This is a genomic window from Candidatus Zixiibacteriota bacterium (assembly GCA_017999435.1).
Classification (GTDB): Bacteria; Zixibacteria; MSB-5A5; order GN15; family FEB-12; genus JAGNLV01.
Genome location: JAGNLV010000001.1, coordinates 1016923 through 1247608, shown reverse-complemented (window position 1 = coordinate 1247608; position 230686 = coordinate 1016923). Strand labels below are relative to the sequence as shown.

Here is a 230686-nt window from a genome sequence, read left to right as displayed (position 1 = left end):
CGTCCAATCAGTCATAAAAATGTAGAAAAAGTGGTGACGGTGGATTAGGAAAAACCGAGGCGTCGGAAACGGAAAATATTAAGTACAATTATTATAGCTACTTAAGCGCTCATATCCTAATCAGCAAAAATTATGCTGGATTAAACGTTTGAGTTTGGTATATTTGATTATGGTCACGCTCGAATCGGACGATCTCACCAAGTTCTACCGCAAGCGAGCGGTTGTTCGGGGAGTCTCAATCGAAGTCAAGCAGGGGGAGGTGGTTGGGCTTCTGGGACCGAACGGGGCGGGCAAAACCACGACTTTCTACATGATTATCGGGTTTATCCGTCCGGACGGAGGCAAAGTCGTATTGGGCGGCAAGAATATCGGGCGGCTGCCGATGTACAAGCGGGCGCGGCGGGGGATCGGGTATCTTGCGCAGGAAGCGTCCGTTTTCCGCAAGCTCACGGTCGAGGAGAATATCCTGGCGATTCTCCAGTTCCAGGGGCTGGGGCGCAAAGACCGGCGGCGGCGGCTGGAAGAGCTGCTCGCCGAGCTGGATATCACGCACCTGCGCAAGCACAAGGCGTACACGCTGTCGGGCGGGGAGCGGCGGCGGGTGGAGATCACGCGGGCGCTCGTGAACCGGCCGAAATTCATGCTCCTGGACGAACCGTTCGCCGGCATCGACCCGATTGCCGTGGAGGACATTCAGAGTATTATCGCCCGGCTGGTCGAACGCGGGCTCGGAGTGCTCATCACGGACCACAACGTCCGGGAGACGCTCTCGATCTGCGACCGGGCCTACATAATGTGCGACGGAACGATCCTGAAAGCGGGGACAGCTGACTTTCTGGCGAATGATCCGGAAGCGCGGAAGATCTACCTGGGAGAGAAGTTCCGATTGAACTGAGAGCATCCTGCCGGGTCGGACCGCCAACCGACCGTCTGTCTAATAAATGAACGAACGGCCGCCCGGTCGTAAACACCCGCCCGATCGATTCCGATACACCTAGCAGAGAGGCACAGACCGCACCGTCGGATGGTTTGCATGATAACGGGTTACTGGCAATGAAGCTCAATGTCGGATTGTCCCAGAGGCAGACGCTCAGGCAGTCGCTGGTGATGGCGCCGCAGCTGATCCAGTCGCTGAAAATGCTGCAGATGCCGGCGCTCAAACTCGAGCAGAAGATCCGCCAGGAACTGGCGATCAACCCGATGCTTGAGGAGGTCGAGGAGCTCGAGGCCGAACAGGACGTCGAGGTCGAACAGGAAGCCGAGTTCGACGTCGCCGAGCCGGAGCGCGCCGAGGAGAAGGCCGAAGTGGACTGGGACCAGTACCTCTTTGACGACGAGGAGGGGTACAAGGTCCGGGAAACCCGGGAGTCGGATGAGGACCGCTTCGAGGGAACGGCCGCGGCTTCGGCCAACCTCTACGACCACCTCAACGAACAGCTCATGCTCCTGAAACTCTCCGAGGAAGAGCAGTTGATCGGGGAGTACATTATCGGGAACGTCGCGCCCGACGGTTACCTGAGCATCAGCGTCCCGGAGATGGCCAAAGAGCTGAAGACGGAGGCGCAGAAGATCCAGGCGGTGCTGGAGATGATCCAGCGCTTTGACCCGACCGGGGTGGCCGCCCGGGATCTTCGGGAGTGCCTGCTCATCCAGCTTCGGGAGAAGGCGCTGGAGGGGACGCTCGCGTGGCGGATTGTCGACGAGCACATCAATGAGCTGGACCGGAAGTCGATCCTCCAGGTGGCCAAGATGATGAACGTGCCGGTGGAGCGGGCGCAGGCGGCCATGGAGACGATCCGGTCGCTCTCGCCGAAACCGGCCCAGGGACGGTTCGATCCGGCGGCCATGCCGGTGGTGCCGGACCTCATTGTCGAGCGGATCGGCGACGAGTTCGTGGTCTACCACAACGACAGCCACATCCCCCGGCTGCAGATCAACTCCGGCTACAAGAGCCTCATGCGGCGGGGGCGGGGCGCCTCCCCGGAAACACGCGAGTACATCAAGCAGAAACTCGAGCAGGCGCGCTGGCTGCTCAATGCGATCAACCAGCGGCGGTCCACCATGATCCGGGTGATGGAGGCGATCGTGGAGCGCCAGCGGGAGTTTTTCGAGCGCGGCCAGGCTTTCCTCCGGCCCCTCATCATGGAAGACGTCGCCCAGATGGTGAGCATGAATGTCGCCACCATCAGCCGGGTATCCAACGGCAAGTACGTGCAGACGCCCCTCGGCGTGTACGAGATCAAATACTTCTTCAACTCGGGCATCCAGCGCGAGAACGGCGATGAGATGTCGAAACGCTCGGTCAAGCAGCGGATCGAGGAGATCATCGCCGCCGAGCCGCCCGACAAGCCCCTGTCGGACCAGGAAATCTACCGCATTCTGAACACCGAGGGGATAAAGCTTGCCCGGCGTACGGTGACCAAGTATCGTGAAGAGTTGAAGATCCAGCCGGCCCGCCTGCGCAAACGGGTGGGCTGAGCGAACGACCCGGCCTGTTTCCGCGGGCGCCCGCAGCGACGCCCGCCGAGAGAGAGTCCATCGGATGGATCAGTCAAGTGCAGTCGCCACCGTCGGCAGCGGCCGCTGCCGAACCTCTCTGTCGCCACAACCGTATCAACTAGTGAGGAGTGCGTGTCCGGACCCCGGTCCGGCTGGCTGCGCCTGCCCCGGGCAGGCCGTCATACATGGAGCCGCGAGAACATTTCCTGTCGCGTCTGTTGGGAAAGGAGCGAGCGTATGTTGAAAAAGGTAACCGCCCGTCACTTTGACCTCACCCCGGAAATCAGAGCGAAGGCCGAGGCCGAAATGGACGGCCTCACCCGCTTTTTTGACAACATCGTCTCGGCCGAGATGGTGCTCGACGCCGAGCGCCACCGGCGCGTCGCCGAACTCAAAGTCAACGTCTTCAACAACCTCATTCAGGGGCGGGGGGAGACCGACGACATGTACAACTCCATCGACCTGGCCGTCGACAAGGTCAAGGGGCAGCTGAAGAAGTACAAGGGGAAACTCAAACACCGCAAACCGGAGGAAGTCGCCGAGGTGAAAGAGTCGCTCACGCGGCCGACCACCGATGTCGACGACGTGGAAATGTAGGCTGCGATCACAGCCGGAAGATTCTGAAGACCCGCCCCGCCAGGGGCGGGTCTTTTTTGCCGGGGCTGCCCGGTGACGGCGGGCCGGTCGAGCCGAAACGGGGCGGCCAAGGCCGAGTCTCCCGTTCGCACAGGCGCGATTTCTCCGGATCAACAGCAGGCCGCGTGACGGACCCAGGTCCGAAGGCTAGCGCCCCGGCGATGTGCTTGCGGCGCTCTCTTCCGCCAGGCGCCAGTTCATCGCCGCTTCGTGATTGAGTCGGGCGACGTCGGTGTCCGAGAGGCGGGCGGCGCCGTCGAGCGGGAGAAATTCAAAATCGGTGTGCTCGGCCAGGCGGCCGTCGCGCGCGAGGCGGGCGACGACAGCGTCGAGGCGGTCGGCGACAGTCGCCGCAGACAGGGAGGTGTCGATGCGGCAGAAGAGCTGCGGTTTCCCGCCGCGGAACAACTCACCGGCGTAGGCCAGCAGCGTGATCGCGTACTCGGCCGGCGTCAATCCGAGTTCTTCGGCGATCTCTGCGGCCATGGCAGCGCGAGCCATCTCCTCCAGCGTTTTCCATTTCACCCCGTAGTCGACCGAACCCGCGGCCGACGGGCCTACCGACCCGGTCAACGAGGCGAGGTGGGCGGCCCGGCGCACCACCAGGACGCGGCGGGTGCGGTCCGGCTCTTCGGTGACGAGCAGCCCGCAGACGCCCAGCCCGGCGGGGAGGCGGAGGCCGCGGGCGTGATGGTACTCGCGCAGCGTGCCGCCGGCTGGGGAGAAAACGCTGTTGGGCAAGTCGAGCGCGAAGCAGGCGCCGGCGAAGAGGCCGTAGTCGCAGGGCTGAAGCACAAGACGGGGGGAGGGGGAGTCGAAATGCTCCTCGGCGACCGCGGCAATCATCGGGCCCCGGTGCAGACGCCCCTCGGCGCGCAACTGGGTCTCGATGCGGCGGGCGAACGAGGCCGCGAGCGGATCATCCAGCCGGAACGGTGTTTCCCGGTACGCGAGGGCGACCCGGCCGGGATCGACGGCTTCGGGGCCGAAGAAGCGCCGGATATCGCGGTAACCGGAGTCGTGCGCGCGGTCGACCCCCACCGAGCGGGCGCGTCGTTCGGCCTCGGAACCGCAGCGGCGGCTGAGAAAAGCGCGGAACGCATCGTAGTCCAGATACCGCATCATCCGGTTCCTCTCAGTTCAGGAAGAGAATGGCGACGCCGATCACGGCGACGATGGCGCCGAGCCAGGCGCGCAGCGAGGGCCGCTCCCGGTAGATGATGATCAGGAGCGGCAGGATCATGACCGGCGACATGGAATTGAGCGTCGAAGCGACGCCCGCCTCGATGTAGCGCACCGCCAGCAGCGACATCCACACGCCGAGGAAGGGTCCGAAGACCGCGCCGCCGAGGGTGAATTTCATGGCGCGCAGGTGGCGCGCCGCCTTCACGGTGGCGGGGATCTGCCCGCGCAGGCCGGAGATGAGCCAGATGGCGACGAGCGAGACGCCCATGCGGACGGCCGAGGCCTCGATCGGCTCGACCGCGCCGCCGGCGTGCACCATCCCCTGCTTGGCCATCACTAGCCCGACCGCCTGCCCCAGAGCGGCGCCGACGCCCAGCAACAGACCAGTGAAGAGCGAACCGGCGTCGGGGTGGCTCTCGCCGATGTCGTTCGGGACAATCTTCTTGAACCGGCGTTCCGAGATCACCCAGACAATCCCCGCGATCGTGACCACGATGCCGAGGATATCGAGCCAGTTGAGCCGCTCGTCGAGGAAGATCCACGCGACGACGGTGGTCCATATCGGAGTGGTGGCGTACATGAGCGTGGTCAGACGCGGCCCGATCATCACGAGCGCCTTGAAGCCGCAGCTGTCGCCGAACACCAGGCCGACCAATCCCGAAAGACCGAGCCAGAACAACTGCCGTGAGTTGATATCCTGGGGAAAGGGCAAGCCGGTGAGAATGGTCAGCAGCGATGCGTAGATGACGGCGGCGAAAACGAGCCGGATGTTGTTGACCTTGAACGAGCCGATGAGCTTGCCCCCCTCGGCGAACAAGATCGAGGTGATCGCCCAGAGGGCGGAGGTGGCCAGACCGGCAATTTCACCCACGTACGGCATCGGGCGAATATAGGGGAGGGCGGTTTCTCCGGCAAACACTGTTGTCGGCGGCAGTGTGTCCGCCGGTGCATAACAAGCACCTGGGTTCATACCGAGGGCGGCCCGCGCACTTCGTCAAGTATCTGCAAGATAACGGGATACAACCGGCAAGCATTTTCCGGATCCGGGCACGGCGTTTGTCCTGAGTCCCCCGGAGAGAACCCCCTATGTCAGCCCTGTGGAAAATCGCCATCGCCGCGCTTTTGCTGGGGGCCGCTTTGCCGGCCCGCGGCGCGCAGTGGTCGCTGGCCGGAGAGGTGGTCGATCTCGACGGCGCGCCGGTGATCGGGGCAAACGTCGCGGTCTGGATCGGCTCCACGCCGGTGGCGGCCGGAGCGGCCGATGAGCACGGGCGGTTTGCTCTGCGGCTGAAGGATTCGACCGCGGCCCCGCTGCGCCTGGTCGTCTCATCGGTCGGATACCTCCGGCACGAGAGCACGGTCGCAGGCGGCGGACTGCCGGGCCGGCTCCGCATTGAACTGCGGCCGGCGCCGGTGGCGGTGGAGGGGGTGACGGTGCAGCCGCCGGAGGCAGCCGGAGCGCCGTGCCGGGCGCTGACGCGGGCCGAGGTCGCGGCGGCGGCCCAAACATCGTTCGTGCCGGGCAACCCGATCGACGCCGTGAAGGAGCCGCGGGTGTTGCGGGAAGGTTCGTCGCACTCGGCGCGGCTGCGGGTCAGCGGCTCCTCGCCGGTCTACACGATCAACGGCATCGCCATCGGCCGAAACCCGACCCACTACGGCATGTTCGCGGTCGTTCCGGCCGCCGTGGTGGAGCGGATGACGGTGCGCACGCTGGGGACAGGCGCGGCGCACGATGCGCCGGCGGCGATCGACCTGGCCCTCCCCCGGCCGTACGGGCGCCACCGCGACGCGTCGCTGAGCCTGTCGGCGATCGACGCCACCGCGGCCTGGTCGCTCGGCGGACCGCACTGGTTTACCCTCGGGGCGGCGCGCAAGTCGGTGCTCGACGAAATCGTCAACCGGCTCGACACCGACGCCGGGCGGCGCACGGTGCCGCCGACCAATTTTCAGGACCTGGTCGCTTCGTCGGGGCTCCGGCTCGGAAGCGCCGCCTCGCTGGCGATCGACCAGTACCACGTGCACGATGCGCTCGAGTACCGCACCGGCGGAACCGCGCGCAACACGCGGGGGGCGCAGACCGCGCTGGCGACCGCGGAGCACTATATCGGGGCGCGCCTGGAGATGCTCCGGTCGGGGACGCTCCTCCGCCTGCAGGCGGCCGTCCAGAGCACGGAGGAGTCGTATGCGGCGGCGTCGGTGCCGGACGGGGACGAGGCCGAACCGCCGATCCTCGATCTGCACGCCTCCGGAGTGACGACGACGATCGCGGGCGAGGTTGTGCTGTCGCTCGGGGCGTGCGAACTGACGATCGGAGACCGGGTCCGGCACGTGATGAAGCAGCGGATCGACCTGACGCAGCAGAACTGGAATTTCCTCCCCCCGGATGCGGCGAGCGACCTGCCCAATCCCTATCAGCCGGAATTGAACCGGCTCTATGGATCCTACCACGGGACGCGGCGGCGCACCGACCATGCCGCCTACGCCTCGCTGCGCTGGCGGGCGGGGCCGGTCCACATGGAATCGGGCGCGCGCATCGGGCACTTCGGGGGGCTGGCCCGGAAAGAGTGGGCGGTATTCCGCCAGGCCGCCACGCTCGACCTGGACGACAAGGGGGCGCTGACTTTCTTTGCGGGGACGTTCGCGGAGGATCCGGCGCAGCGCGTCCTCGAGGCCTACCAGGCGCTGGTCCACACCGACTACAACGGGCTGCAGCCGGTGCGCACTGCGCTCGTGTCGCTGCAGTACACCTGCGGACCGGCGAGCGCGGCCCTGTACCGGAAACAAATCGCCGGGCTGCCGGTGCTCACGCCCGACTTCCGCCGGGTCGCTGAGGACGGAGCGGCGGGGGAGGGATTCCTGCGGACGCCGTCGATCGGGGAGGCGGATTTTGCCGGCGGCGACATTACGCTCGCGTTCGACAGCCTCGCCGGGGGGCGGCTCGCCCTGACCGCCTCCTACGGATACACCGCTGGGACGAAGACGACTGCGAGCGTGACGGCGCCCTCCGAATTCAATGCGCCGCACCGGTGGTACGCGATGGCGCGCTACCGGGTGAGCCGCGTGGTGGCGGTCGGGGCGGAAGCCGCGGTCCGGTCGGGATACGCCTACACCCTGCCGCCAAAAAGCCCGGCGGCCCCGGACGGGGACCGCTTGACCGTCGACTACTACCGGGCCGCCCTGGCGCGGGAGAACGGCGCGCGCTTCCCCACGCACGCGACTCTGAATCTGAATGCGGTGTTCGACTTCGGCGCGGCCGAGGCCTACTGCGCCATTGCCAACATCACCAATCGGGCCAACCCGATCATCCGGTCCGCCGACGGTTTCATCTACGACGCCGGGATCCTGCCCAGCGCCGGCGTGACCGTGCGGTTCTGAAGCCTGAAGCCCGCTTTTCCTACAAAGAGCTACACGTACCGGGAGGCGACGGCGAGCACGACCAGCAGAAACGCCAGATTGATCGGGATCACCCAGTGGTAGAACAGGTGGCCGACCCTGCCGGTCTCCTGCCGGGTCGCCGCGCGGTACCGCGAGGCGTAGATGGGGCTCATGAGGCGCAGCCACACAAAACTCACCTTGTCGCCGCGGCGCCGGAGGTAGTTATAGATGGCCATGGTCGCGATCACATGCCAGACCACACCGATCAAGGCCCCCAGGGTGAGGACATAGGTCAGGGCGCTCATACGTGCTCCTTTCTGCCGGGGCGGGCCATCAACCCGCCGCGCCCAAAGAACGGCGATACGCCGGCCGCGAGGACCGGGGCCATGAATACGGCGCCCGCAGGACCGAACCCGGCCTCTCGAACGGGAGTGAGCGCGTTCCGGTTTTTCACACAAACTCCACTTCCTGCTGGTCGCGGAAGAAAATGAGGGCGAGGACGATGGCCGAGACAGGCACGAGGAGAAGGGCCAACACGGACATCAGCACTGTGACCTCGCAGATCCCGGCAGCCATCGTGACATAGGCGAAGCCGCGGATGTATTCGCCGAAGCGTTCCTTGGCCCCGAGCAGTTTGACCGCGATCAGAATATCCACGACGCCGATCGAGACCATGGCCCCGGTGAAAAAGGCCACAAACCCGACCAGGAGCACCACCCGATCGACCGGCCAGAAGGCGGAGGTCAGGATGCCGAACGCCAGCCCGCAGACCTGAAACGCGATCGTCCACCAGACCGAGACGATGATCAGGAGGTCGAGATCGCGGTAGGCGTAACGCTCGTGCAGGAGCGAGCGGAATTTCAGCAGCGTGTAGACCGCGATCGCCGTGAACGGAATCATGAGAAAATCGGAGGGGCCGACAAACGGCCGGCGAATGTTAAAAAACTCGGCGGCTACGCCCGCTTCGATAAGACCGATCACGATGGCGACGGGAAAGAGCACGGCCTGCACGATCGCAAGCCAACCGGCCAGCTTATACCTGTTCTCTTCCATACTTCCAAGACCCCGCCTTCAGGATGCGTGAGGTTCTCTGTCTCCTAAACAAAATCCGGTTCGTATTCCAGAATGTCGCCGGGCTGGCATTCGAGCTCGCGGCAGATCGCCTCGAGCGTGCTGAAACGGATACCCTTCACCTTGCCCGTTTTCAGAAGCGAGAGGTTGGTGACCGATATCCCGATTCGGGCCGCCAGTTCGGTGAGCGACATCTTCTTCTTCACCAGAATCAGGTCCAGTTTAATCTGTATAGCCACGGTTGGTCTCTGCGGTTGACAGTGCGAATTACATAAAGTGTTTTATGTTACACATAAAATACGTTAAGTAAAACGAAAAGATTCGGAGATTTCCGGATTTTTTTTGTTTGGAGACTATGCCCCCTCTTAAGATACTAACCCACAATATCTTAGGGCTGCCTCCGACGGCCGGCGCCGCGAAGGCTCGCGGCTGATCGTTCGCGCGGTCGATGCGCGAGGACGGAACCGGGCACCGGGGGAGGGGTTGTTAGGTCTGTCCCGCGAAGGGTGGAGATGGAGACTTTTTTACAGAATCACTATTTGCTCTACGGAGCATTCACCGCTTTTGTGCTCGGGATGCTGGCTCTGGATCTCGGCGTCTTTCACCGGCGCGACCACGTGGTCAGCATGCGGGAGTCGTTTGCCTGGACGGCGGTGTGGATCGTGCTGGCGCTCGCGTTCATGGCGTTCGTGTACTACCGGTACGAGACGGTCTCGCCCGGGCGGGGCACTCCGGCGGCGCTGGAGTTTCTCACCGGCTACCTCATCGAGAAGTCGCTGAGCATCGACAACGTCTTCGTCTTCCTCCTCATCTTCTCGTACTTCAACGTGGCTCCGATATACCAGCACCGGGTGTTGTTCTGGGGGATTCTCGGGGCGCTCGTGTTCCGGGCGTTTTTCATCGCCCTGGGCGCCCTCCTGATCGCGAAATTCCACGCCATCATCTACCTCTTCGGCGCTTTCCTGGTGTTCACGGGGATCAAGATGGCCTGGGCGAAAGACAAGCAGTTCCACCCGGAGCGGAACCCGGTGCTGCGACTCTTTCGGAGGTTCGTCGGGGTCACAAAGGATTACCGGGGGAAGCGCTTTTTCGTCAGAGCGGCGGGCCGCCGGCTGGCGACGCCTTTGTTCGTTGTGCTCCTCCTCGTGGAGTCCAGCGACATCATATTCGCGGTCGATTCGATACCGGCGATTTTCGCGGTGACGAAGGATCCGTTCTTGGTGTTCACGGCCAACGTGTTCGCGATTCTCGGATTGCGCTCGCTCTACTTCGCGCTGGCGGGCGTGATGCGGCTGTTCCACCACCTCCACTACGGCCTGTCGGTCATCCTCGTCTTTGTCGGGATCAAAATGATCCTCTCGGATATCTACAAGGTTCCGATCGGCATCTCTCTGGGGGCGGTGGGACTGATCATCGCGGTGTCGATCGCCGCTTCGCTGGTTTGGCCGAAACGCGCGGTCGCGCCCGGCGATCCGCCGGCCCTGCCCGAGATTCCCGCGTAAGTCGGAAAGTTCCGGCCGGTCCGGGAGGTCAGCCCCCGAGGCCCGTGGAGCGCGGGGGCGCAGGGTCGGCCGGGGGCTGCCCGGTGAGCTTGCGGCGCAGCCGGCGCAGCAGGTTGCGCGCCCACACGAACTCAAGGGAGAGGATGCCGAGGCCGGCCGGAATGACGAGAAACGCCGGGCCGGGCAGCACCAGGAGAGCTACGCCGAGCGCGAGCACCGTGAAACCGATCACGGCGACGACCAGCCTTCGCACTTGTCTTATCGTTCCGGCAATCATCGCTTCCCCCGGTCACCGGTACGCCGGGAGCAGTCCCGGGTCGGTGAGAGGCGGGGCGGCCGGCGCCCGCTCACTGCGATTCGTCGGTGACCACGTGGGCGACGTCGATCACGGTGTCGTCATCGCGCAGCTGCATGAGCCGCACGCCCTGGGTGTTGCGGCCGATGACGCTGATCCCCTTGACCGCGGTGCGGCACGTCACGCCCTTGCGGGTGATGAGGATCAGTTCGTCCTGGTCGAGGACCTCCTTGATCGCGACCACCTCCCCGTTGCGCTCGCTGCTCTTGATGTTGATGATGCCCTTGCCGCCGCGGTTGGTGATGCGGTACTCGTCGACCGAGGTCCGTTTGCCGTAGCCGTTCTCGCAGACCGTGAGGATGGTGCTGTCGCGTTTGACGACCACCATCCCGATGGTGTAGTCTTTCTTGCCGAGGGTGATCCCCTTGACGCCGTAGGCGGTGCGGCCCATGGCGCGGACTTTCTCCTCTTTGAAGCGGATCGCCATCCCCTTGCGGGTGGCCAGGATGATGTCGTAGGTGCCGTCGCTGAGACAGGCCTCGATGAGTTCATCCTCGACCGGGAGGGTGATGGCATTGACGCCGGTGACGCGCGGGTGGGAGAATGAGTCGAGAGCGACCTTCTTGACCACCCCCTGGCGCGTGGCGAAGACGACGAAGCGGTCGGGGGAGAAGTCGCGGACGCGGGTGAAGGCGGTGATGTTCTCGTCTTTCTCCATCTGGACGAGGTTGACGATCGGCTTGCCCTTGGCCAGCCGCCCGCCCACCGGGATCTCGTGCACTTTCACCCAGTAGCAGCGGCCCTTGTTGGAGAAGAACAGGACGTAGTCGTGGGTGGAGGCGACGAAGAGGTGTTCGGCCCAGTCGTCCTCTTTGGTTTCGATGCCGCGGACGCCCATGCCGCCGCGCTGCTGGCGCCGGTAGCCGCTCACCGAGAGGCGCTTGACGTAGCCCTGGTGGGAGATGGTGATGACCATTTCCTCTTCGGCGATGAGGTCCTCGACGCTGAGCTCCTCGGCCGCGTCCTGGATCTCGGTGCGCCGGGCGTCGCCGTACTTCTCCGCCAGGCCGCGCGTTTCATCCTTGACGATCTGCATGCGGAGCGCCTGGGACTCCAGAATGGCGCGGTACTCGGAGATCTTCTGGATCAGCTCGCGGTACTCGTCCTCGATCTTCTGCCGCTCGAGGCCGGTGAGGCGCTGGAGGCGCATCTCGAGGATCGCGGTCGCCTGGACGTCCGACAGGCCGAACTTCTTCATCAGCCCGGCGTGCGCGGTCGGCGTGTCTTTCGACTTCCGGATGAGGGCGATGACTTCGTCGATGTGGTCCAGCGCGATGCGGTAGCCCTCGAGGATGTGGGCCCGCTCCTCGGCCTTGCGCAGGTCGTACTGGGTGCGCCGCACGACCACTTCGTGGCGGTGGTCGACAAACGCCCGGATGAGCTGTTTGAGGCTCATCTGTTTCGGCACGCCGTGGTCGAGCCCGAGCATGTTGACCGAGAAGGTGGTCTGCATGGTCGTGTGGGTGAAGAGCTGGTTGAGGACGACGTCGGGCGGAATGTCGCGCTTGAGCTCGATGAAAATGCGCATGCCGTCGCGGTCGGACTCGTCGCGGAGGTCGGCGATGCCGTCGATCTTCTTGTCGCGCACAAGCTCGGCGATCTTCTCCAGCAGGTTGGTCTTGTTGACCTGGAAGGGGATTTCGGAGACGATGATGGCGTCCTTGCCGTTCTTCATGCGCTCGATGGCGGCGCGGGCGCGCACGTACACGTGCCCCTTGCCGGTGCGGTAGGCCTCGCGGATGCCGTCGCGGCCGTTGATGATCCCGCCGGTGGGGAAATCGGGGCCGGGGACAATCTCCATGAGGTCGTCGTTCGTACACTCGGGATCGTCGATCACGCGGATGATGGCCTCGGCGATCTCGTTGAGGTTGTGCGGCGGAATGTTGGTCGCCATGCCTACGGCGATGCCGGAGGTGCCGTTGCACAGGAGATTGGGGAACTTGGCCGGCAGGACCACCGGCTCCTCCCGCGTGCTGTCGTAGTTGGGCATGAAGTCGACGGTCTCTTTTTTCAGATCGTCGAGCATCTCCATCGCCATCGGTGTCAGGCGGGCTTCCGTGTACCGCATGGCCGCCGCGCCGTCGCCGTCGATCGAGCCAAAGTTTCCCTGGCCGTCCACCAGCGGATAGCGCATGTTGAAATCCTGCGCCATGCGCACGAGCGTCGGGTACACCACCTGCTCGCCGTGGGGATGGTAATTTCCCGAGGTGTCGCCGCAGATCTTGGCGCACTTACGGTGCGGCCGTCCGGGCGCCAAATTCAGATCGTTCATCGCCACCAGGATGCGTCGGTTCGACGGCTTAAGCCCGTCGCGGATGTCGGGCAGCGCCCGATTGGTGATCACCGACATCGAGTAATCCAGGTAGGAGTGCTTCATCTCCTCTTCGAGGAAGATCGTCTCTATCTTTTGCCGCTCCATTGTCATGGCCGCCGAAGGTCCCTTCTATCTTGCAGTCGTAAAGTCCACGATACGCTGACGATAAGCTAACCATTATATGCGCGAATAGCAATAAAAAACCGCCGAAAGCCTGGCATTATCCGATTGTGCGACAATGTATTAGCGGCCGCTTCCCGAACGGCGGACGGGTGGCGGCATCGGGCTTCCGCCGGCCGCGCTGCCCGACGTGCGGCTAGCCGAGGCCGATCGCTTATGACGCCGCCTGGGAATGTCGATCAATGGACTATGGCGACACGTCCGCAGTTTGACCAAGCGTCCATAAGAATCACCGCTCCCGTGTCCCGCGCGCCGCTGGGGCCGCTGCTAAGGAGACCGCCGGTGCTCGTTTATGCTGTGGTCACCGCATATCGAACCTGGCTGGTCGCGCTGCTGCTGGCGGCCGTGATAGTGGCGGCGGTGAAGCCGGCGGTGGAAGTCGGCGTCCGGCAGGTTCTCCCCCCGGTCAGACAGAGCAAGATGCTCGGGCTGGTGAAGCGGGAGAAGCCTCGTCCGGCGGCTCTCGCGGTCACGCGCCTGCTCATGCTGGCGGCCTGGGCGGGCGTCGGCGGGGTCGTGTTTCTCCGGTGGCGCCGCGAATTGCCGGACCGGCTCGCCGCGGCGGAGGCATGTGCCCGCCGGTGGGAGCACGAGGCCGAGCGTCTGGCCGAAACGGCGCCCGATCGCAGCCGGCGGCTGTATCGGGCCGCGCTGGTGCTGACGCTCGATCGGGAGGCCCGGCGGCGGGTGCAGGCCCGGCTGTGCGCTCCGGGCGGAGCGGCCGATGCCGCCGCGACATGCGCCGCGACCCCGGCGGACACCTTGGCCCCGCCCACCCGGGCGGGCGCGGAAGGGCCGGCGCCGCCGGGTCTCGACCGCCGCTACCGGTTGGAGGAGAAACTCGGCCAAGGGGCGATGGGCATAGTCTATCGCGGCCATGACCAGGTGCTCGACCGCCCGGTGGCGCTCAAGCGGCTCGCCGCGCGGCTCGTCGGCGAGTCGGTCTACAGCGAGCGCTTCCGCCAGGAGGCGCGGGCGCTGGCCCGGCTGTCGCACCCGCACATCGTGCAGGTGTTCGACCTCATTGCGGTCGGCGAAGAGATCTGGATGGTGCTTGAGTACCTCGACGGGGGTTCGCTCGCGGATTATCTGAAAACGCACGGGCGCCTCGAGCCGGCCGAGGCGGCGCGGATGATCTGCGGGATCGCCGACGGATTGGCGGTAGCGCACCGAGAGGGAATCATCCACCGCGATATCAAGCCGGCCAACATCCTGCTGACCGCCGACCGGCGGGCCAAGCTCTCGGATTTCGGCATCGCCAAGCTGGCTCGCGAGGCGACGCTGACACAAGCGGGATCGACCCTCGGCTCACCCGCCTACATGAGCCCCGAGCAGTGCAGCGGCGAGGGGCTCGACGAGCGGTCCGACATCTACTCCCTCGGCATCACCCTGTACGAGCTGCTGGCGGGGCGGCCGCCGTTCGCCGGAGAGACGAGCGGCATACTCGCGCAGCACCTGGTGGGCGACCCGGCGCCGCTGGCGCAGTGGGCGCCGGGCGTACCGGAACCGCTCGATCGACTGGTGCGGCTCATGTTGGCGAAGCGGCGCGAGGATCGCCCGCAGATGATGGCCGAAGTCGCGGCGGCGCTGGACGGCTGGACCGAAAGGACCGCTCCCGTGCCCGGCGCCTGACCCGAGGCCCGTCGGCACGCGCGGCTTTGGCCCCTCGCTCGAACAGCGCCCTCGGTCTTGACAAAATGGACCGCGCCGGTTATAGTTACGGCAGGTCCCATAAGTCCTTTTCCCTCGATTGACACCGACGATTCCGGCAGGGCTAGTTTGACGCAGGAGGAGTAATATGAAAGCATGCGTGCGGGCCGCCCTCCTGGCGGGGGTCGCGGCGCTTGCGAGCACGGCCGGGGCGAGCCGGCTCACGGATCTCACGGGCTGGTGGAGGGTGATCGAGGACAACGGGCATTTCATCCGGTTGGTGCAGCAGGGGGTCGATGTCACTATACTCGACGGGGACGGGACACTCATCGCCCCGGGCGTCTTTGCCAACGATACGCTGTGGGCCTACCCGACGCCTGCCGACACGGTGATTCTCGTGTACCATGGGGACACGCTGAGCGGTCTGAACGAGGAAGGGAATCCCATGACGATCGTCAGGTACCCGGTGGATCTCAACGGGTGGTGGGCGAATGTCGACGGAGGGAGGGAAATTCCGAGGTTTGTCCACGAGGGCTCGGCGGTGCAGCTCTGGATGGATACCGATACCTCGACCTGGTTTGTCGCCGACGGCACGTTTGCGAATGATACGGTTCTGCTTGACCTGCCGCCGGAGCTGGGTGGCGCGCTGACCCTGATCTACCGGGCGGACACGCTTGGCGGCATGGGGGGACCGGACGCGGATTCCATCATTCTGGCGCGCTCGCCCTACGGAAAGTGGATGCCGATTCGGTGCGGAACAGTTGCCATTGGGGGAGATTTCGAAGACTGGCCATACATGTATCTCATGGCTCAGGACAGGCGCGATGACGGGACCAGCACCCCGGCGGCCGAACTGGATCGGGTCTATCTCTGCCATGATTCGGACTACTACTACTTCCGGATAGAATGTGTCGGCGACGCCGCCTTTCCGCACAGCGGGACGCTCTGGGACCGCTATTCGATTGTCTGGTATATTAGCGGTACCGACAGTACGTGCAGCATCAGAATCGAGTCCACCTGGGAAATGTACTTCTGGAACAACATGACGCAGCAGGAAACGATGCTCGAACCGCCGGCGGTGTCGGGTCGCGTCATCGAGGGAAGGATACCGCTTGAGCTGCTCGGTCGCCTTGCGGAAGAAGCGGAAGTGTCCGTCAGGTCGGCGTACTACGACTGGGATTTCGGGTGGCTGTCGTACGATGAGATTCAATTCAATGCGGCCCGGCAAGCGTGCGGGGCCGATCCCGCGCGGCTGACCCCGCAGCCGCAGTATGCTTTCCTGTCAAACGCCGTGACACCCGTCATGGATACGCTCGTTATCGGCAACCTGCCGGACCGCGCCGCCGGCGACATTCGGCTGAGCTCTCTGCGGGTCAACGGAGCTGTCCAGCCGACGGTCTGCGCGGGGCACTTGAAATGCCCGGGGTTCGCGGGCAGCGTGGTGACAGCGCTTTTTCCCGCCCGGACGTTTCTCCAGGGGTACGGACTGGTCTGGGACACGGCCCGGGCGCCATACACGGTGACGGGGGAATTCCGGGACGGTGCGCCGGTGAATATCGAAGGCGAGGTTACGATAATCGGCCACCGGTCGGGGGACGTGAACGGGGATGGGACGGCAAGCGTGGCGGATGTGACGTTCCTGGTCGGGTACGTTTTTCGCGGCGGCCGGGCGCCGCAGCCGGTCGAGTTGGGGGATGTGGACTGCGACGGGGGAATTACGGTCACCGATCTCAGCAGCCTGGTTGCATATCTCCTGCGGGGCGGTCCGCCCCCGTGCGCTCGCTAGCGGATCATGCCGTTCGAATCACAGGGGCCGCCTTCGGCGGCCCTTTGTCGGAGAGGGGCAAACGGGCGCGCCCCGGCGCCGAAAACCCGGCCCCCGAACCAATTCAACCTTGCCGGTTACAAAGGGCATGATATATTCCCCGCACAAGAAGGACGGAAAGGTGGTATGGGTACGATGGTTCGCCGCATCCTGTTGTCTGCGCTTCTGGGAGCCGTGCTCGCCGCCGCAGCGCGGCCGGCCGCTAAGTTCGATCTGAAAGGACTCGCCGGTTCGTGGGAAGGCGAGGGGATGTTCCTCATGCCGGTCACCGATCTTGAGGTCGAGGTGGAAGGGGAAGGGGAGTTCGTCTACGATGCGAAGCGGGACCTGGTCAAGACCACGATGTCGGGGTCGAAGTTCCTTGTCCCGTACTCCGATTCCGGGCTGCTCCGGTACGACCTCGCAACCGACTCGGTGTCGTGGGAGGTGTGGGACAACTGGGGGCAGCATTCGATGTACTACGGCCAATGGCGCGACGGCGTGATCGCGGCCGACCGGCTGTGGAAGAGCCGCAACTACCAGGTGACCGTGACTTTCCCCCACCGGGACACGCTCAATTTTCACCTGACCGCCACCGATCCGCAGACGCAGTTGAAAACGACCCGGGCGCGGTTCAGTCTCTGGCGGGTAAAGTGAGCGATGGCGGCCTGGGCGACGACTGTTGATGCGCTGGTGCGCAATTTCCTGTCCGCCCTCAACGCCTCGGTGCCGTCGATGCGGGCGGCCCGCATTCTGGACGACGACTTGACCGGATTCGACGACTGGGAGCGGCTGTGCGATACGCTCTACCGCCTCCTGGTGATCGAACCGATCCGCGCCTCCCTGCCCAAACCCGCACAGGCCGTCTTTGACCTCCCCTCGTATGAAACCCAGTACGAATCGCTGGAGGATTTCAGTCTCATCCAGGTGACGCCGCCGGGGAAAGCGGCGCCGCCGCGGCAAATCGCCGGAACGGCCGTGTTCTTCCGCTTTCTGCCCGGCAACGAACAGACCGGGCGGTTCGATCTGGTGGAGACCGTGAGAGTGAACGAGGGGCTGACGATCGAGGAGACCTCGTGGGAGACGGCCAGGGCGGAGGAAGTGTATTTCACCTGCCTCGTCCCGGAGCGCCAGGGATGGCGGCTGCTCGATCACGTGCAGGTCGAGATGGAGTAGTCGCCGGGCCGAAGGGGGGTCCGCACGCCCCGCGGAGATTTTCGACAGTTGCCGGGCCCGAGAATTGCGGCGCGCCCATCACCCCGACCGGTGCAATCGCCGCCCGCATCCGGCGGCGGTTCTACTCCCGATAGTACCAGTGCCACGATTCCCAGTAGTCGTAGTCGGACTTCTCCACCGGTTTCGGGTAGGATTCGACAAAGCCGAAATCGGCGGCGTGCCGGGTGAGCCACTTGTAGGCGTCGGTATGGACGAAACGGGCCTCGCTCGGCACGAGATCGAGCGCGCGCGCCGTGTGGTGCTGGGAGAAGCCGGGCGGAGCGACGAAACGCACGACCTGGTGGAAGGTCTGCCCCTCGGCCATGCGGCGCCGGATCACCCGCTTCTGATAGGCCGGGGAACGGTACCCGGAGTCGACGCGGAAGCGGATGCCGGCTTTGCGGGCCGCCTCGGCCATGCGGACAAACGCCTCGCGGGTGGCGCGGGTGACGTAGATCCGGCTGCCGTTGTCGCAGAGATCTTTCGGTAGGGCCACGAGCGTGTCGGCCGCCGCCCGCTCATGGGGCGGAACATAGCGCTCGCACCACCGCTCCGGCACGTCGTAGGTGACGGCGTCGATGGTGACGGAATGGTTGCAAGGGCGCTCGGCCTTGGCCGACCGGTCGGCCTGCGGGGCGCCGGACGCGAAGCAGAGCGCCGCCGCGGCCGTCAACACGCCTCGTCTGACCCGGACGTTCCTCACATTACCCTACGTAGCGGAGGCCGGAGTTCGTACCGGTGAGAATCTGACGGTCGCTTTCCAGTCCGGCCGCCTTCACCTCTCCGATGAACAGGATGTGGTTGCCGGTCTCGACCGAGTTGACGATGGCGCAGTCGACATAGCCGAGGATCCCGTGGAGCACCGGCGTGCCGGTGGCGGGGGAATTGCCGAGGGTGCGGGCTTTGAGCTTGTCGTAGCCGGCCTCGGCCGGGCCGTAGAACGACTTGGCGACCGCTTCCTGTCCCTCGCCGATGAGATTGACGACGAACGCCTGGTGCTCCCGCAGCAACGGGATCGACTGCCGTTTCTTATGCACCGCGATCGCGACCAGCGGCGGATCGGAACTGACCTGGGTCACCCAGGAGGCGGTGAAGGCGTTTCCGTTTTCCCCCTTCCCCATTGTGACCACGTAGACGCCGTATTCGAACTTCCGGAGGACTTTTTTGATGTCGTCGGCCATGGCGATTACCCTTTCGCAGGTGGCGTGTTGCTTTCGATCGGCCAGCATACCGTTTCCGGCGCGGGCCGTCAATTACTTTCCCTGTAACCGGCCGGCCAGCCTCATGGTTCGAAGGGGTGATCGCGCATGAAGTCGGGGCGGTAGTGCTCGCTGGAGCCGAGTTCCTGGACCCAGCCGCGGGTGAACCCCAGGCGTTCCATCGCTTCGAGCACCTCATCGTACTCGTCCCGGAGGACGCGGCGGCCGAGGGTGGGATGGCGGGCCACGGCCGGCGTCGGCCAGTACTGCGACATGAGCGAGAGGTGGCAGTCGGGCGAAAAACACTCGGCGATGCAGCGGAGAACCTCGATCGAGTTTTGCACCTGACCGGGGAGCACGAGGTGGCGAATGACCAACCCGCGCCGGATCAAGCCGTCGGCGCCGAGCTCGATCTCGGCGCCCATCTGCCGGAACATCTCCCCGATCGCGGCCGCCGCGATCTCGGGGTAGCGGGGGGCCTGCGAAAACTCGCGCGCGAGCCGCTCATCCATGTACTTGAAATCGGGCAGGTAGACATCGATGATCCCCTCCAGCCGCCGGATCGCCTCGACCCGGTCGTAGCCGTTGGTGTTGCACACGTACACCGGCCGGCGGCCGCGGGCGGCGAGCACGTCGATGATGCGGAGCATCTGCGGGTAGTAGTGCGAGGGGGAGACGAAGCCGACCGAAGGGCAGCCCCGGTCGAGATGCTCCTCGACCCGGTCGGCCAGCCGGTCGTAGCTCATGGCGGTTTCGATGATCGGTTCGTGCGTGCGGCTGATGTCGTAGTTCTGGCAGTAGACACACTGGAGGTTGCAGCGGGTGAAGAAGATGTTGCAGATGCCGTGGGGGCCGGAGATGACCGGCTCCTCGCCCCGGTGGGCGCAGATCGAACCGATAGACAGGTCGGCGCCGCTGCGGCACCAGCCGAGCGGGCTGGCGGTGCGGTCGGCGCCGCAGCCCCGGGGGCAGCAGGCGCAGCGCTCCAGGTTCGGTTCGAACGGTCGGCGATCCGATGAACTCATGGGGCCAATATAGGACAGGTTCTCTCCCCTTGCCAGACTCATCCGGCGGAAGACAAAAAAAAGGGCAGGCCGCAGGCCTGCCCTTGCACTCTCACTGAGCCGTCACTGGCACACCAGCGCCGGGCCCCCTCGGAAGAGGAAGGCGATCATGTAGGTGACGTCGCCGACGGTGATGCCGACCTGGCCGTCAACATCCGCCGCCGCCATGTTGGCGGGGGAGGGACCGCCGCGGAACATGAAGGCGATAAAGAAGGTCAAATCGCCGACAGTGAAACTGCCGTCCCCGGTAACGTCGCCGCACAGGTAATCGCAGGCGTCGCCGACGCCGTCGAGGTCGCCGTCGGCCTGGTCCGGGTTAGCGATCTCGGGACAGTTGTCACAGGCGTCGCCGACGGCATCCTGATCGCCGTCGACCTGCGTCGGATTTGTGACAGTCGGGCAGTTGTCGCAGGCGTCGCCGCGGACGTCGCCGTCAGAATTCGTCTGACTGGTGTTGGGCACCGCCGCGCAGTTGTCGCAGGCATCCCCGACACCGTCGCTGTCAGCGTCGTTCTGAGTGGCGTTGGCGATGGCAGGGCAATTGTCGCAGGCGTTGCCGAAAGCGTCGGTGTCGCTGTTGGCCTGGTCCGGATTGGGGGTGGTCACGCAGTTGTCGCAGGCGTCCCCCTTGCCGTCGCTGTCGGCGTCGGTCTGGATCTGGTTGGCGACGGTCGGACAGTTGTCGCAGGCGTCGCCGAAAGTATCGCTGTCGGAGTTGGCCTGGGTGGGGTTCTGGACCGACGGGCAGTTGTCGCAGGCGTCCCCCTTACCGTCGCCGTCGGCATCGGTCTGGCCGGGGTTGGCGACCGTGGGGCAGTTGTCCGACCCGGTGGGGATCCCGTCGTTATCGGGATCGGGATCGGCAGTCGGGAAGACAATGTAGTCCACCCAGCCGCAGTCGCTGCCGACCGACTGTGATCCGTCCTTCGTGTAGGTCCAGCGGAACGTATGGCTACCGGCCGTGGTGGCGTAGGACGCCTCGGTCCAGGCGACGGTGCCGGACCACCGGTCCTTGCGGACGCCGTCGAGCCAGAATTCCAGGTAGTCCCAGCCCGACTCCGACGAGACCTTGTAGCGGAAAGTCACCGTGCCGGCCTCGAGGTTGCTCAGCGTGACCTGCATGGTGGAGGTCTGGCTGTGCGAAATGGTCCCCGACTTGGCCGAGTAGGTGCCCTCGTAGGGCGCCGAAGTCGTCGTTACCCACGCAGCGTTGCCGCTCTGCGTCCACGGGAAGGCGGCGAAATTGCCGGTCTCGAAGTCTTCGATCGTCTGCCCCACGGTCAACGAAAACAGCACGCTGTCGCTGTAGCCGCCGTCGGCGGTGAGGTGTACAACGAAATCGACCGGGTGCTCGAGCGGGCAGGAGGGGGAGACGCTGAACTGGTAGGCGGTGAGCGACGTGCCGGTGCCGCCCAGGGCGGTGATGGTCGGGAACATGGCGCTGTTCTGCGTGATCGTGATGTAGCTGTCGGCGGTCGCCAGCGTCCCGGCCAGATTAACGGCGTTGCCGGCGCCCTCGTTTTTCAGTGTGATGCTCATGGCCGCCGATTCCCCCGGATCCAGCGCACCCGCCGTCTGGCTCACGAACGTCAGAACCGGCGCGTTCGGCAGCGGCTGGAGCTGTACGTTCTGCGTGACCGTGCCGGCGTAGGAAGCGACGGTGATGCCGAAAACAGTGTCCGGGTAGTAGCCGGGCGAGCTGTAGACGAAGTTCCAGGTACCGGGAGCGATCATGCGGTGGTAGTTGCCCAGCACGGGATCGGTGTAGACCTGGGAGCTGTCGGCCTGGGTGTCGTGGCTGAGCACAAAGATCGTGGCCGCCAGCGGCAGGCCGGTGTTGGCGTCGGTGACGATCCCGCGCACGCCCCGGAGGGCATTGCGCAGGTAGTTGAACAGCGAGACCCGCAGGTAGCCCCACCAGGTCGGGAGCTGGCCGGCGGGGAGCAGCTTGGTCTCGGAGATCTCGATGGTGACTTCGCGGCAGCCGTGCCAGTAGTTCATGAAATCCTGGCGGCCGCCGGTGATCGTGTACCAGTCATACCCGTTGGTGATGCCGTCGTTGAACCCGTCCATGTAGCCCCCCGAGCTGTAGTACTGGGCGGAGTCGGCGAACACGTGTGAGACGGTCTGCCACCAGGCGTCGTCGGGATGCCGGCGCGACCAGGTGTCCCAGGGGTAGTTGACCACTTCGGCCCCGCCGTGGAAGTTGGCGGAGATGATAAAGTGGCGGGCCTGGGCGAACGCGATCATGGCGTTGGTTTCCGGCTGATAGGCGTTGCCGTCCGGGTGCGGCCCGTCGTCGGCGTCGGGGAAGTTCCGGTTGAGGTCGACGCCGTTGGCGTTGTAGCGGGTCGCCCCGTACACTGTCGAATTGCCGCCGGCGTAGGTCCCGTCGGGGTTGTGCAGCGGGTTGATCCAGATCTCGAGATTGTCGACCATGCTGGTGATCTGAGGATTGACGCCGTAGGCGCTCAGGAGGGAGTCGATCATGCGCAGCATCAGGACGTACCCGGTGGTCTCGTCGCCGTGCATCGACGACAGATACAGCACTTCCGGCTCGTCCTCGTCGACCGCGACGTTGTCGGAGATCTTGGCGGCCAACAGGGCGCGGCCCTCGGTCGTCGTGCCGATGGTCACGATTTGGCAGAGGCCCGGGTAGGTTGCGGCAAACTGGTTCATCATGGCCACGTAGGCATCATACGTGGGGTACACATCCCAGGCCCTTGCATCGCGGAGATCGGACGTCATTTCGGGGACGATCAGCGTGCTCGGGCGCGGGAGTTCCTCGAAGGCATACCCGAGGCGCTCCAGCGCAGCCAGCTGCTCGTCGGTGGCGTACGCCAGCACGACGCCGTCCTGCACGTTGTCGATCGAGACGACCTCGGAGAGCTCGGCCAGTGCCTTCGGGGAATCGGCCTTGAGCCGCAGGTAGTGCTCGTTGACGGCGACGACGGTCGACGCGCAGAGGACAAGCAAAAGCAGGACGGTTGCACAGCGAAGAGAACGCATCATAACTGCTTTCCTTTGGTTCGGCGGAGCCTATGTAAGTATTTTCGAACAGTACCTCCACAATATAAACCAAAAAACCGGGCGACAAAGGGGTTTTTGCCGCCCGGTAAGGTCAGTCGGTGCAATCAGTTGCCGCAGGTCGGCGGCGACCCCCCGCGGAAGAGAAAATTGATCAACTGCGTGAGATCCGGCAGCGCGATGTCGCCCGAGCCGTCGAAATCGCAAGCCGCGGGATCCGGCGGCGCCGGCCCGCCCCGGAAGAGGAAGTTGATGAAGAAAGTCAGGTCGGCCACGCTCGGCCCCGCCCCGTCGCCGTTGATGTCGCCGCAGATCCAGGCAGGCTGGAGCGTCACCGTCAGCTCCGCCGGAACCGTCTCCGCCGGGTGATTCGGATCGTTGCAGCTCACCACGAGGGCGGCCTGGTAGAGGCCGGAATCCAGACCCGCCGAGCGGAACATCAGGCCCACGGTATCGGTACCTCCGGCCGCCACCGTTCCCGAAAAGCGGCTGAGGCCCAGCCATTGGTAGGGCTGGACGAACCGGATGCAGAGGGAGTCTTTCAGGTAGGGCGTCAGGTACGCAACCTCCAGGCCGTCCGTGCCGTCCGGGCTCTCGATCCCTATCGTGCCGCCGGCCGCATCGAACCCGGCGGCGACGCTCAGGTACTGGAAGCGGATGGAACCGTCCGGTTCGAGGATAACCTCCGCCGTGATCACGTCGCCGGGGTTCGCCAGATATTCGGGATAGGCGGTGAACTGAATGACGCAACGGCCGCCGCTCGTATCGAGGTAGACGTGGGCCGCGGCGGCATTGTTCACATCATCCGGGTTCAGGTCGTCCCACAGCCAGGCGAGGAGGGCGTTGGGGAGAGTGTCGTTGGGGATGTGTTTCTTGAAGCGGGAGTTCATCGCTCCGGGGGCGAACCCGATGATCCCGTTCGACCCGATGTAGATCTCGGTGTAGGCGCTGTCATAGAACGGGAAGGGGAAGCCGATGGCATAGGGGCCTGCGAAGTTATCGTCGTTGAGGGCGCTGATGACATCGGTGCCGGCGGCCGAGACGTCGATCCATTCAAAGGCCGGTCCCCCGGATTCGTCGGAGTCGATCCAGAAGTAGCCGTGGCCGTCCGGTCCGCCGGCGCTCTTTTCCACCGCCGGCCCGCTCCGCGGATCGTCGGCGCCCTTGTGGTCGGCGTAATCCTCGAAACCCTCCGCGAGCCGCCGGTGCGCGGGTGCGAGTTCCCCCGACGCGAGCAGTTCGCCCAGGCGGGTGTTCCCCTTGGCGGCGACCGGGACAACCGAGAGCGAATAGGTGAGAACGCCGAGGCCGGTGTTGGCGATGAGCAGCCGGTCCGCGGCGGAATCCCCCTGCACTAGGCCCGCGCTGAATCCGGAGGGCGCCACGGCCAGCGCGGGAGCGTAGTCGACGCTGATGTTGTCGACGAACCAGAAGTCGGAATCGGCGCCGGAACCGAACGAGCGGAAGCGGACCTGGAAACCGCCGTGCAGCGCGTCGGCCGGCAGACCGAAAGTCACGCGCTCGAAGCTCGACATGGGCGCGCCCGACCCGAGGTGGCGGGCGACGAGAACCCAGGAGCCGGAGTTGTTCTTGTACTCCACCCAGAGATCGTCGCCCGCATCGGGCGGCTCGGACGAACCGCCGCGCTCGTAGTAGTAGGACAGGACGACGTCGCTGCGCCCCGACAGGTCAATCGGCTGGGAGGTCAGCGTGTCGACGCCGCCGTCGAGCGCCGCCGCGTAGGGGGCCGAGGGCGGGAAAAGCGCCGCCGCGCTAACCGCCGCGCCGACAATGCTTGTCCACCGGGAGACGATGACCGTATCGACCGGGAAGGGTTCGTACCACGGAAATCCGCCGGGCGGGCCGGCCGAGAACGAAACCAGCCGACTGTCGTCGAACATGAGCGGGTCCCCGGCGGAGACGGCGCGCACACGGCAGGAGTCGACGGCGTTCATCGGGGCGTCGGCCGGCACCTCGACCTTGACCACAAACCGGGCGGAATCGCCGGCGGCGATCATGCCGCTGCCGCCGACCGGGGCCACCCCGGCGTCATCCCAGAACGACACGGGCCACGCGCCGCCCGAGTCGGCGAAGCTGTACTGGTCGGCCTGCGACCCCCGGTTGGCGATCTGCAGCGTGTACTGCATGGTGTCGCCGGCCGGGCCGTACTGGCTGGCGAAGGCCGGGTCCAGAGAGAGCTTGAAGGGCTGGGGGGGGCCGACGTAGAGGTCGTCGACGAACCAGTCGTCGTAGGCGCCCGCCGTCCCGATACTCCTCAGGCGCAGGCGGAACGCGCTGTGATAAGCGGCCGGCGGAAGCGGGAGTTCCACCTCGGAGAAAGTCGTCATGTCGGGGCCAGAACCGAGGTGTTGCTGCAGGAGCTGCCACACGCCGGCGCTGTCGCGGTACTCGACGAAGAGGTCGTCGTTGGCCTCGGGGGAGTCGCCGCCGCCGGTGCGCTCGTAGAAATAGCGCACGATCAGATTCCCCTGGCCCGCGAGATTGATCACCTGCGACATGACCGTGTCGGCTCCCGCCGGGGCGCCGTCGAGGTTGAGGCTGTACGGTTCGGAGGGTTCGGCGAGCGCGACGGCGTTGGCCTCGGCCCCGGTGGTCTGGACCCAGTGCGCGGCGCTCAGCGCGGCCGCCGGGAACTCGTCCTCGAACGGAATCGCCAGCGGCTCGCCGTCGGAGACGGTGCGGAGCCGGCTGGCCGCGGTGTAGACCGGATCGCCGACGGACGTGGCCGTGACAAGGGCCGTGTCGGCGGCCCCGTACACCGAGGGCGGCACGATGACGCGGACCGTGAACGCGAAAACGGAGTCGGCCGCCAGCGGGCCGGTGGACAAAAGCGGCGTCGTCCCGGCGGCGTCGAAGATTTCGGTAGTCCAGGCGTTGCCCGACACCGCGAGGGCGTAGGAGTCCGTGTACACGCCGGTGTTCACAATCTGCAGGGCGTACCAGACTGAATCGGCAACCGGGCCGGAGAGTGTATCGGCGGCGGGCGCCAGGGTCAGGCCGTAGTCGATGACGCGGAAGCTGAAACTGTCGGTGGTGTCCGCCTTGCCGTCGCTGTCGACCGCCAGCAGGCGGTAGCTGACGACTGTGCCGGGAGCCTGCGCGGGAATGTAGCCGACAAACTCATCGGGGTTGCCGGTCGGGGTGAGCGTATCCTCGTAGTTGGCCGCCCCGATTTCATAGTAGAGCAGGAGCGAGTCGGGGTCCAGAGGAACGTCGCTGGTGATGGCGGCGAGGACGGCGTAGTCGTTGACCGTGTCGCGGGTGTCGGGGAGCGGATCGTGGGTGATGGAGATGCCGGCGCTCTCCCGGCCGCCCAGACTGAGCGCACCCGTGTTGTCGGGGTCCAGCCAGTCGCGCAGGCGGGTGGCGGCGGTCGACCCGTAGCTCCACGACTTGGCGAACTTCCCGTACCAGTCGGAGGTGATGCTCGCGCAGGAAGCGTAGCCGCCGTGGAGCTGGCCGATGATCTGTCCCTGGCGGTTGAAGATCGGCGACCCGGAGGACCCGGGCTCGGTCGTGCCGTCCTCCCACTGGCCGATCCGCCAGTGCGAATCGTCGCCGGGCACCGCGGTCCCCAGGTAGCTCGTGGAGGTCACCGCGTTGTAGTCGAAAGTGATCTTCTTGATGTCGCCCGAGGGGTGGTGGATGGCGATAACGCTGTCGGCGGCGGCGTTGACGGCGTTCCAGCCGGCGTAGTAGACGTTGTAGGAATCCGGCGGCTGCTCGGACAGCTCCAGGAGCGCGAAGTCTGAGTAGGCGAGATTCGCCCGGAGGGTGGAACCCGACACCGTCATGTAGGTGGGGCCGTCGACGTTGCTGCAGGCCGGGCTCTCGTAGTTGAAAATGAACACCCAGGTGTCGGAGCCGCCGAGGCAGTGGTTGGCGGTGAGGAAATAGGGGGTGAGGTCCTGCCGCACGTTGTTGATCATCGCGCCCGAACAGAGGCGGAAGCCGCCGCCGGTCGTGATCAGGGCCACCGAGCGGATGAGGGGATCAAAGGCCGCCCACTCGGGGCAGCGGACGTTGTTGTTGCAGGCGCCCGATTCGCCGAAATCCTTGAGAAAATCCCGCGCGAACAGATTGCGGTAGGCGTGGACGATGCGCGAGACCCGCAGTTCCGGCTGCGCGTTCAGCCCGGCCGGCTCCCAGTACTCCAGCACGCTCACGTCGCCGCGCACCGGCTGAGTGGCGAAGGAGCCGTAGTCCTTGTTGTTACGGCTCGTGAAGGCGCCGATGACGTGGGAGCGGTCGGCGTTGTAGATGAACAGCCGGGCGCCGTCGGGCAGCCAGAACCGGTCGAAGATCAGGTTGATCGACGCGGCGCCGGGGCATTCGATCTGCAGCCGCCACAGCCGGCTGCCGTCGGCCAGCACCTCCCACGTGCCCGCGTTGTCCAGACCGAGCCGGACATCGAACGGGTAGCCGAATCGGAAAGGCACATCTTTGGGCGTCCGCGCGTCCTCCTCGAGAAGCGCGGCCACGTCGATCGGCGCGGTGACGTAGCGGTCGATTGCGGCGCCCACCGCCTTGCCGAAACTCGGCGGCGTGCCCCCTTCGCTGACCTGCGCGGCCACGGTTACCGCGCCCGACAGCGCGGTCGCGGTGACGACCAGCATGAACCTCAGGAACCTCATTGCGCACCCCGCAGGCTGATGGTTGGTGGAACGGTTGGTGAGTCGTGGGGAGAAGCCGTCGACCGTCGGCCGCGCCGGGATCGGTCCCGCCCGAGAAACGATGGCGGCCGCGGCGGGCGGCGGTGCGGCGGATGGTGGCTGACGGTTTGGCACTATCGGCGATTCCCCATGGGCTGTGTCGCCGGAGGCGGGCCCGCGCGGACGGGGCGGAACCGGGACTGTCGGCGCCGGCCGCGGGCGGTCCGGATGGCGACTTCAGAAATCCATATAGTCAATTAAGCGGCGGACCCGCGGGCGGTCAAGGGAATTCATGATAATGTGGGTAGAATTTCGCTACGATAGACCGCCGGGCGGGCAAAGAAAACGGCCGCCCGCAGGGGCGGCCGCTTATTCATCCGACGCCATCCGCGCCGAACTCAGCTGCGCGCTTCGACCATCCGGTAAATCCGGCTCTCCAGCTGGAGGAGCTGGCCGGCCGTGCCGGCAAGCTTCACCATGCCCGCGAGCTCGCTGGTCGAAGCGACTTCCTCGACCTGCTCGGCCACGTACCACTGGAGGAACTGCTCGGTGGCGATGTCCCCCTCGGCGCGGGCCAGCTTGACCAGGTCGTGGATGCGCTTGGTGATGTACTTCTCGTGTTCGACCGCGGCGTCGCAGATCTCCTGCGCCGATTTCCACGCCGCCTTGGGAGCCTCGATTCCCGGCACCGTGACCGGGGCGCCCTGCTCGACGAGGTACTTGGCGAACTTCAGGGCGTGCTTGTGCTCCTCTTCGGCCTGCTTATAGAACCACTTCGCGAACACGGTCAGGTTCATCTCTTCGAACTTGTAGGCCATGGCCAGGTAGATGTACTCGGAGTCGAGTTCGGCGCCGATCTGCTCGTTCAGAGCCTTGGCCATCTTCTTGGTGATCATCATGGTTTCAAGTCCTCCTTTTACAGCGTATGATGTTCGTCAATTACCTTGGTAAACGGTCCTGTATTTTGATGGTTCCTTCAGATACCGGGATTTCGCGCAAAAAGCAAGTCTCTGGGGAGGAAAAGTCTGGGAATTGAAAACAGCTTTCAATAGGTCCGGTTTCGGAGGGGGAGCGTCGCGGGGTGCATCGACCGCCGCTCTCAGGTCATGCGCCGGAGGCGCGTGCAGAATGCGCCGTCGAGCCGGCCGACCTCGGGATAGGTCTTCACGAAGCCCCGTTCGGTCACCAGTTCGGCGGGGAAGAAGCGGGCGGCGCTATCGATTTCGAACTGGCGGTTGCGGACGAGGAACTCCTCGACTACCTGGTCGTTTTCGGCCCGGATGATCGTGCACGTCGAATAGACCATCACGCCGCCGGGTTTGACGAGGGTGGCGGCGTGGTCGATCATTTTCGCCTGGATCTTGGCGAGGTTGGCGATGTCCTCAGCGGATTTCTGCCAGCGGAGATCGGAGTTCTTGCCGGCCGTGCCCCAGCCGGAGCAGGGGGGATCGAGCAGGACGCGGTCGAAGGGTCCGCCGTGGAAATCGAGCATGTCCGAGACGACCGGGGCGATGATCTTGATGCCGAGGCGCTGGGCGTTGTCGACCAGCACCTGGAGGCGGGCGTGGGACTTGTCAACCGCCGTCACCCGCCCCTTGTTGCGCATGCGGATGGCCAGGTACGTCGCCTTGCCCCCCGGCGCGGCGGTCAGATCGATCACATTGGTCCGGGGTTGCGGGTTGAGCAGACGGGCGCACAGGCCGGCCGATTCGTCCTGCACGAACACCTTTCCCGTGTCGATCAGTTCGCCCTGGAGCGGCAGCCCGGATTCTTCGATGTGGATGAATTCCGGCAGGTACTTCCCGTAGGAGAACTCGATGTTGTTGCTCTGGAGGATGTTGGCCACCTCGTCCGGCTTGGCCTTGAGGAAGTTGACCCGATAGGTCACGTGCGGCGGGGCGTTGAACACTCGCAGCAGTTGCTCCGTCTTGTCGAATCCGAACTCGGTCAGGCAGTAGCGCACGAAGTGTTCGGGGTAGCTGTAGAAGTCGCCGAGGTACTTGGCCGGGTCCTCGTCCTTGGAGACGAATCTCACTTTCTGCGGCTCGCGGATCGCCGAGCGCATGACGGCGTTGACGAGGTTGGCGCGGGAACGGTCGGTCATGTAGTGGGCGAGGTTGACCGACTCCGACACCGCGGCCGCCGCCGGGATGCGGTCGGTGAAGTGGAGCTGGTAGAAGCCGAGGCGGAGGATGTTGGCGAGTTTCAGCGGCAGTTCGCGCGAGGGCCGGGCGAGATAGAACTTGATTTCGTGGTCCAGCCTCCGCCGCATCTTGGTCGTGCCGTTGACGAGCTGGAGGAGGAACCGCTTGTCGATCGGGCGCAGCGCGCGCCCGCTCGTGACCTGCTGCACCGCGATGTCGGTTTGCTCTCCCTGTTCGATCAGGACCAGCGCCTCGATGGCGGCGGCGCGGACGGCATCGAAACGCTGCGGCGATTTGCGCTCAATTTGCTCCGCCATAACGCCCTACAACTGCATGGGGTCGATCCGCTGCCCGGCCTCATCGATCCGGTACGCGGCCCGCCGGTGGAGGCGGTGCGCGAGCGCTTTCGCCCGCTCCGCCGTGAAGAGCTCTCCCAGCACTTCGTCGGGGCGGACATATCCGCCCTCGCCCACGCCGAGCACCATCTCGACCGTGCGGTCGGCGACCGTGATCGCGTACACGGCCGGCCGGATGTCGACCGCCGTCGGCCCATTCTTGCCGGTGCGTTCTATCTCCACGCGGGCTTTGCCCAGCAGCTCCTCGGCCCGCGGCCGGACGGCCGCGAGGTCGGCGTCGTCGTCCAGCACCAGCGTGTACTCCACGCGGTTGAGCTGGGACGACAGCGAGGGCGCCTTGCCGAGCACCACGCCCGCCTCGTACATCGCCATCCCCTCCACCATCGCCGCCCGCACCTTGTCGAGCAGGTAGGGCATGAAATTGGTCTCGAGGGTGAGGTCGAAATACTCCGCCTCCGAGGTGAACCCGAGCGGGAGCGGCGGGCCGAACGACAGCTTCATTGTCGGGTGGAATCCCTGGCTGTAGGCGATCGGGATGCGGCTGCGGCGGATGGTCCGCTCGATGAGGCGGAGGTTGTCCAGGTGCGACATGAAGCGCAGGCGCTCCGTCTTTCCCCACCGGATGCGGAGGCGGTTGCGGGTGGGGGCCGCGGTCGCGCGCGTCGCCACTTTCTTCTTCCCCCGCCCGAATTGGAGCTCCGGTTCCGGCAGCGGCGCGGCGGTCTCGCCGCGGAATCTGGGGACGTACTCCCGCAACTGCGTCGAGGTGCGGTGCCGTTCCTCCTGAAGGTGGGCGAGCGACGGCCCCTTGCGGATGTGCGACCAGGGGAGGTCGGCGGAGAAGGGGACGGAGCGGAGGCGTTCCTCGATCTCGATGCCCCGGCTGCGGCAGAGGTCGAACCAGCGCTGCGGATTGAAATCCTCCGCCCAGCCGTCGAACCGCCCGCCCGCCCGGTAGACGGCCTCGATGACGTCGGCCATCTCGCGCCCGCCCCGGGAGAGCAGCGCCTTGAGCACGGCTTCCTCGGCCGAACCGTGCTTGAAATTGACGTGGCGGCTGCGGACGTGGCGCTTGATGAATTTCAATTTCTCGTCGATCTCGGCCGGGGTCGCTGTAGCGTCCCACTGGAAGGCCGTGTGCGGTTCGGCGACGAAGGGCGAGAGGGTCACGTTGACCGTGCGCTTGCCCGGGTAGTTGCGGCTGAGGTCGAACACCCGCTCGATCATGCGGGCGATAGCCAGCAGATCCTCCTCCGTCTCGGTCGGCAGGCCGATCATGAAATACAGCTTGAGCGTCGTCACGCCTTTGCTGAATGCGATCTCGGCGCTGTCGTAGACGGCGGCGTCCGGGATATCCTTGCGAATGAACGCGCGCAGGCGCTCGGTGCCGGCCTCGGGGGCGATCGTCAGCCCCGCCTTGCGCACGAGCTTGAGCGTGTCGAGCAACTCCGGCGTGATGCTGCCGGGACGGAGCGAGGGGACGCTCACCGCGGCCCGCATCGGCTCGAGCAGGCGGGCGACCTTCCGCGCCAGGTCGTCGATGTCGGGATAATCGGAGGTCGACAGCGAGAGGAGAGAAACGGAATCGGCGCCGACGTGGCGCTCCTGCGTCTCCACCTGCGCGAGGATCTCGTGCGGGGGGCGCAGCCGCACCGGCTTGTAGATCGTCCCTGCTTCGCAGAACCGGCAGCCGCGCGGACAGCCGCGCATGATCTCCACGCTCAGGTGCTGGTGCACCGTCTCGATCAGCGGGACCACTGGCTGCGGGGGATAGTACGAGGGTTTGAGAGCAGGGACGACGCGTGCGGCGATCTCCGCGGGCGCGAAGTCGACGAGGGGTCGGCGCCGGTCATCATAAAAGCGCGGCACGTACACCGACTCCACCTCTCTCACGAGCCGAGCCAGCTTCTCCGCCCGGGTAGCCCCGCGCATCTGGTGGAGAATCGCCAGCATCTGGGGGAGACCCTCCTCGCCGTCGCCGATGAAAAACAGATCGACAAACGGGGCCATCGGTTCCGGGTTGTAGGCGGCCGGACCGCCCGCCAGAATCAGCGGCTGCTCGTCGGTGCGTTCGGCCGCCCGCAGCGGCAGGCCGGCCAGATCGATCATCTGCAGGACGGTCGTGTAGACCAGCTCGTAGCTGAGGGTGAAGCCGATGGCGTCGAAAGCGGCCGCCGGCGTGCGCGACTCAAGCGAAAACAGCGGAATTCCATGCTTCCGCATGATCTCCTCGGCGTCGCGGTCGGGGGCGAAGACGCGCTCCCCCACAAACCGGTCGTCCTGGTTGACCACGTGGTAGAGCGTCTGAAGCCCGAGGTAGGAGTGCCCGATTTCGTATTTGTCGGGAAACGCGAGCAGGTACCGCAGGCGGCCCTCGTGCGCCTTGACAAGCGAGCCGGGTTCCCCGCCGGCGTACCGCCCCGGTTTGACCACGTAGGGGAAAAATCTCTCTTCGAGGAGCCTCTTCATCGCGTCGTACGTGCTACGTAAGCATTCAGGTGCTTCGGGGGTCCCACTTGCTTCGGACACTTCCTATATAGTTGTCGGCAGAATCCGGCGCAAGCCTGAAAGTGCCGGATCCACACCGCCGCCCAGGGGGGACGGCCCGGGCGGAGCGCACGCCGCACACGTCTCAGGGAAGGCGCGGGCGGTCCAGCGAGGCGCTCTCGAGTTTCTCGATTACCGCCTTACGGCCGTGCGCGATCACTTTGAATCCGGTCGCCGAGAAGCGCATATCCCGGGTCAGTTCGCGTCGGTCCAGGGCCGCCAGCGTGGCCTCAAGGCGATCACTCGCAACCGGTTGCGCGGGGGCCGGCGCCCCCCCGAGGTGCGGGCGCACGAAGTATCCAAGCCCGAACAAAACCAGCGCCGCCGCCACCCGAAGGGCGTAGCGGGCAAACCGCCCCCCTCCCGAGGCGGCCGACTCCGGGGTGGCCAGCCTGCGCCACACGGTGTTCTCCAGGCGGAGCCGCTCCAGTTCGCTCAGGCCGCCCTCCCCATCGGAGGTCAGCGCGGAGCAGATGCTCTGCAGGCATTCGAACTCGGAGCGGCAGGCGGCGCAGGCGGCCAGATGGTTCATCACGGCCGGGCGGTCGCTTTCGGAAACTTCGCCCAGCACCAGCGCCGGGAGCAGGTCCCGGCATTCCCGGCAGGTCATATGCTCATCTCCTTCATCTTGTCGGCCAGTTGCGCGTTGAGGTTTGCCAGACCCCGAAACAGGTGGACCTTGACCGCTCCCTCGGAGATGCCCATGGCGGCCGCGATTTCGGCCACGGCGAGCTCGCCGAAAAAGCGGTAGCTGATCGCCTCGCGCTGTTTGGGCGGCAATTCGCCGAGCGCCTCCGCGATCATGCGTTTCCGCTCCGCCGTCTCGATTGCGTCAGGGTTGTCCGGGCGGCTGCGCTGCTCCGCGGCCAGACGGTCGTGGATCCGCGCGTGCCGTTTCCGGTCGCGCAGAGCATTGAGCGCCGCGCGGTAGGCGGCCCGCATGGCATAGGCCTTCAGATCGGCCGGGCTGTCCGGCCGCCGGCGGCTCAGCACCCGCACGAGGACATCCTGCGTGAGGTCCAGAGCCTCCTCGCGGTCCCGCACCATGCGGCGGATCAGGCCGAAAGCGCCGTCGGAGAGCCGGCGCATGGCCGCGGCAACATCCTCGCTCACATCTGTCTCCTTTCCCCGCGGTTACCTCGCCACCACCGACAGCGCATAAAGCGGAAGGTCGGCGTCGTGCAGTTTCTTCCCTTCGAAGCTCCACCGGACGGTGCCCGGTTCCTCCGGCGAGAGCAGGCCGTTCGACTCGATGATTGTCCCCGGCAGGTTGAGCCGGATCGAGAATTCGTCGCTCGACAGCACTTCCGTGATCCGCTGGTCGCGGTGCACGCGTTCGAGCGCGGCCTCAAACTGCTCCAGGACGGCCGCGGCCGGCGTCCCGACGGCCTCGGCCAGCCGGGCGCGGAACGTCTCCGCGAACGCCGCCTCCAGACTGTCGAGGGTGAGGGTCACCGTCTCGTCGCTCTGCTGCATCGTCCGGAACAGGAACTCGGTGGTGAGCGTGCGCTCGAAATGCTCGGCCGCCCGGGCGGCAATGAGGTCCATGGTCGCCGCCTCGAGCGACCCGCTCCGCACGAGTTCGGCCAGCGCGTTGCGGTTCATCCGCCAGTGCTTGAGGCTGAAGGCCGCCGCCAACTGCTCGAGATACTTCCGCCGCTCGTCGGGCGACAAATTCACCAGGCCGCTGTCGATCGCCTTGGTCTCCAGGTCAGCGTCCCAGAGCCACGGTGACTCGGTGATGTCGTATTCACCGAAGCGGCGCGCCTGGTAGGTGCGCCGGAACTCGTAGTACGTCCGATTTCCCTCGGTCCGGACGGTGACGGCGGTGGGAAAGTGCAGGTCGAGCTCCGGGGAGGGGGTCTCGGCCGTGACGTACGATTCGGGCAGCGGCGCCCCGTAGGGAACCGTCCGCGAGGCTTTCAGGTGCAACTCCGGCTGGGCCTGGGTGGAATCGACGCGCTGTTCGATAATAGTCCAGGCGGGCGCCGACGGCAGGGCGAGGGGGGACTGCAAGACCTGGGCGTCCCCCGTGAATTCTATCTCGCACACGGCCGAACCGTCCGGCCCGACCGTGATCGTCTCTTTCCGCTCCAGGCAGGCGCTGCAGCCCAGGGCCAGCGCCGCGGCCGCCGCGGGCAGCAGGCGTCTCAGGATTGGTGTCGTCATGGGATCCTCCGGTTTTCAGGTTTCTGCCGGTAACGACACCGCACCCGGCGAAAACGTTGACGCGGACGGCCGAAAAAAACGCTAGTCCGGCGAGCCCGCCTTCTTCCTCAACACCCGCGCCAGGCAAAAGGCCGACAGGGACAGGATGATGCCCCAGGCGACCGCGAGGAAGATTATTCCGCCGACGGTGAGGTTCATACCGCGGCCTCCTCATCAGGCCGTTCAAAGGATTTGACCACGTCGTTCCGCCGCCAGGCCCGGCGCACGAGATAGATCATCACGACAAACAGCAGCAGCATGACCGCGCGGGACAGCCACCGGTAGGGGACGTTCTCCGGATTGCCGCCGCGCATGAGCAGGGTCGGGACGGCGTCGAGGACGATCCAGTATATCATGATGACCAGCAGGTAGACGGGCGTGACGTACTTGATCACGTAGTAGAAGATGCGGGGAACGCGGACCTCCGCGCCGCGCGTGATTTCCGCCCAGCCTTTGTCCATCCCGAAAACCCAGGCGAATACGATCGTCTCGATGAGGGCGAACACGACCAGTCCGAACGTCCCCACCCAATAGTCCATCTCGTCCAGGTAGCCCTTGCCGAGGAAGAAGACGACGAAGTGAATCGGGATGAGCACGAGGGCGGCCAGCACCGCCACCGCCTTGCGGTGACTGAATCGGAATTCCTCCTTGAGGAAGGCGATGAGCGGCTGGGCCATCGCCACCGACGAGGTGATGCCGGCAAAGAAGAGCAGGAGGAACCAGAGGCAGCCGAAGATCGATCCGGCCGGGATTTTGGTGAAGATGATCGGCAGCGAGACGAAACCGAGATCGTAGGCGCCCCGGGCCGCGATCTCCTGGGTGACGGCGATGCCGAAGAAGGCGGCCGCAATGGGGATGGCGATGCTCGCGCCGAGCACCACCTCCACCCCTTCGTTGATGGACGCGGTCGTGAGACCGCCGAGCGCGATGTCGTCATTCTCGCGCACATAGCTCGAGTACGTCTGGATGAGCCCCGAGCCGAGGCTCAGGGTGAAGAAAATCTGCCCGGCGGCGGCGAGCCAGACCTTGGCCGAGCCGAGCTGCGAGAGATCGGGATTCCAGATAAAGGCGAAGCCGGATTCGACGTTCCAGTCCGGGTGCGCCACCGGGTCGGGTGTCCCGAGAGTGACGACGCGGACGACCAGGATGATCGCGAAGAGAATCAGGGCCGGCATTGCGATCAAGGCCAGCCGCTCGATCCCCTTGGCGATCCCGTGGTAGACGACGTAGAAGTTGATCGCCAGGGTGAGCAGAAGGATCAGGTAGGCGGGCCAGATGCTCGTAAAGAACCCTTCCGTCACCCCTTGGTAGCTCGACAGGAAGTGGCGCATCGAGTCGAACGACTCCATGCCGAAGTACGACTTGGTGATCGAGAAGAAACTGAACCCGAGCGACCACGATTCGACGTACACGTAGAAGATCATCGTGGCCAGCGAGAGGAACAGGCCGAGGGCGCCGAGGTACTTGGAGATCGGGTGCTGCCACATGGCGTGGAACTGGCCGGGGGTCGCGCCGTGCCCGAACCGGCCGCCGTAGCGCCCCATGCCCCACTCCACCCACATGAGGGGAATGCCCAGCAGGACGAGGGCGACGAAGTAGGGGATCATGAACGCCCCCCCGCCGTTCTCCGCCGCCTGGACGGGGAAACGCAGGAAATTGCCCAGGCCGACCGCGTTACCGGCCATGGCCAGGATGAGTCCGATTTTGGTTCCCCAGCGCTCTCGTGCCATCGCTCTACCTCCATCGGTCCCGCGCGGCGGAACCGAAGTGCGTGAAAGGTGCGTGTGATCTGGCTGTGAAAGATGTGGGGCGGTGCAGCGGCAACCGCCTGACTTACGAAGGCATCCGGCCCCTCAGGCCGGAATGCGACTATATATCATGGGGGGGAGGGGGCGCGCAAGCACGAAGTGGCCGCCCGGGTTGCCGCGCGGGCGCTTTGGCGCCGCGCCGCGCACCCTGAGGACTCCGGGCGCCCCGGGGCGGACGCCGCACGCGATCTGTCTTGGTCCCGGTTCAGGCGGTTTTCGGATCCCCGTCCGTCCGCCGCCGGCGGAGCGCTCTGAGCACCTCGGCCAGGCGCTTGTCCGGGATGGCCGTCCAGCTTTCCACCGTGAACATGCGGTCGGCGCTGGCCAGCAGCGACACCTTCGCCGCGCTCTCCTCGTCGGGCGCCTCGTAAATATCAAGGAAATCGTACGGTCCGAGGAGAGCGTAGTGGGCGAGGAAACGGACCTCGGGGCAGTGCTGCTGGACATCCTGTATCCATTGGCGCCCCGACGCATCCAGCGACTGCATCTTGGCGGCGACTTCCACCAGGCTCGGCCCGTGCTGGGAAATCTTCGACACCACGACATAGGTCTTCATGAGAACCTCCGATCGGTGAAGGTTTTCGATGGCGCGCGCACTGCGCTGCCCCGGCGGGGGGAGATCACCGCCGCCCCCGCCGTCTGTGAGTAATATACGGAGGAACGGGGAGCGGGGGAACGTCAAAGTGGCAGAAAAATATGCGCCCGGCGGGCAGGGAACCAGGAAAGCGCAGGGCGCGTGTGTATGGTCGGCCTCTGGCAAGAGGTGCGATGTGTGCGATTTCTCAGCGGCGCCCGGGCGAGGGGCCCGGGCCGCCGCTGCTTTCATCCCTGAAAGGATCCCTGATCCATCAGGTCCACGGGACACTTTTCTCGGACGCGGGCCGAAGCCCGGCGCGGCCTACTCCTCAGGAGCAGCCGCTCGTGGCGCCGCAGGTATCGCACTTGAGACAGGTGCCGTTGCGGACCATGGTGAACTGGCCGCACTCAGCGCACATATCGCCTTCGTAACCCTTAAGGCGCGCTGCGCGGATTTCGCGCTGAAGTCTCTGGGCCTGGGTTCCCCCCGCAGGCGTTCCACCTGCCGGGGCGACATACTCAAGCACCGTCTCTTCTGCTGGGTGCGCCGCTGCAGCCGCACCCGCCAGCGATTTACCATTGCCGTTCCCTCCGGTTGCGCTGTGATTGTCCGGCTTGTGGCCATTGCCGTTCCCGTGGCCGTTGCCGCCGAGATCGATCTCTATGTGGTCGGAGTGGATGTCGTCCGACTTGCGCGAGCCGCTCGCCCCGTAGTCGACCGCCTTCTCCTCGATGAACTCGGCGGTCTCGTCGGCCGGCACGCCGATCGCATCGTGGCGAAGATCGTCGTCGGATACCTGGGCGAGGTCGGTGCGCCCGAGATAGGTGATGGCCAGTTCGCGGAAAATATAGTCGATGATCGAGGTGGCGCGCTTGATCGCGTGGTTGCCGCGCACGAACCCGTTGGGTTCGAACCGCGAGAAGAGGAAGGCTTCGACGAACTCCTCGAGCGGCACGCCGTGCTGCAGCCCGAGGGAGACGGCGATAGCGAAGCTGTTCATGAGGGAGCGGAAGGCGGCCCCTTCGCGGTGCATGTCGACAAAAATCTCGCCGAGCGTCCCGTCGGCGTACTCGCCCGTGCGCAGGTAGATCTTGTGGCCGCCCACCACCGCTTTCTGCGTGTACCCGGCGCGGCGGTTGGGGAGTTTGCGGCGCTTGGCGATGTAGCGGTAGACCAGCTTGCGCGCCGCCTGCTCGGCGAGAATCTCCACTGCCAGTTGCGGCGCCTCCTCCTCCTCGTCCTCCCCGAGCAGCGAGGCCGAGAGCGGCTGGCTGAGTTTGGAGCCGTCGCGGTAAATCGCGATCGCCTTGTTCATCGTCTCCCACGCCAGCCGGTAGGCTCGCTTGACGTCCTCGAGGGCGGCCTCGGCCGGCATGTTGATCGTCTTGGAGATGGCGCCGGAGATGAACGGCTGGGCGGCCGCCATCATCCGGATGTGCGCCTCGAAGCTGATGTAGCGTTTCCCTTTCTTGCCGCACCGGTTGGCGCAGTCGAAGATGGGGAGGTGTTTCTCGTCGAGTTGCGGCGCCCCCTCGAGCGTCATCGTGCCGCAACAGTACTCGTTGGCGGCGTCGATCTGCTCGCGGGTGAAGCCGAGGTCGCGCAGCAGGTTGAAGCTGAAGTCGTTGTAGTGTTCGGGGGGCAGGTTGAGCGTCTCGCGCAGGAAATCCTCGCCCAGGGTGTGCTTGTTGAAGGCAAAGGAGATGTCGAATACGTCCCCCAGCCCCTCCTCGATTTTCTCGATCTCCCGGTCACCGAACCCCTTGGCCTGGAGCGACTCGTGGTTGATGAAGGGCGCCCCCTTGAGAGTCTTGTGGCCGGTCGCGTAATTGATGATGTCGGCGATCTGGCGCTCCGTGTAGCCCAGCCGGTGCAGGGCGATGGGGACCGAGTTGTTGATGATCTTGAAATAGCCGCCGCCGGCCAACTTCTTGAATTTCACGAGCGCGAAATCCGGCTCGATCCCGGTCGTGTCACAGTCCATGACCAGGCCGATCGTCCCGGTCGGCGCGATCACCGACACCTGGGCGTTGCGGTAGCCGTGCGTTTCGCCCATCTCCAGCGCCCGGTCCCAGACGCGGCGGGCCGCGTGCACCAGCTCCTCCGGCACATAGGTGCCGTTGATGCCGATCGGCTTGATCGTCAAACCCTCGTACTCCGCCTTGTCGGCGTTGTAGGCCGCCCGCCGGTGGTTGCGGATCACCCGCAGCATATGCTCGCGGTTGCGCCAGAAGCCGGGGAAGGGGCCGAGCTCCCGGGCCATCTCGGCCGACGTCACATAGGCCTGCCCGGTCAGCATGGCCGTGATCACCCCGCACCAGGTGTACGCCTCGGGCGAATCGTAGGGGATGCCCAGCCGCATGAGCAGGGTGCCGAGATTGGCGTAGCCCAGGCCGAGCGTGCGGAATTCATAGCTCCGCTGGGCGATCGGCCGCGACGGGTACGAGGCCATGAGCACCGATATCTCCAGCACCACCGTCCACAGCCGCACGGCGTGGAAAAAGCCCTCGATATCGAACGAGCCGTCATCCCGGACGAATTTCACGAGGTTGATCGAGGCCAGGTTGCACGCGGTGTCGTCCAGGAACATGTACTCCGAGCAGGGATTGGAGGCGTTGATCCGGCCGTCTTCCGGGCAGGTGTGCCACTCGTTGATGGTCGTGTCGAACTGCACCCCCGGGTCGGCGCACGACCACGCGGCGTAGCAGATCTCCTCCCAGAGCTCGGCGGCCGGGACGGTGCGCGCCGTCTGGTTGTCGGTGCGCCGGATCAGCTCCCAGTTCCCTCCTTCTTTGAGTTTCTCGAAGAAGCGGTTGGGGATGCGGACCGAGTTGTTCGAGTTCTGGCCGGAGACCGTGGCGTAGGCCTCCCCCTCCCAGTTGGTGTCGAGCTCGATGAAGTCGATGTCGCTGATCCCCTGCCGCAGCAGGTCGAGGACTTTCTTGATGTAGGCCTGCGGCACGGCGAAGCGGCGGGCGGTGCGCAACGCCTCTTTGAGCGCCGCGTTCTTCTCGGGGTCGGTCTCGCACGCGGCGGCGCCGTTCGAACCGGCCCCGCGAGCGGCCCGGGCGATCGCCCGGAGCTGGTCGCGGATAATTCTCGACCCCGCCACCATGGTCGCGACCTTCTGCTCCTCGGTGACTTTCCAGGCGATGAAGGCCTGGATGTCGGGGTGGTCGAGGTTAAGGGTGACCATCTTGGCGGCCCGCCGCGTGGTGCCGCCGGACTTGATGGCGCCGGCCGCCCGGTCGCCGATCTTCAGAAACGACATGAGCCCCGAGGAGCACCCGCCGCCGGAGAGCGGCTCGCCGAGCGAGCGGAGGCGCGAGAAATTCGTGCCCGTGCCCGAACCGTATTTGAACAGACGCGCCTCGCGCACCCACAGATCCATGATCCCCCCTTCATTCACCAGATCGTCGTTGATCGACTGGATGAAGCAGGCGTGCGGCTGCGGGCGCTCGTAGGCGCTCTTGGTCTCGGTCAGCGTGTGGGTCTCTTCATCGACATAGTAGTGCCCCTGGGCCGGGCCCGTAATGTTGTAGGCCCAGTTGAGACCGGTGTTGAACCACTGCGGCGAATTCGGCGCCGCGATCTGCGCGGCCAGCATGTACGACAGCTCCTCGGCGAACGCCCGCGCATCGGCCTCCCCCGAAAAGTAACCGTAGCGCTCTCCCCAGTACCGCCAGCAGCCGGCCAGGCGGTGGAACACCTGGCGGGAATCGGTCTCGCCGCCCGTCTTCGGCTGCCCCTTCTCGTCGAGAACCGGCCGGCCGTCCTCGTCCCGGAGCGGGACGCCGGCTTTGCGGAAATACTTCTGGGCGAGAATATCCACGGCCACCTGCGACCACGCCTCCGGAACGTGGATATCCTTCAGCTCGAAGACCACCGAGCCGTCGGGGTTGACGATCCGCGAGGATCGTTTCGCAAAGGGAATGCGGCTGTACGGCGACTCACCGTCCCGCGTGAAATACCGCTGTATTTTCAAAGCATACCTCCTGCAGATCTCTGCTCGCGGCTCATCGGGGCGCGTCCATGCGGTAATCGGAGATCACATCCGGATGGCGTTTGAGTAGCAGTCTGCCCCACTTGCTGTGTGTTTCGCTGTCATCGTTACAGGCGAATCAGGTCGCTGTCTGTAATTAGGTGGCCACAAGATATAGGGGTCGGCTTTTGTCAAGCCACAAAAAATGGTGTTTTTATTGGGTAATTCATATTTCTTTGGCGGGCAAGCGGCTGCGCAGCAGAACCGGTTGCCGGGGGAGACACGCGCCGTCCACGACTTTCCATCGTTGAAGAAATCGAGTTCGGTAAGCTATTGTTTCATGGGACAGTACGCGGACATCCGTTCTTAACGGCGCCGCGGGAAACCGGCGTTGAATTTTCAACAACAGCTAATCTCTTGTAGGTCCTGCTCTTACGGGGGACTTCACCGGTTATCAACAGGATAACCACAGGATCGTCACAAAACGTGTGGACAAAGCCGATGTGCCGTCGGGAGAAACATCGATTTTTTGCCGGATTTTCTGCAGTTTTCCCTTGACAAGTCGCCCCCCCTGGGTTAATTTACTGGTGCAATCGGAAAGTGTTACTCTTTCTGTGGATTACCTAATATCGTCCACCCAGGCAGGATTCGTCCCCTGCTTGGGTTTTTTTTTGAGCCGTGCAAGTGCTTCCCCAAGCGCCCCCGCAATCCTGCTCTCCCAACGATCCCCGTCTTAGTAACCGAACCGTCGCCGATCAGACGGTCGTCCCCCTCGACCGCAGGCAGATCCGTCGGCGCGCCCCGAGCCGAAACCCATTTGACACCCCGCATCCCCCGGCCTACCTTTGCTGCAAATGAACATGCCCAACCGCCTGACGCTCCTTCGGGTCATCATCGCCCCGATCTTCATGTACTTCTTCCTGCTCGACAGCTACTGGATGAAACTCACGGCGCTCGTGTTGTTCGTGGTGGCGGCGCTGACCGATTTCGCCGATGGCTACTACGCCCGGAAGTACGGCATCATTACGGGTTTCGGGAAGTTCATGGATCCGCTGGCGGACAAGGTGCTCGTTTCCAGCGCGCTGATTACGTTTATCGCGCTCGACGTGGTCTCGCCGCTGCCGGTGATCCTCATCGTGGGGCGCGAGTTCCTCATCACCGGGCTGCGCATGCTGGCGGCCTACCGGGGGGTGGTCATCCCTCCGACCTGGTGGGCGAAGGTGAAGACTTTTCTGCAGCTCTCGGTGGTCGGGCTGGTGCTGGCGTACATCAACCTGATTCTCACGCTCGAGCACTTTGACAGTCCGGCGCGGCCGTATTTTCAGTTTGATTACCCCTTTTATTTTAATATCCTCCTGTGGATTACGGCCGCGGTGACGGTCTGGACGGGAATCGACTATATCAGGAAATACTACTACATGATCAAGACGGTGCTCAAGTGAGGGGCGGCGAATGAAGCGCGGCCTGGTCCAACTCATCGCCGGCGGGCTGTACAGCGGCGCCTCGCCGATTGTCCCCGGCACCACCGGGTCGATTCCCCCCTGGCTCATCGCCTGGTTTCTCCTGGCGGGCAACCAGGCGGCGCTCGGGATTGTGGCCGTCCTGACCGTCTTCGTCTCCGTCTGGGCCGCCGGGGAGGCGGAGCGCTTCTACGGCCACGATGCGAAGAAGATTGTGATCGACGAATGGGCGGGCATGTTCCTGACCCTGCTGTTCGTGCCGTACTCGCTGGTGAACTACCTCATCGGGTTTGCGGCGTTCCGGGCTTTCGACGTGGTCAAGATCCCGCCGGCGGCGCAGGCCGAGCGGCTCCCGCGCGGGTGGGGAGTGACCATGGATGACGTCGTGGCCGGCGTGCAGGCGAACATCCTGACCCAGATTGTGGTCCGCCTCATCGCCCGCTCTGCGGGCGCCTGAGGCCGGAGGATGGCGGCGATGCCCATGTGCGCGGAAATCATCACGGTCGGCGACGAGCTCATCACCGGCCACCGGATCGACACCAACTCGGCGTTCATCGCCCAGCAGTTGACCCGGATCGGGCTCGAGGTCCGGTACCGAAGCTCGGTCGGCGATTCGCTCGAAATGATGGAGGAGGTGTTCCGCCTGGCCCTCAAACGGGCCCAGGTCGTGATTGTCACCGGCGGGCTCGGGCCGACCGACGACGACATCACCAAGAAGGCCATTGTCCGCGTCTTCAAACGCAACCTCATTTTCCATGAGGAGCTGCTCGAAGAGCTGAAGAAGCGCTACGCGGCGCGCGGTATCGAGATGCCCGCCATCAACCAGAACCAGGCGCTCCTCCCGCAGGGGGCGACCGTTTTCCCGAACAAGTACGGCTCGGCGGTCGGAATCGGAATCGCCGAGGGCGGGACGGTGTTCCTGGCCCTGCCGGGCGTCCCGTACGAAATGAAGCAGATCATGACCGATGAGATCATCCCGTACCTCCAGCGCCTCAACATCGGGCAGGTGCTCGAGGTTGTGAGTCTGCGGACGACGGGAGCGGTCGAGTCCAAGCTCGCGGAGTTGATCGCCCCGGGGTTGAAGCTGGAGCCGGGGGTGAAACTCGCCTACCTGCCCGCCCCGTCGGCCATCGAACTGCGCGTCCTGGCGGCCGCCGCTACCCGCGAGGAGGCGCAGGAGAAGGCGCAGGCGGTGGTCCGGTATCTCGAATCGACGGTGGGGAAGTACATTTTCGGCCGCGGCGACGACACCCTCGAGGGAGTGGTGGGACAGCTCCTGGTCGACAACGACAAGTCCCTCGCCGTGGCGGAATCCTGCACCGGCGGCGAGCTCGGCATGCTCATCACCTCGGTCCCCGGCGCCTCGCGTTACTTCCTCGGCGGCGTGGTGGCCTACTCCAACGAGGCCAAGACGGAACTGCTCGGAGTGGACCGGGACATCATCGCGCAGTTCGGCGCGGTGAGCCGGGAGTGCGCGGAGGCGATGGCCGAGGGGTGCCGCCGGCGTTTCGGCGCCGACTACGCCCTGGCGGTCACAGGCATCGCCGGGCCCGGGGGCGCCACGCCGGACAAACCCGTGGGGACCGTCTGGATCGGCCTCGCCTCCCTCCACGAAACCTACGCGAAAACGTTCAGCCTGGGCACGCTGCGGGAGAGCATCCGCGACCGGGCGGCCTACACGGCGCTGGAGATGCTGCGGCGCAACATCCTGGATATTACCTGATGCGGTTGTTTATCGCTTTGCCGCCGGCGGAGGCGGTCGCGGAGGAACTCGGCCGCGTGATCGTGCTCCTGCGCGCAAAAGGGGGGCCGGTCCGCTGGGTGGCGCCGGAGAACATCCATTTAACCGTGCGGTTTCTCGGCGAGACGGACGAGGCGCGGGTGCCGAAGCTGCGGAGTCTGATCGACAGCATCGCGCCGGCCTTCGCCCCGGCCGACGTCCTGATCGACCGTCTCGGCGGTTTTCCCAATCTCCGCAAGCCGCGCGTGATCTGGGCCGGACTGGCCGCCGCCGAGCCGGTCGAGCGGATGGCGCAGATGGCGCGGCAGGTGGAGCTCGCAGTGCGGCAACTGCGTTTCGAGCCGGAAAAGAAAGGCTTCCAGCCGCACCTGACGCTCGGCCGGGTCAAAGACCCGCGCGGGATGGAGCAACTGGCGGCCTTCATGGAATCGTACCGCTTCACGCCGCTCGCCGTGCGCCTCGACCGTCTCGTGCTGTTCCGGTCGACGCTGACTCCGAAAGGGTCGATCTACGAGCGCGTGCATGAGGCGAAGCTGGGCGACGAGCGGCTGGGGGGCTGAGCACCGTGCGCCGGCCCATTCAAGTCCTCATTTTCGTCTATCGCCAGACCGCCCGGGGACGGGAATATCTCATGCTCCGCCGCATTCCCGAGCTCCGCGGGTTCTGGCAGCCGATTTCGGGCGGAGTGGAGGACGATGAGGATCTCCTGACCGCGGCCCGCCGCGAGTTGCGCGAAGAGACCGGGTTTCAGACGGCCGCCGTCGAATCAATCAACTACGCCTACCGCATCCCGGCCTTCCACGACCGCAAGCTCGGCGCCGCTCCGGGCGCCGATGAGACCATGCCGCTGCACACCTTCGCGGCCCGGGTCGACGATGGGGCGGAGCCGGTCCTCGATCCCGCCGAGCACGACCGCTACCTGTGGTGCCCGCTCCTTCTGGCTGATCGGCTGCTCTACTGGCCGGGGGACCGCGAAGCGCTGCGCCAGGTGGACACCTGGCTTCGGTCCCGGCCGCTCTAGGCCGGCTTCAGCACCCGCCGCGCGCAGACACGGGACCGGCGGCGCCCACCTCACGATGAGCACGGGTACGGCGCGGACCCGCCGCGGAACAGGTGGGCAATCAGGTAAGTCACATCGGCGACCGCCACGATCCCGGACAGATCGACATCGCCCGCTTCGTAACACGCCGGCTCGGGCCCCCCGCGGAACAGATACGAGATCAGGAAGGTGAGATCGGTGACGTTGAGGGAGCCGCTGTTGTCGACGTCGCCGCGGGTCCCGACGCAGCAATTCTGGTAGACGAGGACCGGCGAGACGGTCTTGGGCGCGTAGGCGGCGATGCTGCTGACGAAGCGGGGGGTGAACGAGCCGTAGCCGTTGAACGAGACGACCGCCGAGTCGCCCGAGGCCGCCCCGGCCGTGGTGAACCAGAGTCTCACTACCGGGCCGCTGCCGGGCGGAAGCGGCGAGGAACCGGAGGGGGCGCTCACGAGCTGAACGGTTCCCTGCTTGAGCGAATTGTTGAGGTCGATGAACCCGCGGACGGCGAAGTAGTCGGTCCGGCAGCCCGAGGTGGTCAGCGAGTCCAGAGTCAGGTCGAGCGTCCCCGCGAAAGTAACGGGGATGCGGATCTCGGAGAGGGGAAGGTTATTCGCGGCAAAGACCGCCAATTCGACCTCGGAGAACCGCGGGACCGACCGGTCATCCGCGCGGAGCGTATCGGCGAGGACGGCGATGTAGTCGGCGCGTTCGCGGCGCGCGCTCTCGGCGCCCGCCGTCACCTGCAGCGACACGTCGTACAGCCCGGGCGCCGCGTACACGTGGCCGGGCGACTGGACGAAGGCCGAGTCCCCGTCGCCGAACGACCAGGCCCACGTGTCGACATCCAAAAGCGACGTCCCGGTGAACTGCACCGCCAGCGGCGCATCGCCGAGCTGCGGATCGGCCGTGAAAGCGACGCCGGCCGGGTCAAGACCGTCGACCGCCAGCGTCCCCGTGTTGTCGGGATCGAGCCAGTCGCTCAGGCGCGACGTCGAGGTCCCCCCGCCCGTCCAGGACCGCGCCACCTTGCCGTAGTAGTCGGAGGTCAGACTGGCGCACGAGGCTGTGCCGCCGTGGAGCTGGCCGACGATGCGGTGGGTCAGCGAATCAAACAGGGGGGAACCGGAGGAACCCGGCTCGGTCGTGCCGTCGTCCCACTGCAATATCCGCCAGTGCGTCCCCCCGGTGCTGCCCGCGTAGTTGGCGCTCACCACCGCGTCGTAGTCGAACGATATTTTCTTGATGTCGCCGGAGGGGTGGTGAATGCCGACCGCGCTCTGCGCCGCCACGTCGACGGCCGACCATCCGGCGTAGTACACGTTGTAGGAATCGGGCGGCTGTTCGAGCAGCTCCAGGAGCGCGAAGTCGGAACTGGAGTAGTTCGCGCGGCGGACCGATCCCTGCACGGTCATCCAGGTGGGGCCGTCGATGTTGGCGCAGGAGGGGCTCTCGTAGTTGAACATGAAGATCCACGTGCTCTCGCCGCCGAGGCAGTGGTTGGCGGTGAGGAAGTATGGGGTGAGATCCTCGCGCACGTTGTTGACCAGCGCGCCGGTGCAGATCCGGTAGCCGCCGGAAGTCAGGATCATCGCCACCGCCCGTTTGTCGTCCTGCCACAGATCCCCCTCCGGGCAGTTGACGTTGTTGTTGCATGAACCGGACCCGCCGAATCCGGCCGCCTCTTTCATCGTCGCCGTCGCGAAGATATCCCGGTAGGCGTGGACGATCCGCTGGAGGCTGATGATCCCCGGCTCAGGGGCGTTCGGGGGTTCGTAGTATTCAAGGATGCTCACCGATCCGGGAACCGGCTGGGTGGCGAACTCGCCGTACTCCTTATTGTTGCGTTCGGTGAAGGCGCCGATGACGTATCGGTAGTCCTCGCTGTACACGAAGAACTTTGCGCCCGGCGGCAGCCAGAATTTCCGATACACCAAATTGATCGAGTACGCGCCGGGAGCGACGATGCGGAGCCGCCAGAGCCGGCCGCCGTCGGAGAGCGTGTCCCACTGCCCGGAATTGGTCAGGTCGCAGACCGTCTCGAAGGGGTAGCCGAAACGGAACGGGACGCCCTTGTCCTGTTCGGCCGCATCCTCCGCCAGCAGGGCCGGGACATCGACGGGTCCGGTATCCACGGTGGGGAGGGAGGTTGCGGCGGCAAGAGCGCCGGCGCGGACCATCCGGCTTGGAGGCGTTCCCCCTTCGCTGATTTGTGCGGAAACATAGGGAGCGGCGAGAAGCAGTCCGAAAAAGAGCGGCAGAGCCGCGCGGCGAGCGGATCGATGAAGAGACACGGCAATCCTCCGATGGTGGTCCGACGACGCCGGCCGCGATCCGCCGGCAAGTGCCTTGTTCCTATACATTATCGAACGGTTTTGAAATCTGTAAACCCGCGGTACACGTGACGGTTGCCGGTGAGAAGACCAGGTCGTCGGCGCGGATCCCGACTTGCCCTTAATATAACGCGGGCCGCCGTGGTGTTCAACCGAAAAGGGGGGCCGGGGGTTCCGGTCGGGTCAGCCGCAGACTTCGCGGAAAACGCGGAGGAAATTGCCCCCCATGATCTTAGCTAGGTCTTCCCGGCAATATCCCCGCCCCCGCAGTTCGTCGGCCAGACGCGGCATTTTCGCACAATCCTCAAGGCCGGCCGGGGCAAACGTGATCCCGTCGAAGTCCGACCCCAGGCCGACATGGTCCGGGCCGACCAGGCGGACAATGTAGTCGATGTGGTCGGCCACCACCCCCACATCGACCCCCGTGGCCCGCACGACCTGCTCCCAGCCCGCAAGAAACGGCTGCAGCTCCGCCCGCCGGGCCGCGTACTCCTCGGCGCCGCACTCGGCCGTGAACAGCAGCCAGTATCTCCTGCCCAGATCATAGTGGGCGTTGATGTAGGCGGCGGAAGCGTCGCGGCAGGCTGGGGAGAGAAAATCGCAGAGGAAGTTGATGCCGACCATGCCGCCGGTCGCGGCGATTCCCCGGATTTGCTCGTCGGTGAGATTCCGGTGGTGGTCGCAGAGAGCGCGGACGCACGAGTGGGAGGCGATCACCGGCCGGGTGGCGATCTCCAGTACGGCCGCCACCGCCGACGGGGCCGCGTGGGAGAGGTCGACGATCATGCCGAGTTCGTCCATCATCCGCACCACCTCCCGTCCGAAAGCAGTCAGACCGTCGAACGCCGGGTGCTCATCGGCCGAGGAAATGCACCACGCGCTCGAGACGTTGTGGGTCAGGGTCAGGCTTCGGACGCCCCGCTCATAGAACTGCCGGAGAGTGTCCAGGTTGTCGTTGAGCACCAGTCCGTTTTCAATCGAGAAGACGGCGCTGATTTTGCCCGCGGCGCGGTTGCGCGCGGCCTCGGATGAGGTCCGGGCGAGGGCGACCTTCTCCCCATGGGCCTCCACGGTGCGGTGCAGCCCGTCGAGCATCCGGTGGACCAGCGGGACCCGGTCCTTCGCCTCGATGAACGACTCCGTGAAACAGGCGAATACCTGCAGATCGATTCCGCCTTCGATCAGGCGGGGAAGATCGAGGTGTCCGATCTCATTGCGCCGGGAGAAATCGGCGCCCTGGAGGATCCGGTGAATCGTGTCACAGTGCAGATCGGCGGTGAAGAGTTGATCGCTGTTGTTCATAACGTCCTTTCCGGAGCCAAGATTACACAGAAATGGAGCGTCAGGCAAGTTCCGTCGGGGCCGGAGTCAAATTCGGCCTATCGGGAGCCGATAAGAGAGGCGTGGACATCGTTTCGACCAAAAGAAACCGGCCGGCCGCCCGCGGCCGACGGCCCCAGGAGGCGGGCCGGCGGGAGGGCTGGGTCACTGTGCGGGGGGAACGCCTCCGCCGCGCGGCCGCCGGCGCGCCGCCCGCGGGCGAGGCCGGGTTCGACCTTTCCCGCGAACTGAGCTTCCATCCCGACACCGGGCGCACCCTCTTTCGCGACAGCCGCGTCCTGATCCTCGACGCCAACGCGATCGGCATGCTCCGCCAGAACCTCCTCGACACTCTCGGCTGGGCGCAGGCCCGCGACTTTCTCCTGCGGTTCGGCTACCAGCACGGCTACTCCGACTTCATGCAGATCCGGCACAACTTCGAGTTCGCCGATGAGATGGACCTCCTGTGCGCCGGACCGGTGCTGCACACCTACGAGGGGATTGTGAAGGCCGCCCCGACCGAGATCCGCTTCGATAGGCACAGCCGGGAATTCCAATTCGCCGGCATCTGGACCAACTCCTGGGAGGCGGAGCAGCACCTGGCTTTCAACCCGCCGAGCCCGCAGTCGGTCTGCTGGACTCTGACCGGCTACGCCACGGGCTGGTGCTCGGCCTTCTGCGGCTGGCCGGTGCTGGCGATGGAACCGACCTGCATCGGCAAGGGTGATCCGCATTGCGGGTGGAAAGTCCAGCCCCCCGACCTGTGGGGGGAAGAGGGCCGGCCGATGATCGAGGCGCTCAGCGTGTTCTGGGCAAGCCGCTAGCGAAGACTCTCCGCCGGGCCGACATGGGAGGGGGCCGCCGCGAATGCGTCAGTTGGCGCGCGGTCCGGACGGCTCCCGGCGGGCGGGGCGACGGTCCAGCAGAATGCGGTTTTCTCTCGAGCGCGATTCCCCCACCGAGCTCACCCGAATCGCCGCCTGATCCGCCACCGGGCAGGCGAATTCGCACGCCCCGCAGCCGTTGCAGATCGCGGGATCAACAAAGGGCCGCTTGACATTCACTGCGTCCCCGTTCCGGTCGTAGGCAATCTCCTCCCGGAGATAGATCGCTTTGGGCGACACCGGGCACCACTCCTCGCACACGATGCAGGGAATGGCCATGGCCCAGGGCAGGCACCGGCCGCGGTCGACAAAAGCGGTGCCGATATGGACGCCCGGGGTCGCCCGGTCGCCCACTTTCTCGCTGAGGGTGAGCTCTTCGATGGCGCCGGTCGGGCAGACCTGGCCGCACAGGGTGCAGCTCGGCTCGCAGTAGCCGATGCGCGGGATCAGGACCGGCGTCCACAACCCCTCGAAACCGCTCTCGAGGAGAGTCGGGTGGAGGGCGTTGTTGGGACAGACGCGCATGCACTGGCCGCAACGGATGCAGCGGGCGAGGAAGTCGTCCTCGGGCGGGGCGCCGGGGGGACGGATGAGGAGGGGGTTGGGATTGGCCGAGAAGGCGTCGCCGGCGCGGAAGAGCGGGAACAGGGCGAGCCCGCCGGCGAGCGACCCGAGCACTTTGCGCCGCGTGAGGTGCGGCGTCCGGACGGGCGCCGGGTTGTCGCGCGTCCCCTCCAGCCGGGGAAAGAACCGGAAGCGGAGCGACCCGTGCGGACAGGCTGCCTGGCAGTTCAGGCACAGCACGCACTCTTCCTGCCGCCAGGCGCTCCCGACATCCGGGTTGTCCGCCCCCTGGCAGTGGAGCAGGCACTTGTTGCAGTGGTCGCACGAGGCGGCGTTTTTTTCCAGGCCGAAAACGGCCAAGCGCGAGAACAGCCCGAGCAGCGCACCGAGCGGGCAGATTCCCCGGCACCAGAAGCGCGTGAAGAGCCGGTTGAGCCACAGGATCGCCACAAACAGCGCCCCGATCGTCAGGAGGGCATGGAAAAACTGGGGGCGGAAGGGCAGCACCAGCGGCCCCAGCGTATCGTAGACTCGCTGCGCCGCGTTCGTCAGCGGCGCGAAGCCGACAGCCGCGACCGCGTCCCGTACGCCCTCGGCCGCCACGTGCAGCGCCGGCAGAACCACCGTGCCGAGCGAGCGGGCCAGCAGGGCGATCGGATCAAGCAGACCGATCTGGAGTACGCCCGCGAGCGCCGCGCCCAGAAAAACCAGCAGGAGATAGTACTTGATGCGCTGGTAGCCGCGGTACCGGTTGGCCTCGATCTTCCGGGCCCCCCGGTTCGCCGCGCGCTCGGAGCGCACCTCGGACAGCCAGTGGTTGAGCGACCCGAGCGGGCAGACCCAGCCGCAGAAGAAGCGGCCGAAGAAGATCGTCGGAAGCAACACCACCAGCCCGAGCAGCAGCCCGGAGTAGACCGTCCCGTTGGCCAGCAGGTTGGCCAGGCCGACCAGCGGATCGAGCTCCAGCCCGATCGAGACGGGGTAGGGCAGACGGATCTCCCCGCCGCCCGTCGCCCGGAAATCCGCCTCGAACGTGGTCTTGAGAATGAGCCAGAAAAACGCCGCGAAGAAGAGCGCCTGGCTGGCGCGGCGGAGGTGGCGGACGGCCGCGATCGTCATGCCGTCACGTCCCGGTAACCGGCATTCCGGTAGTCGATGCGCCCGAGCCCGGCCGCCTCCGCCCGGAGCAGGTGGGGGACACGGTCGGCCGTCAGCCCGAGCAGTTCGCAGCCGCGGGCGTCGCCCGCCACCGGATCGGTCGCGCAGAGAACGGCGTTCTCAACCGCCACGTCATCGGTCGATCCCCCCTGCGGCCCGTTGCGCAGCAGCACGCGGGTGGCGTCGATCACCGTCAGAGTCGGCGTGCAGAATCGGGTGAGATCCACCAGCGACTGGTCGATTTGCTGGTGGAGGCGGTGGCGCATCCCGCCCAGAATCCCGTAGAGGTTTTTCAGCCCGATCGTACAGGCGGTGAGGGAGTGGTGCTTCACGATGGGCATGTTGATGAGGCGGTCGGTGTGCAGGAGCGCCCGGAGGACCGGCCAGGCGGTGAGCAGCTCGCCGTCGAGATCCACCTCGACGAAGTCGCCGGCGGCGGGGATGGTAACGCGGGCCCCGGCCTGCGCCGCGGCATCGCGCACGCCCGAACGGAGAAAACACCGCCGGGGATCGTTGCACGACATGTCGGTGACGACGACCGCCGCCGCCCCCGCGCCCAGGCACCGACGGACCATCGCCGCCACCAGCGCCGGGCTGGTGTTGGCTGCCTGCTCCGGGGTGCGGTCCCACCCGACGTTCGGCTTGAGGGTGACGGTCTCTCCCGGCTTGACGAAACGGCCGATCCCGCCGACCGCGGCCAGGGCGGCGTCCAGGGCGTGCTCGGGGTCGGGGTGGCGGGCAAAAGCGACCGCGGGGCAGGCCGGGTCGCCGAAAACCGTGAACCGGCGGTCGAACACCGCGAGCGGTCTGTAACCCGCGGCGTTGCGGTTGTGGAAGAGGACGCCGATGCCGCCCGAGGCGGCCGCCAGCACCATCGCCCGGCCCGTTCGCTTGAGGAACTCGCGTCGCTCCATGAAGATCCCTCGGTCACCCGACCTTTTCCGCCAATATACGCCGGGGGAACGCGCGCGGCAAGAAGAGGCCTTGACGAATCGCGAAATCCGCGCATATTGGAGAAAAGGTCCCATCACCGTCCGCTTGCCCAGGAGTGCGTATGAATCGGAGACTGGTGTCGGCCGCGTGGGCGGTTGCAGCCCTCGTCGCGGGAGCCGCCGCCCCGGCGGAAGCGACGTTTTCAATCGTGGCCGTCGATACCGTCAACGGCGTCATTGGCGGCGCCGGAGCCTCCTGCATCGACAACTGCTTCATCATCGATGACATCATCGAATCGATCGGCGCGGTCCACACCCAGGCCTACTGGCTGCAGGGCAACAAGAACTACGCCCACCAGTTGCTCGCCCAGGGATTGACGCCCGATTCGATTATCCTCCTGCTCGTTCAGAACGATGTCGAAGGGACGCCCGAATACCGCCAGTACGGCGTCGTCACCCTGGCCGGATCCGGCGCCTCGGCCGCCTACACCGGCAGCGCTACCAGCGACTGGGCCGGTCACCTCACCGGCCCCGGCTACGCTGTCCAGGGGAACATCCTCCTCGGGCCGGAGGTGATCGCCGACATGGAGACGGCGTTTCTGGGAACTGACGGCCCGCTGGAGGCGAAACTGATGGCGGCGATGGAGGCGGCCAAACGGCCGGGGGCGGACAACCGCTGCATCTTCGCCGGCAAGTCGGCGATCTCGGCATTCATCAAGGTCGTGCGGCCGGGCGACGGCGGCACGCCTTTCCTCCAGGAGATCGTCCCCACCACTACCGGATCGACCGACCCGATCGATGTTCTGCACGCCCAGTTCGACACCTGGCGTCTGCGCCAGGCTGCCCACCCGGATTCCTCGACGGTGGTGATCGGGAAGACTGCGCTCGACGGCGACGGGCAGGCGTCGACGGTCATCACCATTGCTCCGCGCAACTGGGCCGGGGCGCCCCCGGTCCGGATCGACTCGGTGCGGGTGGGCACGACGGGCCAGGCGGTTCTGAGCGCGGTCGCCGACAACGGCGACGGAACCTTCGCGTGTGTCCTGACCGCCCCCCTCTACGGCGCCCCCGACGATACCCTCACCGTGACCGTGGGGGCCTACTATGATTTCGTCACCGAACTGCACTCCCGCCCGGCCGTCACCTACTACTACTGCGGCGATGTGACCGGCGACGGCAGCATCAAGGTCTCCGACCTGACGTTCTTTGTGAACTTCAAGTTCCGGGGCGGTCCGGGAGCCGCTTTCCCCTCCTCCGCCGATATGAACGGGGACGGGCAGGTGAAAATCAGCGACGTCACGTACATCGTGGCGTACCTGTTCGCCGGCGGTCCGCCGCCGATCTGCGAATAGCCGGCCGCCTCCCCGGCGCGGGCCGTCAGCAGGACGGTCGTCAGGGGACAAGAAAATCGGGCGAGCGGGGGAGTTCCACCGCCCCCTTGATGGTCACCTCCTGCTGGCGGGTGGCCAGAATCGACTGCACGACGCGTTCGAATCCGATGCCGCACCCGGCGCTCTGGCCGGTGCCGTGCGAGAGCACCTCGAAGTACCAGTCGAACTGCCGCGGGTCGATCCCGGCGCCGACGATGTGGTCGTACATGTACGATTCGCGGAACTGCCGGCGGCAGGTCTCGGCGCATCCCTCGCGCACGGCCCCGCCGACGGACTCGCCGACGAAGGGGAGAAGCAGGTCGCAGCAGAGCGTCTCGCCCTCCCGCCGCTTCATCGAAAAGAACTTGATCACGCCGCCGGGCCGCGGCCTGGGATCGGCCGGGTAGTGGGTGACGAAGGTCGGCAGACCGCCGAGGTGGGCGCACAGCGCCTTCTCCTCGGCGCTCCCGAGGTCGTCGCCGTAAGTCAGCCCGTGGCCGCGGGCGCAAAGGAGCCGAACCGCCTCACGGTAGGTGATGCGGTTGAAGGGAGACCGGATGTAGCGGGTGAGCCGGTCGGTCGGCATGACCCTGCGAGCGGCCCGGTACATCGTCTTGACCAAACCTTCGATGTGGTTCATCAGACCGTCCAGCTCAAAGTCGCGCCCCTCGAACTCGATGAGGGTGAACTCGCACAGGTGGCGGTCGGTCACTTTGCGCTCCTGGCGGAACGACGGTCCGATCGTATAGACGCGGTTGTGGGCCTGGGTGAACGCCTCGAGGTAGAGCTGGCCGGTCTGGCGGAGAAACATCGGCGTCTCGGCGCCCGCGGGATCGTACATGGTGACCGGCATGGCGTTGGGGAACCACTCGCACGAGCCGGTGGCGCCGGTGATGTGGGGGACGCAGATCTCAAGAAAGTGCTCGCGCTCGAACCAGGCGCGGGCGGCCTTCAAAAGCGCGGAACGCAGAAGCGTGGTCTGGGCATACGTGCCCTGCAGGACAGCGTGGTGACGCATACGGGCCTCCATGGCATACGGCGGTGATAAAAAAAGGCCGCCCGGAAAGCCGGGTGGCCGATAGTTGGCGTGCGGGAAAGAAAACCCCCGCGGCGCGGGCGGCGGTCATTGGACCGCCTCGCGCGCCCTTGCCGCAGGGCGGCCCGTCGGGCGCCGGTCCGGTCTCTTCAGCGGCAGGCGCATAGGCTGCGGTCGCGGACCGGGCGCAAGCGCGCCCCGGCCGCCGATGAGGAAACGCTTTGATCTGTGCGGAAATAATACATTCTGGAGCTTAACGGTACATGTTCCCCGCCGCCGTGTCAAGCGGAAAATAAAAAAAACCGCCGCCCGCCCCGCCGCGCGGGCGCGGGTTTCAGACGTGTGTGCCGGCCGCGGAGATCCCCTGCGCGTCCGCCGCCGGGCTGCCCGTCCGCCGCCCGCCCAACAGGAGCTCGACCGCCAGGGCGACGACCGGTTCGAGAGCTGCCGCGACCGCGGGGCTCAGACCGGCGCCCATGGTCGTGATGTCCGCCGCCTCGATCGCGATGATATCGATCGTGTCGGGTATCGGCAGCTCCAGCCGCTGCGCCATGCGAATGACCTCGGGCAGTCCGGCATAATGCGGTGAGAGGTTGGTTATGTCCCGCAAGTCTGCCGGACTGACCCGATATATCGTGCCCGGGGCCTGCCGCCCCGTGCAAATCGCATCGATTATCACGGCCCGGGGACGCCCGATGAGCGGGTCCAGCAGCGCCAGACCGGCGGCGCCGCACTCGATCACATCGGCGGCCTCGCCCGCCAGGGGGGCCAGACGGCGGGCGGCGATGATGCCGAACCCGTCGTCGCCGAACAGCTCGTTCCCCATGCCCATGACAACCGGTTTCATCATCAGTCGCGCCGAATCTCCTGAACCTGGTTGTGGGCGGCGTCGTACACGCGCACGACGAGCGGCATCGACCCCGGAAGGGTGTGGGTGGCGCAGCCGTTGCACGGATCGTAGGCCCGGAAGGCCATCTCGACGAGGTTGAGGACGCCGTCGTCGATGCGGCCGCCGGAGATCACGCCGCGCGCGGCCTTGTCCACCGACAGGGAGATCCGGGCGGCATTGTTCTGGGTCGCCACGATGAGGTTGGCCATTTTGATCACGCCCCGCTCGTCGGTCCGGTAGTGGTGAATGAGGGTGCCGCGCGGCGCTTCGACCACGCCGATCCCCTCGCTCGGCGTCTTGGTCGGGAGCACCCGCACATCCTTGCTCACGATCTCGGGGTCGCGGGACAGCTCGCGCGCCCGCTCGGCGGCGCACAGCAGCTCGATCAGGCGGGCCCAGTGATTGGCGAGCGTGTGGTGCACCGGCCGCCCGCCGAACGTCTGGTAGAACCGCTCGAAGGCTTTCTGCGCCAGCGGCGTCGGCATCCCCTCGGCGGCGTTGAGCCGGGCCAGCGGAGCCACCGCGATGATGCCGCTGTCGGGACCGTCCACGAACCCCTTCCACCCGACATCTTTCAGGTAGGAGAACTTCATGAAGCTCCACGGCTCGACGTGTTCGGCGATGTGGTCGAGGTATTTGGCCACCGGGAACTTGCACACCTCGCGGCCGTCGGGACCGACCACCCGCAGTTCGCCGCGGTAGTAGTTGGGGCGGTTGTGGGCGTCGACCAGGCCCATGTAGTGGGTCCGGTGAGTGTAGGTGTCGGAGGTGATGTAGTCGACGTACGTCTTGTTCGCCAGCACGACGTCATCGAACACCTTCAGGCTGAACTGGGCGAATTCCACCGCCCGCTCGCACACCTCGATGAACGCCTTCTGGTGCTCCGGCGGGATCGGCCGGGAGATGCCGCCAGGCAGACCGAAGGCCGGGTGGGCGGCTTTCCCCATCGCCAGCACCATCAGCTCCCGCAGGTCCCGCCGCATCCCGATCACCTTCTTGCCCGCTTCGATCCCCACTTTCCCGAGCAGGCCGATGATGTTGCGCTCGGCCTTGGGGGCGGTGGGCCCGACCACGAAATCCGGCCCCGCGAGGTAGAAGAAGTGCAGGGCGTGGTCCTCGACGAAGAAAATGTTATAGAGCAGCTCGCGCACCTTGTGGGCGGCCGGGGGCGGCTCCACCTTGTACAGGTCGTCGAGCGTCCGCGTGGAGGCCATGTGGTGGGCGGTCGGGCAGACGCCGCAGATGCGGGAGGTGATCTGCGGCATGTCTTCGGCCGGACGCCCGTGGGCGAACCGCTCGAACCCGCGCAGTTCGGGCACCTGGAAATAGGCATGGTCGACGTCCCCCCGGTCGTTCAGGAGAATGTCGATCTTGCCGTGCCCCTCGAGCCGCGTGATCGGGTCTATTGTCACCCGTCGTGTCGTCGTCATTTCATCCCCCGCGTGGTTTCGGGTTCATACTTCCGGTGGAGGAGCGAGGCCGGCAGGCTGTAGCGGAAGAAAGTGCCGGCGGGGTCGACGATCCTGGCGAGCGTCGCTTCGATGCCGGCGTCGTCTTTCGCCTCGATGATGGAGGCCATCGCCGACATCGCCTTGGCGCCGAAATCGGTGATCCGGCTGGTCGGCCCGAGGCAGCCGGTGCAGGGCATGCTGACCTTGGTGCAGGCGCCGCCGCAGCCCTGGCGCGTGACCGGCCCGAGGCACAGGAGCCCCTGGGCGAGCAGGCACTGCTCGGGATCGATGAGAATCTCGTGCGGACGGTGGAACTCCTTCACCGTCAGTTTCTCCGGCTTGGTCTCCTTGCGGGGACACTCGTCGCACAGCGCCATGTCCGGCGCGAGCGTGCTCCCCTTGGCCGGGAGCTTCCCCGCGAGGATCGCTTCCACCGCGCCGAGAATCAGCTTCACCGGCGGCGGACAGCCGGGGAGAAAGTAGTCCACGGCGATCGTCTGGTCGAGCGTCTTGACCGTCTTCCAGAGCTCGGGCAGAGTGAGCGTTCCCTCCGGCACCGTCGAGGACACCGCGGGCTCGACGCCGTTGCCGCCGTTCACGCTCGGCACCTCGCGGTAGGCGGTGGCGGTCAGCTCTTCGCGCCGGTACAGATTGCCGAGTCCCGGCACGCCGCCGAGGTGCGCGCAGCTTCCGAACGCAACCACCAGTTGCGATTTGCGCCGCAGCATTTCGACCATCTCGAACTGCTCGGAGCTGCGCACGGCGCCGTTGATGAAACTGACCGCGATCGACCCGTCGGGCAGCGCCTCAACGTCGGTGCGCTTGAAATCGAGGGCGACCGGCCAGAAGACGATGTCGACGGCCTCGACGACCTTGAGAATGGCCTCGTCGAGGTCGACGACCGCTTCTTCGCAGCCGCCGCAACTGGCGCACCAGTAGAACGCGACTTTCGGCTTGCTCATCGCCGTCCTCCTTCCGCCCCGGCCGGCTCCGCGGTGCGCCCGGCCTGCCCGGCGGGCAGTTCCGCCGCGTGGAGCAGGGTCCGCTGTTCAAGGCGAAGCGGACCGAGCGCCCGGACCGCCTCGGTCATCTCGTTGATCACCCGCTGGACCTTGTCCCCCTCGGAGGCGGCGATCCACTCCAGGCGGACGCGCTCCGGCTCGATTCCCATGGCCGCGAGGAACTGCTTCATGAGGACGACCCGCCGGAGCGCCTTGTAGTTCCCCTCCTGGTAGTGGCAGTCGCCGGGGTGGCAGCCGCCGATGAGAACCGCGTCCGCCCCCTGCCGCAGCGCGGCGAAGACAAACTGCGGATCGAGGCGTCCGGAGCACATGGTGCGAATCACGCGGACATTCCCGGCGTACTTCATGCGGGCCGTGCCGGCGAGATCGGCCGCCGTATACGTGCACCAGTTGCAGAAGAACGCGACAATCCGCGGTTCGAATTCCTTCCGGCTCGATTCGGTCTTAGACATAGCTCAGCACTCCCTTGATTTCGTCGAAAATCTGCTCGTCGGTGAAGAGGTTCTGCTGGAGGGCGCCCGAGGGACAGGCGGCCACACACGTGCCGCACCCCTTGCAGAGCGCGCCGTTGACGATCGCGGCGTTCTTCGCCTTGTCGAACACGATCGCGCTGTAGGGACACAGGGCGATGCAGGTGTGGCACCCCGAGCAGAGTTCTTCCTGCGAGTAGGCGGTGTTCGGTTCCAGTTCGACGTGGCCGCGGTCGATGAGCGCCAGGGCCTCGGCCGCCGCGGCGCCCGCCTGGGCGACGCAGTCGGGGATGTCCTTGGGACCCTGGCAGGCTCCCGCGAGAAAGATCCCGTCGGTGAACGTCGACACCGGCGCCAGCTTGGGATGGCGCTCGAGGAACCACCCCTCCGTGCTGCAGCTGATGTTGAACTGCCGCCGCACCTCGTCGGCGTCCGCCTGAGGCTCCAGCCCGACCGACAGAACGACCATGTCGACCGGGATCCGCCGCACCGCCCCGACCAGCGTGTCCTCCACCCGGATCGTGAGCTTCCCCTCCTCCTCGGCGCTCATCGCCCAGTCCGAGATCTCGGCCACCCGGCCGCGGATGAAGTGGACGTTCTCCTGCAGGAGACGGTCGTAGAACTCCTCGTACCCCTTGCCGGGCGTCCGCATGTCGATGTAGAAGTTGTAGACCTCGGCGCCCGTCCGCTCCTTGATCAGGTGGGCGAGCTTGAGCGAGTACATGCAGCACACCCGCGAGCAGTAGCGGTTGGTGTGGGCGTCGCGGCTACCGACGCAGTGGACGATGCCGACCGCTTTCGGTTTGGCGCCGTCCGGCATGGTCACCTCGCCGCCGGTCGGCCCGGCCGCGTTGACCATCCGCTCGATCTCGAGGCTGGAGTAGACGTTCGGGTACTTGCCGTAGCCATAGCGGGCGATCCGCCGGGCGTCGAAGGTCTTGAACCCGGTCGCGAGAATGATCGCCCCGACCGGCACCTCCTCGATCTTCTCCGTCTGGCTGAAATCAATCGCGTTCTTCTGACAGACCTCCAGGCAGCTCTTTTTGCACCGGTGGGTCTTGAACTCGATGCAGGTTTCCGGATCGATCACGGCGACAAGCGGGGTGGCCTGGGGAAAGGGAATGTACACCGGCTTGCGCTTGCTCAGCCCGACGTTGAATTCGTCGGGCACCTTGGCCGTCTTGTAGATGCAGGCGTCAATGCAGTCGAGGCAGCCGACGCACTGCTCCTCGATCACGTAGCGCGGTTTGCGCCGCACTTTCACTTTGAAATTCCCCACGAATCCCTCGACCCCGGCCACCTCCGCGTAGGTCCAGAGGGTGATGTTGGGGTGCGACCGGACGGCCGACATCTTGGGGGTGAGGATGCAGGCGGAGCAGTCGAGGGTGGGGAAGGTCTTGTCGAATTTGGCCATGTGGCCGCCGATAGTGGGCTCGCGTTCGACGAGGTAGACCTTCTTGCCCGCGTCCGCCATCGTGAGCGCGGCGTGGATGCCGGCGATGCCGCCGCCGACGATCATCACGTCGGGGTGCACGGGCACGCGGTTGCGCTGGAGCGGGACGTGGCGGACGATGCGGGTGACCGCCCCCGCGATGAGCGCTTTCGCCTTCTCCGTCGCCATCGCCGTATCCAGCGTCACCCAGCTCACGTGTTCGCGGATGTTGGCCATCTGGAACATGAAGGCGTTGCCGCCCCCCACCGCCGTCGCCTTGCGGAAAGTGTTCTCGTGCATGAGCGGCGAGCACGAGGCCACCACCACCCGGTTCACCTTGCCCTCGCGGATATCCTGCTGGATGATCTCCTGCCCCGGGTCCGAGCACATGAACTTGTACTCCTTCGCCACCGTGACGTACGGGAGCGAGGCGGCGAAATCGGTACAGGCTTTCACGTCCACCGTGTGGGCGATGTTGATCCCGCAGTGGCAGACGTAGACGCCGACTTTGGGCGTGCCGTTCGAGGACTGGTCAGCCGACATGGGCGCCTCCTTCCACCGCGGCCGCGGGTTCGCGGTACGCAAACGGGACAAACAGCCGCTGCAGCCCGAGCGGGCGCCGGTCGAGCCCGAACGCCGTCCCCATGAGCTGCGAGAAGTAGACGACCGGGACGTTCACCCGCGATTCGTACATCCGGCTCATCTTCGGCTGGTAGCACTCGAGGTTGAACTGGCAGAGCGGGCAGGCGGTGGCAATCACGTCGCAGCCGCGCTTCTGCGCCTCGCGCAGCAGAACGTAGCTCAGCCGCAGTCCGACCTCCGGCACCGTGCCGGTGAGCGAGCCGCCGCAGCAGCGCGTCTTCAGCGGCCAAGCCACGGGCGTGCCGCCGAGCGCCGTGATAAGCCGGTCCATCACCATCGGCTCATGGGCGTCGTCGAAGTCGGCATAAGGCCGCACGAGCTGGCACCCGTAGTAGCAGGCCACCTTCAGCCCGGCCAGCGGCCGGGTCACCGCTCCCTTGATCGCCTCCAATCCGACATCGTTGGCGAGCACGTCGAGCGGGTGGCGCACCTTGATCCCGTTCTCGTAGCTCAGGCCGGCGGCGGCGAGCGCGCTCTGGATGGTCTTGCGTATGTCGGGGTGCTCGTCGAGATAGCGGTGGGCCTTGTTCAGGCCGAGGTAGCAGGCCGCGCAGGGCACGACGAGATGCGTGTCGCTGTCTCCCTGGCGCTCGGCGATCGCGAAATTGCGCGCCGAGAGCGCAAAGGCCTTCATCTCCGAAATCGACATGTACGCCGTCGCCCCGCAGCAGTTCCAGTCGTCCAGCTCCTCGAGCGGCCGCCCCAGAGCGGAGAACACGGCGAGGATCGATTCCTCGTAGGACTTGCCGGTGCTCTTCAGCGAGCACCCGGGGTAGTAGAGGTATTTCATGCGGTCGCCTCCGTTGTCTCCGTCCGGCGGACCATGCGCTCCTGCTCAATCGCGGCGAGCATGGTGTGGAGCTCGCCGGTTCGCTTGATCGACTCAAGCTTGGGCGAGAGGCGTCCCCGCCGGAACAGGCCGAGCCCGAGCCCGGTGTTGCCGAACATCTTGAACGGGTTGGTCCTCAGAAAGAGCCGCACCAGCAGCGGCCCCTCGTTGCTGCGGCCCTTGCGCTCCACCCCGCGGAAAAACTCGGTCGCGAGCACCTGGCTGGGAAAACGCTTCGGGTGCATGCCGCCGCGAATCGCCAGCCGCTTGGCCGCATACATAATCTCGGTGATCTTGATCTCCTGAGGACATTCGACCGTACAGGCGTAACACGAGGCGCACAGCCAGGTCGTGTAACTCGACAGCACCTCGCCGCGAAAGCCCGCACGGATCATCGCGACAATCTGACGGGGGGTGTAATCCATGTAGGAACTCAGCGGGCACATGCCGCTGCATGTTCCGCACTGGATACAGCGGAAGAGCTTGTCGCCGCCCGGAATCGAGGCGATTTCGTCGGCGAAGTGGTGGTCAAGCTCCGACTCGTAGCGAATCTTGTCCCAACCTTGCCACTTTTCCATATCGTTCGGTCTCCTCTGGTCCGCTGCGGCGCGGCGGGGTCGGTTCGAAGGCCGGGCCGCGGGCGGCGGTTCACTCATGGCGTCATTTCGACCGGCGCCTCAGTCCGCCGGACCGCCCCGCGCTCCGGTCCCCGCGGGTCGACGAGTCGCTCCGAAGCTTGTGAACTGGTTCACAAGCACGGGCACGCAAAAGCGGCCGTCGCAACGGCCGGATTCTCCGGTCGTCGCATGCGCACGGCTCCACGTCGACAATGCTGGGTTCCGTCGGGTATGGTCCGCCGGGCGCATCTCACCCCCGCCGCTGGTCTCCCGAAGGGGGCCGGCGAGGGAAGAAGCCAACCCGAGCGGGCGGGTCGATGAAGTGCGGCCGGAATGCCACCACATGTTGATTGCATCCTCTTTAACTAGTTGCAAGATAGACACTCTGATCTACCGTGTCAAGACAAACCGGGCATTCCTCCGACCGGCGCAAATTGAGGGCAACCGAAATACCACAAAGTCGGCAGTTTCACTCAAATTTCGCTCTCGCCACCGCGCTCCGACGGTCTCTGTCACCCTCATCGCGCGCGGCGGCGCGTTTATCGCTTGTCCGACATTGCCGGGACCGCTATTTTGTGGACAGGTAATGTCGATTTACCTCCCCCGTCGTCGACCGGAGGGTCCGACGACCGGGTTCACCGGGAGTCCGACATGGTCAAGTTCGCAGTCGCGCTGAACTAATCGTAACCGGAGGGAGTGACCATCATGAAACGTGTGCTCCTGTTTGTGGTGCTCGCGGCCCTGAGCGCGGCCGGGTGCAGCCGGGATGGGCAGCGTCCGTCGGCGCCGGACCAGTCGGCCATGCGGCCGGGCGAGATGCCGGGAGCGGTCGCCGCCGTCCTCGACCGCCATGCGGCGGACCAGGGCGATGTCGCGTCGGCCGCGCTGCGCTATCCCGAATTCACGGGGCCGGGCGCTCTTCCCTGGACGGCCTGGGATGCCTACGCTGTCACTTTCGTGTGGGGAGAATTCCCGCTTGGGCCCGCGGCGGTTGTTCCGCCCACCGACTGGTCGGGATCGCTGGCGATCGAAAACGCCGCTGGCCTGCTTGACGTCGTCGCCGTGATTGATTTCGAGCCCGGCCAGGATTCAGTGCTGCCGTCCGCAAGTTCCCCAACCGCCCTGTGGACGTCGTTCACCGAGGGGGATCTCGATGGGCTGTCGTTCCTGGTGTTTCTCGACCCTGAGAGCGACGCCGCCGCGAACGCCAGGGTCCGGTTCAAAACCCCGCTGTGCGAGCTTGCGCTCACCCGCGACCAACTGACCCGCTTCACCGCTTTCTACATCGTGGGCCACACCCATGTCGTTGCCGTCAAGGCCCGCCGGATCTGGCACCACGCCTGCCCCCGCGGTTTCATCTCCGGCGAATGGACGCTGCAGAGCAACACGGGCGACAGCGGGTATTTCAGCGGCCTCTGGTATGACCGCACCAACACCCCGATCGGTGTCATGTCTGCAGTCTATCGCAAGACCCCGGAGGGGGACCGCGTCTACGCGGGCTCGATCAGCGGCGTGCTGCTCGATGTCGTCATCGGCGAGGTGAGCGGCATCTGGCAGTACGACGACCCGCGGATGTGTCCGACCTGCGGGGCCGGCCACGGGTGGTTTCGCGGCCGTTTCGTGTTCTATGAGATGGGCGGCGAGCCGCGGCGCGAGGGATGCATGGCCGGGATCTTCGGCAATCTCAGCGCTCCGACTCCGCCCGCCCTGCCGCTGCGCGGAATCTGGATCGTCGACTGCCCGGACTCCACCTCGGTGGTGTCGCCGACCGCCGACTAGCGCCGGTTCGCACCGGCGGCCGCCCGCGCGGCGTTCACCGGCGGTGCGGGAAGAAACCCGGGCCGGCAGGCTCCCGGCCGACGTGAACCCGCGGCCTGAGGCAACAGCGCGAATTGCCCGTCAATCAGGAGAACGAACGCCCGGTGAAGTGACTCACCGGGCGTTTTTGTAGACGCAACAGGTCGGCCGGTTACAGGCCGGTATTTTTTCACTCCGCCACAAACCCCCGCACGTAGCCGGTCTTGCTGTGAACAACGCTTTCCACCCCGCCCCGGCGCACGATGTAGGTCATGGCGAAGGTCGTCGCCACCGGCTCCCCCGCCTGGAGCGCCGGTTCCACCCGGCTCTGTATCAGGGCCCACTCGACATTCGGCACGAATCCGCGTGCCTCCGGGTACGCCGAATCGACCACGAAGCTCAGCCGCCCGTCGGCATGGATCGTCAGCGTCAGCCAGACGACGCCGGAGTCGACACGGGGCACGTTATCGGCGTCCATGGGCCAGCCCGCCGGTCGAATCCGGATCGCCGGCGCCCAGTTCAGCCCGTCACCGCCCAAGCCGTCGAAGCCGTCGAAGCCGTTGCCGACCGGGGGGAGGTAGGGTTCGCTCGCCGGCAGGCCAAACGGATTGTCCCCCTGGCCGGCGAAGTCGCCTCCCCAGCCCGGTTCGCCCGGCACCGGCGACGGCAAAGGATCGGGTTCGGATGGTCCGGGCAGCACCGCTACCGCCGGTCGGATCGTGCTCGGGGCGTCCCGGATGATCACAACCGGGCCGACGTAGCCCCGCAGGAAGGGTGCCGCGTGGGAGGCGCCCTGCCCGCCGCCGGCTCCGCCGCCCCGGCCCGTCGGCTGGATCGCCGCCGTCTCGGCCGCAACCCCGCCCAACAGACGGTCGGACCAGGACACCCGGCGTTCCGCACCCGGTTCCGCGAACCGGATCAGCACACCGAGGCCGATAAACAGAAGCGCCGTGCTCAGCAGCGCCCTCAGCAGGTTGCCCTGGTAGGACCGCTTCTGTTCATAGCCGATCAGCCAGTAGTTCATGCTTCCCCGTTCCATCCGAACCCGCCTCAGGTTAGTACGCCATCAGGCTCACATGGGCCCAGTCGATGATCATAACCAACCCGCTGCAGAAGAAGGCGAAAAAGATGCACCCGGTCTCGGTGAAACAGCCGTGACAGCCTGGCCGGCTGTCGATGTGTGGATCAAACGGGCCTTCCGCCGTCGCCGGCAGCGGCACCACAAAGGCCGACAACGCCGGCACTAGCATAAAGAGCAACAGCCGACTTAACCACCTCGTTCAGTGCCTTGATAAACCTCGGGTTAAAGGTGATCAAGCCTCCGCTGCACGACGGAACTTCGGCCGGGCACCGAGTCAACCGGCCTTGGCCCGCGGACCCGCATCCCTCGCGTCGTCGCGTTCATCCCTTGACTCATGTGGCTATGCCTCCGCGCCGGCGGTCGAGGGGAGTGAACGCAAGGTCAGGCTGAGGCCCGCGACTCAGTCAGCGCCGCCCTGGCGATCGTCTCTTGCTGATTCCGTTTCCAGTGAACGACCTCGTTCCTCCTTTTTTCCTCGGGCCGGGGGGGCGTCGGCGGTTGGTGTGGGCGCACTGCCGCCGAGAGCCCGCCCCGGCCGCACGAGGATTACACGCGCTCAAATGAGAGGGAACACTCCCAGTGGCTCTCGCGTGAGATACTGGCTGATTCGGCGGAGCCGATGGCGGCTGCGCGAAGTGCTGTGCCTGCCGCCCCGCGCTCCCGACCGGTCGCCTCTCCCCATGCGACCCGTCCGGTCTCATTGGCCCTCCATCGCTTTCAATCTAGGTTTGTGTTCCTCCTCATGTGAGCCTTACCCCCTCTCTCCCAAAGGGGTTTGTCTGCCTGTGAGCACCAGGTTGCCGCGCTCCCGCGGGAGCGCTGACCGCGGCGCGCCATCAGATGACGCATCGGCCGAAACACCCGGCCGGAACGTATCCTCCGCCGGCGGTTAAGGTCCCGGGCCGGGCGGGTTCCGGATTGAGTCGGGCTCGCTTGGAAGCCCGCCCGGCGACGGAGACCTTTCGCGTTAAGTATGGTCAGCCAGGCGTCGACACAGCGAGGCAGCCGGGAGGTGATGTTGAAGCTGCGGCTCGTGTGCGCGCCTGCTGCGCTCAGTTATATCAACCGGCGTGCCAATCGGCGGGCGGCGCTGTCACGAATTCGCTATCGCATTCTGTGTAGGTGAGTTATCGCGAAAGAGAGGCGCCGTGCGAAGAGTGTGAACGGCCGGATGGATCTGTCTTGTGACGCAGTTCGTGACGCAGCGCGACGCAGCGGCAAAAATCGTGTTGAGGGGAAACGAGTTACCGGCGCGCAGGTGCGTCACAGGGTGCGTCAGGCCTGACGCAGATGACGCAGCCCACGCGCGCGGCGCCGAAAGCCGGCCCGGCGAAAGGGTCGCCTCACACAACCGTGCGGAATCCGAGGCCGTCAAGGAAGCGGAAGCACTCCGGCGCCGGCGCGTCTCCACCGCCCGAGCCGGTTGTCGGCCGTGCCGAGAGTCACTCAGGTGAAGAGGTTCGCCAACCCGTCTTCCTCACCGCTGTCAGTGTCCGGCTTCGGCCCGTCATTCCCGCCGGAATATCGGACAGCCAGAAAGTCTCCGGACTCATCGCAGATCGCGTTGAGGCATGGGAGCATCCGCGAGTCCTCCGTGCTCATATAAACCCAGCTCTTGGCCCGTGTGATTCCGACGAACAGCAGCCGGCGCAAGCGCGGTTCAGATACTCGTTTGAACGCGTAACCGACCAGGCGCGGCATAAACACCGAATCAAATGTGAGCCCCTTCGCTTGGTGGTAAGTCAGTATCTTGGGGAGATTGTTCCGGAAATCAACCATTTCATATCTGGCCTGCTGGGCGGGCCGGTCCAGGTGCACTTCAACCTGTACGCCGAGATCGGCCAGCGCGTTCGCATATCCGAAGACCATGCGCTTTTGGGGAAACAGGATAGCGATGCTCCCGCCACCGCCGTCATTCCTGCCCTGTACCCTCTGGCGCTCCCTGATCTGCCGCGCGAGCTCGTGAAGCTCCGCTTCCTGTGCATTGGCGATGAACAGCAGCGGCTTCTCCCTCTCCACCTGCTCGGTCCGCATTTGCCCCAAATACGGCTGTCGCTCCTGGCGGTCCAGGAGGGTCGCGGCCAGGCGGGTGATGTAGGGGCAGCAGCGATACGCCTCAAGGAGAGCAACGCTGCGCTTGGGCAGCCCGAGTATGTGAAGCACCCGTTCCTCGGCCGCACCATCGTCATAGATCTGCTGTTTCCTGTCCATACAGACAGTGATGTGGCGGGCGATCCGGACGAGGATCTTGTAGGAAATCTCGTCGAGATCGTGACCCTCGTCGACCAGCACATAATCGTAAACCGGTGCTACCGGTGCAGTCTCGAGCGCTCTGAGAACAGCACGTCGGATCTCCCTGAAGTCAAGCTGGCCATTAACCTCATCCCTAGGGGGTGGGTTGCCCACGCACGAAAGATAGAAGGATCGACACCACGCGTCAAAAGTGAGCACGCATTCGTCGGCAATACCCAGCAGTTTGAGGGCCGACTGGATGTAGTCGCGAAGGGTGCGGGTATAGACAAACAGGCGGAGCTGCCCGCCGGTGATTCCCTTTGAGTCGAGGAGATACCGCGCGCGATGAACAAGCACCAGGGTCTTGCCCGATCCCGGGGGACCGGAAACAACCTTGTGGCCGTCGGTCGGCAATTGGACCGCTCGAATCTGATCGGGTGTCAGTTCGCTTTCAGGTACCAGCCAGACGCCCATGGCACAAACTAGGCCTCCCTCATTTCTGGAAGGAGTCCGCTCGGTTCGGGGGCGTTTGAGCGCCGCCGCCGTTTCCTCTCCGCCCGAACCATCTCCTGCGCCGCCTCGTCGCCGGCAAGTTTGGCGCCGTGCTCGTACCAACTCAGTTCCCAGTCGCTCAGCGATTTCACCGGCCCAAACGCCTTCCTGGCCATCTCCAAAGCGCGCTTGCTCTCGTAAATCCGCTCCTCCCGTTCGGCAATGTCGGCCTTGAGCACCAAATACGGACCCTTGGGGAACCGCTCGACCAGGCGTTCAATCGCCTCGGCGGCTTTCGCCAGCGAACCGTGGTCGCGGTAGAAGTAGGCGAGATTGAATTGAGCGGCATCGGAACCAAGCCGGGCGGCTTCTCTGTAGTACTTCTCCTCCGCCTGGCGGTCACCCTGCTCGCCGCACACTATGCCCAGGTAATTGAGAACCCCGATGTCGCCGCCGCCCCGGGTGCGGAGAACTCTCTCCAGCAGGTAGCGTGCCTTGTCATACTGGCGAAGCTCCCGGCTCAAGTTGGCGATTTCGACCACCATTTCCTCCTGTTGCTCTCCGGCGGGTAGCGAGGTCCGGAGGCACTCCTCAAGTTCGAGAATCCTGATTCGCTTGAGGTCGGGGTTGACCACGTTATGGATCGGGTTCTCGGTGCTCCCGGTGAGACCCTCCCGACCGGTTCCCGATTCCAAGTCCAACCGGTACCGGATCACCTGATTCTCGTCCATGCAGTACTGGAGGGTCAACGGTTCGCCGGGAGCGGCTGCCGGGGGCACCAACCAGGTCCAGCGTTGGATGAGCGAATCATCGGTCCCGATGAGTTCGATCCGGACTACGCGTTCAGTCTGGCTCAGCCGCTTGGGCAGAGCCAGGTTGGTATTCATCGCCCATTCGCCTGCCGCCGGGTACGGCAGGGGGCTGTGAGGCGGAATCAACTGCATCTTCCCGGCGGTTGTTCGGATGCACACGCCCGTGGGCGAGGCCGGCTGCAGCACCCCCCGGCCGAGGACGGCCAGCGAGAGCGCCTGCGCGGCGGCGCCCCGCGCCACCGCCGACTGCACCTGATCCGGGTGCGAGTACAGGACGACTTTCTCGGGTTCAAAGTAACTGCGGAGGGCATCGGCCACTTGCGGGATCAGCGAGCTGCCCCCCACCAGCAGGCAGCAATCAATCTCCCGCGCGTCGAGCTCCGCCCGGTCGAGGGCATCCTCAAGCGGCGCGAAGATCGAACAGGTCAACCGGTACTCCGTCTCGCGATGGAACACGAAGGTGCGGTCCAGAAACGGCTCCAGCACAGCCTCAAACTGCGGAAGTGTCAGGGCGGGGGACTGCAGAGTGATCTCCCGGCCGTTGGTGAGCCGGCAGCGCTCCGTCGCCGGCAATTTCTGGACCGGCTCGATCGGGAGTTCGGCGCCCCGCGCCAGCTCCCTGAGACGCCGCACCTGCGTGCATAGACCTACTTTGAGCGACTCGGCAATGCCGAGGAACGCGGGTTCGAGCTGGTTTTTCTTCACGCCGAAATCCAGGTCGCGCTCGCTCAATCCGTTCTGCTCCATTATTTGCGGGAGGAGGACTTCGTAGAAGATCGCCAGGTCGATGTCGCCGCCGCCGAGGCGGTAGTAGCGCGACACTGAGAGCGGGGAGGCCCTCAGGTGGCCCGCGGCGTCCCCCGCGTGGACCTTCACCACGGCCGTGTCGCAAGTGCCCCCGCCGAAATCGAACACGAGGACATTGCCCTCTCCGCGCGGAAGAGCCTTCGCCAATTCCCCGCGCATCCAGAAGTCGACAAAGGCGGCCAGCGGCTCATCGAGCAGGTCGCCCCCGGCCAGTTCCATCGACGCCAGCTTGGCCGCCCGGAGCGTATCCTCTCGCTGCGGCTGTTGGAACGAAGCCGGCACCGTCACCACCGCCTTGCGCGGCTCCCCGTGGTCCGCCCGGTACCTGTTGGCCAGAAACCGCAGAATCCGACCGCTCACTTCGGCCGCGCCGCGATACCCCTCCGGCGCGCGCGCGTAGGTGCGCTGGATCCCCATCTCGTTCTTCACTTCCCAGAATATCGTCCGATTGCGCTCCAGGCCGGTCTCCGGGCCGGCGAGGCCGGCCCGCAGCCTTTTGGCCCCCTCGCCGACATACTCGCGGCCGCCGTGGAGCGCGACGATCGAGGGTATCAGGATGTGCGTGTACTCACCCTGGAACGGCGTCTCCTGCTCGATCTCGATACACCGCGGCTCGAAATCCTCAGCCGCGCCGTCGGCGACAATCTCCGCGACCGTGCAGTTGGTGGTGCCCAGGTCGATGCCGATGACGCGCAGGGGCGCCTGCCCGTGCGCGCGCAGCTGCGCCCGCAGGGCGGAGAGAAAATGCTCGCTCATATGTCCCGGTCCCCTTGTCACAGGTTCGGTTGTTCGCCCGCCGGAGCGGGGCGCTGCTCATCGTTGTGTCTCCCCCTGCTGTCCGGAGAATGCCCGCGTTCCAGTCCGATAGTGTGCGGCCCCGCTAGTCCGCCTTAAACGCCCCCGGCAAGCCGCCGCGGGCCTCGATCACTCTGTCGATCTCGGCCATGAGGGAGACGGTCACGCTCGGCGTGACCTCGACATTCGGGTAGCATTCGATACCGTCCAGGGAGAGCGCCGATCTCACAGTACCCCGTCGCACTATCGAGCTTGTCAGCTGTCTCGGCCCAGTCGTGGAGACACTGCCAGGCTTTCCGGTCGGAATCGCCGTTTTCGACAATGAAAAGCTCGCCGCCCCGTCGTCCCACTCCGCTCATCGGTGATAGCCTTCAATCGCCGTGTCACAACGCCGTGTTGTCTCCCCAACCGAACCTCTTCCAGATCGGCTGTGCTTAGCGCCGCCACCGGGTTCGAAGATAGCGCCGGGCGAGTCAAATCGCAAGGGTTTTTGGGCCGCTCCGGGAGTGCTGCGGGGCGAGCCGACCTCCACACGGCCGTCCTGCGAGTCATAAGACGGGTCCTGAATGTGCCCCCGCAGAGAGCCGCCGACCATGCAGGTCTGCCGGAGGCCGGGCAAGGTCACCCGGAGCGACTCCGCGCACTGTTCTTACTTGGTCTTCCGAGCGCCCGTCTGGGTAAGCACGTAGGAAGCCCAGAAATACGGATGGCGGTAGAGCGGGCGATCGGAATGGATCATCAGGCGTTGCGCCTCGGCGATCGCTTCCGCGGGCGGCGCCGCGGCGGCCGTTCGGTCGTAGAACTGCCCGACGAATTCCGCAGAGGCCCGGTCATCGACGCGCCAGAGGGTCGATATCACGGAGCCGGCGCCGGCCGCCAGGAATGATCGCGCCAGGCTCATTACGCCTTCGCCCGCAATCTGCCTCCCGGAGCCGCTCTCACAAGCGGAAAGAAACACGAGGGCCGCAGGAATATTCAGGTGAGCGATCTCCGAGGCGTGAAGCAGGCCCGATCCCCGGCCGTCGGAGTCGAACGAAAAGCTCAGGGCCGAACGCGACCAGTCGTCGGGATCGACCAACCCATGAACTGCTAAGTGCAGAATCCCCGTCCAGCTATCGGCGGTGCGCCGCACATTCGCCTCGGTGGCCGCCGAGTCCGCATAGACCGAGGCGTTCGCGCCGTACACCCGGCTGATGCGGTCAAGCTCCTCGGATGAGAAGGGAAGTCCGGACAGAACCGAGTTGTCGTCGTACCGGGCGTCGCCGAAAGCCAGCATGCGGCGGGGATCGGACCGCTCCGCTTCCTCAGGGTGCCGAGCCAACATCGACAGAGCGGGCGCGTACACAACTTCCCGGCTCTCCACCACGAAGCGGCCGTGCGCATCAACCAGTGCGCCCACCGGCAGGCCGGCGAGCGCACCCGGGGCGATAACTGTCAGGCGGGTCGTGTCCTGTTCGTTGACGAAGGGCTTCAGCAGGATGTCGTAGAGCTTCCGCCCGGGAGCGTGGTACGGGCTTTCCGGGAAGTCTCGGGCTGTTGGATAGGCCGCCACGGCGGCGACGAACTCCCGGACAAGTTCGGCGATTTCGTCGCGCGATGCCGCCAGCGGCCGCACGACGACTGTGTCGGCCGATAGAGCGATAGCGAACGTCCCCGCCGGCGACAGCACCCAGCAGAGCACCAGATCGCGGGGCAAAACCGTTGAGCAGAGGGTTCGACTGGTCGGCAGGGCCGGGGGGTGGCTGTCGGACGGGCTGACGGCGGCGCATTCGACCCGCGCGGCGAAGAGCGAATCCTCGAGAGCCCGCTGGGACCTCCCGAGCCCGGCCGGATCATCGCGGTCCACCAGCAGGCTGAACTGCAGGTCGGAAAGGCGAGAGAGAAGCCGGTTCTCCTCGGGACAAGGGCTGCCGACTGCCTCCCCGGCGCTTTCGACCAGCGAGCGCGCCTGGGCAAGGTCGAGGTACGCCAGCGCCGAGTCCAGGCTGGCGCTGCTCCCGCCGGCCATGTACTCCTCCAGGAATGTCACGACCAGCAGATCGTAGAAGCCGGCCTTGTCGGCGAGCATTCCCAACTGAAGGTCCGGACTGGGCAGCCGCCCGCGCATCTGCTCGCACTGCCTCACGCATTCCCGGAGATAGATGCGTGCTTCCTGGGGTCGTCCTCGCCGGTACTCTGCGACTCCCAGGCCGTAAGCGGCCGCCAGCCGCGTCTCGAACTTCCCGGCCCTGGCCAGGATGGGAAGGAACACGCCTTCGGCGTCCTCCCAGCGGCCTTCGTCGAGCAACAGGTTCCCCAGCCGGCCGCCGCTGAGGAACAGCCCCAGGGTATCGACGGCCTTCGAGAAGAGCGAATCGGCCCACTCGTAGAAATACCGGGCGTCGGAGGTCCGTCCAAGCGCATGCAGAACCAGCCCCCGGGTGGCGAGCGCGTAGCCGAGGTCGCTCAGAGCGCTTGGGCGGGGGAGAGCGATATCGACGGGGAGCCGCAGCGATGTGCAGCGGTCGTTGTAGGTAAGTGCCGAGTCGAAGTCGCCAAGGTCGAACAGACACTCGCTGATGACGTGGGCGCAGTATGATTCGCTCCGCCGGTCGTTGAGATGCCGGGCCGACTGCATGGCCTCGCGAACGGCTCTCAGGGCCTCCTCGGTCCGATTCAGCTGGTGGAGGGCATAGAACTGCTGCAGCGCGGCGGTCAGAATCCGGCGTTGATCGCCGATGCGCCGAAAGGCCTCGACAGCCTGCCGGTGGTGCAGGCCGGCGGCGAGGTAGTCGGCCTGCCGCACGAGAGCGATTTCGCTCCGGCGCAAATGGACGTCGCCCAGGAGATCGGGTGCGTCAAAGGCTTCGGCCAGCGCGCGGGCGCTGTCGGCCGCTGCGATCGCGACGGCAAGGTCGCCGCCCTGCTCAAGGATGCCGGCTCGATACGACCACACGGCTGCCCGCCCGGGACCATCGCCGAGAGCCGCGTATCGGGCCGCCAGCGTGTCGAGCAGGGACAGAAACCGCGCCCCCGCTCCCGCCCGGCCGTCATCGCGCTCGCGCTGGAAGACCCGGTTGCCCCGGCGGAAGAGAGAATCGCACGTGGTCTTCGCGGCTGCCTGAGCCGGACCCCAGGCATACAGCAGGTCCCGTTGTCGAGACAGGTCGCCGACAGAAGTGACTCCCGTGTAGCGATCCACCAGCCAGTTGACACCCAGACTCTCGCCGCCGCCGGCGGCATCGGCTCCCTCGGCAGCGCGCCGCGTGAGGTCTGTAACAGCCGTCTTCAGGTATCGTCGGACACCGGCGGCATCAACGGCGAGTGCGCTGTCGAAAGCGGCGCTGTCCCGGGCCGCGGCAATTGCCGCCAGTCTCGGCGGCTCGGGCGCGGCCGGCTGGTCGTCCGCATTCCGCGAGGTAAGAACCGCGGCGGTGAAGAGGATCAGACACGCGCAAGCCACGACCGCTCGGCTTACGGTTCCCTCATCGAGCCGGCGCGGTTTCGAAACGGATGCGGAAGGTATCGGGTGCAAGCGTGTCCATGGGTTGTGATGCATCGACCTGTTCAATAACCAGTATTTCATAGGATCCGGCGGCCAGATACGCGGCCGGAACGGCCAGCGAGAACGGAATACGGTGGAGCTGGTTGTGCAGGGTGAGAATCTCATTCTGTGCGCCATCGGCCAATACGAGGTCATAACGGCGGCCCTCGCGCGACGGCACCAGAAACTCAAGCGAAACCAGTTCGCTGCCGGCGCCGATCCTGACGAGGTTTTTAGTCTGCTCGCCGCGCTCGGACGCCGCGGAGAGCTCGATCCGGGCCGTGGGCGGGGCTGACGCGAAGAACGTCCTGCCGAGAAAGAGCCCGGTGAACAACACCAGCGCCGCCGCGGCCACGGTGGCGACAGCGAGTCGCGGCTGGGCGCCGGCCAGCCACGCCCACCACCTCGGCCGGATTGCCGATGCGGGCACAGGGCGGTCGACCATCGCCTGGGCGCTTTGCCGACACAGCTCCACTTCCACGCGGCACTCCGGACAGTCCCGCAGGTGCGCCTCGATGCGGCTGCGGAGACCGCTGTCCAACTCCGATGGCTCCAGGGCAAAGGCCGTAATGTCTAACGGTTCCGGGTGGTCGCCGGTGACGTGCGCCTGAACCGCCAGTCCCGCCGCGAGCAGGCGCGCCCGGCCGACTTCCTCCACCAGGGACGGATCCCGGCCCAGAGCTTCCTCGAACTCCACCCGCTCCGCTTCGGTCAGGCGGCCGTGAATGTATCTGCCAATCCGGTCGTCGTAGTTACCAAGGTCGTCCATGTATATTCTCCTTCGCCATAACGCTCGAACTACCGGCGAAGCAGGCTCACAAACGTTTGTCGGGTCGCAGCAATTCCTCTCGGATTCGCTCGGCCTCGCGGCGACACTCCCACATGCGCCGCCGGACCCGATCCTCTTTTTTCCCAATGACTTGGCCGATCATTGCGCACGTCAGACCATCCCGTTCGTGCATCCGAAGGATCTTCACGCAATCCCGGGGCAGCCGCCGCACCACCCGCCACAGCAGGCGCAGCAACTGGTTGCGCTCCAGCTCCCGTTCGGGATCGGGAAGTTTGTCGGGCAGGAGTCTGATCGCCTCCTCCGGGTCGCCATCGGCAAAGCGGCGATTGTAGCGGATATAGTCGATCGCGGTGTGGCTGACCACGCGGCTCACGAATGTCTTGAGTTGCGCCTCGCCGCGGAACTGTCGCTCCCCCAGCGCCGTACGGAGTTCATCTTCTACATCGGAGCGAACGTCGTCAACCTGATACCCGAGCCGCTCCCGGAACGGACCCAGCGCGGCATTAATGTAGCGTCCGATGACTTGGCAGCTCGTGGCATCCCCGCAGAGATAGCCGTCGATCACGTCGATGTCCTGGTTTGTCCCTGCCACGGCGGAAATCTACACGTTAGTCGATTCTTCCGCAAACGTTTTGTCGGGCCGCTCGCCGGAGGAGAAGAAATGACGGATTGCCGATCAAGGGACCCTTTCCAACGGAGGTACACAGACATGACACCCACCCACTTCCCGAAACTCGCGGCGGCGCTGACGCTGGCATCTCTTGCGGCGTACATCCTGATTCCGTCAAGCGCTTCCGCCAGATACCACGATCACAGCGATGAGCTCCCCGGCACCGATACACCGGTCGGCACCTACCTCGCCGTCGCGGCGGGGGCGCTGGCGGTGGTCGGAATCATCGCTCTCGTCAAACACAGCGGCGGCAAGGACAAAGACGTGGTTCCCGCCGACAGCAGCTCGACCGGCCGGGAAGAGCCCGCAGAAGAGACGGAGGGAGAGGGCGACGCCGCCGGGCAATCGTCCGGAGGCGAAAGCGCCGTGTCGGACGATGCCGGAGCGTCGCGACTCGGGCTCTACCTGGGACTGAACCCGGCGGAGACGATCGGGTCCGACGGCCGCAGGCCGGATTTCTCGGACCTGGGCGTGAAAGTCGGGTTTACCCTGAGCTTCTGAACGCACGAACCGCACGCCCCGGGCGGAGGCCCGGGGCGATCATTTGTGGAGGAAAGTGAACTCTCATGAACGCAAGAAGCCTGACTCAGATCACGGCGGTGGTCTTGACTGCGACGCTGTCGCTCTCCGCTGCCGGGTGCGGCTACCGAATTGACTACCGCATGTCGGAAGCAAACACACCCAGGGCGGCCGACCCGCAACCGATGGCCGTCGCGGTCGCGCTCTTCGATGATACCCGGGAGATTGCTGAGCGGAGCCAGGATGGATGCGAGCGTGCGGGGCTTCAAGACTGCGGCGACCGGACGAAGGACAAAGACTTCCGGGGCACTGTGGCGTGGGAGATCAGCCGGGTGGTGGCTGATCACCTGACCTGGGCCCGGTCATTCGACAGAGTGGAGCTCTTTCCCTACCGGACAGCCGCTCTCACCCCGGCGGTTCTGGATTCGCTGAATGGCGCGGGGATCGATGCCGTTCTCACCGGATCAGTGGACCACTTTGTCGGGTACTACGATCAACATCCGGGCACACAATTACTGACGACTGCCGGGCTGGCCGCAGGTTTGGGGTTCGCAGCGGCACTCCTGACCACCGAGACCGAGGAATCCACGGTCGAGATGCCGTTCCAGGACGGCTTCACGATCACGGAAACCAAGATCAACCCGCTCGCGATCAGTTTGGCGGCAATGTCCGGGGGGCTTCTGGGATCGCTGCTTGAAAGCACCGGCAGGCGGGATGTCGATGGTCATGCATTGCTCACCCTGCGTTTGCTGGACACGAAGACGGGGCAGATTCTGTGGGCCGGCACAGCGGAGTCGCAGGACAATGGACATCGCTCCATGCCCGGATTCGACACGGCCAAGCGCAAGCAGGAACTTGCCTTGGCATCGCTGCGGGCGGCCGTCAACAACCTGGTGCGGCAGATCGAAAGTTTCGCGCTGGCCGAGGCAGCGGCCGGTCCGAGCCGCTAGACCAAAACAGGGGTCGCCATGCCGCCTGTCAGGGGAGGGTCTCGCAACGCCCCGAGGACCGAAAAGGTCTCCGGGGCGTTCTATTGGGCGATGTCGCTCTCTGCTCCCGCGCGCAACCGCCCAAACGGAAACTGATCCCGCGCGACCGACATTCTCCCGCAAACCCTTTCCCCCGCCGTTCGCCTGTAGGATCAAAGCCGGTGACTACCCACCCGCAGAGACAAGGAGGATCCCATGACCAGCTATTCGCGAACAACGCACGCTGCCGTTCTGGCTGCTGTCAGCGCGGCGGCATTCTTCGGTTGCAGCGATCACCGGGCTATCCAGCCGGAGACGCCGGCCGAGATCCCGGCCAACAGCGGGACCATCCGAGCCGACCTCAATTCGGTTCCGGCCGGCGGAGAACTCCTGCTGTTCTGTGCGACCGCGCGAATGGGGAAGGCCGGAGTTGTCATCCACTGGGAAGCCGATGCCGGCGGCTTTGATTTCGCCGACAGCGCGTGCGTGCGCTGGACCGCTCCAGGGCATGCCGCCGTCGCGCACATCAGGGTCACCGTGTCCAATGCCAGGGGATCCGTGACAGATCTAGTCTCGATTCTCGTGGTCGAGCCGCCGGATCCGCCGGCGACTCGGCCGGCCGTGATCGCCAGTCTGTAGCCCGCAAATGGTTCTTTTCCGGTCGGCCGTGACAAACGACCGCCAATGTGGTTCGCCTATCAACCACAGGCCGGTAAACAGAATTGGAGAACCACAATGGTCCGGATTTCGACAGAATCCCTTCGCACGGTGCGACGCCGCCACGATCGGTTGCGGGTGGAACGATATCCCGAGCAAGAAATCATTTTCCGGCAAGGAGGTGTTGACAATGGATCTCAGATCGGTAATTTGCGTTAGCGAACGTCAGGTTCCTCGTTCTCAACGTGGGGATAGCGATTCCACATCATATCATGAACAGCCTCGGCTGTTTCGGTCCAAGGAGGAGTGTATGAAGAAGCAGGGCCGCCTCGGCTTTGTCCGGGGCATCCTGATGATGAGCGTGCTGCTGGCATCGGCGATGGGCGGATCTCAAGTCGTCTGGGCGCAGGATCCGCCGGTCATCACCTGCCCGCCAGGGCCTATCGATCTGACGCTTGACGACATCCCAACCGCGGTGATTGAGTTGCCCATTACGGGAGCTACCTCGGTCTCCGGTGGAACATGGGCGAACGACACGATCCAGGTGACTCTGACCATGCCGGTCAAAGACACCATCCGCGTGATCGCAACCAACACATATGGGGCGGATACATGCGACCTGATCGTGCAGTTCCCAGGAGTGACGACGAAGAAGGGGACGATGGCGGGTGCCATATGGACCAAGGCGGAGTCGCCCTACTGTGTTGTGGGAAATCTGGCGGTGGCCAGCCTCACGATTCAGCCTGGTGTCGAGGTCCTGTTCTATGGCGACTTCGAACTGGAAGTCACCGGCATTCTCACCGCCGTTGGCACAGCCAGTGACACCATTCTCTTCGCCGGCGCGGGCACACAGAGATGGCAAGGGATGCTATTCGAGGCGACCATGCCCGGTTCGCAGCTGAGGTATTGCCAGATCGTGGGTGCCCAGAACAGCGGCATGCGCCTGATCAACACGGAGCAAGTAATCGAGAACACAGAGATACGAGGGTGCTCGTCGCCGACCGGCGGTGGTGCCATATACCTGGATCGCCGGCTGAGCGTCGACACGTTGCGCCTGAGGGCTTGTCGGTTTGTGGGAAACAGCTCGCCGTCTACCCATGGCGGCGGGATTTGGGCGGAATTGGGGACAGGCAGCCTGCTCATGCAGGAATGTATTGTGGACTCGAACACGGCTAGGATGAGCGGCGGCGGTATCATAAGCCACTCCACGGGCGGGCATCTAATCGTAGATGACTGCAGATTCGAATACAACGGGGGCAACCCAGGCAACAGCCAGGTGGGAAGTGTCTATGGCGGTGCGATCTATGCCTCTACTGCAAGTGGACTCATCCGGATCACGCGATGCCAGATATTCAACAATGACTTGTACGGACGCGTCAGCTGTACGTTTGGATGCGGCGTGAATGCTTGGGGTGGGGGGGCGTACTTAAGTGGGAGAACAATCATTACCAACTCGGTATTTTCCGGCAACTATGTCTATAGCCGCGTCGACGCGTCTACGGGTGCCAGAAACGCAATGAGCTACGGCGGCGGAGTCTGTCATGAGAACGGGGAACTGACAATCGCCAATACGGTGGTTGCGTGCAATACTGTATACAGCGCCAACGGGTATCGCGCGTGGGGTGCAGGTGTATATTCTGCAGGGGCCGACGCTAATATCGAGAATAGCACATTCGCCAATAATACTGAGAATGCGTTGTACCGCACCGGCGACTCCATAGCCGCCATGAACTCGATCTTCTTCTTCAATAACGGTACTAACCCTGAAATATCCGGCAACGTGGCCGTTACTTTTAGCGATGTTCAAGGCGGTTATCCCGGAACGGGAAACATTGATGTGGGACCGGTGTTCCTAAGCCCGTCGGGCTGCGCCGAGGAGGATCTGACCATTCTATTCCCCTCTCTCTGTATCGATGCCGGGAACCCTGATCCCGCCTATGATGACGTGTGCTTCGGGCCATCACTCGGTGGTGCTCGCAATGATCTTGGTGCCCACGGCGGCCCGGGTGCGTGCGGTTGGTATGGGTTCCCATGGATTCAGAACCCGTCATCGTTTACATCGGTCGGCTGTCAACTTCCAACCGAGGTGAAGTTTCCACTGCTCATCCATCTACAGGATAACGTCACCGTCTCCAATGGCGCCACCTGGGCCAACGACACCCTCTACTTCACGCCGCCGTCGGAGGGGACGCACACGGTCAGGGTGATCGCGGAGAACAGCTATGGCGCGGACACCGCCGATGTCGCGATCAACGTGACGATCGATATCCCCATGAACATCGACCAGACCGACATGGAGTTCACGACCACTGATACCTCGACCGTCATGCCGCCGGCGCAGTGGATTCACGTGAACTCGTCCTGCGGCGACGGTATGCTTAACTGGACGGTGGAACCGCACTTCGATGTGGAGTGGCTCGAGATCGACAAGCTGAGCGGCACAAACCCTGATTCGGTCCGGGTTGCGCTCAAGGGGGATCCGGGGTCGTGGGCCCCCGGTATCTACCGCGCCACGCTGGTGTTTCGGGACATCGCCGGCCGTCACATCCAAACGATCCCGCTGGCGCTGTTTGTCGAGTCCGGAGTCACAGTCGGAACGCAGTACACGCAGCCGGGGCGCACCGTAACTGTGCCGGTTTACCTGCACACCAATGACACGCTGAGGGATTTCACCATCCCCCTGCGCTACTTCACGACCCAGTCTGCGGCCGTGGTGGTCGACTCGGTCAGTTTCAGCCACGCTATTGTCGACACCGCCTGGATCATCCCGGACCAGCAGATCATCATCGTTGATCGGGATATCCAGCCGCCGCCGATGCCGGATTCGACGGATTCGATGATGGTGCCGCAGACCTGCAAGGTGGCGGATATCCACTTCACGGTGCGAGACTTCGCCTACGACGAAAAGGTCCTGATCGATACGACCACTTACGTGGCGCCGGATGATGATACCCTGCGCTACCGCTTCGTACTGGCGACCGGCGATACGACGGTTCCGGCGTTCAGCCCGGGCCAGATCATCATTGGCGAGGAGCCGCCGTGCTGTGTGATGCGGGGCGATTTCACTCACGATTGGCCACCCGAGCTCACTATCCTCGATCTTACCTCTCTCATAGCCTACCTCTTCAGGGGCGGTGCGGCGCCGCAGTGTCTCGACGAAGCCGATGTGAACGCTGATGGTGGGGTTACAGTGGGCGATGCAACCATGCTCATATGCATAATATTCCGCGACTGCCAGACTCCCTTGGCCTGCGGGGTTGTCAAGTCGGCCCGCCGGGCGGCCCCGGAACCGATCGCCTCGCTGCGCACCGAGTTCGATGGCGCCGCGACGACGGTCATTCTCGAAGCCTCCGAGCCGCTCATGGGCGTGCAGATCACACTGCAGGCGGATCACCCGGACAGCATCGCCAACACCACCGAAACCGGCCTTGAGCTGGTTCACGGCACGGTCGATGGGCTCACTCGTGTCGGCCTGCTCGATCTCCAAGGCGAGGTTCACCTGCCGCAGGGATCGACGACGCTGTTCACGGTTCCGGGCGAGGTGACGCTGGTCGATGGCCTCGTGGCCGATATGTCGCACCAGTCGATGATCGCCCGGATCGGCGGCAAGTCCAGTTCGCCGAATCTGCCGCGGCGGTTTGAGCTGGCGCAGAACTACCCGAACCCGTTCAACCCCACGACCGTGATCCAGTTTGCGCTCCCGGTGGCGACCCACGTCCGGCTCGAGGTGATCAACATTCTCGGCCAGACGGTGACGACGCTGGTTGACCGCCAGATGGAGGCGGGGTATCAATCGGTCGAGTGGAACAGCACCAACTCCGACGGGAGCCGGGTCGCGAGCGGCGTGTATTTCTACCGCCTGGAAGCGGGGACATTCCGCGACACGAAGAAGATGCTCTTGTTGAAGTAGCTGCTGGACACGGAAACGGCAAACGAAAGGGGCGGCCGCCGGCCGCCCTTTTCTCATTTGCCGGCCGGTGGCGACAATACGGTGGAAGTTTGCCGCCTTCTCCCGGTCAAATTGCCTGAATGCGCACTGGACCTCCCGCTTTCCCCCGCCGCAACCTCCGCGCCCTCACACAAAATGGCGGAGAGGCTGGGATTCGAACCCAGGGTACCCGAGGGTACAACGGTTTTCGAGACCGCCGCTTTCGACCACTCAGCCACCTCTCCGTGTCTTCGCAGGCGCCGGGGCCGAAAGCCCCGGTCGCCGCGACTATCCAATTTAATCTTCCGCCACCGTTTGTAAAGTCCAATTTCCGCCCGCCTCGGCCCAGAGCAGCCGCATCCCGGCTCAGGCCACCCGGCGCTTCCAACCAGCGCCGGCGAAGCCTGTTCAGCACTAACCAGCCGGGCGTGTCGCGCGAGGGTCGGCCGAAGGCGTTGCGCGAGGGTCGGCCGAAGACGTTGCGCGGGGGCTCGCCGAGAACATTACGCGGAGCCGGCCCGGGGTGTCCGGCCGTGGAGGAGCGGGCGCCGCCGCGGGGCGCCGCAATTAACCGATTGCCCCGCCGCAGACCATTGCGTATACATACCGGAACCACCAGCGTGCCCTTGCAGGAGAGCAAAGATGAAAGACCCGCACTTCAGTCCCTTCGTCCCGCCCGACCGCAGTCTCCGCGAGTTCACCTTTCGCGCGGTCGCTCTCGGGGCGATCCTCGGCATCGTCTTCGCCGCCTCGTCGGTCTACCTGGCTCTGAAGGTCGGCATGACCGTGAGCGCCTCAATCCCCATCGCCGTGCTCTCGATCACGCTCTTCCGCGTGCTCGGCCGCGCGACCATTCTGGAGAACAACATCGTGCAGACGACCGGGTCGGCCGGGGAATCGATCGCTTTCGGTGTGGCCACCACCATGCCGGTCTTCCTGCTGCTCGGCCAGGACATGGAGCTGCTGAGCATCTGCTGGATGGCACTCCTGGGCGGGATCCTCGGCGTCCTCATGATGATCCCGCTGCGCCAGGGGCTGATCGTCAAGGAACACGGCCGGCTCACCTATCCGGAGGGGACTGCCTGCGCCGACGTGCTCATCGTGGGCGAGCAGGGCGGCACCAATGCCAAGACCGTCTTTCTCGGTTTCGGGCTGGGCGCCGCGTACAAGTTTTTGAACGCGGGCATGAAGCTGTGGGCGGAGATTCCCAACCGCATGCTGGGGTTCTTTAAGGGAGCCTCGGTGGCGGCGGAGATCACGCCCGAGCTCCTCGGCGTCGGCTACATCATCGGCCGCCGGGTCTCCGCGAACATGATGGCGGGCGGCCTGCTGTCGTACCTCATTCTCATCCCCGCGATCACGATTTTCGGCGAGAACCTCACGGCGCCGATGTTCCCGGCCACGACCCTCATCCGCGACATGTCGCCGAACGAGGTGCGCAACGCCTACGTGCTCTACATCGGGGCCGGTGCAGTCGCCACCGGCGGCATCATCAGCCTCATCCGGTCCTTCCCCACCATCATCGCCGCGTTCCGCCGCGGCTTCCGCACGTTCCTGGACTCCCGCGCGGGGAAGGGGGCGCAGGAGGCGGTGCTCCGCACCGAGCGCGACCTCCCGCTCTCGGTCGTGGTCTTTGGATCAATCGGCCTGGTCCTCGCCATCTGGCTCTCCCCCATCCTCCACATCAACGTCATCTCGGCCGTCCTGATCGTCCTCTTCGGGTTCTTCTTCGTCACCGTCTCCAGCCGCATCACCGGCGAAATCGGCTCCTCCTCGAACCCGATCTCGGGTATGACCGTGGCCACCCTCCTGATCACCTGCCTGCTCTTCCTGGCCGTCGGATGGACGGGCGTGTCGTACCGGGCGATGGCTCTCTCGACGGCGGCGATCGTCTGCATCGCCGCCTCGAACGGCGGCACAATCAGCCAGGATCTCAAAACCGGCTTCCTCGTCGGGGCCACGCCCCGGCTCCAGCAGATCGCCATCATGATCGGCGTCATCTCCAGCGCCCTGGTCATCGGGCTCATCGTCATCGCCCTCAACAACGCCTACACGACCGTGACCCCCGCCCGCCACCCCGACTACCTCGCGGCCGCCGCTCCCGGCGCCGAGACGCAGCAGGGTCCGGACGGCGCGATGTACCGCGTGCACTATGTCAACGAGCCGGTCGGGACCGTCCTGATCGGCAAGTACCTGGTCGACGATTCGGGGCGGATCGCCTACCTCGTCGATCCCGGCATCGCGGGCGTCGTGTCGGAGGTCGACGGCAAGCAGGTGACGAAGCTCGATTCGCCCAAGGCGCGGCTCTTCAGTCTCATCATCGACGGCATCCTCACGCAGAAACTTCCCTGGGGGCTGGTGCTGATCGGCGTGTTCTTGGCGCTCATGATGGAGCTGGTGGGGATCTCGTCCCTTCCCTTCGCGGTCGGCCTCTATCTCCCGCTGTCGAGTTCGGCACCGATCATGGCGGGCGGTCTCATCCGCGGCATTGTCGACCGCAAGCGCAAGAGCAATTCCGCGGAGGCGGAGTTCTCGCCGGGCGTGCTCATGTCGTCCGGATTCATCGCCGGCGCCGCCATCATGGGCATCGTCGTCGCCGGCCTCACCGGCTTCGGACTGGACAAGGCGATCAACGGCTCCGGGTGGTCGCACTACCTCTCGGAGGCGGACTGGTTCTCGCTGATCCCGTTCGGGGCGCTCATGTACATGCTGTACCGGGTGGGCGTGTCGGTGAAGGACAAGGGGAAACAGAAAAGCGCCGCCTGAGCCGGCGCAGCCCGACGGCAAATGAAAAGGCGGCCCGCAGGCGTATCCGGCGGGCCGCGCTGTTTGTCCCGGGGGGGCCGCTTATCGGCGGGGCGGGGGAGACCCCGGACGCCGGAAATCGGGCGCGGCCCTCGGCCGGCCGCCCTACGTCAGCTCGCCGGGGCGGCGCTGGGTGCGCAGGAGTCCCCGGGCGGCCAGGTCCTCCTGCTGTTTGATCAGGCCGCGCACCATGCCGTACCTCGGCCGGACTATCTGGAACGCGAGAAACGAGAGGACCACGAACACCAGCCCCTCGCGGAACCGCCCGGTGAGCAGGAAATAGGCGAACCCGTTGAGGGCGATGCCGGCGATGAGCAGGAAAACCGGCCGCAGGCGCACCCGGAGTTCGCCGCGGATATCCTCCTCGAGCGTCTCGATCCGCCGCACCATGGGCAAAGCCAGTGTCTTCGACCGCCACAGGACGGCGGCGGCCCCCTCGGCGACGCTCACCACCGCCAGGACATAGAAGAGCGGGTTGGCGGCCGCCCCGAGCGCGTTGCCCAGGCCGCCGCGCTGCTCGATGACATAGGCCGCCAGCAGCAGCCCGGCGGGCAGCAGGATGTTGATGAACAGCCCCTGGTAGAGCGACCCGGCGATCATGCGCGCCAGATCGTACCGATCTTCGTTCCCTTCGTCTCTCATAACCGCTCCGCCCCTTCGATAAACTGTTCGTATTTCTCCCGCCGCGGCCAATAGAGGCCGAGCCACACGAGTCCGACCAGGTAGAAAATGAGCATCCGCATCAGATCCCAGGTCAGAAGGTACACGACAAACCCGTAGAGGAACGTTGCCTCGACGAAGGCCATGCGGAGGACGGCGAGATGGAAGAACATCCGGTCGGCCGTGCGCCGGCCGGGCCGGCGGCGCCAGTCGGCCAGCAGGGGCCGCTCGATCAGCAGCGCCAGCAGCGGATCGACGATCCCCAGGATCAGCAGGAGGTAGAACGCGACGTCAATCGCCCCCGCGCCGTTTTCGCCGAGCGGCGACGAATCCGGGTGGACGAGCGCGGCAATGGCGAAGAAGAACGCCGGCGCGACAATCCCGACCGCTGCCGCGACCACCCGAATGACCATCCACGTCCGCTCCTGCGTCTCGCTCAGCGGTTTCACGTCACTTCTTCTCCCTTGGCTTGGCGGAGGCGCTGGAAAAACGCCCGCATCAGTTCCGCGGCCGCGTCGGCCAGGACGCCTTCGACAATTTCCGCCCGGTGGTTCAGCCGGGGATCGCCGGGGATCAGGAAAATCGAACCGCAGGCGCCGAATTTGGGGTCGCGCGATCCGAACACGATTCGTTCGATCCGGGACAGTACGGCGGCCCCGGCGCACATGGCGCACGGCTCGAGCGTGCAGTACAGCTCGCAGCCTTCGAGGCGCCAGTCGCCGAGCGCGTTGGCCGCCGCCGTCAGCGCAATCATCTCCGCGTGCGCCGTGGCGTCATGCAGATGGACGGTGCGGTTGGCCCCCCGGCCGATCACGCGGTCCCCCTGCACCACCACCGCGCCCACCGGCACCTCCCCCTCCTCGAAAGCCTGCTCCGCCTCGCGCAGCGCCAGCCGCATATATATGCTGTACCGGTCCGAGTCCATCCGAATAATATAGATCCGTTGGATTACCCGCGGCAACCCCTTTGTCGGCCGACCGGGGGGGAGGCGGCCCGGCGCGACGCCGTCACTTCAGCAGCCGTCGGGTGATTTCGTCGGCGAGGTGAATGCCCTCTTCCGACAGACGCAGCATCCCCCGTTCGGGAATCAGATGCCCCGACTCGACCAGGAGCGCGTACTGCTCCGTATCGAGCCGCGATTCGATAGGCTGGCCGAAGCGTTCGGCGAAGGCGGAGCGGCTGATCCCGCGGGCCGTGCGCAGACCGAGCATGATCGCCTCGGTCATCCGCTCCGGCGCCCCCGACTCGTCAACCGTGCGGGGGAGAATGCCGGCCTGGAGCGCCTTGATGTACTCGCGCACGTTCGGCCAGTTGGCGAACCGGGTGTTGTCGAGGTAGGAATGGGCCGAGGGCCCCAGCCCGAGGTACTCCGCCCCCTCCCAGTAGCCGAGGTTGTGCCGGCACTCGAACCCCGGTCGGGCGAACGAGGAGACCTCGTACCGCAGGTACCCGAGGTCCGCCATCTGTTCCACGCCCCCGCGGTAAAGCGCCAGCAACAGTTCCTGGTCGGGCATCCGCAGTTTCCCCGCCTTCACCCGCCGCCACAGGGGCGTCCCCTCTTCCACCGTGAGCTGGTAGTACGACACGTGGGGGGGTTCGAAATCGAGCAGTTGGTCGAGATCGGCCGCCAGCATCTTGCTGGTCTGGCCGGGGAGTCCGAAGATGAAATCAACTCCCCAGGCGCGGAACCCCAGCGCGTTGGCGTAGTAAATCGCCCGGTAGCTGTCGTGCGGGTGGTGGCGCCGGTCGAGCAGTTTCAGTAGCCGCGTGTTGAACGACTGCACTCCGAACACCGGCCGGTTCACGCCCAGCCCTTTGAGCCGCTCGAGCTGCTCCCGCGTCACCGCCTCGGGGTTGCACTCGATGGTAAACTCGATTTCGTCGGCGACATCGATATGCCGCCGCAGGTGGCCGAGCCAGTCGGTCAGGAGATCCGGATCGGAGATATTGGGCGTGCCACCGCCGATAAAGATGGTCGTGACCTGGCTGCGCTGCACCGCCGGGTGCTCGGCGGCGAGTTCCGTTTCAATGCGCAGCGCGTGGTAGAACTCGCGTTCCAGGGCGGCCTGGTGCTTCTCTTTGTAAAAGTCGCAGTAGGAGCACGTGTTGCGGCAAAAGGGGAAATGTACGTACAGGCCGAACGGCATGCCTCAGAGCGCCAGTCCGACACGGTCCCAGCGAACGTGGGACGGGAAGTTGAAGACAACATACCCGATCCACTGGACCGCATCGATCACGTAGGGAAATGAGAATCCCGGCGCCCCGTCGTCCGGCTGCCACGACCAGTACACGAACACCGCCTTTCCCTTGACATTCTGGGCGGGCACGCCCCCCCAGAACCGGCTGTCCCGGCTGTCGTCACGGTTGTCCCCCATGACGAAGTACTGGTTCTCCGGCACCACGTAGGGCCCGAAATTGTCGCGGAACGACAGATCGGCGGGCAGTATCCGCTGATCCGTGTGCTGGGCGTGGGCCGGAATCTCGGCCACCGCGCCGTCCACATACAGAACCTTGTCGCCCACCACGACTTCCTGCCCCGGCAGCGCCACAATGCGCTTGATGTAATCCTTGGTGGGATTGTTGGGGTAGGCGAAGACGATGATGTCGCCGACCTTCGGCGCTCCGCCATACTTGTAGGCCAGCTTGTTGACGAAGATGTAATCCCCTTCGTACAACGTCCCCTCCATCGAGGAGGAGCTGACCCGGTAGGCCGAGACCACGAACATCCGCAGAAGGACGGCGGCCAGGAAGGCGAGGATGGCGGTGTCAAGGTACTCGCGCCAGACCGGGCGCGGGGCCCGGTAGCGGCGCACCCGCTCGGCCTCTTTGTGAGCTTCCGCGCGCTTGATGTCCTGTATGAGGAAATCCTCTTCCATACGTATTAGGGTTATCGGTTGCGCACCGAACTTGCTTTAGCCGCCCACACGGCCAAAGTCCGCATAAATATATGGACCGGCCGGAATTACGCCAGCCCCCGTTTTCCCGCACGTCGTCGGCCGGCGAAAACGCATTGACAGACCGCAACTTCCCGCCTATACTATAATTGCGTCCGCCGACTGGCCCGCGCCGGCCGGCTCGCGGCGAGCCGGGCTTCACCGGCGGGCACACCAAGGGGTCTTCGGGTCCATGCGGAAGTCGGCGCCCATGAAACAGTCGTTCCCGCGTTTGTAGGGTCGCCTTGGTCCATTACGTCAGTGAAGGAGGTAAGGTGCACAGGCTCCGCATCGCGTCGTGGCTGGTGCTGGGGTTGTCCTTGCTCGGCCCGGCCGAGCAGGTTCGGGCGCAGAACTGCGATTCCGTCCCCTTCTCCCGCGACGAGGTCGGCCTCCAGACGATCGTCGGCCTGCCCGGCGACACCATCTGGGCCCCCGTCTGGGCCATCACCGACTCCACCCTGATCGCCTTCCGGATGGTCATTCAGTTTGACTCGACAATTCTCCGGCCCCTCTTCGCGGCCCCCGGCAGCGATCAACTGGTCGTCGAACCGGCCGGCCGCTTCGCCGGCTCGGTCAACCTGGCGGCGAGTTTGTCCGAGGCCGAGATTGACTCCGGCGCCATCGCCGTCGTCTTCCTGCCGTTTCTGAACTCCAACGACACCATTCCGGCCGGCCGTGGCGTCATCCTCCGCATTCCTTTCGTCGTTCAGCAGGAGGCCCTGTTCGCGGAATACTCGCTCATTAGATTTCCGCGGCGCACGGTCTACTTGGTCGACTCTTCAAGCGCGCCGCCCGACTCCACGGCGATCTGCCGGGGGACCGACTTCGTGGAGCGGTCCGGCGGGCCCTCGGGCATGGCCGAAGGATTTCCCCGGCCGAGCACGGCGTACTTCTTCACCGACCCCGACCCGGCCGGTCCTCCGCGCATCGAGTACTTCGGCATCGACCCGCGCTCGGCCTGGCAGGGGGACACCGTGCAGGCCGTCTGGTCGGTGCGCAACGCTGACAGCATCGTGCTGGCGCCGGCGGTCGGCATGCACCCGGGCAGCGTTCAGACCGAGCCGTTTGAGGTGGTGGAGGGCGCGCCGACGACCTACACCCTGACCGCCTTCGGCCGCGGCGCCCCCGTCTCGCGGACGCTGCGCCTGCTGGCCGTCCCCCCGGGCGCCAACCGCTTTCCATACTGGCAGTACTACCCCGAGCCGGTCGGCGGGCCGGTGCTCTCTCCCATCCGCCGGTACCTTTGGGCGATCGATCCCGATGGCGACGAGCCGACTTTCTCGTCGCCCAATCTTCCGCCCGGTGCGGTGCTCATCGCCCTTGGCGGCGGCGGCGTCCTGTTCGAGTGGACGCCCTCGGCCGCCGATACCGGCTATCGCGCGGTGTCGATTCTCACCCACGATGCACTCGACTCGGCCCGCTGCGACTCCCTGAATCTCGAGATCTATGTTCGGGACGCCAACTTCCCCCCGACCTACTCCTATGACAGCAGCGACCGGATGATCTTCGAGGGAGACACCCTCCGCATCCCGATCGCCGCGGCTGATCCGAACGGAACCATCCCCTCGATCGCAGCCCACCTTCACTATGCCGATACGCTGGCGGCGAACATGTCGTTCGTCGACAGCGGCAACGGCGCCGGCCTCCTGACTTTCCTTCCGAGTTATTTCCAGGGAAACCTGGCGCCGACCTACTATCTGGTCAGTTTCACGATTCGCGACGCGGTCGACCCGGCGCTCACGGTCGCCACCGCGCCCGTGCGCATCTACGTGCAGAACCGCAACAGCGGCCTCGGCCCGCCGGTGCTCTCGCTCTCGGCGGGGGAGGGGCCGTTTACCGTCGCTGAGGAAGACAGCCTGGTATTCGAACTGACGGCGGCGACTTCCACCGGCGACATCCCGGTGATCTCGGCGAGCGCGCTCCCGCCGACCGCCTCGCTCACCGACTACCCCGGCGCGACCGCCGGCGATCACAAGATTTTCCGATTCAAGCCGGCCGACGGCATGGTCGGGGAGTACCGGGTCACTTTCTACGCGGCCAACGTCGACCTGATCGATTCGGCCGCGGTCGACCTCGCGGTGGTCGCCCGCAACCATCCGCCGGTCATCATGCTGCTGCCGGGCAATGATGTGATCTTCGAGGAAGACACGGCCCGTGTGCGCGTCCTGGCGTTCGATCCCGATTCGGTGCCGTCCGTGCTCACCGCGTACCTCGACGGGACCGACACGCTCGCGCGCAACATGACGATGGTCGATTCCGGCAACGGGGCGGGGGTCCTCACTTTCGTGCCCAACCGCGTGCAGGGGAGTCCCTGCGGCCCCGTGTTCTACTACCTGCGCTTTCGCGCCACCGATCCGATCCCGCCCCACCCCTCCGTCATCAGTTCCGTCCGGACCATCAGGGTGTACGACTCCGGCCTGCCCTGCTGTATCGGGCGGCGCGGCGACGTCAACTACGACAGCAACGGGTTGGGAGCGCCGACGGTGGCGGATCTCACCGGCCTGATTGCGTTCGTGTTTCGTCCCGGCGCCCCGTTACCGTGCTACCAGGAAGGGGATTTCGATTCTTCGGGCGCAATCGGCGTGGTCGACATTACGACGCTGATCGGCTACCTCTTCCAGGGCGGCCCGCCGCCGACCGAGTGCCCGGCGGCGCGCTCGCCCGGCGACTCCGGGCCGGGGTGCCGCGAGTGACCGGCACATCCGCCGGCGGCCGCACCGTCATTCGCGGCGGCCGGCGCTGACATAGACCTGATGGAGAAAGGGACTCACCATGTATCCTTGCTGCTCACCGCGGCGCGCGGCGATCGTGGCGGCCCTGCTCGTCGCCGTACTGCCGGCAGCCCCGCTCGGTCCCCCGGCGGCGGCCGCCGGGGTCGGCTCGGCCGAACGCGGCTCGAAAGCGTTCTCCGCCCAACCGATCTTCACCTTCGACACCCAGTGGCGGGTCGAACACATCGAGACCGCTGATCTGAACGGCGACGGTATCCCCGACATCATCGCCGGCGAACAGAACACCGACTACTACGGCGACCCGCACAACGTCTTCGCCGTCGACGGCGCCACCGGCGATACCCTCTGGCGGTATCCGCTTCAGGATGCGGTGCGCTCGATGACCATCGGCGACGTCAACAACGACGGCGTGATGGACGTCATCGCGGGCGCCTCGTACAACGCCTCGAACACCCCCGACGGCCGCGTCCACGCCATCAATGGCGAGAACGGCGCCCCCCTCTGGACCTACCCCGTGAACAACACCGTCTCCTGCGTCGCCGTCGGAGATTTCGACGGTGACGCGTTTGCCGACGTCGTCGCCGGGTCGTTTGACGACAACATCTACGCCATCGCCGGTGTCGATGGTTCCTACCTCTGGAGCGTCACCATCGGCTCCCTCTGGATCAACGACGTGGCCGCCGCCGACGTCAACGGCGACGGGATCGACGACGTCGCCTACGCCCACGAATACCTCGCCGGCTACACCAACCACATCGGGGTGCGCGACGGGATCGACGGCTCCGTGATCTGGGACCTGCCGGTCGCCTACGTGCCGACGCGCGTGCTCTACGGCGACTTCGACGCCGACGGGACGCTCGATCTCGCGATCGGCGCCATGGACGAGCTCGACCAGGGTTGGGTCTTCCTGCGCTCGGCCGCCTCCGGTGGACTCATCTGGGACTACCAGATCTTCAGCGTCGAGCACGTCAACGGTCTCGTCACCCTCTTCTCGTGGGATCTCGACGGCAACGGCGACCAGGACCTGGTCGTCGGAAACTACCTCGGCGCCTACCACGTGTATGCGTTCGATGGTCCGACGGCGAGCCTCATGTTCACCTCCGAGCCGCTCACCAGCTTCCCGCAGGAACTGGCCTTCGGCGACGTGACCGGTGACGGCGCGCTCGACATCGTCTGCTCCGCCTGGGACCGGGTCGAGGTGCTCGGCGCGGACGACGGCAAGAAGCTCTGGTACTACTCGGTGGCCGGCCTGATCAAGGACGTGGCCGTGGGCGACTTCGACAGCGACGGCGTGCTCGACGTGGCCGCCGGCGGCGGCGCCGAATATGTCGGCACCAATCCCGGCAAAGGCGTCTGGGCGCTCCGCACCGTCTACTCCCCGCTCCTCTGGGAGTACGTGTTCAACCAGTACGGCAACGAACTGACAATCTGCAATCTCAACGACGACGCCTACCTGGATGTCGTGGCGGTCATGTCGCTGGGCGATGCGGCGCTGGCGATCAACGGCCTCACCGGGCAGGAGCTCTGGACCTGGGTCGGGACGGAGAACCTTTACGCCGTCACCAGCGGCGACTTCAACAGCGACGGCGTCGACGAGGTCGCCGTGGCCGGCGCCGACAAGCGGGTGACCGCCCTCGGGGTCGTCGACAAAGCGGTGCAGTGGCAGTTCACGACGCCCACCGCCCAGATCTACCGCAAGTGCCTTGCGTCGAGCGATCTCAACGGCGACGGTGCCGACGATGTCATCGCCGGCTGCGACGACGGCCATGTCTACGCCATCAACGGCCTCACCGGGATCGCCCTCTGGGACGCCCCGAGCCTCGGCGCGGTCAACGAAGTGGAACTGGCGCAGATGAACGACGTCGGCCCGCTCGATGTCGTCGCCGCCTCCTCGACCGGCAAAGTCTGGGTGCTCAACGGCGAGACCGGCGCCGTCCTCTGGGATTACACCACCGGCGGCACCTGCGAGCACGTCGAGGTGCTCGACGTCAACGGCGACAAGGTCAACGACATCGCGGCCGGCGTCGCCCCGAGCGCCGCCAGGGTGATCATGATCAACGGCGCCACCCATCTCGAAATGTGGAACGTGAGCCTCGGCCTGGCCTCCAACACCCACAGCTTCGCCCACGGCGACCTGAGCGGCGACGGACTGGACGATCTCGTCGCCCCCGGCAACTCGACCGACCGCAAGGTCCACGCCCTCTGGGGACTCACCGGCGGCGACCTCTGGACGCCCTTCCTGACCGGCGACGAGGTCAACTGCGTCTGGGTGCAGGACATGGACGGCGACGGGGTCAACGACGTCATCGCCGGCTCCGACGACCAGCTCGTGTACGTGCTGCACGGCAACACCGGTGTCCCGTACTGGCAGTTCTCCACCAGCGGCGACGTCATGCACCTCATGGTCGGCGACATCGCCGGCCCCGGCCGACCGAGCATCGCCTGCGTGACGTTCGACGGCGACGGCACGGTCTACGCCTTCGATTCCTGGTACGTCGAGCCGGGCTGCTGCACGCTGCGCGGCGACTACGACAGCGACGGCGCGATCAAAGTCGCCGACCTCACCCAGCTCGTCGCCTACCTCTTCCGGGGCGGCCCCGCGCCGGGCTGTTTTGAGCACGGCGATATCGACGGCGACGGGACGATCAAGGTGAGCGATTTGACCCTGCTGATCTCGTACCTGTTCCGCAGCGGCCCGCCGCCCGCCGCCTGCCCGTAAGTCCGGGCTGTCTCGGCCAAGCCGAGAGAAAGACGACGCCTGCCGCTTCCCCCCGCGCGGGGGAAGCGGCACGGCCGCGGCCTCGCCGAAAAAAATAGACCCCCGATCCGCAATATCGCTTGACAGGCAATCCCCTGCTGCCTAAATTATAAGTGAAACCGTCAGGGTCTTTTCGTTCACCGCCAAGAGAAGTCCATATCCTCACCTCGTGCGACGCCTGTGGTGCGTCTCGGACTGGAGAGAAAAGCCAATTCCCCGCCTCGCATGCCTCTTCATCGGAACGGGTAATGCTCAACGTCAGTGAGGAGGTGCATATGAGATGAATGTGTCCGCGACGGCGGCTGGTCGCCGCGCCGCGGACCCAGGAGAGATCCTGCCAAGACCAGAGAGACCTACTACCGCGAAAGCGAAACGATTGACCGCAATGTCCCGGCGTCTCCTCGGGCATCAGGGATAGATGCCGGCTCGGTGCCGGTCCGGAAAAACGGCGGCCCACCCAACATCCGCCCATCATCCCCGGATCGGTGCGGCGGGAGCGGCGGCGGGAAGCGGTTGCGATCGTTTCACAATGGAAACGGATCTCCGTGACACGAAGCCCGGCGGCCGGACAACCGGCCGCCGGTGCTTTATTCCCCTACTGGCTAAGGGGATCCCCCCATACTCCGTCCCCGGCCGGCGAACCGCGCGCCCCGCATCGACACTCCCGCCCCTCTGCTAATCCGTTCAGAACCATCGGTTTGCCCGGCGCCAAGCGTGTCCCGGCCGCCTCCGGCACCGCGCTTGCACTACCCCAGCGCGAACAGACTGGGAACGAACTACTACGGCGGACAGTACGTATGAGAGTCAAGTTCGTGCTGACGATGGACAACCTGGTCGTCGATGATAAGAGCATCGACCAGGTGGTGCTCGATTGGGAGGCCAATGTCGACCAATCGGAAATCCTCCAGTTGTCCCACCAGTGGATAACCTCGAGGAACTTCCTCACTCAGCGCATGTTGGGACTAGTGCAGGTTGGTGAGTCCTCCCTGACCATTGAACCGCTCGAAGAGGACGATTATGCACAGTGGTGAGTGGCTGGCACAGGCCCGCGCGCTGCTCGAACGGGCTGTCCAGGCCGTCCAGGATCTCGCCGCGGCCGCGGCCGGGGCGCAGGAGTGGATCGTGGCGCACTTTGGCCAGAACGGCCTCTACGCCGCGGCCTTTATCGGTGCCGCCCTCGGCCTTTACCTGATCCTGCAGCTGATCCGCATCACCCTGGCCGCTCTCAAATACCTGGTCGTCCCGGGCGTCGGACTCGCCCTGCTCGGCTCGCTGGTGCTGCCGTTCTCGTTCTTCTTTCTCCTGCCGATTACCCTGTCCGCCTGCTCGCTCGTGCTGCTGTTTAAGGGCTGACGCCACACCTGTGGGAGGCCGGCCCCTCCCTTGGCCGGCCGATTCCCCGCCCGCGGTTCCCCATGGCATGCTAACCGCCTGAGGTTCAGGCGGTTTTCTTCTGCCCGCCGCCCGGCAAACCGTTTGCCCCCGTTTCATCTGAAACAAAGATCCGAGCTCCGCTCGGCCGACCCGCGAGGCAACCGTCTATGGCAGAAGAAACCACTCCCCAAACCTGCGTCAACTGCGGGCGCACCCTGGTCAAACAGAAAGGCGTCTGGATCTGCCTGGCCTGCAATCCCACCGCCATCGATACCGCCGACATCTTCGTCGATCCCGTCGAAAGCGAGGACTACCTCCTGATCGAGTGCCCCGGCGTGTCTCTCTATGACCCGGCGACCGGCGAGGTGGTCGAGGGTGTCCGCTGGCGCGACGAGAACGACGCGACCAAGGGGTTTGAAATAGTCGGCCGCCCGATCTATGCTCCCAACCACAAGCACCGTCGGCGCGTCCGCAAGGAGGCGGTGGGAAAAATCCGCCGCTGTCGCGCCTGCCAGGACTACACCATCCGCATGCGCCGCCCCGAGGGGCGCGACTTCTTCATTCCCTCGGTCCGCCACCCGCGCCGCACCCGGCTCCGCCCCATGGAACACGTGACCTACGAGCCCCACTGACCCGGCGATTTGTGCGCCGCCGGCGAAACCTGCGCCCGCCGGCCCCGTAACTCCAGGTAGGCAAGAATACAACCGTCCACTACCTGGAGAGAGGCAATGACCAGAACTTTGCTCCACTCGGCCCTCGGCGGCTTGGTGCTCCTCGCCCTGGCCCTGCCCGCCGTCGCCGGCCTGTTCACCAGCCGCAATCATCGCGACGGCTCCGGCGCCATCGTCACCGAGATCCGCGATTTCGGCGCCTTCGACCGTATCCGCAGTTCCGGCTCGTTCGATGTCGACGTGACTATCGGCCCCGTCCAAAAGGTGACCGTCAGCTTCGATGATAACCTCATCGACCTCGTCAAGACGGAACTCCGGGGCCGCACGCTGCAGATATACACCGACGGGTCGTTCAGCTCCCGCAAATCCTGCCGCGTGGAAATCACCGTTCCCGCTCTTGAGGAAGCCATCGTCTCGGGCTCCGGCGACCTGGTCGTCCAGGGACTCAGCGGCGCCGAATTCGCCTATGACATCTCGGGCTCCGGCGACGCGACTCTCAGCGGCGCGGTCGACGAAGTGCGGATCGAGGTGTCCGGTTCCGGCGATGTCGATGCCCGCGACCTGAAGGCCCGGCGCGCCTATGTCGATATCGCGGGCTCCGGCGACGTCGCTGTCTGGGCGAGCGAGCTGTTCGAAGGCGTCATCGCCGGCAGCGGCGACATCGCCTACTACGGAAACCCCGAGAAAGTGAATCGCAGCGTGGCCGGCAGCGGCGACATCAGGAAAGGGGAGTAGCCCTTTCCGAGCACCGGTCGCGGACGGACGATCGGTTTGAAGACATCCCCGCCGATGGTGGACCTCCCCTCGGTTGGGCCGTTCCCTTCACATAACCGCCGACGCTCGGCGGGAGGGCAAGTCCTCCCGCCGTTGCTTTTGGTGTGTGCGCTGTTCGGCCTTCCCGGTTCGGCGCCGCCTGCTTTTCCACTTTTTGCCCGCTCGGCCGGGCCGGAAACCGGCGGCCGCAAGGGCGGCCCATTTGTCGCCGCAAGTTGCTGTACAATAAGAGGTTATTAGCCTCTTTTTGCTTGCGTTCGGATTTGAACTTTTGTATCTTAAGGGGTTACAAAATATGTGTGCCGCACCGCCCGAAAAACGCGACGAACCGGGACAATATCGGTCCCACAACACCCCGAAACCAATCGGCGGGGTGATGGACAAACTCGTCGCCTCGCTCGGCATCGGCAAGGGCTACTACGGCTGGCTCATCGTCGCCAACTGGGACAAGATCGCCGGCGAACCGATCGCCCGCGTCGCCCGGGCGGTGCGCTTTGACGACGGCGTGCTCTACGTGGCGGTCGCCGGCGACGCCTGGCGGCAGGAACTGGCCATGCAGATCGACGCTCTCATGGCCAACATTCGCCGCCTCCCCTACGGCCGGGTGGTCTCGCAAGTGCGGTTCGTACGACGTGAGAAAGGAAGCTAGGACATATGCCGACCAAGGTGCAGCAGGTGAAAGACGATAACAAGGCCAACGGCCACTCTTACAACGCCACGACGATCAAGGTCCTTGAGGGACTCGAGGCCGTGCGGCGCCGCCCCTCGATGTACATCGGCGACACCAGCCAGCGCGGCCTCCACCACATGGTCTACGAAGTCGTCGACAACTCGGTCGACGAGGCCATGGGCGGCTTCTGCGACCACATTATCGTCGAAATCGGCCAGGACGAATCGATCACCGTCACCGACAACGGCCGCGGCATCCCCATCGAAATACACCCCGAGCAAAAAGTCTCCGCCCTTCAGGTGGTCATGACCACCCTCCACGCCGGCGGCAAATTCGACCACGATAGCTACAAGGTCTCGGGCGGCCTCCACGGCGTCGGCGTCTCCGTCGTCAACGCCCTCTCCGAAGAGTGCTGGGTCGAGGTGACCCGCGACGGCGAGGTGTACCGCCAGGACTACCGCCGCGGCAAACCCGTCCAGCCGGTCAGGGCGGTCGGCAAGCGCAAGAAGAGCGGCACCCGCACCTGGTTCAAAGCGGACCCGGACATCTTCCAGGCGGTGAAATTCAAATTCGATATCATCGCCTCCCGCCTGCGCGAACTGGCCTTCCTCAACCAGGGGCTCAAGATCGATCTCGTCGACCACCGCACGGGCAAAACCGTCACCTTCTTCGCCAAGGGCGGGCTCTCCGAATTCGTCGACTACCTCAACGAGAGCAAGACGCCGCTGTTCCGGAAACCCGTCTGTTTCGCCGCCGCCAAGGATGACGTCCAGGTCGAGGTGGCCGTCTCCTACAACGACACCTACGCCGAGTCGGTCTACTCGTTCGTCAACAACATCAACACCATCGAAGGCGGCACCCACCTCACCGGTTTCCGCACCGCCCTCACCCGGACCATTAACAACTACGCCGCCAAGAACAATCTCGTCAAGTCGAACGGCCTGTCGCTCGTGGGCGACGACAGCCGCGAGGGGCTGGTGGCGGTCATCTCGGTGCGCGTGCGCGATCCCCAGTTCGAGGGCCAGACCAAGACCAAGCTCGGTAACAGCGAGGTCCGCGGTATCGTCGAGCAGATCACCAACGAGTACCTCGGGATGTACTTCGACGAGAACCCGGCCGTGGCCAAGCGCATCGTCGAAAAGATCGTCCAGGCGGCCACCGCCCGCGAGGCCGCCCGCAAAGCGAAGGAACTCACCCGCCGCAAGAGCGCCCTCGACTCGGCCTCCATGCCCGGCAAACTTGCCGACTGCTCGCTCCGCGACCCCGAATCGACGGAGCTGTACATCGTGGAGGGCGACTCGGCCGGCGGTTCGGCCAAACAGGGGCGCGACCGCCGCTTCCAGGCCATCCTCCCGCTGCGCGGCAAAATCCTCAACGTCGAAAAAGCCCGCATCGACCGGATCCTCTCCAACAACGAGATCCGCTCGATCATCACCGCCCTCGGCTGCGGCGTCGGCGAGGATTTCGACCTCGGCCGCCTGCGCTACCACAAGATCATCGTCATGACCGATGCCGACATCGATGGCGCCCATATCCGCACCCTCATCCTCACCTTCTTCTTCCGCCACATGCGCGACCTCATCGAGCACGGCCACGTCTACATTGCCCAGCCGCCCCTCTACCGGCTCAAACACGCCAAGAGCGAGCAGTACGCCTACAGCGACGAAGAGAAGGTGATGATCCTCAAGTCGCTCCCGGATCAGGGTGTCTCGGTGCAGCGCTACAAGGGTCTCGGCGAGATGAACCCCGAACAGCTCTGGCGGACGACGATGAACCCGGAGACGCGCACGCTCCTGCAGGTGACGATTGACGACGCCGCCGAGGCCGATCACCTCTTCAGCGTGCTCATGGGAACGGAGATCGCGCCGCGCAGCACGTTCATTCAGGAGAACGCGCGGTACGTGCGCAATCTCGACATCTGATCCCGGCCGCGCGCGAGCACCGGTTCGCGGGCCGGCCTGCGCCGGCCCGGCCGTGGGCCCGCCCGCTCTCCGCCCCGGAAAGAATCCTCCCTTCCCCGGCGCGGCGCCGTATATTAATCCTGTAACCCAACTCGGAGGTGTACGGTGAAAATCAGCGGTTGGTGCGTGCTCATCCTCGTCCTCCTCGCCGTGATTGTGTGGCTCGCCACGCTCGACGAGGAGGACTTCGCCCGGTCCTGGGCCAAGGTCAAGAAGGACTGACGGGTTGTTCTGACGCCGGCGGCGCCGGGACGTGGCCGCCTGAACTCGCGCCGGATGACGGCCCCCTACGGTTTCTCCGCTTCCCGTCCCGCGTCCCCCGGTTTCTTCCCCTCCTCCCCGTAGAGCACGTCATCGGGGTACGTAAGGCGCGGCTGCAAAACTCCCAGGTAGCGCTGGTACCACTTCCAGGTCTTCTTCTGCTCCCGGCGGTACTTCTTGATCCGCTGCTCGCGCGCTTTGGCCACCGCGTCGTGCGCCTCGATCCGCTGGAGGAGCACTTCGATCGCCGACCGCTTCTCGAGCGCCGTGCGGAGGGTATCGTAATCTTTGAAGGCGAACACGCTCTGGATGATCGGTTCGAAAAACACCATGGCCTGCGACCCGATGAAATTGAGCGGTTTGATCGACTCCAGGAAAATGATCGCCGGCGCCGTCATCTGCCAGTCCACCACCTTCAGAGCGAGCTTGTCCAGCACCGCCGCTTCGTCCTCGGCCAGCGCCGCTTCCCCTTTCGGAAACTCCGTTGATCCGCCGAAGAAACTCACGGCGTCGCCTCCTTGTCTCCGGCCGGCGCCGCCGCCCCTACGTGCCGGCTCACGAAGGCCACCACGTCCTCCCGGTTCCCCCCGAACAGCACGTACAGCCCGCGGAAATTCTCCAGCCGCGACGGCTGCGGGAAGGGGGAGAGGAGCACGCCGTTGCGGTCGGGATAGTAGCTCCGGAAAAGCCGCCACTCCTTGAGCAGCGTCTGCGTCGTCGTCTTGATCGTCACCCCGCGCCCGTCCATGCGGTAGCTCGTGGGGAAATAGAACTTGGCCAGCGAGGCGAACAGCACCACGAGGGCGAAGAACGAGAACCAGCGCGAATCGGTGGTCACGAGGACAAGGAAGCTCACGGCGAGGATGAACAGGCTCACCGCCGCCGTCAGCCACGGCCGCCTCGTCGCCGGGTGTACCCGCCACTCCATCGCCGGGCCGTCCGCCGGGACCGCTTGCGTCCCGCCGGCGCGTTCGGCCGGGGTGTTTGCTCCGCCGTCCATACTACCGCTGATCGGGCGAACGGTACCGCTCGTCCTTCACCTTCTCCAGCATCCGCAGCATCTCCTCCGGCTGAAACACTTTCTTTTCGATGAGCAGCCGGACGAGCGCCTCCTGGGCGAGGTTGTTCGACAGCGCCAGCTCCTCGAACGACACCTCGCGTTCCTTGCCGTTGACCACCATCTTGAGCGCGTACTTCCGTTCTTCCACTTCCGACTCCAGTCCGTCCGTTACAGGTTTCGTTTGCGGCGCAGGGGCGGGGGTCACTCCGCGGGCGCCGGTTCAGCAAGCGGCACCGCCGCGCCGTCGGCGATGCGGTAAAGCGGGATCGCCACGTTCTCGCGCTGTTCGCCGAACGTCACCGCCCCCGCCGCGCCCGCGTAGTCGCGTACCGCGGCCAGCAGGCGCGCCGTCTCGCGGCGCGAGTCGCGCCCCCGCTCGACCGCCCGCACAATCAGCTGCATCGCGTCGTAGCCCAGCCGGGCCAGGCGCTCCGGTTCCGCTCCGTACCGCTCGTCGTAGGCCGCCGCAAACCGCATCGCTTCCTCGGACGGCGGCGCCGGCAAGAACGGCGAGGGAAACACCGCGTGCTGTGTTACGTCGTCGCCGAGCCGGAAGATCTCTTCATCCCCCCATCCGTCCGACCCGAGATACCTCCCCCGCAGGTTGTGGAACCGGAGCTGCGGGAGCAGCATGCGGATCTGTTCCGCCCGCCCCGGGAGGTAGAGCACGTCCACCTCCGCCGCAATCCCGTCGGCTTCGATTGTGTCGCCGCGGTTGTCCAGCCAGACCGATGAATCCGCGACCTCGCCGAGGAGCGCCCCCTTGAGGTCGCGGAGGCAGGGCCCGTAGTCCCTGTCGCGCGGGCCGTAGTACTCGCTCGCCGCCACCGCGCCGCCCCGCTGCCGGAAGCGCTCGGCGAACCGCTCCGCCATCCGCTGGTGTTCGCCGCCGGCCGGGGCGATGATCGCCGCCGTCGCCGCCCGCAGCACGTCGATCGCGTAGTCGGCCATCCGCACGGCCTGAAGCTCGATGTTGGGGGAGAGCTGGAACGAGGATTCCGAGAGGCGGGTGAGCCCTGCGTCGGTGGCCGCCGGGATGACCAGCGGCAGATCGGCGCCGTGCAGCCGGGCCGCCGCCACCGCCGCCTCCTCGCTCGTGAGCGGTCCGATCACGCCGTCCGCCGTGCCGCCCGCCAGCTCGCCGACCAGCCGGGCCGCGGCGATCGCGTCCCCCTCTGTATCATAGGGCGCCAGCACTACTTGCCGGCCGCTCTGGGCGGCGTACATCGAGGCCCCGACGAGCGCCCCGCGGTAGATCTCGTTGCCGAATTCCTGCAGCTCGCCCGAGAGCGGCAGCACGACCGCCACTTCGATGGCGTCGGCGCCGGCGTCCGACCGGTCGATCCCGGCGGTGTCGAGGGTCCACCCGCACGAGGCCATGAGTTCGGCCGCGACGCCCGCCTCGCCGCGCCGCCGCAGCGGCTCCTCGAGATCGTCGATCAGCCGGCAGCGCCGCGTCTCCGGGATGTTGAGGAAATCCGCCGCAGTGACCGTCACCGCGCCATCGCCGCTCAGCAGCGCCCGGACCGACTCCTGCGCCAGCTTGTCCAGCCGGTCGTCGGTCGACAGACGGTAGGCCTCGAGGTAGTCGTGCAGCGCGCGGTCAAGATCGCCGCGCCGGCAGGCGGTGTTGCCGAGGAAGAAATGCGCGTAGGGAACCTCCGGCGCCCGGGGAAAGCGCGACAGCAGTTGTGAGAACCCGGCCGCCGCCTTGGCATACTCGCCGCCGTAGTAGTTGGCTTTGGCCCGCGAAAAGACAAACAGCGGCAGCGCGGGGGAGGCGGGGTGCTGCGCGGCCAGTTGCTCGAAGAGCCGGGCCGCCCCGGCGTAGTCGCCACTCCGCAGCAGGCGCTGCCCCTGCTCCCAATCGCCGGCCGCCGCGGGCGGGTCGACCGGCGGCTCGGCCGCCCGGCCGGTCGCCGACCACAGGGCCGCGGCCAGCAGCACGTACCACGCTATCCGCGCAGGCATCAGAGCGAGTAGTTCCCGAAATCTTCCGGGTTGATTCTTCTCAGCCGCTCGCGCAGCGACTCCGGGTCGGTCGACATCGGCGGCGCCTCCGGCGACTCCTCGCCGCCGCCCGACTCCGCCGTCGCCTCGAGATTGAACAGCTGCTCGTTGACGAAAATCTTCGCACCCGTCTTCAGCGCCATCGCAATCGAATCCGAGGGCCGGGCGTCCACCTCGAACACCTGACCGTTGCGCCGCAGGTGGATGCGCGCGTAGAACGTCTGCTCCCGCAGCTCCGTCACCTCGACCCGGTCGATCGTCACCGCCACCGTCGCGAGCATCACCTTCATCAGGTCGTACGTCATCGGCCGCTTCGGTTTCACGCCCGACAGCTCCATCGCGATGCCCCACGCCTCGGCGTGGCCGATCCAGATCGGCAGCACCTTGTTGAGGCCGGCCGGGGACAGGATGACCACCGGGGAATTGGTGGTCATGTCCAGCGCCAGACCGTCCACTTTCACTTCGAGAAACGTCATTCGCTTTTCTTCACCACCACCAGCTTCAAATTCGCCGTCACATCCTTGGCGATCTTGACCGGCACCGTGTAAATGCCGAGCACCTTGATCGGCGTGTCCAGCTGAATGGCGCGCTTGTCCACCGTGATCCCCTCGGCCGCCAGCCGTTCGGCGATGTCGGCGTTGGTGACGCTGCCGTAAAGCCGGTCGTCTTCGCCGACCAGCACCTCGTGCGTCAAGGATACTTTCTCGATCCGGTCTTTGACCACTTCGGCCTCGCGCCGGGCTTTCTTCTCCCGGATCTCCGTCTGCTTGCGGATCTCATCGATCGCCCGAAGACTGGCCTTGGTCGCCGGAATCGCGAGGTTGCGGGGGATGAGGTAGTTCCGGCCGAACCCGGTCTTCACCTCCACCGTCTGCCCCGCCGCTCCCACATCCGGCACGTCCTGACGCAGTATCACTTTCATGGTACACCCTTTCTCACACCTATGCAACGGATATTGATCTCATTCAAATTCGCGCAGCCGGAGGCGCCGCCAGTCGGCGAAGCTGTCGGCAAAGCCGACCAGGGCGATCGCGCCGAACGCGATCACCCCGACCACCGGATACACCAGCGGCAGCAGCGCGAGGAACACATAGAACAGCACTTTCATAAAGCGTGTAAACTGCACGCGCCGCAGGTAGAACTCCACGAACGACAACCCGGTCAGGCAGTAGAAGACCGCCAGGAACGCCAGCGCGTTGTCGGCCGCCAGCTGCACCGCGGCGCCGCCCAGAAGGCGCACCGCCGCCGCCGCCGCCGTCACCGGCACAAACCCGTACGGCATCCGCCAGAAATGGAACGGCTCGTACTGCGGCCGCCCCGCCTGGCAGCGGTCCACCCACTTGACAAAGAGCAGGTAGCCGACGCTGAACTGCACCACGGCCGACAGGAGCATGGCCGCCGGCGCCAGCCGGAGCACCACCGTCGCCAGCCGCCGGAACGCCTCCGTCAACTGCTCCACCTGCACGTCGCTCTCGCCCGCCGCCGCCAGCCGCTCGCGGGCCGCGTCGACCACCGTCTCGATGCTCTTGGGCATCGCCCGGACAAGGTCGAGCCAGAGGGGCAGGTAGAGGGCGCTGCCGAACGCGACGAGCGACAGGACGGCCGCGATATAGACCGTCCGCGGGCGGTAGCCGCCCGAGGTCAGCCGTCCCGTGAGCACCGCCGTCACCAGCAGCATGCCCCAGCCGAACACCAGCATCCAGAGGTGCGATCCGCCCAGCAGCAGGTAGCTGACCGCGACCGCGGCGACCGCCGACCCCCACAGCGCCCACTGCCGGCGGGCGAACGCCAGCCGGGTCAGGCCGTAGTAGAGGTACATGGCGGTGAAATACATGACCGGCGCCGCCGCCAGCACCGCCAGCGGGCGCCCGTGGTCCGCCATCCCGGCGTACAGCAGCGCCGCGTAAAACAGCAGAGCCGCCGCCACCGTCGCCGTCGTCCCGCGCGTGTGCGCCGCGTCCATGGTCGCCGTCCTCGTGCCCGAGCCGTCCCGCCTAGCGGAACGATTCGCTCTCGAACGCCAGAATCGCCAGCATCCGCGCCCGCTTGATCGCAATCGTCAGGCGGCGCTGGTGCAGCGCGCAGTTGCCGGAAATGCGGCGCGGGATGATCTTGCCGCGCTCGTTTACGAAGCGGCGCAGCGACCGCTCATCCCGGTAGTCCGCCCCGGCCAGCTTGTTCTCGCAGAAAAAGCAGAATTTCTTCCGTCTCATCGTACGCATAATTACACCTTCTCACTGCCGCGGCCTACCGCCCGCGGTACTCCTCATCCGCATCTTCATCGAAGTCGTCGTCCAGGTCGTCGGTACCGGCGCCTTCGCCATTCTCGATCGCCGCCGGTTCGGCGGCCGCGGCCGGTTCCGCGGCGGCCGCCGGTTCGGCCGTCGTCTTGGCCGGCTCGCGCATATCGGCCGGGCGTTCCGCCGCCCGCCGCCGCACTGCCTCCACGTCGCCCTCGAACGCGATCGTCATGAACCGCAGGTACGACTCGTTGAGACGGAAATAGCGGTCGAGATCCGGAAGCAACTGCTGGGGCGCCTCGTAGACGAACGAGTGGTAGTACCCCTGGGTCAACTTGCGGATCGGGTAGGCCAGCCGCCGTGTGCCCACCCGCTCTTCTTCCAGGATGCGCCCGCCGTGGCGGGTGATGAGATCGGAAATCGCCACCACCTGTTGGTCGATCGTGGCATCATCGGTCTGGGGATTGACAATAAATGTCGTTTCGTAAACGCGCATTCACTGAACTCCCTTCGGTCGTTAGTTTAAGGTTCAACAAACGGCTCGGTATGGTCCGCCGGGGGGCGGCCTACCGGGCAGGGTTCGCGTTAAATATGTTCATCGCTTCTTCGAAGCGATGGTCTATGCTGTACAGAACCGCCTCGGCGGCGGTGTCGATCATCTCGGCCGCCGGCGTGCGCTCGCTTTTCTCGAACTTCGCGAGCACGAAATCCGCCGGGTCGACCCCCTCGGGCGCCGGTCCGATCCCCAACCGCAGCCGGGGGAACCGCTGGGTCTCGAGGGTCGCGATGATCGAGGCCAGGCCGTTGTGGCCGCCGTCGCTGCCCCCCGTCCGCAGGCGCACCCGCCCGAGCGGCAGATTGAAATCATCGACCACCACCAGCACCTCGGCCGGACGGAGACCGTAATCCTGTAAAAGAGCCGCGACCGCGTCCCCCGACCGGTTCATGTATGTCCTCGGCCAGGCCAGCACGATTGTCCGGTCGCCGCGCCGGCACACGGTGCGCTCGTCCAGACCCGTTCTCGTCGCCCGCGGCGCTCCGAGCGCCGCGGCAGCCCGGTCGAGCACTTCGAATCCGAGGTTGTGCCGGGTGCCCGCATAGCGCCGGCCGATATTCCCGAGTCCGACAACAAGCGAAATCATAGGGCTGCCGTTTCCGGCAAAGCAGACAATTATACCCTATCCCGCCCCAAAGTCAACAGATTATGTGATTGTGCGCGTGTGACCTTTTTCCGGCCCGGCCGGTCCCATTCCGGCATCCCGGCGGCCGGGAAGAAGGCTTCTCCGCCGCGCGGCTCCGGGCGCGTCGATCGGACCGCGGGGGGAGAGGATTGACCGGCAAGTCCTTACCCCCGGCCGGTGCGGATAATCCGCCAGGCCAGGTACACCCCCAGGCCCGCTGCCGCCACCAACCCTACGGCGAACACCGTCCCGCCCCAGTGCCCTTCCCCGCCCCCCGGCGGGTAGACGAGCATCAGCACCGACAGCGCGATGATAAACGCGGCCGTGATCATCCCGAGCACGATCCGGTTGGCCAGCCGCTCGAGCCGGTCGGCCATCGGTTCGAGACTCTCCCGCCGCAGGCCGAACTCGAATCCCCCCCGGTCGAGCATCTTGAGCGCGCGGTGGAGCCGCCGCGGCAGTTCGGAGAGCAGGTGGTCGGTGTCGATCATGGCCCGCCCCATCCGCTGCGCCCAGCGCAGCGGCGAGTAGCGTTGCAGGAGCAGCCGCTCGGCGAATGGTTTGAGCACCGGACCGAGGCTGAAATCGGGATCGAGGCGCAGCCCCAGTCCCTCGCTCACGATCAGCGCCCGGAACAACAGCGCCAGGCTCGAGGGCAATTGGAGGCGGTGCCGACGGACTGCGGCCAGCGCCTCTTCGAGCATCCGCCCGAGGGGAATCTGCCCCAGCGGCAGTTCATAGTAGCGGGTCAGCAGACGCTGGATGTCCCGCTTGAGTTCCTCCCGGTCGACCCGCCCCCGGCCGGCGCTCATATCGAGCACCGTGTCAACCAGCCGCTCGGCGTCCCCCGAGGTCAGCGCCCCCAGGAGCATCGCCAGCCGCTCCCGCCCCGCCTCGTCGATCACCCCGACCATGCCGAAATCCATCACCCCGAGCCGCCCGTCGGGTTCCACGAAGAAATTTCCCGGGTGCGGGTCGGCGTGGAAGAAGCCGTCCTCCAGGATCATTTTCAGGAGCACGCGCGCGATCCGCCGCGCCAGTTGCCTGCGGTCGATCCCCGCCCCGTCGAGCGCCGCCGTGTCGTCGACCTTGATTCCCCGAATTCGCTCGAGCGTCAGCACGCTGGCAGTCGATTGCTCCCAGTACACCCGCGGGATCCGCACTTCCGGATCCCCCCGGAAATGCTCGGCGAACCGCTCGGCGTTGCGTCCCTCGCGAAGGTAGTCCAATTCGCCGCGCAGCGTCTCGGCGAATTCCTCGGCCAGCCCAATCAGATCGTAGTGCTCGGCCGGGCCGAGTCTCCGGCTGGCCACCAGCGCGAGATTGCGGACAATCTCGATATCCTCGGTCACCTGCTCGACCACCCCCGGGCGGCGCACCTTGACCACCACTTCCTCGCCGCTGCGCAGCACCGCCGCATGGGCCTGGCCGATCGAGGCGGCGGCCAGCGGCGCCCGCTCGAACGAGAGAAACAGCTCCGCCACCGGCGCCCCGAGCTCCTCCGCCACGATCCCCTCCGCCTCGTCGCCGGGGATCGGCGCGGCGTCATCTTGGAGCCGGGCCAGCTCTTTGAGATACTCCGGCGGCACCAGATCCGGCCGGGTCGACAGGATTTGCCCGAGTTTGACGAAAGTGGCTCCCAGATCCTCCAGGGCCATCCGCACATGTTCGGCCGGCGTGTGCCCCGGGCTCGGGCGGCCCCGGGCCAGCATCCCCTTGTGAAACGGCACAAACCGCTCCAGGCCGAACACTCCCACCAGGTAGTGCAGCCCGTGCCTTACCAGTGCGCCGGCGATTTGTCGGTAGCGTTTCAGGTGACCCATTCCACTCCTGTCTCCTCCTTCACCTTATCGGTCAAGAGAGGACCCTGCAACATGATACGAACAGAGAGAGGAGCTGATCCGGCCAATGTGCGGGATGCCGGTTCCCACCCTTCGGGGAGTCGGCCGCCATCCGGCATCTAGAATCCTGTCCGCCGGGTCGGCGCCATCCTACGCCAGGTCAAATAAGAGGAACTCGCTCCCCTCGGCCGCCTCCACCGCCACCTCCCGTTCCCCGCTGAGAGCCGCCCCGTCCCCGGTCCTGAGTTCATGGCCGTTAACCAACAGCTTCCCGCGAATGACCTGCACCCAGGCATACCGCCCTTGCGCCAGCGGTTCGCGTACCGCATTGCCCGCATCGAGCCGGCAGGTGTACAGCCGCGCATCCTGGTTGATGTGCACCGCCTTCCCGTCGGTGGAGCGGTCCGATGTCCCGATCAACAGCAGCCGATTGCGGCGCGCCTCGTCATCGAACCTAATCTGCTCGTAACCGGGTGTCAGGCCGTTCTCCGACGGCCGGATCCAGATCTGGAGGAGGTGGGTCCGACCGTTTGGCAGGTCATTGCGTTCGCTGTGGAACACGCCCCGCCCCGCGGTCATTTTCTGTACCTCACCCGGCCGGATCACCGTTCCGTTGCCCATGCTGTCCTCGTGCGACAGCGCCCCCTCCAGGACATAGGTGATAATCTCCATGTCCCGGTGCGGGTGCATGGGGAACTCGGTCCCCGGCGCGATCCGGTCTTCGTTGATCACCCGCAACGATCTGAACCCCATGTGGTTCGGGTCATGGTAGCGGTCGAAGGAGAAAGTGTGGTAGGTGTCCAGCCAGCCGTGATCGAAATGGCCGCGCTCTTCCGCTCTGCGCACTGTTACCATCGGTCGCCTCCTTTTCCCGATAGAACCGCCGGCGGTTCCCGGCGGTTCGCGCGTCCGACCGGCGGCTAATTCCGCCGCGAGAACCGGTATCCCACTCCCCGGATCGTCTCGATATAGCGGGGATTTTTCGGGTCGTCCTCGAGCACCTTGCGCAGCTTGAGAATGAAGTTGTCGATTGTTCGGTTGGTCGGGAAGGTATGGTATCCCCAGACCGCGTCGAGCAGTTGATCCCGGCTGACCACCTCGCCGGCCCGCTCGATCAGGTACTTCATGACCATGCACTCTTTGTGGGTCAGCGGCGCCATGCCTCCGGGCCCGGTCGCCTCGAACGTTTTGAAATTGATCCGTCGCCCGTCGAACTCGTACACCTCGCCTAGCTGGTCATCGCCTGCGGCGAGCCATGCCTGGCGGCGGAAAATCCCCTGCACCCGCGCCAGCAGCTCCGCCACATCGAACGGTTTGGTGATGTAGTCGTCGCCGCCCGCCACCAGCCCCTCGATCCGATCCTCCGTTTGCCCGCGCGCGGTGATGAACAAAATCGGCACCCGATACCCCTCGGCCCGCAGCCGCTTGCAGATCGCCAGCCCGTCCATTCCCGGCAACATGATGTCCAGCAGCACGATATCGAAACTCCCCCGTCGGAACTCGTCGAGCGCCTCGCTGCCGTTGGCAATCGACACAACCTCGTAACCCTCCGCCTCAAGGTTCATCACCAACCCGTCGGCGAGATTCGGATCATCCTCCACCAGCAGGATCTTCTTCATTCTCCGGCTCCGTTTCCATGGTTATGACAAACCGCGCCCCCAACCCCGGTCCCTCCGACTCCGCCGCCATCTCCCCGCCGTGGGCCCGGACAAACTCGCGCGCGAGATACAACCCCAGGCCTGACCCCGGATGTCGGCGGCTCACCTCCGATCCAACCCGATAGAAGCGCTCGAAGATCGCGTTCAAGTCCCCCCGTTCCAACCCGATCCCGTTGTCGGCGAACACCAGGTGCACCGCGCCCTCCCGCCGCGCCAGACTGACCGCCAGGTCCACGGCCGCCTTGTCGTTATACTTCAGGCTGTTTTCAAGCACCGCGTCAATTGCCCGTTCCAGCGCCGAACAGTCGACATTGACTATCACGCCCGCCGCCAGGTCCAAGGTTACGTGCAGCGGCTTGTGTTTCGGGGTCCGCTCCAGGGCGCCCAGGCGGCGTTCCACCAATCGGCCGAGATCGGTCGGCTGGCGGTGCAGTTTGTACCCGCTCCGCTCGAACCGCCCCGCCTCGAGGATGTTGTCCACCAGCCGCTCCAGCCGGTCGAGATCCTCCCGCATCCGGGGCAGGACCCCGGCCTTCTTTTCCTCCGGTATTTTGGGCGACTTCAGGGTATCGATGTAGAGTTTGATCGAGGCCAGCGGCGTCTTGAGCTCATGCGTCACCGCCATGAGGAAATTCTGCTGGTGAAACTTGAGCTGCTCCGTCCGCACCAGAGACCGGTAGATCAACCAGGCTCCACCGATAATGAGCACCAGGAAAAACACTCCCTCCAGACCGACCATCACCTGTCGCCGGACTTCCTCGCGGTGCAGTTGTTCGATCAGCACCGGGTCGGCCCCGACCCGGCGGGCCACCTCCACCTGCGCATCGACCAGGTGGGCCATGAGGATGATCCACCAGACCATCTGCGCCACGGCCGTCGCGGCGAGCACGATAAACGCGATGAGCGCCCCTTTGGGTGTCAGATGCAGTCGAGCCACGCAACCTCGCTCCTTCGTCGGACCAATCTAACACCCCGCGGTCGGATTGGCAAAAGTAGAAAGGAGAAATCGGCGGCCGGGCGAAGACAAAAAAATGCCGGCGGCCGCCGGCATTCGCAATCAACCCTGACCCCGGCCGTGCGGGCGCCGGGACACCGTTAGTATCGGCCGGGACGGGGGAGAGGTTGAGAGGAGGAGGCTAGCGGAACCGCACGCGGTTGAGACGGAGCGAGTTCAGAACGACAAAGACCGAGGAGAACGCCATCGCTGCCGCCGCGATCATTGGCGTCAGCGTCAGCCCGAATGCCGGATAGAGCGCCCCGGCCGCAATCGGAATCGCCAGCACATTGTAGGCAAAGGCCCAGAACAGGTTCTGGCGGATCACCCGCATCGTCCACGCCGCCGCCAGAAACATCTTCGGCACCCCGCGCAGGTCCGGCCGTACGAGCACCACGTCGGCCGTCTCGACCGCCACGTCCGTCCCCGACCCGACCGCCACGCCCACATCGGCCGCCGCCAGAGCAGGGGCATCGTTGATCCCGTCTCCCACCATCGCCACCGTGCCCCCCGCCCGGCGGTAGGAATCGACCAGCAGTCGTTTCTGGTCCGGCTTGATCTCCGCCTCGAAATGCTCGACCCCCGCCAGCCGCGCAACTTTCTCGGCCGTACGCCGGGTGTCCCCGGAGATCATCGCCACCTGCTTGGTCTTCTGAAGTTCTCTGACTACTTCCGCCGCCTCCGGGCGGACTCGGTCGGCGATGCCGAACAGGCCGATCAGCTTGCCGTCCAATCCAGCGAGCACGGCGGTGTGGCCGGCGGCGGTCGTCCGCTCGATAGCCTCCTGGTGGCCGGCCAGAGCGACATTTTCCTGCTCGAGCAGTGCCTGGTTGCCGATCACGAGTCGCCCCCCCTCGCTCTGTCCGATCAGGCCGAACCCGGGCCGGGCTTCAACTTTGCGCACCTCCGCCGGCGGGATCCCCCGCTCTTCGCGCAGCCGGGCAAGCGCCCGGCCGATCGGGTGCTCCGACATACTTTCGGCCCCGCCCACGAGCGCGATCAACTCCTCCTCGCGGTATCCGTTAAGCGCGGTCACGCCGGTCGCCTGAAGCTCCCCGTGGGTCAGCGTGCCGGTCTTGTCGAAAAGGACCGTGTCGACTGTCGTGATCCGTTCGAGCACATCTCCGCCCCGGATGATGATTCCTTCGCGGGCCGCCCGCCCCGTCCCGACGAGGATGGCTGTCGGGGTCGCCAGCCCAAGCGCACAGGGGCAGGCGATGATCAGGACGGAGATGACGCTCCGCATCATGACGTCGTTTCCGGGTGCGAACAAAAGCCAGAGCGCGAGCGTGAGCGCCGCCAGCCCGAGCACGATCGGCACAAAGACCGCCGCCACCCGGTCGGCGAGCTTCTGCACCGGCGCTTTTTTCCCCTGCGCCTCCGATACGAGCGCGATAATCTTCGCCAGGACCGAGTCCGCGCCGGCCGCCGTCACCTGAAACGTGAACACGCTGTGGCCGTTGAGCGACCCGCCGATCACTGCATCCCCCGGCTGCTTCTCGACCGGCAGCGACTCCCCGGTCAGCATCGACTCATCGACCGCGGGCGTTCCCTCCACCACCCGGCCGTCGGCCGCTATCCGCTCGCCCGGCCGCACCCGCAGGAGCATTCCCGGCTGCGCGGCGGCGGCGTCGATTTCGACCTCCGTGCCGCCGATGATCGCGGTCGTCTTGGCCGGCTGCAGTTGAACCAGGGACCGGATCGCCTCGCCCGCCCGCCCCTTCGATTTCGCCTCCAGCAACCGCCCCAGGAGAATCAGCGTGATGATCATCCCGGCCGAATCGAAAAAGAGCGGCTCGGCCCCGCCTTTCGCGAGATTCGCAATCAGCGCATACAGACTCCATCCGTAGGCGGTGAGTGTGCCGAGCGCGATCAGCGTGTTCATGTTGGCCGCCCTTCGCCGGGCCTGTGCGAAAGCGTCGCCGAGTATCGCCCGACCGGCGCCGAACAGAATTCCCCCCGCCAGCAGCGCCTGCGCGATCCCGTCGGCCGCCGGCGCCAGGATCCCGCCGAGACCGACCATCGGCCCCATCGCCAGCGCCATCAGGGGGAGACTCAGCCCCAGGGCCGGCCAGAACCGCCGGATCGCGGCGCTCAATTCTTTCCGGTTGGCGGTGAGTACGTCCGGCGCGCCGACCCGCGCTCCGTAGCCGAGTTTCTCGATCGTCCGGAGAATCGCCCCCGCGCTCGTCTCGTCCCGGTCGTACGCGACGACCGCCGAGCGGGTCGCCAGATTCACCCGGCACTCCGCCACCCCCGCCAGCGCTCCGAGACCGCGCTCGATGTTCGCGGCGCACCCGGCGCAGTGCATCCCGTCGATGTTTACCTGAAGTTCTTCGGTCTGGGCCATCCACCGGTCCTTCCAAACCTCGGGCCAAAAGCCCGCTCTCCGGCCTTAAGATCGTTGTTCGCCAACAGAAAAGGTACGGTAAGGCTCGCGGGCGCGTCATCTGATCCCGAACAGCGCGAGCAGGTGCGGGCACTTCCGAAGCAGCTCCCGCCGGATCTTCGTCCGCGCCCGGTGCAGGTACCAGCGCACGGTTGCTTCCGGCATGTTCATGATGTCGGCGACGTCGTCGATTCGGCACCCCTCCACATCGCGCAGCACGAACGCCGAGCGCTGCTTGTCGGTGAGCGACGCGGTTGCCTCCCGGATGTAATCATCGATCTGCCGCCGGTGGTACGATGCATCCGGGCGTCGGTCCGCCTGCTCGACCACGTTCTCGAAATTCTCCAGCGGCTCGTGGCGGTGGCGGCTGTGCTTGCGGATATAGTCGATTGAAGCGTTGACCGTGATCCGGTACAGCCAGGTGTAGAACTTCCGCCGCTCATCGTACCGCCAGATGTTGCGGGACATTTTGACGAACACGTTTTGCGCGATATCGGCCGCCTCGTCGTAGTCGCCGACCATCTTGTAGGCGAGCGCCGCGACCTGCACCCGGTAGCGGCGCACCAGTTCGGCAAAGGCCAGTTGGTTGCCGCGCTTGATTTCCCGGATTAGTTCTTTGACCCGCTCTTCATCGCGTTCATCCGGCGGGGGGATCGCTTCGCGGAGATGGTGCGGGATCGCCGGATTTCGTTTCATGCCTTGCTCCGTACGCTTTGTCAGGTATAACCGCATGCCCCGGCCAAAGTTCCATGAGTGCCGGCGAAGGAGCGGGGAGGGGACGGTTCCCGGTTCAATCGGCCACGAAAAAAGGCGCCCGGCTCCGGACGCCTCCTCGCTTGCCGGGGACCGCCGATCAACTGTTGTCGTTCAGGATAAACACGCGCGGATCAAGGTGTTTGCCGTTGCGGAGGACCTCGTAGTGCAGGTGCGGACCCGTCGAATACCCGGTCGAACCCATCAGCCCGACCACGTCGCCCCGCTCCACCCGCTGCCCCCGCTTAACCCGGAAATCCGATAGGTGTGCGTAGCGCGTCTCGAAACCGTACCCGTGGTCGATCACCACCGTGTTGCCCATCCCGCCGTTCTGCCCGACAAACTTGACGCGGCCGGCCGCCGGCGCGATCACCTTGGTGCCGGTCCGGTTGGCGATATCCAGCCCGCGGTGCATCTGCTTCATGCCCGTGAACGGGTCGAATTTCATGCCGAATCCTCGGGAGAGCCAGCCGTTGGTGGGCCAGATCGAAGGCGTGTGGTCGAGGCGGTCCCTGAGCTTCAGAAGCTCATCCTCGACCTCGTTGAACTTCTCCAGCTCGAAACTGGAGAGCGTGAGGAGGCGGTCGATCTGCTGGCCCGTCACCGTCGCCTCACGCTGGACATTCGACATCATCGCCGCCGAGGGCGGCGCCGGACCGCCGACACCCAGTTGCCGCTCGGCCGGGTCGATTTCGGGTAAGCTGAAGAGCGACCGGATCTTCACCTCGCGGTCCACCAGCTGGCTGAACCGTGTCTCCACCTCGGTGAGGTTCCATTTCAACTGCTCGAACTGCCGGTGCAGGGCCGCGTTTTCGGCCCGCAGCCGGGCCAGCTCCCGGGCGTCCACCTTGTCGGCAAAAAACTCCGCCGACAAAAAGAAACTGGCGAACACCAGCAGCATCACGCCGCCGACCGCCAGGTAAATGGCCGCGACCGGTATCCGTACCTGCCGCGATATCCCCATCGAATGGGGTATGAGCATGAACGTTAGTTTCTTCTTAAACATGCTGTCGCAATCCACTCATGCTGCAAAGTCCTGCATCCTGTTGTCGGGTATCTGAGGACAGCGGGGCGTCTGATCCTCGATAAGTTTCGAAACTACTCCCGCCTTGCGACCGCGTCAAGCTAAAATCTCACTTAATCAGCACATATTCCCGACTCAGGATTTTGTTCACAATCTTCGCCAGCTTGTCCGACTCCAGGCTCTGCAGGCTGTACAGGTGCCAGTACGTCTTCTTCGGCAAACCGTTCCGTACCGACCGCTTCTTCGCGCTCGTGCTGTTCTGTGTCATGGCGCCAGTCTCCCGGTTGCATCCGTCCACCCGAGACCGGTCCACATATCATGTATCGGGTTGAAACGGACTTGAATTCACTCTTTTCCGGTTCCTTCTGCGCATAAGCCTTGCCAACGATTCCCTCCGGCCACAAACTCTTCGTCAGAATTAAAACATTATTAGATAATAACTTAATAATCGTTTGGCGAGACGGTCTCCTCGGCCGCTGTGGCTTTCCCCCGATACCGAATCGCTTTTCGCCCCCTATCCGCCCCCGAATCCGCCGGTGGGGGCATTGACGTTCCCCGACCGGACACCTACATTGCGGAGGATTGACACCATCTGCTTGCGAGGAGTTCTATGTCTCAGGATCTCACCGGCAAGATCGTGCTGGTTACCGGCGCTTCGTCCGGGATCGGCGAGGCTTGCGCCCGTAAATTTGCCGCCCGCCACGCCCGCCTCGTGCTGGCCGCCCGGCGCGTCGACCGGCTCAGACAACTTGTCTCCCGGCTCGGAACCGATGTGCATGTGCTGGAACTCGACGTTCGGGACCGGACAGCCGTCAACGCGGCGATCGCCGGCCTCCCTCATCCGTGGTCGGAAATTGACATTCTGGTCAACAACGCCGGCCTCAGCCGCGGCCTGGACAAACTGCACGAGGGGGATTACCGGGACTGGGAGGAGATGATCGACACCAACGTGAAAGGCCTCCTGTGGGTCAGCCGGGCGGTCATCCCCGGTATGGTCGCCCGCAGGCGCGGCCACCTCATTAATATAGGGTCAATCGCCGGCCGCGAGGTCTACCCGAACGGCAACGTCTACTGCGCCACCAAATTCGCCGTCGATGCCCTCACCAAGGGACTGCGCCTCGATCTGGTCGACACCCCCATCCGGGTCTCGACCGTCGACCCCGGCGCCGTCCGCACCGAGTTCTCCGAGGTCCGCTTCCACGGCGACACCGAGCGAGCCGCCAAGGTCTACCAGGGGTTCACGCCGCTGAGCGGCGATGATGTTGCGGAGGCGGTTGTCTGGGTCGCCGATCGCCCGCCCCACGTCACCGTTGCCGACGTGCTCATCCTGCCATCGGCCCAGGCATCAGCTAACCTGATTCACAGGGAATAACTTCGCCGCAAACTCTCACTGCAGAGGTCACTACACTGAAATATCCGATCAAGGTCGCACCGTCCGGCCCCGCCTCGCGGCGAGCGGCGATCCGGACAGAGCGTCCGCGGCCAACGATCAGCGAGTTTCCGATCATCTCGGACACAGCGCCGGTACGGGTCCGCCCCGAAACAGGTAGCCGATCAGATACGTGAGGTCGGCGATGTTCAGAACTCCGCTGCCGTCACTGTCCGCCTCGTCATTGCACGCCGGCGGTTCTCCATCCCGGAAGAAGTACGAGACCAGGGCGGTGACATCGGAAATCTTGACTGACCCGTCGCCGTCCACATCGCCACGTTCACCTACGCAGCACTCCGCATACCTGAGGACCGGGGATAAGGTCTTCGGCGTGTAGGCCAGCAGAGAACCGGAGAATCGCGGAGAGTACGTCGAATACCCGGACATACTTATAACCGCCGAATCCCCCGGCCCCGCCGAGCCGGTGGAAAACGTGAGCCTGACCACGGGGCCACTCCCGCCTGCAAGCTCCGGCGAAGTACCTGCGGTTGAACTGATGAGGTAGATCGTCGCCTGATCCCGTCCCGGCGCGAAATCAAAATAGCCGGTCGATTCGAAATAGTCTGTCCGACAACCCGCAGTCGAGAACGACACCAGGGTCAGGTCGAGTGTCCCCGCGTACGACAGGGGAATCAGTATCTCCTTGAGCGGGACCGTGTTCGAGGCCGAAATCACGACTTCGACTTCGCTGCCGCCCTCGACCAATTGATCCTGACCGGCAAGCGAGTCGGCCAAGGCAATAATGAAATCCTCGCGCAGAGAGGAAATCGGCTCGCCGGCGAAGGTTGCCGTGAGCGAGACATCGTAAATCCCCGGGGCGGTGAACTGATGGCTGGGGGATCGCACCGAGGAGGACTGGCCATCGCCGAAATCCCACTGCCATGAATCTGGCGGATCAAACGATTGCCCCGTGAACTGGACCTCGAGCGAGATATCCCCGAAGCGCGGGGCAGCGGAGAAACTGACAGCCGGGCCGAAAAAATGCATGCCGTATATTCCCCAGCTCACGCCGGGGGCAATGGCACGCCACAAGTACCAGTGGATCGACTGGTCCCACGTGTCGTGCACCCCATACTTCGGCGGGTCTTCCGAGTAGCCAATTCCGGTCACGAAGTGATCCGTCACCCCGTTGCCGTCGGTGTCCACCAGGAATACGGTCGGTCGCCCCGCGTCGATCTCCGCCTTGTAGTCGGTAAACGACACGCTCGAGAAATCCAGCTCCCGCATCCGAAAATGCGTGTAGGTCGGATCCGCGTACGGAGGGTAAGCCAGCAGCGCCTGCCCCACGTCCACAAACCAGCTCCACCCGTACAGGTTGTAGGCGGCGCTCCAGGATGTTCTCATGAAGTCCGCGATGCAGTCGCTCGTATGCGCCCCCCCGAGCTCCGACATGTCCGGAATCGGACTCCCGCCGTCGATCGGGCATGAGTAATCGTGGTAGTGGTCGCCGATCGGAGCGCCGCACACCGAATCCCCGTGATCGCCGGCAATCATAGCCGGCACGCCATATTTGACCAGCTGTTCGTACCCGTTCATCGACCAGTACCCCATCACCATGCCGGCGGCTGTCGGGCCGCACCCGTGGTGCCAGAGGTACGCCGTTACGTCCAGCACCACCGTCCCCCGTACGGGCGGCGCCAGCCCGCGATCGATGCCGGGCGGCGGTTCGGGGCCGGTTGTGCTCTGCTGGGCGAATACTGGGGCGACCGCGAAAATCACGGCCAAGAGCGCGGAGATCGTCTCCGCATACGCGAATCGACACCTGCGTTGGTTCATCGTGCACCTCCGAACAGCCATCGGAAAACCGACAGCTTCTGTAACGGCCATGAGGACACGTCCCGGATAGATGAACTGATGACAATTAAAGGTATACCCCATTTCAGCCCCCCGCCAAGCGAAAAGGGACGAATAGCTCGGTCTTCTTTGCCCGCTCGACTTAGCGAGCCGCTCCTGACGACAACGCGGCCGGCGTTATCGCCGGCCGCGTCTTGCCTCCGTCCTGCCCGTCAATCGCCGAACGCTAATCGCGATCCCCGAACGGCCGCGCTTCCTGCCGCTCCCTTTCTTCCTGCCGGATCTGGGCGAGCCGATCCCTTTCGGCAATTTCCCTCTGCGCCGCCTGTTCCTCCTCGGTCTGCAGCCGGGCTTCCGCCTGCTTCGCCTCCGCCTCCACCTCCTCCGGCGTCTGCCCGGGCATCTGCGCCAGCCGCACGTCTTCGTACCCTTTGCGCTTGGCTACCACGCGGTAGGTGAACGAAGCACTCCCCTGCCCGTTTTGCAGTTCGATTACATCGAACCCGGTCATCCCCCGCACCACGGCCGTGCCGTTGCAGTCCGGGTCGTTCAACTGGATGAACACTTTCATCGGGTGCTGCGCGCTGACCGTGACTGTCCGCAGAAATACCGGATCCAGCTCCACATGGGTCCGGCCGTTGACCAGTTGCCCCTCGCCGAAATCCTCGAACCAGCACTCGGGCGACTCCTGCGAGTAGACCAGCCGATAATCCTCCGGTTCCACCTCCACCGCCGCGCTCTTGGACCCGACCACCACCTGGTCGCCGGTCACCCGGACGTCGCCGCTGAAGTAGCCGGCGTATCCGGAGACGCTGGAACTCGCGTACACCCCGTAGCGCAATCCGGTGCCGTAGTCGGAGACCTTGAAGTAGCCGGCGTAGAGATTGCCGTTCCCCCGGCTGGCCACCGAGCCATACACGCCGTAGGCCGGCGCCGAACCTTTGGACAGGCCGCTGGCCCGCACGCCGTAAGCTGTTCCTGTTCCCGTCGAGTCGGTCTCGAAACTGCCGGCAATGCTGGAGCCGGAGCCAGTGTGGGCTGTGCGGCCGACGACCCCGTAACAGGCGTAGATGCCTTGGACGTCGTAGACATGGCCGTACAGCCCGTAGGCGTTGGAGGCGTTGTAGACACAGTTCTCGAAATACCCGGCGTAGGCCTCGGAGTTGAAGCTGCCGGAGCTGTAATTGTCGACCCGGCCATACACGCCGTAGACAGGGTAGACGTTGTCGGTGACGGATCCGTGTGCGTAGAGGCCAGAGACACTGCCCGTCGTAGAGTAGCCAAAAGTCTTCGCCCCATAGGTGTCGCCGGACTCGCCGTGTCCCCAGAAGTAACCTCCCTGTGTGTCCCCGGGACCGGTGTTCGAAGCTTGCCCGAAGACTCCTGTGGCCCTGGATACAGTCGCGTTTGTCTCAGCCCAGCCGTACACGCCGGTGGCTTCTCTGCTGCCGCCGTAGGCCAAGCCAATCGACCCCCATTTCCATGCCGTTCCGGCCGAGTCGGCGATGAAGACTCCCCCGATCGCATCGGACGTCCCTCCGGTCGCCGAATTCTTGGCGTAGCCGCGGACAGCGCACGTCGAGTCGGCATTGGCCGACGTGGCCGAGGCATCCACCCCGAACGTGTTGGCGCCGTCGGCGGCGGCGAACATTCCCCCGACACACCGGCCTATCCCGTAATGCCGGGCATTGCCCCATAGTCCGATGCTCTTGGCAGCGCTCGTGTTGGGGCTGTAACTCTGCCCGATCGCTCCGACATGATCGCCGAAGCCGTCGTTCGTCGCCGCAAAGTACCCGCCGCGCGCCGTCCCGGCGGCGTCATTAGTCGCCTGCGCCGTCACACCCATGGTCGTGTAGCTGCTGCCGTTCCCCGTCGCCTGCACGTTGATTCCGTGCACCGGTCCCCCGCCTTCGCCCGTGGCGTCGAACGACGCCGCCTGCGTTCGCCCGGAGCCGCCGTTGTAGGCGATCCCCCGAATGGCGGACACCGTGTCGGTCGTGGACGTCTCCAGGCGAGCCCGCAGGCCCACCCGCGCCGCCGCGCCGGTGTCGGTCACCTTGAGCGCCGTGTCGACCGCGGCCCGGAGTTCGTCCGGCCCGATCGCGTTGAGGAAGATCGTGTCGCAGTCGCTGCAGTCGGCTGCCGCTCCCTCCACGCTCCCGGCCGTCATCGCGTACGGCACGCTGACTATCGGGATGCGCGGCGCCGATTCGGCCGCGCCCTCCTGCTGCATGGTGAGATACCGCACCGATCCGTCGAACACGCCCTCGCCGATCGGCGCGACCGAACCGAGGAGCACGGTGAACAGCCCGTCCGCGGTCGCCACTTCCTGTGTCTCAAGCCACAGGGGGCTGCCGCCGGCGTCGGCTGCGTAGATGCGAAAGACGATTTCATACGTATTGTCCGGCACCGGCGCACCGCCGTCGGTGAGACGGCCCTGGTAGCTGATCGTGGGTGGAACCGCCGCCGCGCGGCCGGCGATGATGCCCGCGCACAGCAGCGCCGCCCAGGAGACGAGACCTCTGCGCATACTACACCTCAATGTTGAGAGCTTGATCCTGCTGCATATGTTCAGCTTCGGCAGGGAACCTGTTGTTCATCAGGCTGTAATGCCAGACAAAGATACCTATTTTAGCGCGAACACCAAGGGGAAAGCACGCTCTCCGGCCAAAGCAGAACGGCTGCCCTGCGACAGCCGTCATTCACGGGATCCGCGATGGGGATGGGTGGCCCTACGAAAAGCCGTACAGCCGCAATCCCTGATCGGAGTAGTACTCGTTCCGGTATCCCTCGACCGGCTTCAGTTGATCGAGCCAGTACGCCTGGTCGTTGCGGTGGCACACGAGCAGGCGCTGTTCGTCGCGGTAATGTTTGGCCCGGTGATATTTCAGATAGACATGCCGGTGGTCGACCCCGATGATTTCGACCTTGCCCGATTCGTGCGACATGCAGAATTTGATGCGCTTGGCGAGCCCCGAGCATTTCCTCTTCGCCCTCTCGATGCTGCAGTACGCCTCGACCAGCGGGACCTCGTACGGCTCATTGCCGGCGGTCGGACGGCCCTGGAATACGTAGTACTGGGGGATCCCCATGTAGGACAACTCGTTCCACAACTCCGCCATCACCTCCGGATCATCCGACACCCCCCGAATGATGGGGTTCTGGTTGACGCAGATGAGGCCGGCCTCGATAGCGCGCCGGACCGCCTCGCGCGCCTCGGGCGTCAGCTCGCGCGGATGGTCGAAATGGCATACGAGGTAGATGCGGCGGTCAGGTTGCGAATGGCGCCGGAGCATCGCGAACAACTCATCGTCGTCGAGGAACCGGTAAGGATTGAAGGCCGGCATCTTTGACCCGATCCGAATGATGCGGATGTGCGCGATGCTCCGCAGCGCGGTGAGAATCCCGTCCAACTGCGGCGTCGAAAGTATCATCGGGTCACCCCCGCTCAGCAGGACGTTGTTGACTTCCGGGCGGGTGCGGAGGTACTCGATCCCCGGGCGGATGTCGTACGCCGCCTCGTCATTTCCGTTCATGAACAGCCGTTTGCGAAAGCAGTACCGGCAGAAGGAGCCGCATACCTCGTTGACGAGGAGAAGCACCGTGCTGCTGTACTTGTGCTGAACCCCCTTGCGCACCGTGACCTTCCCCTCCCTGGAGGCGTCCAGATGACCCCACTGTCGCAACTCCCCGACGGCCGGAATGACCAACCGGCGGATGGGATCATGCGGATCCGACCAGTCGATCAGGCCGAGGTAGTAGTCGTTGGTGCGGAAGGCGTAACGCCGCGCCACTTCCTTGAGCGCGGTGCGCTCGGCCTCGGATAATTGCGTGAGTTTGTCGATGGAGAGGATGTACTTGACCCGTGTGCGCTTCCCCTGCTGCCCCGGGGCCCGTGCTCCCATTTGCATCGCTGCCATGGTCGGCTCTCCTTTCACGATTGCCTCCAGACGGAGGATGTCAGCCAGGCCGTGCCGCGTGCAGCCGCAATCGGAAGGTTCGAAATCGATCTGGTCGGGTCCAGCGCGTGAACCGCAACCGGCGGGATACCGCCGGAATCACCTCGAATCGAAAAGGCCTGGCTTCTCAAAAAATATACGCATCGATTCGAATCCCGAGCAACGGTAATCGGCAAAAAAAAACGTCCCCGCCCCGCCTTCCCGCGAGCTCCCCGCGGCCGTCAGGGAGGCGCCAAGCTGTTGTTTTTCAGCATGTTACATCGACCATTTTGGTCGATGCCGACCATCGGGCGGTCTGCCGGCTCTTCGCGACCGCGGCATCCGCGCGGATGGGCCTCGGTTTTTCCGAGAGTTTTTGTTGAATTGCCCTCCGCCGATCCGTTATTACCGAAAAGTAGTGCGAACTACACTACTCTGTGCGAGGATATGACACGTTCCGCAACGCCTAAAGATGATGGAGAGCGCAAGTGGACTACTACGAGGGCGTCATAAAGAACACCGAGTTCTTCACCACCACCGAGCTGGCCGACAAGCTGAAGATGAACGTCCAGGTCATCACGCGCAAAGTCCAGGCCGGCGAAATCACCGCCTACAAGATCGGGAAAGACTGGCGCATCCCGGAGCAGTCCGTGTACGAGTGGCTGCAGCAGCGCTCCAACCGCAACGGGGCTGCGGCCGCCCCGGCCCCCCGCCGGAATATCCGTCTCAAGCGCTCGGCCGAAACCGAGACGGTGCCGCCAAGCCGCCGCACCAAACGGAAATACCTCCTCGAGTACATTCTCGCCCAGTTTGAACCGAACCGGCTCTACGAGGATCACGAGGTCAACCGGGTCATTTCCCGGTTCAACGAGGACCCGGTCGCCGTGCGCACCGATTTCCTCGAGGAACACATGATGGAGCAGGTGGGGGGGAGGCTCCGCCGCAGCGCCGGTTACAAGCTCTCCGAATAGGCCGGCCGGTTGCGTGAAAGAAACAACCTCCCGCACGGGCGTGCGGGAGGTTTTTGTTTTCCGGCGGCCGGGTCCGCTACTGGCCCGCCCCCGGGGGGATGCGGGGGGTGGACTGGGTCAGGCCGAGGAGCTGCTGCAGGAACGGATCCTCGAGATTGCGCGGATACGAGGCATGCAGGCGGGCCGCCTCCTGGATTTCCGCGTAGCGCCGCTGGTCGCTGAGGGCGTAGAAGAGTTTCCGGAAGGCCGTGCCGCTTTCGGGGTTGGCCCGGAACGCCTCCCACATGAGAGCGAGCCCGTCGTCGAGCAGATCCTGGCGCCCGGAGATCGAGCCGATGCTGACTTTGATGAGCCCGAGGTCGCTCAGGTAGAACAGGTTTTCCGGGTTGGAGCGGCAGAACGCGGTGAGCGTGTCGTGCGCCTGGCGCAGAAGCGAATCGGCCGCCGCCGTGTCGCCCTGCTGGCGCAGTTCGTTCGACACGATCATGTACATCTGCGCGTACTCGGGGTACTCCTTCATGATCTTGTCCGCAATGGCCATGGCCGAGTCCAGCTGCCCGCGCTTCTCGAATTCATCCCAGAGCCGCACGGCGTTGATGCCGTAGCCGATAAACACGCCGGTCGCGTTCTCGTCCCGGTACACTTTCGAGTCCTCGTACCCCTGGAAGCGGTAGGTGTGCATGAAGAGGTCGTAGCCGCGCCCGGCGTCGATCAGCCGCTCGGGCGGGGTGCGGTCCAGGCGGTAGACCACGCCCACCGCCGCCGTTCGCTTCTGCAGATCCAGCGGAGAATCATAGGGTTGGCTGGAGAAAAAGATCGGATCCTTCCACCTGTTCTCGACCACGATCTCGTCGACCATCATGTCCTGCACTTTGACCATCTGCCCGTTGTACGGCTCCACGGCCGCCAGCCAGGTCGTCCGGTTGCGCGGACGGTCCCGGAATTCCTTCACCGGCATCGGCAGCGTCAGCCCCGGCCGCACCTCCACGTCCTCCCAGAGGATCTGGTCGTCCTCCAGCGAGATCGGGACATTGTAGAAGTGCTTCATCTGGTAGACGTACCAGTCGGTGTTGAGCAGCGAGAGGTTGACCACCCGGACGTCCTTGCGGTAGTTGTACACCTCCTGGATCGCCCAGAGGGGGAAAGTGTCGTTGTCGCCCGAGGTGAAGAGGATGGCGTTCTTGTCGACGGAATCGAGCAGGTTGGCCGCATAGTTGTAGGGGAGGTAGTTGTCGGAGCGGTCGTTGGCGTGGTAGTTGTGGGCCAGCGGCACCGCCGGCAGCAACACCAGCGCCGTCATCGCGTACACCGCCGTCCGCTCGATCGCCGGATTGCGCCGCGCCAGCGCCTCCCGCACGAGCATCATCAGCGCCGACACTCCCATGCCGATCGCGATGCCGAAAAAGACGAACGCGGGCGTGAAAAAGTAATCCCGGTCGCGCACCTCGAGGTAGGCGTCCCCGGTCCGCGGATCGTACTGCGTGCCGTCGGCGAAATTCATGTACAGGATCAGCCCGGCCGAGGTCACCACCAGCAGCACGAGGTAGGGCAGCCCGATTTCCTGGCGCTTGCGCACGGCGACAATCACCCCGAGCAGTCCCAGCCCGAGAAACGGCACGAACCCCCAGTCTTTCGGCGAGTACTGCTCCTCGAAGTAGGAGAAGAACCCCATGTGGGGGTGGTGGCCGAACTGGTTCTCCCAGGTGCCGCGGCGGTGGAACATCCGGTCGACCATCGACTCCGATCCGTACTGCTTGCGGTCGAGGAACTTCACGAAGGTCGACCAGTTGCGTGAGGGGTTGTTCTCGTCAATCCGCGGGTTGTGGGCCGAGCGAATCGGGATGAAGGCGTGGACCGAAATCCCCAGCACCGCCACCACGATCAGCCCCAGCCCGGTCAACCACTGGAACCGCCAGCCGCGCCGGTGCGCCGCCACCGCCAGCCCAATCATCAGCACCACGAAAAACGGCAGCGCCTCCATGAACAGCGAGAAACTGATCATCACCGTCGACACCGCCGCCAGCGCAATCAGGATCGCCCAGTTGATCTTGCGGTACAGCAGGACCACCAGCAGCGCCGCCAACAGCACCGTGGTCAGGTAGAACGCCACCGGCCCGCCCCGGTCGCCCGAAAAGAGCACAATCAGCAGCAGCTCGAGTCCCACAAAGGCCGCCAGATAGGCGTAGTCGCGGGGCACCGCGTCCCGGTTGAACAGAAGGAAGAAGGCGGCCACCGGCACCACCAGAAACACCGTCATGTGCAGCCCGATCCCCAGCATCGCCAGATAGAAGATCAAGATGAGCAGCCGGATCCCTTTCGAGGTTCCGCGGGCGTCGTGGTACTGCACGGCCAGCCAGATGATCATGACCGAAAGGGCCAGGGCCGCTCCGTACACCTCCGCCTCGACCGAATTCCCCCAGTTGGTCCGCGAGAAGGCCACGAACAGCCCGCCGACCACGCCGCCCACGTACGAAATCACCCGGTTGAGCAACTCCCGCCGCTGCTCCCCGAAAAAGTACTGCACCAGCCGGACCGTCAGCAGGTAGCTGAACATAGCCGTGAACGCCGACGTAATCACGGAGATGTAGTTGATCCGGTGGGAAATATCTTCCACAAAGGGGATGACCGAGAAGATCCGTCCCAGGAGGATAAACAGGGGGGTCCCCGGCGGGTGCGGGATCCCCAGAATGTACGACGTTGCAATGAATTCGCCGCAATCCCAGAATGAAAACGTCGGCTGCACCGTCAGCGCGTACGTAATGAACGACACCAGAAACACCGCCCCCGCCGCCACGGCGTTCGTCCGGTCGAACTTGTCCGGGTCCGTCAGAGATAAGTCAGCCACCGTCTCCTCCTAAACGAGTCCTCTCGGCTTACCGATACACTAGAGGCAAGGGACCGTCCCTTGAAAAGGTAAATATAACGGCGGCCCTGCCGGGCACAACCTCTAATTTTACGCCCGGGACCGGCCGCGGGACCCGGGCCGCATTCGGAGGCACGTATGTTTGTATGGTGCAGTTTGCTCTTCGTGCTGGGAATCCTGGCCTTTCTGGATTCCGTGTTCAACATGGGCATGATCTTCCGCCAGGTCAATTCCGTCTTCTTCATGCTCGTGTCGCTCGCGCTCCTGGTGCGCACGACGACCAAGATGAAGGAGAAGAAGGTGGAGAGCTACCAGGACAAGGTGTTCCAGTTGGAGCGCCGCGTCCGCACGCTCGAAGAGGGGCGCAAGAAGCTGGAGACCTACTGAGGCCGGCAACGCGCGCCGTCAGCCCGTCCGCGGATCGACCTCGAGCTCGCGGAGCCGCTTGCGCACGTCCGAGGTGAACGGGTAGTTCGCGTTCTCCTCGAGCAGCCGGCGGTAGATCGCCTTGCCCTCCTCCCGCCGCCGGGGGTCGGCCGTGAGCATGTCCCCCTTGAGCTTCAGTCCCCACGGGGCGAAGTATGACTCGGGATACTGCCCGGCCAGCCGCTCGATATACTCCAGCGCGGCCGCGGAATCGAACCGGGCGATGCTCAAATCGGCCAGCCGGTAGAGCGCGTCGTCGCTGAGCGCCGGGTGGTCCGCCCCGGCAATCCGCTCCAGCTCCGCCCGGCAGGAATCGTACTCGCGCCGCTCCTCGAAGAGGAGGGCGTCGGAGAACTCGGACAGGAGCGGTTCCGACCCCGCCTCGTCGATCAGCAGCATCATTTGCAGCGCGTCGTTGACATAGAACCCCTTGGGGTAGGCCACGAGGAGTTTGTTGAAGCCCGCCCGCGCCGTGTCGAACCGCTTCTCGTAGAAATCGATCTTGGCCAGCTTGAAGGCCGCTTCCTCGGCCGCTTCTTCTATGAGCGGCCGCTGCGCCAGCCGCCCGAGTGCCGTCCGGGCGCTGTCCAGTTCGCCGAGGCGAAGGTAGGCGTCGGGCGCCGCCAGGAGGGCCCGCAAATACCCCAGCCCCCCGGGGTAGGCGGCCGCCACGGAATCGAACAGCCGCAGCGCCCGCCGCGGCTCGTTGAGGTAGTTGAGATATATCTGCCCGATCCGGCAGGCCGCCTCGGCCTTGTCCTGGACGCGCGGGTAGGCCGCCACGATCGAATCGTACACGGCGACCGCCTCGGCGTACCGTCCCAGCCTCGTGAGCGCCTCGGCGTAGAGGTAGCGGGCCTCGGCCACCAGCGGGCTGGCGCCGTAGCGCCGCAGGATTTCCGCCCCCACCACGGTCGTCTGCGCGTACAGACCCCGCTCGCTGCAGATGTGCATGAACCACAGCAGCACCGTCCCGTTGGTCCCCGCGAGCGAATCGCGCAGCAGCGTGTAGTGCATCGCCTGGTCCATGTCGCCCGCTTGGAGGTAGTGGCCGGCGAGAATCTGCGCCGCTTTCGCCGTCGCCAGGGTGTCCGCGGTGTGCTCCCGAAGAACCCCAAGCGCGGCCGGCGCCGACTTGGGGAACTGGAGCATCATCTGCAGCTTGGTCTCGGCCTCGATCCCTGTCCGCGAGGTATCGGCGGTGGCCGCGTAGAACTCCTCGGCCGCGCGGCGGTACTCCTCGCGGGCCTCGAATATCTCGCCCGCTTCCTTGGCGAACAGCCGCGGGGAGCCGAGCTCTCTCCGCAGGCGCTCGATGAGAGCGAGGACGTCGCGGCTCAGCCCCACCTCCTGCATGCTCACGACCACCTGCGACAGCATGCCCGGGTTGGTCTTCTCCGGCACCAGCTCAAGCGCGGTCGCGTACTCCTGCCGCCCCGCGGCCGTGTCCTCCTGGCGCACCAGCGCCTCCGCCAGGTAGACATGCAGGACGTGGCTGTTCGGGGTGATCTCGAGCATGCGCCGGATCACCACCTCCGAGCTCCCCGGCTGCCCGAGCTGGTCGTAGCATGTGCGCAGGAGGTTCATCACCACCATGTTCCCGCGGTCGCGGCGGTCGATAGCTTCGAGGAGGCCGACCGCTCCCTCGTAGTTCTTGCTGCGCATCATCTCCCGCACCATGTTCAGCATTTGCTGGTCCTGCGCCTGCTGATCCTGCGGGGTGTACAGGCGGAGTCCGCCCGGCGGCCGGGTGACCTCTTTCGGTTCCTCCGCCGCTTGCGCGAGGGCCGCGCCCAGAAGTCCTGCGGCCAGCGCGAGCGCCGCGATCAGCCGCCCGAGGGTGCGCTTCACCGCCCGCCCTCCTGCGGCGCCGCCTCCGTTTGCAGCAGCGCCTTGAAATACGCTTTCACCTGTTCCTCGTACTGCCGAGGGTAGTGCTCGCCGAGATATTGCCGCAGCCGGTCCTCGAGATTGGTCCGGTCGTTGAGCAGCTCGGCCGGGAGCGCCGGCGGCACCTGGTAGATCTGCTCCTCCGCCGTGACCGCCTTGCGCTGCTCGGTGAAATCCTTGCGCTGGAGCGAGCGCGAGGCCTGCAGCATGCGGGAGTAAACGCGGAGCTGTCGTTCGATCGTTTCCGGTCCGGCCTCGCCTTCCGCCAGCGCCTCCTCGATTTCCCTCATTTCGTCGGCGATGTCCTCGAGCCGCCCGAGCACCTGGCGGGAGTCGCCGAACTCCTGCGCCAGCTCTTCCATCGACTTGCGGATCGCACCCTGCTCGCCCGCCAGCCGCTGGAGCGCCTCGCGCGTCTGCTGGCCCTGGCTGGCCGGGTTGAACGACGGGTTGTTGCAGGTCTGCTGCGTCTCCTGGTTCACCTGGTTCTGCTTGTTGCACATCGACTGCAGCTTGGCCATGTTCTTGTCGCAGCTGCCCCCCTTGTCGCACTGGTTCTGCTGGTTCATCGCCTCCATGAGGTACAGCGACACCTTGTTGAGGTTGGTCATGGCGTCGCGCTGGAGGGCGATCGCCTGCGGTCCCTGCCGGTCGCCCAGCCCCAGCATGGCCATGTCCATCTGCGCCGTCGCCTGGTTCATGATCTGCCCCAGTTCGGAGGCGACAAAGGGCGACTCCTTGGCCAGCTCCGCGATCCGGCCCTTCAGCCCGCTGCACGCGGTCATGAGATCCTGCTGGGACTGGGCGAGCTCGCGCAGGATATCCGACTGGGTGGTGACCTCGGCCGCCCGCTTGAGCAGCTCTTCCTGCGACTGCGACAGGTAGTTGGCGTCGTCGATCGCCAGCCGCATCATCTTGCGGAGCGCTTCGTTCTGGCCGCTGTTCATGGCGGCGAGCTGCTGCTGCATGGAGCTGAGCATCTGGGCGAGCTTGGCCGAGGCCTGTTTTCCCTCGGCGGCGGCCGGCTGCTGCTGCTGTTGGGCGAGCGCGCCGCTCATCTTTTCCATGTTCCGGTCGGCGTCGGTCTGCTCGACCGCCTCGGCGAATTTCCGCGCCTCCTCGCTCTGGTTCATCTGCGCCTCGTCCATCAGCTTGCGAAGGTCGGCGGTCTCCTTTTTGAGCGACTCGAGATCTTTTTTCAGGTCCGTTTCGCGTTCGGCCAAGGGCGGCAGCGCGCTCTGGGCGCTGCTGTCGGTCGCCTGGTTGACCTGGTTCTGCTGTTCGAGCAGCCGCTCCGCCTGCCGCATCATTGCCTGCATCTTCTGCTCGACCTGCATCTGTTTCAAGAGGGCCAGCGTCCGCTCCAGCCGCTGGAGCATTTCCTCCTGGGAGAGCTGGAACTGCTCCATGGCTTTCTGGATCTCGTTGCGGTCCATTTTCTGGAGCGCCTCCATCAGCTTCTTCTGGGCCTCCTTCATTTCCGGCGTGGCGACTTCCTCGAACAGCTTCTGGATCTGCTGGAGTTTTTCGACAATCTCGCGGCTCATCTGGGCGTTGTCGGCGAGCTTCTCGACCGACTTGTCCATCTCCTCGGCCATTTTCTCGATATTCTCGATGAGCTCCTGGTTCTGGGCGGCGAGCGCCTCCATCTCCTTCTGGTGCTGCCACTCCGCCTTCATCTCGTCGCGGTTCTGCGCCTTGAGCTTGCGCGCCATGTTCTTGAACCGCTCCGACAGGTCCTCCCCCTGCTGGAGCAGTTGCCGGGTGTTGTCCACGCGCCGCGAGCTTTCCCCCTCCGCCTCGGCGATGATTTCCTCCAGCGAGGGGATCCGCGCCACGTACTGCCGCGACGCCGTCACTTTCGGCCCCGAGTTCACGTCGTTGTCGGCCACCTCGAAGCGATAGATCGTGTAATCCCCCGGGTACATGTTGAGCTTGTCCATGTCCCAGTTGAAGGCGATCTCCCCTTCGGTCTTGATCCGGTCGGAGAAATGGAGCACGGCCACGTTCTCCTCGCTCGCCTGTCCGTGCGCCACCACCGTGTATTTCAGCACCAGCGAGGTAAACCCGTAGTCGTCGAATATCCGCACCTTCAGCGGCAGCACCATTTCGTCGCTCAGGTTGACGTTGACGCCGGGGAAGAGGACGTCGATCGAGGGGTATTCGTCGGGCACGGCCGTGATGTGGTACTGGATCGGGTCGGGGTTTTCCTCGCCCAGGCCGTCGATCAGGCGGACATGGTAGCCGAGCGACTTGTCCACGCGGAGCGCCGTTTCCGCCTGCCGCCCGTCGACCTCCAGCGGCGTCCGGCTGGAATCGTCAAACACCAGCTCGGCCCGCGCGACCGGGAGGTTGGTCTCGACCGCCAGGTTCACCCGCGACCCGACCACGGCCGAGAACGAGCCGTTGTTCTCGTCGATCACAGTCGGGGCCAGCCCGGTGTAGTCGGGGTAGAAGATCGACAGCTTGAGGCCGTTGACCCTCGGGCGGTCGACCACGCTCACCTGCTGGACCGGGGTGGCGACCCGGCCCGCCTCGACATAGTAGTCGAACGACCGGTTGATCTGGCGGAGAGTGGTCGCAATCCGCACCGAGTCGCCGTTGACCATCGGCGCCCGCCGCACCTTCCGCAAGTCGATCTCCGTCTCCTGCCAGTTCCCGTCGACCAGCCGGTGGTGAATGACCGCGCTTTCCGGGAGCCGTTCACCGAAAATGGAGGCCCCGATTTCGATGTCCCGGTACTTCACCCACTCGGTCGTCCCGGGGAACGGCACCACCTTGTAGGCCAGGGGAGGGGCGATTTCGGTCGTCGGGTTGGAGAACACGAGGAACGAGTAGCGGAACATCCCCGGCAGGAGGGCCACGACCAGGAGGGCCGCGGCGGCCGCGGTCGCGAAATACCGCCCGCTGCGCAGCACCGGGTAGAACGAGAGCGCCTGGTTGAAATTCACTCCCTGGGCCCGCGCGAGCGCCTGGCGCTCGGTCGCCTCGATCAGGGCCGCCGAGTAGCACCCCGCGTCTTTCATCCGCGCAAACTGAATGGCCGCGATCAGCCGCCCCTTGAGCTCGGGGTTCCGCTCCTCCAGCGCGACCGCCACCGCATCGATCGACCCCGAAAACAGCCGGGCGACCGCGTACCGCCCGAACAGATAGAGCGTTCCCGCCCCGACCGCGATCAGGACCGGGAGCTTCACCGCCACCGGCAGAATCATCACGTTCGCCCACAGCGACAGCCCGATCGCCGCCGCCGTCACCGCGGCGGCCGTCAACATGACGCCGGATACAAACAGCACTGCGCGCTGGCGCACCAGCACCCCGGTGAGCTTGGCAAGGAGCGCGCGGCGGGAGGTCAACTCGGTCATAGCGATACCCTCGGTGTTCGGTCTCAGGCGGCGGCTTCGCCGGCGAAGCCGCGCATTCTTTCTATCGACAGGTAGGCCGCCGGCCCGGCAGGTAATCTCGCGCAGCCCGACTAGTACAACAAGGCGTAGGTCACCAGGTTCACGCCCATCCGGAACGCCTGTTCCCGCAGTTCCGGCGGGTCATTGTGCACCTGCGGATCCTCCCAGCCATCCCCGATGTCCGATTCCACCAGGAAATACAGCACGATCCGGCCGTGGAGAATGATCGCCCACGCCCGCGGGGGCTGGCCGTCGTGCTCGTGGATCTTCGGCGGACCGTTGGGAAAATCGTAGAAACAGCGGTAAATCGGATGGTCGAACGGCACCGCCACCGGTTCCCGCTCCGGGAACAGCTCCGCCATCTCCTTCTTGAACGTCTCCTCCATGCCGTAGGAATCGTTCACGAACAGAAACCCGCCCCCCTCGAGATACCGGCGCAGACGTTCCCGCTCCTCGGCCTCAAACCGGATCACCCCGTGGCCGGTCGCGAACAGGAAGGGGTAGCGGAACAGGTCGGCATCCATGATCGTCACCACCCGCTCCATCGTGTCGACCGGGAAATCGGTCTGCCGGTTCAGGTATGTTAGGAAATTGGGGAGCGCTGAGCTCCCCCAGTACCAGTCGCCGCCGCCGGAGTAGTGGAGGCGGGCGACCTTCAGCGCCGAAGGGTTCGGGTTGGCGCCCCGGCCAGGCATCGCCTGCGGCATCCGCTGCCGGGAGAGGTCGATCGTCGGCTGAGACAGGGAGGCGCGGGGGAGAAGCAGTCCCGCGAGCAGCGCCGCGAGGCCCACAAACCCGGCCAGCCGGCCGGCCGCCAACCCCCGTCGAGGGGGGAGTACTGCGCCAAAAAACCGCATACACATAATATACAGGCAGAGTCCCATTTTTGATGCAGGAAAGTTGCCGCGTCCGGCCCAACGGCGCGCTGCGGGCTGGCGGACGGTCCAGCCCCCGGCCGGCCGCTGCTCGATCGCCCCCGCCCCGCCCGTGCTCCGCGCCGCCCTTCAGCTTTGCCGCCGACGTGACGATAATGTACAAGAACCGGCAGTCGGCCAATGACCCATAACTTACACAGGGACAACGCGCTATGTTCATATTCATTGGTGCCCTGATCGTCCTCGGCGGTGTCCTCGGCGGTTACACCATCCACGGGGGCAAAATCCTCGCCCTCAACCAGCCCTCCGAACTCCTCATCATCGGCGGCGCCGCCCTCGGCTCGCTGCTGATTTCCACCCCGCTTCCCGTGGTCAGGGGCATCTTCGCGCAGCTCAAGCAGGCGCTCGGGGGCGGCCTCAAGAAGAAAGATTACCTCAGCCTGCTGGTCATGATGTTCGAGATCTTCAACGTGGCGCGCAAAGACGGCCTCATCGGCCTGGAGAGCCACGTCGAGCATCCGGAGGAGAGCGAGATATTCAAGCGCTATCCCGGGTTTCTGAAGAACCACCATGCGGTCGCGTTCTTCACCGACACCATGCGCGTGATCATCTCCGGAGCCGTCCAACCGCACGATCTCGAAGACCTCATGGACGCCGACATCGAGACCCTCCACGAAGAGGAGCTGCGGCCGTCGACCGCCCTGGGTGCGATTGCCGACGCTCTCCCCGGTCTCGGTATTGTCGCCGCCGTGCTCGGCGTGGTGATCACCATGGCCGCGATCGACGGTCCGCCGGAGGTCATCGGGCACAAGGTCGCCGCCGCGCTCGTCGGCACCTTCCTCGGCATCCTGAGCGCTTACGGTTTCGTCGGACCTCTCTCTTCGAGTCTCAAACACCGGACCAACGACATGCGCCAGTATCTCGGTTGCATGAAGCACGCGCTCCTGTCCTTTCACAAGGGCGTTGCCGGCGTCATCGCCGTCGAGTTCGCCCGCCGCTCCCTCTACGCCGAGGTCCGGCCCGCGTTTCTCGAACTCGAGAAAGCCTGTAACGAGACCAAGAAGCGGTGACGGCAGCCATGGCCGACGAACAACCGATCATCATACGGCGCAAGAAGCACGTGCACGGCGGGCACCACGGCGGGGCCTGGAAAGTCGCCTTCGCCGACTTCATGACCGCCATGATGGCCTTCTTCCTGGTCATGTGGCTGGTCGGGCAGAAACCCGAGGTGCGGGAAGCGGTCGGCGGCTACTTCCGCGATCCCGGCAAATACCTCGAGCAGGGGGGCGCCGGCGTCCTGAAAGGCTCGCGCTCCGCCATCACCGAGAAAGATACCCCCTCCGGGATGCTCAAGAACGAAAGCGACAAATCCGGCGGCGGCCCCTCCGAAATGGAGAAGAAGCAGATGAAAGAGGCCGCCCTCAAGATCATCAGCCAGCTTGAGCAGCAGGAGGCTTTCCACCGCCTCCGCGACAACGTCAAGATGCAGTTGACCTCCGAGGGGCTGCGGATCATCCTCAATGAGTCGGCCGAGTCTCCGGCGTTCTTCGAACCCGGCTCGGCCAAACTCCTGCGCCAGAGCGCGGTGATTCTCATGACGATCGCCGGGGAGCTCGGGCACCTTCAGAACCGGATTGTGCTCGAAGGGCACACCGACGCCGCCTACACCGGCGACCTCCTCTATACCAACTGGGAGCTGTCGGCCGACCGGGCCAACGCCGCCCGCGAACTGCTGGAAGCGCACGGGCTGTGGGACGGCCAGGTGCGCGAGGTGCGCGGGTTCGCCGAGCAGTTCCCGATGATCGCCGACAACCCGGCCGACGCCCGCAACCGCCGCGTGACGATCGTCGTGCTCTATGAACACGCCTCAATGGCGTACGATCAGATGGAAGTGGGCGCCGACCTGATGGCGCTGGCCGAAGCGCAGGAGTGAGCGCGCAAAAAACTGGCATCCGCCCCGCCGGCGGTGTATAATACCAGCGACGAGTGAACCACCCTCCCCGGTCGGCGACGGCCAGGGGTTTTTGTGTTTGGCGCGGGCCTGACCGCCCGCGGGAACGAAAGCAGCTACAGCGCATGACCACCGGCACGGATCGTTCGCACACCACCCACAGCCGCCTCCGGCAGGTCATCGGCCGGTGGCTCGAATACGCCCCGGCGCGGGAACTGGCCGCCCGCCTTGAAGAGGGCCCGGCCGAACCGGTTCCGATCGCCGGGCTGGCCGGCTCGGCGCCCGCTTTCCTCCTTCGCGCCCTGACCGATACGCTCGGCCGACCGGTGCTGGCGGTGACCGTCACCTCCGAGCAGGCGGCCGATCTGGCGGACGATCTGGCGGTGCTGCTCGGCCCGGACCGCGTCGGCCACTACCCCGCCCGCCAGGTCCTCCCGTACGACTTCAAGGCGCCGCAGGGGGAGGTCATGGGGAGGCGGATTTCGTCGCTGGCCGACCTCATGGACAACCGGCTGGCGGCCGTGGTCGCCCCGCTGCGGGCCGTGCTCGAACCGACGATCGCCCGCGACCATCTCGAAAAAAGCCGGGTCCGGCTCGAAGTCGGACGGGCGGCCGACCTCGATGACCTCGTGCGCCGCCTGGTCGCGCTCGGTTTCCGGCGCGTCCCGGTGGTCGAGGAAGTCGGCGACTTCGCCCTCCGCGGCGGGCTGGTCGACTTCTTCTCCCCCGGCTCGACCGCTCCCTCGCGCGTCGAATTCTTCGGCGACGACGTCGACACCATCCGTCTCTTCGACGTCGGCTCCCAGCGCACCATCGGCCGCGTCGACCGGGTCAACCTCCTCCCGCGCCGGGAGGTGCCGATCACCATGGAGACAGTCGAGCAATACCTCGCGGCGCTGCCGGAGCACGATGCCGACTACATCCGCGACCGCTACCTCAACGACCCCGAGCTGCCGGGGCTCGAGTGGCTGGCGATCCTGTTCGGTGTCCGCCCCGGGTCGCTCCGCGAGTACCTGCCGCCGGACACCGTCGTCTGGCTCGAAGGGGAGCACTTGCTCCGCGACGAGGCGGAGGGGATCCTCGCCGAGGGGCGGGGTCTCTACCAGCGGCTCAAGGGGCGGCTGGAGAAGCTTCCCGCGCCCGAGGCCTACTACCACTCGGTCGAGGGCGCCTTTGCCTGGCTGGCCGCCCACCCCCGCATCGACCACGCCCCTTTCCGCGGCGGCCGCCGCGACGTCATCGACTTCGGTTGCAGGCCGCACCCCTCGCTGGGCTCGCGCCTTGACCTGCTGGCCGAGACGGCGCGCGAGTTTGACGCGCTCGGGATGGTCCACTTCGTCGCCACCGACACCGAGAGCCAGGCCGAGCGGCTCGATGAGCTGATCGGCGAGCGGCTCGGCCCGGAGAGCCGGCCGGTGATCGAGCCGGCCGACCTCAAAGGAGGGTTTGTCTGTCCCGCCGGGCGTTTCGCCGTGCTCACCGACCACGAGATATTCGGCCGCCACCACCGCCGCGTGCGGCGCAAGAAGTTCCGCGAGGGCGTCGCGATCTCCGACTACTCTGCGCTCAACCGCGGAGATTTCGTCGTCCACACCGATCACGGCATCGCGAAATACCTCGGGCTGGAGACGCTCGTGGTCGACGGCCGCAACCGCGACTGCCTCGCCCTCCTTTACGAAGACAACGACAAGCTCTATGTCCCGATCGAAGAGTTCAATCGCGTCTCCAAATACGCCGGAAAAGACACCGCGCCGCAGCTGACCCGCCTGGGCGGCCCCCAGTGGGACAAGCTCAAGGTGCGGACCAAGAAGGCGATCGCCGACATGGCCGCCGATCTCCTGAAACTGTACGCCCGGCGCCGGAGCGCGCCCGGTTTCTCCTTCGGCGAGGATACCACCTGGCTGCGCCAGCTGGAGACCTCGTTCCGGTATGAGGAGACTCCCGACCAGCTCAAGGCGATTGCAGACGTCAAGAGAGACATGGCCCGCGAACAGCCGATGGACCGGTTGATTGTGGGCGATGTCGGCTACGGCAAGACCGAGGTGGCGGTGCGGGCGGCGTTCAAGGCGATCGAGCGCGGCAAGCAGGTCGCGGTGCTGGTGCCGACCACCATTCTCGCCCAGCAGCACTTCCAGACGTTCACCGAACGGCTCGCCGAATTCCCGATGCGCGTGGAGATGCTCTCGCGGTTCCGGACGGCCAAGCAGCAGCGCGCGGTGGTGGAGGATCTCGCCGCGGGCCGGGTCGATCTCGTGATCGGTACCCATCGGCTGCTCAGCAGCGATATCTTCATCCCCAACATCGGTCTGCTCATTGTCGACGAAGAGCACCGCTTCGGCGTCCGCCACAAGGAGAAACTCCGGCACCTGAAAGCGGCGGTCGACACGCTGGCGATGTCGGCGACGCCGATTCCGCGCACGCTCCACATGTCGCTCATGAGCGTCCGCGACATGAGCATTATCAACACCTCGCCCAAGGACCGCCTCCCCATCATCACCGAGATCGTCGAATTCGACCCGGCGATCATCGCCACCGCCATCCTGCGGGAGATCGGCCGCGGCGGCCAGGTGTTCTTCGTCCACAACCGGGTGCAAACAATCGAGGCGATGCACCACTACCTCAAGAAGATTGTCCCGCAGGCCGAAATCGCCATCGCCCACGGCCAGATGCACGAGCGGTCGCTCGAGGGGATCATGCTCGCCTTCCTTGCCCGACGCTACAACGTGCTCCTGTGCACCTCGATCATCGAATCCGGCCTCGATATCCCGAACGCCAACACGATCATCATCAACCGCGCCGACCGGTTCGGGCTGGCCCAGCTCTACCAGATGCGCGGGCGGGTCGGGCGGAGCGCCACCCGCGCCTACGCCTACCTGATGACCCCGCCGGTCAAGCAGCTCCAGCCGGAGGCGATCAAGCGCCTGCGCGCGCTCGAGGCCCACTCCGACCTCGGCGCCGGGTTCGCCCTGGCCATGCGCGATCTCGAAATCCGCGGCGCCGGAACCCTGCTCGGGCCGAGGCAATCCGGGTACATCGAGGAGATCGGCTTCGACATGTACAATAAGCTGCTCGAAGAGGCCATCGCCGAGCTCAAAGGCGAAGAACTCGTCCGTCCCCCCGACACCAAGCTCGAACTCGACCTCGAACTCCACCTCCCCGATGAGTACATCAACGACCGCCAGCAGAAGGTCGATATCTATCGCCGCCTCGCCGACGGCCGGACGCTGGACGATGTGGAGCGGATCCGCGACGAGGTGACCGACCGGTTCGGCGCCCAGCCCCAGTCGGCGGTGAACCTGTTCGACGCCACCGCCGTGAAGATCCTCGCCGGCGCGATGAAGGTCGAGAAAGTGAAAATGGCCGCCGGCCGCGTCTCCCTGTTCCTCGAGGAGGGCCGACAACTGACGCGCCGGACGGTTGAGGCGCTCCGCCAGGGGGCCGATTGCCCGATGGAGTTTTCCATGATCGGACGGGTGCAGATCATGCTCGATCTCGGCCGCATCGGCGAGCGCGACCGGCTGCCCTATCTGCGCAAGGTACTCTCCGGCGTGGAGCCGGGCGGGTGAGTTGAGCCGGCGGCCAATCCCGCCTCTAAGGGACGTGTGCTGCGATTTGCCAATCTTGAGATGGGCGGGTCCAGCTTCGGCCTCGGTCTGATCACCACCGAGAAAGATTCATGTTCGGCCTGTCCGGATCGGCCATCGGGGACGGGACCGAGCTACGGGAGAGCGCCGGGAAAGCCGCTGCCGATAGCTGTTCACCGATGACATGAAGCACAAGGTATGGGCAAACCGACACGGCCCGATCGGGATCCTCCCCGATCCCTCCCTCTCGCCGGAAGGCGAAATCCGGCGCGCTCGCGAAAATACACTCGCGGGGCAGGAAACCGACCCTGGCCGGGTGCCTGCCCGGGGTGTCTATTGATTTGGATGTCCACTCCCGCCGTGATTAGGCCGGATGTCATTCACTTCCACTTCTCCAGTTCCGGAACCGCCCCGGCTTCTGCGTCCACTCCAACGCCGTAGTTGTTGTGTCCGAAGAGCGAATCCGTGCGGGCCGGCCGAAACCAGAGCGTATCGTCGGCCGCCCACGGATGTGTCGTCTCCCCGCTGTCCGTAAACGACACGTACCGGTCGCGGCCGCCGATGTCGATGAAACCGCCGAAGGACGAGGCGTAGGCGTAGTAGGTCGTCAGCCGGCCGGGCCGGTCGTACCCCTCGCGGAACGTGGCTTCGCCCAGACCGGGCGTCCCTTGTCCTAGATAGTACGCATCGTCGCCGCCAATGTCGATGAGGAAGGCGTTGGAGCGGATCTGGGCCAGCCCCATCGAGATCATCTTCGCCCGGTAGACGTCGTTGCCGCCCTTGTTGACGAGGAGGGCGTTGGTGAAATCCCAGCCGAATCCGAGCCCCGCCCCGGCCGTCTCGTACAGTTCGTGCCGGTCGTTCCCGCCTTCATCGATGAGGATGCCGTTGCAGTAGTGGGCTCCCGAACCCTGGGTGAAGTAGCAGGATTCGTAGAGGTCGTCGCCGCGTTTGTCGTACGCGATCCCGGTGGCGAACCAGTAGCCGATCCCGAGCGTCCAGTTGCCGGAGTAGTAGCGGTCGTCGCCGTTGATATCGATGAGCGCGCCGAGGCCGCCGGCCCACGCATGGCCGTCGGAACCGTCGCCGCGCCGTCCGAACCCGGCCCCCTGGGCGTTGTTGCCGTTGATCTTGTTCTGGGAGTGGTAGTCGCCGCGGTTGTATTTCTCAGCCAGCGGTTCGGCGGTGTAGCGGTCGTCGCCGCCGAAGGAGGCGCACACGCCCACCCCTCCGCCAACCCCGCCCATCCCCTGGCCGTCGCCGCACAGGTAGTAGGTGTCGTCGCCGACGCCGTCGAGGCAGAGCCCGATCCCGAAATACCCGGCTCCCTGGCTCGACAGTTCGGCGCGGTACTCGTCATTCCCCGCGCGGTCGAGCAGCACGCCCACTCCGAACAGCCCGGCCCCCTGGGCATAGGTGGAGCCTTCGTAGCGGTCGTCCCCCTCGCTGTCGATCACCAGGCCGACCCCGCACAGCCCGACACCGGCCGCAGGCGGGTACTGGGCGCGCTCGCGGCCGTAGTAATCGTCGCCGCCGAGATCGATCACCACCGACACGGGGTTTCCCAGCGACGCCGCCGCGCCCGGCGTCCCCTGGTAGATCATCCGGCGGCCGAAATCGACGACGAGGAGCGTGTTGGTCGCATCATACTCCGTCCACTGCGGGAGCGAGGCGCGCAGTTCGCCGAAGAGGCGGGGCGGGGCCATCCGCTCGGACCGGGCGACCGAAGAGAACAGGGCGATCGTCCCGAAAGGCGTGGGGAGTTCCGCGGTGAAATCGTCGGGGACCGCGCGGGCGAATCGGCGCAGGGCGCGCTCGGCGCTCTCGGCTGCGGCCGCCGTCTTCAAGGCGGCGTAGTGCATCGAGGGAAGATCGATCGCGGCGGCGATATCGTCCAGCTCCGGGTAGTACACCATCCCGTCCCCCTGCGTGCTCGCCAGGTCGCGGATCGCCAGCGCAGCCTCGAGGTCCGCAACGTCGCAGTTGCGCAGCGCCGTCGCGCGCCAGCGAATCGCATCCGTGAGATTCACAATCAGCCCCGCGAGGACAACCTGCACCGAGTCCGGGAGACGCGCGGTTTTCTGTCGGATCTCCGCGGTCATGTCGGGCGATTCGGCGCGGTTGCCGAAGGTGTAGAACTCGGTGTCGCGGCCGGCCAGCGCGTAGAGCCCCTCCACCGCGTCGACCAGCGGCTCTTCCCCCGCCGGGGCCGGCCGCAGGTTCGCCGAGTAGGAGCGGAAGCCCCCCAGTTTTCTGTCGACCCCCAGGTTGTACACCAACTGGTAGAGACCGTCGGAAGCCGTGTCGGCGTAGGTTGGATCAAGGTACAGCTCGACGGCGTTCCCCATGGTTGTGGCGTAGTCGTACAGCTTCAGCGGTTCGGCAAAGAGCGCATCGAACGAGGTCAGCCGGTAGGGAACGTCAAGCGGGAAGCGGTTCCAGTAGCCCGCGGGGTGGTAGCCGAGATCCGCGCGCGTGAATCCCACTTCGCCGAGGATTCGGCCGAGGACGTCGGTTTCGGACTCCCCCGCGGCGGTTCCGATCGCCAGTGACAGGACCATGACAAAGAGCGTAATTCTCATTGTACTTTGGCTCCCGGTTGATTTTTCTTAGACATATATGCAGCATAACCTCTTCATTGGCAACAGCATTTGATGGAGGACCGGGTGAAAGGAATCTTCGCAGTGCTCGCGGCTCTCGTTTTGGCGGCGGGGTGTGTGAAAGAGGTGGACCGGAGCGCCGCTCCGAAAACGGCGGCCGACACGCTCACCTACGCCACCCACTTCCGGGGCGAGCGGCATCTCGACCGCATCCGCCAGCTCACTTTCGGCGGCCAGAACGCCGAAGCCTATTTCAACGCCGACGCCACCAGGCTCTGCTTCCAGTCGATGCGGGACACCATGTCGTGCGATCAGATTTTCACGATGAATGTTGACGGTTCCGAGGTGCGGATGGTGTCGACGGGGAAGGGGGCCACGACCTGCTCCTTCCTCTCGCCGGACGGCCGCCACATCATCTACGCCTCGACCCACCTCGGGGGCGACACCTGTCCGCCCAAACCGGACATGTCGCAGGGGTACGTCTGGGCGCTCCATGAGACCTACGACATTTTCCGGGCTAACGCCGACGGTTCCGACCCGGTGCGGCTGACCGACACGCCGGGGTACGACGCCGAGTGCGTCTATTCGCCGAAGGGGGACAAGATCCTGTTCACCTCGGTGCGCTCGGGCGACCTCGAGCTGTACATGATGGATCCCGACGGCGGCCGTGTCGAACAGCTCACGCACGCGCCGGGGTATGACGGCGGCGGGTTTTTCTCGGCCGACGGGGAGTGGATCGTGTGGCGGGCCTCGCGCCCGGAGGGCGAGGCCCTGGCCGACTATCAGCGGCTCCTCGCCCAGGGACTCATCCGGCCCGGCAAGCTTGAGATCTATGTGATGAATCTGGCCGACCGCACACCCATCCAGGTGACCGACAACGGCGCCGCCAACTTCGCGCCGTATTTCCACCCCGACGGCCGCCGCGTCATCTTCTGCTCGAATCTGGCCGACCCCGGCGGGCGCAACTTCGACCTGTTCATGGTCGAGGTCGCCACCAAGACTGTCGAACGGATCACCTACAACGAGACATTCGACGGTTTTCCGATGTTCTCGCGGGACGGCCGGACGCTGGTGTTCTGTTCGAACCGCGACAACGCGGTCCCGGGCGAGACCAACGTCTTCATCGCCGACTGGAAGGATTGAACGCGCCCGGCGGAGGCGCACATATTCAAAAGAGAAGGCGGGCCATCGGGCCCGCCTTGGTCATTTCACTCCGTGCGCCGGCCGCCGCAAGCGGCCGGACGGTCGGGAATCAGTTGCCGCCGGTCGTCGTGCGCAGCATCACCCCGGAGGCATCGGGAGCGTGTCCGCCGACAATCCAGCCGACATTGCGATCGATCATCTCCACCCCGATGAGCGTCTCGGCGGTGGGGGAAGCCTGGACGGTCCATGTGCGGCCGCCGTCGCCGGTGCTCAGAACGGTTCCGTTCTGCCCGACCGCCTTGCCCGACTGGGCGTCGACAAAACTCACGTCGATCAACGTGCTTTTCGTCGGCGATGAAACCTTGCTCCAGGTGGTCCCGCCGTCGGTGGTCCGCCAGATCTCGCCGCCGTTGCCGACCGCCACCACGCCGTTGGCGTCAAAGCAGTCGACGGCCCACAGGGTGGTCTTGACCGTATCCGTCGGAATCTCCCAGGTCAGCCCGTCGGTCGTCTGCAGAATCAGGCCGTTCTTGCCGACCGCCCAGGCGTGGGTCGCGTCCGCGAAACTCAGGTCGTGGATGGTTCGCGGCGGGGTCACGGTGTCGGGGCTGGCCTGCTTGACCCAGCTCGCGCCTCCCGTGGTCGTGTAGAGGATGCTGTCGCCGGCGCAGATGTAGCCGGTCAGATCATCGAGGAAGACGACGTTCTTGCCCCAGGCCGTGTCCGGCGCCGGGTTGTCCGGGTCGGGCGGGTTGTCGGGGAACTCAAAGCGCTCCCACGATTCCCCGCCGTCGCTCGTCCGCACCACCAACAAGTAGTAAGGGGGCAGCCCCGTGCGCCCGACCGCCCACACGTGCAGATTGTCGGTGAACGCCGCCGCTGAGAACCACTCGGCCGGGGCAAAGGCCGACCCCTGCCGCACCGTTACCCACGTCTGTCCGGCATCGGTCGTCCGCAGAATGGTGCCGGTATAGCCCACGGCAAAACCGGAGTCGGGGCTGACAAAAACAATATCCGTCAGCGTCGGCAGCAAGCTCGTCCCGGTCACGCGCTGCTCCCAGGTCTCCCCGGCATCAGCGGACCGAAAGACGGCGGCATCGCCGGAGGCCCAGAAGTTGTCGGCCGCCGGAGACGACGAAGCATAGAGATCGAGGGCATACCCCGATTGCGCCGCCGCCCATGTCGCGCCGTTGTCGCTCGTGACCAGGACGGTGCCGTTGAGACCGGTGATGATTCCGCCGCCGGCGCCGTCGCTGGCAACCGACGTGAGGTGCGCGGTCACGCCCAGGTCTACGACCTCCCAGCTAGCGCCCCGGTCGTCGGAACTCAGAAAGACGCCGTTCTCACCGACCGCCCAGAGAGAATTGCCGCCGGCATAGGCGACCCCGAGAAGGTTGTCGTCGACCTCCGCCGTGACCGTCTCGAATCCGGACCAGATCGTGTCGACCGTAAAGTAGGTGGTGTCCACGAGCGTGTCCGGCCACCAGTAAGTCGTGTCAACAATCGTATCTCCCGGCACGAACGTGGTGTCGATCACGGTGTCGGCGGGAAAGTCATCAGGCAGAGTGTCCGGATCCACCGGGAGCGTGTCGACCGTCGTGTCGGCCGTGAGGCGTTCGATTTCCCAATCGTAGTTGAAGAACCGGGCGATGAATCCGTCGTCGCCCACCGCTACCGCGCTCGTATCGAAGACCACGATGTCGCGAAGGGGCCCGGCGTCTTCCAGCGGGACCGCCGAAAAGCGCCGCCCGGCGTCCAGCGAGTAGTAGAGAATGCCTTCCTCGCCGACCGCGAAAACCCGCCGCGCGGTGACGCCCTCGACCGCGGACAGAGAGCGATCGGTTACCGCCAGCAGCGGCAGGCTCCAGGTGGTCCCGCCGTCTTCGGTACGGCGCACGCGGCCGTCATCACCGACCACCCAGCCGTCCTGGCGACTGACGAAGTCCACAGCGCGAAGCGTCCGGTTGGTCTGACTGGCCTGCTCAATCCAGGTCGTGCCGCCGTCGGTCGTCTTCACAATGCGGCCGTCCACCCCGACCAGCCAGCCGGTGGTGGCATCGACGAAGCAGGCGCCCCGATACAGATTTCCTTCGGTGGTCGGCGACACGAGCGTCCAGGCGCCGCCGCCGCCGCCGCCCGGTCCAGTGGTCTCGTCGTCGCTGCAACCGGCAATCACCAGAGCCAAGAACGCAAGAGTAATCGCCGCCGCAGAGGCGCAATGCAGGTCTGGCAAACAGCGGCACTTCATGTCGTTAGTCCTCCCTTACGAGGTTATCACACGTTCCTTCAGATTGCGGAACTTACGCCGGACCTGCTTGGCTGTCAAGCGATTTCGCCGTTTCCGCCGCTCCCCGCAGCGGCCGGATCCGCGCGCTACAAAAAAACGCAGACGAGACCGTCTGCGTTTGTCGGATCGGTGGTCAGGAGAGTGAATCACGACGGGGAAAACTCGTCGGACTCGTCCTGCCGGAGCATTTCCTCCGCTTCGGTTTCCGCCAGTTGTTCGAGTTGGCGGCGCCGGTCAGGGCGCCGGCCGGCTTCATCGGATCCGCCGCGGAAATGCCGTGCGGGGCGCTGCCCCGGCCGACCTTTACGTTTCATGCGGGAAGATGTGTGTTTTCCGCGCTGCGCCTCGTCGCGCATGCTGCCTCCAGAGAACTAAGAGAATCGCAGATGTGCACCTTCAGCCTAGATATCGGCGAGGGGGGACCGGACTTTTATCCCCGCCCGCGTCCGTGACCAGGATCCGGGTGGGGATGACTATGCAGCGATTTTCATACGAATGACCGTAATCGTCATGGGTGCAAGCAGATGTAAGCAACTGCACAACCACCCCGGTGACACCGCCACCGCGCCAATTGCCGACTAATCTGCTGATTGACAACGAAATAACATGCCGAGACAGGGGCCTGAGGGTTCGCCGCGGGGACGGCACAAACTTCGCTCTACCCACTCCCAGACGAGGTTACCGAAGGAGACAGCATGTTGGACAACCGATATCGCCGAGGATTCTCGCAGGAGCGCCTGGCCGCCATTCAGGAACCCCGGGTCCGCAAAGACAGCCGGGGATATTTCCTGATGTCGCTGTCGGAGAACACCAAGGTGTATTTCGAGGATTTCTATCGGTTCCTCGAACGGACATACGCCAAGGCCAGGGCGGAGCGGTCGCGGCTGGATGAGCGACTGTTCACGACGGCGCCGGAGCAGAGCGAGCTGATCGCCTACTACCGGGCGCGCGGCGTGATTGTCGACCTCCTGATGCAGACAATCATCCGGTTCTATACGGACGGCGGCAACTTCGGCGTCGTCATGAGCCCCTGGTGCTTCGGGACCGTGGTGCTGGAGAAGCTCGAGGTCTACCGGGAGCGGCTCAGCCGGGGCGAGGTGGAGGATCCGAATATCCCGGACTATCCCTACTACACGATCCGCTATCTCGACGAGATTCACAAGGCGGCTCTGCTCGAGCTGTTCGATTTCCCCGAGAAGGCCTTCCAGATGCGGTGGCAGTATTCGGAGCTGCTCAAGCGGTACAGCCAGATCCTGAGCGACATCACGACCTCGCTGAATTCGGTGCTCGGGACAATCAAGAATTATGGTTCGTGACCCGCGAACCATGTTTTCTCATGCATCCCTCCTACGGTGCCCTCCGGCCGCCCGGCCGGAGGGTTTTTTTAAATCCTCTCCGGCCGGGTGCCGATAAACTAACCGAACGCGCGGCCGCCCGAAATCGGGCAGCCGCGCCCGGGCGACAAGGAGAACTCTCCGATTATGGCTTCCGGCACCGCCAAAATTACCGTCACGCCGCAGTACCTGCCGATCCTCCTGGACTCGCTGCGGGTCGACTCCGTCCTCGACTTTGACCTGTACCTGACAGTCAACGGCAACATGGTGCTGTACCGGTCGGCCGACCTCCCCTTCACCGACCGCACCCGCCGCACCCTCCTGGACAACCGGGTCGACCGGCTCTTCATCACCGACGACAACCGGTCCCGCTACCAGCGCTACATCGAGCGCAACCTCCCCAAGATCATGACCGATCCCGGGATCCGGGAGGAGAAGAAAGCGAACATCCTCTACGACACCTCGACCAACCTCGTCAAAGAAGTGCTGGCGAACCCCACCTACGGCGAGAACATCCAGCGGACAAAGGACCTGGTGACAAACACCGTCGAGTTCATCCTGCAGGGGAAAGAGGCCTTTCACACCCTGCTCAAGATCACCTCCTTCGACTACTACACCTACACCCATTCGGTCAATGTCTGCACGTTCTCGCTGGCCCTGGCGCAGCAGCTGGGGTACGGAGATGAGACGTTTCTCAACGAGCTCGGCGTCGGGGCGCTGCTGCACGACGTGGGGAAATCGCGGGTGTCGGAGCGGATTCTCAACAAGCGGGCCCCCCTCAACCCGACCGAGTTCGAGATCATGAAGCGCCATCCGCAGTGGGGGGCGGAGATTCTCGAAGAGACCGACCAGATCGCCGCCGCCTGCTACTACCCGGTGCTCCAGCACCACGAGCGCGGGGACCGGCGGGGGTATCCCAACGGACTGCGGCTCGATGAAATGCACGTCTACTCGCAGATTGTCGCCATTGCGGACTCGTTCGACGCCATGACGACCGAGCGCGTGTACCAGAAAGCAATGGACACTTTTCCGGCGCTGAAAATCATGTTCTCTCTCCAGACCGCGTACCGCGACGATTTCCTGAAGGCGTTCGTGGAACTGATGGGGCCGACGGGTCTGGCGGACTAGCGCCTTCCTTGCCGAGGGGAAGGTCCGCCGGGACGGCTCTCGGACCGGGGGCCGGGCGTGCCGCTAGGGGGCCATCGGGGCCCGAATTCCCCAACCCGGAAAACCGAATCTTACGGTCAACTCAGCCGGCCGGTCGCCCTGCCCCGCCTTCGGTCCTCGAAAGTGCTCGCTAGCCAGTTACGGTCGAACCCGTGCCCCTCCCGGTCACCTGTCCGAATGAGGGCTGTGCCCCGCGCCCAGAAGCTCTGCCCAAACAGCGTGTTGAACCGGCCCGGCCGGGGGCTCCATCGTACGCTTGGTCCGCAACCTGTCAATTCTCCTAATGCGGTTGATTGCGGACGGTGTCAGCGCTGAAACCGGGGCGCGGAGTCGATTCGAAGATACTGCGATAGTCTATCACGAGCCGCTGCCTTGCGCAGAAAATCAGGCCCCATGGCCGGAGGGCTATCCCTTCGGTTCCGACGCCCGGCCGCGCCGGCCGAATGTTCCTGTCCGATTGGGGAGTCGGGTGCATATTATGCCTACGCAGCAGGCCCAAATTCGTTGCCTGAGGATTGGCGGCGTAATTGGCGCCATTAGTCTTAGGGAGAGTATCATGCGAGCTATCATTATGGTGTGTGTTGCCGCTGCGCTTCTGAGCAGCGCGACGTTGTCTGCGGAGGGTGATGTGCGGCAGCCGGCATCGACTTCGCAGTTGCTGCCGTCGATACCCGTTGTTTCAATCGCATGTCAAGGCCAGCCTTCGAATGCCGTTCGGTTAAATGCCCTGGCCGGTGAACCGGTAGAGACTGCGCCGGCCGGGAAATTGCCGCTCGAACTGCCGAAGCTTGACGACGGGATTACGCCTCCTGAGGTTCCGAATAAAGGGGAGAGCGTCGGGCGCTTCCTGACACCCGATGGCCGCTTCGATCTGGAGGAGGTGCGTCGCTCCGGTTATGAGGGAAGTCTTGATCTGGACGGTTTTGACATCGATCGTGACCCCGTGACCGGTGAGCCGGTTCTTACAGCCAAGCTGCAGGGATCACCACAGGATGATCCTGACGACGTTTATTGGGACGACAGCATCTCCCCATCCGTTCCCGGCGTCGCCGGCCCCGTGTACGTGGCTATCGTCTACGACGGCAATCTCGTTGTCGGAGGGTCCTTTCGGGTCGCAGGCGATGTGATCGCCTCCAACATCGCTTCTTGGAACGGCTCCACCTGGAGGCCGCTGGGATCTGGAACAGATGGCACGATCCGTGCCCTGACCGTGTACGACGGCAACCTCATCGCGGGGGGACCATTCACCACGGCGGGCGGCAAGGTGTCGGGGTATTTGGCTTCCTGGACCAAATGCTGCAATGGAACCAGGGGGAATGTCAACTTCGATGCGGCGGGAGCGGTAACGGTGGCGGATATCACGTTTCTGATCAACCATGTTTTCCGCGGCGGGCCTCAGCCTGACTGCTTTGAGGAGGCGGATGTAACAGCAGACGGGAAGTTGGCGGTTGCCGACATCACGTTCCTCATCGCGTACGTCTTCCGCGGCGGGCCCGCGCCGGCCGCGTGTCCCGGAGACGCCGCCCCCGGCGGCGTCTACTGCAGCAACTGCGTGAACTCCTCGTACGGGATGACCGGCCAGGTCTCGGTATCGAGAACGCCGAGATCGTTGATGCCGGTGGCGACGCGGAAGGCGCACGTCTGGTCATCGCAGTCGAAAACGGCGATGTAGTCGTAGCGGCCGAGGGTCGCGTAGAGGCTGTGCACTTTCACTTTGTTGGCGTGGAAGACTTCGAGGGAGCGATTGATATCATGCGAGAGCTCCGGGTGGGTCTTCTTGGCCGAGGGCACAATACTCATGGCCATGATAAAGGTGGGCATAATCCCTCCTGCCGTTAGGGGTCGGCGGTCAATCTGATTCCAGGGGAATGATAGCGGGCCGCCGTCCGCGGGGCAACGGGTTTTCGGCTGCCGAACCGAGACCGCCGACTGCCGGCGGGTCAGCGGCAGCCGGGGGGAGGGGGAGCACCGCCTCGGAAGAGGTGGGCCATGAGGACGGTCAGGTCGGCCACGGTCAGCCCGCAGCGGCCATCCATCTCCGCCCCGATCATCGGAACCGACAGGCTGCCGCCCCGGAAGAGGATGTCGACCAGGCCGGTGAGATCGGCGATGCCGAGCCTGAAATCGGCGGTCATGTCGCCGGGGAGAAAGGTCCGGAACTGCGCGGGCGGACCCGCCGGGCAGCAGGCGCCGAAGGTGTCGCAGGAGGCGACCGTCCAGCGGTACGCCGTGGCGACCGAAAGGGAGTCGGCGAGCGTCAGCGAAATGCCGTCGGTCACTATGTCGGTCGAGTCGGCGCAGGTGTCGGCGATGCAGAGGGCGAAACGGTAGCGCACAGGATCGCCGGGATCGGGATCGATCGCCTCCGACCAGAAGAAAGCGGGGGTCAGGTCGTAGAGAGGGAGCGCGGGTTGATCGGGAGGATAGAGACACGCCGGCGGGGAGGGGGCGGCATTGGTGCGGAACTCAAGGGCGGTCCATGGGGACCAGGCGGCGCCGTGGCGGCTCCGCAGGCGGAGGACGCAGGTGTGGCCCGGTGAGAGTTCGAAAGAATCGGGGCAAAAGGCGCCCCCGCCGCCGGACACGCAGACCGACCAGACGGCAACGCTGTCACCGCCGGTGCAATCGATCAACTCGAGGCTGACCTCGTCCTGCGGGCGGTGCAGGGCGGGATCGGCGGAGAGCCATTGGAACGTGGGGGAGAGGCCGACGACGTGCTCCAGGTTCGGTTCGTGGCGCAGCGACGGGGCCAGGCAGAAGGGGCCGAGCGCGGAGTCAAAGGCGGCCCAGGTCAGGCCGGTCTGCCACCCGGTCCCGGCCCCGCCGGCGTTGGCGCGGCGGGCGTAGGCGCTGTAGTAGAGCCAGAGGATGGTGTCGGCGGGAGTGGTCATCCAGACCCCGCTCGCCCGGTAGATGCGGCGACCGTACCAGGCCGAGGTGTCGCTCCGCCAGGTAAGCACGGGTTCGGCGGCGACGGTCCACAGGGCGGCCGCCTCATCGTAGGCCGCCATATATAGATCGGCGGAGTCGCCGCCGTTGAGGCCGCTGTTGGGCGAGAGGTTGAGCAGGGCGGTGCGGCCGAAAAGGGTGTCCGCGAGAACCTCCAGGTGCCAGATTTTCAGCGAGTCGGAGGGCAGAGCGACCGCGCACGTGTCGACGAGCGCCCAGGGACCGAACGGGTGGGGGGCGCGGTACTCAACCATGCGCGAGGTGTCCAGAGAAGAGACTCCATCGGCGCGGGGCTCCACCACCCAGAGGATGAAAACCGAGTCCCCCTCGGAGGCGAGCGCGGGGGAGACGAAGGCCGACTGCCGGGGCTGTCCGAGGAGGCCGTCGGAGAGGATCTTGACCGGCGGCGTCCACACCAGACCGTCGACCGTCGCGCTTGCGTACAGGGCGTTGCTGTCGACGCCGGCGATTTCCCAGGTGGCGCGAAAGAGGAGGTACAGGATGGAATCACCCTCGAGCAGCAGGTCGGCGTCGGAGAGGTGGATAGCGCGGAAGAGGGATCGGTCGAACACGGGGTTGGCCAGACAGCCGGAGGCGGCGGTGAATTCCGCCCACTCCCGGCCGTCATTCGATACGGCAAGGTGCGGGTTCTCGTCCGACTCGGAGATGCAGATGGGCGTGTAGGCCATCCAGAAGCGGTAGCCGAGGAAGCCGCGGGGCGAGAAGACCACCGCCGGGTGGAGCGCGTGCGAGGCGCCCAGGCAGCGGGCGCTGTCGTCGGAGTCCCAGCCGGCATAGAAAGCGGGGAAGTCAAGCCAGGTGTCGGCGTGGCGGGCGTATGCCCGGTCGAGGGCCGCGGCAGCCGCCGGGGCGGCGACCATAGCCGCAGCCAGGCAAAGAACCAGCAGGGTGGCCAGGCGCTTCATTACTCTCTCCTGAGGGCAGGGGCGCGCGCCCTGCAGCGTTCCCCCGGCAACTGGACTCCGGGGACTGCCGCTCGCGGCAACGACCCGCCCTCGCAATGGTTTTCAAGTGGACGCCTGTAATATAGGCACGCGCGCCGGAATCGGCAAGGCCGAATCCACTCCACCACCCCTCGCCGAATAACCGCTTGGGCCGGGCCCGCGACCGCGGTATATTCGGGCGGCGAAAACGACGGTATAGGGTGCGAAGACTCTTACGGAGGAGATATGCGCAAAGCGATCAAGAGCAGCCGGGCGCCGAAAGCGATCGGGCCGTACTCGCCGGCGATCAAGGTGGCAGCCGGCACGATGATATTCTGCTCAGGGCAGATTCCGCTCGATCCCGAGACGGGGACGGTGGTCGGCAAGACCGCGGCCGAGCAGTGCAAGCAGGTGATGGAGAACCTTCTCGGCCTGCTGGCCGACGCGGGCGTGGATTTCTCCACGGTGGTGAAGACGACCATCTACCTGACCGACATGAACGATTTCGCGGCCGTCAACGAGGTCTACGGATCGTATTTCGAGGCCAACCCGCCGGCCCGGGCCACGGTCCAGGTGGCGCGGCTGCCGAAGGATGTGAAGGTGGAGATCGACGCGATCGCGGTGGTGTGAGGGGGCGCCGCCGCGGCGCCGATCAGGGACCGTTTCGATATTTATTGTTGACATTTCGCCCCTCTTTCGTTTTCGTCTCCGCTGAGACGGGCGCGGCCGCGGCCGCCGGCGTTCGGTGAATGTCCGGGGTTCATGGGCGGCGCGCAGAGATGGAGGAGTTACGGGTGGGCCGACAGTCGGGTGAGGTGCAGCGTGGCTGAGAAAAACACGGACCGTCGCGGTTTTCTGAATCTGATCCTCGGGGGCAGCGCCCTCGCCACGCTCGGGGCGATCATCTATCCCATCATCAAGTACATCACGCCGCCGGCGGTGGCGGAGACGGATGTCGCGCTGAAAAAGCTGGAGTTCACGCAGGCGGATCTGGAGGCGGCGGAGCAGAAGCAGAAGTATTTCAAGTTCGGGCGGGACCTGGGGATCGTCTTCGTGACCGACAAGGGAGAAGTGCGGGCGTGCGCGGCGACCTGCACGCACCTGGACTGCACGGTGCAGAACCGGCCGGACGAGGGGATCCTGTGGTGCGCCTGCCACAACGGGAAGTACAGCTACGACGGCCGAAACATCTCGGGCCCGCCGCCGCGGCCGCTGGCGCCCTACCGGGTGAACATCATCGACGGCGAGATCATCGTGAGCAAGGAGGAGGCGTGATGGGGGGCGGGTCCGGGCCGAAGGCGCGGGGGGGGCGGGTGTACCGCTGGCTCGACGAGCGGTACGAGATCGAGAACCTCGTCGCCTACATGGGCCACAAGCAGGTGCCGCAGCACCGGGCCTCGTTCTGGTACTACTTCGGCGGGATCTCGCTCTTCCTGTTTTCGGTGCAGGTCGTCACCGGCCTCCTGCTGCTCATGTACTACCGGCCGGGCGCAGACTCGGCCTACGAGTCGGTGCAGTACATCGTGGCGGAGGTGCCGTTCGGCTGGCTGATGCGGTCGATCCACTCGTGGTCGGCGAACCTGATGATCCTCGCGGTCTTCATTCACATGTTCAGCGTGTTCTTCTCGGCTTCCTACCGCAAGCCGCGGGAGCTGACCTGGCTGTCGGGGATCGCGCTGCTCGGCCTGGCCTTGGCATTCGGGTTCTCGGGGTATCTGCTGCCCTGGAACGAGCTGGCCTATTTTGCGACCCGGGTGGGGACGGGGATGGCGGGGGCGGTGCCGTTGATCGGCGGCCCGCTGCTGACGATCATGCGCGGGGGCGAGGAGGTAACGGGGGCGACCATCGGGCGGTTCTTCGGCCTCCACGTCGCGATTCTCCCGGGGATCACGACCGTGGTGCTCGCGGCGCACCTCATCTTCATCCAGCGCCAGGGCATGAGCGAGCCGCTCGCGTGGCAGGCGCTTCCGGCCGAGGCGCGCCGGTACGAAAAGTTCTTCCCCCATTTCCTGCTCAAGGATCTGCTGGTCTGGCTGATCGTGCTCAATATCCTGGCGGTGCTGGCAGTGCTCTTCCCGGATGGAATCGGGGTCGTCCACTGGCCGCTGGGGGAGAAGGCGGACCCGCTGGCCCCGGCGCCGGCAGCGATCAAGCCGGAGTGGTATTTCATGTTCGCGTTCCAGGCGCTGAAGTTTCTCCCGGCGCACATCGGGTTTATCGAGGGGGAGCTGTTCGGCATTCTCGTGTTCACGGCGGGCGGCGTGATCTGGGCGCTGATCCCGTTCCTCGACCGTCCCTCCGCGCGCGGCGGGCGGTCGCCCAAAGCGCTCGCCTTCGGTGCGGCGGTGGCGGCTTTCATGATTGTCATGACCATCCTCGGATACCTGCTGGAGTAGGAGGCGGCGGTGAAGACACTGGCATTGCTCATCGGGCTCGGGGCGACGGTCATTCCGGGGATCGCGGCGGCCCAGGAGAGCGCCTGCGTGGCCTGCCACCAGTCGTTCGAGGCCGAGGACGGACCCTCGTTCGCCGAGGCGCGGTCGGTGCACGGGCAGAACGGGATTTCGTGCCACGACTGCCACGGCGGCGACCCGGCGCTGGACGATATGGACGAAGTGCGCCGGGCCAAAAACTGGCGGGGAGTGCCGGGCCACCTGGAGATTCCCGAGTTCTGCGCGCGCTGCCATTCCGACCCGGCCTACATGCACGAACACAACCCGGGGCTGCCGACTGACCAGCTGGCGAAGTACCGGACCTCGGTCCACGGCCAGCGGCTGTTCGCGCAGAAAGACGGCAAGGTGGCCGACTGCGTAGCGTGCCACGGGGCGCACGATATCGGGGATGCCGCGATGCCGCACTCGCGCACGCACCCGCAGAATATCCCGGCGACCTGCGGGAAGTGCCACGCGGACGCGGCTTACATGGCCGAGTACGGCATCGCCACCGATCAGGTCGCCGACTACACGGCCTCGGTCCACAGCCAGGCGCTGCTGGACAAGGGGGACCTCGGGGCGCCGGCGTGCAACGACTGCCACGGCAACCACGGGGCGGCCCCGCCGGGGGTGGCGAGTCTGTCGGCCGTGTGCGGCACCTGCCACGCTTTCCAGATGGAGCTGTTCAACCAGTCGCCCCACGCCCCCGCGTTTGCGGCGGCCGGCTTCCCCATGTGCGAAACATGCCACGGCAACCACAGGATCGAACACCCGACCGACGAGTGGGTGGGAACGGACGAGCCGGCGGTGTGCATCCAGTGCCACAGCGGCGACGACGGGACGCGGGCCTTTGCCGTGGCCGCGGCCATCTCGCACAACCTCGACTCGCTCCGGACCGGGTACGACTCGGCTCAGGCGGTGGTGGCCCGGGCGCGCGGACTCGGGATGGCCACGACCGAATCGGCCTTCGGGCTGCAGGATATCCGGCAGGCGCTCATTCAACTGCGGACAACCGTGCACGCGCTCAGCGCCGAACAGGCGGAGGCCAAAGCCGCCGAGGGGTTCACCCTCATCAGCGCCACCATCGGGGCCGGCGAACGGCTGGTCGACGAGTACTACTTCCGGCGCAAGGGACTGGGTTTGGCGACGCTGTGCATTACGGTGTTGGCGGTCGCGCTGTGGCTGAAGATACGGCGGCTCAGGTAGCGAGCGCGCGGCCGGGCGAATCCGGATGAGAGTTCGTTATTTTATACAGAATCGTATCGTTTTCGGGTTAATCGACCGTTCGAGTCCTCTTTTCTAAGTCGGTTTCGGCGAACACTATAGAGCCGCCGAACGGTTCTCGTTTCCTATTGTGGCGGAACAGGTTTGGTGGTGCAAATGGCCCCAAAAATCGCTTGACACGGGGGGAAAAAGAGATTTGTTACGCTCTCGAACTTTTGTGAATTCAGTCACATGCGCCGACTGACGCAAATGTTGGAGAGGGCAGCTAAAAAAGGTCAAGGAATATGTCGGAGTACCTCGCCATTCTGATGTTCATCGCCGCCGGGATCGCCATTGTCCTGATCACCTTCTTCGTGGCCCGGCTCGTTCGCCCGCACCACCCGTACCCGGCCAAAGACATGAACTACGAGTGCGCGGAGGAACCGATCGGCGGGGCCTGGATTCAGTTCAATAACCGCTTCTATATTTTCGCCCTCATTTTCGTGCTGTTCGATGTGGAAGTAGTGTTCCTCTTTCCGTGGGCGGTGGCGTTCGGGCAACTCGGGCTGTTTGCACTGGTGGAGATGGTGGTGTTTATCCTCATCCTGTTTTTCGGTCTCTACTATGCCTGGCGGAAGGGAGCGCTCAAATGGGTGTCATAAGGAAACTCCCCGTCTACCTTGAGCACATCCCCGGCGGATCGCTGGTGCTGACGAACCTGGAGACGGTGCTGCACCAGAGCCAGGCGAAGTCGCTGTGGTACCTGCTGTTCGGGACCGCCTGCTGCGCGATCGAGCTCATGTGCACCGGGGCGTCGCACTACGATTTTGACCGCCTGGGGATGATCTTCCGGTCGACGCCGCGCCAGGCCGACCTCCTCATCGCCGCCGGCACCATCACCAAGAAAATGGCCCCGCGGCTCCGGCGGCTGTACGATCAGATGGCCGAGCCGCGCTACGTCATCGCCATGGGCGGGTGCACGATCAAGGGCGGGCCGTTCTACTACGACTGCTACGCGGTCGAAAAAGGAATCGACCACATCATCCCCGTGGACATCTACATCCCCGGCTGCCCGCCGCGGCCGGAATCGCTGCTCGAGGGGTGCCTGCACCTCCAGGAGAAAATCAAGAAGCAGCGGCTCCTCGATTGGCAGGAGAAGCCGGCGTGACGAGAGAAGAACTCGGCAACTACGTGGCCGGTAAGTTCGGCGACCGGGTCACGCGTCTGGCGACCGGGCGGTACGATCCGCTGTTCCTGGTGAACCGGGCTTCGGATCTGCTCGAGGTGGCGCGGGCGCTGCGGGATGACGAGCAGCTGCGGATGGACTACCTGTGCAACGCCGGGGCCATCGACACCGGCACCGCCGCGGCCCCGGAGAAACGCTTCGAGATCCACTACGCGCTGGCCTCGATCCGCCACAGCTGCCGCCTCGATCTGAAAATCACCCTGCCGGCCGAGAAGCCGGAGGTGGACTCGCTGCAGGCGGTCTGGCCCGCGGCGGACTGGTTCGAGCGGGAGTTCTGGGAGCTGTACGGGATTCATGTGCGCAACCACGGCAAGCTGGGCCAGTTTCTGCTGCCAGACAACTGGGACCAGGGATTCCCGATGCGCAAGGACTGGGATGCGCCGGACTTTATCCGGATGCCGGAGAAGTGAGCGATGGCCAACGCGCTGCGGACAGAAGAGTTCATCGTCAACATGGGCCCGGTCCATCCCTCGACGCACGGCGTCTGCCGGCTGCTGTTGACGATGGACGGCGAGAAAGTGATGAAGGTCGAGCCGGTGATCGGCTACCTGCACCGGTCGATCGAAAAGATATGCGAGAACCGGACGTTCGCCCAGTGCGTGCCGCTCATGGACCGGGTGGAGTACGTCACGGCCATGTCCTGCGGGTACATGTTTGCGGGGGCGGTCGAGAAACTCGGGGGGATCGAGGTCCCGCCCCGGGCGCAGTACCTTCGGACGATCATGCTCGAGCTCAATCGTATCGCCTCGCACCTGCTGTTTTACGGGGTGACGGCGATGGATATCGGGGCCTACACCCCCTTCCTCTACGGACTGCGCGAACGGGAGCTGATTATCGATCTGTTCGAGGAGACCTGCGGGCAGCGGCTGACCTACAATTACATCCGGATCGGCGGGGTGTCGCAGGACATCAGGCCGGATTTTGCCGACGGGACGCGCAAGGCGCTGAAGATAATCAGCGCCAAGATGTCCGACTACACCGGGCTGCTGAACGAGAATCCGATCTGGCTGCGCCGCACGAAGGGGGTCGGGGTGCTGCCGGCGGACCTGGCAATCGCCTACGGAGTTTCGGGACCGAACCTGCGGGCCTCGGGAGTGAACTACGATATTCGCCGGAATGATCCCTACCTCATATACGACCGGCTGGACTGGAATGTCGCCACGCGGCCAAACGGGGACTGCTTCGACCGTTACATGCTGCGGCTCGACGAGATCCGGCAGTCGATCCGGATCGTGAACCAGGCGCTCGACGGACTGCCGGAGGGGGAGATCATGGCGAAGGGGGTCACGGTTAACTACAAGCCGCCGGCGGGCGAAGTGTACCACCGGGTGGAGAATTCGCGCGGCGAGCTGGGGGCGTACATTCAGGCGGACGGCGGGAAGAAGCCGGTGCGGGTGAAGCTGCGCGGGGGATCCTATAACGCCCTCATGGCGCTGCCGCATTTCGCCACCAACGTGCTCATCGCCGACCTGGTGGCGATTTTCGCCACCCTCGATGTCATCATGCCGGAGGTCGACCGATGATTCTGCCGGCCCTGCTCGCGCTGGAGATGTTCGAGCTGTACCGGGTCTTTTTCTGGCTGGGCGAGCGCCTGCACGACCTCGGCCTCCCGGGGTGGATGATCGACCCGGTCCGCTACGGGACGCTCGGGGCGATGATGTTCGGGGTGCTCTGCCTGGTGGCCCTCTTCCTCGTCTGGTGGGAGCGCAAGATCGCCGGCCACACCCAGCAGCGCTTCGGCCCGATGCGCCACGGCTGGCACGGCTGGTACCAGACGGTCATGGATGCGCTGAAACTGCTGCAGAAAGAGGATATCCGGGTGGCGACGCGCGACCGGGCGGTGTTCTTCTGGGCGCCGGTGGTCGGCTTCGTGGCCGCCTTCCTCGCCTACATCGTGATCCCCTGGGGAGACAACCTCATCGTCGCCGACCTCAACATCGGCATCCTCTACATCATGGCGGTGACGACCTTCACGGTGATCTCGCTCCTGATGGCCGGGTGGGGGTCCAACAACAAGTACGCCCTCCTCGGCGGGATGCGCTCGGCCGCCCAGGTGGTCAGCTACGAGGTGCCGATGGTCGTGTCGGTGCTCACCGTGATCATCTTCGTCGGCTCGCTCTCGATGGTCGATATTGTGACGTCGCAGGCGGGGCTGGTGTTCAACTGGTTCATCTTCCGCCTCCCCTACGGGCCGATCGCCTTCCTCACTTTCATCACGGCGGCGACGGCGGAGGCCAACCGGACGCCGTTCGACATCCCCGAGGCCGAGCAGGAGCTCATCGCCGGGTACAGCACCGAGTACTCGGGGATGAAGTTCGCGATGTTCTACCTGGCCGAGTTTGTGAACATGTTCACGGTGTCGGCGGTGGCGGTGACGCTCTTTTTCGGTGGGTGGAACGGCTGGGCGGCGGTGCCGTCGTGGATCTGGTTTCTGGGCAAGACGCTGGTCATGGTGCTGCTGCTGATGCTGTTCCGGTGGACCTATCCGCGGCTGCGCGTCGACCAGCTCATGGAGTTTGCGTGGAAGTTTCTGGTGCCGGTGACGTTCGCCAATCTGATCGCGGCCGGCGTGTTCAAATACCTCGGATGGTACTGGTAGGGCAAGGACAACGCGGTATGGGAGTTCTCAACGACCTCAAAGCGCTCCTCCAGGGTCTGCAGATCGCGGGCAAGCACCTCGGGCGCCACGCCGTGACCATCCAGTACCCCGAGCAGCGGGACGAGATCCCGGAGCGGTCGCGCGGAATGGTGGTCCTGCTGTCGGACAAAGAGACCGGCGAGCTCAACTGCACCGCCTGCCTGCTGTGCGAGAAGGCGTGTCCGACGGGGGCGATTACGATCGATGCGCCGCGGGGGGAGGACAAGAAGAAGCAGCTCGCGCAGTTCGTCGTCGACCACACGCTCTGCTGCTTCTGCGGCATGTGCGAGGAGGCGTGCAACTTCTGCGCGATCAAGCTCGCGCCGAACTACGAGTACTCGCGGCGGCGGCCTGCGGACCTGGTGTTCGACATCGCCATGCTCCAGCAGTGGGGCAAGGGCGTGCCCTACGAGGACACGCGGCGGCGCAAGAACCCGGTGCGGAAAATCGGCCCGGCGGCCGCGACCGAAGGCGCCAACACGACGCGCGACACGGGCGGCGACGAGGACGACAAACCGGCGCGGCCGGCGGCCCGCAAGGCCGCGACCGAAACGACCCCGGAAGATCCGGGCCGGCCGGCGGAGGGTGCGGAGTAATGGAACAGTTGTTTGAAGGAGTCGGGCCGGTTTTCTGGATCATCGCCACGGTGCTCCTGGTGTCCGGCTTCATGGTGGTGTCGCTGAAGAACATCTTTCACAGCGCCCTCTTTCTCATCCTGTGCCTGTTCTCGGTAGCCGGGATCTTCCTCCTCCTCGAGGCCGAGTTTCTCGCGGCGGCCCAGGTGCTGATCTACGTCGGGGCGGTGGCGATCCTCATCATCTTCGCCATCATGCTCACCGGCAATCTCGCCTCCCGGCGGATCCGCCAGCTCAATGAGAACGTCCTCGTCGGGTTCTTCGTGAGCGTCGTGTTCGTGTTCGCCGGGGTGCTCCTCATCCGGGGGACGACGACGGCGGGGGTGTGGCACTACGCGGCCAAGGATCTGACGGTCGACAACATCAAGCTGCTCGGGCAGTACCTCATGACCGAGTACGCGCTCCCGTTCGAAATCGTCTCGGTGCTGCTGGTGGCGGCCATGATCGGGGCCATCGTGCTGGCGCGGAAGGAGCGGTCGTAATGCTGCCCTACCTCGTGCTGGCGATGATCCTGTTCGCGACCGGGCTGTTCGGCGTGCTCACCCGGCGCAACACCGTGGGGATCCTGATGTCGCTCGAGCTCATGTTCAACGCGGCCAACATCAATTTCGTGACCTTTAACAGGTTCGTGGAGACCACCCCCTTGGTCGGGCAGTTGTTCGCCATGTTCGTGATCGTCATTGCGGCGGCGGAGGCGGTGGTCGGTCTCGCGATCGTCCTGCTGATCTACCGCAACTGGCGCGGTATCGACAGCGACCACTACAGCGTCATGAAGTGGTAGGGAAGGCTATGACGGAGTATTCATTTCTCATCTGCGTGCTGCCGCTCCTCTCGTTCCTCCTTATCGTGTTCTTCTTCCGCTGGAACGAGAAGCTCTCGTCGCTGTTTTCGATCGCCATGATTCTCGCCTCGTTCCTGCTGTCGGTGATCGTGCTGATCGAGACGATCGGGCGGCACGGCGCGGCCTACGAGGCCTCCTACCGCTTCCTCGATTTCCCGAATTTCCATCTCCAGATCGGGATCCTGGTCGACGCCCTCACGGCGATCATGCTCGTGGTCGTGACCACCGTGGGAGCCTGCGTGCAAATCTACTCGCTCGGGTACATGCACAACGATCCGCGGTTCAGCCGGTTTTTCGCCTACCTGTCGCTGTTCTTGTTCTCGATGCTCGGGTTGGTGCTCGCGAACAACTTCTTCATGATCTTCATCTTCTGGGAGCTCGTCGGGCTCACCTCGTACCTGCTGATCGGGTTCTGGTTCGAGAAGAAGTCGGCGGCGGACGCCTGCAAGAAGGCCTTCCTGACGACGCGGACGGGGGATCTCGGGTTCATTGTCGGGCTGCTCACGATCGGGATCTACTTCGGGACGTTCAACTACGGGGAGGTGTTCGCGCTGGCCGGGTCGGGGACGATCCCGGCGGGGATTCTCACGCTCGCGGCGGTGGGGGTGTTCTGCGGGGCGGTCGGAAAATCGGCCCAGTTCCCGCTCCACGTGTGGCTGCCCGACGCGATGGAGGGTCCGACGCCGGTCTCGGCGCTCATCCATGCGGCGACCATGGTGGCGGCCGGTGTCTACCTCGTGGCGCGGTCGATGGCGCTCTTCGCGGCCTCGGCCGAGGCCGCGCTGGTCGTGGCGATCATCGGGCTGACCACTTCGTTCATCGCCGCGACGATCGCTCTCACCCAGTTCGATATCAAACGGATCCTGGCTTATTCGACGGTGAGCCAGCTCGGATACATGATCATGGCGCTCGGGCTGTTCGGCTACGACACGGCCCACGCCCGCCACTCGGTGGGGTACTACGCCGGGACGTTCCACCTCATGACCCACGCCTTCTTCAAGGGGCTGCTCTTCCTCGGGGCCGGTTCGGTGATCCACGCCGTTCACACCAACGACATCCGGGAGATGGGCGGGCTGCGGACGAAGATGCCCCGGACGTCGTACACGTTCATGATCGCCTCGCTCTCGATCGCGGGGATATTCCCGCTCGCGGGGTTCTGGTCGAAGGATGAGATCGTGGCCGCGACGCTGGACCACCCGGTGTTTTTCGTCCTCACCCTGGCCATTGCGTTCATGACGGCGTTCTACATGTGGCGGCTGTGCTTCCTCACGTTTTTCGGCGAGCCGCGCGACCCCCACCGCTTCGCCCACGCGCACGAGTCGCCGGCGAACATGACCTACCCGCTGGTGTTCCTCGCGGTCCTCGCGGTCTCGGCCGGCTGGGTCGGGCTGCCGATGGAGTGGCTGACCGGGCATGGCATCGCCTCGTTCCTCTATTTCGGAGCGGAGGCGCCGGAGCACCACACGCCGGCCTACTGGCTCATGGGGGTGTCGCTCCTGGTGGGGCTGGCCGGGATCGGGCTGGCGGCCGCCATGTACTACTGGAAGAAGATTTCCGCGGACAGCGTTGTCCGCGCGGTCCGGCCGGTGCACGCGTTCCTGTACCACAAGTGGTATTTCGACGAGCTCTATTTCGCGGCGATCGTCAACCCGCTCAGCCGCTTCGCCGGCCTCCTGTGGAAGTTCGATGCGGGGATAGTCGACGGGGCGGTCAACGGGACAGCCTGGCTGACGATTCTGTGGGCGGACATCAAGCAGTGGTTCGACACGTGGATTGTCGACGGGGCGGTCAACGGGGCAGGCTGGGTGGTCAGCGGCTTCGGCGGGCTCCTGCGCTACCTCCAGAGCGGCCGGCCGCAGTTCTACGCGCTGACCATCGGGGCGGTGCTGGTGTTCGCGGCCCTCGCCAAGCTGGAGGCCAACGTCGCCGGCGCGCGCTTCCCCTACCTGACCGTAATTTTCGGGGCCGGCGTGATCCTGCTGGGGTTGTTCGCGCGCTCCGGCCGCGATGCCGGAGGACCGGACGAACCGTCCGAGGCCAAAGAATTTCAAGTGACTGTGGAGGAGAAACGATAGCATGCTGAGTCTCCTGGTATTTGTCCCCCTGGCGGGAATGCTCATCGTGATGCTGCTGCCGAAAGACAACAAGGCGGCCATCCGGTGGACGGCGTTCGGGGTGAGCCTCGTGCCGATGGTCCTGTCGTTCTGGGTCACGTGGGACTATTTCGTGAACAAGGCCGCGTCGCACATGCTCGCGTATGTCGAGGGGCCGTTCGACTGGATTCCCTCGCTGAACATCCAGTACTATCTCGGCGTGGACGGGATCTCGGTGCCCATGCTCGCCCTCACCGGGCTGCTCTCGAGCATTTCGCTGCTCGCGTCGTTCAACATCGAGAAGCGGGTCAAAGAGTACTTCGCGTTCTTCCTCCTCCTCGAGGCCGGGATGATGGGCGTGTTCGTGGCCCTCGATTTCTTCCTCTTCTACGTCTTCTGGGAAGTCATGCTCGTGCCGATGTACTTCCTCATCGGCATCTGGGGCGGGCCGCGCAAGGAGTACGCCGCAATCAAGTTCTTCCTCTACACCCTGTTCGGGTCGATCTTCATGCTGGTCGCCATCCTCATCCTCTACTTCTCCTCCACCCCCCACACGCTCAACATGGTGACCCTCCTGGAGACCGGGCCGGGGCTGGGGCACGGGCTTCAGATGGTCTGTTTCGCCTTCTTCTTCATTGCCTTCGCGATCAAAGTGCCGGTGTGGCCGTTCCACACCTGGCTGCCGGATGCCCACGTCGAGGCGCCCACGGCGGTGTCGGTGATCCTGGCGGGCGTGCTGCTGAAAATGGGGACGTATGCGATGCTGCGGATTTCGTGGCCGATGTTCCCCTCGGCCCTGGCGACCTTCGGGATCTGGATCGCGGTGCTCGGGGCGATCGGCATCATCTACGGGGCGCTTGTGTCGATGGCGCAGAAGGATCTCAAGAAGCTGGTGGCCTACTCCTCGGTGTCCCACATGGGGTACTGCATGCTCGCGCTCGGGGCCTACACGTCGGTGACGGCGCTCGCGGGGGTGATGTTCCAGATGATTTCCCACGGGCTGATCACCGGGGCGCTCTTCCTCCTGGTGGGCGTGCTCTACGACCGGGCGCACACGCGCGAGATCGCCGCCTTCGGCGGGCTGGGCGTCAAGGTGCCGGTGTACACCGGCCTCATGGTGCTGTTCGGGATGGCCTCGCTCGGGCTGCCCGGCATGTCGGGCTTCGTGAGCGAATTCATGGTCTTCGTCGGCGCCTTCATGGGGACCAACAAGATCCTCGTCGGCATCTCCGTCCTCGGCGTGGTGCTCGGCGCGACCTACATCCTCCGTATGGTGCAGCGGGTGTTCCTCGGCGAATTCGACCTGGCCCGCTGGGGCGGGCTGACCGACATCAACCTCCGCGAACTGATCTGCGTAGCGCCCCTGGCCGTGCTGACTATCGCCATCGGCGTGTACCCCAAGCCGGTGGAGGTGCTCATGGGGGCGACGCTGCAAAACCTCGTCAACCTGATGGTGCGGTAGCCGTATGGACGTGCAGTATCCCGACATCAACCTTCGCTACATGCTCCCCGAGATGTTCCTGTTCCTGTGGGCGTGCGTGGTGATCGCCTACGACGCCGCGAGCCGGCGGCGGAGCGAGACGGGGGCCGGGTACCTCGCGCTCTTCGGGCTGGTGGTGACGGGCCTGCTCCTGGCCTTCACCGGCGACGGGGCGGGGTGGGGGCGGATGTTTGTCCAGGACACGGCCGCCCGCTTCTTCAAAATGGTCTTCCTCGGCGCGGCGTTCATGGCCATTGGCAGCTCCTTCGGGATCATGCGGCAGCGGATCACGCACCACCGGGGGGAGTTCTTCGGGCTGATCCTCCTGTCGACGGTGGGGATGATGTTCCTCGCCTCGGCCAACGAACTGCTCACGATCTATGTCGGGCTGGAGCTGACGACGATCCCGCTGTACGTGCTGGCGGCATTCTACAAAGACAACAAGCTCTCGGTCGAAGCCGGGGTCAAGTATTTCATCGTCGGGGCGTTCTCCTCGGCTCTGCTGCTGTTCGGGATCTCCTACCTCTACGGCATGGCGGGCACGACCGACCTGCTGCTTTTGAAGATTTCCCTGTCGACGACCCACCAGGCGGTGGGGACGCTCGGCTTCATCCTCGTGCTGGCGATTGTCTGCATGGCGGCCGGTATCGGGTTCAAGCTCGCACTGCCGCCGTTCCACCAGTGGGCGCCCGATGTGTACGAGGGAGCGCCGACGCCGGTGGCGGCGTTTCTGTCGGTGGGTTCAAAGGGCGCGGGGCTGGTGGCCTTCGCGAAGGTATTCGCCAAGGGCATGGAGGCCTTTCACCCGACCTACATGGCCCCGAACGACTGGGGCAAACTCGCGGCCATGCTCGCGGCGGCGGCCATGATCGTGGGCAACACCGTGGCCATCCGCCAGACCAACATCAAACGCCTGCTCGCCTATTCCTCGATCGCCCAGGCCGGCTACATCATGGTCGGGCTGGTGGCTATGAACCGGTTCGGGATGGGGTCGATGGCGTTCTACATTTTCGCCTACCTCTTCGCGAACATGGGCGCGTTCGCCTGTGTGGCGATTTTCGAGGACCGCACCGGCTCGGTCCAGATCGACAGCTACAACGGACTCGCCCGGACCTCGCCCCTGATGGCGGCCACGTTCGCGGTGTTTCTGCTCTCGCTGGCCGGAATTCCCCCGCTCGCCGGATTCTTCGCCAAGTACTATGTCTTCGCCGCGGCCATCCAGTCGGCTCAGGCGGATGCCTCCGCCGGGTGGCTCTACTGGCTGGTTGGGATCGGCCTGCTGACCTCGGTGTTCGCGCTGTACTACTACGCGAGAATCATCAAAGCAATGTATTTCGCCAAGGAGGAGTCGCCCTATCGGATGGAGTACACTCCCCCGGCGCTGGCGGTGCTGGCGATCGGCCTGGCGGGGCTGTTCGTCTTCGGGCTGTATCCCGAGCCGGTGCTGCGGCTCGCGGCCGACATCACCCATTCGTTTCTGGTGATTCCGTAGGGCGGGAGAAGCGGGGGAAGGATCAAGCGCCCGGCGCATCGCACGATGCACCGGGCGGGGCCATGTCGGGGCAGCGGTCCCCGCTCCGGTTCTGCTTGACAGACCCCCCGGCAAGTGATATTCTCCGAACAGATTGCGCCGAATGGTGAGGCAAGGACGCGGATGGCCGGAATCGGGTCGATGCTCAAACGGAATTTCCTGTCCGGGGTGCTCGTCGTCGTACCCCTGATCCTGACCTACCTCGTCCTCCGCTTCCTGCTGGAGACGCTCGACGGCATCCTCCGGCCCCCCCTGGCCAAGCTGATCGGCCGCGACATTCCGCTGGTCGGCTTCGTCGCGCTCATCGTGCTGATCTTCGTCGCCGGGGTCCTGGTCCGCAGTTATGTCGGCCACCGGCTCTACGGGCTGGGCGAACGATGGCTCGTGCGGCTGCCGCTGATACGGCCGATCTACTCGGCGGCCAAGCAGCTCCTGGAGGCGCTGGCCGGGCCCAAGATGAACGCCTTCAAAGAGGTGGCGCTCATCGAGTACCCAAGGCTCGGCCTCTGGAGCATGGTGTTTATCGCCGGGCGCACCGAGACGCTCTTCAACGGAGCCGTGCGCAAGTGCGCGGTGGCGTTTATCGCCTCGACGCCCACGCCGATCTCCGGGATGGTCGTGATCATTCCCGAAGAGCAAGTGTGGCCGCTGGACATGACGATCGAAGAGGGGGTCAAGTTCATTGTCTCGGGGGGCGTGGTGACGCCGGCGCTCCTCAAAGAACGGTCCGCCAAGGATGCCGACACCGGCAGTAAGGGGTTACCGTGAAGCTTGCGAATTTGCTCATGGATCGCCGGATCCGAATCGATCTGAAGGCCCACACCAAGGCCGAGGCCGTGGACGAACTGCTCGACCTGCTCCGGGCCGAGCGGGTGGCGCTGGATTACGACGACATCGTGCGATCGGTGCGCATCCGCGAGGAGATCGAGAGCACCTCCTACGGCCGGGGATTCGCCTTCCCCCACGCCCGGACCAACGCGGTCAGCGAACTGTACATCCTCATCGGCGTGTCGCGGGAGGGGCTCGACGAGGGGGGTCCCGACGGCGTGCCGGTGCACGTCGTCTGCCTTCTCCTCACCCCCTCGGCGATCGCCAAGCTCTACCTCCAGACGCTGTCGGGGCTGGCGACGTTCGCCCGGATGCCGGGCTCGCTCGACCGCGTGCGGTCGATCATCAACCCGCGCGACCTGGTGAAACTGGTGGCCGACACCGGGGTGACGGTCGACAAGGAGTTGATGGTCAAGGACATCATGCGGCACGACGTGGCCAAGGTGCGGCCGGACGACACCCTCAAGGATGTCGCCAACGAAATGTTCCGGCACCGTCTGTCGGCGCTGGCGGTGGTCGACGAGAACAACCGCCTGCTCGGCGTGATCAGCGACCGCGACCTCATCAAGGCCGCCCTGCCCGATTACCGGACGCTCATCTCGAATCTCAACTACTCGCTCGACGTGGAGCCGTTCGAGGAACTGCTCAAGCGCGAGGACAAGATCAAGGTGTCGCAGCTCTACCGGGAGGATTTCGAGACCACGACGCCGGAGACGCGCATCGTGGAGGTGGCGGCGATGATGATTTTCAAGGATTTCACGCGCGTGTTCGTCACCGAGAACGACAACCTCGTCGGGATCCTCCTGCGCAAGGACATCGTGAACATGATTATTCGGGGCTAGGCGGCCAAAGCCCGCGGAGAGGACCGGATGGCAGACAGACCGCACCGCTACGACATCGACCCCTACCTGTGGCTGATTCTGATTGGCACGTTCCTGTCCTGCCTGCCGGGGCTGTACCTCGTCGCGGCCGGGAAACACCTCTACGCACCCTACGCGGCGGTCGTGTTCGGGGTGGCCATTTTCGGGGCCGCCTTCATCCTCTCGTGGGCGGCCGAGGTGGCGCAGATGGACATGTCGCAGTCGCTGGCGGTGGCCATCCTCGCACTCGTGGCGGTGCTCCCCGAGTACGCCGTGGACTTCGTCTTTACGTGGAAAGCGGCGCACGATCCGACCCAGGCGCACTACGCGCTCGCCAACATGACCGGAGCGAACCGGCTCCTCGTCGGGCTGGGCTGGCCGGCTGTGCTCTTCCTGTACATCCTCGCCAAGCGCCGCCGCGAGGTCCGGCTCGATGAGACCCAGCGCGTGGAGATCTTCTATCTCGCCATGGCGACCCTGTACTCGTTCACGATCCCGCTCAAGGGGAGCCTCAACCTGATCGACACCGTTGTGCTCGTGACCCTGTTCGGGCTGTACACGCGGCGGGCGGCGCAGATGCCGCAGGAGGAGCCGGAGATGGTGGGGCCGGTGAAGATCGTGGCCAACGCCGCGACCGTTCCCCGCCGCCTGTTCACGGCCCTGTTTTTCCTGTTCTCCGGGTTCGTCATTTTCCTCGTCGCCGAGCCGTTCGCCCACGCGCTCGTGGAGAGCGGAGGACACCTCGGGATCGATGAGTTCTTCCTCGTGCAGTGGCTGGCCCCGATCGCCTCGGAATCGCCCGAGTTCATCGTCGCCGCCACCTGGGCGCTCCGCGGGCAGGCCGGAGCGGCGCTCAAAGCCCTCATCTCGTCGAAAGTCAACCAGTGGACTCTCCTGGTCGGCACGATCCCACTGGTGTACGCCATCTCGGCCGGCGAGATCCGCCCCTTTGTGCTCGATGTTCCCTACGGCGAGGGGCCGACCGACGTGCAGACGCACGAGCTGATCCTGACGGCGGCCCAGTCGCTCTTCGCCGTGGCCGTGCTGGTCAATCTCGTCCTCACCCGCTGGGACGGCGTGCTGCTGTTCGGGCTGTTTGCGCTCCAACTGGTGTGGCAGGATATCCGCATGGAAGTGGCGGCCGTGTACATCGTGCTCGCCGTGATCTGGCACTGGGTCAACCGGCGCCACCTCCTGCCGGCGGCGCGGATCGGGCTGGGGATCCGGGGACGCCCGGGAACCTCATAGACGGCCGGATCCAGCCTCCGCCTCGTCGCCCCTCACCCAACAGGTTCGCCTCTCAAGTTCAGTCGCCCTGGTCCGGTTTGGCGCGGAAGCCCAGGCGGGGGAAGGGATTGCCGACCGCGCTGGCGATGTTGGTGAGGTGGGCGTTGATGCGCTTGAGGTGCCGGGCGTAGAGTGCCAGCGACACGGCCTCGGCGACCGGCAGGCCCCGGCCCTTCTCGGAAATCAGCGACTGGACGATCGCTTCGGCCATCTTGCCCGTGCGGTCTTCCCGCGCCATGATGTTGCGGGCGAGCTCGGCCTCCTGTTCCCGCAAGACGCGCAGGACGAGCGGGAAAATCCGGTTCACCTGGCTTTCGATCTCCGCCACCTCCCCCTCGTACGGGCCGCCCTCGAGCCGGCCCGGGTGCAACTGGGCGAGCTCCGCGATGTTCTTCGTGTAGTCGCCGATCCGCTCGACGTCGATGACGATCGACACGAGCACGAGGCCGGGGACGATGTTCTGGGTGCCGGCAACCGACAGGTGGGTGAGGACGTTGCGGCGCACCTCCCGCTCGTACTTGTTGATGCGGCGGTCCTCCTGCCGGACGTCAAAGGGGAGTTCGGCCGAGTCCGACCGGCGGAGCGCGGCGCTCGAGGCCTCGAACATGCGGAGGTCCATCTCTAGCATGGTCAGAGTGGTCGCGAAAGCCGCCTGGAGCAGGTCCTCCGACCCGAAGAGTTCTCTCAGCCTCCGAAACATCGGTCCCCTCCGCTCACTCCCCCGGAGCGGGCGGGGCGGTTTCCGCCGGCGTTCTGCCGGCCGTCGCGATCACGTAGGCGTCGGTGCGGAAATACTGGGCGGCCACCCGCCGCACGCCTTCGCGGTCGATCGCGCCCAGCCGGTCGAGCAGCGTCCGATCGTACGGCAGCGGACGGCCGAGGAACTCATCGACCGCCAGGTAGAACGCCTGATTGATGGCGGAGAGCTTGGCGCTCATGAGGCGGCCCCAGATTTCGTTCCGCGCGCGCCGGACCTCCGACGCCAAAGGACCGTCATACCGGAGCTTGTCCATCTCCAGGAGGATTCCGCCGACAGCCTGGCGGTAGTTGTCGACCCCGGTCTGCATCGAGGCATAGCACCAGCCGAACCCCCGGTCAGCGTCGGCCCCGGCGCCGACCGAATACGCCAGCCCCTGCTTCTCGCGCAGGTTCAGGTAGAGCCGGTTGGAGAGAATCCCGGCGGCCATTTCCAGAGCGAGGGCGTCGGGGCTCTCCGCGCCCGGGGTGGGGCCGCCGAGGTAGATGGCGACCTGCTCCTTCTCCAGCGGCACCTGGGCCGCGATAATCTGCCGGACCGGTTGCGGAGGGGCGGGGACGGCGCTCACAAAACCGGTCGGGGCGAACCGGCCCGGCCCCTCGGCAAACCATCCCAGGATCTCGTCGGCCGGGCGGCTGGTGACGACCGCGATAATCGTGTTTTCGGGGGCGTAGATCCGGCGGTGGTGGGCGCGAAGATCGTCGACCGTGATCGCGTTCAGGCTCTCGAAATCCCCCATGATCGGACGCGCGTAGGCGCTCCCTTCGAAGAGAGTGGTGTAAAACAGGTCGCGCGCGGCCTCGCGGGGAGAGGTCCCCTGGCGCCGCAGCACGCCGATCATCGCCTGGCGCACGTTCTCGACCTCGGCGGAATCGAAAGCGGGGGAAAAGGCCACCTCGCTGAAGAGCGCAAATCCCTTCCGCGCAAAGGCCTCGATCGTCTCAAATTTCAAAAACGAAAACGCCCGCGCCGTGTAGCGGTCGTCGTAAGGAATCCACGGGTTGTCGTAGAGCGTCACCTGGGCGCCGATCCCGGCCAGGGCGTCGGCCAGCTCTTTCGCCGAGCGCGTGGCGGTCCCCCGCTCGAGGCAGCGGTTGACGAACTCGGTGATGCCGGCCCGGCCGGGCGGCTCGTTCGCGCTGCGGTTCCTGCCGAGCACCATCAAAGCGAACACCTCGTTGTCGGGGACCGTCTTCACGATCACGGTCATGCCGTTGGGAAGCTGCTCCCGGCGGTAGGAGGCGCGGTCGGTCAGCGTGAAGCTGATCGAGTCGGTCGGCGGATAGGTGATCGTGTGCCCGGCGACCAGCTCGTGTTCCGGGAACGTCGCTTCGGCGAAGTGGGCGAGGACCTCGTCGGCCGACATCTCTTCGGGCCGGTAGGGCGCGGCGGCGGAATCCGTCGCCGGGCGCACGACGGTGCCGATGTACGCGGGCCGCGCCAGCCACCGGTCCGCCGCGGCGTTGCAGTCGGCCCAGGTGACGGCGGCCATCTTCTCCGCGTAGGTCTGCACGAAATCCCAGCCGGCGGTCATGAGGTAGGGTGCGATCATGAAGCCGTAGTAGTGGAGCTTGGCCTCGCTGTAGATGTCGTCGGTCTGCACCGAGGTCTGCAGTCCCGCAATCGATCCCGGGTCGGCGGCGTGGCGCGCCATCGCCGCAAGGTTGGCGAAGATGACGGTGATGATCGAGTCGCGCCGCTCCGGGTGTTCGGTGATCACCGAGATCTCAAGGCGGGAGAATTCCTCATAGGGGACAAGGCTCACCGACGCCTCGGTGGCCAGCGGCTCGGCGCCCCCCTTCAGCGCGACCATGAGGGGGGAGACGGCGTCCATCGCGAGGTACCGGGCGAGCAGATCCATGGCGTAGTATTCCGCGCTGCCGATGGGCGGGGCGGCGAGGGAGAGATTCAGGTAGGTGGAGGGAACCTGCGCCGCCGTGTCGTAGATGGTCTGTCCCTCGAGGACGGGGGCGGGAGCGGGCGAGGCGGATGCGGCGGAGTCCGCCGCCGAGGCCGGGTTGGTAAAGCGGCCGAAGACGTTGGCCACCGTCTTCTTCATCGCCGCGGGCTCGAAATCGCCGATCACCAGCAGCGTCATGCGGCGCGGAATGTAGTAGCGCCGCCAGTAGTCGATCACGGCGGCGCGGGGGATGTTCTCGATGAACGCCGGGTAGCCGAGCACGGGGCGAGCGTAATCCGTGCCGGCGTAGGCCCGGTCTGTGAAAAACGCCTCGGCTGCCGCACCGGGCGCATCAGCGTCGCGGCGAATCTCCTCCACCACGACCTTGCGTTCCTTCGCCAACTCCGCCTCCGGGAAGACCGAGTTGAAGAGCATGTCGGCCTGCACGGTCATGCCGTACTCGATGTACTGCTTCGGCAGGAGTACCAGGTAGGCGGTGAGCTCCTTGCGGGTGAAGGCGTTGATGTAGCCGCCGAGATCGCCGATCGAGGCGTCGAGCTGCTCGCGGGCGAGGGTCGCCGTGCCGTCGAAAAGCAGGTGCTCGAGAAAGTGGGTGATGCCGTTCTCGAACCGGGACTCATACTTGCTTCCGGAGCGGACGAACACGATGCTGGAGACCATGGGCGCGCCGTGCTGCTCTTTGAGGATCACGGTCATGCCGTTGTCCAGCTCGTAGGTTTCGGCGGCACGGCAGGAGCCGGCGGGGCCTGCCACCAGGGCCGAAAGCGCGCCGAGGAGGACGGCGATGACGGGGACGGGTTTCGACATATGAACTCCCGGTTCTTTTTGCCTTCGCGGCGGTTTGGTCGAGCCGACGATCTGCCGATGCTAAGGTATACCGGGGCGGGAGGGATGTCAACCGGCCCGCGGGGGCGGAATTTTGGCGTTGACAACCCCGGATAACATGGTATATTCACGCAACTTATGACGAAACGGGACCGGATAGAACTGCTCCGCCGGAGCGCCCGGACCGGCCTCACCGGGCTGGTCTTTCTGATTATCGGCGGCACGGGCCTGTTTGTCGCCGGGATAACTTGGTCGGCGGGGACCGACTGGGAGGGGCCGGGCGACGGGTACGCCTGCACCTACCCCCCGGCGGGCCACGGGGGGCAGCAGAGCATGACCCCGAACGGGCAGCCGCCGGGGGAACCCTCGGACCATCTCATCCTCCCGCTCATCATCAAGACCGACAACTCAGACAAGCGTCCGGCGGCCGCCGACCGGGCGTATTTTCACACCTGCCGCCGGGCGGGCGAAGTGCGCGACCGCACCTCCCCCTGCACTTCGACCGCCGCGGTGCACCCTCTTCTGGGCCGCCAGTTCACGCTGGTCGGCGCCAAACCCTCCGGCACGGGCTGACCGCCCGTCCCCGCGCCGCTCTGCCGGCGCCGACCGCAGTTCCGACATTTCTCGAACGTGCTGATAAAAGACTGAAAGGGAAACAGTATGTCCAAAAACAACTGGCGTATCGGCCTGACCCTGGTGCTCGTGGTCGCGGCCCTCTTCGCCTTCTGGCACACGTTCAGCCTCTGGACCATGAGCGACGCCGAGAAGGCGCGGATGCAGGAGGAACAACCGGGCGAGCTGCTGAAATTGCAGCAGAAAGCGATCCGGCTGGGCCTCGACCTCCAGGGAGGAATACACGTCGTGCTCCGCGTCGACATGGCGGAGCTGGCCCCGGCCGAGCGCGACGGTGCGGTGGATCGGGCGATCGCGATTATCCGCAACCGTGTCGACGGCCTGGGGGTGGCCGAGCCGACCATTCAGAAACAGGGGACCGATCGCATCATCGTCGACCTCCCCGGTTACACCGACGCCAACCGGGCGGAGGAGCTCATCGGGCAGACGGCGCTGCTGGAGTTCAAGCTCCTGGAGACAATGGACAACGCGCAGCTCCTCCTGACCAAGATCGACTCGGCCGTTTTCGGCTATGAGAAGGCGAAGGCCGGGGCGGCGCCGGAAACTCCGGGCGAGCCTGCGCCGACCGCTCCCACGGCCGATTCGGCGGCCCAGGAGCCGGACGTCATGGCCGAACTGATGGGGGATTCCGCAACGAAGGACACGACCGAGGATCCGTTCGCGTTCGATGAGAACACGGCCGACGCGGAGAACGAGAAACCGCTGTCCTCGCGGCTGTCGCCGGCGCTGTACTCCTCGCAGAGCGGCGAGGGCTGGCCGGGGTTCTACGTGGCCAAGGATCAGAAGGAGAGAATCGACCGGTGGATCGGCCTCCCGGAGGTTCAGGCGCTCATGCCGATCGACGTGCAGTGGGCGTGGTCGACCCGGTCGGAGATTCGGGAGTCGCGCGAGGTCTACACGCTGTACCTGCTGAAGCGGAAGGTGCAGTTTTTGGGCAGGTTTCTGGAGAACATCCGCCTCGGCCAGGGCCAGTACGGCGAGTACACCGTTGATTTCTCGCTGTCGGGTGACGGCTCGGCCCGGTTCGCGCAGTTGACCGGCGCGAATATCGGCAAGCCGCTCGCGATCGTGCTGGACAACCGCGTGGAGTCCGCCCCGATCATCAACAGCAAAATCCGCACCAACGGGCAGATCACGATGGGCGGGGGAGCGTCGATAAAGGATGCCCAGAACCTCGAGATCGTGCTCAAGGCGGGCGCGCTGCCGGCCCCGGTGAACATCATCGAGAAAAACGTCGTGGGGGCGACCCTCGGCGCCGACTCGATCCGCAAAGGGTTCTACTCGGCCCTGCTGGGGCTGTGCCTGGTGCTGTTGTACATGGCCGTCTACTACCGGATCTCGGGGCTGATCGCCGACATCGGCCTGCTCTTCAACATCTTCTTCCTGCTGGCCGTGATGGCCGGGCTGAGCGCGACCCTCACGATGCCCGGGATCGCGGGTATCATCCTCACGATGGGTATCGCGGTGGACTCGAACATTCTGATCTTCGAGCGCATCCGCGAGGAGCTGCGCACGGGGAAGACGGTGCGGGCGGCCATCGAGGCGGGCTATGACCGCGCCTTCGTCGCCATTTTCGACTCGCACGTGACGACGCTCATCACGGCCGGAGCGCTGTTCCTGCTCGGGTCGGGCTCGATCAAGGGATTTGCGGTCACGCTGTTCTGGGGTGTGGCGATCTCGCTCTACACCGCCTACGTGGTGACCAAGCAGATCTTCGACATTCGCAAATCGTACCGGTCGCTGAGCATCTAGAACGGAGAGAGAAGACGACATGTTCACAATAGTACCCGAGACCAACATCAACTTCATCGGCGCGCGGAAGATCGCCTTCGCGATCTCCATCGTGCTGGTGATCGGCGGCCTGTTCGCCACGGTCCTGGTCTGGACGGGCAAGGCCGACCTGGGAATCGATTTCGCCGGCGGGACGATGATCTACGCCGCGTTCGAAAAGCCGGTCGCGATCGAGGACCTGCGGATGGCAGTGAGCTCGGCCGCGCCTGATGCCCAGATCACCCAGTTGCAGAATTTCGAAAAGCCGAACGCTTTCATCCTCAAGACCAAGCGACCGACCGTGGAAGGAGAGGGACAGCAGCGGCTCACGGCCATCGAGGGGGCGATCCGGCAGCGTTTCACCGACAACTCGTTCGAGAAAGTGTCCGAACACATCATCGGCCCGGCCGTCGGAGAATCGCTCCGCAGCGATACCCAGAAAGCGGTGCTCCTGTCGCTTTTGGGCATCCTCGTCTACATCTGGATCCGCTTCGACTTCCGGTTCGGCGTGGCCGCAGCCGTCGCTACCTTCCACGACGTCCTGGCGGTTCTGGGGATCATGCTCCTGCTCGGTTTCGAATTCGACCTCCTGCTGGTGACGGCGCTGCTGACGCTGGCGGGGTATTCGCTGACCGACACGGTGGTCGTGTTCGACCGGATCCGGGAGAATCTCAAGAAGTGGCGGACCAAAGGGGAGTTCGCCGGCGCCGTCAACCGGTCGATCAACGAGATCATCTCGCGGACGATCAACACCGGCGGCACAACGCTCGTGTCAATTCTCGCCCTCACCATCTTCGGCGGCGAGGTGCTCCGGACGTTCTCGGTGGCGATGGTGCTGGGGATTATCGTCGGGACATACAGCTCCTGGTTCGTGGCCAGCCCGATCGTGGTCGAATGGGAGGCCCGCCGACCCAAGCGCTTCAAATGAGAAGCTGATCTTCTGGCAGCGGCCGGCGGTTCATCCGCCGGCCCTTTTTTTGGCCGGGCGCGGCCCGCGCACGGTCACTGCGCGCTGTCGAGCTTCCGGGCGAGATCCGCCATCAGGGAATCGACCGCGAATCGGGCGTCGACCCGGCCCTTCAGGTCGTGGTAGAGCGCGTAGGCCTCGCGCCGCTTCGCCTCGCTGTCAGTCGACGAGAGGACGTGGGCGAGGTTGACCTTGTACCCGAGATTGCCGGTGTCGGCGGCGATGAGCCCGCGGATGATCGCCTCGCTCTCCCCGTACTTCTCCTGGGCGGTCAGGTAGAGCGATTTGTTGAGCAGGAACTCCGGCCGCGCGCCGAAACGGGCCGCCGCGGAGTCGAGGAGAGCAACCGCCACGGCGAGGGAGTCGAGCCCGGCGACGGCGTTGGCGGCGTCGAGATAGCGCTGCGGCTGATCGGGCTCGCGCTCGAGCAGGATGCGAAAATAGCGGGTCGCGAGCGCATACTGCTTGAGCATCAGGCTCAACCGGGCCAGGTCCTCGTAATACATGTCGGCCGGGTCGCCCGTGCGGATGAGGGCGCCGATGGCATCCTTGGCAACCTTCGCATCCTGCGTGAGCATGCCGATCCGGTAGAGCTCGAGATTCGCCTCCCGGTCGTCCTCGTAGAGAGTGTTGACGCGCTCGAGGTAGTAGAGGGCCGAATCATACTTGAGGTCTTTCGAGTAGGCCATCCCGAGGAAATAGAGCGCGTCGCGGTCGGAGGGATGGAGGCGGACGAGCCGGCCGAGGTAGTCGCGGGCTTTGGCGAAATCCTCCTTGACGAAGGCTTTCTTCCCGGCCTCGCGAAGCTCGGCCTCCGTCTTGGGTTCGCCGCCGCAGCCGGCGATCAGGAGGGCGGCCAGGACGATCGGGAGCAGTCGCAGCATAGATCCTCTCAGGCTGTCGGTTCGCGCATATGATAGGAACACGCGGCTTGAATTTCAAGCCCTCCGGCCGTAATATATGCCCTATGGTCCCTCGTCCCGCCCTTTTCCTGTCGGTGCTGCTCGCGTCTTCCCCCGTGCAGGCGGTCGACAGCAGCCATCCGAAAGTCCAGGCGCCGGTGGCGGTGGTGGCGCCGATGGATACGGAGAGCACCGCCGATCAGCCGGCGGCGCTCGCCGACCGGCTCGGGCGGTCGCTGGCCAACCACCTCGCGCACCTGGCCGCCATGACCGGGCGCGGGGTGACGGTGACCCTGCGGGAGACGCCGGCGGAGGACCGCGGTCTCCTGGACTCGCTGGCCGGGGAAGGGGTGAGAGAGGTGCTGGTGGTCCGCTGGCGCGGGCGGGCGGGGGAGCGGACGGGTGAAATCCGCGACGCCCACCGGCGACGGTACAAAGCGGTGGTCGAGGACTGCCTCCAAATCGAGGCCGCGTACGAACGGCGGCAGCTCACCGCGCACGGCTGGGAGGTGGCAGCCGGGGGAACTGCGGCCGCGGCGGGGCGGCCGGACCCGAACGCCCGCCGCCGCCCCGGCCGCACGCTTGCCGGCGAGCCCTACGAACGTGTGGTGCAGCGGCTGGTCGCGCAGATCGGGGATGAGCTTCCCCCGGCCGAACCCCTGGCCCGCGCCCTCCGCGCGACCGCGCCGGTGAAAGTCTACCTCGGGAAAGAGCTGGCGGCCGATTCGGGCGCGGCAATGGCGCTCATCCGCCGGATCGTCGACCTCGCCTCGACACACCTCGCCGCCCAGTTCGGCGTCGCCTTGCGCATCGTCTCGGCGGCGCCTCTGCCGGAGAACGCCGCCGATGAAGGATCGCTGGCGGCCGGGTACCCCGAATTTCGCCGGGCCGTGTCCGTCTCCGCCGACACGCTGGCCGTCGCTTTCCACCGGATGCTCTCGCGCGAGCAATACTTCGGCGGCGGAGTGCGGGAGGAGATCGGCATGGCCCAGCTTGGCCGGCGGCGCGTGTACATGGACTTGCTGCCGGCGGCGGCGCCGGGAGACACGCTGTGGCAGGCGATGGCGAATGCGCTGACGCTGCTGCACGAGATCGGCCACGCCCTGGGAGGGATTCACGTGTCCGATGTCAACTCGGTCATGGCGCACGGCGCGAACTGGGTGAACGCGGCGGCCTTTGACCGGGTCAATGAGAAGATCATCGGCGCGGCCCTGACCGGCCGGTTACGGTTTGACGACCCCGCCGAATACCTCGCTACGGTGGCGCGCGTGCTCGATTCCACGGCCTACGGGGTGGCGGACTACCCCGGCTTCTTCCACCAGTTCCTGTCCGGGATCGACCACCCGGCCGACCGGAAGCGGCTTCGCGAGGCGGTCGGGCGGACGTCGTTCCTGCAGGCGGCCGACGCCGTCGGTCTGCTGGCGGCGGGGCGGCGGGCCGCCGCCGCCCGGCTGCTCCGGACGGCGCTGCACGAGGACCCCGACCAGGCGGCCCTGTACTACTACCTCTCCCTGGCCGAGACGGGGCCCGCGGCGGACGGCGCGCGAAAGATGGCCGAGCGCATGGGGTATCTGATGGCGGGCGAGCGATCCCGGACCGGCGCGCCGGACGCGGCCGTTGACATTGCCCGCACGCGGCCGTAGCTTGGAACATGGAAGAACATATTCCCGGATACAACCAGGCCGTGAGAGTCCTCGCCCTCTGCCGCTACGCCGGGGTGGGACCCCGGTTGTTTGACCTCCTGATGGGGCGGTTCGGCAGCCTCGATGCGATCTTCGCGGTGTCGGCGTCCTCGCTGCACGCGATTGACGACCTGGAGGACGACCGGGCGGAACAGATCCGGCAGGCCGAGACCCATCTGGGCGAGGCGCAGGCCGAGTACGACCGTCTGCGCGAGCGCGACATCCGCATTGTGACGCGCCTCGATGCCGAGTATCCCCGGCGGTTCGAGGAACTCAACGACCCGCCGCCGCTGCTCTACGTGCGGGGAAGTCTGCCGGCGAATGATCGGAAGGCCGTTACGCTCGCGGGAGCCTCGGATGCCACGGCAGAGGGGATCGAACTGACGGTCGATCTGGCGCGGCGGTTCGCGGCGGACGGCGTCCAGGTCGTGGCGTCGCTGCGCCGGGGGATCGATGCCGCCGCCCATCTCGGCGCGCGGGCGGCGGAGCAGGGATCGTTTGCGGTGATCGAATCGGGGCTCGACCGGATCGACGCCGCCGAGCAACTGCCGGTGGCGATCGACGCCTTGCGCGGAGGAGGCGTCCTGTCGGAACTCGCCCCGGACCAGGGGCACGAGCAGGGCGGTTTCGCCGCGGCCAACCGCCTCCTCGCCGGCCTGAGCAACGCCGTGGTCGTGACCGAGATCTACGCCGATTCCCGGGAGGCCCTCGACCTGGTCGAGTTCTGCAGCCAGATCGGCAAGCTGGTGTTCATCGTGGCGCACCACCGGCTCGGTCCGCTGTCGGACTCGGCGGCGATGGACCGGCTGACCGAGTATGGGGCGGTGCCGCTGGACTCTCCGGAGCAGGCGGACCAGATCATCGCCGCCCTCGTGTGAACCGCATGGAGGACGTCTACCATACGATCGCCCGGCCGGCGCGGCATGAGATCAAGGTCAAAGCCTCGCGGTTCATCGGCGAGTGTGCGGAAGCGGGAACACCCTCGGCCGCGCTGGAGTTCCTCGCGGGGATCCGCCGGCGGGAGCACGCCGCCACCCACCACTGCTTCGCCTACACGGTCGGGCTGAGCGAGGGGGCGATGTTCAAGTACTCGGACGACGGCGAGCCGTCGGGAACAGCCGGGCGGCCGATCTACGACGCCGTAATCGGGCGGGGGCTGGCCAACACGATCGTGGTCGTGACCCGCTACTTCGGCGGGACCAAACTCGGCCCCGGGGGACTGGCGCGGGCGTACAGCGAGACGGCCGCCGGCGCGCTCGACGCGGCGGGAACACGGGCGAACTATCTTACGGAGCGCCTCGAAGTGGGGATTGAGTTCCCCCTGTACGACCTCGTGGCCAAGGCCATGCACCAGCACGAGGCGCAGCAGGTTGAGGCCGAGTTCACCGACCGCGTCCGGCTCGTCATCGCCGTGCGCCGGTCAAGGGCGGTGGCGCTCCGCCGCGACATCGTGCAAATATCCGGAGGCAAAGCAACCATTGCGGCAGACGACGACGACACCGCTTGATGCCCTCGGGATGGGGATCATCCCGCTGGATTACCTCGCGGCTATTCCGCGGTTCCCCGAACTCGGGGGGAAAGCCGATGCGACGCACATGACGGTGCAGGGGGGCGGGCCGGTGCCGAATGCGATGGTCGGTCTGGCGCGCATGGGCTGTCGGACGGCAGTGATCGCGGCGATTGGCGATGATCACCCGGGACAGGTGTTGCTGGCCGAACTGGCCCGGGAGGGCGTGGAGACCGCCCACATGATCGTCAAGAAACGCACGCCGTCGGCCACGGCGTACGGGTTCATCGAGCCCGACGGACGGCGGACAATTGTTCTCCACCGCCGGATCTTCATCGAGCCGAGGGATCTCAGACTCTCGCACTACCCGGTCCCCCGGGTATTGCATCTCGACGGGCGGGATATCGAGGCGACGGTGCGGCTGGCCCGGTGGGGAAAGCGGGCGGGGGCGACGGTGACTTTCGATATCGGATCGATGCGCAACGATGTCACGCCGGTGCTGCCGCTCGTGGATCACCTCGTGGTCGCCGATTCGTGGGCGCTGCCCTACACCGGCGAGCGGGAGACGCCCCGGGCGCTGGCGCGACTGGCCGAAATCTGCGGGGGGACGGTCGTGATCACGGAGGGAATCCGCGGCGCGACAGGACTGGAGGCGGGACGCCGCAGCCACCACCCCGCGTACCGGATCGAGGCGGTGGATACCACCGGGGCGGGGGATGCGTTCCACGCGGGGTACCTGTACGGTTTGCTGCGGGGGAAGGACATGGCCGAGCGGCTGCGCCTGGGGAGCGCGGCGGCGGCTCTCAAGTGCACGAGGCCGGGAGCGCGCGGCGGGATGCCCACCCTGTCCCAACTGCGGAAATTCCTCCAGCGGCCGCCGGAGACGTATGCTTGAGACGCTGAACGCCGTCGACCGGGCGCTCTTCTTGTTCGTCAACATGACGCTGGCGAACCCGGTGACCGACCTCCTGATGCCGGTGGTGACCTCCGACGTGCTGCTGCGGGTGGGGTATGGGGCGGCGATGGTGATCCTGCTGCTGCGCGGCGACGCCCGCGTGCGCCGGGTGGTGCTCTTTTCGGCGGCCGCGCTCGTGCTCACCGACCAGTTATCCTCGGCGGTGCTCAAACCGCTCATCGCGCGGCCCCGGCCGTGCCAGGCGCTGACCGACATTCACCTGCTCGTCGCCTGCGGGGGCGGCAAAGCCATGCCCTCCTCGCACGCCGCCAATGCGTTCGGACAGGCGGCCCTGTTTGCGCTGGCCGCGCCCCGGTGGCGGTGGCTGCTGCTCGCCCTCGCGGCGGTGATCGCACTCAGCCGCGTCTTCGTCGGCGTCCACTATGTCGGGGACGTCGCCGTGGGGACGCTCCTCGGAGCGGCGATCGGGACGGCGGCGGCCCAGGGATACCGCTGGGTCGAAACGAGGATGGCCGAGCGGCGCGCCCGGCCGGGCTGCATCCCGCCCAACGAATCGGCCGATGGGAAGAAAGCGAGGGAGTGATGACCGAAAATCAAGCGTTCACGGTCGAGATCGTGAAAGGGAACATCGTCGAGGCTCTGGCCGAAGCGATCGTGAACGCCGCCAACACGAAGCTCTGGATGGGAGCGGGCGTTGCCGGGGCGATCAAGGCGGCCGGCGGAGAATCGGTCGAGCAGGAGGCGATCGCGAAGGGACCGATCCCGCCCGGCCAGGCGGTGGCGACCACCGCCGGGCGGCTGCGCTACAAGTATGTCATCCACGCCGCGGTGATGGGGCAGGATCTCAGGACAAACGACCGCTACATCCGCCAGGCGACCATCGCGAGCCTGAACCTGGCCGACCGCCTGCAGCTCAAGTCGGTGGCGCTGCCGGCCTTCGGGACAGGCGTGGGGGGATTCCCCATGACCGCCTGCGCGAACATCATGGTCAAAGCAGCCCGCGGCTTCCGCACCGAGGCGCGGCACCTCGAGCGCGTGGTCTTCTGCCTGTACGATGAACTCGGGTACCGGGCGTTTCTGAAGGCGGCGGAGGCACACCGGTGAGCACGGCGGGACCGCCGCGCTCTACTTCACACGCATCTTGACGCGGCCCTCGAAGCCGACGCGGTGGCCGGCGCCGTTGACCCACTGAGCGCCGTCGAACGTGCCGTAGAGGCTGCTGCCGCGCACCGAGTCGATCACGAACGCGCCGGTCTCCGGCCCGTAGGTGCGCTCGGCCGGGGGCCGCTCGTAGAACCGCATGAGGCGCACGTAGGATCGGCCGACGACCGGGATCGTGTCGGGAAGGCCGTCCCAGGGAGGGCTCGGCAACTCCAGGTAGATGCGGTACTGCAGGTACTGGTCGAACGAGAGGGCCCGGTAGGCGCCGGTACCCGGGTATCGTTCGCCCCGTTTGCCGACCGTGATCACGGCTGTGCTCCCCTCGCCGCTGACGATGTCGGGGACGGCGAGCGGATCATTCAGGCGGGTCGCCGGCGTGAAGAGAGCCTGCTCGACGTCGATGCGCGACCGCTCGGCGTCGGCGAGGTAGTAGAGCTCCATGCGGTAGCGGCTGGTGCAGGCGGCGCCGAGAAGGGCGGCCAGGAGAACGGCGCCGAGCACGGCCCGGGTGTTGCGCGGCAGAACGTTCGGCATGGGGACAGTATAGCGGTTGGCGCGCGCCAGGTCAACGGCGTTTCGGGCGGCCGCCGGCGCGCCCCGACCGGCGGGGCTAGAGGGGCAATTCGACGATGCGGTAGCGCTTGTAGACTTTGGCGCCGATCGCGTCGGCGGCGCTGCGCATGAGGGTGTTGGTCTCGAGAATCCACGAGAGCTCGGCCCACCGGTACCCCTTCTTGACGCCCCGGCGGTAGACCTCCGTGTAGAGCATCATGTCGATGCCGCGGCGCTGGTAGGGGGGAATGACTCCCATGGTGAGCACCCGCACGCCGTCGATCTTGTTCCGGATCTTGGTGTGCCAGAGCAGCCGGAGCAGCCCGAGCGGGAACAGGCGGCCGCGGAGGCGGGCGAGCGCCTGGTTGATGTCGGGGATGCCGAGGATGAAGGCGACCGGGCGGCCCTCGTGCTCGCACAGCAGGGCGAGGTCGGGATCGATCACCTGCCGGAGATTGCGGGCGATCCAGCGGAACTCGGCGTCGCCCATCGGCACAAACCCCCAGTTGTTCTGCCAGGCCTGGTTGTAGACCTGGTTCACCCGGTCGACCTCGTTGTCGAAGTCGCGGAGGCGGATGGGGCGGACGACCAGATTGCCGCGCTGCCGGATCTTCCCGATCACCGTCTCCACGCGCTCGGGGATCGGGGTCTCATCGGTGAGTTTGTACGCCAGGAGGTCCATCGCCTTGCGCAGGCCGAAACGGGCCGCGAGCTCCGGCAAGTACGGCGGGTTGTAGGGCATCATGATGCGGGGCGGCTCGTCAAAACCCTCGACCAGGAAGCCGATTTCGTGGTTGGTGGAGAAGTTCATGGGGCCGCGCATCTTCTCCATCCCCTCCATCTTGAGCCGGATCATGGCAACCTTGAGCAGGACAAACGCAACATCGTAGTCGTCGGGGCAGTCGAAGAAGCCGAAGAACCCGGTCTTCTCGCCGTGGAACTCGTTGTGGGCATAATTGATGCAGGTGGCGATCCGCCCCACCGTTACCTCCCCCCGCTTGGCGAGAAAGAGCCGCACCCGGGCGGCCCGGTAGAACGGGTTCTTCTCAAAATCAAAGAACTCCAGGCGCTCGCTCAGCAGCGGAACGACGTAGCACGGATCATCCCGGTAGAGGCGGTTGGGATAGGTAATGAAATCCCGCAACTGCGCGCGCGACTCAACTTCGACGACCTGGACGTTGTTCGGCATAGGCGTCTACGGAATGATCCCCTTCTCGCGGCCGACCTTGGCGATCACCTCGACCACGCGGTCGAGCTGGTCGTCGGTGTGGGTGGCGGTGTAGGAGGTGCGGATCATGGCCTGGCCCGGCGGCACGGCGGGAGAAATCACCGGGTTGGTGAAAACGCCGTTGTCGAAGAGAGCTTTCCAGAAGGCGAACGCATCGAGGTCGTCGCCGACGACGAGCGGGACAATCGGGGTCTGCGAGTGGCAGATGTTGAAGCCCAGGTCGCGGAACTCCTTCTGCATGCGCAGCGCATTCTTCCAGAGGCGCTCGCGCCGTTCCGGTTCCGCCTGGATGATGTCGAGCGCGGCCAGCACGGCGGCGGCGTTGGACGGGGGGATGGAGGCGGAAAAGATCAGCGCCCGCGCCCGGTGCTTGATGTAGTTGATGACTTCCCAGTCGGCGGCGATGAATCCGCCGAGCGAGGCGAACGATTTCGAGAACGTGCCCATGGTGATGCCGACGCGGTCGATCAGGCCGAAGTGCTCGGCCGTGCCGGCGCCGGTCTTGCCGAGAACGCCCACCGCGTGGGCGTCGTCAACCAGCACCCGCGCGTTGTACTTCTCGGCCACCGGGACCAGGTCGGCGAGATTGATGATGTCGCCCTCCATGGAGAAGACGCCGTCGACGACAATGATAACGCCGCCGCGGGTGATCTCGCGCCGGACGCGGGCGAGCACCCGGTCGAGATCCTCCGTGTTGTTGTGGGCGAACTTGTACACCTTGCCGAAGGAGAGCCGGGTGCCGTCGACTATGCTCGCGTGGTCGCTGCGGTCGATCACGACGGCGTCGTTCTTACCCACGAGCGTCGCAATCGTCCCCAGGTTGGTCTGGAAACCGGTGGAGAAGACCAGGGCGGCCGGGCGCTGCATGAACCGGGCCAGCCGCTCCTCCAGCTCCAGGTGCAGGTCGAGCGTGCCGTTGAGAAAGCGCGAACCGGTGCACCCGGAACCGAATTTGCGGGCCGCCTCGGCCGCCGCCTCCTTCACCTTGGGATGGTCGACCAGGCCGAGGTAGTTGTTGGAGCCGACCATGATGCACTTCTTACCGTCGACAATCACCTCGTTGCCCGGCGCCGACTGCAGGGGATGGAAATAGGGATAGATCCCCATCGCCTGCACCTTCTGCGGTTCGGTGTACGCGTAGCACTTCTCGAACAGGTCCGGGTATGACGTCACCACAGCGGCCTTCTTCTCGGCTGGCAAGTCAACTCCTTTGTTGCGGTTGGCACACTCCGTCCGAACCGTCTATGAAAGCCATTCTGGGTATGTTTGTCAAGTTAATAGCCGGTTCGCTTCGGGAGATCGTTACCTCTTGCGAAATAACATCTTAGAGCTGAACTCCCCCCGCCTGGCCGCCCTCACCCGCCCACCGGAATCGAAGGCCGGGCGCACCCTCGCGAGGGACGGTGCGAGCGAAATCCACGAATGCGATCGCCCCGCTTGCCGCCGGCGATCCGGAACCGGGACTCCCGGCCCGATGCGGCGCCGGCGGGCCGCCCGGTCGGGCCGGATAAAGAAAGCGGCGAGGCTGGGGCCTCGCCGCGGATGTTGACCGGATGCACGGGCCGGGTCAGTTCTGCTTCTTGAACTTCTCCATGAACGCCACGAGCTTGTCGACGCCTTCAAGCGGCAGGGCGTTGTAGGCGGAGACCCGGATGCCGCCGACACTGCGGTGGCCCTTGAGCCCGATGAACCCCTGCGCCTTGGCCTCCGCGAGGAACTTCTTCTCGAGATCCTCGGTGGGAAGGCGGAGGGTGATGTTCATCCAGGAGCGGCTTTCCTTGTCGCAGTGGCCGCGGTAGTAATCGGGGTACAGATCCATTATCTGGTACACCCGTTCCTTCTTGGCCAGGTTGACCTTTTCGACCGCCGCCAGGCCGCCCTGCCGTTTGATCCACTCGAAGACGAGTTTCATGACGTAGACGCCGAATGCCGGCGGCGTGTTGTAGAGCGACTTCTCCTCGGCGTGGGTGCCGTACTTGAACATGGTCGGCAGGTTCGGATTGGCCGTCTTCAGCAGCCGGTCCCTCAGGAGGACGAGGGTGACGCCGGCGGGGCCGATGTTCTTCTGGGCGCCCGCGTAGATGAGGTCGAACTTCGTGAAGTCGAGCCGCCGCGAGGCGATGTCGGAGGACATGTCGGCGATCAACGGCAGCCCCTTGCTGTCCGGAATGGAGGAAAACTGGGTGCCGTAGATCGTGTTGTTGGTGGTCATGTGGAGATAGGCGGCGTCGGCGGGAATATCGAGTTCCTTCTGGGTCGGAATGTGTTTGTAGCCGCCCTCCTTGCCGGAGTAGCAGACGTGGGCTTTCCCCACGATCTTGGCTTCCTTGATCGCCTTGTTGGACCAGGAGCCGGTGTCGATGTAGGCGCCCGTCTTGCCGTTCAGGAAGTTCATGGGGACAAGTGCGAACTGGGTGGAGGCGCCGCCGGTCATGAACAGAACGTGGTAATCCGCGGGCAGGCCGAAGAGCTCGCGCGCGAGGGCGATGCACTGGTCGTTGACCTCGGTGTACTCGGCCGCGCGGTGGGAACTCTCGAGAATCGACATCCCCGTGCCCTTGTAATCCAGAAGCTCCTTCTGGACGGTCTCGAGGACCTCCAGGGGGAGGACGGCGGGCCCGGGATTGAAATTGTAGACACGATGAGCCATAAGATTTTCTCCCTATGCCGTGAGCGGTTACTTCTTGGCCGTGTAGTCTTCGATGAGCCGCTCGACAATGATGCCGATGCGGATCATGTTCTCCTTGGTGGAGGCGCCGATGTGCGGCGTAAGAATCGTGTTCGGAGCGCCCAGCAGCGGCGAATTCTCTGGCGGGTCGGAATTCCACACGTCGGTGGCATACCCGCGGAGCTTGCCGCTCTTGAGGGCGTCCACGACATCCTGCTCGACGATGCACTTGCCGCGGCCGGTGTTGATCAGGTAGGCGCCGTCCTTGAATCTCTTGAGCGTCTCCTTGTTGATGATGCCGCGGGTGGAATCGACGAGCGGCATGTGGAGCGACACATAGTCGGAGCGCTCGAGCACCTCTTCCATGGTCGGGCAGATCTCGGCGAAGTCGGTGAAGTAGACATCGGGGTGCCACCCGAGAACTCTCATCTGGAAAGCGCGGGCGCGGACCGCCAGCGACAGGCCGATCCGGCCGATGCCGAGGATCCCCAGCGTCTTGCCGTACAGCTCGGTGCGCTTGAGCTCGTTCTTCAGCCACTTCCCCTGGCGCATGGACGCGTCGGCGGCGGCAATGTGGTTGGGCAGCGCAATCATGAGGGCGAACGCCAGCTCGGCCACCGCGGTGGTGGAGGCATCCGCCGTGTTGTCGACCTTGATCCCCTTGGTCCGGGCGTAGGCGACATCGACGTTGTCCAGGCCGACGCCGCCCCGAATGACGTAGCGCAGACGGGGAGCCGAGTCGATGTACTCCCGCGTCACTTTCGTCTTGCTCCGAATCAGCACGATCTCGGCGTCGGCCAGACGGGACTTGTCATCGGTCACCTCGCCGAACCGGGACAAAATGCCCGGCAGGGAAGCATCAAACGCGTCGGAAATGAGAATCAACATACATCCATCCCTTTCATCTATTCATCGAGGTAGTTCACCACGAGGCCACTACGGAGTTTGGGTTCAAACCAGGTAGACTTGGGCGGCATGACTTCGCCGGCGTCGGCCACCGCCAGCAGCTGGTCAACCGTCGCCGGGAAAAGCGAGAACGCGATGGCGAAGGCGCCGGAGTCGACCAGGCGCTCAAGCTCGTTCACGCCGCGAATGCCGCCGACAAAGTCGATCCGGTCGTCGGTGCGAATATCCTTGATGCCAAGATAGGGCGTGAGAAAGTGCCGGGTCAGGACGGCGGAGTCAATGGCCTCAGCCGGACCGGCCGCCGCCACCTTCCCCGGCCGGGCGCTCATCCGGTACCAGCGGCCGGCGGCGTAGAGGCCGAACTCGTACGGTTTCTGCGGCTCGACCGGAGCGTCCGACGGCGCGAACGTGAAGGTGTCGCCGGCCCGCGCAAAGAGCTCCTCGAGGGTCATGCCGTTGAGGCTCCGGACGACGCGATTGTACGGGAGAATGCGAAGCTCGTCGTCGGGAAAGATCACGTTCATAAAGAAGTTGTAGTGTTCGTCGCCGCTGTGGTGCGGGTTCTTCGCCGCCCGGCGGCCCGCCACCTCGGCCGCCGCGGCCGACCGGTGGTGGCCATCGGCGATATACAGGTACGGCAGCCGGCCGAAGGCCGCCGCCAGGCTGTCGAGTGTGTCGCGGTGGCTGATCACCCAGAGCTCGTGGCGCACGCCCTGCTCGGTCGTAATGTCGATCATCGGCGGTACCTTCTTGACGTGGTCGAAAAGCCGCCGGATCTCTTCGTTGTGCCGGAAGCAGGAGAAGACCGGTCCCACTTGGGCGCCGAGTGTCTCCATGTGGTCGGCCCGATCGGAGACTTTGGCCGGACGGGTGTGCTCGTGTTTCTTGATCAGGTTGCGATTGTATTCATCGCACGACGTCAGCGCCCAGAGACCGGTCTGGCTCCGCCCCCGCCAGGTCAAACGATACAGGTAGAGGCAGGGGGAGGTGTCGCGGCACATGACGCCGCGGTCGACCAGCGCCTGGAGATTCTTGCGCCCGGCCTCATAAACGGCGGGAGCGGTCGGGTCCTGGTCCGGCGGGAAATCAATTTCCGGCTTGTTCACGTGGAGAAATGAAATCGGGTTGCCGGCGGCCATCGCGCGCGCCTCGTCCGAGGACAGGACATCATACGGCGGCGCGGCGACCTGGCCGGCGTATTCGGGTCGGGGGCGAAGCCCCTTGAAGGGCCTGACAATCGACATTGCAATCCTCGCTTTGGGGCCTAATGTGAACGATTTCACAACTTGCGTACAATATAGGACGCAGGAATGCGAGGTCAACCGAAATCGGGCGCGCCTGCAGGCGGCGGCCGTACTCCGCGCCGCACGCGGCTACCCATAGGAAAACCGGCGCAATCGGGACCGCCGGAACAGGAAAACGCGGGAACGCGGCGGCCGCCTCCGGAGCGGCGGAAGGGTGCGCAGCCGGTCGAATTCCGTCATAGTTCGACTGAAATTGACGCACCGGACGCTCCCTGAACCCGGCCGGTGGCTCAGCCGGATGAATTCGCCGCTTGACCGCGCGTGCCGGCCCGGAAGTCGTGCGGCGGGCGGGCTTTCGGGGCGCGCCGGGAGAGGTCAAAAACCGCGCCCGACATGGAAAAATCAGTTGCGCGGGGAAATTCACCCGTTCTATATGGGGACTGAAAACGGCCGCCCGACAGAGTCATCGGCCGTAAATCAGCGATGGCAGAAGACGTCGAAAAACCTGACCGCGGCGCGGGTCACCGCACCCGCGCACAAAAGTGGCAGGAAGGTCATAACCTGAGGGATACCAGCATGCAGTGCGCACAGTGCGGCGAAGAGATCAAAGGGAAACCGGTGAAACAAGAGGGGGAAATATACTGCTCCCTTGAATGCGCTTATCTTGCCGCCGGACTCGAACCGGAAGAAGACGAGGACTACTTCGAAGAAGACCCGGTGGAGGGGACGTTCGGGGACGACGACGAGTGATTGAGCGGCGCCGCCGGGGGAGGCGCGCCGCAAGGGAATCGGGGGAGCTTCGCGCAGGGACTCAAGGGATCACACGGACCCGCGGGCAGGTTGCCCGCCTCGGGGGAGGGCCGCGATGGGTTGCTCGTTCCCGGCGCCGGGAAAAACCCCCGCCATCGAACTCCCTGCGGAACGCAGGCGGCCCAACGCGGGTGCCGCTCAGTCGCGCGAGATCTTCAGAATCTTGTATCGGAGCATGCCGGCGGGAACAGCGATTTCCGCCACCTCCCCCTCCGCTTTGCCCAGCAGACCCTTGCCGATCGGGGATTCGACGGAAATGATGTCGTTGTCGACGTCGGCCTCCGCCGGGGGGACGACGGCATACTGAATCTGCTCCCCGTCGACCATGTCCTCCACCAGCACTTTCGCATAGAGGTACACCCGGTCGGAGGGGATGGCGTCGGTGTCGATCGTCTGGACCCGCGAGAGTTTGAGCTCCAGTTCGGCGATGCGTCGCTCGAGGTGGGCCTGGGCCTCTTTGGCGGCGTGGTATTCGGCGTTTTCGGACAAGTCGCCGTGCTCGCGGGCGCGCTTGATGTCGGCTACGATTTTCGGTCGTTCCTCAAACTTCAGGCGGGTCAACTCCACCTCGAGTTTACGGACGCCGTCTTTGGACATGTAAATCGGTTCGCTCATACGCCTTATAATACGCTAATCCGGGGGAGTTGGCAAGTTTCCAGGGGCAACGGGGCGGGAAAAGAGGGCAAAGAGCAGCAGCGAAAGCACAAGGCCGGGGAGAATCGGCTGGATCCCGAACCAGTAGCCGCCGTCGGCGCGGACATAGCTCGCCGCCAGCCAGAGCGCCGACAACCCGCCGCACGCGACAATCGATAACAAAGCCCACGCGGGGCGAAGCCGCCGGCGCCCCACAAATGAGGTAACCACCGGCACCAGCAGGGCGGGCGTTCCCACCGACCCGAATGCGTGCCAGATGTCGACGACCGAGCGGAAGAAGATGGCGACGAGGATGGCGAGGACGGACGAGATGACGAGCCCCAGCCGCGAGTAGAACAGGATCCCCCCCGCCTTGAGCCGTGCGGCCCGGCCGACAATGTCGTTTCCGAACGTGGTGGCGGCGATGTGCGCGTACGAATCGACCGTGGACATCACCGTCGCTAACAGCCCCAGCGCAAAAATCCCCAGCAGACCGGGCGGGAGGAGATGAAAGGCCAGCGCGGGATACGACGACACCGGATCGGCGAGCTCGGGGAGGATGGCCCGGGCGTACATGCCGGTGACGGTGGTGAGGAAGTCGAAGACGGCCCAGAAGGCGATGGAGATGTAGATCCCGACGCGGGCGACCCGCACGCTCGTCGCAGCGTAGCAGCGCTGGTAGAACGCTGGCTCAATCAGGGTGGCCAGGGCGATCACATACCAGATCGCCACGTAGAACGGGGCGTTGCCGCCGTGCCAGGTGAAATGGTCCGCCGGCACGGCCGAGCGCAGAAACGACCACCCGCCGTAGCGCGCGACGGCTGCTCCGAGCATGACAATGAACCCGAGGAACATGAGTACGAACTGCAGCATATCGGTGCGCACCATCGAGACGAACCCGCCCGTGTACACGTACACGATCGAGAAGAAGGTGCCGACCACGACGCCCAGCCAGAACGGCCAGCCGAACAGATACTCGCACAGAACGCCGGTCATAAGAATGTAGGCGGAGGGGACAGTCATGAGGTAGATGATGGCTGCCCCGGCGATGGCGGTGCGGTTGTCGTACGCCTGGGCGAGGCGGTCGGGGATAGTCAGCACGAGCGATTCGCGCGCGCGGCGGGCCAGGAGCACCGCGAAAAGCGCCGCGGCGAGATAGTAGGGAAGCCCGAAAACAAGCCAGTTGGACAGCCCGTGACGGTAGCTGTACTCCCCGACCCCGAGGATCCCGCCGTACCAGGTCGAGACCAGGCTGGCGACAAAGGCCGGGAGGGCGAGCAGGCGGCCCCCGAGGATCAGCTCGCCCGTGCTGTTTTTCCCCGTCAGCGGGTTGCGCAGGCCGAGGTACAACAGCACGGCCAGGTAGGCGACAATGATGGCGTAATCAACGAGGTGCATACCCGCCGCCGGCCGGTCAGAAGATCTCCAGCTTCACTTCTCCATAGTACCATCGTTCGGGCGCGGCGAAATACTCCGCGCCGCCGAGCACGTCCGTCCCGCCATCCCCTGCAACCGCGTAGTTCCACCCGTAGCCGCCCGCCTCATAGCGCCGATCGAACACGTTGTTGACCCGGGCCGTGAGAGTGAGAGCGCCCAGATGCCAAAAATCGGAGAACCGGTAGGAGAGACTCACCGAGGCGAGCTGGAACGGCTCGATTCGCAGACTGTCGGTGTTGGCGAGGTCGAGCTCCTGGGCGCCGACAAACTGGTGCCGCCAGACCGCCCGGAGACCGCGATAGCGGTAATCCAGAAGGACGTTGCCGAGGTACGCCGGGAAACCGGGCACGGTTTTGTCGGCGAGATCGAACCGGTATTGCCCGGCGTAGTTCCAGTCGGTGTCGTAGAGGTCGAGCGATGCCGTGTAGTCGCGGATCCGGTTGTAGGCCCAGGCGAAATTGCCCGACAGGGCCAGGGCCTCCGTAGGCCGGGCCGTGCCGCTGAGCTCGAGGCCGGCGTGGACCGAGCGGTCGGCGTTGATGGTCCGGCGCCGGCCGGAGGCGTCAACCGCTCCCTCCGGGATGATCTCGTCGCGGAACTCCATCCAGTACAGGGCGAGCTCGACCGCGTACCGGTCGGAACGGTACCCGCCGCCCAGCTCGAAGTCGTACACCCGCTCGGCCTTGGCCGTCGGATCGCCGAACTCCCAGCGCGCGGAGTCGGCGCTCACGGAACGGATGTCCAGCGAGGGGAGGGCGAAGGGATCATCGGCCTCGTAGATATCCTCGTCGGTCGGAGTGCGCGAAGACACGGCGAAAGCCGTATGGAGCGCGATTTCCGGGGCGAGCGTGTAGGTGAAACCGAGGCGGGGGGAGAAGAACAGCCAGTCGACGTCGTAGCGAAAACCCCGGAACGAGTACATGCGGGTCTGATCGAAGTCGTACCGCTGGTACCGGAGCATGGCCGTGGCTTCGCCGGCCAAGCGGTCGGTGAGGCGGCAGTATTCCTGGGCGAACAGGTTGGCCTCGACTTTCCTCCCCTCATACCTGTAGTACCGCTGGCGCGGGCCGTAGGACCGGTCTTCGAGACCTTCCACCCAGACCACCTGTCCCCAGTGATCGGAGGTGAAGTAGTAGGCGGAACCGCCGATGCTGTGGCGGCCGCGGGCATGGGCGAGATCAAGCCGCGGGTTCCACCCCCACTGGCGTTTGTCCACCCACTTCTGCCGCACGAGTCTCGGCTGATCCACCGCAAGCTCCCCCGGATCAAGACCGTACACGGCGAAGTCGTCCGGATCCTCCAGTTGTTTGAGTTGCTCGTAGTAGCCTTCCCCCTGGATGTAGTACAGGGTGGTGGCGAGTGTGGCGCGCTCGCTGAGCTGGTAGGTGTTGTGGAGGTGGAAGTGGGGCTGGTTGAAGTTGTCGGTCTCGTTGCGGTAGGTCAGCGGGTTGGCGCGGCGGTCGACAGCAAGCGTCGCCCGATCGACCCCGTAGTAGGCCAGGTGCATGCGGATCGGTCCCCCGTAGAGGTACAGCTCGGTCGTCATGCGCGGGTCGAGCCGGGCCAGCGACAGGTAGTAGGACCAGCCGTCGTACCAGCTGTGGCGGCGGTAGCCGCCGGAGCGCTGGTCGGAGAAGCGCCCGGTAAACAGCCAGCGGCCGTCGATCAGCCCCGACACGTACTCGATGCTCGACTTGGCAAGGTCGCTGACCCGGTCGCCACCCGAGGTGTACTCGCCGTAGCCGGAGGTCACGGTGACGCGGCGGTCGCGGCTGAGGGCGCCGGTGACGATGTTGAGTGAACCGCCGAACGACGCCGCGCCGTAGAGCGCGTTGCCGACCCCGCGCTGGACCTGGATGTCCGTGATGTTGGCGGCGAAGTCGGGCAGGTCGACGAAATAGGCGGCCTGGTCCTCCGGGTCGTTCAGCGGGACGCCGTTGAGAGAGGCGGCGATCCGCTTGTCGTCGAAGCCCCGGATACGCACCGAGCTGTAGCCCAGGGCGCCCCCGCCGTCGGTGTACGTGTAGAGGTTCGGGGTCGCCTGCAGGAGCAGCGGGAACTCGCCGATGCTGTAGTCGCGGGCGATGTCTTTCCGCGAGTAGTCGGTGAATGCGATCGGAGACAGACCCGGCTGGGCGCGGTCGCCGCGCACGACGACATCCCCCCCCGGCGAGTACTCGTACGCCAGCACCACCCGCGCCGGCACCGCGTCGACCGGGTACTGCCGGGGCTGATAGCCGACCGAGGAGAAGGTCACCCAGCGGACGTCGCCCGGACACTCGAGCGTGAAAGCGCCGGCGGCGTCGGTGCTCGTTCCCAGGCCGGCGACGTTGGTGGTCAGGGAGACGGCGGCCAGCGGCTCGCCGTCGGGATTCTGCACCATGCCGGACAGCGGCGCGGCCTCCACCGCCGCGGCAAACGGCGCCAGCATGATCGTGATGAGGACAGCACATCTCATGACAACAACCTCGCGTCGATGTGACGATTCAGCAAGGTTCCGTCCTGAGCGTCATAGGTAGCCCGGAAAAGGCCAGGGGATGCGATGCGAACATCTCCGTTTCCCTACGCCGGTATTACCCGGATCAGGTCGAGGGGGTATGATCTCAGGCGGTCGTTCTTACGCCACCCCCAACGGAACGGTCTTTTCAGTCGCTCTCCATATATTGCGGAAACGGACCCGGCGCAAGCGATTTTTCGCCTGGACCGGGGAAACTCCCGCGGGTTATAATAGGCAAAGACGAGCGAAGGCCTCTACGAAAGGTGCCGGCCGTGACAGACAAACGATCTCCCGAGGAAATCCGCAAAGCGGTCCGCGAACACTATGGGACGGCAATCACGAAAGGGACCGGCGGTTGCTGCGGCCCGCAGCCGCAAGCGCTTGACCCGGCGGCGGCCCGGCGGTACGAGGAACTGGCCGGCTACCGTGCGGGCGAGACCGAAGGGCTGCCCGACGGGGTGACCTCGTTCGGGTGCGGCAACCCGGTCAATTTTGCCGAGATCAAGCCGGGGCAGACCGTGCTCGACCTGGGCAGCGGCGCGGGACTCGATCTCATCCTGGCGGCGAAAAGAGTCGGGCCCGCCGGGCGCGTGATCGGCCTGGATATGACGCCCGAAATGATCGCGACCTGCCGGCGGAATCTCGCCGCCGCCGGGATCGCCAATGCCGAAGTCGTGCCCGGCGAAATGGAGCACATGCCCCTTCCGGACGCCTCCGTCGACTGGATCATCTCCAACTGCGTGATCAACCTCTCGCCGGACAAAGAGAAAGTGTTCGCCGAGGCCTTCCGCGTGCTCAGGCCGGGCGGACGTGTGCTGATCGCCGATATCGTCACCAACAGTTTGCCCGAGGAGTACCGGGACGACCTCTCGGCCTGGGTGGGGTGCCTGGCCGGGGCGCCCGAAGAGGACGAATACTTGCAGTTGATCCGCGCGGCCGGGTTCGAGGATGTCCGCGTGATTGACAAGATGACGTACGACGAGGCGTCGTTGGGCACGCTGGCCAACGACGCCTGCGGCTGCGGGGCCTCGGACCGGGCGATCGACCGGGGCGTGATCGCGCGGTTTGCCGGGAAAGTCGCGTCGGCGAGAATCTCCGCCCGCAAACCGGAGCGGGGCTGACCGCCGGCAGAAAAACACCGCCGCGGCCGAAACCGCGGCGGCGCTCGAAAGGGCTGCCCTGGTTGTCAATCGACGGAGCTATTTGGTCTCGGCGCTGTCCGCTGAGGCGCCGTCGGCCACCAGCACGCGCCACTGATCATACTCCATGCGGAGAATGTCCCGATAATCCATAATCTGGCGGTATTGCGCCGCGAACGTCCCGCCCTGCTCAAAGCCGCGGAGGAGCCGCTTTTTCACCCGCAGCCATTGCTCGGCGCGCGCGAGATCATCGAGGGCGCGCTGGGCCGATGGCGGGAAGACGCCGACCCGGCCGGAATCCGGGCCGCCGGCCGCCTCCACCCGCGCCGCGCAGCTCTCGTAGCGCCGCCGGGAAGCGGCGATGTCCTCATTGAGAAACCGCACGAGCTGCAGCTCGCGTTTGCGGATCATCCGCGGATCCCCCTTGAGCGTGGCGTCGTGCCACAGGTCGGCCGCGTGCATAAAGTCGGAGATCGTCTCCGGACGCGGCGCCGGATCCGCCCCGGCCAGGGTGTCCGGCCCTCCGTTGAACCAATCCTGGGCAGCGGCCGGCGAACACAGGAGCACCAGGCCGGCGAGACACAACGCCCGAACGCGTGCGTGCATACGGTCTCCTTTCGAAACAAAATCCATGTCCAAGCGGGATTCAAACGGTGTGCCGGGGCGCCACGGGTCAAAGGACAAGGGGGCAGCCCGGCCGGGCCCGCCCGGATGTGGGCGCGGGGGCACACAGTATGGGGGGAGAGCAAGGCGTTTGGATAGTGCTGTCGGCGGAGCGGAACCGGCGCGACCCGGCCGCCCCGGCGCCGCGGCTAGCGCGTCTTGCTGCCGGTGCTGTCGCGCCGGAGGCGATGCTGCTGGCCGATGAAATCGAGCATCTGAAACCCGATCGCGGAGTCGGCCTGGAACAGCCGCCCGAGAATGCTGTCGGCCTGGGGGATCATGCGGTACAGCGAATAGCTGGCGCCGAGGCCGATCCAGCCGGCCCATTGAGTCGAGTCGACCGCAATCACCCGGCGAAACTGCTCGATCGCCTCCGGAAACCGATCCTGGCTGAGATAGATCAGACCGAGCGACTGGAGACAATTGAGATGGTCAGGCTCCATTTCCAGCGCGCTCTTGTAGTGATTGACCGCCTCATCCTTCTTGCCCAGGCGGTCCTTGACCGTGCCGAGGAAGTAGTGCAATTCGACGCCCGTGCCGCCTTTGGCAAGGCTGCGCTCAAAATAGACCTCGGCGCTGTCGAGGGAACCCGCGGAGGCGAAAGCCGACCCCAGCGAGTAGGGAATCAGCGGGTTGTCGGGTGCCAGGACGAGAGCCTCCCGAAGAACCGGAAGTGCTTTGCCGACCTGGCCATCGCGTGCATATTCCCGTCCCAAGTTGGTCAGGAACAGCGCGTTTTTCGGAGCCAGCCCGACCGCCTTCTCGAAATACTCGATCGCGGCCGTCCGGTCGTTCTCGTTGCTGAACACGGTGCCGAGATTGTTGGCGGCCTGCGCATCGCCCGGGTTGCGCCGGAGCGCCTGCTCCAGACACCCCCGGGCCCGCGCATAGTTGCCCAGACTGGCGTAGGCCACCCCCAGATTCGAGATCGCCTCATAGTTGGCCGAGTCGAGCTGGAGGACGCGCGTGTAGACCTCGATCGCGCGGTCATACTTGCTGTTCTGAATCGCCTTGCCGCCCAGCTCCAGATAAATCTTCAGCGAGTCTTGCGCCGCCGGGCGGCCCGCCAGGCACACGAACGCGGCCGGCAGCAGGAGGATCATTCTCGAAAGATATTTCATATGGGCTTATACAATACAACCGCACCGCGTGTCCGTCAAGCGCCGAAGATCCCCTGGGGGGACGAAGCGGGGCCTCGGGCAAAGAGTTACGGCCGCCGGCGGCCGGGGCGGGAGTCCGCAGCAGAAAAATAACCGGAACCGGACGAAACAAGTCTTGTTTTTCTTCGTACCGGGCCGTATTGTGGATAGATTTTATCTGAGATCGTCACCGGCCCCTGCGGCGGCCGCTCCGGCCGGACCGGGACAAACCGCGCCGCCAAGATAGATGACGGGAAATCCAGAAAGGGAGTATGAGCACAGAAACTACTTCGATACGGAAAGCCCATCGCCTGGTCCACGGCGAGGGCGCAACCATCCTCTGCCTGCACGCCAGCACGAGTTCCTCCAAGCAGTGGCAGCCGCTCGCCGAGCGGATGGCCGCCCGGTATCGGGTCGTGGCCGCCGACCTGTACGGCTACGGCCAGTCGCCCGAGTGGCATGGTGAGCGGCCGCTGACGCTCGACGATGAGATTTCGCTCATCGCCGATGAAATCGCGGCCGCCGATGAACCGGTGCACCTGGTGGGGCACTCCTACGGCGGCGCCGTCGCGGCCCGGGTGGCGGTCGCCTACCCCGACAGGGTGGCGAGCCTGACGCTGTACGAGCCGGTGATGTTCGGTCTTCTGCGCGATGATCCGAATTCGCGGGCCGCGTGGGAGGAGATCCGCGCGGTCGAACGGTTCGTCCGAACCCGCACCGCGGCCGGGCGGCGGGAGGCGGCCGCGCAGCATTTCGTCGACTACTGGTCGGGAGCGGGCGCCTGGACAAGTATCCCCGAATGGCGGCGGGCCGGACTGGCCGCCAAAATGGGCAAGGTGACGGCCGATTTCCAGGCCGTGTGCGGCATGCCCGGCGACCTCGTGCCGTTCCGCGAGTTCCCCCGCCCGACGCTTCTCCTGTGCGGCCTCCGATCCCCGGCCACCGCGCGGCGCGTGATCCAGCTCCTTCTGGCGGCGATGCCGGAGACGGAACTGGTCCGCATCGCCGAACTGGGCCACATGGGGCCGGTGACGCACGCCGGGGAAGTCAACGCGCGGATCGAGGAGTTCATCGACCGGGTCGAGAGGCGCCGGTCGCAGCGCCCGCAGGTGGCGTGAGGAGAGCGGGCGAAGGGGTTGGGTCGCCGGCGGGACCCGAAGAGCCCCGCCGGACGACTCAGAAAACGAATACGGCGCCCAGCATTCCGCCGCTCACAATGAGAGTTGCTCCGATGAGATAGCACACAAAGCCTCTCTTTTCGGCAAACAGGTGACGCTGCCGCCAGACTGGTCGCCAGGTGCGCGGCTGATGCGCGTCCACCGAGCCGAGGCGCGGTGCGTCCGGGCGCTGCCGCCGATAGGCGAGGACCAAAAGCACGATGCCGATCACCATCAGGCCCAGTGCGACTAATGAAATCATGATTTCCGAACGCTCCTATTAGACGTCTGTGCGATGCCGCCTAATCCACCGCCCCGGTCGCTCGCGCCCGATGAGAATGCGTACGGGGCGAGCATCCACGAGACTCGCTACCCGTTTTTTGCGCGGCGCCGCCGGATCAGCCGGTAGACGACTGCGAACACGGCTCCCACGAGAATGGCGACGCCGATTCCTGCTATGAGCGACCAGCCGTACGGTAGATCGTCGATGCCGGTCAGGCGGTCGATAAGAAACAGCAGAGCGCTGAGAGCTACACCCCAAAGAAAGTACTTGGCTGTCTCTTTCACTGGAGGACCTCCTTTCCCGATATTTGCCTATCTGCAGTATGGTAACCGGCGAGTTTGTACATCACGTCGATGTCATCCTCCCTTTCTTGCGCGGGCGTCGGCGGCGGGAGCCTTGCGGCTCCCGCCTGATGAGACTGCGCAGCCGGCCAGTACCGACTAAACGCCGCTACCCGTTTTTTGCGCGGCGCCGCCGACAGAGCCGCTGGACAGCTCCGAACGCGACCCCCAACACGCTGATCGGTCACCACGTGTCCGGTCCCCCGGGGAAGGCCGGTGTTCCCGGTGCGTTGAGTAGGCTCAGCGGGAACAGCCGGCCCGACCCGTGTGAGGACCATGCCTGCGACTTCTCTATCTTGCGGTCGGCGGTTAGCAGATGCCTCTGGCCTCACCCCGATGCACTCATCGCCTCCTTTCTCTCGTTCCCCCCGGGCCCGGGGCGGTTCGGGGGATGCAGAATAGATGAGCGCTTCCAACCCCAAGACAGTGGAATCGAAAGTAGCGGTCGTCAGGATGCACACAAGGTACCCGCCGGAGAACGGAATCTCGTCAGGCAGGCCGACCACGCCGTCAAGCTGCGTGATCAGCCTGATCAACGAGTCTACGGGAATCATCGAATCCGGCATTACCTGGACGCACCCGCTGTCGGTAGCCATTTCGACTGGACCACCTCCCGCGTAGTAGTGGGTCTCCCCGACCGTCGTCGAGCACAGCGTGGCCACGACTGCGCCTCACGCGAGTAAATCCCTCCACCTGTACATTGCAGAACCTCCTGTGCTCGGAACGTCTAGAGTCCTTCCTGGCCGGCAAACATGTCGGACCAGAAACCGTCCAGCTTGATGTACCGATCTACCTTTAAGTGCCTCACATCGAAAACCAGAAACTGATCCCCCCAGGTGCCCGCCGCCACCAACCAGCGGCTGTCGGGCGACACGTAGAGCCACCCCACGGCCATATCCTGCGGGTTGAGCCCGTCCGCTATCCCCACCGTGCTGACCAACCGATCGAGCCGTTTGGTCACCAAGTTAAGAACCCGGAACTCAAGTGGAGTGCCCGGCACAGGGTTCAGCAAAGGCCCCGGGTTATCATAGAACGCCCAGCGATCATCGGCCGACACTGCGAGCATCCCGCACGACAGGTAGAACCACTCCTGAAATTCCATCGTGTCCCGGATCGGGTCATAGACCGATACCACGCCGCCGATGTCGCAGGAGATACTCTGGTAGAGCACCCAGCGGGACTCGTCGGAGAGCACTCGAATCTTGCTGAGGCGGGGATTGAACACCCGGGGATGCACCCGAGCCTCCCCGCCGGTTGTCTCAACAACCCGCACCTGGTCCGCCCCCGGCGGAACATAGTACAGCCGCTCCCCGCCCGGCGTGAAACACCCGGTCCCCGCGCCCATCGTATCACGAAATACCGGCTCGTGATCCGGGTAGGTGAGGATGGTGAGCGTACTGCCCAGGAAAGCCATGAACCGCCCGTCCGGCGAAAAGATGATGCCGTTGCCTACCGGGTACTGCGCATACGGCAGTTCCGCCACCAGCGTCCTGGTGGCGAGCGCCACCACCCCGGTGGCCTGCGGTCCGGCAACGTAGAGCCTTTGCCCGTCGGCCGACACAAACATCCCAAACCGGGCCACGTAGGGAACGGTGAACGTATCCACACGCTCGCTGACCAGATGGTACCCGTACAGGGTCCCGGTCGCCTGATCCCGGTAGTAGAAGACATAGTCCTTGCCGTCCGGCAAATCCGGGTGGTCGGGGCCGGTAGGGTCGTCGTCGCAGGCCGGCCCCAGCAGCCCGACAATGAGCATCAATCCGGCCAGGATGCTCCCGGCCGACATGATCCCGCATGCTCGCGTCCATCGCCGCATCGCGCTCCTCCTTTGATTCGTGTGATTGTAGCTCTATGTTAGCACGCGCCGGGCCATGCCCCCTCAAACCCTTCAAAGAACAGAAGCGAGCGACCGTCCGCGAGGTGGAGCGGAAGGGTAGCGTCCCGCTCGGAGCGGGGCGGTTTTGGGGGCTCAGGGTGAGAGCGGGGTACCGGCGGTTTCCGCGTCGAAGTCTCCCACCAGGGGACGCCCGCCTCTCCCATCTGACGCCACGTCCGTTTATTGATCTTGATCCGGTAGAAGCCGGTGGAGTCGGTCGGGATGAGGGAATCAACGTGGGCGGCCACCCAGAGCGAGTCCGCCGGGTTGCGCAGGTCGACGAGCACCTCGTAGGTGATGTGCGCTTGAGCCACTTCCAGAGAGTCCCGCTTGCGCTGGGCGCGTTCCCGCGCCTGGTCGAGGGTGAACGTCTCCACGGGACGGAAGCGGGATTCGCCGCGGTGGCGGATGAAGTGCCGGTCGTCGACTGACCACGGCTCGCAGTCGGCGTCGACTAAGGGGCTCTGCTCTCTCTTGCGCATACCGGCGAGTTGGCTTTTGCCTTGCTCGGTGAGGCTGTCGGCCAACGCGCTGTCACCGGGATAAATGATAATATAAGTGCTGCTGTATCCTTGCGGGGGAGGCGGCGGGGGCTGCTGGCGGAGCCACTCGAGGTACCGCTCCGACCGCTCCTGGGCGAGCCGGGCCCGGACCGAATCGGGGGCGGGCGCGCCCAGCGGTGGCCAGGTGCGGGGATCAGACCAAAACCAGCGGATGCTGTCTCCCGCCGGACCGAAGAACTGGGGCCACTTGTAGTTCCATGTCCCGCACGTCGTCACCAGCGCAAAACCAGCGGTGTCGTGTGTTGGCACGCGGAGATCGATCATCGCCACCAGCGGCGTGATCGAATCGATCAAAGGGAGGTCCCATCGCAGGGGACTGAGAATCTCAACGTCCTCGATGTCGGTGATCTCAAAGGAAACCGCTTCGCATCGGCGGTCATAGCCGGACAGGGGCGTAAGGGTCACGGCTACCGTCACCTGGCCGGTCGCCGGGTTTGCATTGACTACCTTCGTCGAGCAGTCAAAGTAGCCGACGTAGTTCTCCTTCCACGCCTCGGCCGGGCTGGCCACGAGGCCCATGCACCCAAGCCCGAAGAGAATCAGAAATCCACTTCGATACTTCATGGTACCCTCCTGTGTTACATGTAAGATACTACCCTGATACAGGGACGCCTATGGCGGTCTTCCCGTTTAAGTGCGCATTGACCTTCCCGCACGTCAGCTCGTTTCTCCAGGCGCTGCCGCTTCGTCTCTTCCCGCTCTTTCCCTCACCCCTTCTGTTCCCGGTTGTCATCCCGGTGAAGATTTCGCTCTCGGACTATCGGACAAGGGGTGTCGCATCGGGCAATTCGCGGTGCCTTGTCGCTCCCCCGGAGCCGGGGCGGTTCGGGGGCGGCGGGAGCAGACGCTCCGTCGCCGGGGAACCGCTGTAGGGAGGCGAGATCGCATACCAGACCAGATCGCCGAACTGAGACTGGACCTGAAGGAAATCCCTACCTGCCTCGGTGTCATAATCCACCCAAAACCACAACTGCGTATTAGTATGGTCTTCAGTACTCACGGGATACTTCACTTCCATGAAGGCGTCCATCCAGTTGTCGTAGTGAATACCTTCGGGCATGTCGCCCTGCGCGGCGCACCAGGCGTCTTTAGAGCCGAACGGCGTGTAATCGTCCTAGATGCTTCCCCAGTAGTCCAGGCCGTTTTGAGGCAAGGTGTCCATCGCGATCCACGTGTTCGAAAAAGACCCCCACTCGAAATCCTCGTAGAACATGGACGAGCGCCCGCTGTCAGCGGACTTACCGGGCGCCTCCTGTTCCCGGCTCTCCGGCGAGGGATTCCCTACCGGTTGGCGACTGCGCTGTCGCCACATGCCGGCGCTGGCGTTGCGGTAGCGGATTCCATGGGCCTCCAAATCCTTCTGCTGGCGGTACAGGATTACGGTCCGATAGATACCGGCGCTGTCAGTAGGAATGAGGGAGTCGACAAACGAGCGCATGAAGGCCTCTTGCTCCGGTTTCCGCAGATCGACGAAAATCTCCAAGGGCTTGTCGGCGTCGGCGGCGTCCAATGAGTCCCACATACGTACCGCTAACTCGCACCACTCCTCGGTGGTGTGTCCCTTAATGCGATGGAACTGTCGCTCGCCTTTGGCCCGTTGGAAGACGCGGCCCTCGATTTCCCAGGTGTCCATATCGCTGTCAACAAGGGGTTCCCGCTCGCGACTCCGCATAATGGCCAGCCGGCGCTTGCCGTCATCGGTCAGGCTGTCGGCCAACGCGCTGTCACCGGGATAAATGATAATATAAGTGCTGCTGTATCCTTCCGGGGGAGGCGGCGGGGAGGTGCGGCGTTGCTCGGCTAACTGGCGCTCGATCTCTTCCCACACCAGTCGGCGAACGACGGAATCGGGGGCGGGGTCGGGGTCGGGCCAGGTGCGGGGATCCCCACAAACAATGGCGATGCTATCACCGGCCGTCACAAAGTAGCGGCTCCAGTCGTAAACGTGCTCACCACAACTAGTAATGAGTTCAAATCCGCTCGTGTCGTGGGTCGGAATCGTGAACTCCACGCGCGTGAAAAGGGTCTCCCCGCCAGGCTCCATGGCCAACTGCCAGCTATCAGGACCAAAGTACGCAAGACCATCCAAACTGTCGACCCGTGCGGAAAGGCCGTCGGGGCACGGGACGTGGGTAGCAATGCCAACATCCAGGACGACGCGGCCGGTCGACTGGTCATAGGAGACAATGCGGAGATCGAGTGCAAAGGGCAAAAAAACCCCCGGTGGCGTCGCCAAGGCAAGCGTCGCCCATAACAGCGCCATGCACCCAAGCCCGAAGAGAGCGAGTCTGCTTCGATACCTCATAGTACCCTCCTGTGCTGTGTGGTCGTAAGATACTGCTATATCTACAGGACGTCCATTGGCTTCTTCCCGTCCAGTGTCCCCGGTCAGACCGGCGTCCGGGGCGGCACGCGCTCTCCGCGGCATTGGCGGCAGCGGGGAGTAACCGTCAACTCCCCGCCGCCGTCCAGGAGGAAGTGCATTGGACACAAGAGGAACAAGAGGCATGGGCGAACACTCTCAGATCGCCCTCGGGGCACTGCCATCCCCGCTATTCTCCATGACATTGTGCTGCTCATTCCGTCGCCCAGCCGGCGGTCCGTCAAGCCGCTCTTCGTGCTACTGCCCTGTCGCATGCCGCTTCAAGTGCATCGCGATCCGCTCTGACATGTCGCCGGAGCTGATCGGTCACCACGTGTCCGGTCCCCCGGGGAAGGCCGGTGTTCCCGGTGCGTTGAGTAGGCTCGGCGGGAACAGCCGGCCCGACCCGTGTGAGGACCATGCCTGCGACTTCCCTAGCTTGCGGTCGGCGATAGGCAGATGCCTCGTGTCACCGCCGCCGCAACCCAACCGTCTGCATGCGATCTATAATCAACCCGCGTGCCGAACAGAGAGACGCCTGAAAGCTTTCTGAGCATCGCATTGACGGGGAAGCAGTTGGCGAGGAATGCGGAGGGCGTGCGCGAGCAGCCGCGCCGGGGCCGGGACGTCGTTGTGACGCACGGCGTGACGCAGCGTGACGCAGGCCGCGCAAAGCTGTTGAAACTAAAGGCATTAATAAAGCGAGGCCTGCGTCACGAGTGCGTCAGGAACCGCGCTCATGACGCAGGCCGGGGACAGCCGAATCTACAGGATCAGGCCGGCGGCTGAGGAATCTGCACCGCGAGGTCGAATTCGGCGATGCGGCGGCGGACAGTCGCTTCGCTCACCCCCAACCGGCGGGCGGTCTCCCGCCGATTCCAGCCGGTGGTTTGCAGCATGTACAGGAGTTCATCCTGCGCCTCGCAGGGCTGGTCGATGTCGGCGCGCGCCGCCTCGACCATGCGGGGCAGATCGCGCCCCCCGATCATCGCCAGTCGCAGCACGACCGAGCGGAGCTGGCGGACGTTGCCGGGCCACGACCGGGCGGCCAGCAGGCGGCAGAGGCGCTCAAGCGCAAGCGTTTCGTTCCGAGACCGCGCCACAATGCCGTCCTCCTTGAGGAAATGCTCCACCAGCAGCGGAATGTCACTGAGCCGTTCGCGCAGCGGCGGAAGGTGGATCGGCACGTGGTTGAGGCGGTGAAACAGATCGGGCCGGAACGCATTGCTCTTGAGCAGGTCGTGCAGATCGTGGTTGGTGGCCGCGACAAACCGGCAGGTGAGCGGACGGAGTCCGTTCTGGCCGAGCGGCCGAATCTGCCTCGATTCCAGCACCTGCAGCAGTTTGGCCTGGAAAAGCGGGGACGCATCGGCGATCTCATCGAGGTAGAATGTGCCGTGGGCGGCCTGCTCGAAGAGACCCCGCCGGTCGGCGGCTGCGCCGGTGAACGCCCCCATCACGTGGCCGAACAACTCGGCCTCGATCATGTCGGTGGGAATCGCGGCGGCGTTGACCGCGACAAACTCCCCCTTCCGGCCGGAACAGGCGTGGATGTGCCGGGCGAGGAGGTCCTTGCCCGTGCCCGTCTCGCCGGTGAGGAAGACGGTGAAGTCGGTCGGCGCGGCGTGTTCGGCGAGCGCGAGAATCTGCCTGAGCGACTTGTCCGCCCCGACAATGACGGCCGCCGCTGCGGCCGGCCGGGCCCGCGGCGCCGGCGGCGCCTCGTTCTCCAGAGCCTCCGTCACCCTGGTCAGCCAGGGAGCCACCCCTTCAGACTCAAAATACTCCCGCGCGAGGTAGAGCAGCGCGACCCGCTTGTTCCGGTCGTACAGGTTCGAGAGGGCGGCGAGACAGCGCGTAACCGCGAGCTCGTAGCGGGAGCCGATCTGGTTGAAGAGGTCGATGGCTTGGTCGAACCAGGCGCGGGCCTGGTCATGATTACCCCGGTGGTTCTCGACTTGGGCGAAAACCCGCCAGCAGGCGGCGATTTCGAGGCGCTCGTTGATCTGCTCGGCCACAGCGAGCGCTTCCCGGGCAAACTTCTCTGCTTTCGTCCAGTGCTGCGTTTGAATATAGAGGTCGGCGAAGAGGCGCTTGATCTGCGAGACCAGCGCGGATTCCGGGGCGATTTGCAGCGAGATGTCCAGACCGGTTTGCAGCGACTGCTCGGCCGCCTCGTAATTCCCGGAGAGAATTTCGATGAGGCCGAGGTTCTCGTGGTAGATGGCTTTCTCGCGGATGTAGGTGTCGAGGTAGGGTTTGCCCTCGTCGATGGTTCTTCGGGCGGTGGTGAGATCGCCCAAGAGGGCGTAACACATCGCCGACATGTTGCCGTGGGCTACAACGTTCTTTTCTCCGGCTTGGACGACCGTGTCACGCATCTTCGAGTACTCGGTCTCAGCGCAACGGAGACTCCCGCCGCTCATCAACAAGTAGGCTCTGTTGGTCAGCACTCCGGTCATGCTGATTTCATCGGCGAGTTCGCGATAGATTTCAGCACTGCGAGTCAGGTTCTCCTCGGCAGCTCGGTAGTGGCCCAGCTGGCGGTGCACGAAAGCAAGGCGGTTCAGGGCCCTGGCTGCTCCCCGCTTGTGCCGACACCGGAGATAATTGGCATATGCCTCCAAAAGAGCCTCGCGGGAATCGGCATAGCGTCCGATGGTGGTCAGATACCAGCCCTTGAGCAGTTTCGCGCGTGCGAACTTCTCGGCCTCGGCATGCATGCGGAACACCTCGGACGCCTGATCGATGAGGTCGCCCGGATCCAATCCGAGATAGAGCATGGCCTCGCTCTTCAAGATGCAGCAGTAACCGCGTTCCTCGGTCGAGAGAGATTGGGGTGGAACTCGATCGAGCAGCGCGATTACCTCGGTGAACCGATTCTGGCTCAGGAGCGCTTCAGCTTCCTGAAACATGGGAGACTCCCCCGGTACTTTGCCCAATATCTGGAATGGTTGTCTCTGATGACGGTTGCGCACTTGGTACAATGAACCACACAGTGACTTTCAGCAGCAATCGCTGAAACAGATCTCCGACGGGCGATATACTTGCGATGCGATTATGCGGGTCAACCCAGCTACCTTCGTCACCGCTGGGGCGCTCGGATGCCATTTGCACCGGTATCCACGCCGGCGGATGCTCCGGGTCCCACGCACTTGCCCACGCGGCGCTCGAGCCCAACGCCAAGCTCATCGCCGCAATCACTCCTCCGATAATCAACCGTTTCATGAGCAACACCTTGCTTTTGCATTCGGTCAAACGAATGCGTTCTCTCCCTTGGTTCGACCAACCGCGACCGACGCCTACTTGCCGGTCTGCCGATCAACCGTGCATTATCGATAGCGACGGCAACCCGGGCCGCCGCGTGAATCACGCGGCAACACCAAGCCGCACGCCTGTTATGTCCAAACTTCTGAGAACTCTTGTGTCCGGCTAAACCGGTGTGTGATCCTGACCAGCCTGTACCCAACCCTAATAACGATGAGATGACAGCGGCTGTCAAGCACAAAAGATAGTTTTGCCCCTGAGTAAGCGCAGAACGGCCGCTACGGGCGCGAGCGCAGCGCGGGCTCCGGCGCCGGGCGGGCCGGGCCAAAAAAGGCTTGTTCGCCCTCCGGCTTTTGGCTAGTTTCAGCCGAATTGACTGCCCCGCAGCGCCTCGGGATCACCACCCGGCGCGCCGCCAACGACTCCGGAGGTGTGCGTGCGACTGCTCACGACTCGACGTTTCTTCGCGACCCTGGCGATTATCGGCGCCTATATCGTGTACAGCCTGGCGTTTGGCAGCGCCGCCGGGGCGCAAGGGGACCAGAATCCCCCGGCGGCCCAGGCGGCAACCGGCGCCGAGCAGCCGGCCGCGCCGGGGCCGGCCGCCGGGGTACCGGTCGCGCACGGGGAGCAATCCGGAAGCGGGCATGCGAGCGAAGTCCTCTCGGTGCTTTTGGAACTGATCATCATCATTCTGGCGGCCAAGCTGGGCGGGGACCTGTTCGAGCGGATCAAGGCGCCGGCGGTGCTCGGCGAGCTGGTGCTCGGGATGCTGGTCGGCAACGCCCACCTGATCGGGATCGTCGCCTTTCAACCCTACCTGCACGACCCGAACCTCAACATGATTTTCCAGGTGCTCGCCGAAATCGGGGTGATGGTGCTCCTGTTCGAGGTGGGGCTGGAGTCGACCGTGCGAGAGATGATGCAGGTGGGAGTGGCGTCGTTTTTGGTGGCGACGTTCGGGGTGATCGCGCCGTTTTTCCTCGGCTGGGGAGTGGCGGCGTGGTTCATTCCGGAGGAGTCGATCTATGTCCACATTTTCATAGGGGCGACGCTGACCGCGACCTCGGTGGGGATCACGGCCCGGGTGCTCAAAGACGTGGGCAAAGTGCACACCCGGGAGGCGAAGATCATTCTCGGGGCGGCGGTGATCGACGACGTCATGGGGCTGGTGATCCTCGCGGTGGTGACGGGCGTGATCGCGGCCGTGGCCCACGGCGGCGGCGAAGGGATTACCTCGCTGGGGATTCTGTGGATACTCGGCAAGGCGGTGCTGTTCATCGCCGGGGCCATCGTCATAGGAAACTACATCCTGCCGAGCGTTTTCCGGGTCGCTTTCCGCCTGCGCGGGCACGGCATGCTGCTGTCGGTGTCGCTCCTGGTCCTGTTCGCGCTGTCGTACGCGGCGGGAAAGGCGGGCCTCGCACCGATCGTGGGGGCGTTCGCGGCGGGGCTGATCCTTGAAGAAGTGCATTTTCGCCGCTTCACCGAGCGCGGGGAACACTCGCTCCGCGAGCTGATCGAGCCGATCGCGACCTTCCTCGTGCCGATCTTCTTCGTGCGCATGGGCATGATGGTGGATCTCACGGCCTTCGGCCGGGTCGAGATTCTAGGGTTTGCCGCGATGCTCACGCTGGCCGCGATTGTCGGTAAACAGGCTTGCTCGCTGGCCATTTTCGACCGCCGCACCAACCGGCTCGCGATCGGACTGGGAATGATCCCGCGCGGCGAGGTCGGACTGATCTTCGCCGGGATCGGGCTCACGCTCATGCTCGACGGGCACGCGGTCGTGTCGAGCGAAACTTACGCTGCGGTCGTGATCATGGTCATCGTGACGACCCTGGTGACGCCGCCCCTCTTGATCTGGTCGATGCACCGGGGAGGGACCACCCGGACCGAGGCGCCGGCGGAAAAGTCCGGTGCGGCCGGCCGGCCGACGCCGTAGAATGGAGATCGCGCCGCTGACAATCGCAGGGCTGGAGTTCCGGCTGCGGGAAGAACCGGGAATCGAACGGGAATGGTTCACGGCGCGCCTGCGGGACTATCTCGCCTATGAACCGGGAGGGTGTTTCGCGCTCGCCGAAGGGGGCGAGACGGTCGGGATGGTGACCGCTTTGTGCTACCAGACGACCGCCTGGCTGGGGTGGCTCTATGTGGCGGCGGCGCGCCGCGGCGCCGGACTCGGGGAACGCCTCATGCGCCAGGGAATGGGGTACTGCATCGCGCGCGGGATGCGCTCGATCGTGCTCGAAGCGGTGGTGGAGGCGGCGCCGCTCTACCGGCGGATCGGGTTTCAAAGACAGTTTCGCACCCAGCACTACCGCCTCGAAAAAACTCGCCGCGGCGCGGCGCCCTCGCCGAGCGTGGCCGTGCGGCGCTTCGCGGCCGATGATCTCGTCCGCATCGCCGATCTGGACCGGCGGATGTTCGGACAGGACCGCCGCCGGGTGCTCGACCTCGTGCGGCGCAATCCCCTGCACCGGGGGTGGCTGGCGGAGAAAGAGGGGAAGGTCGCGGGGTACTTGTGGGCCACCAAGGCGGCGGCCAATAGGCAGGCGGGACCCTGGGTGATCGACCCGGGGACGGGGGATGCGGCGGAAACGGCGGCCGCGTTGTGCGACGCCGCCTTCGCAGAGAGCGACCGGCCGCTAATCCTGCGCTGCCCGCTCGTGACCGAATCTCGGGCGCGGCTGTGGGACGATCTCGGGGCGCAGGCGATTGACTATCACACCGAGCGGATGTATGCGGGCGAGGAGTATGCGCCCGAGGGAGAAGGTGTCCTTTGCCTGGGCTGTCCGGGGAAAGGATAGGCGGCGGGCCACGCAACTTGGACGGGCGCACCGGGGCGGGGCGGCGCGCGTTCGGGAGGAGACATCATTTCTCAAGAAATCGACGAGCGCACGAGAATCGGACTTGACAACGGGGGTTGGCGGGGTATCTTGGGGTCTGTTGATCGCGGGGTGGAGCAGTCTGGTAGCTCGTCGGGCTCATAACCCGAAGGTCGGAGGTTCAAATCCTCCCCCCGCCATTACTCAAGTTGGATGCTCCCCCGATAATCCCCAGAATCCGCTCCACTCGCGGCTTCCCCTCCAGCATCACTCCGCGCTGATCGTTCTCGGTTACCGCTAGAGCGGTCAGGAGGACCCGCAGTCCGGCGATATAGCATGCAGCCTCGTACACTCGCCGCGAATCGGCGGGCGGATGTCGCCTCGATCAGATCACTGCGCCGACATGAGCTCGCATTGGGACTGCAGATTGTCACCGAACATCTATGCCCGATATGCAACGAAAATAGTGATGTTTGTCCACAACATACTTGCAGGCCGGTGGCATGCTGACTATAATATCATCAAAGGCAATGGTCATTATCGTGAGAGTCGGCTCTCCGAGGAAACGCAGATGCGTGACCGAACACATCGGGCCTTCGTCGAAGTCATTCGGGCGCTGAGCCTGCCGACGATATGTCACGACGCGCTGCTTTGGTCTCCCGATGGTGATCCCGTTCCGCCCGGGCCCGGGCGGGCAGGGGGCGGCGCGCCATTCGGCGGAATTGAGTTGTTTCCCGCCGGAACATTCGGGACCGATCGCCCGTGCGCCGGCGCCGCATGGTATCGCGCCGCCGGCGGCCGCAGCCTTTCGTTCACCGCATCCGGCTTGCGTTCGCTGGCCTTACCACCACTGTTTTTTCTCTCCATTCGCTTTGCCCAGGAGGTGACATCGTGATGACTCGCGCGAGGAAGCACTATCTCTTGTTGATCCCTGCGATCGCTTTCGCAGCGGCCCTCGGCGCCGGTGGCTGCGGCACGAAAGAAGGGGTTCCTGCCGCCGGCCCGCCGGAGGTCAGGGTGGCAGTGGCCGCGACCAAAGATGTGCCCGTCAGCCGCGAGTGGCTCGGCCAGACCCTCGGAGCTGTCGACATCGAAATCCGGGCGCGCGTCGACGGGTGGCTGGAGAGCATTCACTTCCGCGAAGGCAGCGAGGTCAGGAAGGGGGACCTCCTCTACACGATCGACCCGGCCGAACTGGAGCAGAAGGTGGTTCAGGCGAAAGCCAAGGTGGCCGAGGCGCAGACGATGTTCGTGCGGGCGGAATCCGACGCCAACCGCTACCGTCCTCTTGCGGAGGCCAAAGCGGTGAGCCAGCGGGACCTGGAGGCGGTTCTGGCCGAATACGGTGCACGGCAAGGGGAGGTTGAGGCGGCCCGGGCGGCTCTCCGCCTGGCCGAGATCGAGCTCGGGTATGCCACGATCACGGCGCCTATCGACGGCCTGATCGGCCTGTCGGCCGCGCGGGTCGGCGACCTGGTCGGCCGTCCGCCCAGCCCCGTCATCCTCAACACCGTTTCCCGCGTGGATTCGGTCCGCGTCCGCTTCTCCATTACGGAAAACGAGTATCTGGAGTTGGCTCGGCGGCTGCAGGCCACGCCCGACGGTCCGCCGGCGCGCGAGCGTTTCCCCCTGCGCCTGATCCTGTCTGACGGCACCCGCTACCCCCATGTGGGGAGCGTCAGCGTCGGGCAGCGCGAGATCGATCCGGCCACCGGGACGCTGCAGCTTGAGGCGCTCTATCCCAACCCGGAGCGCCTCCTGCGGCCCGGCCAGTTTGCGCGGGTGGTCGCCGAGGTCGGGATGCGCAAGGACGCTGTCGTGGTGCCGGCGCGGGCCGTGACCGAACTCCAGGGGCAGCAAATGTTGTTCACGGTCGGCGCAGACAACAAGGTGGCGGTGCGCCGGGTCGCGGTCGGGCCCTCGGCCGGCCCCTTCACCGTGATCGACCGCGGGCTGGCGGCGGGCGAGAAAGTCATCGTCGAGGGCCAGCAGCGCGTCCGTCCCGATATGCCGGTCCGGCCGGTCGAGATACCGGCGGATTCCCTCGCGGGCGGCGGAGGGCGCTGACCTATGTCGAAATTCTTCGTCAACCGCCCGATCGTCGCGATGGTCATCGCCATTGTCATGGTCCTCGTCGGCTTGATCGTCATGCGCGGCCTCCCGATCTCGCAGTTTCCCGACATCGTCCCGCCCATGATCAACATCGCCACCACTTACGTGGGCGCCTCGGCTATCGATGTCGAGCAGTCGGTGGCCACGCCGCTCGAGCTGCAGGTGAACGGCGTGGAGGACATGATCTACATGAAGTCTATCAACACGAGCGACGGCATGATGACGCTGCAGGTGTCGTTCGAGGTCGGCGCCGACCTGGACGTCGCCAACATGCTCACCCAGAACCGGGTGTCGCAGGCCCAGGCGTCGCTACCCCCGGCCGTGAAGAACTATGGCGTCACGACCAAGAAGTCGCTCGTGTTCCCCCTGCTCCTGGTGGCCCTGACCTCGCCCGAGGAGTCCTACGACAATATCTTCTTGAGCAACTATGCGGCTATCAACATCAACGACCGGCTGAGCCGCATCAACGGTGTCGGCGACGTCAAGCTTTTCGGCGGCGGCGACTACGCGATGCGCATTTGGGTCCGGCCCGATGCCCTGGCGCGGCTCGGGCTGACCGTGTCGGACCTCGTGCGGGCCGTTCAGGAACAGAACGTCATCAGCCCGGCCGGCCAGCTCGGCGCTCCCCCGGCGCCGCCGGGGACGGAGTTCACCTACACCGTGCGCACCCAGGGCCGGCTGTTCAACGAAGAGGAGTTCGGCCGCATCGTGCTCCGCACCAATCCCGACGGTTCTCAGGTGCGCCTGCGCGACGTCGCCCGGATCGAACTGGGGACTCTCATGTACGGCCAGACGAGCCGCAACAACGGCAAGCCGGCCGCCGTCATCGGCGTGTACCAGCTCCCCGGTTCCAACGCCCTCGCGGTCGAGGAGAGCGTGAGCAAGACGATGGAGGAGCTCGCGCAGCGCTTTCCGCCCGACCTCGTGCACGAGATTACGCTCAACACCACGCGGGCAGTGGAGGAGGGGATCAACGAGATCGTCCACACGCTGTTTGAGGCGGTGCTGCTCGTGATCCTGGTGGTGTTCCTCTTCCTGCAGAACTGGCGGGCCACGCTCATTCCGCTGATCGCCGTGCCGGTGTCCCTGGTGGCGACCTTCATGGTGTTTCCCCTCCTCGGGTTCTCCATCAACACGCTGTCGCTGCTGGGGCTGGTGCTCGCGATCGGCATCGTGGTCGACGACGCTATCGTGGTCGTCGAGGCCGTGATGCACCACATCGAGGAGGGTTTGCCGCCGAAGGAGGCGACGCTGAAGGCGATGGAGGAGGTGTCGGGACCGGTTGTTGCTATCGCCCTCATCCTGACCGCGGTGTTCATTCCGGTGGCCCTCATCGGCGGGATCACCGGCCAGCTGTACCAGCAGTTCGCCATCACGATCGCGATCTCGGTGCTCTTCTCGGCTTTCAACGCTCTGACCCTGAGTCCGGCTCTGGCGGCGAAGCTGCTGCGGCCCAAGGGCCAGGGGCGGCGGTCGCCGCTGCAGCGTTTCTACGACTGGTTCAACCGCGGTTTCGGCCGGTTCACCGGCGGCTACCTCTCCGTCACCGGCATCCTCGTGCGCAAGGTGATGCGCGGCGTGGTCTTCATCGGCATCCTGCTGGCGGCCACGGCGCTCCTCCTGAAGGGCGTTCCCACCGGTTTCGTGCCCGAGGAGGACAACGGCTACTTCCTCATCACCGTCCAGCTCCCCGACGCCGCGTCGCTGGAGCGCACCGACGCCGTCTGTCGGAAGATCGAGGCGATCCTCGGAGAGACGCGGGGGGTCGCCAACTACACGGCGGTGGCCGGTTACAGCATCAGTTCCCAGGCGCCCGGTTCCAACGTGGGCACGTTTTTCGTTTCGCTTGAGCCCTGGGAGGAGAGAACGACCGGGGAGGAGAGTTCGTTTGGTCTGGTGGCGGCGCTCAACCAGCGCTTTGCCCGCGAGATCCCCGGGGCGGCGGTGTTCGCGTTCGGGCCGCCGGCCATCCAGGGCCTCGGCACCGGCGCCGGGTTCACCTTCATGCTGCAGGACATGACCGGCGGGTCGCCGCAGGAACTGGCCGCCATGGCCGAACAATTTGCGGCGGCGGCGCGCCAGCGCCCCGAAATCGGCCGCGTGGCGACCTTCTACCGCGCCGGCGTCCCGCAGATGTACGCCGAGGTGGATCGCGACAAGGCGCTCAAACTGGGCGTGAGCATCGCCGACGTCAACACCACCCTGGGATCGCTCCTCGGGGCAAACTACATCAACGACTTCAACCGGTTCGGCCGGGTCTATAAGGTGTACCTGGCCGCCGAGGGCGAGTACCGCAACGAGACGTGGGATCTCGGACTTTTCTATGTCCGCAACAAGAACGGCGAGATGGTGCCGCTGAGCACCCTGGTGACCATGAAACCGGTTTCGGGTCCCCAGTACACCAACCGCTTCAATCTGTACCGATCGGCGGAGATGATGGGCGGTCCGGCGGCCGGCTACAGTTCGAGCCAGGCACTGGCCGCGCTCGAGGAGGTGGCGGCGGACGTCCTCCCCGCCGGCTGGGGTTACGACTGGGCGAACATGTCCTACCAGGAGAAGAAGGCGGCCGGCACGGGCGGAGTTGTCTTCGTCATGGCCCTCGTCTTCGTCTTCCTGATCCTGGCCGCCCAGTACGAGAGCTGGTCGCTGCCGCTGAGCGTGCTCCTCGCCACGCCCTTCGCCATCTTCGGCGCCATGACCGGGCTCTGGGTGTCGCGGATGGTCGATACCACGTACGTCAACAACGTCTTCGCGCAGATCGGTTTTGTGACGCTGATCGGTTTGGCGGCGAAGAACTCCATTCTGATCGTGGAGTTTGCGAAGATGCAGAAGGAGAAGGGTCTGCCGACCGTCGAGGCGGCCCTGGCGGCCGCCAAACTCCGCCTGCGCCCCATTCTGATGACCTCCTTCGCCTTCATTCTCGGCGTCGTACCGCTCGTGCTCGCCGCGGGGGCGGGCGCCGAGGCGCGCAAGGTGATGGGGATGGCGGTCTTCGCCGGCCTGCTCGTCGCCACCAGCCTGGGGATATTCCTGATCCCGATGCTGTACGTCGTGGTGCAAAAATACTTCGTGCGCGAGAGGTCCCCCGAGCCCGCCCGGCGTTGCGACGACGGCGCCGGGGCCGCAGAGAAAGGAGCAGGCGTATGATGAAATTCCTCATGGCCGGGTTCTCGGCGGCCCTCGTGGCCGGATGCGCGGTCGGCCCCAATTATGTCCGGCCGGAGATCGAGACACCCGGGCGGTGGCAGAATCCCGACTCCGTTTTCGCGGCCGACACCGCCGCGGTGCGCTCTGAGACCGCCTGGTGGGGCCTGTTCGGCGACACCGTTCTGACCAATCTCATCGCCGCCGCCCTGCAGGAAAACGCCGATGTCCGGATCGCGGCCGCCCGGGTGGAGGAAGTCATGGGCCGGTACGGCGTGGCCCGGTCGGATTTCTTTCCCAAGCTCGGAGCCGCCGGCGCGGCCTCGCGCGGGCAGCTCTTGTCGGACGAGGCCGGCCGCGGTCTCGAGTCCACCCGCAACCGCTTTCAGGTGAATCTCGCGGCCGACTGGGAGATTGATTTGTGGGGCAAGCTCCGCCGGGCCACCGAGGCGGCGCGGGCCGACTTGCTGGCGACCGAAGAGGCGCGCCGCGGCGTGGTGCTGACCACGGTCGCCCTCGTCGCGAGCACCTATGTCGACCTGCTCTCGATGGATTGGCAACTTGAGATTGCGCGCCAGACGGCCCTCACCCGGCGGGAGGCGCTCGATCTGTTCGAGGTGCGGCGCGAAAAGGGGGATCTGTCGGATCTCATCTTCAGCCAGGCCGAGGCGGAGTACTGGCTTGCCATGTCGCAGATCCCGCTCATCGAGGAGAACATCGCCTTCCTGGAAAACATGATCAGTTGCCTGGTCGGCCGCAACCCCGGTCCGGTGGCGCGCGGGAAGACGCTCGAGGATCTCGCGCCGCCCGCCGTGCCCGTCGGGTTGCCGTCCGAACTCCTCGAGCGCCGGCCCGACATCCGCTTCGCCGAGGAGCAGCTGCGCGCCGCCAACGCCCGGATCGGCGTGGCCCGGGCGCTCTACTTCCCCTCCCTTTCGCTGTCGGGGCTGCTCGGTTACGCGAGCGACGATCTCTCCGATTTGGTCAATTCCGACACGCGCACGTGGCGGGTCGGGGGCGATGTTCTCGCGCCGATATTTCGATTCGGCGAGATCAAGGGGCAGGTCAAGGCGGCCGAGGGCCGGCAGAAACAGGCGCTCTATGCCTACGTCGAGGCCGTGCACAACGCTTTCCGCGACACCGAAAACGCTCTCGTGCGGCGCCGCTGCACGAACGAGCAGCTCCAGGCGGAGGGTAAACGCGTCGCCGCCCTCGCCACCTACGCGCGCCTCGCCCGCATGCGCTTTGACGAGGGCGTGACCAGCTATCTCGAGGTCCTCGATGCCGAACGGGCGCTCTTCGCTACCGTGCTCGCCTACACCCAAACCACAGCGGACCTCCACAAGAGCGTCATCGCTCTCCACCAGGCGCTGGCCGGCAGCTGGCTGGACGCCGCGGCCGCCGAATCATTTCGGATCGAGGAGGGCATCAAGCTCCGCGGGCAACCGTGAACCAAAGCTTCTGCGATACATCGGAAGCCAAGACCGGAAGTCACGATTCTCTGGGACGCCGGGTACCACAACTTTTCAGCGAATGGAGGCTCACACCATGGACAGCAATCGTACTACCTGCATGCTAGCGGCCGTCATGCGCGCGGTCATCGTAGCGGGCGCGGCCCTGCTGCTGTTGGGCGGCTCGCCGGCGCACGCCGAGCATTGGTTCTTCGGCGTCGGCACCGGCTTCACGTTCATGAATATCCAGGGGGAACAGGGCTACACCGTCATCAACTACGGACCGGTTCAGTACGACCTCGACCTCGATCCGGATGACATCAGCGATGTCTTGGAATCTGCGTTCGGCTTTGCCGGGTACGCAACTGACGGTACGTGGATAATCCAGTACTCCCTCGGTGTGTTCACACTGGGCGGAGACGGCAGAGTAGATCTCCCGCCCGAGGTCGGGGGCGGAACCCTGGATGTTGATGTGGAGTTCAACGTCACGAACGGCAAGATTACGCTTGGCCGCACCGTCTACCGCGACAAAAAGATGAAATTCAGTTTCACCCCGTACGCCGGACTACGCTACCTGAGGCATGAAATCAACGCCGACTTCGTGGTGACTCAGGGAGACGAGTCTACACCGATCTTCCGGGGTCGGGATTATAAGTGGACCGACGCGCTCGTCGGTGCAACAATCAGCTACCGGCTGACGCCCAGATTCACCTGGACTGCGAGCGGCGACGCCGTCTTCGGAGGTTCGGACGGAACCTTCTACTTTACGACGAGCCTGCCTTTCACCCCGACGCCGCATTTTTCGTTTGGCCCGAATCTCTCATATACCGCGATTGACTATGAAAATGACGATAAGGGTGATGCAGACTGGTACTTGTACGATGCCGACGAGTTTGGCGCGGGCATCTTTCTAGCCGTCAATTTCTGACGCCGGACTTTGAGCGGACCGGCAGAGAAAACGAGGCGGATTGGCGCTGGCCGAGGAGAGTTGCGACAGCATTCTGAGAGGTGGTTGTGCCCGACGCTGACAAGAAGCACCCGTCACTTCCCGACGGATTCAACGTAGCCGACCCCGCTGAGGCTCCCTGGCTGCTGGACAGATACGATGCGCCGCACCTGGCGGTGAGTCGCGGCAGCCGGCGGCGGTTCCATTGCATGATCAAGGCAATCGGATCGGCCTGCAATCTCGGCTGCGCCTACTGTTTCTATCTGAGCAAGGCGCATTTGCCCGGGGGGCCCGGAAGGGGGCGGATGTCCCAGGAGATGCTGGCACGGCTCATTCAGCAGTACATCGAAGGCGTGACCGGCGATGAAGTTGTCTTTTCCTGGCAAGGCGGCGAGCCGACGCTGCTCGGCCTGGACTTCTTCCGCCGGGTCGTCGCCCTGGAAAAGCAATTCGCCCGGCCCGGTCAGCGTATCGAGAATGATCTTCAGACCAACGGCACGTTGATCACGGAGGAGTGGTGCGAATTTCTCAAGGAGAATCGGTTTCTGGTTGGGCTGAGCATAGACGGCCCGCGGGAGCTCCACGACACGTACCGGGTCACTAGAACAGGCCGACCGACCTTCGACAGAGTGTTTCGAGCCGCGATGCTTCTCAGGCGCTACGGCGTTCCGTACAACACGCTGACGTGCATCAATCGGATGAACGCCCGGCGCCCGCTGGACGTTTATCGCTTCCTGCGGCATGAGGTCGGATCCACCTATATGCAGTTCATTCCCGTCGTCGAGTACAGGGGATTTGAGCTGACCGCCCCGCACAGGTGGCACAACGACGCGCTGCCGAGAGATGGTGAGGCAGCAGCTCGACCGGGGCATCCGGATTCGATTGTAACCGACTGGTCGGTCGATCCCGAGGACTGGGGTTACTTCCTGTGCCGGACCCTGGATGAGTGGCTGAACCGCGACTTCGGGAAGGTGCTGGTCAACCACTTCGAAACGCTCGTGTCGCAGCGCCTGGGCCGGGGCTCACAACTGTGCCTTTACGGCGAGTTTTGCGGCAAGGGCGTGGCGGTGGAGCACGACGGGGCGGTGTTCGCCTGCGATCACTACGTCTACCCGGAGTACCGGCTGGGCAGCATCGGCGAAACATCGCTCGTCGACCTGGTGTTCTCGCGCGCACAGGCGCGGTTTGGCTATGCCAAGAGCGAAACCCTGCCGCCGTGGTGCCGGGATTGTCCTTACTTGACCGATTGCTGGGGCGAGTGCCCGAAGAACCGGATCATTCGAACGGCCGGGGGGGAACCAGGTCTGAATTATCTCTGCCGCGGGTTCAAGAAGTTCTTCGCCCGCGCCATACCTGAGGTTGAGCGCCTTGCCGCCGCATTGCGCCGGTCTCCGCAACAACCACGCAAGCGAATGTAAGACGTAAGGAAGTGCCTGTATCGGAATGATAGCGGCCATTAGATTGAACGGCGAATCGGTCGCAGGTACGCTCGCGACCGGTTTCCTCGCCCCTGCCGCAACAGACTTGAGCGGCGACGACCCACTTCCTTCGCGGAACGAAGGTCCCGCCATACAGGCCACCGCCGCTTTCGTCAGCAAGTCGGAGGGTGATCGGTAGATGCTGGAGTGGACGCAGGCCCGCGGAGGTTCGCGGTTGATGCTGCTGGCGCATCACGACGATGCCGCGCGCGAGTGCCGTTACAGGACTGAATCGGAGGTCAGCATGTTCAGCGATGAGCTCCGGACTCAGGCGGAACACAACGGCTGGACGATTGTCAGTATGAAGGACGGCCGGAAGCGCGTTCTCCGGTTCAAGCCCACCAGCCGGCGCGTCAAGGAGCGATCCGGTCGGCTCGATCGGTCCGCAGATAGGAAAGGAATGTGCATGGAGACAATGTGTTGAGCAATGACAGAGCGACGCAACAGCAAACAAGGAAAAGCCGCGGCCATCAGGCCCGGTTCGCAGGAGGTAACAATGGGAACACCGCACAGACCCCCGGAGAAGACGGTTACCGGCGAATTCAACAGCTGCGGGCGAACTGTGGCCATGCTGGGTATCGCGGGCGGGGTGGCGTTCGCAACCGGCACCATGCCGGCACAGGCCCAGACCGCGCCCGCACAGGGCCAGAAGCCCAACATTCTCGTCATCTTCGGCGACGACATCGGCTGGTCTAACATCAGCGCCTACAATATGGGCATGATGGGCAGCCGCACGCCGAATATCGACCGGCTCGCAAAAGAAGGGGCGATCTTCACGGACTACTATGGCCAGCAGAGCAGCACCGCCGGCAGGGCCGCGTTCATCACCGGCCAACACCCCTTCCGCGTCGGATTGCTGAAGGTCGGTATGCCGGGTGCGGAGCTCGGACTGCAACCTGAGGATCCCACGATCGCCGATCTGCTCAAAAACGAAGGCTACGTCACCGGCCAATTCGGCAAGAACCACCTCGGCGACCGCAACAAGTTCCTGCCGACGGTGCACGGATTCGACGAGTTTTTCGGCAACCTCTATCACCTTAATGCGGAGGAGGAGCCGGAAGACCCGCAGTATCCCAAGATGCCGGAGTTCATCCAGCAGTTCGGCCCGCGCGGGGCGTTGCTGTGCAAGGCCACGGAGGTCGACGATTCGACCGTGGACCCACGCTTTGGCCGGGTCGGCAAACAGACGATCAAGGACACCGGCCCGATTACTCGCAAGCGTATGGAGACCGCGGAGAACGAGTTCCTCAATGCGTCACTAGACTTCATGGACCGCGCCGTCAAAGCCAACAAACCGTTTTTCATCTGGCATAACTCGACCAGAATGCATGTCTGGACCCGACTATCCCCCAAATACCAGGACAAGACGGGATATGGCTTGTTTGCCGACGGCATGCAGGAACTCGACGACGTTGTAGGCGCCCTGTTGAAGAAGCTCGACGACCTCGGCATCGCCGACAACACAATCGTGGTCTTCACGACCGACAACGGCGCTGAAAAGGCCACCTGGCCGGATGGCGGGGCCACGCCGTTCCGGGGAGAGAAGGGCAGTACGTGGGAGGGCGGCATGCGCGTGCCGTGCGCTATCCGCTGGCCGGGTGTGGTGAAACCCGGCACGGTCATCAACGGTATCATGTCGCACGAAGACTGGACGCCGACGTTCCTGGCGGCTGCCGGTGAGCCCGACGTCAAGGACAAACTCCTGAAGGGGCACACTGCCAACGGCAAGACGTTCAAAGTTCACCTCGACGGCTACGATCAGCGGGAGATGCTGGCCGGCACCGGGCCGAGCAAGCGGCAAGAGATCTTCTACTTTGACGACAACGGGAACCTCAACGCCGTGCGGGTGCGGGACTGGAAGGCCCACTTGGCTCTGCCTGGTGACTGGTATCAGGCCGGCGACCCGGTGCCCCAGACCTTTCCCAAGATTGTAAACCTGCGCATGGATCCGTTCGAGGACCATGTCCTTTTTGGCGAGTCGCCCATGGCCGCGCGGTGGATGACCGACAAGTTCTGGGCCTTCGTGCCGATGCAGGGTGTGGTGGCGCAGTTTCTGCAGACATTCAAGGAGTTTCCACCACGGCAAAGATCGGCCAGCTTCAACATCGAGCAGGTCATGCTGCAACTGCAGCAGAGTTCAACGGCACGCAATTAACGTTGTGAGTCCGGCCACAGGCGCCGCAAGATAAGGCATACGGTTTGACGGCGGCCAGGATGCTTTCCGGCCGCCGTCGTCATTCGGTGTTCCCTCCGCCCGTCAAACGGGCGACCGGCGGCCTCAGGGCGCGAGGAGCTTGCTTGAGATCAATTCCCGGATGATGCCGCCGGCGAGACCCTTCGACTCCTCTTCGAGGTTTGCCGGATTGGTTGTCCGGCTGGTGCCGGTCCAGACGATGTTGAACCCGGACGTCTCGTAGACGTTGGTCTCGATGCTCACGACGTCGGATGCCGTGACGTAACCGGGATCATGATAGAAAGCCCAGGCGTAGTCATAGAACCCGTAGTAGCCCCGGTAGTGCGCGGGCCAGGGGACGGCCAGGGCGGTCGCGGGCGTGATCTCGATCCGCTGGGTGCGGTCGACCACGCGCGCCGTGATGATCGCGTCGATCCCGTTTTCCCTGACGAGCCGTTCGATTTCTTCGCGGGGCATCTTCTCGTCCGTGCGGTAGACGTCGTAGCTGGGGACGGCCGCGACCCCCTGTTCGCGCAGGGTGGCGGCGAAAGCGGTTTCAAAAATGCGCCGGGAGGATTCCCGGTCGGTGATGCCGACGACCGCGATCTTCTTGAACGCCGGGCCGGTGTAGGCCGGATCGCGCCAGGTGTCGACGACGCGCGGGCCGACGGCACAGCCGGCGACAAGCGCCGCCGACAGGATGGCCGCAAGTGCATGGCGCTGCCTCATACCAAGACCTCCTTGGGATTCGCCACATGGTTCCGTATCTCAGGAAGAAACCGACCGGGCGGTTCACCCGCAAGCGCTTTCCCAAACCGGCGGGCCGCCCTTCGGCGCGCAGCGGCGGCCGCGGGTGCGGAAAGAGCCGCGCCGCTGTTGACATTCGGGAGGGCGCATAGTATCGTATCTTCTGACGGCAGGTAGTCGGACTCGTGCCGCCGCCCGCCCGCAGATCGCCGGCGGCGGCCCTGACATGAGGTTCCCTTCATTGTCCAAAACCGAACAGCAGGACAGGATCCGCTCTCACCGGCGGACGGTTCCCTGTTGCCGCACCGGGGAGTCTGTGCTATGCCCTGGAACAGCCCGGCCAATCAAAGGCGCCTGAGGCGCCTGTTTGACGAGGGGTTCTCGGCGATGGACATCGCCGAGCCGCTCGCGTCGTTCGACGACGACCGTTCGGCGGCGGCGGTCCGGGCTTTCCTGGAGCAGAGGGATCTCATGGTCGCGGGTGTGCGCCGCGACGGCTTCGTGTGCGGTTTTGCCGACAGGCGAGAACTCGGCCGCGGCCGCCTGGGCGCTTACCTTCGCCCGTTCCCTCCCGAGTGTATCCTCTCCGAGGCCGATTCCCTTCGCAAAGTGATACTGGCGATGCGGGGGGGAGGCCCCTGTTTCGTCAGCGTACTGGGTGAAGTCGGCGCCGTCATCACGCTGGCCGATCTCGAGAAGCCCCCGGTCCGGATGTTCCTCTTCGGGATGATCACTATTTTCGAGATGATCATGACGTGGGGCATTCGGACATATTTCCCCGGCGATTCCTGGCGCGCCCACATCCCGCCCGGACGGCTGGCCAAAGCCGAGCAACTGTGGCAGGAGAGACAGCGCCGCCGGAGCACCGCCGATCTGCTGGATTGCCTCCAGTTCTCCGATCGGGCGCAACTGCTGCTGAGGATCCCGCGCGTGACGGACCTCCTGGCCCAGGGAGGGATTCCATCCCGGCGGGCGGCGCTCACCGCGATTGGCGAACTGGAAACGCTCCGCAACAATATCGCCCACTCCCAGGAGATCATCCCCGAGAGCTGGTCCCGCATCGTCGTCTTTTCCACGCGCCTGGAACTGCTCCTCGGCGAGGCTTTCCGGAGTTAGCGCCGAGAGGAGGAATACTGACTGTGAGAAGCTGCAAACTGGCGGGTGCGGCGCTTCTGCTTGCCGTCCTCGCCTGGCCGCTGGCGGCTCAGGATGCGCCGCCGGTCGACGGGGGCTGGCCCCGGACCTTCACTACCGCAAGCGACGGCGAAATGACGCTCTTCGCCCCGCAGGTCGCCGCCTGGGAGAATCAGGAGCGGCTCGTCGCATTCTGCGCCGTGTCCTACCTCCCGGCCGGGGCGACCGAGCGCCGCCTGGGCACGATCAAGATCCATGCGGCCACCGAGGTCTCGCTCGAGGAGCGGCTCGTTCGCATGACCAACCTCCAGATCGTCGAGTCGAACTTCCCCGGGCTCCCCAAAGACCAGGTGCGCGGGCTGCTCGCCGAACTGATGGCCTCGTACGCCGACACGGCGAGGGTGATCGCGCTGGATCGGCTGCTCGCGGCGATCGACAAGAGCCAGCTCGGGCCGGGGAACCTCGACGGGGTGAAGGCCGAGCCGCCGCCCCTCTATGTCAGCACCCGCCCGGCGGTATTGGTCATTTTCGACGGCGCACCCGTCTGGAGTCCTATCAAGGACAATGACCTGAAGTTTGCGGTCAACACCAACTGGGACTGCTTCGCACACGCTCCCACCCAGACGTTCTACCTGAGGTGGGAGGACTCGTGGCTGCAGGCGCCCGACGCCGGCGGCCCGTGGTCGCCGGCCGGCACGCTGCCGGGGAGTTTTGACAAATTGCCCGACGACGGGAACTGGAACGAAGTCGCCGCGCACCTCCCGGGACGCGCGCTGCCGGCCGCCGAGGCGCCGGCGGTGTTTGTATCGACGGTACCCGCCGAGCTGCTGCTCCTGGAGGGCGAGCCGGAATACGAGGCGGTCGCCGGAACGCGGCTGTTCTGGGTCCGCAACACCGAGAGCGATGTGTTCCGCCTGGGAACAGACGGAACCGTGTACCTCCTGCTCTCCGGCCGGTGGTTCTCGGCCCCTGATTTCACCGGACCGTGGACATTCGCGACGCCCGATCTCCCGGAGGACTTCAGGAACATCCCGCGCGAGCACGAGCGCTCCGACGTCCTGGCGTGCGTGCCGGGCACGGATGAGGCGGCGGAGGCCGTCCTGCTGGCCGGGATTCCGCAGACCGCGCGGGTGAACAAGGCGGAACTGAAGCCGCCCGAGGTTGTCTATGCGGGCGATCCCGAATTCACGCCCATCGAGGGAACCTCCTGCCGCCAGGCCACAAATACGGACAAGGACATTCTCAGAGTCGGCGACCTGTACTACATGTGTTTCCAGGGGGTCTGGTTCATGTCGCGGACGCCGACCGGACCGTGGGAGGTCACGGGTGACGTGCCGGCCGCCGTTTACGAGATCCCGCCCAGTTCCGAGTGCCACCACGTGACCTACGTCGTCGTCGAGCACTACGATCCGGCGGATGTCTACGTCACCTTTTCCTACACCTCCGGCTATACCGGCGTCATTATCGCCTGGGGGGTGCCGGTCTACGGCACGGGATGGTACTACCCGCCGTTCGTGTACTGGGGCTATCCCTATCCGGTGTACTACCCGCGCTGGGTCACCTACGGATATGCCGTGCGGTACAACCCCTGGACCGGCATCTACGCCGCCTCGGCACGGATCTACGGGCCGTACGGCGGGGCCCGGTATGGCGTGGCGTACAATCCGCGGACGGGAACGTGCGTCCGCGGCGCGGTGGCCTACGGCCCGTACGGCGCGGCGGGAGCGGCCGCAGCCTGGAATCCGCGCACCGGCGCGTACGCGGCCACGCGGCAGGGCGCCAACGCGTACGGCAGTTGGGGCGAATCGTACGTCCAGCGCGGCGACAACTGGGCCCACACCGCGCGATACACGGACGCGGCCGCCGGGCAGACGAAACGGGTCACGCGAACCGATGAGGCGACGGTCGTGAACACGCGCGGTCCGCAGGGAGGCGGGTTCATCGGCGCCAAGGGTGACGACGTCTATGCCGGCCACGACGGCAGCGTGTACAAGCGCGACGAGAACGGTAACTGGAGCAAGTACAGCGACGGGGGGTGGACGGATACGGAGAAGCCGGCCCGCGCCGGCGAGCGGGCCAAAGGGGAGGCCGACCGTCCTTCCCGAGACGCCGTCGCGCCGCAGGCGGGCAAAGCGAGCAGCGGGACACCGTCCGCGGCGTCAACCCTCGGCCAGCTCGAGCGGGATAGCGCCGCGCGGTCGCAGGGCGCGCGACGCGCGGATCAGTACGGCCGGCAGCGGAAGCAGGCTGCGACGAGCAGCCGCGAAGCGGCCCGGCCGCGCAGCGGTTCCGGGGGCAGGCGGCGCTGAAGGCTTCGATGTGTTATGTCGCCACGGGTGGCGGACGGGATGTCCCGCCCCGGGAAAAACAACGCTTCGACATCCGGCAGCCCGCGGTCGGGCTGCCGGAATTTTCACCGCAGGACTAGAACCGGACCACAAGTCCGAGCGAGAGCTCTCCCTGGAAGAGCCAGTTGTCGTCGGTGATTGACCACACCCCGCCCCACGGGTCTCTCCAATAGGCCTCCTCGGCCGGCAGGCTGGTCATGTAACCCCGGAAACCCAGGCGCGCGCCGAGGCGCTCGCTGAACATCCGCGCCGCCCCGGCGCCGAACGAGAACGAGAATTTCGTCCGGCTGTCCGCTCCGCCGTCGGGCGCGGCGAAAAATGTTGCGCCGACGCCGAAGTTGGCGAAAGGCAGCCAACCGGAGTAGTTGCCGAACCGATACAGGCCGCCGCCGTGGAGATACATCACCTCGATGTCCCCCAGGATGAGCTTGTCATCCTTTACCTCGAAGCGGTCGAGATACACATCCGGGACTTTGTCCATCGACGCCGGTTCGAACCGGAGATCCGACCTCTGGTAGCTGAAACTGAGTTCGATCATCGCCTGTTGCCCGGTGGGGCCGATCCCGCCGACCGGAAAGTCACACGTCAGACCGAAGCTTACGCCGGGCGCCACGTCGAGCCTGTCGGCGAGGTCGTTTTCGTAGTAACCCTCGCCCAGCGCGGTTGCCGTGCGCAGCCCCCCGTACGGCTGGAGTTCGACATCCACCTTCGCCTCGGCGGCCGCGGCCGTCAAGATGATGAGCGCGGCGAGCCGCGTTCCCCTTCGCAACATACTGACCTCCTGACTTCCATGAAGTCCTGCTTCTTTGTGCGTTCGCAACCTCTCCGGCAGCCGGTGCGGGCGACAGCCCGGGACTGCCCGCGATGCTGAAGTGTCCAATGAGAACACCAGGAACCTTTCAGCCGCTGCGCACATCTGCGAGCGGGCGCCGCATAAGAGCCCTCAGGCCAACGGCTCACCCATCACGGTCACTCAAGTAACCCCCGCTCTCCTCAGGTGTCAAGAGCCAAACGGCGCCGTCGCTGCCGGATCGGCTGGAATGGAGATCTGTCCACATGCGTGAGTCGCGGGGGAACGCCAACCGCAAGCCTGCGTTGCCCTGTCATCTTCTGCCCGGCCGGCGCCGCCGACCTCCATCGGGCTCCCTTCGCTTCGAGAATGGTCGCTTCGAGGTCACACCGCGCTGCGACCCCCTGTCCTGCCCTGCCGGCGAGAGCGCCGGCGGCTCCCGGCCGGCGGATGCCATAGCACGGCCGCCGAAATCGCCGCTTGCCAGACGGGTGGAGATCAGAGTATGCTGTAGACAATGGATTCTTCACGCGCGGTCAGGCGCGAAAGCGGAATGACGCGGTCGCATTCAGGCGGAGCGGGAGCCGGTTGGTCTTCGGCCCGCCCGATCCGGCAACGTCCCGCGGCGATGCGGAGGACAAGGTGATGCGCTGTATTCCCGGCGTGCATACGCGGACGGCAATCGGTCTCGTCTGTGCGGCGTTCTTCTGGCTGGTCGGCTCGGTTGGTTGGGGGCAGGCGGGTGGGGAGGCCGAAGCGGAAACCGACCCGCTGGTGCGGGCGAAACTGGAATGGTTCCAGGACATGAAATTCGGTCTGCTCATGCACTGGGGCACTTACAGCCAATGGGAGATAGTGGAGAGTTGGAGCCTCTGTCCCGAGGACGAAGACTGGTGCCGTCGGCGCGGCGAACAAGCGGGGGATTACTTCGAATACAAGCGGGCCTACGAGGATCTGCAGACGACGTTCAACCCGACGAAATTCAATCCCGACTCCTGGGCCGCGGCGGCGAAAGCCGCCGGGATGCGCTACGTGATTCTCACGACCAAACATCACGATGGCTTCTGCATGTTCGATACCAGGGAGACCGACTACAAGGTGACGTCGAGCGCCTGTCCATTCAGCGCCAACCCGCGCGCCAATGTTGCGAAGGAGATTTTTGCCGCTTTCCGCACGCAGGGATTCGGCATCGGCGCCTACTTCTCCAAGCCCGACTGGCACAATCCGAACTACTGGTGGCCGTACTTTCCGCCCTTCGACCGCAACGTCAATTACGACATTGCCCGCTACCCCGAGCGCTGGGAGGCGTTCAAGACCTTTACCGCCAACCAAATCAGGGAGCTGATGACCGACTATGGTGCGATCGACATTCTCTGGCTTGACGGCGGCTGGGTTCAGCCGATGACGGCTGCCTCGCCGCGTTGGGGGAAGCACCCCTGCGACCAGGACATCGACATGCCGCGCATCGCGGCGATGGCGCGCTCGCTGCAGCCGGGGCTCATTGTCGTTGACCGGGCGGTCGAGGGCCGCTACCAGAACTACCGGACACCCGAGCAGGAGGTCCCCGATACAGCGCTCGACTATGTCTGGGAGACGTGCATGACGATGGCGACGTCGTGGAGTTACGTCTCGACCGACACTTACAAGCCGACCTCGCAGCTAATCCGCCTGCTGGCGGAGGTTGCGGCCAAAGGGGGCAATCTGCTGTTGAACATCGGGCCGAGTCCGGAGGGGGAGCTGCCGCCGACGGCGCTGGCGCGGCTGGCCGAAATCGGCGCTTGGATGGCGGTCAACGGCGAGGCGATTTACGGCAGCCGGGCGGTTGCGCCATATGGGGAAGGCCGCGTCTGTTTCACCCGGTCGCCCGACGGCAGTATCAATGCCATCTATCTTGCCGGCGACGGCGAGCACCGCCCTCCGGATTCGATTGCGATCGCGTCCTTTGCGCCCAAAGCGGGCAGCGAAGTCAGGATGCGGGGCGTCGAGGATCCGGTGGCGTGGGAGCCGGCGGCGGCGGGATTCGTGATACACGTGCCGCCATCGGCCCGAGTTCATCCCCCGTGCGACTACGCCTGGACCTTCAGGTTTGTAATCAAATGACCCCATGCGAAACAGTAAAACCCTCGCCTGCGGAACACCCATGCGCATTCTCCAAATCATCGCGGTTGTGCTGTCAACAATGCTCGTCCCGCTGAGCGGTCGGGGCAAGCAGGCCGACCAGCCGAAGGACGAGTCGAAAATGCAGTGGTTCGCCGATGCCAAGCTGGGGATTTTCATCCACTGGGGGATCTACGCCGTGGACGGCGTCGGCGAGTCGTGGTCCTTTCACAACCGCCAGTTGCCGTATGACGACTACATGAGGCAGCTGGCGGGATTCACGGCGTCGTCCTATGATCCCGGGGAATGGGCGGAGGCAATCGGGGAGGCGGGGGCGCGCTATGCGGTCCTCACCAGCAAGCACCACGACGGGGTGGCATTGTGGGACACGAAGATGAACGACCTGAGTGTGCCGAGGCGCACGCCGGCCGGACGGGACGTGATTGCGCCGTTTGTCGAGGCCCTGCGCGCCCGCGGGATCAAAGTCGGACTGTACTTTTCGCTGATCGACTGGTCGCACCCGGACTACCCCGGCTTTCTGCGCGATTCCAGTCGGTACAACGCCGGGGCGGCGCCGGATCGGTGGCGGCGGTTCGTCCAATTCTACCAGGGCCAACTGAACGAGCTCATGACGCAGTTCGATCCGGACCTGTACTGGTTCGACGGCGACTGGGAGCATTCGGCGGAGGAATGGCAGGCCGCCGGCGTGCGTGACCTGATCCGCCGGCACAATCCCGCGGCGATCATCAACGGTCGGCTCCAGGGTTTCGGCGACTACGACACGCCGGAGCAAAACCTCCCTATCGAGCGTCCCGGGTCGCGCTGCTGGGAGCTCTGCCAGACCATGAATGATTCGTGGGGCTACCAGGGCCGCGACACCAACTACAAGACGCCGTCCGAGATCATCACGATTTTCGCCGATGTGATCAGCATGGGGGGAAACCTGCTGCTGGACATCGGGCCGCAAGCCGACGGCACGATTCCGGAGAAGCAGCGGAATATCCTGCGGGAACTCGGGCGCTGGACAGCCAGGCACGCCGAGGCGATCTTCGGGACGGTTGCCGGGCCGCCCCCGGGGCATTTCTACGGGCCCGCGACGCTCTCGAAAGATTCGCTGTCGCTGTACCTGTTTCTTCCCGGGCGGACCGGCGGGGACGTCGTCGTGAAGGGTCTGAATTGCGGGGTCGCCGGCGTCACGGTGGTCGGCAGCGGCGAGACCGTGACTTACAGAACGGTCGGCAAGATCTCGTGGAGTCCGGTGCCCGGACTCATCTTCATCCATCCACCGGAAAACCAGGACGAGTATATGACGGTTCTGAAGGTGTCGCTCGACAGTCCGCTCGCGCTGTACCGCGGCAAAGGAGGACTTCAGTGAAAAGGCGCAGTGTTCTCCTTCTCCCTCTCGTGCTCGCATGTCTTTTGGCCGGCGGGGCGGCGAACGTGGCGCCGGCGCCTTCCCTCACGCTGGCGACCGACGGCCGCAGCGAGTATCGGCTCTGTCTGCCGCCGCATGCCTCCGGTCAGGTGACGGCCGCCGCCGACACGCTTGTGAAGTACATCCGGGAAGTATCGGGCGCGACGATCCCGCTGTCGGAAGGTGGCGCCGCCGAGGGCCCGCGCATTGTGTTCGAGATCGGCGGGACCGAGGACCCGTCGGCCGGGATTGCCGGGCTCGGCGACGACGGCTTCGCAATTCGCAGCGAGGGGGACGATCTCTTTCTTGCGGCGGAAACGCCGTACGGTTTGCAGAATGCCGTGTACACGTTCCTCGAGACCTATCTCGGCTGCCGTCTCTACTGCCCGGCGGTGCGGCTAATTCCCCGGCGCAGCACGCTCACACTCCCGGCCATCAATGATCGCCAGGTTCCGGTGATCGCGTTTCGGATGCTGAATGTCCGCGACTCGGGCTTCACGACCTGGCACAAGCTCAACAGGAACGATGACTTTGGGCTCTTCGTGCACACGTTCCGGCTGCTCGTGCCGCCGGACCGGTACTTCCCGGATCATCCGGAGTACTTCTCGCTCCTCAAAGGTAATCGCACGGCGAGCGGGCAGTTGTGCCTGTCCAACCCCGAGGTGTTCCGGATTGTCTGCGAAAAGCTGCGGGCGCTGATGAACGAGAAGCCGGGCGCGCGGTTCTGGTCGGTGTCTCAGAACGACACCTACGTGCCGTGCGAATGCAGCGCCTGCCGGGCGATCGACAGCGCCGAAGGGTCGCCCTCGGGCTCGATCCTGGCGTTTGTCAACCGGGTCGCCGATGAATTCCCGGACATGACCATCTCGACGCTGGCGTACCAGTACTCGCGATCGGCCCCCGCGCGGCTCAAGCCCCGGCCGAACGTGAATATCATGCTCTGCAGCATCGAGTGCAACCGGAGCAGGCCGCTGGCGGAGGATCCGTCGAGTGCATCGTTCGTCAAGGATGTTGCGGACTGGAGCCGGCTCACGCATAACATCTTCCTGTGGGACTACGTCATCAACTTCCGCAACCTGGTCAGCCCGTTTCCCAATCTTCGGGTGCTGCAGCCCAACATCCGGTTCTTTGTGCAACACGGGATCACCTCCGTGTTCGAGCAGGGTTTGTCCGGCTTCCACGGCGAATTCGCGGAGCTGCGGAGCTACCTGATCGCGAAACTGCTGTGGAATCCGGATATCGACGTGGATTCCGTCATGGATGATTTCCTGCAGGGGTTCTATGGAGAGGCGGCCCCGTATATACGGCAGTACATCGACACCATGCACGCCGCCATGGAGGCATCGGGAGAGGGGCTCGATATCTACGGCTACCCCGTTCGGTCGGCCGACGGCTACCTGTCGGCGGCCATGCTGGATCTCTACGGCCGCCTCTTTGATCAGGCGGAGGCGGCGGTGCAGGGGGAGCCGGCTGTCCTGGCCCGTGTCCGGACGGCGCGGTTGCCGGTGCAATTCGCGGTGCTGGAACAGGCCAAGGTCGCGGCGGCCGGGGAGAGGGGGTGTTTTGTGCGGGCGGCCGACGGCAGCCTGAGCGTTCGACCGACGATCGACTCGCTCCTGGCGGCTTTTGTGCAGGGGTGCAGGGAGGCCGGCATTCCCGCGCTGTGGGAGTACGGTACAACACCCGACGAGTACGGCGCGGCGACGCGCGCCTTTCTGGAGAGCGGCACGACAACCCATCTCGCCCGGGGCAAAGCGGTCCGCCTTGGGCGGCCCGCTAGCCCGAAGTATCACGACGGCGACCGGGCGGCGTTGACCGACGGGTTGAAAGCCTGGGACGATTACCACATGCACTGGCTGGGATTCGAGGGGGAGGATATGGACGCGACCGTCGACCTCGGCACCGTCCGGACGATCTCCCGCATCAGCACCAGTTTCCTTCAGGACATCAACTCGTGGGTGTTCATGCCCGAAAGCGTCACGTTCTCCGTCTCCACGGACGGCCGGGACTATCGCCTCGTCGGCACGGTTCGGGATACGGTGCCGGCCGATCGCGGCGGCAAGGTTGTCGCGCCCTTCAATGTTGCGTTTGCAGCGACAAACGCCAGATTCGTCCGGGTCTATGCGAGCAGTCTCAAAACCTGCCCGACCTGGCACAAGGGCTCAGGCGGTCCGGCGTGGATATTTATCGACGAGATTGCAGTGGAATGAGCGGCCGGATATGAAGGTTCTGAAGTTCATTCTGCTATCTGTGCTCGCCTGCATCTCAGCCCCGGCTGCACCGGAAGCGCAGCCGTACCGCGATCCGAGCCTGCCGGTGGACCGCCGCATCGATGATCTTCTCTCCCGCATGACGCCGGAGGAGAAATTCCGGCAGTTGTTCATGCTAGCCGAGAATCCCGGCGACTCGCTCGAACGCCACGCTCACGGCGTCTTTGGTTTTCAGATCGGCGGCGGCGAAGATGCTCCGGTCGCCGTCGTCGCCAACCGCATCCAGCGGCATTTTGTCGAGCGCACGAGGCTGGGGATCCCGGTGATCCTGTTTGCGGAGGCTCTCCACGGGCTGGTGCAGAAGGGGGCGACTTCCTTTCCCCAGGCAATCGCGCTGGCGGCGACATTCGATACGGCGCTGATGCACGACGTGGCCGCGACCATCGCCGAGGAGTGCCGCGCGCGGGGCATCCGGCAGGTGCTCTCGCCGGTCGTCAATATCGCGAGCGATGCCCGCTGGGGACGGGTGGAGGAGACCTACGGAGAGGATCCGTTTCTCGTGTCGGCGATGGGCGTTGCTTTCGTATCCGAATTCGAACGGCGCGGCGTGATCACGACGCCGAAACACTTCATTGCGAATGTCGGTGACGGGGGCCGCGACTCGTATCCGGTTCACATGAACGAGCGGCTGCTGCGGGAGATCTTTTTGCCGCCGTTTGCCGCCTGCATCGGCCGGGGCGGGTCGCGGTCGATCATGGCCGCATACAATTCGTACGATGGATCCCCGTGCTCGGCGAGCAACTGGCTCAACAACCATCTTCTGAAAGAAGAGCTCGCCTTCCCCGGCTTTGTCATTTCTGATGCCGGCGGGGTCGGGGGCGCCAACGTGCTGCACTTCACGGCCGCGGACTATCCCGAGGCCGGAGAACACGCCATCAACGGAGGGCTTGACGTCATATTCCAGACCTCGGACAATCACGCGGCGCTGTTCCTGCCGCCGTT

The 230686-nt window shown here is 65.2% G+C and carries 182 protein-coding genes, 2 tRNA genes, 1 pseudogene and 1 riboswitch (1 of these 186 cut by a window edge); of the genes and pseudogenes, 85 read left to right on the top strand and 100 right to left on the bottom strand.

Features of this window, described 5'->3' with window-relative positions; all coding sequences use genetic code 11:
• Positions 1-169 precede the first annotated feature (169 nt).
• From lptB to raiA, 3 genes are all read left to right on the top strand, one after another.
• Positions 170-895 (top strand): LPS export ABC transporter ATP-binding protein, encoded by a 726-nt coding sequence (gene lptB, locus KA261_05220; GenBank protein ID MBP7697191.1) that lies wholly within the window; start codon positions 170-172, stop codon positions 893-895.
• Positions 896-1053: 158 nt separating this feature from the next.
• The gene (gene rpoN, locus KA261_05215; protein ID MBP7697190.1) at positions 1054-2478 is read left to right on the top strand and encodes an RNA polymerase factor sigma-54; all 1425 of its coding nucleotides are present in this window, start codon (positions 1054-1056) and stop codon (positions 2476-2478) included.
• 258 nt (positions 2479-2736) lie between these two features.
• The gene (gene raiA / locus KA261_05210) at positions 2737-3096 is read left to right on the top strand and encodes a ribosome-associated translation inhibitor RaiA (protein ID MBP7697189.1); all 360 of its coding nucleotides are present in this window, start codon (positions 2737-2739) and stop codon (positions 3094-3096) included.
• A 186-nt stretch (positions 3097-3282) separates the two neighbouring features.
• Here the strand turns inward: raiA and KA261_05205 are convergent, their stop codons facing one another.
• Positions 3283-4257, bottom strand: a complete 975-nt coding sequence (locus KA261_05205; GenBank protein MBP7697188.1) for a hypothetical protein — start codon at positions 4255-4257, stop codon at positions 3283-3285.
• 13 nt (positions 4258-4270) lie between these two features.
• Positions 4271-5191: a DMT family transporter gene (locus tag KA261_05200; GenBank protein ID MBP7697187.1), complete on the bottom strand. Its 921-nt coding sequence runs from the start codon at positions 5189-5191 to the stop codon at positions 4271-4273.
• Positions 5192-5406: 215 nt separating this feature from the next.
• Between KA261_05200 and KA261_05195 the strand changes: the two genes are divergently transcribed.
• A complete protein-coding gene (locus KA261_05195; protein MBP7697186.1) occupies positions 5407-7698 on the top strand; it encodes a hypothetical protein in 2292 nt (763 codons plus the stop codon).
• Positions 7699-7727: 29 nt separating this feature from the next.
• Here KA261_05195 and KA261_05190 read toward each other — a convergent pair whose 3' ends face one another.
• The 3 genes from KA261_05190 to KA261_05180 form a co-directional block, all read right to left on the bottom strand.
• Complete coding sequence (locus KA261_05190) at positions 7728-8003, bottom strand: hypothetical protein (GenBank protein ID MBP7697185.1); 276 nt, start codon at positions 8001-8003, stop codon at positions 7728-7730.
• A 145-nt stretch (positions 8004-8148) separates the two neighbouring features.
• Entirely contained in the window at positions 8149-8751 is a 603-nt protein-coding gene (locus KA261_05185; protein MBP7697184.1) for a hypothetical protein, read from the bottom strand.
• 44 nt (positions 8752-8795) lie between these two features.
• Positions 8796-9008 carry a helix-turn-helix transcriptional regulator gene (locus KA261_05180; protein ID MBP7697183.1) on the bottom strand — a complete coding sequence of 71 codons (213 nt, stop codon included), beginning with the start codon at positions 9006-9008 and terminating at the stop codon, positions 8796-8798.
• A 273-nt stretch (positions 9009-9281) separates the two neighbouring features.
• Here KA261_05180 and KA261_05175 point away from each other — a divergent pair, with 273 nt between their 5' ends.
• A complete protein-coding gene (locus KA261_05175) occupies positions 9282-10271 on the top strand; it encodes a TerC family protein (GenBank protein ID MBP7697182.1) in 990 nt (329 codons plus the stop codon).
• A 28-nt stretch (positions 10272-10299) separates the two neighbouring features.
• On the opposite strand, the gene KA261_05170 is transcribed toward KA261_05175, so the two are convergent.
• Entirely contained in the window at positions 10300-10548 is a 249-nt protein-coding gene (locus KA261_05170) for a PGPGW domain-containing protein (GenBank protein ID MBP7697181.1), read from the bottom strand.
• A 70-nt stretch (positions 10549-10618) separates the two neighbouring features.
• Positions 10619-13051 (bottom strand): DNA gyrase subunit A, encoded by a 2433-nt coding sequence (gene gyrA, locus KA261_05165; protein ID MBP7697180.1) that lies wholly within the window; start codon positions 13049-13051, stop codon positions 10619-10621.
• Between the two features lie 351 nt (positions 13052-13402).
• Here gyrA and KA261_05160 point away from each other — a divergent pair, with 351 nt between their 5' ends.
• The 4 genes from KA261_05160 (at position 13403) to KA261_05145 (ending at position 17750) form a co-directional block, all read left to right on the top strand.
• Complete coding sequence (locus KA261_05160; protein MBP7697179.1) at positions 13403-14752, top strand: serine/threonine protein kinase; 1350 nt, start codon at positions 13403-13405, stop codon at positions 14750-14752.
• Positions 14753-14918: 166 nt separating this feature from the next.
• Positions 14919-16556, top strand: coding sequence for a dockerin type I repeat-containing protein (locus KA261_05155; protein MBP7697178.1), 1638 nt, complete (start codon positions 14919-14921; stop codon positions 16554-16556).
• Between the two features lie 165 nt (positions 16557-16721).
• Positions 16722-17231 carry a hypothetical protein gene (locus KA261_05150; protein MBP7697177.1) on the top strand — a complete coding sequence of 170 codons (510 nt, stop codon included), beginning with the start codon at positions 16722-16724 and terminating at the stop codon, positions 17229-17231.
• 3 nt (positions 17232-17234) lie between these two features.
• The gene (locus tag KA261_05145; protein ID MBP7697176.1) at positions 17235-17750 is read left to right on the top strand and encodes a hypothetical protein; all 516 of its coding nucleotides are present in this window, start codon (positions 17235-17237) and stop codon (positions 17748-17750) included.
• Between the two features lie 121 nt (positions 17751-17871).
• Here the strand turns inward: KA261_05145 and KA261_05140 are convergent, their stop codons facing one another.
• From KA261_05140 to KA261_05075, 14 genes are all read right to left on the bottom strand, one after another.
• Positions 17872-18492: a M15 family metallopeptidase gene (locus tag KA261_05140; GenBank protein MBP7697175.1), complete on the bottom strand. Its 621-nt coding sequence runs from the start codon at positions 18490-18492 to the stop codon at positions 17872-17874.
• A 1-nt stretch (position 18493) separates the two neighbouring features.
• A complete protein-coding gene (locus KA261_05135; GenBank protein MBP7697174.1) occupies positions 18494-19018 on the bottom strand; it encodes a flavin reductase in 525 nt (174 codons plus the stop codon).
• Between the two features lie 53 nt (positions 19019-19071).
• Entirely contained in the window at positions 19072-20013 is a 942-nt protein-coding gene (locus tag KA261_05130) for a radical SAM protein (protein MBP7697173.1), read from the bottom strand.
• 102 nt (positions 20014-20115) lie between these two features.
• Positions 20116-23064 carry a thrombospondin type 3 repeat-containing protein gene (locus KA261_05125; protein ID MBP7697172.1) on the bottom strand — a complete coding sequence of 983 codons (2949 nt, stop codon included), beginning with the start codon at positions 23062-23064 and terminating at the stop codon, positions 20116-20118.
• Between the two features lie 122 nt (positions 23065-23186).
• A complete protein-coding gene (locus tag KA261_05120) occupies positions 23187-27734 on the bottom strand; it encodes a trypsin-like peptidase domain-containing protein (protein MBP7697171.1) in 4548 nt (1515 codons plus the stop codon).
• Between the two features lie 416 nt (positions 27735-28150).
• Positions 28151-28651: a ferritin gene (locus KA261_05115; GenBank protein ID MBP7697170.1), complete on the bottom strand. Its 501-nt coding sequence runs from the start codon at positions 28649-28651 to the stop codon at positions 28151-28153.
• A gap of 200 nt (positions 28652-28851) precedes the next feature.
• On the bottom strand, positions 28852-30213 hold the full coding sequence (gene rsmB, locus KA261_05110; GenBank protein ID MBP7697169.1) for a 16S rRNA (cytosine(967)-C(5))-methyltransferase RsmB: 1362 nt from the start codon (positions 30211-30213) through the stop codon (positions 28852-28854).
• A gap of 6 nt (positions 30214-30219) precedes the next feature.
• Positions 30220-32721: a TIGR03960 family B12-binding radical SAM protein gene (locus tag KA261_05105; protein ID MBP7697168.1), complete on the bottom strand. Its 2502-nt coding sequence runs from the start codon at positions 32719-32721 to the stop codon at positions 30220-30222.
• Positions 32722-32884: 163 nt separating this feature from the next.
• Entirely contained in the window at positions 32885-33409 is a 525-nt protein-coding gene (locus KA261_05100; GenBank protein MBP7697167.1) for a zf-HC2 domain-containing protein, read from the bottom strand.
• Complete coding sequence (locus KA261_05095; GenBank protein MBP7697166.1) at positions 33406-33912, bottom strand: sigma-70 family RNA polymerase sigma factor; 507 nt, start codon at positions 33910-33912, stop codon at positions 33406-33408. Before KA261_05095 ends, KA261_05100 begins: the two co-directional genes overlap by 4 nt.
• Before the next feature lie 21 nt (positions 33913-33933).
• Positions 33934-34968 carry a hypothetical protein gene (locus KA261_05090; GenBank protein MBP7697165.1) on the bottom strand — a complete coding sequence of 345 codons (1035 nt, stop codon included), beginning with the start codon at positions 34966-34968 and terminating at the stop codon, positions 33934-33936.
• Positions 34969-35162: 194 nt separating this feature from the next.
• On the bottom strand, positions 35163-36737 hold the full coding sequence (locus KA261_05085; protein MBP7697164.1) for a sodium-dependent transporter: 1575 nt from the start codon (positions 36735-36737) through the stop codon (positions 35163-35165).
• Positions 36738-37020: 283 nt separating this feature from the next.
• On the bottom strand, positions 37021-37371 hold the full coding sequence (locus KA261_05080; GenBank protein ID MBP7697163.1) for a GYD domain-containing protein: 351 nt from the start codon (positions 37369-37371) through the stop codon (positions 37021-37023).
• 349 nt (positions 37372-37720) lie between these two features.
• Positions 37721-41377, bottom strand: a complete 3657-nt coding sequence (locus KA261_05075) for a vitamin B12-dependent ribonucleotide reductase (GenBank protein MBP7697162.1) — start codon at positions 41375-41377, stop codon at positions 37721-37723.
• A gap of 851 nt (positions 41378-42228) precedes the next feature.
• On the opposite strand from KA261_05075, the gene pgsA reads away from it, so the two are divergent.
• From pgsA to KA261_05050, 5 genes are read left to right on the top strand one after another with little or no spacing between them, the layout of a single operon-like run.
• Positions 42229-42816, top strand: coding sequence for a CDP-diacylglycerol--glycerol-3-phosphate 3-phosphatidyltransferase (gene pgsA, locus KA261_05070; protein MBP7697161.1), 588 nt, complete (start codon positions 42229-42231; stop codon positions 42814-42816).
• Between the two features lie 10 nt (positions 42817-42826).
• Positions 42827-43291, top strand: a complete 465-nt coding sequence (locus KA261_05065; protein MBP7697160.1) for a phosphatidylglycerophosphatase A — start codon at positions 42827-42829, stop codon at positions 43289-43291.
• Between the two features lie 18 nt (positions 43292-43309).
• Positions 43310-44557, top strand: a complete 1248-nt coding sequence (locus KA261_05060; GenBank protein MBP7697159.1) for a competence/damage-inducible protein A — start codon at positions 43310-43312, stop codon at positions 44555-44557.
• Positions 44557-45135 (top strand): RNA 2',3'-cyclic phosphodiesterase, encoded by a 579-nt coding sequence (thpR, locus tag KA261_05055; GenBank protein ID MBP7697158.1) that lies wholly within the window; start codon positions 44557-44559, stop codon positions 45133-45135. Before KA261_05060 ends, thpR begins: the two co-directional genes overlap by 1 nt.
• A 5-nt stretch (positions 45136-45140) precedes the next feature.
• Positions 45141-45596: an NUDIX pyrophosphatase gene (locus KA261_05050; GenBank protein ID MBP7697157.1), complete on the top strand. Its 456-nt coding sequence runs from the start codon at positions 45141-45143 to the stop codon at positions 45594-45596.
• A gap of 50 nt (positions 45597-45646) precedes the next feature.
• On the opposite strand, the gene KA261_05045 is transcribed toward KA261_05050, so the two are convergent.
• Together KA261_05045 and KA261_05040 are read right to left on the bottom strand one after the other, a co-directional pair.
• Complete coding sequence (locus KA261_05045) at positions 45647-47908, bottom strand: trypsin-like peptidase domain-containing protein (GenBank protein ID MBP7697156.1); 2262 nt, start codon at positions 47906-47908, stop codon at positions 45647-45649.
• Between the two features lie 222 nt (positions 47909-48130).
• Positions 48131-49249 (bottom strand): dipeptidase, encoded by a 1119-nt coding sequence (locus KA261_05040; protein MBP7697155.1) that lies wholly within the window; start codon positions 49247-49249, stop codon positions 48131-48133.
• Positions 49250-49437: 188 nt separating this feature from the next.
• Here KA261_05040 and KA261_05035 point away from each other — a divergent pair, with 188 nt between their 5' ends.
• Entirely contained in the window at positions 49438-50091 is a 654-nt protein-coding gene (locus KA261_05035) for a XylR N-terminal domain-containing protein (GenBank protein MBP7697154.1), read from the top strand.
• A gap of 48 nt (positions 50092-50139) precedes the next feature.
• Here KA261_05035 and KA261_05030 read toward each other — a convergent pair whose 3' ends face one another.
• Both KA261_05030 and KA261_05025 read right to left on the bottom strand, forming a co-directional pair.
• Positions 50140-51834, bottom strand: coding sequence for a 4Fe-4S binding protein (locus KA261_05030; GenBank protein ID MBP7697153.1), 1695 nt, complete (start codon positions 51832-51834; stop codon positions 50140-50142).
• On the bottom strand, positions 51831-52787 hold the full coding sequence (locus tag KA261_05025; protein MBP7697152.1) for a DUF362 domain-containing protein: 957 nt from the start codon (positions 52785-52787) through the stop codon (positions 51831-51833). Before KA261_05025 ends, KA261_05030 begins: the two co-directional genes overlap by 4 nt.
• A gap of 140 nt (positions 52788-52927) precedes the next feature.
• Between KA261_05025 and KA261_05020 the strand changes: the two genes are divergently transcribed.
• Complete coding sequence (locus tag KA261_05020; GenBank protein MBP7697151.1) at positions 52928-54157, top strand: DUF1028 domain-containing protein; 1230 nt, start codon at positions 52928-52930, stop codon at positions 54155-54157.
• Between the two features lie 40 nt (positions 54158-54197).
• Here KA261_05020 and KA261_05015 read toward each other — a convergent pair whose 3' ends face one another.
• The 8 genes from KA261_05015 to KA261_04980 form a co-directional block, all read right to left on the bottom strand.
• Positions 54198-55193, bottom strand: coding sequence for a hypothetical protein (locus KA261_05015; GenBank protein ID MBP7697150.1), 996 nt, complete (start codon positions 55191-55193; stop codon positions 54198-54200).
• 352 nt (positions 55194-55545) lie between these two features.
• On the bottom strand, positions 55546-56061 hold the full coding sequence (locus KA261_05010) for a hydrogenase maturation protease (GenBank protein ID MBP7697149.1): 516 nt from the start codon (positions 56059-56061) through the stop codon (positions 55546-55548).
• Positions 56061-57530, bottom strand: coding sequence for a Ni/Fe hydrogenase subunit alpha (locus tag KA261_05005; protein MBP7697148.1), 1470 nt, complete (start codon positions 57528-57530; stop codon positions 56061-56063). Before KA261_05005 ends, KA261_05010 begins: the two co-directional genes overlap by 1 nt.
• Positions 57527-58513, bottom strand: coding sequence for an oxidoreductase (locus KA261_05000; protein MBP7697147.1), 987 nt, complete (start codon positions 58511-58513; stop codon positions 57527-57529). The genes KA261_05005 and KA261_05000 overlap by 4 nt, the downstream gene beginning before the upstream one ends.
• Positions 58510-59025 (bottom strand): hydrogenase iron-sulfur subunit, encoded by a 516-nt coding sequence (locus KA261_04995; GenBank protein MBP7697146.1) that lies wholly within the window; start codon positions 59023-59025, stop codon positions 58510-58512. Before KA261_04995 ends, KA261_05000 begins: the two co-directional genes overlap by 4 nt.
• Positions 59018-61018 (bottom strand): CoB--CoM heterodisulfide reductase iron-sulfur subunit A family protein, encoded by a 2001-nt coding sequence (locus KA261_04990; GenBank protein MBP7697145.1) that lies wholly within the window; start codon positions 61016-61018, stop codon positions 59018-59020. The genes KA261_04995 and KA261_04990 overlap by 8 nt, the downstream gene beginning before the upstream one ends.
• Complete coding sequence (locus tag KA261_04985; protein MBP7697144.1) at positions 61008-61907, bottom strand: CoB--CoM heterodisulfide reductase iron-sulfur subunit B family protein; 900 nt, start codon at positions 61905-61907, stop codon at positions 61008-61010. Before KA261_04985 ends, KA261_04990 begins: the two co-directional genes overlap by 11 nt.
• Complete coding sequence (locus KA261_04980) at positions 61904-62524, bottom strand: 4Fe-4S dicluster domain-containing protein (protein ID MBP7697143.1); 621 nt, start codon at positions 62522-62524, stop codon at positions 61904-61906. The genes KA261_04985 and KA261_04980 overlap by 4 nt, the downstream gene beginning before the upstream one ends.
• A 744-nt stretch (positions 62525-63268) precedes the next feature.
• On the opposite strand from KA261_04980, the gene KA261_04975 reads away from it, so the two are divergent.
• Positions 63269-64342, top strand: a complete 1074-nt coding sequence (locus tag KA261_04975; protein MBP7697142.1) for a hypothetical protein — start codon at positions 63269-63271, stop codon at positions 64340-64342.
• A gap of 208 nt (positions 64343-64550) precedes the next feature.
• On the opposite strand, the gene KA261_04970 is transcribed toward KA261_04975, so the two are convergent.
• The 8 genes from KA261_04970 to KA261_04935 form a co-directional block, all read right to left on the bottom strand.
• The gene (locus KA261_04970) at positions 64551-65399 is read right to left on the bottom strand and encodes a hypothetical protein (protein ID MBP7697141.1); all 849 of its coding nucleotides are present in this window, start codon (positions 65397-65399) and stop codon (positions 64551-64553) included.
• A 16-nt stretch (positions 65400-65415) separates the two neighbouring features.
• Positions 65416-65610 carry a hypothetical protein gene (locus KA261_04965; GenBank protein MBP7697140.1) on the bottom strand — a complete coding sequence of 65 codons (195 nt, stop codon included), beginning with the start codon at positions 65608-65610 and terminating at the stop codon, positions 65416-65418.
• Positions 65611-66887: 1277 nt separating this feature from the next.
• The gene (locus KA261_04960; GenBank protein MBP7697139.1) at positions 66888-68147 is read right to left on the bottom strand and encodes an AAA family ATPase; all 1260 of its coding nucleotides are present in this window, start codon (positions 68145-68147) and stop codon (positions 66888-66890) included.
• Positions 68148-68155: 8 nt separating this feature from the next.
• The gene (locus tag KA261_04955; GenBank protein MBP7697138.1) at positions 68156-70540 is read right to left on the bottom strand and encodes an Hsp70 family protein; all 2385 of its coding nucleotides are present in this window, start codon (positions 70538-70540) and stop codon (positions 68156-68158) included.
• 124 nt (positions 70541-70664) lie between these two features.
• Complete coding sequence (locus tag KA261_04950) at positions 70665-70808, bottom strand: hypothetical protein (GenBank protein ID MBP7697137.1); 144 nt, start codon at positions 70806-70808, stop codon at positions 70665-70667.
• A 420-nt stretch (positions 70809-71228) separates the two neighbouring features.
• Positions 71229-74021 carry a CHAT domain-containing protein gene (locus KA261_04945; GenBank protein ID MBP7697136.1) on the bottom strand — a complete coding sequence of 931 codons (2793 nt, stop codon included), beginning with the start codon at positions 74019-74021 and terminating at the stop codon, positions 71229-71231.
• A 22-nt stretch (positions 74022-74043) separates the two neighbouring features.
• The gene (locus KA261_04940; protein ID MBP7697135.1) at positions 74044-74871 is read right to left on the bottom strand and encodes a hypothetical protein; all 828 of its coding nucleotides are present in this window, start codon (positions 74869-74871) and stop codon (positions 74044-74046) included.
• A 46-nt stretch (positions 74872-74917) separates the two neighbouring features.
• Positions 74918-75484, bottom strand: coding sequence for a sigma-70 family RNA polymerase sigma factor (locus KA261_04935; protein ID MBP7697134.1), 567 nt, complete (start codon positions 75482-75484; stop codon positions 74918-74920).
• A gap of 117 nt (positions 75485-75601) precedes the next feature.
• On the opposite strand from KA261_04935, the gene KA261_04930 reads away from it, so the two are divergent.
• The 4 genes from KA261_04930 to KA261_04915 all read left to right on the top strand — a co-directional run bounded on the left by KA261_04930 (position 75602) and on the right by KA261_04915 (position 81616).
• Entirely contained in the window at positions 75602-76063 is a 462-nt protein-coding gene (locus KA261_04930) for a hypothetical protein (GenBank protein ID MBP7697133.1), read from the top strand.
• Positions 76064-76128: 65 nt separating this feature from the next.
• Positions 76129-77031 (top strand): hypothetical protein, encoded by a 903-nt coding sequence (locus KA261_04925; protein MBP7697132.1) that lies wholly within the window; start codon positions 76129-76131, stop codon positions 77029-77031.
• A gap of 234 nt (positions 77032-77265) precedes the next feature.
• Positions 77266-77688 carry a hypothetical protein gene (locus KA261_04920; GenBank protein ID MBP7697131.1) on the top strand — a complete coding sequence of 141 codons (423 nt, stop codon included), beginning with the start codon at positions 77266-77268 and terminating at the stop codon, positions 77686-77688.
• A 328-nt stretch (positions 77689-78016) separates the two neighbouring features.
• Positions 78017-81616 carry a T9SS type A sorting domain-containing protein gene (locus KA261_04915; protein ID MBP7697130.1) on the top strand — a complete coding sequence of 1200 codons (3600 nt, stop codon included), beginning with the start codon at positions 78017-78019 and terminating at the stop codon, positions 81614-81616.
• A gap of 175 nt (positions 81617-81791) precedes the next feature.
• Here KA261_04915 and KA261_04910 read toward each other — a convergent pair.
• A tRNA-Ser gene (locus KA261_04910) sits at positions 81792-81879 on the bottom strand.
• Positions 81880-82276: 397 nt separating this feature from the next.
• On the opposite strand from KA261_04910, the gene KA261_04905 reads away from it, so the two are divergent.
• On the top strand, positions 82277-84400 hold the full coding sequence (locus tag KA261_04905) for an oligopeptide transporter, OPT family (protein ID MBP7697129.1): 2124 nt from the start codon (positions 82277-82279) through the stop codon (positions 84398-84400).
• Positions 84401-84544: 144 nt separating this feature from the next.
• Here KA261_04905 and KA261_04900 read toward each other — a convergent pair whose 3' ends face one another.
• The 5 genes from KA261_04900 to lepB all read right to left on the bottom strand — a co-directional run bounded on the left by KA261_04900 (position 84545) and on the right by lepB (position 87975).
• Positions 84545-85081, bottom strand: a complete 537-nt coding sequence (locus KA261_04900) for a hypothetical protein (GenBank protein MBP7697128.1) — start codon at positions 85079-85081, stop codon at positions 84545-84547.
• Positions 85078-85548 (bottom strand): hypothetical protein, encoded by a 471-nt coding sequence (locus KA261_04895; GenBank protein ID MBP7697127.1) that lies wholly within the window; start codon positions 85546-85548, stop codon positions 85078-85080. The genes KA261_04900 and KA261_04895 overlap by 4 nt, the downstream gene beginning before the upstream one ends.
• Complete coding sequence (gene tadA / locus KA261_04890) at positions 85545-85997, bottom strand: tRNA adenosine(34) deaminase TadA (GenBank protein ID MBP7697126.1); 453 nt, start codon at positions 85995-85997, stop codon at positions 85545-85547. Before tadA ends, KA261_04895 begins: the two co-directional genes overlap by 4 nt.
• A gap of 109 nt (positions 85998-86106) precedes the next feature.
• The gene (gene hemW, locus KA261_04885) at positions 86107-87246 is read right to left on the bottom strand and encodes a radical SAM family heme chaperone HemW (protein ID MBP7697125.1); all 1140 of its coding nucleotides are present in this window, start codon (positions 87244-87246) and stop codon (positions 86107-86109) included.
• Between the two features lie 3 nt (positions 87247-87249).
• Complete coding sequence (gene lepB, locus KA261_04880; protein ID MBP7697124.1) at positions 87250-87975, bottom strand: signal peptidase I; 726 nt, start codon at positions 87973-87975, stop codon at positions 87250-87252.
• Positions 87976-88307: 332 nt separating this feature from the next.
• Between lepB and KA261_04875 the strand changes: the two genes are divergently transcribed.
• The 8 genes from KA261_04875 to gyrB all read left to right on the top strand — a co-directional run bounded on the left by KA261_04875 (position 88308) and on the right by gyrB (position 98936).
• Positions 88308-90728, top strand: a complete 2421-nt coding sequence (locus KA261_04875) for a hypothetical protein (GenBank protein ID MBP7697123.1) — start codon at positions 88308-88310, stop codon at positions 90726-90728.
• Between the two features lie 115 nt (positions 90729-90843).
• Positions 90844-93486: a VCBS repeat-containing protein gene (locus KA261_04870; GenBank protein ID MBP7697122.1), complete on the top strand. Its 2643-nt coding sequence runs from the start codon at positions 90844-90846 to the stop codon at positions 93484-93486.
• A gap of 836 nt (positions 93487-94322) precedes the next feature.
• Positions 94323-94556 carry a hypothetical protein gene (locus KA261_04865; GenBank protein MBP7697121.1) on the top strand — a complete coding sequence of 78 codons (234 nt, stop codon included), beginning with the start codon at positions 94323-94325 and terminating at the stop codon, positions 94554-94556.
• A complete protein-coding gene (locus tag KA261_04860; GenBank protein MBP7697120.1) occupies positions 94543-94878 on the top strand; it encodes a hypothetical protein in 336 nt (111 codons plus the stop codon). Before KA261_04865 ends, KA261_04860 begins: the two co-directional genes overlap by 14 nt.
• A 188-nt stretch (positions 94879-95066) precedes the next feature.
• The gene (locus KA261_04855; protein MBP7697119.1) at positions 95067-95531 is read left to right on the top strand and encodes a hypothetical protein; all 465 of its coding nucleotides are present in this window, start codon (positions 95067-95069) and stop codon (positions 95529-95531) included.
• Positions 95532-95627: 96 nt separating this feature from the next.
• Positions 95628-96305: a DUF2807 domain-containing protein gene (locus tag KA261_04850; GenBank protein MBP7697118.1), complete on the top strand. Its 678-nt coding sequence runs from the start codon at positions 95628-95630 to the stop codon at positions 96303-96305.
• A gap of 415 nt (positions 96306-96720) precedes the next feature.
• Positions 96721-96993, top strand: a complete 273-nt coding sequence (locus KA261_04845) for a DUF721 domain-containing protein (protein ID MBP7697117.1) — start codon at positions 96721-96723, stop codon at positions 96991-96993.
• 5 nt (positions 96994-96998) lie between these two features.
• Positions 96999-98936 carry a DNA topoisomerase (ATP-hydrolyzing) subunit B gene (gene gyrB / locus KA261_04840; protein ID MBP7697116.1) on the top strand — a complete coding sequence of 646 codons (1938 nt, stop codon included), beginning with the start codon at positions 96999-97001 and terminating at the stop codon, positions 98934-98936.
• A gap of 326 nt (positions 98937-99262) precedes the next feature.
• Here the strand turns inward: gyrB and KA261_04835 are convergent, their stop codons facing one another.
• The 18 genes from KA261_04835 to KA261_04750 all read right to left on the bottom strand — a co-directional run bounded on the left by KA261_04835 (position 99263) and on the right by KA261_04750 (position 114654).
• Positions 99263-99742 carry a hypothetical protein gene (locus KA261_04835; protein ID MBP7697115.1) on the bottom strand — a complete coding sequence of 160 codons (480 nt, stop codon included), beginning with the start codon at positions 99740-99742 and terminating at the stop codon, positions 99263-99265.
• Positions 99739-100164, bottom strand: a complete 426-nt coding sequence (locus tag KA261_04830) for a hypothetical protein (GenBank protein MBP7697114.1) — start codon at positions 100162-100164, stop codon at positions 99739-99741. The genes KA261_04835 and KA261_04830 overlap by 4 nt, the downstream gene beginning before the upstream one ends.
• Before the next feature lie 73 nt (positions 100165-100237).
• Positions 100238-100444, bottom strand: coding sequence for a hypothetical protein (locus KA261_04825; GenBank protein MBP7697113.1), 207 nt, complete (start codon positions 100442-100444; stop codon positions 100238-100240).
• Positions 100445-100497: 53 nt separating this feature from the next.
• Entirely contained in the window at positions 100498-102267 is a 1770-nt protein-coding gene (locus KA261_04820; protein ID MBP7697112.1) for a penicillin-binding protein activator, read from the bottom strand.
• Positions 102267-102782, bottom strand: a complete 516-nt coding sequence (locus KA261_04815; GenBank protein MBP7697111.1) for a bifunctional nuclease family protein — start codon at positions 102780-102782, stop codon at positions 102267-102269. Before KA261_04815 ends, KA261_04820 begins: the two co-directional genes overlap by 1 nt.
• Complete coding sequence (rplI, locus tag KA261_04810) at positions 102779-103228, bottom strand: 50S ribosomal protein L9 (GenBank protein MBP7697110.1); 450 nt, start codon at positions 103226-103228, stop codon at positions 102779-102781. The genes KA261_04815 and rplI overlap by 4 nt, the downstream gene beginning before the upstream one ends.
• Positions 103229-103267: 39 nt before the next feature.
• Positions 103268-104269, bottom strand: coding sequence for a DUF2232 domain-containing protein (locus tag KA261_04805; protein ID MBP7697109.1), 1002 nt, complete (start codon positions 104267-104269; stop codon positions 103268-103270).
• 31 nt (positions 104270-104300) lie between these two features.
• On the bottom strand, positions 104301-104528 hold the full coding sequence (locus KA261_04800; GenBank protein ID MBP7697108.1) for a 30S ribosomal protein S18: 228 nt from the start codon (positions 104526-104528) through the stop codon (positions 104301-104303).
• A gap of 25 nt (positions 104529-104553) precedes the next feature.
• A complete protein-coding gene (gene rpsF / locus KA261_04795) occupies positions 104554-105042 on the bottom strand; it encodes a 30S ribosomal protein S6 (protein ID MBP7697107.1) in 489 nt (162 codons plus the stop codon).
• A gap of 70 nt (positions 105043-105112) precedes the next feature.
• The gene (locus tag KA261_04790) at positions 105113-105688 is read right to left on the bottom strand and encodes an aminoacyl-tRNA hydrolase (protein MBP7697106.1); all 576 of its coding nucleotides are present in this window, start codon (positions 105686-105688) and stop codon (positions 105113-105115) included.
• Between the two features lie 203 nt (positions 105689-105891).
• Positions 105892-107550, bottom strand: a complete 1659-nt coding sequence (locus tag KA261_04785; protein MBP7697105.1) for an AarF/ABC1/UbiB kinase family protein — start codon at positions 107548-107550, stop codon at positions 105892-105894.
• A gap of 168 nt (positions 107551-107718) precedes the next feature.
• Positions 107719-108423 carry a pirin family protein gene (locus KA261_04780; protein MBP7697104.1) on the bottom strand — a complete coding sequence of 235 codons (705 nt, stop codon included), beginning with the start codon at positions 108421-108423 and terminating at the stop codon, positions 107719-107721.
• Between the two features lie 65 nt (positions 108424-108488).
• Positions 108489-109187, bottom strand: a complete 699-nt coding sequence (locus KA261_04775) for a response regulator transcription factor (GenBank protein ID MBP7697103.1) — start codon at positions 109185-109187, stop codon at positions 108489-108491.
• Positions 109159-110163 carry a hypothetical protein gene (locus tag KA261_04770; protein MBP7697102.1) on the bottom strand — a complete coding sequence of 335 codons (1005 nt, stop codon included), beginning with the start codon at positions 110161-110163 and terminating at the stop codon, positions 109159-109161. The genes KA261_04775 and KA261_04770 overlap by 29 nt, the downstream gene beginning before the upstream one ends.
• 199 nt (positions 110164-110362) lie before the next feature.
• Positions 110363-112570, bottom strand: a complete 2208-nt coding sequence (locus KA261_04765) for a copper-translocating P-type ATPase (GenBank protein MBP7697101.1) — start codon at positions 112568-112570, stop codon at positions 110363-110365.
• Positions 112571-112666: 96 nt separating this feature from the next.
• A complete protein-coding gene (locus KA261_04760; protein MBP7697100.1) occupies positions 112667-113305 on the bottom strand; it encodes a sigma-70 family RNA polymerase sigma factor in 639 nt (212 codons plus the stop codon).
• Positions 113306-113462: 157 nt separating this feature from the next.
• Entirely contained in the window at positions 113463-114368 is a 906-nt protein-coding gene (locus tag KA261_04755) for a M23 family metallopeptidase (GenBank protein ID MBP7697099.1), read from the bottom strand.
• A gap of 127 nt (positions 114369-114495) precedes the next feature.
• A complete protein-coding gene (locus KA261_04750; GenBank protein ID MBP7697098.1) occupies positions 114496-114654 on the bottom strand; it encodes a hypothetical protein in 159 nt (52 codons plus the stop codon).
• 342 nt (positions 114655-114996) lie between these two features.
• On the opposite strand from KA261_04750, the gene KA261_04745 reads away from it, so the two are divergent.
• Positions 114997-115758, top strand: coding sequence for an SDR family oxidoreductase (locus KA261_04745; GenBank protein ID MBP7697097.1), 762 nt, complete (start codon positions 114997-114999; stop codon positions 115756-115758).
• A gap of 132 nt (positions 115759-115890) precedes the next feature.
• On the opposite strand, the gene KA261_04740 is transcribed toward KA261_04745, so the two are convergent.
• From KA261_04740 to KA261_04730, 3 genes and pseudogenes are all read right to left on the bottom strand, one after another.
• Positions 115891-117591 (bottom strand): PKD domain-containing protein, encoded by a 1701-nt coding sequence (locus tag KA261_04740; GenBank protein MBP7697096.1) that lies wholly within the window; start codon positions 117589-117591, stop codon positions 115891-115893.
• A gap of 244 nt (positions 117592-117835) precedes the next feature.
• Positions 117836-120139 carry a hypothetical protein gene (locus tag KA261_04735; GenBank protein ID MBP7697095.1) on the bottom strand — a complete coding sequence of 768 codons (2304 nt, stop codon included), beginning with the start codon at positions 120137-120139 and terminating at the stop codon, positions 117836-117838.
• 277 nt (positions 120140-120416) lie between these two features.
• Positions 120417-121514 (bottom strand): annotated as a pseudogene (locus tag KA261_04730) (KamA family radical SAM protein).
• Between the two features lie 521 nt (positions 121515-122035).
• On the opposite strand from KA261_04730, the gene KA261_04725 reads away from it, so the two are divergent.
• Positions 122036-122518 (top strand): DUF2087 domain-containing protein, encoded by a 483-nt coding sequence (locus tag KA261_04725; protein MBP7697094.1) that lies wholly within the window; start codon positions 122036-122038, stop codon positions 122516-122518.
• Positions 122519-122594: 76 nt separating this feature from the next.
• On the opposite strand, the gene KA261_04720 is transcribed toward KA261_04725, so the two are convergent.
• Positions 122595-125363 (bottom strand): DUF2723 domain-containing protein, encoded by a 2769-nt coding sequence (locus KA261_04720; protein MBP7697093.1) that lies wholly within the window; start codon positions 125361-125363, stop codon positions 122595-122597.
• A 156-nt stretch (positions 125364-125519) separates the two neighbouring features.
• Between KA261_04720 and KA261_04715 the strand changes: the two genes are divergently transcribed.
• Positions 125520-125768 carry a hypothetical protein gene (locus KA261_04715; GenBank protein MBP7697092.1) on the top strand — a complete coding sequence of 83 codons (249 nt, stop codon included), beginning with the start codon at positions 125520-125522 and terminating at the stop codon, positions 125766-125768.
• A gap of 18 nt (positions 125769-125786) precedes the next feature.
• On the opposite strand, the gene KA261_04710 is transcribed toward KA261_04715, so the two are convergent.
• The 3 genes from KA261_04710 to KA261_04700 form a co-directional block, all read right to left on the bottom strand.
• Positions 125787-127658 carry a tetratricopeptide repeat protein gene (locus tag KA261_04710; protein MBP7697091.1) on the bottom strand — a complete coding sequence of 624 codons (1872 nt, stop codon included), beginning with the start codon at positions 127656-127658 and terminating at the stop codon, positions 125787-125789.
• Entirely contained in the window at positions 127655-131059 is a 3405-nt protein-coding gene (locus KA261_04705; GenBank protein ID MBP7697090.1) for a hypothetical protein, read from the bottom strand. The genes KA261_04710 and KA261_04705 overlap by 4 nt, the downstream gene beginning before the upstream one ends.
• A 110-nt stretch (positions 131060-131169) precedes the next feature.
• Positions 131170-131805, bottom strand: a complete 636-nt coding sequence (locus KA261_04700) for a DUF4159 domain-containing protein (GenBank protein MBP7697089.1) — start codon at positions 131803-131805, stop codon at positions 131170-131172.
• 380 nt (positions 131806-132185) lie between these two features.
• Between KA261_04700 and motA the strand changes: the two genes are divergently transcribed.
• The 3 genes from motA (at position 132186) to mfd (ending at position 137490) form a co-directional block, all read left to right on the top strand.
• The gene (motA, locus tag KA261_04695; protein ID MBP7697088.1) at positions 132186-133043 is read left to right on the top strand and encodes a flagellar motor stator protein MotA; all 858 of its coding nucleotides are present in this window, start codon (positions 132186-132188) and stop codon (positions 133041-133043) included.
• A gap of 8 nt (positions 133044-133051) precedes the next feature.
• Positions 133052-133906, top strand: a complete 855-nt coding sequence (locus tag KA261_04690) for an OmpA family protein (GenBank protein ID MBP7697087.1) — start codon at positions 133052-133054, stop codon at positions 133904-133906.
• Positions 133907-134049: 143 nt separating this feature from the next.
• Positions 134050-137490, top strand: a complete 3441-nt coding sequence (gene mfd / locus KA261_04685) for a transcription-repair coupling factor (GenBank protein MBP7697086.1) — start codon at positions 134050-134052, stop codon at positions 137488-137490.
• Between the two features lie 398 nt (positions 137491-137888).
• On the opposite strand, the gene KA261_04680 is transcribed toward mfd, so the two are convergent.
• Positions 137889-140090, bottom strand: coding sequence for a hypothetical protein (locus tag KA261_04680; protein ID MBP7697085.1), 2202 nt, complete (start codon positions 140088-140090; stop codon positions 137889-137891).
• A gap of 72 nt (positions 140091-140162) precedes the next feature.
• On the opposite strand from KA261_04680, the gene KA261_04675 reads away from it, so the two are divergent.
• The gene (locus KA261_04675) at positions 140163-141251 is read left to right on the top strand and encodes a PD40 domain-containing protein (GenBank protein ID MBP7697084.1); all 1089 of its coding nucleotides are present in this window, start codon (positions 140163-140165) and stop codon (positions 141249-141251) included.
• Between the two features lie 109 nt (positions 141252-141360).
• On the opposite strand, the gene KA261_04670 is transcribed toward KA261_04675, so the two are convergent.
• Together KA261_04670 and KA261_04665 are read right to left on the bottom strand one after the other, a co-directional pair.
• A complete protein-coding gene (locus tag KA261_04670; protein MBP7697083.1) occupies positions 141361-143484 on the bottom strand; it encodes a hypothetical protein in 2124 nt (707 codons plus the stop codon).
• Positions 143485-143684: 200 nt separating this feature from the next.
• Positions 143685-143894, bottom strand: a complete 210-nt coding sequence (locus KA261_04665) for a hypothetical protein (GenBank protein ID MBP7697082.1) — start codon at positions 143892-143894, stop codon at positions 143685-143687.
• A 339-nt stretch (positions 143895-144233) separates the two neighbouring features.
• On the opposite strand from KA261_04665, the gene KA261_04660 reads away from it, so the two are divergent.
• Together KA261_04660 and KA261_04655 are read left to right on the top strand one after the other, a co-directional pair.
• Positions 144234-144854: a hypothetical protein gene (locus KA261_04660; protein MBP7697081.1), complete on the top strand. Its 621-nt coding sequence runs from the start codon at positions 144234-144236 to the stop codon at positions 144852-144854.
• Between the two features lie 165 nt (positions 144855-145019).
• On the top strand, positions 145020-146000 hold the full coding sequence (locus KA261_04655; protein ID MBP7697080.1) for an HD domain-containing protein: 981 nt from the start codon (positions 145020-145022) through the stop codon (positions 145998-146000).
• A gap of 1575 nt (positions 146001-147575) precedes the next feature.
• Here the strand turns inward: KA261_04655 and KA261_04650 are convergent.
• Together KA261_04650 and KA261_04645 are read right to left on the bottom strand one after the other, a co-directional pair.
• The gene (locus tag KA261_04650; GenBank protein MBP7697079.1) at positions 147576-147860 is read right to left on the bottom strand and encodes a GYD domain-containing protein; all 285 of its coding nucleotides are present in this window, start codon (positions 147858-147860) and stop codon (positions 147576-147578) included.
• 119 nt (positions 147861-147979) lie between these two features.
• A complete protein-coding gene (locus KA261_04645) occupies positions 147980-149914 on the bottom strand; it encodes a hypothetical protein (GenBank protein ID MBP7697078.1) in 1935 nt (644 codons plus the stop codon).
• A 264-nt stretch (positions 149915-150178) separates the two neighbouring features.
• On the opposite strand from KA261_04645, the gene KA261_04640 reads away from it, so the two are divergent.
• The 18 genes from KA261_04640 to KA261_04555 all read left to right on the top strand — a co-directional run bounded on the left by KA261_04640 (position 150179) and on the right by KA261_04555 (position 166967).
• Positions 150179-150562 (top strand): RidA family protein, encoded by a 384-nt coding sequence (locus KA261_04640; GenBank protein MBP7697077.1) that lies wholly within the window; start codon positions 150179-150181, stop codon positions 150560-150562.
• A gap of 192 nt (positions 150563-150754) precedes the next feature.
• Positions 150755-151207, top strand: coding sequence for a ubiquinol-cytochrome c reductase iron-sulfur subunit (locus tag KA261_04635; GenBank protein MBP7697076.1), 453 nt, complete (start codon positions 150755-150757; stop codon positions 151205-151207).
• Entirely contained in the window at positions 151207-152328 is a 1122-nt protein-coding gene (locus tag KA261_04630) for a cytochrome b N-terminal domain-containing protein (GenBank protein MBP7697075.1), read from the top strand. Before KA261_04635 ends, KA261_04630 begins: the two co-directional genes overlap by 1 nt.
• Before the next feature lie 9 nt (positions 152329-152337).
• Positions 152338-153570, top strand: a complete 1233-nt coding sequence (locus KA261_04625) for a cytochrome c3 family protein (GenBank protein MBP7697074.1) — start codon at positions 152338-152340, stop codon at positions 153568-153570.
• A 302-nt stretch (positions 153571-153872) separates the two neighbouring features.
• Positions 153873-154229: an NADH-quinone oxidoreductase subunit A gene (locus KA261_04620; protein MBP7697073.1), complete on the top strand. Its 357-nt coding sequence runs from the start codon at positions 153873-153875 to the stop codon at positions 154227-154229.
• Complete coding sequence (locus tag KA261_04615) at positions 154217-154735, top strand: NADH-quinone oxidoreductase subunit B (protein MBP7697072.1); 519 nt, start codon at positions 154217-154219, stop codon at positions 154733-154735. The genes KA261_04620 and KA261_04615 overlap by 13 nt, the downstream gene beginning before the upstream one ends.
• Positions 154732-155223 (top strand): NADH-quinone oxidoreductase subunit C, encoded by a 492-nt coding sequence (locus KA261_04610; GenBank protein ID MBP7697071.1) that lies wholly within the window; start codon positions 154732-154734, stop codon positions 155221-155223. Before KA261_04615 ends, KA261_04610 begins: the two co-directional genes overlap by 4 nt.
• Positions 155224-155226: 3 nt before the next feature.
• Complete coding sequence (locus KA261_04605) at positions 155227-156336, top strand: NADH-quinone oxidoreductase subunit D (GenBank protein ID MBP7697070.1); 1110 nt, start codon at positions 155227-155229, stop codon at positions 156334-156336.
• A 95-nt stretch (positions 156337-156431) separates the two neighbouring features.
• On the top strand, positions 156432-157412 hold the full coding sequence (gene nuoH, locus KA261_04600) for an NADH-quinone oxidoreductase subunit NuoH (protein MBP7697069.1): 981 nt from the start codon (positions 156432-156434) through the stop codon (positions 157410-157412).
• A gap of 17 nt (positions 157413-157429) precedes the next feature.
• A complete protein-coding gene (locus tag KA261_04595) occupies positions 157430-158047 on the top strand; it encodes an NADH-quinone oxidoreductase subunit I (protein ID MBP7697068.1) in 618 nt (205 codons plus the stop codon).
• Positions 158047-158568, top strand: a complete 522-nt coding sequence (locus KA261_04590; protein MBP7697067.1) for an NADH-quinone oxidoreductase subunit J — start codon at positions 158047-158049, stop codon at positions 158566-158568. The genes KA261_04595 and KA261_04590 overlap by 1 nt, the downstream gene beginning before the upstream one ends.
• Positions 158568-158867 carry an NADH-quinone oxidoreductase subunit NuoK gene (nuoK, locus tag KA261_04585; protein MBP7697066.1) on the top strand — a complete coding sequence of 100 codons (300 nt, stop codon included), beginning with the start codon at positions 158568-158570 and terminating at the stop codon, positions 158865-158867. The genes KA261_04590 and nuoK overlap by 1 nt, the downstream gene beginning before the upstream one ends.
• An 8-nt stretch (positions 158868-158875) precedes the next feature.
• Positions 158876-161002 carry an NADH-quinone oxidoreductase subunit L gene (gene nuoL / locus KA261_04580; GenBank protein MBP7697065.1) on the top strand — a complete coding sequence of 709 codons (2127 nt, stop codon included), beginning with the start codon at positions 158876-158878 and terminating at the stop codon, positions 161000-161002.
• 1 nt (position 161003) lies between these two features.
• On the top strand, positions 161004-162482 hold the full coding sequence (locus KA261_04575) for an NADH-quinone oxidoreductase subunit M (protein ID MBP7697064.1): 1479 nt from the start codon (positions 161004-161006) through the stop codon (positions 162480-162482).
• Between the two features lie 4 nt (positions 162483-162486).
• Positions 162487-163992 carry an NADH-quinone oxidoreductase subunit N gene (locus tag KA261_04570; protein ID MBP7697063.1) on the top strand — a complete coding sequence of 502 codons (1506 nt, stop codon included), beginning with the start codon at positions 162487-162489 and terminating at the stop codon, positions 163990-163992.
• 180 nt (positions 163993-164172) lie between these two features.
• Positions 164173-164799 carry a DUF502 domain-containing protein gene (locus KA261_04565; GenBank protein ID MBP7697062.1) on the top strand — a complete coding sequence of 209 codons (627 nt, stop codon included), beginning with the start codon at positions 164173-164175 and terminating at the stop codon, positions 164797-164799.
• Complete coding sequence (locus tag KA261_04560; protein ID MBP7697061.1) at positions 164796-165701, top strand: CBS domain-containing protein; 906 nt, start codon at positions 164796-164798, stop codon at positions 165699-165701. The genes KA261_04565 and KA261_04560 overlap by 4 nt, the downstream gene beginning before the upstream one ends.
• 27 nt (positions 165702-165728) lie before the next feature.
• Complete coding sequence (locus tag KA261_04555; protein MBP7697060.1) at positions 165729-166967, top strand: sodium:calcium antiporter; 1239 nt, start codon at positions 165729-165731, stop codon at positions 166965-166967.
• A gap of 58 nt (positions 166968-167025) precedes the next feature.
• On the opposite strand, the gene KA261_04550 is transcribed toward KA261_04555, so the two are convergent.
• Both KA261_04550 and KA261_04545 read right to left on the bottom strand, forming a co-directional pair.
• On the bottom strand, positions 167026-167706 hold the full coding sequence (locus KA261_04550; protein ID MBP7697059.1) for a hypothetical protein: 681 nt from the start codon (positions 167704-167706) through the stop codon (positions 167026-167028).
• 13 nt (positions 167707-167719) lie between these two features.
• Positions 167720-170491 carry an insulinase family protein gene (locus KA261_04545; protein MBP7697058.1) on the bottom strand — a complete coding sequence of 924 codons (2772 nt, stop codon included), beginning with the start codon at positions 170489-170491 and terminating at the stop codon, positions 167720-167722.
• Between the two features lie 156 nt (positions 170492-170647).
• Here KA261_04545 and KA261_04540 point away from each other — a divergent pair, with 156 nt between their 5' ends.
• The 3 genes from KA261_04540 (at position 170648) to secF (ending at position 173840) form a co-directional block, all read left to right on the top strand.
• Positions 170648-171082, top strand: a complete 435-nt coding sequence (locus KA261_04540) for a hypothetical protein (GenBank protein ID MBP7697057.1) — start codon at positions 170648-170650, stop codon at positions 171080-171082.
• Positions 171083-171169: 87 nt separating this feature from the next.
• The gene (secD, locus tag KA261_04535) at positions 171170-172894 is read left to right on the top strand and encodes a protein translocase subunit SecD (GenBank protein MBP7697056.1); all 1725 of its coding nucleotides are present in this window, start codon (positions 171170-171172) and stop codon (positions 172892-172894) included.
• Between the two features lie 19 nt (positions 172895-172913).
• Positions 172914-173840 carry a protein translocase subunit SecF gene (gene secF / locus KA261_04530; protein ID MBP7697055.1) on the top strand — a complete coding sequence of 309 codons (927 nt, stop codon included), beginning with the start codon at positions 172914-172916 and terminating at the stop codon, positions 173838-173840.
• A 74-nt stretch (positions 173841-173914) separates the two neighbouring features.
• On the opposite strand, the gene KA261_04525 is transcribed toward secF, so the two are convergent.
• Positions 173915-174763, bottom strand: coding sequence for a hypothetical protein (locus KA261_04525; protein ID MBP7697054.1), 849 nt, complete (start codon positions 174761-174763; stop codon positions 173915-173917).
• Positions 174764-174846: 83 nt separating this feature from the next.
• Here KA261_04525 and KA261_04520 point away from each other — a divergent pair, with 83 nt between their 5' ends.
• Genes KA261_04520 through KA261_04495 form a run of 6 tightly spaced genes read left to right on the top strand, consistent with a single transcriptional unit; the run spans position 174847 to position 179990 of the window.
• A complete protein-coding gene (locus KA261_04520; protein ID MBP7697053.1) occupies positions 174847-176424 on the top strand; it encodes a hypothetical protein in 1578 nt (525 codons plus the stop codon).
• A gap of 8 nt (positions 176425-176432) precedes the next feature.
• Positions 176433-177341 (top strand): DNA-protecting protein DprA, encoded by a 909-nt coding sequence (locus tag KA261_04515; protein ID MBP7697052.1) that lies wholly within the window; start codon positions 176433-176435, stop codon positions 177339-177341.
• Positions 177338-177970, top strand: a complete 633-nt coding sequence (locus KA261_04510) for a YigZ family protein (protein MBP7697051.1) — start codon at positions 177338-177340, stop codon at positions 177968-177970. Before KA261_04515 ends, KA261_04510 begins: the two co-directional genes overlap by 4 nt.
• Positions 177942-178865 carry a hypothetical protein gene (locus tag KA261_04505; protein ID MBP7697050.1) on the top strand — a complete coding sequence of 308 codons (924 nt, stop codon included), beginning with the start codon at positions 177942-177944 and terminating at the stop codon, positions 178863-178865. The genes KA261_04510 and KA261_04505 overlap by 29 nt, the downstream gene beginning before the upstream one ends.
• A complete protein-coding gene (locus KA261_04500; GenBank protein ID MBP7697049.1) occupies positions 178858-179469 on the top strand; it encodes a phosphatase PAP2 family protein in 612 nt (203 codons plus the stop codon). Before KA261_04505 ends, KA261_04500 begins: the two co-directional genes overlap by 8 nt.
• Positions 179469-179990 (top strand): macro domain-containing protein, encoded by a 522-nt coding sequence (locus tag KA261_04495; protein MBP7697048.1) that lies wholly within the window; start codon positions 179469-179471, stop codon positions 179988-179990. The genes KA261_04500 and KA261_04495 overlap by 1 nt, the downstream gene beginning before the upstream one ends.
• A gap of 21 nt (positions 179991-180011) precedes the next feature.
• Here KA261_04495 and KA261_04490 read toward each other — a convergent pair whose 3' ends face one another.
• The 6 genes from KA261_04490 to KA261_04465 all read right to left on the bottom strand — a co-directional run bounded on the left by KA261_04490 (position 180012) and on the right by KA261_04465 (position 186645).
• Positions 180012-180581, bottom strand: coding sequence for a hypothetical protein (locus KA261_04490; GenBank protein MBP7697047.1), 570 nt, complete (start codon positions 180579-180581; stop codon positions 180012-180014).
• A gap of 76 nt (positions 180582-180657) precedes the next feature.
• On the bottom strand, positions 180658-181788 hold the full coding sequence (locus tag KA261_04485) for an N-acetyltransferase (GenBank protein MBP7697046.1): 1131 nt from the start codon (positions 181786-181788) through the stop codon (positions 180658-180660).
• 6 nt (positions 181789-181794) lie between these two features.
• Positions 181795-182934 carry a pyridoxal phosphate-dependent aminotransferase family protein gene (locus KA261_04480; GenBank protein MBP7697045.1) on the bottom strand — a complete coding sequence of 380 codons (1140 nt, stop codon included), beginning with the start codon at positions 182932-182934 and terminating at the stop codon, positions 181795-181797.
• Positions 182935-183394: 460 nt separating this feature from the next.
• Entirely contained in the window at positions 183395-184477 is a 1083-nt protein-coding gene (serC, locus tag KA261_04475) for a 3-phosphoserine/phosphohydroxythreonine transaminase (protein MBP7697044.1), read from the bottom strand.
• Positions 184478-184504: 27 nt separating this feature from the next.
• Positions 184505-185383 carry a hydroxyacid dehydrogenase gene (locus KA261_04470; protein ID MBP7697043.1) on the bottom strand — a complete coding sequence of 293 codons (879 nt, stop codon included), beginning with the start codon at positions 185381-185383 and terminating at the stop codon, positions 184505-184507.
• A 17-nt stretch (positions 185384-185400) separates the two neighbouring features.
• The gene (locus KA261_04465) at positions 185401-186645 is read right to left on the bottom strand and encodes a DUF1015 domain-containing protein (protein ID MBP7697042.1); all 1245 of its coding nucleotides are present in this window, start codon (positions 186643-186645) and stop codon (positions 185401-185403) included.
• 483 nt (positions 186646-187128) lie between these two features.
• Between KA261_04465 and KA261_04460 the strand changes: the two genes are divergently transcribed.
• Positions 187129-187395, top strand: a complete 267-nt coding sequence (locus KA261_04460; protein MBP7697041.1) for a hypothetical protein — start codon at positions 187129-187131, stop codon at positions 187393-187395.
• A gap of 198 nt (positions 187396-187593) precedes the next feature.
• Here KA261_04460 and greA read toward each other — a convergent pair whose 3' ends face one another.
• The 3 genes from greA to KA261_04445 are packed head-to-tail and all read right to left on the bottom strand — an operon-like array spanning position 187594 to position 191983.
• Positions 187594-188070 (bottom strand): transcription elongation factor GreA, encoded by a 477-nt coding sequence (gene greA, locus KA261_04455; protein MBP7697040.1) that lies wholly within the window; start codon positions 188068-188070, stop codon positions 187594-187596.
• A 15-nt stretch (positions 188071-188085) separates the two neighbouring features.
• Positions 188086-189486 (bottom strand): sodium:solute symporter family protein, encoded by a 1401-nt coding sequence (locus KA261_04450; GenBank protein ID MBP7697039.1) that lies wholly within the window; start codon positions 189484-189486, stop codon positions 188086-188088.
• A gap of 16 nt (positions 189487-189502) precedes the next feature.
• Positions 189503-191983, bottom strand: coding sequence for a TonB-dependent receptor (locus KA261_04445; GenBank protein ID MBP7697038.1), 2481 nt, complete (start codon positions 191981-191983; stop codon positions 189503-189505).
• Positions 191984-192067: 84 nt separating this feature from the next.
• A riboswitch (TPP riboswitch) is annotated at positions 192068-192165 on the bottom strand.
• 120 nt (positions 192166-192285) lie between these two features.
• On the opposite strand from KA261_04445, the gene arsM reads away from it, so the two are divergent.
• Positions 192286-193143, top strand: coding sequence for an arsenite methyltransferase (gene arsM, locus KA261_04440; GenBank protein MBP7697037.1), 858 nt, complete (start codon positions 192286-192288; stop codon positions 193141-193143).
• 78 nt (positions 193144-193221) lie between these two features.
• Here the strand turns inward: arsM and KA261_04435 are convergent, their stop codons facing one another.
• Both KA261_04435 and KA261_04430 read right to left on the bottom strand, forming a co-directional pair.
• Positions 193222-193767 carry a hypothetical protein gene (locus KA261_04435; protein ID MBP7697036.1) on the bottom strand — a complete coding sequence of 182 codons (546 nt, stop codon included), beginning with the start codon at positions 193765-193767 and terminating at the stop codon, positions 193222-193224.
• A 206-nt stretch (positions 193768-193973) separates the two neighbouring features.
• A complete protein-coding gene (locus tag KA261_04430; protein MBP7697035.1) occupies positions 193974-194945 on the bottom strand; it encodes a tetratricopeptide repeat protein in 972 nt (323 codons plus the stop codon).
• A 290-nt stretch (positions 194946-195235) separates the two neighbouring features.
• Here KA261_04430 and KA261_04425 point away from each other — a divergent pair, with 290 nt between their 5' ends.
• Positions 195236-196081: an alpha/beta hydrolase gene (locus KA261_04425; protein MBP7697034.1), complete on the top strand. Its 846-nt coding sequence runs from the start codon at positions 195236-195238 to the stop codon at positions 196079-196081.
• Between the two features lie 58 nt (positions 196082-196139).
• On the opposite strand, the gene KA261_04420 is transcribed toward KA261_04425, so the two are convergent.
• The 7 genes from KA261_04420 to KA261_04390 form a co-directional block, all read right to left on the bottom strand.
• Positions 196140-196382, bottom strand: coding sequence for a hypothetical protein (locus KA261_04420; protein MBP7697033.1), 243 nt, complete (start codon positions 196380-196382; stop codon positions 196140-196142).
• A 107-nt stretch (positions 196383-196489) separates the two neighbouring features.
• Positions 196490-196687 (bottom strand): hypothetical protein, encoded by a 198-nt coding sequence (locus tag KA261_04415; GenBank protein MBP7697032.1) that lies wholly within the window; start codon positions 196685-196687, stop codon positions 196490-196492.
• Positions 196688-197471: 784 nt separating this feature from the next.
• Positions 197472-198560 (bottom strand): hypothetical protein, encoded by a 1089-nt coding sequence (locus tag KA261_04410; GenBank protein MBP7697031.1) that lies wholly within the window; start codon positions 198558-198560, stop codon positions 197472-197474.
• Between the two features lie 38 nt (positions 198561-198598).
• The gene (locus KA261_04405) at positions 198599-199747 is read right to left on the bottom strand and encodes a hypothetical protein (GenBank protein ID MBP7697030.1); all 1149 of its coding nucleotides are present in this window, start codon (positions 199745-199747) and stop codon (positions 198599-198601) included.
• A 193-nt stretch (positions 199748-199940) separates the two neighbouring features.
• The gene (locus tag KA261_04400) at positions 199941-200243 is read right to left on the bottom strand and encodes a hypothetical protein (protein MBP7697029.1); all 303 of its coding nucleotides are present in this window, start codon (positions 200241-200243) and stop codon (positions 199941-199943) included.
• Positions 200244-200297: 54 nt separating this feature from the next.
• Positions 200298-201488, bottom strand: a complete 1191-nt coding sequence (locus KA261_04395; GenBank protein MBP7697028.1) for a hypothetical protein — start codon at positions 201486-201488, stop codon at positions 200298-200300.
• An 830-nt stretch (positions 201489-202318) separates the two neighbouring features.
• Positions 202319-204460 carry a sigma 54-interacting transcriptional regulator gene (locus KA261_04390; protein MBP7697027.1) on the bottom strand — a complete coding sequence of 714 codons (2142 nt, stop codon included), beginning with the start codon at positions 204458-204460 and terminating at the stop codon, positions 202319-202321.
• A gap of 1019 nt (positions 204461-205479) precedes the next feature.
• On the opposite strand from KA261_04390, the gene KA261_04385 reads away from it, so the two are divergent.
• The 10 genes from KA261_04385 (at position 205480) to KA261_04340 (ending at position 218926) form a co-directional block, all read left to right on the top strand.
• Positions 205480-206757 carry a cation:proton antiporter gene (locus KA261_04385; protein ID MBP7697026.1) on the top strand — a complete coding sequence of 426 codons (1278 nt, stop codon included), beginning with the start codon at positions 205480-205482 and terminating at the stop codon, positions 206755-206757.
• A gap of 1 nt (position 206758) precedes the next feature.
• Positions 206759-207622 carry a GNAT family N-acetyltransferase gene (locus tag KA261_04380; protein ID MBP7697025.1) on the top strand — a complete coding sequence of 288 codons (864 nt, stop codon included), beginning with the start codon at positions 206759-206761 and terminating at the stop codon, positions 207620-207622.
• A 144-nt stretch (positions 207623-207766) separates the two neighbouring features.
• Positions 207767-207840 (top strand) — tRNA-Met (locus tag KA261_04375).
• A 269-nt stretch (positions 207841-208109) separates the two neighbouring features.
• Positions 208110-208535 carry a hypothetical protein gene (locus KA261_04370; GenBank protein ID MBP7697024.1) on the top strand — a complete coding sequence of 142 codons (426 nt, stop codon included), beginning with the start codon at positions 208110-208112 and terminating at the stop codon, positions 208533-208535.
• On the top strand, positions 208535-209707 hold the full coding sequence (locus KA261_04365; protein MBP7697023.1) for an efflux RND transporter periplasmic adaptor subunit: 1173 nt from the start codon (positions 208535-208537) through the stop codon (positions 209705-209707). The genes KA261_04370 and KA261_04365 overlap by 1 nt, the downstream gene beginning before the upstream one ends.
• 3 nt (positions 209708-209710) lie before the next feature.
• Positions 209711-212899 carry a multidrug efflux RND transporter permease subunit gene (locus KA261_04360; GenBank protein ID MBP7697022.1) on the top strand — a complete coding sequence of 1063 codons (3189 nt, stop codon included), beginning with the start codon at positions 209711-209713 and terminating at the stop codon, positions 212897-212899.
• On the top strand, positions 212896-214347 hold the full coding sequence (locus tag KA261_04355) for an efflux transporter outer membrane subunit (protein MBP7697021.1): 1452 nt from the start codon (positions 212896-212898) through the stop codon (positions 214345-214347). Before KA261_04360 ends, KA261_04355 begins: the two co-directional genes overlap by 4 nt.
• Before the next feature lie 97 nt (positions 214348-214444).
• Positions 214445-215275: a hypothetical protein gene (locus KA261_04350; GenBank protein ID MBP7697020.1), complete on the top strand. Its 831-nt coding sequence runs from the start codon at positions 214445-214447 to the stop codon at positions 215273-215275.
• A 227-nt stretch (positions 215276-215502) separates the two neighbouring features.
• Positions 215503-216711, top strand: coding sequence for an anaerobic sulfatase maturase (locus tag KA261_04345; protein MBP7697019.1), 1209 nt, complete (start codon positions 215503-215505; stop codon positions 216709-216711).
• Between the two features lie 628 nt (positions 216712-217339).
• Positions 217340-218926, top strand: a complete 1587-nt coding sequence (locus KA261_04340; GenBank protein ID MBP7697018.1) for an arylsulfatase — start codon at positions 217340-217342, stop codon at positions 218924-218926.
• A gap of 123 nt (positions 218927-219049) precedes the next feature.
• On the opposite strand, the gene KA261_04335 is transcribed toward KA261_04340, so the two are convergent.
• Complete coding sequence (locus KA261_04335) at positions 219050-219673, bottom strand: hypothetical protein (protein MBP7697017.1); 624 nt, start codon at positions 219671-219673, stop codon at positions 219050-219052.
• A 339-nt stretch (positions 219674-220012) separates the two neighbouring features.
• Here KA261_04335 and KA261_04330 point away from each other — a divergent pair, with 339 nt between their 5' ends.
• Complete coding sequence (locus tag KA261_04330) at positions 220013-220807, top strand: hypothetical protein (GenBank protein ID MBP7697016.1); 795 nt, start codon at positions 220013-220015, stop codon at positions 220805-220807.
• A 23-nt stretch (positions 220808-220830) separates the two neighbouring features.
• Positions 220831-223134: a hypothetical protein gene (locus KA261_04325; protein MBP7697015.1), complete on the top strand. Its 2304-nt coding sequence runs from the start codon at positions 220831-220833 to the stop codon at positions 223132-223134.
• 115 nt (positions 223135-223249) lie between these two features.
• On the opposite strand, the gene KA261_04320 is transcribed toward KA261_04325, so the two are convergent.
• The gene (locus KA261_04320; GenBank protein MBP7697014.1) at positions 223250-223945 is read right to left on the bottom strand and encodes an outer membrane beta-barrel protein; all 696 of its coding nucleotides are present in this window, start codon (positions 223943-223945) and stop codon (positions 223250-223252) included.
• A 663-nt stretch (positions 223946-224608) separates the two neighbouring features.
• On the opposite strand from KA261_04320, the gene KA261_04315 reads away from it, so the two are divergent.
• The 4 genes in view from KA261_04315 to KA261_04300 are tightly spaced (at most 40 nt apart) and all read left to right on the top strand, a layout consistent with a single transcriptional unit that may run on beyond the window.
• Positions 224609-226063 carry an alpha-L-fucosidase gene (locus KA261_04315; GenBank protein ID MBP7697013.1) on the top strand — a complete coding sequence of 485 codons (1455 nt, stop codon included), beginning with the start codon at positions 224609-224611 and terminating at the stop codon, positions 226061-226063.
• A gap of 40 nt (positions 226064-226103) precedes the next feature.
• Positions 226104-227435, top strand: a complete 1332-nt coding sequence (locus KA261_04310; protein ID MBP7697012.1) for an alpha-L-fucosidase — start codon at positions 226104-226106, stop codon at positions 227433-227435.
• On the top strand, positions 227432-229684 hold the full coding sequence (locus tag KA261_04305) for a DUF4838 domain-containing protein (GenBank protein ID MBP7697011.1): 2253 nt from the start codon (positions 227432-227434) through the stop codon (positions 229682-229684). The genes KA261_04310 and KA261_04305 overlap by 4 nt, the downstream gene beginning before the upstream one ends.
• Before the next feature lie 10 nt (positions 229685-229694).
• Positions 229695-230686: the 5' end (the start) of a glycoside hydrolase family 3 C-terminal domain-containing protein gene (locus KA261_04300; protein MBP7697010.1), read on the top strand. Its footprint extends 1633 nt past the window's final position; only the first 992 of its 2625 coding nucleotides appear in the window; its start codon is at positions 229695-229697; the stop codon falls past the right edge of the window.

Excerpts from the sequence above, each read along its gene's own strand:
- lptB (MBP7697191.1), top strand. The coding sequence starts at position 170 with ATGGTCACGCTCGAATCGGACGATCTCACCAAGTTCTACCGCAAGCGA.
- rpoN (MBP7697190.1), top strand. The coding sequence starts at position 1,054 with ATGAAGCTCAATGTCGGATTGTCCCAGAGGCAGACGCTCAGGCAGTCG.
- raiA (MBP7697189.1), top strand. The coding sequence starts at position 2,737 with ATGTTGAAAAAGGTAACCGCCCGTCACTTTGACCTCACCCCGGAAATC.
- KA261_05205 (MBP7697188.1), bottom strand. The coding sequence starts at position 4,257 with ATGCGGTATCTGGACTACGATGCGTTCCGCGCTTTTCTCAGCCGCCGC.
- KA261_05195 (MBP7697186.1), top strand. The coding sequence starts at position 5,407 with ATGTCAGCCCTGTGGAAAATCGCCATCGCCGCGCTTTTGCTGGGGGCC.
- KA261_05190 (MBP7697185.1), bottom strand. The coding sequence starts at position 8,003 with ATGAGCGCCCTGACCTATGTCCTCACCCTGGGGGCCTTGATCGGTGTG.
- KA261_05185 (MBP7697184.1), bottom strand. The coding sequence starts at position 8,751 with ATGGAAGAGAACAGGTATAAGCTGGCCGGTTGGCTTGCGATCGTGCAG.
- KA261_05175 (MBP7697182.1), top strand. The coding sequence starts at position 9,282 with ATGGAGACTTTTTTACAGAATCACTATTTGCTCTACGGAGCATTCACC.
- KA261_05170 (MBP7697181.1), bottom strand. The coding sequence starts at position 10,548 with ATGATTGCCGGAACGATAAGACAAGTGCGAAGGCTGGTCGTCGCCGTG.
- gyrA (MBP7697180.1), bottom strand. The coding sequence starts at position 13,051 with ATGACAATGGAGCGGCAAAAGATAGAGACGATCTTCCTCGAAGAGGAG.
- KA261_05155 (MBP7697178.1), top strand. The coding sequence starts at position 14,919 with ATGAAAGCATGCGTGCGGGCCGCCCTCCTGGCGGGGGTCGCGGCGCTT.
- KA261_05150 (MBP7697177.1), top strand. The coding sequence starts at position 16,722 with ATGGGTACGATGGTTCGCCGCATCCTGTTGTCTGCGCTTCTGGGAGCC.
- KA261_05145 (MBP7697176.1), top strand. The coding sequence starts at position 17,235 with ATGGCGGCCTGGGCGACGACTGTTGATGCGCTGGTGCGCAATTTCCTG.
- KA261_05135 (MBP7697174.1), bottom strand. The coding sequence starts at position 19,018 with ATGCTGGCCGATCGAAAGCAACACGCCACCTGCGAAAGGGTAATCGCC.
- KA261_05130 (MBP7697173.1), bottom strand. The coding sequence starts at position 20,013 with ATGAGTTCATCGGATCGCCGACCGTTCGAACCGAACCTGGAGCGCTGC.
- KA261_05125 (MBP7697172.1), bottom strand. The coding sequence starts at position 23,064 with ATGATGCGTTCTCTTCGCTGTGCAACCGTCCTGCTTTTGCTTGTCCTC.
- KA261_05120 (MBP7697171.1), bottom strand. The coding sequence starts at position 27,734 with ATGAGGTTCCTGAGGTTCATGCTGGTCGTCACCGCGACCGCGCTGTCG.
- KA261_05115 (MBP7697170.1), bottom strand. The coding sequence starts at position 28,651 with ATGATGATCACCAAGAAGATGGCCAAGGCTCTGAACGAGCAGATCGGC.
- rsmB (MBP7697169.1), bottom strand. The coding sequence starts at position 30,213 with ATGGCGGAGCAAATTGAGCGCAAATCGCCGCAGCGTTTCGATGCCGTC.
- KA261_05105 (MBP7697168.1), bottom strand. The coding sequence starts at position 32,721 with ATGAAGAGGCTCCTCGAAGAGAGATTTTTCCCCTACGTGGTCAAACCG.
- KA261_05100 (MBP7697167.1), bottom strand. The coding sequence starts at position 33,409 with ATGACCTGCCGGGAATGCCGGGACCTGCTCCCGGCGCTGGTGCTGGGC.
- KA261_05090 (MBP7697165.1), bottom strand. The coding sequence starts at position 34,968 with ATGACGACACCAATCCTGAGACGCCTGCTGCCCGCGGCGGCCGCGGCG.
- KA261_05085 (MBP7697164.1), bottom strand. The coding sequence starts at position 36,737 with ATGGCACGAGAGCGCTGGGGAACCAAAATCGGACTCATCCTGGCCATG.
- KA261_05080 (MBP7697163.1), bottom strand. The coding sequence starts at position 37,371 with ATGAAGACCTATGTCGTGGTGTCGAAGATTTCCCAGCACGGGCCGAGC.
- pgsA (MBP7697161.1), top strand. The coding sequence starts at position 42,229 with ATGAACATGCCCAACCGCCTGACGCTCCTTCGGGTCATCATCGCCCCG.
- KA261_05065 (MBP7697160.1), top strand. The coding sequence starts at position 42,827 with ATGAAGCGCGGCCTGGTCCAACTCATCGCCGGCGGGCTGTACAGCGGC.
- KA261_05060 (MBP7697159.1), top strand. The coding sequence starts at position 43,310 with ATGCCCATGTGCGCGGAAATCATCACGGTCGGCGACGAGCTCATCACC.
- thpR (MBP7697158.1), top strand. The coding sequence starts at position 44,557 with ATGCGGTTGTTTATCGCTTTGCCGCCGGCGGAGGCGGTCGCGGAGGAA.
- KA261_05040 (MBP7697155.1), bottom strand. The coding sequence starts at position 49,249 with ATGAACAACAGCGATCAACTCTTCACCGCCGATCTGCACTGTGACACG.
- KA261_05030 (MBP7697153.1), bottom strand. The coding sequence starts at position 51,834 with ATGACGATCGCGGCCGTCCGCCACCTCCGCCGCGCCAGCCAGGCGCTC.
- KA261_05025 (MBP7697152.1), bottom strand. The coding sequence starts at position 52,787 with ATGGAGCGACGCGAGTTCCTCAAGCGAACGGGCCGGGCGATGGTGCTG.
- KA261_05020 (MBP7697151.1), top strand. The coding sequence starts at position 52,928 with ATGAATCGGAGACTGGTGTCGGCCGCGTGGGCGGTTGCAGCCCTCGTC.
- KA261_05015 (MBP7697150.1), bottom strand. The coding sequence starts at position 55,193 with ATGCGTCACCACGCTGTCCTGCAGGGCACGTATGCCCAGACCACGCTT.
- KA261_05010 (MBP7697149.1), bottom strand. The coding sequence starts at position 56,061 with ATGATGAAACCGGTTGTCATGGGCATGGGGAACGAGCTGTTCGGCGAC.
- KA261_05005 (MBP7697148.1), bottom strand. The coding sequence starts at position 57,530 with ATGACGACGACACGACGGGTGACAATAGACCCGATCACGCGGCTCGAG.
- KA261_05000 (MBP7697147.1), bottom strand. The coding sequence starts at position 58,513 with ATGAGCAAGCCGAAAGTCGCGTTCTACTGGTGCGCCAGTTGCGGCGGC.
- KA261_04995 (MBP7697146.1), bottom strand. The coding sequence starts at position 59,025 with ATGTCTAAGACCGAATCGAGCCGGAAGGAATTCGAACCGCGGATTGTC.
- KA261_04990 (MBP7697145.1), bottom strand. The coding sequence starts at position 61,018 with ATGTCGGCTGACCAGTCCTCGAACGGCACGCCCAAAGTCGGCGTCTAC.
- KA261_04985 (MBP7697144.1), bottom strand. The coding sequence starts at position 61,907 with ATGAAATACCTCTACTACCCCGGGTGCTCGCTGAAGAGCACCGGCAAG.
- KA261_04980 (MBP7697143.1), bottom strand. The coding sequence starts at position 62,524 with ATGGAAAAGTGGCAAGGTTGGGACAAGATTCGCTACGAGTCGGAGCTT.
- KA261_04975 (MBP7697142.1), top strand. The coding sequence starts at position 63,269 with ATGAAACGTGTGCTCCTGTTTGTGGTGCTCGCGGCCCTGAGCGCGGCC.
- KA261_04970 (MBP7697141.1), bottom strand. The coding sequence starts at position 65,399 with ATGGAACGGGGAAGCATGAACTACTGGCTGATCGGCTATGAACAGAAG.
- KA261_04965 (MBP7697140.1), bottom strand. The coding sequence starts at position 65,610 with ATGCTAGTGCCGGCGTTGTCGGCCTTTGTGGTGCCGCTGCCGGCGACG.
- KA261_04960 (MBP7697139.1), bottom strand. The coding sequence starts at position 68,147 with ATGGGCGTCTGGCTGGTACCTGAAAGCGAACTGACACCCGATCAGATT.
- KA261_04955 (MBP7697138.1), bottom strand. The coding sequence starts at position 70,540 with ATGAGCGAGCATTTTCTCTCCGCCCTGCGGGCGCAGCTGCGCGCGCAC.
- KA261_04940 (MBP7697135.1), bottom strand. The coding sequence starts at position 74,871 with ATGGACGACCTTGGTAACTACGACGACCGGATTGGCAGATACATTCAC.
- KA261_04930 (MBP7697133.1), top strand. The coding sequence starts at position 75,602 with ATGACACCCACCCACTTCCCGAAACTCGCGGCGGCGCTGACGCTGGCA.
- KA261_04925 (MBP7697132.1), top strand. The coding sequence starts at position 76,129 with ATGAACGCAAGAAGCCTGACTCAGATCACGGCGGTGGTCTTGACTGCG.
- KA261_04920 (MBP7697131.1), top strand. The coding sequence starts at position 77,266 with ATGACCAGCTATTCGCGAACAACGCACGCTGCCGTTCTGGCTGCTGTC.
- KA261_04915 (MBP7697130.1), top strand. The coding sequence starts at position 78,017 with ATGAAGAAGCAGGGCCGCCTCGGCTTTGTCCGGGGCATCCTGATGATG.
- KA261_04905 (MBP7697129.1), top strand. The coding sequence starts at position 82,277 with ATGAAAGACCCGCACTTCAGTCCCTTCGTCCCGCCCGACCGCAGTCTC.
- KA261_04900 (MBP7697128.1), bottom strand. The coding sequence starts at position 85,081 with ATGAGAGACGAAGGGAACGAAGATCGGTACGATCTGGCGCGCATGATC.
- tadA (MBP7697126.1), bottom strand. The coding sequence starts at position 85,997 with ATGCGGCTGGCGCTGCGCGAGGCGGAGCAGGCTTTCGAGGAGGGGGAG.
- hemW (MBP7697125.1), bottom strand. The coding sequence starts at position 87,246 with ATGCCGTTCGGCCTGTACGTACATTTCCCCTTTTGCCGCAACACGTGC.
- lepB (MBP7697124.1), bottom strand. The coding sequence starts at position 87,975 with ATGGAAGAGGATTTCCTCATACAGGACATCAAGCGCGCGGAAGCTCAC.
- KA261_04865 (MBP7697121.1), top strand. The coding sequence starts at position 94,323 with ATGAGAGTCAAGTTCGTGCTGACGATGGACAACCTGGTCGTCGATGAT.
- KA261_04860 (MBP7697120.1), top strand. The coding sequence starts at position 94,543 with ATGCACAGTGGTGAGTGGCTGGCACAGGCCCGCGCGCTGCTCGAACGG.
- KA261_04855 (MBP7697119.1), top strand. The coding sequence starts at position 95,067 with ATGGCAGAAGAAACCACTCCCCAAACCTGCGTCAACTGCGGGCGCACC.
- KA261_04850 (MBP7697118.1), top strand. The coding sequence starts at position 95,628 with ATGACCAGAACTTTGCTCCACTCGGCCCTCGGCGGCTTGGTGCTCCTC.
- KA261_04845 (MBP7697117.1), top strand. The coding sequence starts at position 96,721 with ATGGACAAACTCGTCGCCTCGCTCGGCATCGGCAAGGGCTACTACGGC.
- gyrB (MBP7697116.1), top strand. The coding sequence starts at position 96,999 with ATGCCGACCAAGGTGCAGCAGGTGAAAGACGATAACAAGGCCAACGGC.
- KA261_04830 (MBP7697114.1), bottom strand. The coding sequence starts at position 100,164 with ATGGAGTGGCGGGTACACCCGGCGACGAGGCGGCCGTGGCTGACGGCG.
- KA261_04820 (MBP7697112.1), bottom strand. The coding sequence starts at position 102,267 with ATGCCTGCGCGGATAGCGTGGTACGTGCTGCTGGCCGCGGCCCTGTGG.
- KA261_04815 (MBP7697111.1), bottom strand. The coding sequence starts at position 102,782 with ATGACGTTTCTCGAAGTGAAAGTGGACGGTCTGGCGCTGGACATGACC.
- rplI (MBP7697110.1), bottom strand. The coding sequence starts at position 103,228 with ATGAAAGTGATACTGCGTCAGGACGTGCCGGATGTGGGAGCGGCGGGG.
- KA261_04805 (MBP7697109.1), bottom strand. The coding sequence starts at position 104,269 with ATGGACGCGGCGCACACGCGCGGGACGACGGCGACGGTGGCGGCGGCT.
- KA261_04800 (MBP7697108.1), bottom strand. The coding sequence starts at position 104,528 with ATGCGTACGATGAGACGGAAGAAATTCTGCTTTTTCTGCGAGAACAAG.
- rpsF (MBP7697107.1), bottom strand. The coding sequence starts at position 105,042 with ATGCGCGTTTACGAAACGACATTTATTGTCAATCCCCAGACCGATGAT.
- KA261_04790 (MBP7697106.1), bottom strand. The coding sequence starts at position 105,688 with ATGATTTCGCTTGTTGTCGGACTCGGGAATATCGGCCGGCGCTATGCG.
- KA261_04785 (MBP7697105.1), bottom strand. The coding sequence starts at position 107,550 with ATGGGTCACCTGAAACGCTACCGACAAATCGCCGGCGCACTGGTAAGG.
- KA261_04780 (MBP7697104.1), bottom strand. The coding sequence starts at position 108,423 with ATGGTAACAGTGCGCAGAGCGGAAGAGCGCGGCCATTTCGATCACGGC.
- KA261_04775 (MBP7697103.1), bottom strand. The coding sequence starts at position 109,187 with ATGAAGAAGATCCTGCTGGTGGAGGATGATCCGAATCTCGCCGACGGG.
- KA261_04765 (MBP7697101.1), bottom strand. The coding sequence starts at position 112,570 with ATGGCCCAGACCGAAGAACTTCAGGTAAACATCGACGGGATGCACTGC.
- KA261_04760 (MBP7697100.1), bottom strand. The coding sequence starts at position 113,305 with ATGAAACGAAATCCGGCGATCCCGCACCATCTCCGCGAAGCGATCCCC.
- KA261_04755 (MBP7697099.1), bottom strand. The coding sequence starts at position 114,368 with ATGTTTAAGAAGAAACTAACGTTCATGCTCATACCCCATTCGATGGGG.
- KA261_04750 (MBP7697098.1), bottom strand. The coding sequence starts at position 114,654 with ATGACACAGAACAGCACGAGCGCGAAGAAGCGGTCGGTACGGAACGGT.
- KA261_04745 (MBP7697097.1), top strand. The coding sequence starts at position 114,997 with ATGTCTCAGGATCTCACCGGCAAGATCGTGCTGGTTACCGGCGCTTCG.
- KA261_04740 (MBP7697096.1), bottom strand. The coding sequence starts at position 117,591 with ATGAACCAACGCAGGTGTCGATTCGCGTATGCGGAGACGATCTCCGCG.
- KA261_04735 (MBP7697095.1), bottom strand. The coding sequence starts at position 120,139 with ATGCGCAGAGGTCTCGTCTCCTGGGCGGCGCTGCTGTGCGCGGGCATC.
- KA261_04715 (MBP7697092.1), top strand. The coding sequence starts at position 125,520 with ATGTTTGTATGGTGCAGTTTGCTCTTCGTGCTGGGAATCCTGGCCTTT.
- KA261_04705 (MBP7697090.1), bottom strand. The coding sequence starts at position 131,059 with ATGACCGAGTTGACCTCCCGCCGCGCGCTCCTTGCCAAGCTCACCGGG.
- KA261_04700 (MBP7697089.1), bottom strand. The coding sequence starts at position 131,805 with ATGCCGCAGGCGATGCCTGGCCGGGGCGCCAACCCGAACCCTTCGGCG.
- motA (MBP7697088.1), top strand. The coding sequence starts at position 132,186 with ATGTTCATATTCATTGGTGCCCTGATCGTCCTCGGCGGTGTCCTCGGC.
- KA261_04690 (MBP7697087.1), top strand. The coding sequence starts at position 133,052 with ATGGCCGACGAACAACCGATCATCATACGGCGCAAGAAGCACGTGCAC.
- mfd (MBP7697086.1), top strand. The coding sequence starts at position 134,050 with ATGACCACCGGCACGGATCGTTCGCACACCACCCACAGCCGCCTCCGG.
- KA261_04680 (MBP7697085.1), bottom strand. The coding sequence starts at position 140,090 with ATGAGAATTACGCTCTTTGTCATGGTCCTGTCACTGGCGATCGGAACC.
- KA261_04675 (MBP7697084.1), top strand. The coding sequence starts at position 140,163 with ATGGAGGACCGGGTGAAAGGAATCTTCGCAGTGCTCGCGGCTCTCGTT.
- KA261_04665 (MBP7697082.1), bottom strand. The coding sequence starts at position 143,894 with ATGCGCGACGAGGCGCAGCGCGGAAAACACACATCTTCCCGCATGAAA.
- KA261_04660 (MBP7697081.1), top strand. The coding sequence starts at position 144,234 with ATGTTGGACAACCGATATCGCCGAGGATTCTCGCAGGAGCGCCTGGCC.
- KA261_04655 (MBP7697080.1), top strand. The coding sequence starts at position 145,020 with ATGGCTTCCGGCACCGCCAAAATTACCGTCACGCCGCAGTACCTGCCG.
- KA261_04650 (MBP7697079.1), bottom strand. The coding sequence starts at position 147,860 with ATGCCCACCTTTATCATGGCCATGAGTATTGTGCCCTCGGCCAAGAAG.
- KA261_04645 (MBP7697078.1), bottom strand. The coding sequence starts at position 149,914 with ATGAAGCGCCTGGCCACCCTGCTGGTTCTTTGCCTGGCTGCGGCTATG.
- KA261_04640 (MBP7697077.1), top strand. The coding sequence starts at position 150,179 with ATGCGCAAAGCGATCAAGAGCAGCCGGGCGCCGAAAGCGATCGGGCCG.
- KA261_04630 (MBP7697075.1), top strand. The coding sequence starts at position 151,207 with ATGGGGGGCGGGTCCGGGCCGAAGGCGCGGGGGGGGCGGGTGTACCGC.
- KA261_04620 (MBP7697073.1), top strand. The coding sequence starts at position 153,873 with ATGTCGGAGTACCTCGCCATTCTGATGTTCATCGCCGCCGGGATCGCC.
- KA261_04615 (MBP7697072.1), top strand. The coding sequence starts at position 154,217 with ATGGGTGTCATAAGGAAACTCCCCGTCTACCTTGAGCACATCCCCGGC.
- KA261_04605 (MBP7697070.1), top strand. The coding sequence starts at position 155,227 with ATGGCCAACGCGCTGCGGACAGAAGAGTTCATCGTCAACATGGGCCCG.
- nuoH (MBP7697069.1), top strand. The coding sequence starts at position 156,432 with ATGATCGACCCGGTCCGCTACGGGACGCTCGGGGCGATGATGTTCGGG.
- KA261_04595 (MBP7697068.1), top strand. The coding sequence starts at position 157,430 with ATGGGAGTTCTCAACGACCTCAAAGCGCTCCTCCAGGGTCTGCAGATC.
- KA261_04590 (MBP7697067.1), top strand. The coding sequence starts at position 158,047 with ATGGAACAGTTGTTTGAAGGAGTCGGGCCGGTTTTCTGGATCATCGCC.
- nuoK (MBP7697066.1), top strand. The coding sequence starts at position 158,568 with ATGCTGCCCTACCTCGTGCTGGCGATGATCCTGTTCGCGACCGGGCTG.
- nuoL (MBP7697065.1), top strand. The coding sequence starts at position 158,876 with ATGACGGAGTATTCATTTCTCATCTGCGTGCTGCCGCTCCTCTCGTTC.
- KA261_04575 (MBP7697064.1), top strand. The coding sequence starts at position 161,004 with ATGCTGAGTCTCCTGGTATTTGTCCCCCTGGCGGGAATGCTCATCGTG.
- KA261_04570 (MBP7697063.1), top strand. The coding sequence starts at position 162,487 with ATGGACGTGCAGTATCCCGACATCAACCTTCGCTACATGCTCCCCGAG.
- KA261_04565 (MBP7697062.1), top strand. The coding sequence starts at position 164,173 with ATGCTCAAACGGAATTTCCTGTCCGGGGTGCTCGTCGTCGTACCCCTG.
- KA261_04555 (MBP7697060.1), top strand. The coding sequence starts at position 165,729 with ATGGCAGACAGACCGCACCGCTACGACATCGACCCCTACCTGTGGCTG.
- KA261_04550 (MBP7697059.1), bottom strand. The coding sequence starts at position 167,706 with ATGTTTCGGAGGCTGAGAGAACTCTTCGGGTCGGAGGACCTGCTCCAG.
- KA261_04545 (MBP7697058.1), bottom strand. The coding sequence starts at position 170,491 with ATGTCGAAACCCGTCCCCGTCATCGCCGTCCTCCTCGGCGCGCTTTCG.
- KA261_04540 (MBP7697057.1), top strand. The coding sequence starts at position 170,648 with ATGACGAAACGGGACCGGATAGAACTGCTCCGCCGGAGCGCCCGGACC.
- secD (MBP7697056.1), top strand. The coding sequence starts at position 171,170 with ATGTCCAAAAACAACTGGCGTATCGGCCTGACCCTGGTGCTCGTGGTC.
- secF (MBP7697055.1), top strand. The coding sequence starts at position 172,914 with ATGTTCACAATAGTACCCGAGACCAACATCAACTTCATCGGCGCGCGG.
- KA261_04525 (MBP7697054.1), bottom strand. The coding sequence starts at position 174,763 with ATGCTGCGACTGCTCCCGATCGTCCTGGCCGCCCTCCTGATCGCCGGC.
- KA261_04520 (MBP7697053.1), top strand. The coding sequence starts at position 174,847 with ATGGTCCCTCGTCCCGCCCTTTTCCTGTCGGTGCTGCTCGCGTCTTCC.
- KA261_04515 (MBP7697052.1), top strand. The coding sequence starts at position 176,433 with ATGGAAGAACATATTCCCGGATACAACCAGGCCGTGAGAGTCCTCGCC.
- KA261_04500 (MBP7697049.1), top strand. The coding sequence starts at position 178,858 with ATGCTTGAGACGCTGAACGCCGTCGACCGGGCGCTCTTCTTGTTCGTC.
- KA261_04495 (MBP7697048.1), top strand. The coding sequence starts at position 179,469 with ATGACCGAAAATCAAGCGTTCACGGTCGAGATCGTGAAAGGGAACATC.
- KA261_04490 (MBP7697047.1), bottom strand. The coding sequence starts at position 180,581 with ATGCCGAACGTTCTGCCGCGCAACACCCGGGCCGTGCTCGGCGCCGTT.
- KA261_04485 (MBP7697046.1), bottom strand. The coding sequence starts at position 181,788 with ATGCCGAACAACGTCCAGGTCGTCGAAGTTGAGTCGCGCGCGCAGTTG.
- KA261_04480 (MBP7697045.1), bottom strand. The coding sequence starts at position 182,934 with ATGGGGATCTATCCCTATTTCCATCCCCTGCAGTCGGCGCCGGGCAAC.
- serC (MBP7697044.1), bottom strand. The coding sequence starts at position 184,477 with ATGGCTCATCGTGTCTACAATTTCAATCCCGGGCCCGCCGTCCTCCCC.
- KA261_04470 (MBP7697043.1), bottom strand. The coding sequence starts at position 185,383 with ATGTTGATTCTCATTTCCGACGCGTTTGATGCTTCCCTGCCGGGCATT.
- KA261_04465 (MBP7697042.1), bottom strand. The coding sequence starts at position 186,645 with ATGTCGATTGTCAGGCCCTTCAAGGGGCTTCGCCCCCGACCCGAATAC.
- KA261_04460 (MBP7697041.1), top strand. The coding sequence starts at position 187,129 with ATGGCAGAAGACGTCGAAAAACCTGACCGCGGCGCGGGTCACCGCACC.
- greA (MBP7697040.1), bottom strand. The coding sequence starts at position 188,070 with ATGAGCGAACCGATTTACATGTCCAAAGACGGCGTCCGTAAACTCGAG.
- KA261_04450 (MBP7697039.1), bottom strand. The coding sequence starts at position 189,486 with ATGCACCTCGTTGATTACGCCATCATTGTCGCCTACCTGGCCGTGCTG.
- KA261_04445 (MBP7697038.1), bottom strand. The coding sequence starts at position 191,983 with ATGAGATGTGCTGTCCTCATCACGATCATGCTGGCGCCGTTTGCCGCG.
- KA261_04435 (MBP7697036.1), bottom strand. The coding sequence starts at position 193,767 with ATGCACGCACGCGTTCGGGCGTTGTGTCTCGCCGGCCTGGTGCTCCTG.
- KA261_04430 (MBP7697035.1), bottom strand. The coding sequence starts at position 194,945 with ATGAAATATCTTTCGAGAATGATCCTCCTGCTGCCGGCCGCGTTCGTG.
- KA261_04425 (MBP7697034.1), top strand. The coding sequence starts at position 195,236 with ATGAGCACAGAAACTACTTCGATACGGAAAGCCCATCGCCTGGTCCAC.
- KA261_04420 (MBP7697033.1), bottom strand. The coding sequence starts at position 196,382 with ATGATTTCATTAGTCGCACTGGGCCTGATGGTGATCGGCATCGTGCTT.
- KA261_04410 (MBP7697031.1), bottom strand. The coding sequence starts at position 198,560 with ATGCGGCGATGGACGCGAGCATGCGGGATCATGTCGGCCGGGAGCATC.
- KA261_04405 (MBP7697030.1), bottom strand. The coding sequence starts at position 199,747 with ATGAAGTATCGAAGTGGATTTCTGATTCTCTTCGGGCTTGGGTGCATG.
- KA261_04400 (MBP7697029.1), bottom strand. The coding sequence starts at position 200,243 with ATGCCCGAAGGTATTCACTACGACAACTGGATGGACGCCTTCATGGAA.
- KA261_04395 (MBP7697028.1), bottom strand. The coding sequence starts at position 201,488 with ATGAGGTATCGAAGCAGACTCGCTCTCTTCGGGCTTGGGTGCATGGCG.
- KA261_04390 (MBP7697027.1), bottom strand. The coding sequence starts at position 204,460 with ATGTTTCAGGAAGCTGAAGCGCTCCTGAGCCAGAATCGGTTCACCGAG.
- KA261_04380 (MBP7697025.1), top strand. The coding sequence starts at position 206,759 with ATGGAGATCGCGCCGCTGACAATCGCAGGGCTGGAGTTCCGGCTGCGG.
- KA261_04370 (MBP7697024.1), top strand. The coding sequence starts at position 208,110 with ATGTTTGTCCACAACATACTTGCAGGCCGGTGGCATGCTGACTATAAT.
- KA261_04365 (MBP7697023.1), top strand. The coding sequence starts at position 208,535 with ATGACTCGCGCGAGGAAGCACTATCTCTTGTTGATCCCTGCGATCGCT.
- KA261_04360 (MBP7697022.1), top strand. The coding sequence starts at position 209,711 with ATGTCGAAATTCTTCGTCAACCGCCCGATCGTCGCGATGGTCATCGCC.
- KA261_04355 (MBP7697021.1), top strand. The coding sequence starts at position 212,896 with ATGATGAAATTCCTCATGGCCGGGTTCTCGGCGGCCCTCGTGGCCGGA.
- KA261_04350 (MBP7697020.1), top strand. The coding sequence starts at position 214,445 with ATGGACAGCAATCGTACTACCTGCATGCTAGCGGCCGTCATGCGCGCG.
- KA261_04345 (MBP7697019.1), top strand. The coding sequence starts at position 215,503 with ATGATCAAGGCAATCGGATCGGCCTGCAATCTCGGCTGCGCCTACTGT.
- KA261_04340 (MBP7697018.1), top strand. The coding sequence starts at position 217,340 with ATGCTGGGTATCGCGGGCGGGGTGGCGTTCGCAACCGGCACCATGCCG.
- KA261_04335 (MBP7697017.1), bottom strand. The coding sequence starts at position 219,673 with ATGAGGCAGCGCCATGCACTTGCGGCCATCCTGTCGGCGGCGCTTGTC.
- KA261_04330 (MBP7697016.1), top strand. The coding sequence starts at position 220,013 with ATGCCCTGGAACAGCCCGGCCAATCAAAGGCGCCTGAGGCGCCTGTTT.
- KA261_04320 (MBP7697014.1), bottom strand. The coding sequence starts at position 223,945 with ATGTTGCGAAGGGGAACGCGGCTCGCCGCGCTCATCATCTTGACGGCC.
- KA261_04315 (MBP7697013.1), top strand. The coding sequence starts at position 224,609 with ATGCGCTGTATTCCCGGCGTGCATACGCGGACGGCAATCGGTCTCGTC.
- KA261_04310 (MBP7697012.1), top strand. The coding sequence starts at position 226,104 with ATGCGCATTCTCCAAATCATCGCGGTTGTGCTGTCAACAATGCTCGTC.